The 226,330-nt window shown below is 68.1% G+C and carries 211 protein-coding genes, 4 tRNA genes, 3 pseudogenes and 1 riboswitch (1 of these 219 cut by a window edge); of the genes and pseudogenes, 121 read left to right on the forward strand and 97 right to left on the reverse strand.

The window, feature by feature from the left end; translation table 11 throughout:
* From MFF26_RS07170 to MFF26_RS07205, 8 genes are all read left to right on the forward strand, one after another.
* Positions 1-280 (forward strand): transketolase C-terminal domain-containing protein (locus MFF26_RS07170; protein ID WP_283207394.1); only part of this gene is annotated, 280 nt, incomplete at its 5' end.
* A 172-nt stretch (positions 281-452) separates the two neighbouring features.
* Entirely contained in the window at positions 453-1,478 is a 1,026-nt protein-coding gene (gene hpnA / locus MFF26_RS07175) for a hopanoid-associated sugar epimerase (RefSeq protein WP_137827796.1), read from the forward strand.
* Entirely contained in the window at positions 1,475-2,365 is an 891-nt protein-coding gene (gene hpnC, locus MFF26_RS07180; RefSeq protein ID WP_137827797.1) for a squalene synthase HpnC, read from the forward strand. The genes hpnA and hpnC overlap by 4 nt, the downstream gene beginning before the upstream one ends.
* Entirely contained in the window at positions 2,362-3,207 is an 846-nt protein-coding gene (hpnD, locus tag MFF26_RS07185; protein ID WP_238307809.1) for a presqualene diphosphate synthase HpnD, read from the forward strand. The genes hpnC and hpnD overlap by 4 nt, the downstream gene beginning before the upstream one ends.
* A complete protein-coding gene (gene hpnE / locus MFF26_RS07190) occupies positions 3,207-4,508 on the forward strand; it encodes a hydroxysqualene dehydroxylase HpnE (protein WP_137827798.1) in 1,302 nt (433 codons plus the stop codon). The genes hpnD and hpnE overlap by 1 nt, the downstream gene beginning before the upstream one ends.
* A gap of 43 nt (positions 4,509-4,551) precedes the next feature.
* Entirely contained in the window at positions 4,552-6,552 is a 2,001-nt protein-coding gene (gene shc, locus MFF26_RS07195) for a squalene--hopene cyclase (protein ID WP_137827938.1), read from the forward strand.
* Between the two features lie 184 nt (positions 6,553-6,736).
* The gene (locus MFF26_RS07200; protein ID WP_238307895.1) at positions 6,737-7,408 is read left to right on the forward strand and encodes a polyamine aminopropyltransferase; all 672 of its coding nucleotides are present in this window, start codon (positions 6,737-6,739) and stop codon (positions 7,406-7,408) included.
* A 327-nt stretch (positions 7,409-7,735) separates the two neighbouring features.
* On the forward strand, positions 7,736-7,933 hold the full coding sequence (locus tag MFF26_RS07205) for a hypothetical protein (RefSeq protein ID WP_238307810.1): 198 nt from the start codon (positions 7,736-7,738) through the stop codon (positions 7,931-7,933).
* A 103-nt stretch (positions 7,934-8,036) separates the two neighbouring features.
* On the opposite strand, the gene MFF26_RS07210 is transcribed toward MFF26_RS07205, so the two are convergent.
* Positions 8,037-9,410, reverse strand: coding sequence for an aminotransferase class I/II-fold pyridoxal phosphate-dependent enzyme (locus MFF26_RS07210; RefSeq protein WP_137827800.1), 1,374 nt, complete (start codon positions 9,408-9,410; stop codon positions 8,037-8,039).
* Positions 9,407-16,852 carry a type I polyketide synthase gene (locus MFF26_RS07215; protein WP_137827801.1) on the reverse strand — a complete coding sequence of 2,482 codons (7,446 nt, stop codon included), beginning with the start codon at positions 16,850-16,852 and terminating at the stop codon, positions 9,407-9,409. Before MFF26_RS07215 ends, MFF26_RS07210 begins: the two co-directional genes overlap by 4 nt.
* 659 nt (positions 16,853-17,511) lie before the next feature.
* Here MFF26_RS07215 and MFF26_RS07220 point away from each other — a divergent pair.
* Positions 17,512-18,411 carry a class I SAM-dependent methyltransferase gene (locus MFF26_RS07220; protein WP_171015395.1) on the forward strand — a complete coding sequence of 300 codons (900 nt, stop codon included), beginning with the start codon at positions 17,512-17,514 and terminating at the stop codon, positions 18,409-18,411.
* 16 nt (positions 18,412-18,427) lie between these two features.
* On the opposite strand, the gene MFF26_RS07225 is transcribed toward MFF26_RS07220, so the two are convergent.
* Positions 18,428-20,530 carry a glycosyltransferase family 2 protein gene (locus MFF26_RS07225; RefSeq protein WP_238307811.1) on the reverse strand — a complete coding sequence of 701 codons (2,103 nt, stop codon included), beginning with the start codon at positions 20,528-20,530 and terminating at the stop codon, positions 18,428-18,430.
* Positions 20,531-20,563: 33 nt separating this feature from the next.
* The gene (locus tag MFF26_RS07230) at positions 20,564-21,610 is read right to left on the reverse strand and encodes a hypothetical protein (protein WP_137827804.1); all 1,047 of its coding nucleotides are present in this window, start codon (positions 21,608-21,610) and stop codon (positions 20,564-20,566) included.
* 279 nt (positions 21,611-21,889) lie between these two features.
* Between MFF26_RS07230 and MFF26_RS07235 the strand changes: the two genes are divergently transcribed.
* Positions 21,890-21,964: transfer RNA gene (locus MFF26_RS07235), tRNA-Val, on the forward strand.
* 264 nt (positions 21,965-22,228) lie between these two features.
* Positions 22,229-22,507 carry a hypothetical protein gene (locus MFF26_RS07240; protein WP_238307812.1) on the forward strand — a complete coding sequence of 93 codons (279 nt, stop codon included), beginning with the start codon at positions 22,229-22,231 and terminating at the stop codon, positions 22,505-22,507.
* Here the strand turns inward: MFF26_RS07240 and MFF26_RS07245 are convergent.
* Positions 22,486-22,920, reverse strand: coding sequence for a hypothetical protein (locus tag MFF26_RS07245; protein ID WP_238307813.1), 435 nt, complete (start codon positions 22,918-22,920; stop codon positions 22,486-22,488). The genes MFF26_RS07240 and MFF26_RS07245 overlap by 22 nt on opposite strands.
* Positions 22,921-23,743: 823 nt before the next feature.
* On the opposite strand from MFF26_RS07245, the gene MFF26_RS07250 reads away from it, so the two are divergent.
* From MFF26_RS07250 to MFF26_RS07260, 3 genes are all read left to right on the forward strand, one after another.
* Positions 23,744-24,421, forward strand: coding sequence for a hypothetical protein (locus tag MFF26_RS07250; RefSeq protein WP_012452144.1), 678 nt, complete (start codon positions 23,744-23,746; stop codon positions 24,419-24,421).
* A gap of 71 nt (positions 24,422-24,492) precedes the next feature.
* Positions 24,493-26,397 (forward strand): hypothetical protein, encoded by a 1,905-nt coding sequence (locus MFF26_RS07255; RefSeq protein WP_238307814.1) that lies wholly within the window; start codon positions 24,493-24,495, stop codon positions 26,395-26,397.
* A 10-nt stretch (positions 26,398-26,407) separates the two neighbouring features.
* Positions 26,408-28,375: a hypothetical protein gene (locus MFF26_RS07260; RefSeq protein WP_238307815.1), complete on the forward strand. Its 1,968-nt coding sequence runs from the start codon at positions 26,408-26,410 to the stop codon at positions 28,373-28,375.
* A gap of 304 nt (positions 28,376-28,679) precedes the next feature.
* On the opposite strand, the gene MFF26_RS07265 is transcribed toward MFF26_RS07260, so the two are convergent.
* A complete protein-coding gene (locus tag MFF26_RS07265) occupies positions 28,680-28,925 on the reverse strand; it encodes a hypothetical protein (RefSeq protein WP_158022265.1) in 246 nt (81 codons plus the stop codon).
* Positions 28,926-29,353: 428 nt separating this feature from the next.
* Between MFF26_RS07265 and MFF26_RS07270 the strand changes: the two genes are divergently transcribed.
* The 5 genes from MFF26_RS07270 to MFF26_RS07290 all read left to right on the forward strand — a co-directional run bounded on the left by MFF26_RS07270 (position 29,354) and on the right by MFF26_RS07290 (position 33,376).
* Entirely contained in the window at positions 29,354-30,961 is a 1,608-nt protein-coding gene (locus tag MFF26_RS07270; protein WP_012452140.1) for an AAA family ATPase, read from the forward strand.
* Positions 30,962-31,301: 340 nt separating this feature from the next.
* Entirely contained in the window at positions 31,302-31,919 is a 618-nt protein-coding gene (locus MFF26_RS07275) for a hypothetical protein (RefSeq protein WP_012452138.1), read from the forward strand.
* Positions 31,891-32,244 (forward strand): L5-gp82 domain-containing phage-derived protein, encoded by a 354-nt coding sequence (locus MFF26_RS07280; protein WP_444543614.1) that lies wholly within the window; start codon positions 31,891-31,893, stop codon positions 32,242-32,244. The genes MFF26_RS07275 and MFF26_RS07280 overlap by 29 nt, the downstream gene beginning before the upstream one ends.
* A complete protein-coding gene (locus MFF26_RS07285) occupies positions 32,241-33,071 on the forward strand; it encodes a metallophosphoesterase (protein WP_012452136.1) in 831 nt (276 codons plus the stop codon). Before MFF26_RS07280 ends, MFF26_RS07285 begins: the two co-directional genes overlap by 4 nt.
* A 2-nt stretch (positions 33,072-33,073) precedes the next feature.
* Positions 33,074-33,376 carry a hypothetical protein gene (locus tag MFF26_RS07290; protein WP_012452135.1) on the forward strand — a complete coding sequence of 101 codons (303 nt, stop codon included), beginning with the start codon at positions 33,074-33,076 and terminating at the stop codon, positions 33,374-33,376.
* On the opposite strand, the gene MFF26_RS07295 is transcribed toward MFF26_RS07290, so the two are convergent.
* The 4 genes from MFF26_RS07295 to MFF26_RS07310 all read right to left on the reverse strand — a co-directional run bounded on the left by MFF26_RS07295 (position 33,373) and on the right by MFF26_RS07310 (position 36,554).
* A complete protein-coding gene (locus MFF26_RS07295; protein WP_012452134.1) occupies positions 33,373-33,732 on the reverse strand; it encodes a hypothetical protein in 360 nt (119 codons plus the stop codon). The two genes, MFF26_RS07290 and MFF26_RS07295, sit on opposite strands and share 4 nt — an antisense overlap.
* A gap of 330 nt (positions 33,733-34,062) precedes the next feature.
* Positions 34,063-35,343 (reverse strand): cation:proton antiporter, encoded by a 1,281-nt coding sequence (locus MFF26_RS07300; protein ID WP_238307817.1) that lies wholly within the window; start codon positions 35,341-35,343, stop codon positions 34,063-34,065.
* 325 nt (positions 35,344-35,668) lie between these two features.
* A complete protein-coding gene (locus MFF26_RS07305) occupies positions 35,669-36,196 on the reverse strand; it encodes a DUF421 domain-containing protein (RefSeq protein ID WP_238307818.1) in 528 nt (175 codons plus the stop codon).
* Positions 36,197-36,287: 91 nt separating this feature from the next.
* The gene (locus MFF26_RS07310) at positions 36,288-36,554 is read right to left on the reverse strand and encodes a hypothetical protein (RefSeq protein ID WP_147025459.1); all 267 of its coding nucleotides are present in this window, start codon (positions 36,552-36,554) and stop codon (positions 36,288-36,290) included.
* 158 nt (positions 36,555-36,712) lie between these two features.
* Here MFF26_RS07310 and MFF26_RS07315 point away from each other — a divergent pair, with 158 nt between their 5' ends.
* A complete protein-coding gene (locus tag MFF26_RS07315) occupies positions 36,713-36,952 on the forward strand; it encodes a mechanosensitive ion channel domain-containing protein (RefSeq protein ID WP_026105871.1) in 240 nt (79 codons plus the stop codon).
* Here the strand turns inward: MFF26_RS07315 and MFF26_RS07320 are convergent, their stop codons facing one another.
* Both MFF26_RS07320 and MFF26_RS07325 read right to left on the reverse strand, forming a co-directional pair.
* Positions 36,953-37,147 carry a hypothetical protein gene (locus MFF26_RS07320; RefSeq protein WP_238307819.1) on the reverse strand — a complete coding sequence of 65 codons (195 nt, stop codon included), beginning with the start codon at positions 37,145-37,147 and terminating at the stop codon, positions 36,953-36,955.
* A 153-nt stretch (positions 37,148-37,300) separates the two neighbouring features.
* Positions 37,301-38,071 carry a potassium channel family protein gene (locus MFF26_RS07325; RefSeq protein WP_238307820.1) on the reverse strand — a complete coding sequence of 257 codons (771 nt, stop codon included), beginning with the start codon at positions 38,069-38,071 and terminating at the stop codon, positions 37,301-37,303.
* 229 nt (positions 38,072-38,300) lie between these two features.
* On the opposite strand from MFF26_RS07325, the gene nhaA reads away from it, so the two are divergent.
* The 3 genes from nhaA (at position 38,301) to MFF26_RS07340 (ending at position 41,457) form a co-directional block, all read left to right on the forward strand.
* Positions 38,301-39,518: a Na+/H+ antiporter NhaA gene (nhaA, locus tag MFF26_RS07330; protein WP_238307821.1), complete on the forward strand. Its 1,218-nt coding sequence runs from the start codon at positions 38,301-38,303 to the stop codon at positions 39,516-39,518.
* Between the two features lie 88 nt (positions 39,519-39,606).
* Complete coding sequence (locus MFF26_RS07335; RefSeq protein ID WP_003599709.1) at positions 39,607-40,086, forward strand: MgtC/SapB family protein; 480 nt, start codon at positions 39,607-39,609, stop codon at positions 40,084-40,086.
* A gap of 66 nt (positions 40,087-40,152) precedes the next feature.
* Complete coding sequence (locus MFF26_RS07340; protein WP_238307822.1) at positions 40,153-41,457, forward strand: DUF2254 domain-containing protein; 1,305 nt, start codon at positions 40,153-40,155, stop codon at positions 41,455-41,457.
* 447 nt (positions 41,458-41,904) lie between these two features.
* Here the strand turns inward: MFF26_RS07340 and MFF26_RS07345 are convergent, their stop codons facing one another.
* The 6 genes from MFF26_RS07345 to MFF26_RS07370 all read right to left on the reverse strand — a co-directional run bounded on the left by MFF26_RS07345 (position 41,905) and on the right by MFF26_RS07370 (position 46,556).
* Complete coding sequence (locus tag MFF26_RS07345) at positions 41,905-42,570, reverse strand: response regulator (protein ID WP_238307823.1); 666 nt, start codon at positions 42,568-42,570, stop codon at positions 41,905-41,907.
* Between the two features lie 18 nt (positions 42,571-42,588).
* Positions 42,589-44,655, reverse strand: a complete 2,067-nt coding sequence (locus MFF26_RS07350) for a sensor histidine kinase (RefSeq protein WP_238307824.1) — start codon at positions 44,653-44,655, stop codon at positions 42,589-42,591.
* The gene (locus MFF26_RS07355; protein ID WP_238307825.1) at positions 44,639-45,031 is read right to left on the reverse strand and encodes a hypothetical protein; all 393 of its coding nucleotides are present in this window, start codon (positions 45,029-45,031) and stop codon (positions 44,639-44,641) included. The genes MFF26_RS07350 and MFF26_RS07355 overlap by 17 nt, the downstream gene beginning before the upstream one ends.
* Before the next feature lie 83 nt (positions 45,032-45,114).
* On the reverse strand, positions 45,115-45,330 hold the full coding sequence (locus MFF26_RS07360; protein WP_003599702.1) for a ribosome modulation factor: 216 nt from the start codon (positions 45,328-45,330) through the stop codon (positions 45,115-45,117).
* 186 nt (positions 45,331-45,516) lie between these two features.
* Entirely contained in the window at positions 45,517-46,014 is a 498-nt protein-coding gene (locus tag MFF26_RS07365) for a PRC-barrel domain-containing protein (protein WP_238307826.1), read from the reverse strand.
* A 119-nt stretch (positions 46,015-46,133) separates the two neighbouring features.
* Positions 46,134-46,556: a hypothetical protein gene (locus MFF26_RS07370; protein WP_231345986.1), complete on the reverse strand. Its 423-nt coding sequence runs from the start codon at positions 46,554-46,556 to the stop codon at positions 46,134-46,136.
* Between the two features lie 865 nt (positions 46,557-47,421).
* Between MFF26_RS07370 and MFF26_RS07375 the strand changes: the two genes are divergently transcribed.
* From MFF26_RS07375 to MFF26_RS07395, 5 genes are all read left to right on the forward strand, one after another.
* Positions 47,422-47,589: a hypothetical protein gene (locus tag MFF26_RS07375; RefSeq protein WP_231345987.1), complete on the forward strand. Its 168-nt coding sequence runs from the start codon at positions 47,422-47,424 to the stop codon at positions 47,587-47,589.
* Positions 47,590-47,712: 123 nt separating this feature from the next.
* The gene (locus MFF26_RS07380) at positions 47,713-48,459 is read left to right on the forward strand and encodes a MauE/DoxX family redox-associated membrane protein (RefSeq protein WP_231345988.1); all 747 of its coding nucleotides are present in this window, start codon (positions 47,713-47,715) and stop codon (positions 48,457-48,459) included.
* A 308-nt stretch (positions 48,460-48,767) separates the two neighbouring features.
* Entirely contained in the window at positions 48,768-50,150 is a 1,383-nt protein-coding gene (locus tag MFF26_RS07385; RefSeq protein WP_096482882.1) for a transposase, read from the forward strand.
* Positions 50,151-50,464: 314 nt separating this feature from the next.
* A complete protein-coding gene (locus tag MFF26_RS07390) occupies positions 50,465-50,788 on the forward strand; it encodes an ArsR/SmtB family transcription factor (RefSeq protein WP_012452089.1) in 324 nt (107 codons plus the stop codon).
* Between the two features lie 159 nt (positions 50,789-50,947).
* Positions 50,948-51,145 carry a polyhydroxyalkanoate synthesis regulator DNA-binding domain-containing protein gene (locus MFF26_RS07395; RefSeq protein WP_012452083.1) on the forward strand — a complete coding sequence of 66 codons (198 nt, stop codon included), beginning with the start codon at positions 50,948-50,950 and terminating at the stop codon, positions 51,143-51,145.
* A 30-nt stretch (positions 51,146-51,175) separates the two neighbouring features.
* Here the strand turns inward: MFF26_RS07395 and MFF26_RS07400 are convergent, their stop codons facing one another.
* Both MFF26_RS07400 and MFF26_RS07405 read right to left on the reverse strand, forming a co-directional pair.
* Positions 51,176-52,492 carry an ATP-binding protein gene (locus MFF26_RS07400; RefSeq protein ID WP_238307827.1) on the reverse strand — a complete coding sequence of 439 codons (1,317 nt, stop codon included), beginning with the start codon at positions 52,490-52,492 and terminating at the stop codon, positions 51,176-51,178.
* Positions 52,489-53,151, reverse strand: coding sequence for a response regulator (locus tag MFF26_RS07405; RefSeq protein WP_012452081.1), 663 nt, complete (start codon positions 53,149-53,151; stop codon positions 52,489-52,491). Before MFF26_RS07405 ends, MFF26_RS07400 begins: the two co-directional genes overlap by 4 nt.
* Positions 53,152-53,258: 107 nt before the next feature.
* Between MFF26_RS07405 and dsbD the strand changes: the two genes are divergently transcribed.
* From dsbD to MFF26_RS07425, 4 genes are read left to right on the forward strand one after another with little or no spacing between them, the layout of a single operon-like run.
* Positions 53,259-55,034 carry a protein-disulfide reductase DsbD gene (gene dsbD / locus MFF26_RS07410; RefSeq protein WP_238307828.1) on the forward strand — a complete coding sequence of 592 codons (1,776 nt, stop codon included), beginning with the start codon at positions 53,259-53,261 and terminating at the stop codon, positions 55,032-55,034.
* 33 nt (positions 55,035-55,067) lie between these two features.
* Positions 55,068-55,703, forward strand: coding sequence for a DsbA family protein (locus MFF26_RS07415; RefSeq protein WP_012452079.1), 636 nt, complete (start codon positions 55,068-55,070; stop codon positions 55,701-55,703).
* Positions 55,703-56,551, forward strand: coding sequence for a L,D-transpeptidase (locus MFF26_RS07420; RefSeq protein WP_012452078.1), 849 nt, complete (start codon positions 55,703-55,705; stop codon positions 56,549-56,551). The genes MFF26_RS07415 and MFF26_RS07420 overlap by 1 nt, the downstream gene beginning before the upstream one ends.
* Positions 56,535-56,999, forward strand: coding sequence for a DsrE family protein (locus tag MFF26_RS07425; RefSeq protein WP_012452077.1), 465 nt, complete (start codon positions 56,535-56,537; stop codon positions 56,997-56,999). Before MFF26_RS07420 ends, MFF26_RS07425 begins: the two co-directional genes overlap by 17 nt.
* A gap of 35 nt (positions 57,000-57,034) precedes the next feature.
* Here MFF26_RS07425 and MFF26_RS07430 read toward each other — a convergent pair whose 3' ends face one another.
* Positions 57,035-57,493, reverse strand: a complete 459-nt coding sequence (locus MFF26_RS07430) for a hypothetical protein (RefSeq protein WP_238307829.1) — start codon at positions 57,491-57,493, stop codon at positions 57,035-57,037.
* Between the two features lie 163 nt (positions 57,494-57,656).
* Between MFF26_RS07430 and MFF26_RS07435 the strand changes: the two genes are divergently transcribed.
* From MFF26_RS07435 to MFF26_RS07505, 15 genes are all read left to right on the forward strand, one after another.
* Positions 57,657-58,082 (forward strand): YeeE/YedE family protein, encoded by a 426-nt coding sequence (locus tag MFF26_RS07435; protein ID WP_012452075.1) that lies wholly within the window; start codon positions 57,657-57,659, stop codon positions 58,080-58,082.
* Between the two features lie 3 nt (positions 58,083-58,085).
* Positions 58,086-58,535, forward strand: coding sequence for a YeeE/YedE family protein (locus MFF26_RS07440; RefSeq protein ID WP_012452074.1), 450 nt, complete (start codon positions 58,086-58,088; stop codon positions 58,533-58,535).
* Positions 58,535-59,341: a sulfite exporter TauE/SafE family protein gene (locus MFF26_RS07445; protein ID WP_238307830.1), complete on the forward strand. Its 807-nt coding sequence runs from the start codon at positions 58,535-58,537 to the stop codon at positions 59,339-59,341. Before MFF26_RS07440 ends, MFF26_RS07445 begins: the two co-directional genes overlap by 1 nt.
* 19 nt (positions 59,342-59,360) lie before the next feature.
* A complete protein-coding gene (locus tag MFF26_RS07450; RefSeq protein WP_238307831.1) occupies positions 59,361-60,272 on the forward strand; it encodes an MBL fold metallo-hydrolase in 912 nt (303 codons plus the stop codon).
* A gap of 11 nt (positions 60,273-60,283) precedes the next feature.
* On the forward strand, positions 60,284-60,670 hold the full coding sequence (locus tag MFF26_RS07455; RefSeq protein ID WP_041371804.1) for a rhodanese-like domain-containing protein: 387 nt from the start codon (positions 60,284-60,286) through the stop codon (positions 60,668-60,670).
* Positions 60,671-60,810: 140 nt separating this feature from the next.
* Positions 60,811-61,023, forward strand: coding sequence for a heavy-metal-associated domain-containing protein (locus MFF26_RS07460; protein WP_012452070.1), 213 nt, complete (start codon positions 60,811-60,813; stop codon positions 61,021-61,023).
* A 92-nt stretch (positions 61,024-61,115) separates the two neighbouring features.
* Positions 61,116-61,580, forward strand: coding sequence for a hypothetical protein (locus MFF26_RS07465; protein ID WP_238307832.1), 465 nt, complete (start codon positions 61,116-61,118; stop codon positions 61,578-61,580).
* 85 nt (positions 61,581-61,665) lie between these two features.
* Positions 61,666-63,405, forward strand: a complete 1,740-nt coding sequence (locus MFF26_RS07470; protein WP_238307833.1) for an efflux RND transporter periplasmic adaptor subunit — start codon at positions 61,666-61,668, stop codon at positions 63,403-63,405.
* 13 nt (positions 63,406-63,418) lie between these two features.
* Positions 63,419-66,568: an efflux RND transporter permease subunit gene (locus tag MFF26_RS07475; RefSeq protein ID WP_012452067.1), complete on the forward strand. Its 3,150-nt coding sequence runs from the start codon at positions 63,419-63,421 to the stop codon at positions 66,566-66,568.
* Between the two features lie 20 nt (positions 66,569-66,588).
* Positions 66,589-66,954, forward strand: coding sequence for a hypothetical protein (locus tag MFF26_RS07480; RefSeq protein ID WP_012452066.1), 366 nt, complete (start codon positions 66,589-66,591; stop codon positions 66,952-66,954).
* 23 nt (positions 66,955-66,977) lie between these two features.
* On the forward strand, positions 66,978-67,382 hold the full coding sequence (gene copM / locus MFF26_RS07485; RefSeq protein ID WP_012452065.1) for a CopM family metallochaperone: 405 nt from the start codon (positions 66,978-66,980) through the stop codon (positions 67,380-67,382).
* Between the two features lie 180 nt (positions 67,383-67,562).
* Positions 67,563-67,895, forward strand: a complete 333-nt coding sequence (locus MFF26_RS07490) for a four-helix bundle copper-binding protein (RefSeq protein ID WP_238307834.1) — start codon at positions 67,563-67,565, stop codon at positions 67,893-67,895.
* 65 nt (positions 67,896-67,960) lie between these two features.
* Positions 67,961-68,710, forward strand: a complete 750-nt coding sequence (locus MFF26_RS07495; RefSeq protein WP_012452063.1) for a glutaredoxin family protein — start codon at positions 67,961-67,963, stop codon at positions 68,708-68,710.
* Positions 68,707-69,456, forward strand: a complete 750-nt coding sequence (locus tag MFF26_RS07500; protein ID WP_017486784.1) for a DUF4396 domain-containing protein — start codon at positions 68,707-68,709, stop codon at positions 69,454-69,456. The genes MFF26_RS07495 and MFF26_RS07500 overlap by 4 nt, the downstream gene beginning before the upstream one ends.
* A 44-nt stretch (positions 69,457-69,500) precedes the next feature.
* A complete protein-coding gene (locus MFF26_RS07505) occupies positions 69,501-69,719 on the forward strand; it encodes a hypothetical protein (RefSeq protein ID WP_012452061.1) in 219 nt (72 codons plus the stop codon).
* An 18-nt stretch (positions 69,720-69,737) separates the two neighbouring features.
* Here the strand turns inward: MFF26_RS07505 and MFF26_RS07510 are convergent, their stop codons facing one another.
* The 3 genes and pseudogenes from MFF26_RS07510 to MFF26_RS07520 form a co-directional block, all read right to left on the reverse strand.
* On the reverse strand, positions 69,738-69,896 hold the full coding sequence (locus MFF26_RS07510) for a hypothetical protein (RefSeq protein WP_012452060.1): 159 nt from the start codon (positions 69,894-69,896) through the stop codon (positions 69,738-69,740).
* An 87-nt stretch (positions 69,897-69,983) separates the two neighbouring features.
* Complete coding sequence (locus tag MFF26_RS07515; protein ID WP_238307835.1) at positions 69,984-70,595, reverse strand: nucleotidyltransferase family protein; 612 nt, start codon at positions 70,593-70,595, stop codon at positions 69,984-69,986.
* Between the two features lie 394 nt (positions 70,596-70,989).
* Positions 70,990-71,178 (reverse strand): annotated as a pseudogene (locus tag MFF26_RS07520) (DUF4113 domain-containing protein); the annotation flags it as partial.
* Positions 71,179-71,602: 424 nt separating this feature from the next.
* Between MFF26_RS07520 and MFF26_RS07525 the strand changes: the two are divergent.
* From MFF26_RS07525 to MFF26_RS07540, 4 genes are all read left to right on the forward strand, one after another.
* Entirely contained in the window at positions 71,603-71,791 is a 189-nt protein-coding gene (locus MFF26_RS07525) for a ribbon-helix-helix domain-containing protein (RefSeq protein WP_012452057.1), read from the forward strand.
* A gap of 3 nt (positions 71,792-71,794) precedes the next feature.
* Positions 71,795-74,947: a PAS domain S-box protein gene (locus MFF26_RS07530; RefSeq protein WP_238307836.1), complete on the forward strand. Its 3,153-nt coding sequence runs from the start codon at positions 71,795-71,797 to the stop codon at positions 74,945-74,947.
* Complete coding sequence (locus tag MFF26_RS07535; RefSeq protein WP_373324376.1) at positions 74,940-77,102, forward strand: hybrid sensor histidine kinase/response regulator; 2,163 nt, start codon at positions 74,940-74,942, stop codon at positions 77,100-77,102. The genes MFF26_RS07530 and MFF26_RS07535 overlap by 8 nt, the downstream gene beginning before the upstream one ends.
* A gap of 352 nt (positions 77,103-77,454) precedes the next feature.
* Entirely contained in the window at positions 77,455-79,680 is a 2,226-nt protein-coding gene (locus tag MFF26_RS07540; RefSeq protein ID WP_238307837.1) for a CHASE3 domain-containing protein, read from the forward strand.
* 79 nt (positions 79,681-79,759) lie between these two features.
* Here the strand turns inward: MFF26_RS07540 and MFF26_RS07545 are convergent, their stop codons facing one another.
* Together MFF26_RS07545 and MFF26_RS07550 are read right to left on the reverse strand one after the other, a co-directional pair.
* Positions 79,760-80,131: a response regulator gene (locus MFF26_RS07545; protein ID WP_012452053.1), complete on the reverse strand. Its 372-nt coding sequence runs from the start codon at positions 80,129-80,131 to the stop codon at positions 79,760-79,762.
* Positions 80,132-80,420: 289 nt separating this feature from the next.
* Positions 80,421-83,210, reverse strand: a complete 2,790-nt coding sequence (locus MFF26_RS07550; RefSeq protein WP_012452052.1) for a PAS domain S-box protein — start codon at positions 83,208-83,210, stop codon at positions 80,421-80,423.
* A 275-nt stretch (positions 83,211-83,485) separates the two neighbouring features.
* Here MFF26_RS07550 and MFF26_RS07555 point away from each other — a divergent pair, with 275 nt between their 5' ends.
* Both MFF26_RS07555 and MFF26_RS07560 read left to right on the forward strand, forming a co-directional pair.
* Positions 83,486-83,749, forward strand: a complete 264-nt coding sequence (locus tag MFF26_RS07555) for a hypothetical protein (protein ID WP_041370918.1) — start codon at positions 83,486-83,488, stop codon at positions 83,747-83,749.
* Between the two features lie 8 nt (positions 83,750-83,757).
* Positions 83,758-85,986 (forward strand): PAS domain-containing protein, encoded by a 2,229-nt coding sequence (locus tag MFF26_RS07560; RefSeq protein WP_012452050.1) that lies wholly within the window; start codon positions 83,758-83,760, stop codon positions 85,984-85,986.
* Here the strand turns inward: MFF26_RS07560 and MFF26_RS07565 are convergent.
* Positions 85,947-86,177, reverse strand: a pseudogene (locus MFF26_RS07565) (DUF4113 domain-containing protein); the annotation flags it as partial. The gene MFF26_RS07560 and the pseudogene MFF26_RS07565 overlap by 40 nt on opposite strands.
* 22 nt (positions 86,178-86,199) lie before the next feature.
* Positions 86,200-86,412 carry a DUF2188 domain-containing protein gene (locus MFF26_RS07570; protein ID WP_012452049.1) on the reverse strand — a complete coding sequence of 71 codons (213 nt, stop codon included), beginning with the start codon at positions 86,410-86,412 and terminating at the stop codon, positions 86,200-86,202.
* Between the two features lie 155 nt (positions 86,413-86,567).
* Between MFF26_RS07570 and MFF26_RS07575 the strand changes: the two genes are divergently transcribed.
* The 3 genes from MFF26_RS07575 (at position 86,568) to MFF26_RS07585 (ending at position 89,038) form a co-directional block, all read left to right on the forward strand.
* A complete protein-coding gene (locus tag MFF26_RS07575) occupies positions 86,568-87,791 on the forward strand; it encodes a GGDEF domain-containing protein (RefSeq protein ID WP_012452048.1) in 1,224 nt (407 codons plus the stop codon).
* 130 nt (positions 87,792-87,921) lie between these two features.
* Positions 87,922-88,209, forward strand: coding sequence for a hypothetical protein (locus MFF26_RS07580; RefSeq protein WP_238307838.1), 288 nt, complete (start codon positions 87,922-87,924; stop codon positions 88,207-88,209).
* A 394-nt stretch (positions 88,210-88,603) separates the two neighbouring features.
* The gene (locus tag MFF26_RS07585; protein ID WP_238307839.1) at positions 88,604-89,038 is read left to right on the forward strand and encodes a hypothetical protein; all 435 of its coding nucleotides are present in this window, start codon (positions 88,604-88,606) and stop codon (positions 89,036-89,038) included.
* Between the two features lie 819 nt (positions 89,039-89,857).
* Here the strand turns inward: MFF26_RS07585 and MFF26_RS07590 are convergent.
* Positions 89,858-91,909, reverse strand: coding sequence for a RepB family plasmid replication initiator protein (locus MFF26_RS07590; protein WP_238307840.1), 2,052 nt, complete (start codon positions 91,907-91,909; stop codon positions 89,858-89,860).
* 526 nt (positions 91,910-92,435) lie between these two features.
* On the opposite strand from MFF26_RS07590, the gene MFF26_RS07595 reads away from it, so the two are divergent.
* Positions 92,436-92,672, forward strand: coding sequence for a hypothetical protein (locus tag MFF26_RS07595; protein WP_238307841.1), 237 nt, complete (start codon positions 92,436-92,438; stop codon positions 92,670-92,672).
* 533 nt (positions 92,673-93,205) lie between these two features.
* Here the strand turns inward: MFF26_RS07595 and MFF26_RS07600 are convergent.
* Positions 93,206-93,763 (reverse strand): hypothetical protein, encoded by a 558-nt coding sequence (locus MFF26_RS07600; RefSeq protein ID WP_238307842.1) that lies wholly within the window; start codon positions 93,761-93,763, stop codon positions 93,206-93,208.
* Between the two features lie 263 nt (positions 93,764-94,026).
* On the opposite strand from MFF26_RS07600, the gene MFF26_RS07605 reads away from it, so the two are divergent.
* Positions 94,027-94,320, forward strand: a complete 294-nt coding sequence (locus MFF26_RS07605) for a hypothetical protein (RefSeq protein WP_238307843.1) — start codon at positions 94,027-94,029, stop codon at positions 94,318-94,320.
* 178 nt (positions 94,321-94,498) lie between these two features.
* Positions 94,499-94,813 carry a hypothetical protein gene (locus MFF26_RS07610; protein ID WP_238307844.1) on the forward strand — a complete coding sequence of 105 codons (315 nt, stop codon included), beginning with the start codon at positions 94,499-94,501 and terminating at the stop codon, positions 94,811-94,813.
* A 75-nt stretch (positions 94,814-94,888) separates the two neighbouring features.
* Here the strand turns inward: MFF26_RS07610 and MFF26_RS07615 are convergent, their stop codons facing one another.
* The 3 genes from MFF26_RS07615 to MFF26_RS07625 are packed head-to-tail and all read right to left on the reverse strand — an operon-like array spanning position 94,889 to position 96,639.
* Positions 94,889-95,731, reverse strand: coding sequence for a hypothetical protein (locus MFF26_RS07615; RefSeq protein WP_238307845.1), 843 nt, complete (start codon positions 95,729-95,731; stop codon positions 94,889-94,891).
* Positions 95,732-95,781: 50 nt separating this feature from the next.
* Positions 95,782-96,204, reverse strand: coding sequence for a hypothetical protein (locus MFF26_RS07620; RefSeq protein WP_238307846.1), 423 nt, complete (start codon positions 96,202-96,204; stop codon positions 95,782-95,784).
* A 36-nt stretch (positions 96,205-96,240) separates the two neighbouring features.
* Entirely contained in the window at positions 96,241-96,639 is a 399-nt protein-coding gene (locus tag MFF26_RS07625) for a hypothetical protein (RefSeq protein WP_238307847.1), read from the reverse strand.
* 311 nt (positions 96,640-96,950) lie between these two features.
* On the opposite strand from MFF26_RS07625, the gene MFF26_RS07630 reads away from it, so the two are divergent.
* The 4 genes from MFF26_RS07630 to MFF26_RS07645 all read left to right on the forward strand — a co-directional run bounded on the left by MFF26_RS07630 (position 96,951) and on the right by MFF26_RS07645 (position 98,367).
* On the forward strand, positions 96,951-97,205 hold the full coding sequence (locus MFF26_RS07630; protein ID WP_238307848.1) for a hypothetical protein: 255 nt from the start codon (positions 96,951-96,953) through the stop codon (positions 97,203-97,205).
* Positions 97,202-97,525, forward strand: a complete 324-nt coding sequence (locus tag MFF26_RS07635) for a hypothetical protein (RefSeq protein ID WP_238307849.1) — start codon at positions 97,202-97,204, stop codon at positions 97,523-97,525. Before MFF26_RS07630 ends, MFF26_RS07635 begins: the two co-directional genes overlap by 4 nt.
* Positions 97,526-97,537: 12 nt before the next feature.
* Positions 97,538-97,732 carry a hypothetical protein gene (locus tag MFF26_RS07640; RefSeq protein WP_238307850.1) on the forward strand — a complete coding sequence of 65 codons (195 nt, stop codon included), beginning with the start codon at positions 97,538-97,540 and terminating at the stop codon, positions 97,730-97,732.
* Positions 97,733-97,851: 119 nt separating this feature from the next.
* Positions 97,852-98,367: a hypothetical protein gene (locus MFF26_RS07645; RefSeq protein WP_238307851.1), complete on the forward strand. Its 516-nt coding sequence runs from the start codon at positions 97,852-97,854 to the stop codon at positions 98,365-98,367.
* Here the strand turns inward: MFF26_RS07645 and MFF26_RS07650 are convergent.
* Both MFF26_RS07650 and MFF26_RS07655 read right to left on the reverse strand, forming a co-directional pair.
* Positions 98,364-98,636: a hypothetical protein gene (locus tag MFF26_RS07650; RefSeq protein ID WP_238307852.1), complete on the reverse strand. Its 273-nt coding sequence runs from the start codon at positions 98,634-98,636 to the stop codon at positions 98,364-98,366. The two genes, MFF26_RS07645 and MFF26_RS07650, sit on opposite strands and share 4 nt — an antisense overlap.
* A 1-nt stretch (position 98,637) precedes the next feature.
* Positions 98,638-99,216 (reverse strand): metallophosphoesterase, encoded by a 579-nt coding sequence (locus MFF26_RS07655; protein WP_238307853.1) that lies wholly within the window; start codon positions 99,214-99,216, stop codon positions 98,638-98,640.
* Positions 99,217-99,746: 530 nt separating this feature from the next.
* Between MFF26_RS07655 and MFF26_RS07660 the strand changes: the two genes are divergently transcribed.
* Complete coding sequence (locus tag MFF26_RS07660; RefSeq protein ID WP_238307854.1) at positions 99,747-101,051, forward strand: tyrosine-type recombinase/integrase; 1,305 nt, start codon at positions 99,747-99,749, stop codon at positions 101,049-101,051.
* A gap of 687 nt (positions 101,052-101,738) precedes the next feature.
* Here MFF26_RS07660 and MFF26_RS07665 read toward each other — a convergent pair.
* The 9 genes from MFF26_RS07665 to MFF26_RS07705 all read right to left on the reverse strand — a co-directional run bounded on the left by MFF26_RS07665 (position 101,739) and on the right by MFF26_RS07705 (position 112,970).
* Positions 101,739-102,689, reverse strand: coding sequence for an alpha/beta hydrolase (locus MFF26_RS07665; protein ID WP_137827805.1), 951 nt, complete (start codon positions 102,687-102,689; stop codon positions 101,739-101,741).
* A gap of 44 nt (positions 102,690-102,733) precedes the next feature.
* Complete coding sequence (locus MFF26_RS07670) at positions 102,734-105,316, reverse strand: TonB-dependent siderophore receptor (protein WP_238307855.1); 2,583 nt, start codon at positions 105,314-105,316, stop codon at positions 102,734-102,736.
* Positions 105,317-105,443: 127 nt separating this feature from the next.
* Entirely contained in the window at positions 105,444-106,388 is a 945-nt protein-coding gene (locus tag MFF26_RS07675) for a FecR family protein (RefSeq protein WP_137827806.1), read from the reverse strand.
* Positions 106,389-106,481: 93 nt separating this feature from the next.
* A complete protein-coding gene (locus MFF26_RS07680; RefSeq protein ID WP_137827807.1) occupies positions 106,482-106,991 on the reverse strand; it encodes an RNA polymerase sigma factor in 510 nt (169 codons plus the stop codon).
* 399 nt (positions 106,992-107,390) lie between these two features.
* A complete protein-coding gene (locus tag MFF26_RS07685; RefSeq protein WP_137827808.1) occupies positions 107,391-108,143 on the reverse strand; it encodes an ABC transporter ATP-binding protein in 753 nt (250 codons plus the stop codon).
* Positions 108,140-109,132: a FecCD family ABC transporter permease gene (locus MFF26_RS07690; protein ID WP_238307856.1), complete on the reverse strand. Its 993-nt coding sequence runs from the start codon at positions 109,130-109,132 to the stop codon at positions 108,140-108,142. Before MFF26_RS07690 ends, MFF26_RS07685 begins: the two co-directional genes overlap by 4 nt.
* Positions 109,129-110,019, reverse strand: coding sequence for an ABC transporter substrate-binding protein (locus MFF26_RS07695; protein ID WP_137827809.1), 891 nt, complete (start codon positions 110,017-110,019; stop codon positions 109,129-109,131). The genes MFF26_RS07690 and MFF26_RS07695 overlap by 4 nt, the downstream gene beginning before the upstream one ends.
* Positions 110,020-112,191, reverse strand: a complete 2,172-nt coding sequence (locus MFF26_RS07700; protein ID WP_137827810.1) for a TonB-dependent receptor — start codon at positions 112,189-112,191, stop codon at positions 110,020-110,022.
* Complete coding sequence (locus MFF26_RS07705) at positions 112,191-112,970, reverse strand: class I SAM-dependent methyltransferase (RefSeq protein ID WP_137827811.1); 780 nt, start codon at positions 112,968-112,970, stop codon at positions 112,191-112,193. Before MFF26_RS07705 ends, MFF26_RS07700 begins: the two co-directional genes overlap by 1 nt.
* Before the next feature lie 100 nt (positions 112,971-113,070).
* Positions 113,071-113,280, reverse strand: a riboswitch (cobalamin riboswitch).
* A gap of 941 nt (positions 113,281-114,221) precedes the next feature.
* On the opposite strand from MFF26_RS07705, the gene MFF26_RS07710 reads away from it, so the two are divergent.
* A tRNA-Ile gene (locus MFF26_RS07710) sits at positions 114,222-114,297 on the forward strand.
* 636 nt (positions 114,298-114,933) lie between these two features.
* Here the strand turns inward: MFF26_RS07710 and MFF26_RS07715 are convergent.
* The 4 genes from MFF26_RS07715 to MFF26_RS07730 form a co-directional block, all read right to left on the reverse strand.
* Complete coding sequence (locus MFF26_RS07715) at positions 114,934-115,482, reverse strand: hypothetical protein (RefSeq protein WP_137827812.1); 549 nt, start codon at positions 115,480-115,482, stop codon at positions 114,934-114,936.
* An 86-nt stretch (positions 115,483-115,568) separates the two neighbouring features.
* Positions 115,569-116,264 carry a VIT1/CCC1 transporter family protein gene (locus tag MFF26_RS07720; protein WP_137827813.1) on the reverse strand — a complete coding sequence of 232 codons (696 nt, stop codon included), beginning with the start codon at positions 116,262-116,264 and terminating at the stop codon, positions 115,569-115,571.
* A 215-nt stretch (positions 116,265-116,479) separates the two neighbouring features.
* Entirely contained in the window at positions 116,480-117,895 is a 1,416-nt protein-coding gene (locus tag MFF26_RS07725) for a sensor histidine kinase (protein ID WP_137827814.1), read from the reverse strand.
* On the reverse strand, positions 117,888-118,565 hold the full coding sequence (locus MFF26_RS07730) for a response regulator transcription factor (protein ID WP_137827815.1): 678 nt from the start codon (positions 118,563-118,565) through the stop codon (positions 117,888-117,890). The genes MFF26_RS07725 and MFF26_RS07730 overlap by 8 nt, the downstream gene beginning before the upstream one ends.
* A gap of 290 nt (positions 118,566-118,855) precedes the next feature.
* Between MFF26_RS07730 and MFF26_RS07735 the strand changes: the two genes are divergently transcribed.
* Positions 118,856-120,067, forward strand: coding sequence for an efflux RND transporter periplasmic adaptor subunit (locus MFF26_RS07735; RefSeq protein WP_238307857.1), 1,212 nt, complete (start codon positions 118,856-118,858; stop codon positions 120,065-120,067).
* A gap of 7 nt (positions 120,068-120,074) precedes the next feature.
* Positions 120,075-123,209, forward strand: coding sequence for an efflux RND transporter permease subunit (locus MFF26_RS07740; RefSeq protein ID WP_238307858.1), 3,135 nt, complete (start codon positions 120,075-120,077; stop codon positions 123,207-123,209).
* Between the two features lie 74 nt (positions 123,210-123,283).
* On the opposite strand, the gene MFF26_RS07745 is transcribed toward MFF26_RS07740, so the two are convergent.
* Positions 123,284-124,078 (reverse strand): FCD domain-containing protein, encoded by a 795-nt coding sequence (locus tag MFF26_RS07745; protein ID WP_238307859.1) that lies wholly within the window; start codon positions 124,076-124,078, stop codon positions 123,284-123,286.
* Positions 124,079-124,559: 481 nt separating this feature from the next.
* Here MFF26_RS07745 and MFF26_RS07750 point away from each other — a divergent pair, with 481 nt between their 5' ends.
* Entirely contained in the window at positions 124,560-125,705 is a 1,146-nt protein-coding gene (locus MFF26_RS07750) for an alpha-hydroxy acid oxidase (protein WP_137827817.1), read from the forward strand.
* 321 nt (positions 125,706-126,026) lie between these two features.
* Positions 126,027-126,869, forward strand: coding sequence for a hypothetical protein (locus MFF26_RS07755; protein ID WP_137827818.1), 843 nt, complete (start codon positions 126,027-126,029; stop codon positions 126,867-126,869).
* Between the two features lie 13 nt (positions 126,870-126,882).
* Here the strand turns inward: MFF26_RS07755 and MFF26_RS07760 are convergent, their stop codons facing one another.
* A complete protein-coding gene (locus MFF26_RS07760; protein ID WP_137827819.1) occupies positions 126,883-127,098 on the reverse strand; it encodes a hypothetical protein in 216 nt (71 codons plus the stop codon).
* Between the two features lie 621 nt (positions 127,099-127,719).
* Here MFF26_RS07760 and MFF26_RS07765 point away from each other — a divergent pair.
* On the forward strand, positions 127,720-128,400 hold the full coding sequence (locus MFF26_RS07765) for a hypothetical protein (RefSeq protein WP_238307860.1): 681 nt from the start codon (positions 127,720-127,722) through the stop codon (positions 128,398-128,400).
* 568 nt (positions 128,401-128,968) lie between these two features.
* Here the strand turns inward: MFF26_RS07765 and guaB are convergent.
* A complete protein-coding gene (gene guaB, locus MFF26_RS07770; protein WP_137827821.1) occupies positions 128,969-130,462 on the reverse strand; it encodes an IMP dehydrogenase in 1,494 nt (497 codons plus the stop codon).
* A 474-nt stretch (positions 130,463-130,936) separates the two neighbouring features.
* On the opposite strand from guaB, the gene MFF26_RS07775 reads away from it, so the two are divergent.
* The 3 genes from MFF26_RS07775 (at position 130,937) to murC (ending at position 134,758) form a co-directional block, all read left to right on the forward strand.
* On the forward strand, positions 130,937-132,103 hold the full coding sequence (locus tag MFF26_RS07775) for an FtsW/RodA/SpoVE family cell cycle protein (protein ID WP_137827822.1): 1,167 nt from the start codon (positions 130,937-130,939) through the stop codon (positions 132,101-132,103).
* Positions 132,100-133,212 carry an undecaprenyldiphospho-muramoylpentapeptide beta-N-acetylglucosaminyltransferase gene (murG, locus tag MFF26_RS07780; protein ID WP_137827823.1) on the forward strand — a complete coding sequence of 371 codons (1,113 nt, stop codon included), beginning with the start codon at positions 132,100-132,102 and terminating at the stop codon, positions 133,210-133,212. The genes MFF26_RS07775 and murG overlap by 4 nt, the downstream gene beginning before the upstream one ends.
* Before the next feature lie 139 nt (positions 133,213-133,351).
* Positions 133,352-134,758: a UDP-N-acetylmuramate--L-alanine ligase gene (gene murC / locus MFF26_RS07785; protein WP_137827824.1), complete on the forward strand. Its 1,407-nt coding sequence runs from the start codon at positions 133,352-133,354 to the stop codon at positions 134,756-134,758.
* 16 nt (positions 134,759-134,774) lie between these two features.
* On the opposite strand, the gene MFF26_RS07790 is transcribed toward murC, so the two are convergent.
* Positions 134,775-135,164, reverse strand: coding sequence for a helix-turn-helix domain-containing protein (locus tag MFF26_RS07790; protein ID WP_137827825.1), 390 nt, complete (start codon positions 135,162-135,164; stop codon positions 134,775-134,777).
* Positions 135,165-135,174: 10 nt separating this feature from the next.
* The gene (locus tag MFF26_RS07795) at positions 135,175-135,432 is read right to left on the reverse strand and encodes a type II toxin-antitoxin system RelE family toxin (protein ID WP_238307861.1); all 258 of its coding nucleotides are present in this window, start codon (positions 135,430-135,432) and stop codon (positions 135,175-135,177) included.
* Between the two features lie 44 nt (positions 135,433-135,476).
* Here MFF26_RS07795 and murB point away from each other — a divergent pair, with 44 nt between their 5' ends.
* The 9 genes from murB to recN all read left to right on the forward strand — a co-directional run bounded on the left by murB (position 135,477) and on the right by recN (position 146,340).
* Positions 135,477-136,409, forward strand: a complete 933-nt coding sequence (gene murB, locus MFF26_RS07800) for a UDP-N-acetylmuramate dehydrogenase (RefSeq protein WP_137827826.1) — start codon at positions 135,477-135,479, stop codon at positions 136,407-136,409.
* 32 nt (positions 136,410-136,441) lie between these two features.
* A complete protein-coding gene (locus tag MFF26_RS07805; RefSeq protein WP_137827827.1) occupies positions 136,442-136,672 on the forward strand; it encodes an AbrB/MazE/SpoVT family DNA-binding domain-containing protein in 231 nt (76 codons plus the stop codon).
* Between the two features lie 369 nt (positions 136,673-137,041).
* Complete coding sequence (locus MFF26_RS07810; protein ID WP_137827828.1) at positions 137,042-137,965, forward strand: D-alanine--D-alanine ligase; 924 nt, start codon at positions 137,042-137,044, stop codon at positions 137,963-137,965.
* Positions 137,932-138,873 (forward strand): cell division protein FtsQ/DivIB, encoded by a 942-nt coding sequence (locus MFF26_RS07815; RefSeq protein ID WP_137827829.1) that lies wholly within the window; start codon positions 137,932-137,934, stop codon positions 138,871-138,873. The genes MFF26_RS07810 and MFF26_RS07815 overlap by 34 nt, the downstream gene beginning before the upstream one ends.
* Positions 138,874-138,944: 71 nt before the next feature.
* Positions 138,945-140,267, forward strand: a complete 1,323-nt coding sequence (gene ftsA / locus MFF26_RS07820; protein ID WP_137827830.1) for a cell division protein FtsA — start codon at positions 138,945-138,947, stop codon at positions 140,265-140,267.
* A gap of 110 nt (positions 140,268-140,377) precedes the next feature.
* The gene (gene ftsZ / locus MFF26_RS07825; RefSeq protein WP_137827831.1) at positions 140,378-142,147 is read left to right on the forward strand and encodes a cell division protein FtsZ; all 1,770 of its coding nucleotides are present in this window, start codon (positions 140,378-140,380) and stop codon (positions 142,145-142,147) included.
* A gap of 337 nt (positions 142,148-142,484) precedes the next feature.
* Complete coding sequence (lpxC, locus tag MFF26_RS07830; protein WP_137827832.1) at positions 142,485-143,432, forward strand: UDP-3-O-acyl-N-acetylglucosamine deacetylase; 948 nt, start codon at positions 142,485-142,487, stop codon at positions 143,430-143,432.
* Between the two features lie 164 nt (positions 143,433-143,596).
* Complete coding sequence (locus MFF26_RS07835; protein ID WP_137827833.1) at positions 143,597-144,475, forward strand: outer membrane protein assembly factor BamD; 879 nt, start codon at positions 143,597-143,599, stop codon at positions 144,473-144,475.
* Between the two features lie 137 nt (positions 144,476-144,612).
* The gene (gene recN / locus MFF26_RS07840; protein ID WP_137827834.1) at positions 144,613-146,340 is read left to right on the forward strand and encodes a DNA repair protein RecN; all 1,728 of its coding nucleotides are present in this window, start codon (positions 144,613-144,615) and stop codon (positions 146,338-146,340) included.
* A 4-nt stretch (positions 146,341-146,344) separates the two neighbouring features.
* On the opposite strand, the gene MFF26_RS26560 is transcribed toward recN, so the two are convergent.
* The 3 genes from MFF26_RS26560 to MFF26_RS07855 all read right to left on the reverse strand — a co-directional run bounded on the left by MFF26_RS26560 (position 146,345) and on the right by MFF26_RS07855 (position 150,149).
* Entirely contained in the window at positions 146,345-146,638 is a 294-nt protein-coding gene (locus MFF26_RS26560; protein ID WP_137827835.1) for an RNA polymerase sigma factor region1.1 domain-containing protein, read from the reverse strand.
* Positions 146,639-146,705: 67 nt separating this feature from the next.
* Entirely contained in the window at positions 146,706-149,042 is a 2,337-nt protein-coding gene (locus tag MFF26_RS07850) for an FdhF/YdeP family oxidoreductase (RefSeq protein WP_137827836.1), read from the reverse strand.
* An 87-nt stretch (positions 149,043-149,129) separates the two neighbouring features.
* Positions 149,130-150,149, reverse strand: a complete 1,020-nt coding sequence (locus MFF26_RS07855; protein ID WP_137827837.1) for a hypothetical protein — start codon at positions 150,147-150,149, stop codon at positions 149,130-149,132.
* A 372-nt stretch (positions 150,150-150,521) separates the two neighbouring features.
* Between MFF26_RS07855 and dnaK the strand changes: the two genes are divergently transcribed.
* From dnaK to MFF26_RS07875, 4 genes are all read left to right on the forward strand, one after another.
* Positions 150,522-152,441 carry a molecular chaperone DnaK gene (gene dnaK / locus MFF26_RS07860; protein ID WP_137827838.1) on the forward strand — a complete coding sequence of 640 codons (1,920 nt, stop codon included), beginning with the start codon at positions 150,522-150,524 and terminating at the stop codon, positions 152,439-152,441.
* Between the two features lie 228 nt (positions 152,442-152,669).
* Positions 152,670-153,827 (forward strand): molecular chaperone DnaJ, encoded by a 1,158-nt coding sequence (dnaJ, locus tag MFF26_RS07865; RefSeq protein ID WP_137827839.1) that lies wholly within the window; start codon positions 152,670-152,672, stop codon positions 153,825-153,827.
* 339 nt (positions 153,828-154,166) lie between these two features.
* Positions 154,167-154,820, forward strand: a complete 654-nt coding sequence (locus MFF26_RS07870) for a class I SAM-dependent methyltransferase (protein WP_137827840.1) — start codon at positions 154,167-154,169, stop codon at positions 154,818-154,820.
* Positions 154,821-154,943: 123 nt separating this feature from the next.
* Positions 154,944-155,288, forward strand: coding sequence for a hypothetical protein (locus MFF26_RS07875; protein WP_137827841.1), 345 nt, complete (start codon positions 154,944-154,946; stop codon positions 155,286-155,288).
* Positions 155,289-155,342: 54 nt separating this feature from the next.
* On the opposite strand, the gene deoA is transcribed toward MFF26_RS07875, so the two are convergent.
* From deoA to MFF26_RS07895, 4 genes are read right to left on the reverse strand one after another with little or no spacing between them, the layout of a single operon-like run.
* Positions 155,343-156,653: a thymidine phosphorylase gene (gene deoA, locus MFF26_RS07880; RefSeq protein ID WP_137827842.1), complete on the reverse strand. Its 1,311-nt coding sequence runs from the start codon at positions 156,651-156,653 to the stop codon at positions 155,343-155,345.
* Positions 156,650-157,411: a deoxyribose-phosphate aldolase gene (gene deoC, locus MFF26_RS07885; RefSeq protein ID WP_238307863.1), complete on the reverse strand. Its 762-nt coding sequence runs from the start codon at positions 157,409-157,411 to the stop codon at positions 156,650-156,652. The genes deoA and deoC overlap by 4 nt, the downstream gene beginning before the upstream one ends.
* 10 nt (positions 157,412-157,421) lie before the next feature.
* Positions 157,422-158,234, reverse strand: a complete 813-nt coding sequence (locus MFF26_RS07890) for a purine-nucleoside phosphorylase (protein WP_137827844.1) — start codon at positions 158,232-158,234, stop codon at positions 157,422-157,424.
* The gene (locus MFF26_RS07895; RefSeq protein ID WP_137827845.1) at positions 158,224-158,670 is read right to left on the reverse strand and encodes a cytidine deaminase; all 447 of its coding nucleotides are present in this window, start codon (positions 158,668-158,670) and stop codon (positions 158,224-158,226) included. Before MFF26_RS07895 ends, MFF26_RS07890 begins: the two co-directional genes overlap by 11 nt.
* A 104-nt stretch (positions 158,671-158,774) precedes the next feature.
* On the opposite strand from MFF26_RS07895, the gene MFF26_RS07900 reads away from it, so the two are divergent.
* A complete protein-coding gene (locus MFF26_RS07900) occupies positions 158,775-158,999 on the forward strand; it encodes a DUF2093 domain-containing protein (RefSeq protein ID WP_137827945.1) in 225 nt (74 codons plus the stop codon).
* Here MFF26_RS07900 and lpxK read toward each other — a convergent pair.
* The 3 genes from lpxK to MFF26_RS07915 are packed head-to-tail and all read right to left on the reverse strand — an operon-like array spanning position 158,974 to position 162,013.
* A complete protein-coding gene (gene lpxK / locus MFF26_RS07905) occupies positions 158,974-159,966 on the reverse strand; it encodes a tetraacyldisaccharide 4'-kinase (protein WP_137827846.1) in 993 nt (330 codons plus the stop codon). The genes MFF26_RS07900 and lpxK overlap by 26 nt on opposite strands.
* On the reverse strand, positions 159,966-161,270 hold the full coding sequence (locus MFF26_RS07910; protein WP_137827847.1) for a 3-deoxy-D-manno-octulosonic acid transferase: 1,305 nt from the start codon (positions 161,268-161,270) through the stop codon (positions 159,966-159,968). The genes lpxK and MFF26_RS07910 overlap by 1 nt, the downstream gene beginning before the upstream one ends.
* Entirely contained in the window at positions 161,267-162,013 is a 747-nt protein-coding gene (locus MFF26_RS07915; protein WP_137827848.1) for a lysophospholipid acyltransferase family protein, read from the reverse strand. The genes MFF26_RS07910 and MFF26_RS07915 overlap by 4 nt, the downstream gene beginning before the upstream one ends.
* A 250-nt stretch (positions 162,014-162,263) precedes the next feature.
* On the opposite strand from MFF26_RS07915, the gene MFF26_RS07920 reads away from it, so the two are divergent.
* Positions 162,264-163,202: a metallophosphoesterase family protein gene (locus MFF26_RS07920; protein WP_137827946.1), complete on the forward strand. Its 939-nt coding sequence runs from the start codon at positions 162,264-162,266 to the stop codon at positions 163,200-163,202.
* A gap of 12 nt (positions 163,203-163,214) precedes the next feature.
* Here MFF26_RS07920 and MFF26_RS07925 read toward each other — a convergent pair whose 3' ends face one another.
* The gene (locus tag MFF26_RS07925) at positions 163,215-163,694 is read right to left on the reverse strand and encodes a response regulator (RefSeq protein WP_137827849.1); all 480 of its coding nucleotides are present in this window, start codon (positions 163,692-163,694) and stop codon (positions 163,215-163,217) included.
* A gap of 372 nt (positions 163,695-164,066) precedes the next feature.
* On the opposite strand from MFF26_RS07925, the gene MFF26_RS26450 reads away from it, so the two are divergent.
* Positions 164,067-164,873 carry a cold-shock protein gene (locus MFF26_RS26450; RefSeq protein WP_137827850.1) on the forward strand — a complete coding sequence of 269 codons (807 nt, stop codon included), beginning with the start codon at positions 164,067-164,069 and terminating at the stop codon, positions 164,871-164,873.
* A gap of 95 nt (positions 164,874-164,968) precedes the next feature.
* Positions 164,969-165,208, forward strand: a complete 240-nt coding sequence (locus tag MFF26_RS07940; protein ID WP_137827851.1) for a hypothetical protein — start codon at positions 164,969-164,971, stop codon at positions 165,206-165,208.
* Between the two features lie 6 nt (positions 165,209-165,214).
* Here the strand turns inward: MFF26_RS07940 and MFF26_RS07945 are convergent, their stop codons facing one another.
* A complete protein-coding gene (locus MFF26_RS07945) occupies positions 165,215-166,882 on the reverse strand; it encodes a glucan biosynthesis protein G (RefSeq protein WP_238307864.1) in 1,668 nt (555 codons plus the stop codon).
* Between the two features lie 34 nt (positions 166,883-166,916).
* Here MFF26_RS07945 and mdoH point away from each other — a divergent pair, with 34 nt between their 5' ends.
* Positions 166,917-168,845 (forward strand): glucans biosynthesis glucosyltransferase MdoH, encoded by a 1,929-nt coding sequence (gene mdoH, locus MFF26_RS07950; protein WP_238307865.1) that lies wholly within the window; start codon positions 166,917-166,919, stop codon positions 168,843-168,845.
* Positions 168,846-169,065: 220 nt separating this feature from the next.
* On the opposite strand, the gene MFF26_RS07955 is transcribed toward mdoH, so the two are convergent.
* The 3 genes from MFF26_RS07955 to tyrS form a co-directional block, all read right to left on the reverse strand.
* The gene (locus tag MFF26_RS07955) at positions 169,066-170,106 is read right to left on the reverse strand and encodes a threonine aldolase family protein (RefSeq protein WP_137827854.1); all 1,041 of its coding nucleotides are present in this window, start codon (positions 170,104-170,106) and stop codon (positions 169,066-169,068) included.
* A 339-nt stretch (positions 170,107-170,445) separates the two neighbouring features.
* Positions 170,446-172,212 (reverse strand): ABC transporter ATP-binding protein, encoded by a 1,767-nt coding sequence (locus MFF26_RS07960; RefSeq protein ID WP_137827855.1) that lies wholly within the window; start codon positions 172,210-172,212, stop codon positions 170,446-170,448.
* Positions 172,213-172,486: 274 nt separating this feature from the next.
* Entirely contained in the window at positions 172,487-173,758 is a 1,272-nt protein-coding gene (gene tyrS, locus MFF26_RS07965; protein WP_137827856.1) for a tyrosine--tRNA ligase, read from the reverse strand.
* Positions 173,759-173,880: 122 nt separating this feature from the next.
* On the opposite strand from tyrS, the gene MFF26_RS07970 reads away from it, so the two are divergent.
* The 4 genes from MFF26_RS07970 to ribB are packed head-to-tail and all read left to right on the forward strand — an operon-like array spanning position 173,881 to position 177,885.
* Positions 173,881-175,020 (forward strand): anhydro-N-acetylmuramic acid kinase, encoded by a 1,140-nt coding sequence (locus tag MFF26_RS07970; protein WP_137827857.1) that lies wholly within the window; start codon positions 173,881-173,883, stop codon positions 175,018-175,020.
* A gap of 10 nt (positions 175,021-175,030) precedes the next feature.
* Positions 175,031-175,624, forward strand: a complete 594-nt coding sequence (locus MFF26_RS07975) for a DUF3578 domain-containing protein (protein WP_137827858.1) — start codon at positions 175,031-175,033, stop codon at positions 175,622-175,624.
* 53 nt (positions 175,625-175,677) lie between these two features.
* A complete protein-coding gene (gene aroC, locus MFF26_RS07980) occupies positions 175,678-176,778 on the forward strand; it encodes a chorismate synthase (RefSeq protein WP_137827859.1) in 1,101 nt (366 codons plus the stop codon).
* Positions 176,779-176,808: 30 nt separating this feature from the next.
* Positions 176,809-177,885, forward strand: a complete 1,077-nt coding sequence (gene ribB / locus MFF26_RS07985; protein WP_137827860.1) for a 3,4-dihydroxy-2-butanone-4-phosphate synthase — start codon at positions 176,809-176,811, stop codon at positions 177,883-177,885.
* 269 nt (positions 177,886-178,154) lie between these two features.
* Here the strand turns inward: ribB and MFF26_RS07990 are convergent, their stop codons facing one another.
* The gene (locus MFF26_RS07990; RefSeq protein WP_137827947.1) at positions 178,155-179,084 is read right to left on the reverse strand and encodes a histone deacetylase family protein; all 930 of its coding nucleotides are present in this window, start codon (positions 179,082-179,084) and stop codon (positions 178,155-178,157) included.
* A 441-nt stretch (positions 179,085-179,525) separates the two neighbouring features.
* Here MFF26_RS07990 and MFF26_RS07995 point away from each other — a divergent pair, with 441 nt between their 5' ends.
* The 6 genes from MFF26_RS07995 (at position 179,526) to MFF26_RS08020 (ending at position 184,113) form a co-directional block, all read left to right on the forward strand.
* Positions 179,526-179,969, forward strand: coding sequence for a hypothetical protein (locus MFF26_RS07995; RefSeq protein ID WP_137827861.1), 444 nt, complete (start codon positions 179,526-179,528; stop codon positions 179,967-179,969).
* Positions 179,970-180,106: 137 nt separating this feature from the next.
* Entirely contained in the window at positions 180,107-182,110 is a 2,004-nt protein-coding gene (locus MFF26_RS08000; protein WP_137827862.1) for an acetyl-CoA carboxylase biotin carboxylase subunit, read from the forward strand.
* 183 nt (positions 182,111-182,293) lie between these two features.
* Positions 182,294-182,725, forward strand: coding sequence for a gamma-glutamylcyclotransferase family protein (locus MFF26_RS08005; protein WP_137827863.1), 432 nt, complete (start codon positions 182,294-182,296; stop codon positions 182,723-182,725).
* Between the two features lie 15 nt (positions 182,726-182,740).
* Positions 182,741-183,064 (forward strand): acylphosphatase, encoded by a 324-nt coding sequence (locus MFF26_RS08010; RefSeq protein ID WP_171015396.1) that lies wholly within the window; start codon positions 182,741-182,743, stop codon positions 183,062-183,064.
* An 82-nt stretch (positions 183,065-183,146) separates the two neighbouring features.
* Positions 183,147-183,860, forward strand: coding sequence for a DUF599 domain-containing protein (locus tag MFF26_RS08015; protein WP_137827864.1), 714 nt, complete (start codon positions 183,147-183,149; stop codon positions 183,858-183,860).
* Positions 183,850-184,113, forward strand: a complete 264-nt coding sequence (locus tag MFF26_RS08020; protein ID WP_137827865.1) for a DUF3253 domain-containing protein — start codon at positions 183,850-183,852, stop codon at positions 184,111-184,113. Before MFF26_RS08015 ends, MFF26_RS08020 begins: the two co-directional genes overlap by 11 nt.
* A 4-nt stretch (positions 184,114-184,117) precedes the next feature.
* Here the strand turns inward: MFF26_RS08020 and MFF26_RS08025 are convergent, their stop codons facing one another.
* From MFF26_RS08025 to epmA, 4 genes are read right to left on the reverse strand one after another with little or no spacing between them, the layout of a single operon-like run.
* Positions 184,118-184,915 carry a YdcF family protein gene (locus MFF26_RS08025; protein ID WP_137827866.1) on the reverse strand — a complete coding sequence of 266 codons (798 nt, stop codon included), beginning with the start codon at positions 184,913-184,915 and terminating at the stop codon, positions 184,118-184,120.
* A 58-nt stretch (positions 184,916-184,973) separates the two neighbouring features.
* The gene (locus MFF26_RS08030; protein ID WP_137827867.1) at positions 184,974-185,597 is read right to left on the reverse strand and encodes a glutathione S-transferase family protein; all 624 of its coding nucleotides are present in this window, start codon (positions 185,595-185,597) and stop codon (positions 184,974-184,976) included.
* On the reverse strand, positions 185,594-186,781 hold the full coding sequence (locus tag MFF26_RS08035) for a lysine-2,3-aminomutase-like protein (protein ID WP_283207396.1): 1,188 nt from the start codon (positions 186,779-186,781) through the stop codon (positions 185,594-185,596). The genes MFF26_RS08030 and MFF26_RS08035 overlap by 4 nt, the downstream gene beginning before the upstream one ends.
* Positions 186,778-187,836 carry an EF-P lysine aminoacylase EpmA gene (gene epmA, locus MFF26_RS08040; protein ID WP_137827868.1) on the reverse strand — a complete coding sequence of 353 codons (1,059 nt, stop codon included), beginning with the start codon at positions 187,834-187,836 and terminating at the stop codon, positions 186,778-186,780. The genes MFF26_RS08035 and epmA overlap by 4 nt, the downstream gene beginning before the upstream one ends.
* Positions 187,837-187,959: 123 nt before the next feature.
* Between epmA and efp the strand changes: the two genes are divergently transcribed.
* The gene (efp, locus tag MFF26_RS08045; protein WP_137827869.1) at positions 187,960-188,526 is read left to right on the forward strand and encodes an elongation factor P; all 567 of its coding nucleotides are present in this window, start codon (positions 187,960-187,962) and stop codon (positions 188,524-188,526) included.
* Between the two features lie 148 nt (positions 188,527-188,674).
* Here efp and MFF26_RS08050 read toward each other — a convergent pair whose 3' ends face one another.
* Positions 188,675-189,658 (reverse strand): heparan-alpha-glucosaminide N-acetyltransferase, encoded by a 984-nt coding sequence (locus MFF26_RS08050; RefSeq protein WP_137827870.1) that lies wholly within the window; start codon positions 189,656-189,658, stop codon positions 188,675-188,677.
* A 214-nt stretch (positions 189,659-189,872) separates the two neighbouring features.
* On the opposite strand from MFF26_RS08050, the gene MFF26_RS08055 reads away from it, so the two are divergent.
* Genes MFF26_RS08055 through MFF26_RS08085 form a run of 7 tightly spaced genes read left to right on the forward strand, consistent with a single transcriptional unit; the run spans position 189,873 to position 196,462 of the window.
* Complete coding sequence (locus MFF26_RS08055; protein ID WP_137827871.1) at positions 189,873-190,472, forward strand: cold-shock protein; 600 nt, start codon at positions 189,873-189,875, stop codon at positions 190,470-190,472.
* Between the two features lie 12 nt (positions 190,473-190,484).
* Positions 190,485-190,970 (forward strand): DUF192 domain-containing protein, encoded by a 486-nt coding sequence (locus MFF26_RS08060; protein WP_137827872.1) that lies wholly within the window; start codon positions 190,485-190,487, stop codon positions 190,968-190,970.
* The gene (locus MFF26_RS08065) at positions 190,900-192,798 is read left to right on the forward strand and encodes a magnesium chelatase subunit D (protein WP_137827873.1); all 1,899 of its coding nucleotides are present in this window, start codon (positions 190,900-190,902) and stop codon (positions 192,796-192,798) included. The genes MFF26_RS08060 and MFF26_RS08065 overlap by 71 nt, the downstream gene beginning before the upstream one ends.
* Positions 192,799-192,812: 14 nt before the next feature.
* Positions 192,813-193,703 (forward strand): alpha/beta fold hydrolase BchO, encoded by an 891-nt coding sequence (bchO, locus tag MFF26_RS08070; RefSeq protein WP_137827874.1) that lies wholly within the window; start codon positions 192,813-192,815, stop codon positions 193,701-193,703.
* Between the two features lie 44 nt (positions 193,704-193,747).
* Positions 193,748-195,274 (forward strand): phytoene desaturase, encoded by a 1,527-nt coding sequence (locus MFF26_RS08075; protein WP_137827875.1) that lies wholly within the window; start codon positions 193,748-193,750, stop codon positions 195,272-195,274.
* Positions 195,255-196,322 (forward strand): phytoene/squalene synthase family protein, encoded by a 1,068-nt coding sequence (locus tag MFF26_RS08080; protein WP_137827876.1) that lies wholly within the window; start codon positions 195,255-195,257, stop codon positions 196,320-196,322. The genes MFF26_RS08075 and MFF26_RS08080 overlap by 20 nt, the downstream gene beginning before the upstream one ends.
* Positions 196,319-196,462 carry a hypothetical protein gene (locus MFF26_RS08085; RefSeq protein WP_171015397.1) on the forward strand — a complete coding sequence of 48 codons (144 nt, stop codon included), beginning with the start codon at positions 196,319-196,321 and terminating at the stop codon, positions 196,460-196,462. Before MFF26_RS08080 ends, MFF26_RS08085 begins: the two co-directional genes overlap by 4 nt.
* Before the next feature lie 42 nt (positions 196,463-196,504).
* Here the strand turns inward: MFF26_RS08085 and mtnA are convergent, their stop codons facing one another.
* Positions 196,505-197,602: an S-methyl-5-thioribose-1-phosphate isomerase gene (gene mtnA / locus MFF26_RS08090; RefSeq protein ID WP_137827877.1), complete on the reverse strand. Its 1,098-nt coding sequence runs from the start codon at positions 197,600-197,602 to the stop codon at positions 196,505-196,507.
* A 224-nt stretch (positions 197,603-197,826) separates the two neighbouring features.
* On the opposite strand from mtnA, the gene MFF26_RS08095 reads away from it, so the two are divergent.
* Entirely contained in the window at positions 197,827-198,141 is a 315-nt protein-coding gene (locus MFF26_RS08095) for a DUF2853 family protein (RefSeq protein WP_137827878.1), read from the forward strand.
* 138 nt (positions 198,142-198,279) lie between these two features.
* Here MFF26_RS08095 and MFF26_RS08100 read toward each other — a convergent pair whose 3' ends face one another.
* The 4 genes from MFF26_RS08100 to trmD all read right to left on the reverse strand — a co-directional run bounded on the left by MFF26_RS08100 (position 198,280) and on the right by trmD (position 202,369).
* The gene (locus MFF26_RS08100; protein WP_137827879.1) at positions 198,280-198,483 is read right to left on the reverse strand and encodes a DUF1902 domain-containing protein; all 204 of its coding nucleotides are present in this window, start codon (positions 198,481-198,483) and stop codon (positions 198,280-198,282) included.
* A 76-nt stretch (positions 198,484-198,559) separates the two neighbouring features.
* Positions 198,560-200,152, reverse strand: a complete 1,593-nt coding sequence (gene serA / locus MFF26_RS08105) for a phosphoglycerate dehydrogenase (protein ID WP_238307866.1) — start codon at positions 200,150-200,152, stop codon at positions 198,560-198,562.
* A 146-nt stretch (positions 200,153-200,298) separates the two neighbouring features.
* Positions 200,299-201,474, reverse strand: coding sequence for a phosphoserine transaminase (locus MFF26_RS08110; protein WP_137827881.1), 1,176 nt, complete (start codon positions 201,472-201,474; stop codon positions 200,299-200,301).
* Positions 201,475-201,646: 172 nt separating this feature from the next.
* Entirely contained in the window at positions 201,647-202,369 is a 723-nt protein-coding gene (trmD, locus tag MFF26_RS08115; protein ID WP_137827882.1) for a tRNA (guanosine(37)-N1)-methyltransferase TrmD, read from the reverse strand.
* Between the two features lie 372 nt (positions 202,370-202,741).
* On the opposite strand from trmD, the gene MFF26_RS08120 reads away from it, so the two are divergent.
* Complete coding sequence (locus tag MFF26_RS08120) at positions 202,742-203,473, forward strand: class I SAM-dependent methyltransferase (protein ID WP_137827883.1); 732 nt, start codon at positions 202,742-202,744, stop codon at positions 203,471-203,473.
* A gap of 157 nt (positions 203,474-203,630) precedes the next feature.
* Here the strand turns inward: MFF26_RS08120 and MFF26_RS08125 are convergent, their stop codons facing one another.
* Complete coding sequence (locus tag MFF26_RS08125; RefSeq protein WP_137827884.1) at positions 203,631-203,954, reverse strand: metalloregulator ArsR/SmtB family transcription factor; 324 nt, start codon at positions 203,952-203,954, stop codon at positions 203,631-203,633.
* Between the two features lie 89 nt (positions 203,955-204,043).
* Here MFF26_RS08125 and MFF26_RS08130 point away from each other — a divergent pair, with 89 nt between their 5' ends.
* Positions 204,044-205,003, forward strand: a complete 960-nt coding sequence (locus MFF26_RS08130; protein WP_137827950.1) for an acyl-CoA desaturase — start codon at positions 204,044-204,046, stop codon at positions 205,001-205,003.
* A 56-nt stretch (positions 205,004-205,059) separates the two neighbouring features.
* Here MFF26_RS08130 and rimM read toward each other — a convergent pair whose 3' ends face one another.
* The 5 genes from rimM to MFF26_RS08155 all read right to left on the reverse strand — a co-directional run bounded on the left by rimM (position 205,060) and on the right by MFF26_RS08155 (position 208,297).
* Positions 205,060-205,743 carry a ribosome maturation factor RimM gene (gene rimM, locus MFF26_RS08135; RefSeq protein ID WP_137827885.1) on the reverse strand — a complete coding sequence of 228 codons (684 nt, stop codon included), beginning with the start codon at positions 205,741-205,743 and terminating at the stop codon, positions 205,060-205,062.
* Between the two features lie 68 nt (positions 205,744-205,811).
* Positions 205,812-206,174, reverse strand: coding sequence for a 30S ribosomal protein S16 (gene rpsP / locus MFF26_RS08140; RefSeq protein WP_091950264.1), 363 nt, complete (start codon positions 206,172-206,174; stop codon positions 205,812-205,814).
* Entirely contained in the window at positions 206,174-206,509 is a 336-nt protein-coding gene (locus tag MFF26_RS08145; RefSeq protein ID WP_137827886.1) for a chorismate mutase, read from the reverse strand. The genes rpsP and MFF26_RS08145 overlap by 1 nt, the downstream gene beginning before the upstream one ends.
* Complete coding sequence (ffh, locus tag MFF26_RS08150) at positions 206,506-208,056, reverse strand: signal recognition particle protein (protein WP_137827887.1); 1,551 nt, start codon at positions 208,054-208,056, stop codon at positions 206,506-206,508. Before ffh ends, MFF26_RS08145 begins: the two co-directional genes overlap by 4 nt.
* 19 nt (positions 208,057-208,075) lie before the next feature.
* Positions 208,076-208,297, reverse strand: coding sequence for a glutathione S-transferase (locus MFF26_RS08155; RefSeq protein ID WP_137827888.1), 222 nt, complete (start codon positions 208,295-208,297; stop codon positions 208,076-208,078).
* Between the two features lie 364 nt (positions 208,298-208,661).
* Here MFF26_RS08155 and MFF26_RS08160 point away from each other — a divergent pair, with 364 nt between their 5' ends.
* The 3 genes from MFF26_RS08160 to MFF26_RS08170 all read left to right on the forward strand — a co-directional run bounded on the left by MFF26_RS08160 (position 208,662) and on the right by MFF26_RS08170 (position 210,955).
* On the forward strand, positions 208,662-209,171 hold the full coding sequence (locus tag MFF26_RS08160; protein ID WP_137827889.1) for a hypothetical protein: 510 nt from the start codon (positions 208,662-208,664) through the stop codon (positions 209,169-209,171).
* 373 nt (positions 209,172-209,544) lie between these two features.
* Positions 209,545-210,627, forward strand: coding sequence for a Rieske 2Fe-2S domain-containing protein (locus MFF26_RS08165; protein WP_137827890.1), 1,083 nt, complete (start codon positions 209,545-209,547; stop codon positions 210,625-210,627).
* Between the two features lie 121 nt (positions 210,628-210,748).
* Positions 210,749-210,955, forward strand: coding sequence for a hypothetical protein (locus tag MFF26_RS08170; protein WP_137827891.1), 207 nt, complete (start codon positions 210,749-210,751; stop codon positions 210,953-210,955).
* A 357-nt stretch (positions 210,956-211,312) separates the two neighbouring features.
* On the opposite strand, the gene MFF26_RS08175 is transcribed toward MFF26_RS08170, so the two are convergent.
* The 6 genes from MFF26_RS08175 to MFF26_RS08200 all read right to left on the reverse strand — a co-directional run bounded on the left by MFF26_RS08175 (position 211,313) and on the right by MFF26_RS08200 (position 214,907).
* Positions 211,313-211,388: transfer RNA gene (locus MFF26_RS08175), tRNA-Phe, on the reverse strand.
* Between the two features lie 115 nt (positions 211,389-211,503).
* Positions 211,504-211,707: a DNA gyrase inhibitor YacG gene (locus MFF26_RS08180; protein ID WP_373324383.1), complete on the reverse strand. Its 204-nt coding sequence runs from the start codon at positions 211,705-211,707 to the stop codon at positions 211,504-211,506.
* A complete protein-coding gene (locus MFF26_RS08185; protein ID WP_137827951.1) occupies positions 211,704-212,372 on the reverse strand; it encodes a Maf-like protein in 669 nt (222 codons plus the stop codon). The genes MFF26_RS08180 and MFF26_RS08185 overlap by 4 nt, the downstream gene beginning before the upstream one ends.
* 230 nt (positions 212,373-212,602) lie before the next feature.
* On the reverse strand, positions 212,603-212,950 hold the full coding sequence (locus MFF26_RS08190; protein WP_137827893.1) for a DUF3325 domain-containing protein: 348 nt from the start codon (positions 212,948-212,950) through the stop codon (positions 212,603-212,605).
* On the reverse strand, positions 212,947-214,584 hold the full coding sequence (locus tag MFF26_RS08195) for a PepSY-associated TM helix domain-containing protein (protein WP_137827894.1): 1,638 nt from the start codon (positions 214,582-214,584) through the stop codon (positions 212,947-212,949). Before MFF26_RS08195 ends, MFF26_RS08190 begins: the two co-directional genes overlap by 4 nt.
* On the reverse strand, positions 214,581-214,907 hold the full coding sequence (locus MFF26_RS08200; protein ID WP_137827895.1) for an iron transporter: 327 nt from the start codon (positions 214,905-214,907) through the stop codon (positions 214,581-214,583). Before MFF26_RS08200 ends, MFF26_RS08195 begins: the two co-directional genes overlap by 4 nt.
* A gap of 786 nt (positions 214,908-215,693) precedes the next feature.
* Here MFF26_RS08200 and MFF26_RS08205 point away from each other — a divergent pair.
* Positions 215,694-216,017, forward strand: coding sequence for a PsiF family protein (locus tag MFF26_RS08205; RefSeq protein ID WP_137827896.1), 324 nt, complete (start codon positions 215,694-215,696; stop codon positions 216,015-216,017).
* A gap of 463 nt (positions 216,018-216,480) precedes the next feature.
* On the forward strand, positions 216,481-216,651 hold the full coding sequence (locus MFF26_RS08210) for a hypothetical protein (RefSeq protein ID WP_171015398.1): 171 nt from the start codon (positions 216,481-216,483) through the stop codon (positions 216,649-216,651).
* A 109-nt stretch (positions 216,652-216,760) separates the two neighbouring features.
* Here MFF26_RS08210 and MFF26_RS08215 read toward each other — a convergent pair whose 3' ends face one another.
* Together MFF26_RS08215 and MFF26_RS08220 are read right to left on the reverse strand one after the other, a co-directional pair.
* The gene (locus tag MFF26_RS08215; RefSeq protein ID WP_137827897.1) at positions 216,761-216,985 is read right to left on the reverse strand and encodes a hypothetical protein; all 225 of its coding nucleotides are present in this window, start codon (positions 216,983-216,985) and stop codon (positions 216,761-216,763) included.
* A gap of 494 nt (positions 216,986-217,479) precedes the next feature.
* Positions 217,480-217,555, reverse strand: a tRNA-Glu gene (locus MFF26_RS08220).
* Between the two features lie 262 nt (positions 217,556-217,817).
* Here MFF26_RS08220 and panE point away from each other — a divergent pair.
* On the forward strand, positions 217,818-218,756 hold the full coding sequence (panE, locus tag MFF26_RS08225) for a 2-dehydropantoate 2-reductase (protein WP_238307868.1): 939 nt from the start codon (positions 217,818-217,820) through the stop codon (positions 218,754-218,756).
* 35 nt (positions 218,757-218,791) lie between these two features.
* Here the strand turns inward: panE and MFF26_RS08230 are convergent, their stop codons facing one another.
* Positions 218,792-218,962 carry a hypothetical protein gene (locus MFF26_RS08230; RefSeq protein ID WP_171015399.1) on the reverse strand — a complete coding sequence of 57 codons (171 nt, stop codon included), beginning with the start codon at positions 218,960-218,962 and terminating at the stop codon, positions 218,792-218,794.
* 717 nt (positions 218,963-219,679) lie between these two features.
* Here MFF26_RS08230 and MFF26_RS08235 point away from each other — a divergent pair.
* The 3 genes from MFF26_RS08235 to guaA all read left to right on the forward strand — a co-directional run bounded on the left by MFF26_RS08235 (position 219,680) and on the right by guaA (position 224,150).
* Positions 219,680-220,972, forward strand: coding sequence for an RsmB/NOP family class I SAM-dependent RNA methyltransferase (locus MFF26_RS08235; protein WP_137827952.1), 1,293 nt, complete (start codon positions 219,680-219,682; stop codon positions 220,970-220,972).
* A 115-nt stretch (positions 220,973-221,087) separates the two neighbouring features.
* Positions 221,088-222,116, forward strand: a complete 1,029-nt coding sequence (locus MFF26_RS08240) for an alpha/beta hydrolase (protein WP_137827899.1) — start codon at positions 221,088-221,090, stop codon at positions 222,114-222,116.
* Positions 222,117-222,569: 453 nt separating this feature from the next.
* Entirely contained in the window at positions 222,570-224,150 is a 1,581-nt protein-coding gene (gene guaA, locus MFF26_RS08245; RefSeq protein WP_137827900.1) for a glutamine-hydrolyzing GMP synthase, read from the forward strand.
* Positions 224,151-224,196: 46 nt separating this feature from the next.
* On the opposite strand, the gene MFF26_RS08250 is transcribed toward guaA, so the two are convergent.
* From MFF26_RS08250 to MFF26_RS08260, 3 genes and pseudogenes are all read right to left on the reverse strand, one after another.
* Positions 224,197-224,781 (reverse strand): ATP-binding cassette domain-containing protein, encoded by a 585-nt coding sequence (locus tag MFF26_RS08250; RefSeq protein WP_238307899.1) that lies wholly within the window; start codon positions 224,779-224,781, stop codon positions 224,197-224,199.
* A 141-nt stretch (positions 224,782-224,922) separates the two neighbouring features.
* Positions 224,923-225,999: pseudogene (locus tag MFF26_RS08255) on the reverse strand (SbmA/BacA-like family transporter); the annotation flags it as partial.
* Positions 225,996-226,330: the 3' end of a ChaN family lipoprotein gene (locus MFF26_RS08260; RefSeq protein ID WP_210236181.1), read on the reverse strand. Its footprint extends 550 nt past the window's final position; 335 of the gene's 885 nt are visible here — the last part of the coding sequence; its start codon lies beyond the right edge, outside the window — the gene reads right to left on this strand; the stop codon is at positions 225,996-225,998. The gene MFF26_RS08260 and the pseudogene MFF26_RS08255, both read right to left, overlap by 4 nt.

Genomic DNA, 226,330 nt, shown 5'->3' on the forward strand with positions numbered 1-226,330 from the left:
TCTGGCGGGCAGCCACGAGGTTCTGGTGACGGTGGAGGAGGGCTCGGTCGGCGGGTTCGGGGCGATGGTCCTGCATCTCCTGGCCGAGCGGGGCGTGCTGGATGGGGGCGGCGTCCGGGTTCGGACGCTGACGCTGCCGGACAGCTACCAGGACCACGACAAGCCGGAGAAGATGTACGCCGAGGCCGGCCTCGACGCCGAGGGCATCCTCAAGGCCGTCCGCGCCGCGTTGCCCGACCAGAAGAAGGGCAGCCGCACCGGTCGCCTGCGGCTGGCTTGAGCCGTTAATTACCGGCGCGGGCGCGGCGCTTGCCGCACCGCGCCATCGATGAGAGAAGCGCCGCACCGCCCTGAACCGCCGAATCGGCGATCGGAGCGGCAGCGGCGTTTCCGTTCGCCCGAATCCCCGCCGACCGGCGGGCCTGGGCTTCCCGGTCGATCACGCGAGAACCATGACAGAGCCGACACGAAGCGGCCCATTCGAGGCGGGGCCGGTGCTCATCACCGGCGCCAGCGGCTTTCTCGGAGCCGCCCTGGTGGACGTGTTCCGCGCCGCCGGCTTCCGCGTGCGCATCTCGGTGCGGGCCTCCTCGCCGCGCACCAACCTGACGTGGCCCGATGTCGAGATCGTCGAGGCCGACATGCGCGACCGGGCAGCGGTGGCATCCGCCATGCGCGGCCAGCGCTACCTCATCCATGCGGCGGCGGATTACCGGCTCTGGGCGCCGGATATGCAAGAGATCGTCCGCACCAACCGCGACGGCACCCGCATCCTGATGGAAGAGGCGCTGAGGGCGGGCGTCGAGCGGATCGTCTACACGTCCAGCGTCGCGACCATCAAACCGCATGACGACGGCACGCCCGCCGACGAGACCCGCCCGCTGACGCCCGAGACCGCCATCGGCGCCTACAAGCGCAGCAAGGTCGTGGCCGAGCGCGTGGTCGAGGAGATGGTTCTGCGCGACGGCCTGCCCGCGGTGATCGTGAACCCCTCGACGCCGATCGGCCCCCGCGACGTGAAGCCGACGCCCACCGGGCGCATCATCCTCGATGCCGCCCAGGGCAAGATCCCCGCCTTCGTCGATACCGGCCTCAACCTCGCCCATGTGGACGACGTGGCCGCCGGCCATCTTCTGGCGCTTCGGAAAGGCCGCGTCGGCGAACGCTACATTCTCGGCGGCGAGGACGTGATGCTGGCGACGATGCTGGCCGACATTGCCGGCCTGGTCGGCCGCAAGGCCCCGACGACGCGGCTGCCCTACGCCGTCATCTATCCGATCGCGTTCATTTCCGAGCAGGTCGCCCGGCTGACCGGCAAGGCTCCGCTCGCGACCATCGACGGCGTGCGCATGTCGAAATACCGGATGTTCTTCTCCGACGCGAAGGCACGCTCCGAACTCGGCTACACGTCGCGGCCCTACCGCGACGGGCTGTCGGACGCGATTTCCTGGTTCCGGCAGGCGGGATACATGAAATGAGCGCCGGCTTTCAGACCGCCACCGATGCCCGCACGGGCAAGGGTCAGCACGACGAGAACTTTCCCGTCGCCTCGCACCTGATCCATCCGCGCAATCGCGGCGCGATCCTCGCGTTCTACAATTATGTCCGCGCCGGCGACGATGTTGCCGACCACACCGGATTGTCGCCGGAGCGCAAGATCGAGCTTCTCGACGCGCTCGCCGATGCGCTGACGGGCAAAGGCGGGTCCGACCCGTCGGTCGAGCCGCTCAAGCGCGAACTCGCCGCGCATGGCTTGCCGCCGACCCACGCCCTGGAGCTCCTCGACGCGTTCCGGATGGATGCGCGCAAGAACCGCTACGCCGACTGGGATGAGCTCATTCACTATTGCCGCTACTCTGCGATGCCGGTCGGGCGCTTCGTGCTCGACGTGCATCGCGAGGATCCGGCGCGGGTCTGGAAGACCTCGGACGCGATCTGCGCGGCTCTCCAGATCCTCAATCACCTCCAGGATTGCGGCAAGGATTTTCGCAATCTCGACCGGGTCTACATTCCCCTCGACGTCATGGCGAAGCACGGCGCCGACCCGTCGATGCTGGCGCGGGACAAGGCGACGCCCGAATTGCTGGCCGTGATCCGGGAACTCGCTCAGCGCACCCTCGATCTGCTGGAGGAGGGCAAGCCGCTGCCCGGCCTGATCGACGACCTGCGCCTGAGCCTCGAAATCGCGGCGATCCACCGGCTCGCCGTCGTTCTGACCCGAGGCTTGCTCACCCGCGATCCGCTGTCGGAAAAGGTCCATCACGGCAAGGCCGGCTTCGCCCTCACCGCGCTCGGCGGTATCGCGGCGACGCTGGTACGCCGCCCCTTCCGGCCCCGCGCCGCCACCTCCGGAGCCGGCCGATGAGCGCCGTCGCGACCTCCATGCCGGCCGAAGCCGGGCCCGCTCTGCCGGCGGCCGGCTCCTCGTTCTACACGGCCATGCGCCTGCTGCCGAAGGAGCGGCGGGAAGCGATGTATGCCGTCTACGCCTTCTGCCGCGCCGTCGACGATGTTGCCGATGACGGCTGCCCCCGCGATCTCCGCGCCGCGGAATTGGACAGCTGGCGCGCCGATATCGACGCGCTCTATGCCGGTCACCCGCCAGACCGTGTCCGTCCGCTGGTTGAGCCGGTGCGCCGGTTCGGCCTGAAGCGCGACGACTTCATCGCCGTCATCGATGGCATGGCGATGGACGCCGCCGAGGACATCGTCGCCCCCACGGAAGCGAATCTGGACCTCTATTGCGATCGGGTGGCGAGCGCGGTCGGGCGACTCTCGGTGCGCATCTTCGGCATGCCGGAGGAGGCGGGCGTGAAGCTCGCGTGGCACCAGGGGCGGGCGCTGCAGCTCACCAACATCCTGCGCGACATCGACGAGGATGCCGAGCGCGGCCGCCTCTACCTGCCGATGGAGAAGTTCCACAAGATCGGCTTGATGAACCCGACGCCGGAAAGCGCGCTTGCCCATCCCCGCCTCGGCGAGGTGTGCGAGGCCGTCGCCGCGGAGGCGCAGGAGCATTACCGTCAGACCTGGGCGGTGATCGCGCGGAGCCCCCGGCGCGCGACGAAAGCGGCCCGCCTGATGGCCGCGGCCTACCGGCTCTACCTCGACGCCGTGATGCGCCGTGGCTGGGCGTCCCCGCGCGAACGGGTGAAGCCGGGCAAGCTCTCCCTTCTCCTCGTCGCGCTGCGCCACGGGATCGTGTGATGACGGCTACGGTTCACGTCGTCGGGGCCGGGCTCGCCGGTTTGTCCGCCGCCGTCTCGCTCGCCGAGACCGGTGCCCATGTGGTGCTGCACGAAGCCGCCAAGCAGGCCGGCGGGCGCTGCCGGTCCTATTACGATCCGGCTTTGGGCCTGACGATCGACAACGGCAATCACCTGCTGCTGTCGGGCAACCGCTCGACGCTGGACTTCATGGCGCGCGTCGGCGCGCCGGCCGATGCGCTGACCGGTCCGGACGAGGCCGCCTTCCCCTTCGCGGATCTCCGCACCGGCGAGCGCTGGACGCTCCGCCCGAATCCCGGCCGTCTGCCCTGGTGGGTGTTGCGCGCCGGGCGCCGGGTGCCGGGAACGCGGGCCCGCGACTATCTCGCCCCGCTCTCGCTGATGATGGCGGCGTCGGGCAGTGCGCCGGGCAAGAGCGGCACGATCGGCGAGAAGATGTCCTGCGAGGGGCCGCTCTACGAGCGGCTCTGGCATCCAGTGCTGCTGGCCGCGCTCAACACCGAACCGCGCGAGAGCGATGTCGGACTCGCCGCCACGATCCTGCGCGAGACCCTCGGGGCGGGCGGACGTGCCTGCCGGCCCATGGTGGCGGTGGAGGGCCTGTCGGTCGCCTTCGTCGAGCCGGCTCTCCGCTTCCTCGCCGAGCGCGGTGCGGAGATTCGCTACGGGCGTCGCCTGCGCGGACTCACGCTGGCCCCTAGTCGGATCGAGCGCCTCGACTTCACCGACGAGCCGACGGTGATCGGCCCGAACGATTCGGTCGTTCTGGCCCTGCCGCCCTGGGTGACGGAGGGTCTCCTCCCCGGCACACCGACACCGAAGACGTTCCGCTCCATCGTCAACGCGCATTTCGCGATTCGCCCGCCCGAGACGGCGCCGCTGCTGCTCGGCGTCGTCGGCGGTCTGACCGAGTGGCTGTTCGCCTATCCGGACCGGTTCTCGGTCACCATAAGTGGCGCCGATCGGCTGCTCGATGCACCCCGCGAGGAACTGGCTCGCCAGATCTGGCTTGAGATCGCGGAACTCAATGGGGTAGCACGGGAATTGCCCAGCTGGCAGATCGTTAAGGAGAAGCGGGCGACCTTCGCGGCCACGCCTGCGGAAGCCGCGCGGCGGCCCGGTGCCGCCACGCGCTTCCCGAATCTCGTTCTGGCGGGTGATTGGACGGAAACGGGTCTTCCCTCGACGATCGAGGGGGCGATCCGATCCGGAACGATGGCGGCGCAGGCGCTGTCCCGTAGCGGGATGTGCGGGCGGGCACAGGCACAGGGAGTTGCTTGAAGCAATGACGACGGCATCACGACAGTCCGACGAGGCGACGGCGATGCGCGAGGCGGCCGGCAAAGTTGAGCAGTTGCACCGTCCGAAGACGCGCGACGTCTCCCTCGCCGACGTGGAGCGCGGCGTGCAGGATGCCGCGCGCGCGCTGACGGCGATGACCCACGCCGATGGACATATCTGCTTCGAGTTGGAGGCGGATGCGACCATCCCCTCCGAGTACATCCTGTTCCACCAGTTCCGCGCCACCGAGCCGCGTCCCGGCCTGGAGGCCAAGATCGGCAATTACCTGCGCCGCACGCAGTCGAAGGCGCATGGCGGTTGGGCCTTGGTGCATGACGGACCGTTCGACATCAGCGCGACGGTCAAGGCCTACTTCGCCCTGAAGATGATCGGCGACGACATCGAGGCGTCGCATATGCGCGCGGCCCGCAAGGCCATCCTCCAGCGGGGGGGCGCCGCCAATGCCAACGTCTTCACCCGCATCCTCCTGGCCCTCTACGGCGAGGTGCCGTGGCGTGCCGTACCGGTGATGCCGGTGGAGGTGATGCACCTGCCGAAGTGGTTCCCGTTCCACCTCGACAAGGTCTCGTACTGGGCCCGCTGCACCATGGTGCCGCTGTTCGTGCTCCAGGCGAAGAAGCCGCGGGCCAGGAACCCCCGCGGGATCGGCGTCGCCGAGCTGTTCGTGACGCCGCCCGACTCGGTGCGGACCTGGCCCGGCTCGCCCCACGCCACGTGGCCATGGACGCCGATCTTCGGCGCGATCGACCGCGTGCTCCAGCAGACCCAGGACCGCTTCCCCAAAGGCATCCGTCAGCGCGCCATCGACAAGGCCGTGGCCTGGACCAGCGAGCGCCTGAACGGCGAGGATGGCCTCGGCGCGATCTTCCCGGCCATGGTCAACTCGGTGCTCATGTACGAGGTGTTGGGCTATTCGCCGGACCATCCGCAGGTGAAGATCGCCCTCGAGGCGATCGAGAAGCTCGTGGTCGAGAAGGACCATGAGGCCTACGTCCAGCCCTGCCTGTCCCCGGTCTGGGATACGGCGCTGAACAGCCATGCCATGCTGGAGGCAGGCGGCGCCCAGGCGGAGGCCAATGCCCGCGCCGGTCTCGACTGGCTCAAGCCGCTGCAGGTGCTCGACATCAAGGGCGATTGGGCCGCGACGAAGCCGAATGTCCGGCCCGGTGGCTGGGCCTTCCAGTACGCCAACCCGCATTATCCGGATCTCGACGACACCGCCGTCGTGGTGATGGCGATGGACCGCGCCATGCGCCAGCATGGACTGGTGAGCGGGATGCCGGACTATTCGAACGCCATCGCCCGCGCCCGCGAATGGGTCGAGGGGCTCCAGAGCGCCGATGGCGGCTGGGCGGCGTTCGACGCCGACAACAACCATCACTATCTCAACCACATCCCGTTCTCGGACCACGGTGCGCTGCTCGACCCGCCGACTGCGGATGTCACGGCCCGCGTCGTCTCGATGCTGTCGCAGCTCGGCGAGACCCGCGCGACCAGCCGCGCCCTCGATCGCGGCGTCACCTATCTGCTCAACGACCAGGAAAAGGACGGGAGCTGGTACGGCCGCTGGGGCATGAACTTCATCTACGGCACGTGGTCGGTGCTGTGCGCGCTGAATGCGGCCGGGGTCGATCCGCAGAGCCCCGAGATCCGCAAGGCCGTAGCGTGGCTGATCCGCATCCAGAACCCGGATGGCGGCTGGGGCGAGGATGCCTCGTCCTACAAGCTCAACCCCGAATTCGAGCCGGGCTATTCGACCGCGTCTCAGACCGCCTGGGCGCTGCTCGCCCTCATGGCGGCGGGTGAGGTCGACGATCCGGCCGTGGCACGGGGCGTGAACTACCTGCTGCGCACGCAGGGCCAGGACGGTCTGTGGAGCGAGGAACGCTACACCGCGACGGGTTTCCCGCGGGTGTTCTACCTCCGCTATCACGGCTACCCGAAATTCTTCCCCCTCTGGGCCATGGCCCGCTTCCGCAATCTGAAGCGCGGCAACAGCCGGGAAGTGCAGTTCGGGATGTAACTCCGGAAATCCCTCCCCCTCATCGGGGGAGGGCGCCTCGCGGTTGCGAGGCGCGATCGGGGAGCAACGCGGCGGTGGCCTTGCTCCCGACCTCGATTGTACTGCCATCTCGAAGCCGCGCTTCCCCTCTCGTCCCCTCAGGGGCTCCTCTCCCCGATCGGGGAGAGATCAGGCAGTGCGTTTCATGATCCCCTGGGAACATCTCGACACCGCCCCGATCCCCGGCGAGGCCGGCAGCCTGCGCCTGATGCGGCGTGGCGCGGAATTCTCGATTCAGCTCGACCGCAACGAACTCATGAACAGTCGGCTGTTCGGCTCGGAGGAGGCGCTGGCGCGCCTTGCCGCCGAGCGGATCGCGACGATTGCCGCACCGCGGGTGCTGATCGGCGGCTACGGCATGGGCTTCACGCTCCGCGCCGCCCTCGGCCATCTGCCGCTCAAAGCGGCGGTGACGGTCGCCGAGATCGTTCCGGCCGTCCTGGCCTGGGCACGCGGGCCGATGGCGGAATTGACCGGACCATGCCTGGACAACCCTCGGGTCGCCATCCGCGAGGCCGACGTGGCGGCGGTGATCGCCGAGCGGGGAAACGCCTACGACGCGATCCTTCTCGACGTCGATAACGGACCCGACGGCCTCACCCGCGTCGCCAACGACCGCCTCTACGATGCCGGCGGCCTGGCCGCCGCGCGCGCGGCCCTCCGCCCCGGCGGCTTACTGGCGGTCTGGTCGGCCCATCCCGACACGGCTTTCTCCCGGCGCCTCGGACAGGCAGGGTTTGCCGTCGAGGAAGTGGCGATCCGGGCACGGGGTAAGCGCGGGGCGCGGCACGTCATCTGGCTGGCCGGACGGCGCTGACAGCCAGATCAGGGCGAACGGCATGAAGCAATCGCAGGCGAGAGCGGCGAGGAGTTCATGCTGAATGACGAATACTGCGCGATTGCTCTGTACAAAGGTCGATGAAGAGGTCGCCCTTCCTCTCCGAACTTCGCCCAGAGATGGACCTTCTCTTCAAGTTTCAGTGACGGACCTCCGACAGCTTCTGTCATAAAACGGTGCCTCGCTCTTTCTCAGCGACTGCGCCATCTCTGTAGAAAGGCTGAGCGAAGGTCGCTGAGGGAGCGGGACCCGCATCGGCAGAAAACGCGTCGAGGGACGGGTATGTCCGTGCAGGTGGACGTTGCGGTGTCGAGCGCGGCCGGCATCGGGAGCGCGGTCGAAAGCCTCCGGTGGATCGGCGTTCTGCGCGTCGCCGGTGCGGCGCTCGTCGCTTTAGGTGTCGGCCTCGAATTGATCGGCGAGGTGCTTGGCCATCCCTCGGAGCAGGCGCTGCGAGCGGCGCGCGAAACGGAGATCGCCGGCCTCGCCGCCCAGGTCGAATAGTTGCGGCGCATGGCGCCGAAGCTGTCCGCGTCCTGCGCGATCGCTCCAGCGTCGGATCCGATCCAGGCGTGCCCGCTGCCGGAGGATTGAGACGACGGAGAGCTCAAGCCCCCCGTCGCGCCATCAGCTGCTCGATCAGGGTGGCGCCTGTCTCCAGCGCCGCCAGCTCATCGGCGACCGCGGCGACGGTCTCGGCGATCTGCTCGGGTGTATGCTCCGAGGTCATGAAGAAGCGCAGGCGCGAGGATCGCTCCGGCACCGCCGGGTGGATGATCGGCTGCACGTTGATGCCGCGCTTGAACAGGCGGTCGGACAACGTCACGGCTTTCAGCGAATCCCCGACGATCACCGGAATTACGGCGAGCCCCAGACTCGTACCGGTGTTGAGTCCGCGCTTCTTGGCCCCCGCCAGGAAGAGGTTGCCGTTGCGGCGAAGACGCTCGACCCGCTCCGGCTCGGCATGCAGCGCGGAGAGCGCAGCCTCGGCGGCGGCGGCCAGCGGCGGGGACATGCCGACGCTGTAGAGAAAACCACCCGCCGTGCATTTCAGGTACTCGACGAGCACCGCCGGCCCGCAGACATAGCCGCCGCAGGACGAGAGCGTCTTCGAGAGCGTGCCCATCCAGATGTCGATATCGGCCGCGTCCACCCCGCAATGCTCATGCAGGCCCGCACCCGTGCGGCCGAGCACGCCGAGGCCGTGGGCGTCATCCACCATCAGCCAGCAATCGTAGCGGCGCTTCAGCTCGACGAAGGCGGCCAGATCCGGCGCGTCGCCGTCCATGCTGTAGAGGCCCTCGATCACGATCAGCGCCCGACGATGCTCGTGGCGCGTCGCCTCCAAGAGCTTTTCGAGCGCGGCCGGATCGTTATGGGCGAAGGAGCGGCGCTGCGCGCCCGAGAGCTGGGCGCCCGTTACCACGCTGTTATGGATCAAAGCATCGTGGAAGATTACGTCCGCCGGCTCCAGGATGGCGCCGATGGTGGTGACGTTGGTGGCGTGACCGCTCACCATGACGACGCAGGCTTCCGTCTCGTAATGCGAGGCCAGCGCCTGTTCGAGCTTCAGGTGCACCGGCCGCTCGCCGGCCACCAGACGACTTGCGGAGGCGGAGGTGCCGTAGGTCTCGATCGCCTTCCGCGCCGCTCCGCTCACCGCCGGGTGACCGTTGAGGCCCAGGTAGTCGTAGGACGAGTAATTGGCGAAGGTCTTTCCCTCGATGCGCGTGGTCGCCGCCGCACGGGATTCGTGGACCCGAAAGAACGGATTGTTGAGGCCGATCAGGTCGGCGGCCGAGCGCTGGAGCCGGAGTTCGCGGTAGCCCGTCAGCTTTTCGAAGCTCTGATTCTCGGACTGAACGGGCTTGCGGGTTTGAGTCGCTGGCTCGGGCCGTGCCGCGTTGGCACGCCCGAGTCGGTTGGTGACGAAGCTCGCGAGAGCGGCACGGCTGTCCTGCGGACGTGACGGCTGGGTCATGGCAGGATCTCTTTAATTTCCGCGACGTTCTGCTCGACGAGTTCGTTGAACGGCACCAGCGTCGCCGCGTCGAGGTTGCTGACATGCTTCGAGGAGAGGCTCAGCGTCACACCCGCCGCCTCGTCGACCGGCGCGGCGACCGCCTGGATCAGCGTCTCGGTCAACTCGTTGACGGTCAGGCCGGACGAGATGCCTGCGGGTGGCGCGTCGAGGGCGAAGCGCTCCTGCAAGCTGGCGCCCAGTTCGACACCCATCAGTGAATCGAGACCGATCTCGGAGAGTTGGCGGACGCGGCTGATATCGTCCTTGGGCAGGCGCAGGATGCGGGCGATATCCTCGACGATGGCATCGGCCACCACCTTGCGGACCGCGTCGATGTCCTGCGCGCGCAACAGGGCGCCGATATTGATCGTCGTGACCGCACCGGATTCTGCCTGCTGGTCGGTGCCGAGGCTGCCGTAGCTCGGCGAGCGCAGGGTGGCGAGACGTTCGCGCGCCTTGCCCCAATGCATGGCCGCGATGGCGATCACGCCCTCGTCCGCATCGGTCCCCTGAGCCTCCAGCGCCTCGGCCATGAGGTCGAGGCAGCGGCGCGCCTCCATGGGCGTGACGCCGACGCGGGACGCCAGCGTGTCCATCACGCCCTTGTTGCGAGCGAGCACGCCGACGTCGCCGATGGCACCCCAGGCGACCGCGAGCGCGGGGAGACCCGCCCGGCGCCGCTGACGGGCCAAGCCTTCCATGAAGCCGTTGGCCGCGACGTAGCTGCCCTGACCGGGATTGCCGATGAAGGTCGTCGCCGAGGAGAACAGCACGAAGTAGTCGAGCGCGCGGTCCCGGGTCGCGGCGTCGAGATGGGTCGCGCCGATCACCTTGGGGGCGATCACCGCATCGAGGGTGTCGGGCTCGATGGCCGCGATCAGGCCGTCCTGCAGGACCATCGCGCCGTGGATCACGCCTGACAGCTTGTCGCCCGCGGCCTCGATGCCCTGGATCAGGGCATCGACCGACCTGCGGCTGGCGATGTCGCAGGCCTTCGTCTCGACGCGCACGCCGCGGGCGGTGAGTTCGGCGATGACCTCCCGTCCCTCCGCGCTCGGCACGCCGGAACGGCCGACCAGCAGGATGCGCTGGGCGCCGCGATCCGCGAGCCAGCGGGCCGCCTCAATGCCGAAACCGCCGAGACCGCCGGTGACGAGATGGACACCGTCCGGATTCACCGTGAAGGCTTGGTGCTGGAGGCGAGCGACGCTGCCGGGGGCGGGCGGCGTGACGACGATCTTTCCGACATGCCCCGATTGCTGCATGAGCCGGAACGCGTCCGACGTCTCTTCGGCGGCGAAGGGCTGATAGGGCAGGGGGCGCAAGCCACCATCGGCGAACAGCGCCATGACCTCGCGGAACATCCGCGCGCCGTCCTCGCCCTGGTGCTGGATGACCTGATCGAGATCGACGCCGAAATAGGACAGGTTCCGGCGGAACGGCCGGAGGCCGATATGGGTGTTGGCGACGTAGTCGCGCTTGCCCAATTCCACGAAGCGTCCGAACGGCCGTAGGCAGTTGAGCGAGCGCTCCATCATCTCGCCGAACAGCGAGTTGAGCACCACGTCGACACCGTCGCCGGTGATGCGGCGCACGTCGTCCACGAAGGCGAGCGAGCGGGAATCGAGCACGTGCTCGGCGCCCAAAGCTTCGACCAGCGCGCGCTTTTCCCGCGAGCCGGCGGTGGCGATGACGCGGGCGCCCTTCCACTTGGCGATCTGGAGCGCGGCGAGACCCACGCCGCCGGCGCCGCCATGGACGAGCAGCCACTCGCCCTTGCGCAGGCGGGCGCAGGTGCAGAGCGCGTAATAGGCGGTGAGGAAGGCGACCGGCACGGTGGCAGCGGCCGAAGGGTCGAGACCCTCGGGCATCGGCGCGACGACCATCTCGGGCACGACCACATGGGTGGCGAAGCCCGATTGCGCGAAGGCGACGACTGCATCGCCCACCTTGAAGTCGACCACGCCGGTGCCGATCGCGGTGACCCGGCCGGAGACTTCGAGGCCGAGCCGCGGACCGGCGAAACCATCCTCCAGGATTTCCTCCGGGAGCATGGAGAGCGCCCAAAGCACGTCGCGGAAGTTGAGGCCGGTGGCCGCCACTGCGATCTCGACCGCGCCGGGGCCGGGCGCAACGCGCTCGGCCGGACCCCAGATCATCTCGTTGAGACCGCCGGTGTTGGAGCGCTCCAGCTGGGCTGCCGGAGCCGGATCGCCGCCCAACCGCGCCGAGCGGCCGGAATGGAAGCGGACCACGCGGGTGGCGTCGGCATCGAGAACGATCTCGGTCTCGGGCGTGCCCGAGAGGATCAATGCGCGCAGCCGCTCCGCCGCGAGCTTCGACGACAGGGCCGGGGCCAGATCGACCCGGCGAATGTCGAGATTCGCCGCTTCGTTGGCGAGGGTGCGGCTGAAGGCCCAAACGCCGGCCTCGACGGCGGCGGCCTCGCCACCCGCGTCGCGGGTCGCGCCGGGGGCGATCACCCAGAGACGGGTCTGGCGGTTGCCGAGATGCTCGGCGCAGCGCTTGAGGCTGAGGCACCGATTGCGCAGGCGCGCCGCGGTCTCCCCGTCAGGCGCGTGTTCCTCTCCGGTGAAGGCACCGGCCAGGAACACCACGGTGTCGGGGGTTTCACGCTCCAGTTCCAGCAGCGATTGCTCGGAATCGAGAATGATCGAGACGTGGACGCCGCTCGCGATCAGCAAAGTCGCCAGCGAGGAGGCGGTTTCGGCGCCGAAGGCATCGTCCGAGCCGACGACGAAGGCGAAGCTCTGGCCATGGCCGGAGATCGGCCGGGCCGGGGCCTCGGCGACGAGCAGCAGGTCGCCGCCATTGGCCGAGATGGCCCGGTCGGCCGAGACGCGCACGAGGCCGGTGGCGCTGAGCGTCCGCTGCCATCCCGCGACATCCGGAAGCCGCGAGAGCGGCTGGTCGGGCACGACTTCGCTGAACCAGTCCGGGCGCAATCCGAAGACGAGGTCGCGGAACAGCGAGGCGCCGGGCTCGACGGCGATCAGAAGACCGCCGGTGGCGAGCGAAGCACCGATCCGGGTGGGCAGGTTCGGCTCGGCTCGGTGAAGGACATCGCTCGCGAGCACCAGATCGAAGGCGTTGGCCGGCAGATCGTCGGCCGCCTCGGTCACGCTGACCCGAGCGGGGAGGCCGAGCCGCGCCCTTTCGGCCAAGCGGCGATCGGTTTCGAGCACAGTGAGCGACGCACCGGTCTCGCGCGCCAACGCAGTCGCACGGGCCGAGAGCGGGCCGAAGCCGACTTGCAGGATGCGCAGGGCGCGATCCTGGGGCAGGCGCTCGCGGCTGCGCTCGACGATCTCGGCGACGGCGGCCGCGCTGGCACGGGCGGTCGCGCTGCGCAGGTGGAAGGCGTCGAGGGCGGCGGGCGGCAGGCTCGCCGTGGCGATCGTCTCACCCGCAAGCAGGCGCGAGACGAGGGCGGTGGTGTCGGCCAGCAGCACCAGCTCCGCGGAGAGCTCCGGGTGGTCCGACGCGATCCAACGCATCGTCTCTTCCGGGGCGGGCAAGGTCACGTCCCGGCGCAGGTGCCAGGTTCCGCCATCGCGACCGCGCGCCTCGTGGGTCGCAAGTCCGCTGCTCTCCAATGCGTAGAGGGCGTTCACCGCCCACGGACGCAAGATCGGAGGCAGCCGCGGGTCGGCGAGATCGATCGTGCCGTTGCGGCTCAGTCCTTCCGCGAGACGGTAGGCGAGCGCCGTCGCCCATCCCTCCAGCAGCAGATGGCCCGGACCGAGTTCGGCATCGTTCGGGGCGGTCGCCGCCGCGAGGGCGGGGCGCAGACGATCGCCGAAGACCGGTCGCCGTTCCAGCGGCAGGGCCGTCGGCTCGGTGGCGAGTTCGCGCGTCTGGGTGATGGCGAACGCATCGAGATCGCTTCCGCCCTTGGCCCGCAGGGCCTGGAACCGGCCCTCGCGGATGGTGGCGATCACGTCGCCCTCGGCGTCGAGGAGCGTGAAGTCGGCCAGGATCGAGCGTTCGTTGCAGCGACGGGTCCGGATCTCCGCCCGCGCGATCACGGCGCCCGGCCGCAGCAGGCGGATCTCGCCGAAGCGCACGGGTACATACGCCTTGGTGGCGCTCTCACCCATCAACTCGGCGAAGAGCAGGATCAGTCCGTGGAAGCACGAATCGAGGCGGGACGGCACGAGGCCGTAGCGCGCGTCCGATTCTGCCGGGAGCAGTTCCGAGACGATGGTGGTCTCGTCGATCCGCGCGGAAGCCGCGACCTGCCGGAAGCTTTCGCCGAAGCCGAGTCCTGAGGCGAGGGCCCGGCGATAGAGGTCTTCGCCCGGAATCGCGTGATCGGTGGGGAGGCTCACCTCCCGTCCCGCGGGCGCCGGAAAATCGCCCTCGATGATCTTTGCGGAGGCGTGAAGTTGCCAGGCGGCCTGGGTCAGGCGCGGCCGACTGAGGATCTGGATCTGGTGACCGGCGAGGCGCACCAGCACCTCGCGCAGGGCCTCCTCGGCGAACACCATGGGGGCCACGATCTCGACATCGGCGAGCGTTGCGATGTCCGAGCGCAGCGCTTCGCGGGCGACGTGAAGCGCCATCTCGACGAAGGCGGCACCCGGCAGGATCACCTGCCCGTCGATCACGTGGTCGTCGAGCTCGGGCACGAGCGCCGGATCGAGATGGCCATGCCATTCGAGCCCATCGGACGAGCTGCGGGCGCCGACCAGCGGATGCCAGGGGCGCGGCACCACCGCACCCACCACCTCGGCCGTCTCGGACAGCCGGAAGCTGCGGCGCTGCCACGGGTAGAGCGGCAGGCTGACGCTTCCCGCCGGATCGTCACCGAACAGGACGGTTTCATCGACGCGTGCACCCGCCACGAGGGCGCCGGCGACCGCCTTGGCGATCGGGTCGCCGCCTACGGGCTTGCGGTGCAGCACGCCGACGGACGCGACCTCGATGCCCAGCGGCTCCACGGCGTCGCCGATATGCGGCAACAACGTCGCGCGCGGGCCGACTTCGACGAAGACGCGCGCGCCCTGGCGCGTCGCCTCCTGCAGGGCGTCGCAGAAGCGCACCGGCTCACGGATATTGCGCCACCAGTAGCCGGCGCCGAAGCGGGCCCCGGGCAGCACCGTGCCGGTCACCGTCGAGACCATGGCGGTGTGCCCGGCCGATGCCGTCAGCCCGTCGAGGTCGCGCAGGAGCGGACGCTCGGTCGGGTCCATCAACCGACCATGGAACGGGTATTCGAGGTCGAGCTTGCGCCCGCGGCGACGCTTGCGCGTCAGCGCCTTCATGGCCGCCTCGATTGCGGCCTCGGGGCCGGCGACGGTGATCGCCTTCGGGCTGTTATAGGCGGCGATGTCGAGGGTGGGGTACTCGGCGAGGAACGTCTCCATTTCCTCGACCGGGCCGAGCAGCACCGCCATGGTGCCGAATCCCCGCGTCGTCTCTTGGTGCTTGCTGCGGAAGAAGATGACCCGGACGGCCTGCTCGAGGCTGAGGATGCCGGCGGCTTCCGCCGCGGCGATCTCGCCCACGCTGTGGCCGAGGACGAAATTCGGCGTCAGGCCCTTCGCGCGCAAAGCCGCGGTCGAGGCGCTCTGAATGGCGAAGATTAGCGGCTGCGAGACCCGCGTCAGCGACAGGCGCTGATCGAGGTCGGCGGCGAACATCGCTTCCTTGAGCGACCAGCCGGACAGGGGCTCGAAGAGGGCATCGGTGCGATCGAAGCGTTCGCGGAACGTCGCGTTGCCGTCATAGGCCTCGCGGCCCATTCCGACCCATTGGCTGCCATTGCCCGAATAGACGAAGGCGACATCGGCGGCGCGCTCGACCGCCTGCCCGACGACCGCCGCGTCGTCCTCCTCACCCTCGGCATGGGTGCGCAAGGCCGCGGCGAGGTCGAGACCGGTCCCGAGCGGCGCGGCCAGACGGAAGGGGAGGCGCTCCCGGCGATGGGCGGCGGCCGCGGCGACGCGGGCGATCTCCTCGGGGGAGGTGGAGTCGAGACGCGCGGCATAATCCGCGGCGAGATCGTTCAGCGCCGCCCGGCTCTGGGCGGAAATCAGCAGGATTTCCGGCGCATGGCCTGTTGCGGCCGGAACCGCCGAAGCCGTCGCCGCGCGGGCCGGGTCGGTCAGGACCACATGGGCGTTGGTACCGCCGAACCCGAACGAGTTGACGCCGGCGAAGCGCTCGGTGCCGCGCGACAGCGTCAGCGGCGTCCGATTGACCGCGAGGTTCAGGGGCTCGAACGGGATGTCGGGATTCAGCTCGGACGCGTGGAGCGAGGCCGGGAACAGGTCGTGCTCCAGGGCGAGGCTCGCCTTGAGCAGGCCGGCGAGACCCGAGACCGGCTCGGTATGGCCGATATTGGTCTTGATCGAACCGATCGGCAGCGGCGCCTGCCGCTTCTTGCCGAGCATGCCGCCGATGGCGCTCGCCTCGATCGGATCGCCGACCGGCGTACCGGTGCCGTGCGCCTCGACGAAGGCGATGCGATCCGGATCGATGGCGGCATCGCGATAGACCTGCTGCAGCAAGGCGCCCTGGGCGCTGCCGGACGGCAGGGTGATCCCGGTGGTGCGTCCGTCCGAGTTGACGCCGCTCGCCGCGATGACCCCGTGCACGATCCGTCCGCTGCGGGCGGCGGCTTCGGCCGATTGGAGGATCAGGACGACGCCGCCCTCGGCCCGCACATAGCCATCGGCATTGGCCGAGAAGGCTTGGCACAGGCCGGTGCGCGAGAGCATCTGCGCATTGGAGAAGGAAATGAAGTTGAACGGGCTGACGAGCAGGCTCGCGCCCGCCACCACCGCGGTATCGACTTGACCGGCCTCGATCGCCGTGATCGCGGCGTTGAGCGCCACGAGCGAGGACGAACAGGCGGTATCGAGCGTGAAGCTCGGGCCTTTCAGGTCGAAGATGTAGGAGATGCGGTTCGAGATGATCGAGAGCGTGTTGCCGGTCGCCGCGTAAGCGTCGCTGGAGGCCGGATCGAGGACGCGCAGGTTGCCGTAATCGAGGGAGGAGGCGCCGACGAACACGCCGATATCCGAGCCCGCGACCGCGGACGGGCGCAGGCCCGCATCCTCAAGGGCTTCCCAGGTCAGCTCCAGCAGCAGGCGCTGCTGCGGATCCATCTGCTCGGCCTCGCGGGGCGAGATGCCGAATACGCCGGGGTCGAACGACCAGATGTCGTCGAGAATGCCCGCCGCCCAGGTGTAGCTCTTGCCGCGCTCCTGCGCCCGCGGATGCGCGTAGGCCGGGAGCGACCAGCGATCTTCGGGAATCCGGGAGACGGCACAGCGGCCCTCGGTCAGAAGCTGCCACAGACCCTCGATGCTCGACGCTCCGGGGAGGCGGCAAGCGCGGCCGACGATCGCGATGTTTTTGCGGTGAGTCACGTCGATCCGTTACGCTCGTGATTCCGGTGCGGGCCCCAACCTCGGGTCGACCGCAGAGCCGAAGCTCTAGTACGGTCCCCAGGCTGCTCCAACCCGCGCGGTCGCCACCACCCCCTTAATCCACGAGATGGGGAGAATGTGTGGCGCGTATTCATCAATCGATGGCTGGGTGTATGTCGCACAGGGATTCGTCAGGACTGGCAAAGGATCACCTTGGCCGTCGCAGTGTGATCAAGTTTGGCGACGTTCGCGGATAGACTGACCACAAGACTTCGAACAATTGTGCGCGCCGAACGACAAGCACGCTTCCATCGCTCTGCCGATGAAGCTGGAGCTCGAGGACGCCGCTCAAGTCATTGCTTGCCTACCGAATTCATACTGCATTGCAAAACTGGCGATCATGCGCCGCCAAGTTGTGTGCGCGGCGATCGCTCGCCCATTCCGGAATCATTCTAAGCAACATCAATGCCAGCTGTCTTTGCGATCGATCGCAGCTGCGGGCATGCGGCGATGCCCCTGCTGGTGCCGATCCCGTTGTGTCCGTCGCTGAACAGCACGGGCGTTCCCGGATAAGTTGTGCAAGCTCCGGTCAAGCGAGGACACGTAACGACCGTCGACCTCACGTGGAAGAGCGAGCGACGATGCAGGATGAGGCGGCCATGTCCGAGCGGGCAGGGGCGTTCTGGGACGGCTGGGAGGCATGGCGGCGGGCTCAGCCGAACCGGATCCGGTGGAACGAATCCGCCGAGATCCTCCGTCATATCAACAGGCGCATCTGCGGCCGCCCCGTCGAGGGCTTCAATCAGGGGCTGATCGAGCGTTTGAAGGAGATGGCAGGGCCGGACTTGCCCCTCGTGCGCGGCGTCTCGGTCGGCTGCGGCAACGGCGGCAAGGAAATGACGCTGCTGCAGCAGGGTCTCGTCGGTCATTTCGATCTCTACGACGTCTCGAAGGCCTCGCTCGATGCCGGGGCCGGGCTCGCCGCGGCGTGGAGGCTGACGGAGCGCACGACCTTCCTTCACGGCGACGCCTTCGCGCGGCCCGGCGATGGGCGCTACGATCTCGTGTTCTGGGACAATGCGCTGCATCACATGTTCGACGCCCGTGCGGCTCTGCGGTGGAGCTACGATGCTCTGCGGCCCGGCGGCTGGCTCGTCATGAACGATTTCGTCGGGGCCGATCGCTTCCAGTTCCCTTGGAGCGCGCTGATGCTGGTGCGCGCGGTGCGCACCCTTCTTCCCGCCCGCTACCGCCGCAACCCGAATGATCCCGCCAATCCCTACCGCCCTTTCGTTCCGCGCCCGACCTTGGCCGAAATGGAATACGACCCCAGCGAGGCGGCCGACAGCGAGGCCATTCTACCCGGCTTGCGCGACATCTTCCCCGATGCCTGGATCCGGTCCGTCGGTGGCACGGTCTACCACCTCGCGCTCAACGACATCCTGACCAACATTCCGGATGGCAGCCGGCTGCTCGCGCTTCTCTTACGGCTCGACGACCTGACCGATTTCATCCCGCATTTCGCCGTTGCCATCGCGCGCAAGCCGCCCTCCGGCTGAGCCCGCTCGCGGCGCGTCACAGGCGGAAATGCGCAGAGGCCCGGGACAGGTTCGGATTGTAATAGGGATCGGATCGAAGCTCCGTGCCCCAACGCTCGCGCATGACCCGCGCTTCCGCCTCGAACCGGGCCCGCTTCTCCGGCGTGTCTTCGAGCCCGCGGCTCTTCGATTCATGGTGCGTCAAACGGGCGAAGGGCGTCCAGATGTTGCGGTAGCCGGCCGCCCGCAGGCGCAGGCACAGGTCGACGTCGTTGAACGCAACGGCGAGACATTGGGCATCGAAACCGCCGATGGCGGCGAACACCGTGGAGCGGATGGCCAGGCAAGCCCCGGTGACGGCTGAGACCTCCTGGGTCAGTTGCATCCGCGCGAAATAGCCCGGCGCATCGCCGGCGATGCCGAGATGGCTGTGGCCGGCGATCCCGCCGATGCCGAGGACGATGCCGCCGTGCTGCAGGGTGCCGTCGGGATAGAGGAGTTTCGCCCCTACCGCGCCGACATCGTCCTCCCACGCGATCGAGACGAGTTCGGTGAGCCAGCCCGGCTCCAGCACTTCGATATCGTTGTTGAGGAACACGAGCACATCGCCCCGAGCCTGCGCCGCGCCCTTGTTCGACAGGTCCGAGAAATTGAACGGACCCGACACGGGCAGCACCCGCAGCCGCGGCTCCGACGCGTAGCCTCTCAAGAGGGCGCAGGTCGCGTCCTCACGGCTGTCGTTGTCGATCACGAGGATTTCGATGGCCGGATAATCCGTGGCCGACAGCACGCCGTCGAGGGCGACCGCGAGCAGCTCCGCCCGGTCCCGGGTCGGGATGATCACGGAGACCAGGGGCGCGGGTGCGGGCAGGGGCCGCACAAGCCGATTGAAGCCCTGCGGACCGCGCTCGGCCTTCGCCCCACGCCGAGCCGCAACCTCATTGAGAGCGCGCAGGCGCGCATCCTCGGCCCGCGTCAACGCCCGGTCGGAGAAGGTGCCGGAGCCGGCGGCGGCACGCCAGTGATACAAAATTTTCGGGATATGATGGATCGCGTCACGCCGCAGATTCGCGACGAGGCGCAGGAGAAGGTCGTGGTCCTGGCTCCCCTCGAAGCCCGGACGCAAACCGTTTAGCGCGCGAAGGCGGTCCGTGCGCACCGCGCAGAGGTGGTTGACGTAGTTCTGGCCGCTCAGGAGTTCGCGATCGAAGTCGGATTTGAAATGCGGCTCGAAGCGGCGGCCGCGGCCGTCCACCTTGTCCTCGTCGCTGTAGATCAGGACGAGTCCCGGATCGGTGCGTACCGCCTTGGCGACCTCGTAGAGCGCCGTCTCGGCCAGCAGGTCGTCATGGTCGAGGAATAGACAATAGGTTCCGGTGGCGAGGGCGAGTGCATCGTTCGTCGCGCGGGCGATATGACCGTTCGTCTCGCGCCGCATCGCGCGGATGCGCGGCTCCTGACCGGCATGGCGCGCGATCAGGCGAGTGATCGCAGGATTGGTCGACGCATCGTCGGCGATGCACAATTCCCAGGCCGGATAGAGCTGCTCGCGCACCGAGCGGATCGCCGCATCGAGCACCTTCGGATCGGGGTCGTGCACCGGCATCAGCACGGAGAGACGGGCGGGCGCCGGCCAGACGGCGATCTCGTCGCGGATCCGCGCGCGTTCGGCGGGCCTAAGCCGACCGAAACGGGCGATCCACGCGGCGTAGCCGGTCTCGGAACGGTGCGCCAAGGCTTGAGCGAGGAGGCCGCGCCCACGCAGCTTGAGGCCGAGCAGGCGCCAGTAGACCGCGCGCGTCGTCAGATGCAGCTCGCGCCGGGCGGCCCGAAGCACCAATGCGATGCGCGAACGATGATACAGCGTCAGATCGGCCAGGGCAAAGGGCGCGTTGCGCGAGAGCGCGGTGAAGCGCAGAGCCACGATCCCCTCCGGCAGGCGGCCGGTCCAGGCAAAGCCGTCACCCGTCGTCGGTTCCTCGGCAAGCGTCGTGACGACACCGTCACCGGACAGGGCGCTGATCAGGGCACGGGGAATGCCGCCGCTTCCGATGTCGCGCCATGTCAGCGTGATCCAAGCGCCGGCGAGCGCTCGATCAGCGAGATTGATCCGGTGATCGAGTCCGTCGGATGCCGTCACCGGCAGCCTTCGGCCGGCGCCCCAAGCCACGGCTCAGTCCTGCCAGCTCTTGGAGACCGAGGCGCGGACCGCGTCGCTGAGCACCATGTCGAATTCGATCCAATCTCGAAGGAAGCGCAAGCCGCGCAGCCTTTCGGCGAGTTCTAGGGTTCCGTTAGGGATCGGTAGGGGCAGCGGGATCGGGGCGTTGATCTCTAGGCGGTCGAACACGGTTGCCATGAAGGCTTCGAAATAGTCGCGGTGTCCGACGATGCCGATGCGGGACAGGACCTCCACGGCGATGATTGAGCTGCCCGGAACGATCCGATCGTCGGGGACGTGCGTGCTGAGCTGGCGGGTCAGGGGATTGTAGAGCAGGTGGTAGGCCGGCTCCGGCAGCATCCGGAACAGCCGTTTAAGGCTTTTCGCGTCGGTGAAGTCGTAATCGGCCGTGAAGGCGGCGGCCTCGGCGAGGTGGCCGAGTCGCCAGCTCTGGTTCGGGTCGGCGCCCATGCCGGCGCGTTCGCGCAGCCAGGTCAGACGGCTCGCCATTTCCACGTAGGGATCGTGCAAGAGCATCATCGTCACGGCATTGCCCTGGACGAAATGCCCCTCGTAGCGCGGGAGGATGATCGACCCGACCATCAGGCACGATGTGAGCGTGTCGGTATCGAAGATGGCGTGCAGGATCTCCTCCGGGAAACGTCCGATCCCGAAGTAGCATTGCTGGAAATGGGGAAAGAGCGCGGTCTGGATGACCGTCTCGGGCCGGATATGCGCGTTGATCAGCACCGCTTTCGGCGTGGCGAGCCCGACCTTGGGCACGCGCCGATGCACCAGAACGTTCGTGTCGACGTCGAAGATCTCGAGCCGCTCGATCCCGGCGAGGCCGGGGATGTGATCCTCGCGGACCTCGTAATGGCACAGGCCGGTGGCGTGCCAGCCATACTGGATGAAGGTCGGATCGGCATGGATCGCCGAGACCTCGGCCACGCGCCGGCCCTCGACGGTGACGTAGACCCGGCTGATCGCGGTCGGATCATCCGGCACCACCCAACCGCGGATGATCGCCCCCTCATCGGCCGACAGCAGAAACCGCATCCTCGTTCGTGATCCCTTCGGCGCATCTCGGCTACGGAAGCTGCGGGGCTTCCGGACGCAAAGCGCCCCGGCTTACCCGATTTCGGTTCGGCACGCAGCGGCCCCGACTCGCCCCCGAAATCATGCCATCCGGCGACGGATCGATCGGCTCTCCCCGAGGCCGGAACAGGCCCCGGCGTGGCCGACAAAAAAGGTCGAAAGAAAGCGCGACAGGTCGCTTGCAGAGCCGCCGGCTCCAGGCTATAGCCGCGGCCTCGCAGGAGCCAAGCGCTTCTGCCCGGGCGCGTAGCTCAGCGGGAGAGCACTACCTTGACATGGTAGGGGTCACAGGTTCGATCCCTGTCGCGCCCACCATCCCAACGCTGTGGGATGTTTGACGAATTCGAGGCTCCGGAAACGGGGCCTTTTTCGTTGGGTCGGAAACTGGGTCGGAAACCCATGTGCGTAGTCCCCACGCGGACCGGGTCCGACGGGTTTGTTGGTGACGTGGGACACGGGCGCGAGGCCCGGTCTTGGCGGCCACGCTCCGAGCTTCTCAGGCACCAGTGACAGAGCCAACCCCGACCTCTGCACTCGCCTGGGCTTGCCCGCCGCTTCGGGCGGCGCGATCCTTCCCGGATGCCTGATCCCGACGAGACCTACCCGCCCGAGATGGCCCGCGTCCTCGAAGGCCTGACCCCACCCCGGCGGCCCGCCGGCCACGAGGAGGACCTCGTCGTCACGATCCGCCTGCGCGCCGGCGGCGAGCTAGTCGTCTCCTCGCCAGGGACGCCCCCGCACCGGATCGTCGCCATCCGGGCGAAGCGCGCCAGTGCAGCGGGGCAGCGCGTCGCCGAACTCGTCGAAGAGGCTCTACAGGCCCGAGACCATGCCCGTCAGGGGCCGACCTCCAGATAGGTTGTCGCCACTAGTTGGCCATTCTCGTCCCGGCGGCCGTCCGGATCCCAGATTTCCATGGCGATGACGTATTCCTCCTCCGGACCGGGCACCCGGCCGTCACCAAACCCGGCCGCAAGGAACTGCGCGCCTCTCTCGTCTGGGACCCTGTAGACGAGGCTGTCCTCGACGCTGACAGCCTCGGCCTCAGCCGTAGCCAGTCCCGAAACAATGCGGTGAGCGAAGCCGCCGATGGCGCCGTCGTCCCTCCAGATTGCATAGACGACGCTTCCGCCCATCATGCTCTGCTCGATGAAAACCTTTAGTGGTTCGCCGCGGCGAACCCGGATCGATAGGCTCTCGTCGGACCAGCGGGCCTTCCCCTGGAGTTCCTTTACGAGCTCAAGCGCGGTCTGCGTGGTGTAATGAGCCATCTGTCCTGCCTCATGCCGACGCCATCGCCGGGAGGCCTGTTGATGTAATCGCAAATACCTGTCAGAACCTGAATCAAATTTGGCTTATAAAATATTAGCGGGCGGACACAAATTGTCTGGATCGGCAAATGTTGGGGTTAGAGCATTCCCTTTTGTCATGCGGCAATCGGACCATCGTGGCCTGGACGGCCGTGATCATCGTCGGCAGACAAGGATTTGAAATGGGCCCGCTAACGAGGCCTGCCGGCGAGAGCATCCCGGCATGCCCAACAACGCCTACGATCCAGCCACGGTCCTGCGCGTACTCGCCGGGAGGGAGCAGTCCCGGTGCCGGCCGGCTGGGCAGGTCGAGGACGTCCCGGACCCGACGTGGCTCGCTCTCTGACCGAGGGTGCAGAGGCTCGGCCCTGGTGGCACTTCGGCGGTCAGTCGGTTGGGTGTTCGCCGACGGGTTTCATGACGGTATCTCCTGAGGGGCCGCGAACCTGTCCCGGCGTGGAAGCCTGCGCAAACCCGAGGTGCCCGGATCCAAAACGGCGCCAGAGGCCGTCCCGACCGGGTGACCCCCGGGGGGTCGGGAAACACGACTCCGCGGCAGGGTATCGGGTAGCGCTAACCCAATACCCTGCGCGCGAACGAACCGGGCCACTGCCAGGCCGTTATGTCACGGGCCCGTTCTGGCCCCATCGAGCGTCGATGGCCGCGAGGCGGCTTGGAAGCCGGTGCTTCGGCGGGCTAGCCTTCCGGCGACACGAACTCGGCGCCGGCCGGCGCACGCCTCGTCACCGACGTGACTTGGCCTCCACGACCTTGAGCGACCACAATGGACGGGCAGCCCGAGACGACCACGAGCCCTGACGCGACCCGTCCTGCGCGGGGCGGACCGGCCAAGCCGCAGATCGGGTTCCACCATCGCGACGCGGTGCGCCTCCTGTACATCCTGGCACTCGGGAGCGAGGAGGCCGCACATGATGGTCGCATCTTCCGCGGCGAGAAGCGGGCGATGGCCATCGACTTCCTCGTCCGCTACCCGGATTATCTGGCCGACGAACTCCTGACCCGGTTCGAGACCGAGGGCGATCCTGCCGCCCTGGATGCTGCGTCCGACATCTTCGACGCCGACGAGCCGGACCTCCGCACGGTCGCGATGGTCCGCTGGCGCCGCGGGGCCTTCCAGAACATCGAGATGCCGCTCTCGATCCTCGCGGCGCATGGCCTGGTGCGTCCGCTGAAGCAGACCACCGGCCAGCGCCGGCACGACTTCATCGTCCTGCCGGCCGCGTTCGCGTTCATCGAGCGGATCGAGCGAGAGCAGCCGAGCCTTGGCTGGTACAGGTCGCGGGTCGAGCTCGTGATGACGCTGGCCGGCTTCCGGAGCGGCTCTGACCTGAAGGGCGACCAGTACCTCCATCCCGAGTACCGCGACGCCCGCCACGGGACCGAGATCCCGTCCATCAAGGAGCGCGTCCTGGCCCGGCTCCGGAGCCTCAGGGGACGATGATGAGCACGCAAGCCACGGCAGCGGAGTGGATCGAGGCCATCGCCGGCAAGGCATCCCTGCCGGCGCCGGTCGTGCAGGAGGTGCTCGACCGGCACGCCGTCGAGCCGCAATCCACCTTGCCCCGTAGGAAGAGCCTCCGCATCCGCTCCGTCACGCTGGAGGGTGTCAAGGAGGGCACCGTCGCCGACGGCCCGTTCGGCCGGACTTTCACCTTCGGTCCCGGGCTCTGGGCCATCGTTTCGGACCAGAACTTTAGGGGCAAGTCGACCCTGCTGGGCGTGATCCAGGGGGGCATCCGCGGCGACATCCACGAACGCGTGAAGCCGGACGTGTGGCGATGGCTGAGCAAGGCGGAGGTCGTCTTCGAGGCTAACAGCATCGGCCACCGGCTCCTCGTCACGAAGGAGGCGGGCGACCCCGACAAGGGCGCGGCCGGCAGCTTCAGCCGCGAACAGGAGGGCGGGTGGTTCACCCTGTACGAGGGCACGGTCGGGAAGCCTCTCGAACGGGCCGTCGAGGACGCCATGCTGGCGGAGTTCGGCTTCGCCAGGTTCCACGCCCACAACGAGAAGGACGGCAGCCATACCCATGGCTGGCCGGTCATCGCGTCGGCGCTGTTCGTCGACGGTCCGGGCAAGGCCGTTTTCGGCGAGCTGCTGGTCGATGCCATCCCGCTGAGGCTGCTGCAGATGTTCATGGGCCTGCCGTGGGTCAGCACCTACACAGCTGCCGCGACGGCGCTGAAGCGGCTGAGGGCGACGAAGGCCGAGCGCCCCACCGCCTCCCGCGGCCTCGGGGACAGGCTCCGGACTAGGCTCGAAGCGGTCGACGCCTCCCTTTCGTCCGCGCGCGGCCGGGTCCGCCCCGGGCCCGACCGTGCCGTCCTGCGGGCCACGATGCTGGAGCAGGACCGTCGGCTGCTGGCCCTGCGCGAGGGGATCGAGGAGACGCGGCAGGAGGCGGTCAGGGTGGACCGCCAGTTGCAGGGCGCGACGACCCTGCTCCTCGAAACGCGGAGGGCCTTGCAGCAACTCAGGGACGAGCGGGCGGCCGGCGTGGTGCTCCGGACCTTGCGCCCCGTCTGCTGCCCCTCGTGCGATGCCGGCATCGACCACAACCGGCACTCGCGGGCGGACGAGGGGTCGACCTGCGCCTTATGCGGCACGCGCCAGGCACCGGACGAGGACGAGGACGCGTTGCGGCTGGAGGAGTTGCAGCGGGATGTCGACGACGTTGAGGCCAATGTCGCGGAGCTGAGCGCCCAGGCGACCGAGGCGCAGGCGTCGCAGCGGGGGGCCGAGGCGGAGCTTTCCAAGGCCATCGAGGCGTCGCGCGTCACCGAAGCCGCCTTGCGGGCCGAGGGCTCCGCCGACCTAGAGATGGAGATCCGGGGCCTTGAGGCCCAGCGCGAGCAACTCCTCTCGCTGATCGCGGCTGAGGAGGAAGTGGAGGAGAAGGAAGAGGCCGCCGCCACCGGCGCTCATGACGAGGCAGTGCTCCAGGCCGCCGAGGACGTGACCAAGGATCTCTACGACGGGCTCGCGCGCGAGATCCTCGCCGACGTGTCGAGGGAGATCACCACGCTGTCCCGTTCGTTCGGCGTCCAGAACATCGAGAGCATGGACTGGGGCACCGGGGGGGCGATGCGGATCGTGCAGGGCAAGGCTCCAACCAGCTTCGGGAGGCTGTCCCCGGGAGAGAACCTGCGCGTGCGCATCGCGGCGGCGCTCGCCGTGATCGAGGTGGCCCGGCAACGCATGTACGGCCGGCACCCGGGTCTGCTGGTCCTGGATAGCCCGGGCGCGCAGGAGATGGCGCCCGCCGACTTCGCCGCGTTGCTGTCGCGCGTGCACGAGGCTATCCAGAGCGCGGGGGACATCCAGATCATCGTCGGCGCCCGTGCGGACCCGACGCTCCTCGACGTTGTCCCATGCGATCACGTGACCCACGCTCATGGCGAGCGATTCCTTTTCTGACCCTGGCTCCGTGGCGACGTCCGACCTGATCAGACGCCTTCTCGACGACGGCGACGCGCAAGACCTCGGCGACATCCCGGTCGACGAGCTCGCCGCGGCGGCCGCCGACCATGCGGCGGAAGTCAGGGGCGCGCGCCTCTTCGTCATCCTCGCCGAACACCCGCGAGCCGAGGCGACCACGAAGGCCCTGGTCGCAGTGGCGGAGAACGCCGACGTGCTCGCCATGATGGAGATTGCGTCCTGGCTTGGGCGCGGCGGGCAGGTTTCGCGGACGCACCGCCAAGGGCTTGGCCGGGCTTTCTTGGAACGGGCCGCCGACAGGTCGGCCGACTATGGCACCCGCTCCCAGGCGCTGAAGGCGGCGATGATCATGGCCCAGTCGGAGCGGTCGCTGCTCCGGCGCCTCCAAGCCGACCTCCTCGATCTCGACCCTTCGGACGACGGCATCTACCTCCGCCATGCGGCCAGGGTTGCCGGGGCCGTGCTGGCCCACGAGCCCGCCGAAGACCTGCGCCACAAGCTGACGGAACTCGCGGATGTCGAGGACGCGGAGGACGAAGCCGCGGTCGAGCTCGGCCTCGATGCGCTGAGAACGGGGCTCGGCGCCACCACGACGGAAACGGCGCTCGACGCCTTCGGGCGGGCCCGGGGCTGGTTTGCGCGTGCCGAGGACGCGACCGAGACGCGCCTCGATGCCCGGCTTTACCGGAACTGCCTCGACATGCTGGTGGCCTTCCAGGAAGGCCGTACCGGCGAGGATCTCCCGGACCGGATCGACACCGTCACGCGGTCGGCCTTCGAGTACACCGCCTACCTCACCGTGAATGACCGCGAGCCCGAGACGTCGTCCTGGCTCACGGCGAAGGACCTCGAACGCATCCACTGGACTTCGCTCGCGCTCCGCCTCGGGGCGGTCACGGACAAGATCTCCCGCTCGGCGTGGCTCAAGGTCGCTGCGGTCATGGAGGAGGAGCTTCTGTCCGTCTATGCCGCGAGCCGTACCATGTTCCGGCGCGGCTCCGACGGCGGGCTAGAGCAGGTCGTGCGCCCGATGATCGTGGGCGCGATGCAGCGCGAGCTTCGTTCCCTGGACATCCTGGAGCACTGGATAGAGGAGAACACCGGGTCCGCTTACCTGCCGGAGGCGAGGTCTCTCGGGGACCTCGTGGGCCAAGCCCGGGAAGACCTCGTCACCCACCGCCCTTCCGGGGCGGCGGACGGGAGCTCACCGACCGCCGCCATCATTGAGCACCTCCCGGCGCAGGTCCGCGAGACCGTCTCGGCCCGCATCGAGGCCGATGCCGTCATCCTGTACGACGAGAACGTATCCAGGACCGTCGACGAGGTGCTCGGGACAGCCCTTGCCGCCCTGGCCGGGAATGTCGACTACGGGGGACGAGAGGATGTCCGGAGCTTCTTCGATGTACTGCTCCTGGAGGTCACACGCTTCGTCGTCTCGCGATACAACCTCAGCAAGGCCACGTACCCCGGCGTCGCCTATCTCTTCAATCGTGACGCGGACAACCCGCCGCTGGAAGCCGATCTCCAGCATGACTTCGTCAACTTCCTCATGGGTTCGCGGCTCGCGGAGATCTGCCGACCAGAGGCCCGGGACCTCGGCGGGGGGCGCGTTGATGTCCTGTTCACCTACAGATGGATGAAGACGACGTCCGAACTGAAGCGCTCCTTCCCGAAGCTGACGCTCAGCGACTTGGTCGACCGATACGGCCCGCAAGCCATCTCGTATCAGGGCACGAACATCGCGCTTTCCATGCTGATGGTCCTCGATCTGCATGACCGAGCCGGAGCCCAGCCCGACATACGCGACCAGATTGGCGTCCATCATCGAACCGTTGCGGACAGCTCGGTGGAAACCGCAGTCGTCCTTTTCCGGGTTCAAGGGAAGCGGCATACCCCGTCGGACGTCCCGGAAGCCGCCCTGACACCATCAGGGGCCAGCCAAGCGAGAGACGAGTAGCCGCTCGTGCATGAGGTATCGGGTAGCGCAAACCGATATGGCGGCCCCTCATCAGTCTAGGTTGCTTCAGTGCGGAACTTTGATGCGTGGGAGCAAAACACTGGCTCCGGCTATCATCACCTGATAGCCGACCCATTGATCCGCGTTGAGCGCCTTAGGGGCGATGGCGGGCTCAACACCATAGTTGCCTGCCCCATGCACCGAAGATCCGCACCCAAGGTCTTCGACGCCGTCGTGATGCCGCGTCCAGGCCGGATGGAGCGTGATGTCGCGCCATCGGCACGCAGGCGCAAGGCCGATGGTGTCACAAGGCCGCCTCGCTCGCGAGGTGCCCATGGCTCTCCAGGACGACCGTGATCGCCCCGGCGAGCTGGCGGTCGTCGTGGCCGATGGCGCGCCCGCGGGCGAGGGTCTCCCGGACGAGGGCGGCCGGTCCCTGCGGGGTGAGAGCCTGCCCGAACAGGGCGACCTCGATCGCCAGGCGGCCGTCCCCCGGCAGTGCGACGAGCGCGGCCGCTACGTCGTCGTAGACCATGACGGGCGGCCTCATCGAGTTCGTCACCCCGACTGCCGCAAAGGCAGCGACGACGTCGGGCTCTCCGCACCTGGCGCCGACGACCCGGCCCCGGAACACCGTCTGCGCCGGTTTTGAGAGCCGATAGAAATCCCACGCCGCCCGGTGCTCTTCGCTCGCGCTCGCCATCCTGCGCCCCTCCGTTACCCCTCAGACCAAGTGTAGCATCGGCGAACGATTCGCGATGGGACGAGGCCGGCCCCTAACGTCCAGGGATATCTTCACCACGACCCCCGATCGCCCGTTGCCTCGGGAGTCCCCGCCTGCCAGGGTAACCGCCTCACCGCAGGGATCGCCCTCGTGTTCGCAGCTCGCTTGATACGGAAACGGAACGCCTTAGCCGCCTGAGCCCCGCTCGGCGCGCCCCTTCGCGCATCCTAATCCCGTACCTGCGAGACCTCCCCGTGACCAAGCACCCCGCTTCGTCGGCCGCCGCCGTGCGCGCCGTCATCCTGGATCCTCGCGCCTACGCCGGCCCCCGCGACTGCCGGGACACCCGGACCCGCGTCCAGCTCCTCTACGGGGGCGGCATGGCAGGGCACTCCGCGATCGACGACCTGCGCACCCGCCTCAAGCCGCTCCTCGGCGCGGCGGGACTGCGCGACCGCACGAGCGCCGCGGTGACCGCCGCTTACGAGGACACCACCATCGCGAGGGTCGCCGAGCTGGAGCGCCGCCTCACGGGAGAGGCCCTCCGCGCAAGCCTGCCGGCCCCGACCCTCGCCCTCGTGCGCGACGTCGCCGGCGTGCTCGTGTTCCATCAGGCGGAGCTCGGCTGCGAGGTTGCCTCGGCGCGTCTGGCCGCCGAGCTCTTCTCGATGGCGGCGGCCCAGATCCGGGCCGGCATGCTCGACCGGGCGTTCCTCGTCGTGCGGCACGCGCTCCTCCGCGCCGAGGACGCCCAGGCGCCGTACCGGGACGCCCCGTACATCCCTGGCCCGAGCTACCCGCGCCTGGAGACCTACGACATTGAAGCCGCCGCGTGGGTGCAGGCCTTCACCGTGTTCGGCACGGCGATCCGCATGGTGGAGGATGAGGACGAAATCCTGAAGGGCGGCGCCGGGCAGGTCGCGCCCCCGGTCCCGCTGCCTGCGCGCAGCGTCCGGGAGATCCTGACCGACGCGAAGGCCTCCCTGGCGGTGCCGACGATCATCGTCGTTGGGGATGTCTCGCATGTGCAGCCCGGCCGCAGGGATGGTGACCCCCTGAAGGAGGGGGCGGCGCTCATCGGCAAGCCCATCCCGCTCGCCGTGCCCCCGGCCGATCTACCCGCCGCGCGCTCCGAGCTGATGGCGGAGCTCCCCCAGTTCGAGCCGGTCATCGACCGGATCCTGCGCCCGCTCGCGGGGCAGCGGTCCACCCGCCTGCCGCCCATCGTGCTCGTCGGCCCGCCCGGCTGCGGCAAGACCCGGGCCGCGCGCCGGCTCGGCGAGGTCCTCCGCCTGTCCCCGAGCGTCTACTCGATGGGCGGCGCGAACGACTCGCTCGTCCTCGGCGGGGTTTCGCGCGGTTGGTCGACGGCCATGTTCTGCGCGCCGTTCCGCGAGATGCTGCGCGCCGGCATCGCGAACCCGCTGATCATCCCGGACGAGATCGACAAGGCGGGTACGTCCCGGCAAAACGGAAACCCGATCGACGTCCTGATCCAGCTCACCGGCGTCGAGAGCTCCGCGCGGTACCGGGACCCCTACCTGCAGGCCGACGTCGACGGCTCCCACGTCAACTGGATCATGACCGCGAACTCGGTCCATGGCGTGAACGCGGCCCTGCTGGACCGCTGCCTCGTGTTCCATGTCGACGCCCCGGGTCCGGAGCACCTGCGCCCGCTCGCCCTCTCGATCCTCGCCGAGGTGCGCCGCGACCGCGGGCTCGACGAGCGATGGGCGCCCACGTTCGACGAGACCGAATGGGCTGCCCTCGCTCGCCACTGGCCTCGCGGCGGCTCGCTGCGCGCCCTGCGCCGCCTCGTCGAGATCGCGCTCGACGCGCGCGAGGCCGGCCCCCGGCACTAGCCCCTACCCACCCTTCGCCACCTCTTCACGCCCGGAGACCGTCATGACCGATCATCGCCCTAAGCGCGCTTTACACCCCGTCCTCGAAATGGCCGTCTCGACCGTGCGCGGCCGCGACGAGCAGGGCCTCGTCCGACCCGAGCTCGCCGCCTGCTCCCTGGCCGTCCTGCGCCTCGGAGCGCGCGTACGCCCTCGGCCTCTACGCCCCGTCCGACGTCCGCCTGCTCTGCCAAGCGGTGCTCCGGCTGGCAGAGGCGCTGCCCGCAAATCCGGACGACCGTCGGGAGCCGCGGGAATGAAACGGATCCGCGGACCTCCCCCCTGACCCTAGGAGCAAGCCATGATCGCAGAGGAATTCTACGGCATCGCGGGCGCGGCGCTGCGCACGTACTGGGGCGCGGACAGCATCGCGGTGACCGCGGTCGAGCCGTCCCGTCACGGGCCGCTCGTGCGGTGGAGCGCGCCCCTCCTCGCCGTCGAGCGCGAGCGCCGGGACGACGCGAACTCGACGTTCGTCGGGCCGGTCCCGGGGCCGTTCATGCTGACCCTGCTCGCGCGGACCCTCGCATGCCGGTGGCGAGACGGCGCGCCCCGCAGTCCCCTCGACTGGCGCGAGCGCCTGGCCCGCAAGCACCGGCCCGTCTTCGGGCAGGGCGGGTTCGAGTGCGGCCCCGGGTGGCGGTGGCTCTGGGAAGGAGCGGCCGAGCTCATGCGGGAGACCGGCGTCCCCGACGGCTTCCACTCGACGCAGATGAAGGAGAAGTTTGGGAGTATTCGCTGGTACTACGACGCCAACGAGAACTGCGAATACACGCAAAGCCTAGTCGACAGCGTCGAGCACCTGAGCGCGTACATCTGCGAGGAATGCGGCCGCCCCGGCCGCGTCCGGCAGGGCGGCTGGCTCCGCTGTCTCTGCCCCGAGCACGCGAATGGCCGGCGGGTCGTCGGCGGTGGCTGAGGTCTACAGACACCGCCCCCGTGGCCTCTGGTCTGTCCGGGAATGCGGACGCGTGGTCGGCCACCGCGAGGCGATCGCCCTCGTCGGCGTCATCCTCCGGGCGTCCGAGGCGGCCCGCCTCCGGTGCCTGCGGACGGGCGCCCGGGACGTCCACGCATGGGCAGCCGGCACGGTGGCGGACCTGCCCCGACCGGAGGGCGCGCGGCGGTTGCTGTACCGGATCGAGGAGCCGGGCTTCCGGGTCGAGGGGGCGGTCGTAACGAGGGCGGCCGCGGCGTGGTTCGAGGCGGATGGGTCGGCCTGGTGTGAGGGGGGAGAGGGGTGACGACCGTCTGGATTCTGAGCGACCTGCACATCGACGCGACCCCATGGGTGCCGCCCCCCGGCCCGCGCGTCGATGTCGCCATCGTCGCCGGCGACATCGCCGACGGCCTCACCCGACGAGCGCTCCCTTGGCTCGCCGAGCACGTCGTCCCCCGCGCGCGGCACGTCATCTATGCGCCGGGCAACCACGACTTCTGGCGGGTCCGCCTGCCCGACGAGCTCGCCCGCGCCCGGGACGCCGCGGCGGCGGCCGGGGTCACCCTTCTCGACAGCGGGCAGTCCCGGCGCGTCGGCGAGATCGAGATCATCGGGGCCACGCTCTGGACGGACTACGCCATCGCGGGCGCGGGGCATCAGGCTCTGGCGATGCGGGTGGCCGGCGACCGGCAGACCGGGATGAGGGATCACCGCCTCATCCAGACACGGGACAGGCTGGGAACCCCGGCCCCCTTCCGGCCCCCGGCGGCGGCCGCGCTTCACGCCGAGCACCGCGCGCGGATTGAGCGCCGCCTCGCCGAGCCCTGGGCCGGGCCGAGGATCGTCGTGACCCATCATGCGCCCCACCCGCGCAGCCTGCTCCACGGCGAGGTCCGCGAGGTGATCGACGCGGCGTACGCCAGCGACCTGACCGCGATCCTGGAGGGCGAGCACGCCCCGGATCTCTGGATCCACGGGCACGTGCACCGGACGGTCGATTACCGGGTCGGGTGCACGAGGGTGCTCGCCAACGCCCGCGGGCACGACACCTCGCACCGGCGCCGCTCCGGCGAGTGGGTCGTCGAGCTGGAAAACCCCGACTTCGACCCCGCCCTCGTCCTGGAGCTCTGAAGATGCGCGCCCTGTTCCTCGCCCTGCTTGCCACCGCGCCGGCCGCCGCCGCGGAGCCCCAGCCTGCCCCGGGCCGCTACTGCGCCGCCGGGCAGGACCTCCCCGGCATCTCGATCGGCCCGGGGCGGGGCGTTGGCATCGACCTCATGGATTGCCCGATCGCCACGATCGCCCGCGGCCGCGTCCGCGCCGCCCGGTGCTACGGCATGGGCGGGGCGGAGGTCCCCTACGACGCGGACCTCGTCGTGCGCCCCGACGGCAGCCTGGAGCACGACGGCGCGCTCTTCCGCCCCTGCCACCGCTAGTCCTCGCCCGTGCCCACGAGGGCGTCGATCTGGCGGTCCCGGCGGCGAGCCAGCGTGCGCGACCACGAGAGCGCCCGCTCGGGCACGGCCGCCTCTCCGCAGAGCCAGCGCCGGACCTGCCGGGGATCCTCGCCCACGTCACGGGCGAGCTCGGTCGTCCAGCAGGTCCCGTAGAGCAGCTCCCCGATCGCGCGCACCTCCGCGACCGCGGCGAGCATGGGCGGCCCCCGATTGCCGGTGCGGCCGGCCTGCCCGACGAGGGCCTGCGCGGTCGGGCGCGCCTCTGCCCGAGCCCGCGCGATCCGGCGGTCTCTCTCGGCGTCGCGGCGGTCCTGCGCGGAAATGATATTCAACATGACTTAGGTATTCTGGGTGGGGCTAACCCATTGATCCGATGAAGAGTTTGCACAGTTTGCGGATCCCTAAATGGCGGCGGTTGGCCTAGAAGCCGGGGATCACGTCCTGGGACGTGGCGGCGGCGCCCCGGCAGAAGTGCTCGGAGGCGGCACGGAACCCGGTGTCGGTGACCCGGAGCCGGCACCGGCCGCTCCCCCCGGCCACCTCGATGGGACCGGATGCCAAGCGTCAGGATCGCGCCAGTAGGAGACCTTAAGCCTTAAACGATCAAAGGTCCGCTTCTGACGCCAGAGCGGATGCTGATGCGAGGGCAATACGCATGACGGTCATCACGGCGCCGGTGAACTGCGGCTGCCACCGGCCCCATCGACCATGCGGCGGGCGACGAGGCCGAGGGTCGAGCCCTGGACGATGATGGAGAACAGCACGACGGCATAGGTCGCGGCGAGCAGCGCTGGCTTGTGCTCGCCCTCCGGCACGGAAAGGGCCAGCGCAACGGAGATGCCTCCGCGCACGCCGGCCCAGGTCAGGAACGGCACGTTGCGCGCCGAGAGGTTGCCGCCCCACCGGAAGGCGAGGAGCGGCGCCGAGACTGCCGCGAGCCGCGCGGCCAGCACGATGGGGACGGCGCACGCGGCGAGGATGAGCCCGCCGGCCTGGAAGCGCAGGACCAAGACCTCCAAGCCGATAAGCAGGAACAGCACAGAATTCAGCACCTCGTCGATCAGGGTCCAGAGCGAGGACACGTATCCTTGCGTCTCGTCACTCATCGCGTCGCGCGGCGCCCGGTCGCCGACGAGCAGCCCCGCCGCGACCACCGCGAGCGGGCCGCTGAAGTGGAGCTTCTGCGCGAGCGCGTAGGTGCCGGCGACGAGCGCAAGGGTGATCAGCACTTCCACGGGGAAGTCGTCGATGGCCCGCATGGCCCGGTAGGCGACGTAGCCAGTGACCACGCCGAGGACGAGCCCGCCGCCGGCCTCTTGCAGGAGCAGGCGGGCGACGCCGCCGGCGCTGGTCGCCTCCCCGGCCGAGCCGGCGGCGAACGCGACGAGGACCGTGAACAGCACGATGCCGATGCCGTCGTTGAACAGGGCCTCGCCCTGCATCTCGACCTCAAGCGCCTCCGGCACCCTCACGTTCTTAAGGGTGGCCAGTACCGCGACCGGGTCGGTCGGGCTGATCAGCGCGCCGAACACGAGGGCCCAAGCGAGGGGGACGGGCTGGCCGAGGGCGTCGGCCGCGAACCAGAAGGCGCCTCCGACGATGGCGGTGGAGATCAGCGTGCCGACGAGGGCGAGCGTCGCCACCGCCCAGGCCCGGTTGCGCAGGGCGCGTAGGTCCAGGCTCATGGCGCCGGCGAACAGTAGGAAGGCCAGCATGCCGTTCATCACCACGTCGGTGAAGTCGACTTGGCGAAGGACCTGCGTCAGATCCTCGTAGAGGTGCTGAGATGGGAAGGCCAAGTCGAGGCCGACGAGGGCGAGCGAGGCGAGCAGCCCCATCACCAAAAGGCCGATGGTGTGCGGCAGCCGCAGGTAGCGGTGATTCAGCCAGCCGAACAGGGCCGACAGGGTCAGCAGCAGAGCGGCGAGGTCGAAAATGGAGATCACGAGCGTTCCCCCCTTAGGCCGCAGGCGGGTGCTTGGGGCTTCGCAGAAAGCAGGCTCAATGTGCCTGCAGTCGTTCGGTCGCGCCGACGTTCCTGGCCTCCCGCGGCGCCTCCGCCGCCGGGCCTGCGCCGGACCGGCCGCGGAGACGCAGGAGATAAGGGAAGTGGTCCGAGCCAAAGGCGCCGAGACATTCTACCGAGACCACCGCGAAACCGCCTTCGTGGAAGCAGCCGCACCACCTGCCTCTCGGCCAAGACAAGCGAGACGAGGCTCGCGGTCGCGAGGGTCCCGAGTAGCACGGTCACCGTGACGTGCGCGAGCGCCGTCACGAGCGGGACCGGTCCGTCTCCGGCCGCGCGACGCCGTTCAGCCCGTCCCCGCGCCCGGACAGGGCCTTCAGCACGCTGATCGACCCATCGGTCTCAAGCACCACCGCGGCGGCCTGCGAAAGGTCGTCGAGACCCTCGGAGCGCAACGCCGCGAGGACGTCGTCCCGGGTCATACGCTGGCGGCGCATTGCGCCCTCGACCAAACGTCCGTCATGGGCGAGCAAGGTCGGCTCCGACTTGATCAGCGCCTTGACCCTGGGCGAGCGCACGCTTGACCACGTGATCAGGAACTGAAGCCCGATCAACGTCGCCAGGGCGAGCACGCCTTCCAGGAGCGCCACCGACTTGGTCAGCACGATGGAGGACAACGTCGAGCCGAGCGCCACGGTCACGACGAGGTCGAAGGCGTTGAGCTTGGTCAGGGTGCGCTTGCCGGAGATCCTGAGGAACAGGATGAGGGCCAGATAGGCCAGCGGCCCGACGACCAGGACCCGGATTAGGCCGTGCCAAGTGTCGAAGAACATCGACGGTGACCTCTTGGATTATCGACCGCGGGCAGCGCCACCGCGTAGGGCAATTCGGGAGGCCGGCCCGCACGAGTGCGAGAATCGGCCGTCAGCGCATGTCTTTGGGCAGGTGCTTGACCGGGTGCGTCCCGCCTCCCTCGCCCTTGCCCTGGACCGTCCCCTCCGACTGCATCACGTCCGTCGAGGACTGGATGACGTTCGGCGGCGCGACCTGGCCGGAGGGCTGGTCGCGCGGTGCGGCACCATCGTCCTTCACCGTCGATGTCCCGGGCGGGAGCGTTCCGGCCGTCGGCTGGTCGATGGCGCTGCCGGCTGACTGCGCGGCGGCCGGCAGCGCCACGACCCCCGAGAGCATAGCGACGGCGCCGGCAAATAGGATGGCTGCGATACAACGGTAAGAGAGAAGACGACCGGCGGTCACCAAGATATCTCGCTTTGTTCGATGCGCCCGTGCGACGGGTATGCCGAGTTGCAAGTATTCCCCGAACGGCTTGGTTCCTGGCGGGATGGAAAGTGAACGACGCGCTGCATAACCTGCTCGCCGACATCCTGAACCTGCTGACGCAGCCCTTCGTCATCGGCGACCAGATCCGGGCGGGCAGCCACGAGTACACTGTCGAGGACGCCTGGGTGCGGGCCACAGTACTTCGCACCTACGACAACCAGCGTGTGCTGCCCCGAACGCGACGCTGTTCGCGGACAAGATCACGATCATCACCGCGCACGAGAGGCGACACCTCGCCGTCCCGCTGACTAACCGAGGGCGTGCTGGCCGACCCGCCGCCCGAGGCCCAGGTCTGGGGGCTGGGAGCGGCCAGCGTCGACATGACCGCCCGGCTGTAAATCGATCCGCCCCGGCGGCGCGACGCGGTCGATGCCCTCGACCATGCCATCGCCGAGGAAGCGCCGAACGCCGCCGGCATCGACCTGCCGTACCCGACCGGCCAAGTGCTGTTCCACGACCAGACCGAGGAGACCTACGGAAACCGCTCTCGTCTGTGCGAGGGCTTGCCCGCCGGCCGGAATCCCCCGCTCGGCCGCTGACAGGTCACATGGCAGCGAAGAGAGGCCGACGGGTAGGAACGCGCTTGAGCGCCCGCCTTAGTAGGCGCCCTCGTCAGGGATGTTCAGGCCGGTGCCGCAGGCCTTGCAGTGCACGGCGTCCGTCTCGTGCCGCTGCAGGCCGCAGGTCGGGCAGGGGAAGCGTACCTTGTAGGGCCGGAACAGCACCTGGGCGAGGCGCAGGAACAGCGTCACCCCGCAGATCATCACCACCACCGAGACGAGGCGACCGCCGGTCCCGTGCAGGGTGACGTCGCCGTAGCCCGTCGTCGTCAGCGAGGTGACCGTGAAGTAGAGCGCGTCGACGTAGTTGCCGATGGCCGGATTGCGCCCGTGCTGCGTGGCGAAGACGATGCCGGTCATCACGAACACGAACACCGCAAGGTTCACCGCCGCGATGATCACCTCCTCGTTGCGCCGGAAGAACGGGAAGTCGGCGCGCAGGCGGTCGAGCAGCTGGTAGGTGCGTAGCAGCCGCAGGGTGCGCAGGATGCGCAGGAAGCCCGCCCCCTCGCCGACGGTGGGCGCGAGGAACGAGGCGATGGCCGCGAGGTCGGCCCAGGTGGTCGGACGCAGGAACTCGCGGCCCGGCCGCGGGCAGATGGCCAGCCGCGACAGGAAGTCCGCGGTCACCGCCGCCCCGATCAGCACATCGACGCCCTCGACGAGCGGTTCGCGCGGCATGAATGAGGAGACGATGATGAACAGCAGCGTGGCGAGGTCGAAGGCGAGCAGGCCGTAGCGGAAGCCGTGGGCGCGGTCGGTGTCGCCTTCGTACAGGGCTCGAAGCCTCTCTGTCAGGTGTGGCATGCGCCTGGAAATGCTCACTCGCGGGGCTCGGAGGCCGAAACCCGTACACCGGACACGGTTCCAGCCACCTGAACGGGGTGCCGCCCGTCGCACCCGCCTTGTGTCGTCACCGGGGCCGGGTTGTGCCTGCCGCACGCCGATGCGATAGCCCGCACGAGGGTGCGCGGTCCGTCGGTCGGACCGGCAGGACGAGCGCTGGTCGGGCCGCCAGCGCCGGAGACCCGTGCCCGTGTCGTCCTCCCCCCATGCCGTTGCGCGGCCTCGCCGCCGTCCCCTGTCGGCCCTGCGCGACACGCTCGTCAGCGAGGCCGGCGGCGGCCTCGTCCTGATGGCCAGCGCGGCGCTCGCGCTCGTGGTGGCGAACTCCGCCCTGGCGGACACCTACTTCGCCGCGCTCAAGGCCTATCTCGGCCCGCTCTCGGTCCTTCATTGGATCAACGATGCCCTGATGGCCGTGTTCTTCCTGCTCGTCGGGCTGGAGATCAAGCGCGAGATGCTGGACGGGCGCCTGCGGACCTGGCCCGACCGTGTGCTGCCGGGGCTGGCCGCGGCGGGGGGAATGGCCGCCCCGGCCCTCGTATACGCCGCCGTGAACTGGTCTTCGCCCGAGACGCTGCGGGGCTGGGCGATCCCGGCCGCCACAGACATCGCCTTCGCCCTCGGCGTCCTGGCGCTGCTGGGATCGCGGGTGCCGGTATCGCTGAAGGTGTTCCTGACGGCGCTCGCCATCATCGACGACCTCGGCGCGGTGCTCATCATCGCGGTGTTCTTCACCGCCGACCTGTCGCTGCCGATGCTGGGCGGGGCCGCTCTGGTCCTCGCCGTGCTGTACGGGATGAACAAGGCCGGCGTGGCCCGCCTCTGGCCCTACCTCCTGCTCGGCGTGGTCCTGTGGGTCCTCGTGCTCAGGTCCGGGGTGCACGCCACCGTTGCCGGGGTTCTCCTGGCGATGACGGTGCCGTTGCGGCTGAGCGTGGGCAAGCCGGACGACCCGACCTCGCCGCTGCACCGCCTCGAACACGCGGTGCAGCCGTGGTCGGCCTACCTGATCCTGCCGGTCTTCGGCTTCGCCAACGCGGGCGTGTCGCTGGCCGGGTTCGCCCCGCACATGCTGCTCGACCCGGTCACGCTCGGCGTGGCGCTCGGCCTGTTCGTCGGCAAGCAGCTCGGCGTGTTCGGCCTCGTTCTCGCCGCGGTGCGCCTCGGGGTGGCGCAGCGTCCGGCCCACGCGACCTGGGCGCAGGTCTACGGCGTCTCGCTTCTCTGCGGCGTCGGCTTCACCATGAGCCTGTTCATCGGCCTCCTCGCCTTCGCGGACGCGCCGGCCCTGGAGGCGGAGGTCAAGATCGGCGTGCTCGCCGGCTCGGTCGCCTGCATGATCTCCGGGGCGCTCGTCCTCCTGGTCGCCACCCCGAGGGAGCAACGCGCGCGGCCAAGCCCGGCCTGACCGAGCGGGCCAATCCGGGAAAGGGGGCGGCCGGCGCGTGTTGAACCCTCGACACTCGCCAAACCTCCCGGGGGGACCGGACCCGTTCATGCTTCTCGACGCCACCGCCATCTCGTTGACGGACATCCTCCTCCGACTCGGTTCGGCCACGGTCTGCGGGCTGGCGCTCGGCTTCGAGCGGGAGCGCAAGGGCAAGGACGCCGGCATCCGTACGCACGCCCTTGTCGCCTTGAGTTCCGCGGTCATCACCACCTCGGCCCTGAGCCTCTACGCCGAGGTGCAGGCCCGCGGCGGCGACGCCGATCCCCTGCGCGTCATTCAAGGGCTTGCGCAGGCCATCGGCTTCATCGCGGCCGGTATGATCTTCGTCGCCCGGGGCGACGCGGAGCGAACCGTCCGCAACCTCACGACGGCCGCCAGCGTCTGGCTCGCGGCCTCGGCCGGCATCGTGGCCGGCGCGGCGCAGTTCACGTTGCTCGCGGTGGCGATGGGCTTCGGGCTGGCCATCCTGGTGCTGATCACCGCGCTCAAGCGGTTCGGGCTCGCCCGGGAGGAAACGGAGGATTGAGCCGATGTCGATGAACGGGAAAGTGCCACCCGCCCGGGCTCGGGCGGCGGAATGGGAGGGGCGCCGGTGAGGGCGAGGGTACGGGCCTGGATCGAGTTCCTGGGCGACCAGTTCTGGCTGCGTCCGGCGCTCGTCGTGCTGGCCTGCATCGGCTTGGCGCAGGCGGCCGTGTGGCTGGAGACCGCGCACATCGCCGGCTACGACCCGTCCTCCCCGGACGCGAACTGGGGCTGGGCCGGAGGCGCCGAGGGGGCAAGGGCGCTGCTCAGCGCCGTCGCTTCCTCCACCATCGGGGTGGCGGGCACCACCTTCTCGATCACCATCGCGGCGCTGACGCTGGCCTCGAATCAGATGGGGCCGCGGCTCCTGCGCAACTTCGTGCGCGACGCCCGCAACCAACTGGTGCTCGGCATCTTCCTCGGCACATTCGCCTACGCGCTGATGGTGCTGCGCACGGTGCGCACCGTCGAGGAGGAGACCTTCGTTCCGCACCTCGCCGTCTCGGGTGCCGTGCTGCTGGCGCTGGTCTCTCTCGGGACGCTGGTGTGGTTCGTCCACCACGTCGCCACCAGCATCAACGTCGAGACCGTGGTCGACACCGTCCACCGCGACCTCTGCGCGGCCGTCGAGGCGCGGACCCGCGACGAGGCCGATGTCCAGCCACCGACGGAAGCCCCGCGCGGCGGCCCGGTCGCGCCGGCGGACGGCGGCTACCTGCAGGCGGTCGACACGGATGGCCTCGCCGACTGGGCGCACGAGCGGCGCGTCGTGCTTGCCCTGAGGGTTCGTCCGGGCGATTTCGTGCCACGGGGATTCCCGGTCGCCTTCCTTTCCGCGGGCGTCGAGGACGCCGCCGAGGCCGTCGGCCGCGCGCTCACTTTCGGACGCCGCCCCGCGGCGTTGCAGGATCTCGAATACTCGGTGCGGCAGCTCGTCGAGATCGCGGTACGGGCGCTCTCGCCCGGCATCAACGACCCGATGACGGCGGGCAGCGTGCTGGACCACCTGGGCGACGCCCTGTGCCGGATCGCGCCGCGCCACCTGCCGACTGGGGCCGTAGCGCGCGAGGGTCGCATCGTGCTCGTCCATCCGGTGACGGACTACGACGGCCTGTGCGACGCGATGTTCCACATGATCCGCCAGAACGCCGCCGGCTCGGTCCACGTGCTCGCGCGGATGCTGGACGTCCTGACACGCGCCGCAGAGGTCGAGCGGCTGACCTCGCGCCTGACCGAGCTCGGGCGCCATGCCGACCTCGTCCTGGCCGCCGCGCGGCGCGACGTGGCCGACCCGAGCGACCTCGCCGACCTTGAGGAGCGGCACGCTCGCTTCCTCCGGGTGAGGACCGGAGCGGGTCGATCCGTCGGGTGAATGAGCAATGCATGCTCGGTCGATGAAGAGCGTGGCGCCTGCGGGGTCGACCCATCGGGATCAAGCGGCGGCTGTACAAGTTGAGCGAAGGACCGCGCCTGACGAGGATCCGATGATCGACAAGCCGAGATATGGTTCGACCCTGACACGCTCGCTCGTGATCATCCCGTTGATGGGCTTCGCAGGAGGCTTGGTGCCACAACCGGCCGCCGCGCAAGACGGGGGCCGGTGGATCGCGCGCGGGCACTCACGAAGGACCGCACCCTACCAAAGGCAAGGCCCGGCGCGGTCGGGACTCCTCCGATCATCACGAGGAGGGGGTCGTCGGTCCGCGGTACGCCCGCCCCATCGAAGGCGCGCGACGCAAGGAGCCGATGATCGTCGGGGAACTCTCTGCGGCAGGCCCGTTCGGGCCGTGGCGTGCGCGGCGGAGCGAAAGGTATGGCGCTACCGCAAGGCCAAGGCGTCGAACCAGCCGTGCGCGGCGCCGTAGCGGATGATCTCGGCGCGGGTTCGCAACCCGAGCTTCTCGGCGGCCCGCGCCTTGTAGGTCTCGACCGACTTCACGCTGACATCGATGCGCCGGGCGATCTCCTTGTTGCTGAAGCCTTGCGCGATCAACCGCAAGGTCTCGGCCTCGCGCGGGCTCAGCGGCTCGCGGCCTTCCGCCGTGCCCGGGCGCCCGTCCGAGCCGGAAGTTTCCGCCAGGGCGTGGCCGGCAATGGAGGGGTCGAGATAGACGCCGCCGGAGGCCACGGCCCGGACCGCCCGGAGCAGGTCGTCCGCAGCCGAGCGCTTGAGGAGGTAGCCGCGCGCGCCGGCTCTCATCAACGGCTGCACGTAGGCCGCGTCCTCGTGGACGGTCAGCACCAGCACCTGGGTGCCGGGGCATTCACCCTTCACCCGCTCCGTCAATTCGAGGCCGTTCAGTCCGGGCATCGAGACGTCGACCACGGCGACGTCGGGCGCGACGGCGCGGATCATCGGCAGCGCCTCTCCGCCGTCGGTGGCCTCGCCGACGAGCTCGACCTCCGGGGCGGCGTTCAGCAGCGCCCGGATGCCCGCGAGGACGACCGGATGGTCGTCGGCCAGGATGACGCGAATACGGTCCATGCTGTTCCCTCTCGTGGGTCAGGCGGCTGGCGTCACCGGGATGCGGACGAACAGCGTGGTGCCGACGCCCGGGGATGCCTCCAGCGCGAGCGTGCCGTTCAGGAGGGTCAAACGCTCGCGGATGCCCGAGAGACCCAGCCGCGGCTCCGTCGGCGTGCGCCCCACGGAAACGGCAGGGCCCGGTTCGAAGCCGACGCCATCGTCCTCGATAATGACCTGGACCTCGTTCGGGCGACGGTCGACGCAGACGCTGACGGTGGCCGCGCGGGCGTGCTTGAGGACGTTGGTGAGCGCCTCCTGCACGATCCGGTAGACCGCGCTCTCGACGGCCGCCGGGAGGCGCGACGCATCCCCGACGAACTCCAGATCGGATCTGACGCCGTGGCGCTGTCCCCACTCGCGCAGCAGCGTCGCCAGCGCCTCGCGCAGCCCGAGGTCGTCCAGGGCGGTCGGGCGCAGGTCGATGGCGGCGCGGTGAATGTCGCGCCCGATCTCGCCGGCGAGGCGCTGCAGCCACTGGATCTGCCGTCCGGCTTCGGTCGAGGTTTCATGCGCGTCGAGCAGACGTTCCAACCCCTTGAGGCCGAGCGACAGGCCGGTCACCGTCTGGCCGACCTGGTCGTGCAGCTCGCGCGCGATCCGGCGCTGTTCATTCTCTTGTGCCTCGCCGAGGCGGCGCAGCAGGTCGAGCCGCTCTGCCTCGGCCCGCTTGCGCGGCTCGATGTCCGAGACCACGCCGTAGACGAGGCCCGCAGGGTCCCCCTGCCGAAGCCGGGGCGCTCGCCCGGTCAGGCGCACCCAGCGCGACGCCGAACCAGCCTGGAAGACCCGGAACTCCACGTCGAGGGTCTTGCCCTCGGCGAGGCTTCGCCGCACCTCCGCCGCCATCCGCTCCCGGTCGCCGGCGTCGACCGCCCGGAAGGCGATGTCGGCATCCGCGGTCATTTCGCGCCCCTCCGGCACCTCCGCTTCCCAACCCAGGAGCTCGGCGGCGCGTCGAGAGGCCGTCACGGTCTCCTCGGCCGTATCCCACCGTAGGGTGCCGAGCTCCGCGGCCTCGGCGGCGACGGCGCCCTGCTCCTCGCTCGACCGCAGGGCGAGGGCGAAGCGCGCCTGCTCGCCCGCCCTCCGCTGGGCCATGTCGCGCCCGACCAGCCCAACCAATGCGAGGCCGAGGCCGATGCTCAGCACGCTGCCGCCGGCCAGCAGGAGGTAGGAACGCGAAACCGGCGCGTTCAGCGTGGCGACCGGCATACCGAAATGCACCGACCAGCCGCCGGTGTCCTTCAGGGTGCGGTAGACGACCTCGACGTCCGGCCCTTCCAGCGTCGATCCGGTGTAGAAGCCCTGCGGCTCCCGCCGGATCGCCGCCAGCAGGGCGGCGCCGGCGGGGTGGCCGAGTTCCTCCGCCTCCGCCCGGGTGCGTGCGATGGTGTTGCCCGCCGCATCGACGATGGTCCCGACCCAGCCCTCCGGCGCGCCCGCGTCGCGAAGGATCGCGCTGACCGCGCTCGTGGCGAGACCGACCGAGAGGACGTGGCGGAGCGTTCCGTCTCGGACGACCGGCACCCGCAGCGCGACGAGGCGCTTGCCCGAGATCGGCCCGAGCGGCCCGATCCCGCCGACCACCGGCCGCCCCGTCCGTACCACCGCATCGAAGCTCGCGCGGTCGGCGGTGGGTCCGAGCTCGTCGTCGAGGGAGCGGAGCAGGTTGACGACCTGGACGCCGTCGGGACCGGCGAGCTCGACGGTCTCCCAGAGCGGGTGCTCCCGCCTCAGTCGCTCGGCCTCGGCATAGAAGGCGGCGAGGTCCGGCCGGTCGAGGCTCGCCGAGGCGGCCTCGGCTCGGAGGACCGCGATCTGCGTGGCGATGTCGGAGGCGACGCGCTCGGCCACCCGGGCCGCGCTCGCCACGGCGGCGCTGCGGGTCAGTGCACGTTGCTGCTGCGCCATGAGCGTCGCCACCCAGCCGCTGAGCAGCAGCACGGGAATGGCGGCCGCCACCGCGAGCGCGACGAAGGTCCTGCCGTTGCCGCGATGGATCTCGGGGCGGCCGGCATCGCCGTTCTCACGTCCGGCGGACATGTGGGGGCAACCGATCAGGCGGGGCCGTGGCGGACGTTCCCGCCGGTGAGACCGGCCGAGCCATGCTCTCCACCACAGGGTCGGCCGCGACCGCGCTGCCCTCGACAGGCATGCCGGCCATGCCGTCATCCCTCAGCACGCGCGGGTCGGTCACCGTCTGCTCGTCGCCGAGGAGGCGACGTCCCGACGCGATCACCTGCAGGACTTGGCGGTCGCCCCCGGTGGCGGCGTTCCGTTCCAGGTCCCGCAGCCGTTCGACAAGGTTCGGCGGCGCGGCCGCACAGTCCTGCAAGCCCGCCTCGACCAGGGCGGTGACCACCCGTTCGAGGCTCCCGAAGGTCCGGCCCTCGAACGAGTGGGGTCGCTTCCGTCCCATCGCCTCTCCGCCGCCTTCCCGACGGTCCTCAAATTTCTGCCTTAGGGCCAGGGAAACCAGGGGTCGAGAGAAAGGTCCGCGACCTAGACCAAGTTCGGGTCAACCGCCCCGTTCCGGGTCGCGGGGCCGCGAGCCGTCACGGCCGGATGGGGAACTCGCTCGGCGAAGTCCCAGGTCGATCCATCGTAACCCTCGTACCAGGCCCGGCGCTCGCGGGAGTCGGCCGGATGGGGGCAGGCATCCCGCGGTCGCCCGAGAGCCCGGGCGCGGGATCCCTGCATGATGACGTCCATGAGCATCGCCACTCCCTCCACCGCCTCGACGTTTACGAAGTGGCTTCGAGTAGCGCCCGTATCCTAGCTGGCGACAAGCGGTTTCGCCGGGCGCTGCCGTTCTCACCGACGCCTGTCAGGTTCATCCCGACACCGCCCGGGCGCTGGAATGCTTGGGCGTGGCCCCGCGGACACGGGACCATGCATCGGGGGTCAGGAGTTCTTGTTGTACTTGAACTCGGGCGCGTTCTTCAGTGCGTCCTTGTCGGTGTCGACCATCGCCTTGAGCTTGCCGTCCGCCTTGTGCAGGAAGATCGACGAGGGGTCGACCAGCACGTAGCGCTCGCCCATGCCGAGGAAGCCGCCGACGCTGACGACGACACCGGTGACCGTCTTGCCGTTGTCGATGACGAGATCCTCGACCTCGCCGATGGTCTCGTTCTTGTTGTTGTAGAGGTTCTTGCCGACGAGCTTCGACGAGGTCACCTCGGCCGGCTTGGCGGTGACGAACTTGATCTTGGCGGTCGCGGTGTCGGCCATGGTCATTCCGCCCACGCCGCCTGCCGAGGTCGGCATCGCGGTGCCGGCCGGCGGCGTTTTCATCTGGTTGGTCTGGGCGTCGGCTGGCGGCTGGGCCGCCTTGTCCTGTGCGAGCGCGGGGCCGGCGAGCACGGAACTCGCGAGGAAGACGCCGAGTGCGAGGTTCTTCATCGGTTTCACCTTTCTATGCTGACGTGGGCTCGACCCGTCCCGAGGTCGGACCGGCGCACGCCGAGGGAGTCGGGAACGGGTGGCGACCCGGCGGGAATGCCGGGTCTCCTCGACGAAGGTCAGTAGCCGCAGGTGCAGTAGGAGCCGCGGGCGCCGTACCCGTATCCGACCGGGGCATAACCGTAGCCGCCGTATCCCCCGTAGTAGGCCGGCCGGACCGCCGTTGCGGCGAGGCCGAGCCCGAGGCCGGCAGCCAGGCCGAGACCGGGATAGCCGCGGCGGTAGCCGTAGCGTCGCCCGTAGCCGTAGCGCGGACCTCCGAAGCCGACGCGACGGTACCCGCCGAAGCCGCGGCGATAGCCACGGAAGCCGACCGAACGGTGCCCACGGAAGCCGTGGCGGACGCCTCGGAAGCCGCCGTGGTGGCCGGCGAAGCCGCCGTGGTGGAAGCCATGGCCCCTGCCGAAGGGCCGCGCCTCGCTCGACGGCGAGAACAGTACCAGGCTCGATACGGCCGCGATGGCCAGTGCGAGACGTTTCATCGGATTTCAGCTCCGTGATGGTGGTGGCTGACCCTTGCGGGCCACGACCGTGACGGGTTCGACGGGGGACCTATGCCTTGGCCCTCGGGCCGGACGTCGCTGCGCCGGACCGCCGGGGACGCTCGGGCTCGGCGTCCCTCTCCCCGCTCATCGGGTGATCTGTGGCATCGTGGGTGGGCGCGCAGTCGGAGAAGACCGCATTCCTGTCGGGACAAACCTGACACGCCCCTGGGCGCCGCCTCGGGGTCGGCTTGCGCGGCCGGTTTGGTTCACGAAAGCTTAAACCGGAGCCGCCGACCCTGTAGCCATCTTGCGGGCGGCGGCTCCGGTCCGACCGATCACAGGGACGAGGGAGAGACATGAGGGCAGCCATCGTTCGGAAGGCTCGGCTCGCTTGGGGAAGACGGCCGGAGACCGGAAGCGCGGCCGGCACGGGCGACGCCCAGGTGCCGACGGTCCCGGCGGATGTGTCCATCGAGGACTGGGCACGCCTCGGCGGTGGCCTGGCATCGGCCGACGCCGACCTTCAATGCGTCCTTGGCGGCACTGCCACTGGCGGCCGCGGCATCCGATATCCCGGTTATGTCGTGTCGCCATCGCCATGACACCGGATCGGGCCAGTCGGTCCTGCAGGCCCCGTCGACCTGCCGACGGTGGCGGCGCTGGCTAAGCGAGCTGCCGGGTCCGGCCAACGACAACGGCGCCACCTCGTGGCCGCTTTGGGCCGCGTGCGGGATGGCGGTGGGTCTGCTCCTGCTCGTCGGCCTGGCCGGTATCCTCGCGTCCTGATGCCGGTCGTTCGCGAGCGCCGACGGTCTAGCCCGATTCGCACGTCCCGGAGCGAACCGGCCGAAGGAGATCTATCATGTCACGTTCCATGCTTCGCAAAGGCCACTGGCGGCAACTCGCCTTCGGGCCATGCCCTGCGGCTCCGCGCGCGTCCGATCTGGTCCTGGCCGTCGTCGCGACGTCCTTGCTCGCGAGCCTCTGCCTGCTGGCGGCGGCCAACGTCGCTGCCGACCTGGCAGGCTGACCGTCGCGGGTTTCGGCCGGCCTCCCGGACGGAACCGGCGGACGCGTCACCGCCGCCCGTGCCGGATACGACGGTTCGCGGGTTGTCCCTCTAACGGGACCACCGGCAACAAGGAGACGATCCATGCTCGACACCACCCGCAGGGCAACCGTCTACCGCATGGTGATGGAGAAGCACGTCTGCCCCTACGGCCTGAAGACCAAGGACCTGCTCGAACGCGAGGGCTTCACGGTCGACGACCACTGGCTGACCACGCGCGAGGAGACCGACGCCTTCAAGGCGGAGCACGGCGTGAAGACCACGCCGCAGACTTTCATCGGCGGGCGGCGCATCGGCGGCTACGACGACCTGCGGCGCCACCTCGGCAAGGAGGTCAAGGATCCCGACGCGACGAGCTACACGCCAGTCGTCGCCGTGTTCGCAATGACCGCCCTGATGGCGTTGGCGGCGAGCTACGCGGCCTACGGGACGCCGCTGACGATGCGTGCAGGCGAGTGGTTCATCGCCTTCAGCATGTGCGTGCTGGCCATCTTGAAGCTGCAGGACGTCGAGTCCTTTTCCTCGATGTTCCTGGGCTACGACCTGCTCGCCCGGCGTTGGGTCCGCTACGCCTACGCCTACCCCTTCTGCGAGGCGCTGGCCGGCGTGCTGATGGTGGCGGGCGCCCTGGACTGGCTTTCGATCCCGGTGGCCCTTTTCATCGGCACGGTCGGCGCCGTCTCGGTGGTCAAGGCGGTCTACGTCGACAAGCGCGAAATCAAATGCGCCTGCGTCGGCGGCTCGGGAAGCGTGCCGCTCGGCTTCGTCTCGTTGACCGAGAACCTGATGATGGTCGCGATGGCCGTCTGGATGCTGGTTGCCCACCACTGAGCGGAGGCCGCGATAGCCCCGTCCTGGCTGCACATCCTCGCAGCGTCATGCCTGCTGCTCGGCGCGGCATGCTCCATCGTTGTCGCCCATGACAATGGGCCACAACATGCTGACGTCGTGGACGCCGCTGCTAGATCCGCTTCCTCCTACTGAGCAGACCTCTGGGCCGGCACGCTTGAATGTCCGCAAGGGGTCAGGAGTTCGCACTCAACTTGTTCGGCTGTGCGCCGATTCTGTTGAAAAACTCGGGTGTTGCGGCGGTAATCGTGAGGTGATTCACTCCTGTCGAGAGACGGAGATCAAAGCAGATGATGGGACCTCGGCAAGTCGAGCAGGGTGCCTTGTTCTACGAGTTCTCGCTCGATACCCACGTTCCCGCCGACCATCTGCTGCGCGCCATCGATCGCTTCGTCGACCTGTCGGGCCTGCGCGCGCACCTGCGGCCCTTCTACAGCACGACGGGCCGGCCTTCGGTCGATCCCGAACTGATGATCCGCATGCTGCTCGTCGGCTACTGCTTCGGCATCCGCTCCGAGCGCCGCTTGTGCGAGGAGGTGCACCTCAACCTCGCCTACCGCTGGTTCTGCCGACTCGGATTGGAAGGCGCGGTGCCCGACCACTCGACCTTCTCGAAGAACCGCCACGGCCGTTTCCGCGACAGCGACCTGCTGCGCGAGGTGTTCGAGATCACCGTGCAACGCTGCATCGACGCGGGGCTCGTGGGTGGTGAGGGCTTCGCGGTTGACGCTAGCCTGATCCGAGCCGACGCCAACAAGCAGCGCTCTGCGGACGCTTCTGAGTCCGTCGATTGGGACGACTTGGCCCGGACCCGCCGGTCGGTGCGCGAGTACCTCGACACCCTCGACGAGGCTGCCTGGGGAGCCGCAAGCGAGAGCACGCCAAAGTTTATTTCCCGCTCCGACCCGGCGGCGCAGTGGACGGGCGCGATGAAGGGCCATGCCTTCTTCGCCTACGCCACCAACTACCTGATCGACCTTGACCACGCCGTGATCGTCGACGTCGAGGCCAGCCGCGCCATCCGGCAGGCGGAGGTCGGGGCGGCCCGTACCATGGTCGCGCGCACGCAGGATCGCTTTGGGCTATGGCCGGCGCGGCTTGCGGCGGACAGCGCCTACGGCTCGGCCGAACACCTCGCCTGGCTGGTGCACGAGCGTGGGATCGAGCCGCACATCCCTGTCTTCGACAAGTCCGAGCGCAGCGACGGCACCTTCAGCCGGTCAGCCTTCACGTACGACCCTGAAGCCGACGTCTACACTTGCCCGGCCGGCAAACCGCTGCGGCAACGCCAAAAGGTCTACCGGACGCCGCCCCCGCTGGTCGATGCGGATGGGATGATGCGCTACCACGCCAGCAAGCGTGACTGCGACGCCTGCGCCCTGAAGCCTCGGTGCTGTCCCAACGCACCCGCCCGCAAGATCCCCCGCTCGATCCACGAAGGTGCTCGGCAGATGGCGCGCGACATCTGTGCCTCGGAGGAGGGCCGCACCTCACGGCGGGAGCGCAAGAAGGTCGAGATGCTGTTTGCCCACCTCAAGCGGATCCTGAAGCTGGATCGACTCCGGCTACGGGGGCCGAACGGTGCTCGGGACGAGTTCCACCTCGCCGCGGCAGCCCAGAACCTCAGGAAGCTCGCCAAGCTGATCCCGGTGCCGCAGCCGAGCCCGGCCTGATCGGCCGGGGCCACCCTCTCATCCAGCCGCCGCGCTCGTCCGACCTGCACCCGATCCAACTAGACCGCGAGTTTTTCAACGAAATCCGCCATTTCCAGACCTTCCTATTTGTGCGGCGGCAGGTCCGTTGTTGATGCTTAAGAGGACCTGCATCTGAAAGCGTGGCTTTGAAGCGCCTGGTCCGACGGGGGATGCCGGGCTGGTTCGCCCGAACCGGAGATTCACATCGAGACCGGAGCCCAGCAGGACGGCTCGCTGAAAATACATTAGAAGCACCTAAATAAGCCAGTCCTAACGTTCTGGAATTTGGACTCATGAATGTCGTGACGCCGACCGACCTGCTGCGCCTCCAAGACAAGGCGGCTGACGCCGCGCGCCTGTTGCGGCTCCTCGCCAACGAGAAGCGCCTGCTCATCCTGTGCCTGCTGGTCGCCCGCGGAGAGATGGACGTAACGAGCCTCGCCGAGGCGGTCGAGCTCAGCCAGTCGGCCCTGTCGCAGCACCTCGCCAAGCTCCGTGAGGATGGGCTCGTCGCGTTCCGCCGCGAGAGCCAGACCCTGTTCTATCGGCTGGAGGACCCCAGGGCCGCGCGGCTGCTGGCGACCTTGAAGGACATCTTCTGCCCGGACATGGGCTGAGCGCACGGGCCCTTACGCACGCAGCCTTGACCTCTCTCGGGTAAACAAATGGGCTGGAGAGCGCGTCAGGGGTTGTGCGCCATCCACCACAGCTTTTAATTATTCCAAACCTAATATGCATTCCGTCCCTCGGTCGGCCTCCTATCATCCGTCGTGAAGATGTCCGGCAAGAAGTCCTCTCCGATCCATCACCTGAAGCGCTATGCCGGCTGCCGGCTGTTCGACCCCGAGAACCGGGTCTACCTTTCCGCGGAGGACCTGGAGCGCCTCATTCGGCAGGGCATACGGGTCAGCGTCCGTGAGGTGGAAACGGGGCAGGACGTGACCGACGCGGTGGTCCGCCCGAACCTGCAATAGCCCTTTGTCGGTCGGATAGCCGGGGCGGCGTCAGCCTCGCAGGATCTCCGCCTCTAGCCCTCGCCGGTCCGATCGATTGCGGAGGTGCAGGCTCAATCCGCTCCGACGAGAGGCCATCTCCGCGATGGCCAGTCCGAGCCCGCTTCCCGTCGCGCTCTTGTGGCGTCCTCGGAAGAAGCGCTTCGTGACCTGCGGCAACTCCTCCTCGGGGATGCCGGGTCCTTCGTCGCGCACGACGATGCCCCCACCGCCCGGCCGCGCGGCCCATTCCACGAGCCCGGCCTGCATGTGCTGCACGGCATTCTCGTGCAGGTTGCGGACGGCGAGACGCAGGCTCTCGGGGTCGGCCCGCATCGTGTAGCCATGCAGCTCTGGATCGACGACGGTTCGGATTTCCGCTGGCACTCGCATGCCCGCCACGGTCTCGGCCACCAGCGCGCCCACGTCGATCTCCGTCAGAGGCCGGGTCTCCTCGGCGGCGTCGAGCCGGGCAGCGTCGAGGAGCTGGCGGACGAGGCGTGTCGTACGATCCACGGCTGCGAGAATCTGGCGAAGTGCGGCTCTCGTGATGTCAGGGTCGGTCGCGGCCATGGCGACCTGGGCCTGCGTCTTCAAACCGGCGAGCGGGGTGCGCAGCTCGTGCGCGGCGAACGCCGTCACCTCCCGTTCGTGCCGCCGCGCCGCCTCGACCTTGAGGAACAGCCCGTTGAGGGCATCCGCCAAGGGGCGGACCTCCGTCGGCGCCTGGCCGGCGTCGATGGCGCTCATGTCGTTGGCGTCGCGTGCCGCGAGGTTCCGGGCCATCAGCCGTAAGGGTCGCAGGCCGCGCCCGAGGCTCGCCCAGATCAGCATCCCCAGGAGCGGCACGACGAGGAGCGCGGGGGTGAGCAGGCCCATGATGAGGTCGGTGACGAGGCTCTCGCGCAGGCTGAGACGGTCGCCGACCAGGACACGCACCCCCTTCTCGGCATCCTCCGCCGTGAAAACCCGCCAGGTCTCGCCGTCGACCTCACGCTCGGAGAAGCCCGCCGGCGCGTCGGTCAGGCGTCGCTCCGGGGCTCCGCTCGACCGCGCGACCATGCGACCGTCGAGCGACCAGATCTGGCAGGAGAGCTGCCGCTCGTAGGCCGTCGGCGCCGGAAACGTGCGCGGCGTCCCGTCCGGGGCCGTGCCGCCGACCGCACCCACCAGGGAGCTGACCATGCGCGCGGCTTCCTGGAGGCGGTTGTCGAGGACCTGCTCCACCTCGCGCTTCGACCCCAGGTAGATCCAGGCGACCGCGCTGAGCCAGATCAGGCCGGTTGCGAGGAGCAGGATGGCGAAGAGCCTGACGCGTAGTGACTTCATGCGGTCGCCCTCATGCGGTAGCCGAGGCCGCGCACCGTCTCGATGGCATGCTTGCCGATCTTGGCGCGCAGGTTATGCACGTGCACCTCGACCGTGTTGCTCTCGACCTCCTCCTGCCAGCCGTAGAGGCGCTCCTCCAGCTCCGCCTTCGAGCGCAGCACGTTCGGCCGTTCCATCAGCGCCGTCAGCACCATGAACTCGCGCCGCGACACCGGGACCGGTTCCCCATGGAGCGTGACGGCGAGCTCGGCCGGGTCGAGGCGGATGCCGGCATGCTCCAGGCAGGCTGCGGCCCGTCCTGACGCCCGCCGGACGACGGCGCGGATGCGGGCCGCGAGCTCGTCGAGGTCGAAGGGCTTGCCGAGGTAGTCGTCGGCCCCGCCGTCGAGCCCTGCGATTCGGTCCGCCACCGCATCCCGGGCCGTGAGTAGGACCACCGGCGTGCGGTCGCCCCGCTCGCGTAGCCCACGCAGCACGTCGAGCCCGGAGCCGTCGGGCAGCATCAGGTCGAGCACCACGGCGCCGAAGCCGCTTGCGGCGAGGGCGGCATCGGCGTCCGCGCAGGTCGCGACGCACTCGACGGTCGCGCCGGACAGCCCGAGCCCAGCCCTGAGGCCGTCCGAGAGGATGGGGTCGTCCTCGACGACGAGGATGCGCATGCGTGTCTCCGTTGGCTGCCTGGCATCCTCCGGGCCAGGCTTAAGCCTGGCTTAAGCTACGTTTCCGACCGGCGGCGGACCGATCCGAGCCCGGACCCCGCCCGCTCATGCCGAACGTTCTCGCCAACGTCATCCTCGCCGTCCTGGTCTGGGCGGTGTCATCGCTGTGGTCGCCGGGTCATTGCCGCGAGCCCGCCGCACGGCAGGCGCCGTTCACTCTCGACGTGACCCGCGACGAGGACCTCTCGCTTCGCCTGAGATGGACCATCGCCCCCGGCACCTACCTCTACCGAGACAAGATCGGCGCGTCGGACGGTAGCGATCGGGAGCTTCCCGTGACGACCGCTGCGGGCGAAACCAAGGACGACCCGAACTTCGGGGCGACCGAGGTCTACCACGGCGCGGCCGAGGCCGTCGTGCCGGGCGCCGCGCTCGCGGGGGTGCGCGACGTGCGCGTCACCTACCAGGGCTGTGCCGAGAAGGGCATCTGCTACCCGCCGGTCACCCGGGTCGTCGAGGTGCCTGCGCCCGGTCCGCAAGCGGCGGCCGTTCCGGCGAACCCAGCGGTGCCCGCGAGTGCGCTCCCGGTCGATACGAAGGCCGAGACCGGGAGCGGTCTGCTCTCCGGCAATCTCGCGGGCGTCCTGGCGACCTTCCTCGGGCTCGGCCTGCTCCTGGCCTTCACGCCGTGCGTGCTCCCGATGGTTCCGGTGCTGGCCGGCATGCTGACCCGCTCCGGAGAGCGGCTCTCGGCCGGACGCGGCTTCGTCCTGTCCGGCACCTACGCGCTCGCGATGGCGCTGGCCTACGGCACGCTCGGCGTGGCCGCGGCCTGGTCCGGACGCAACCTCCAGGCCGCGCTCCAGACGCCCGTGGCGCTGGGCCTGCTCGCCGCGACCTTCGCCGCCCTAGCGCTGTCGATGTTCGGTGCGTTCGACCTCGCGCTGCCGACCGGTGCCGCCGCCCGCCTGTCCCGCCTGAGCGGGCGCAGGCTCGGCGCCCTCGGCGGCGCCGCCGTCATGGGCTTCACCTCCGCCCTGATCGTCGGCCCCTGCGTGACGCCGCCGCTCGCCGCGGCCCTGCTCTACGTCGCCCAGACCGGGGACGTGGCGCGCGGCGCCTCGGCCCTGTTCGCGCTCGGCCTCGGCATGGGCTTGCCGCTGGTCGCGTTCGGGACGTTCGGGGCGGGGATCCTGCCGAAGTCCGGCCCTTGGCTCGTTTCCGCCAAGCAGGCCTTCGGTGTCGTGTTTCTCGGGTTGGCCATCACGATGGTCTCCCGCCTCGTGCCACCCGAGGTTACGCTCGCGCTCTGGGGCCTGTTGGCCGTCGGCGTCGGCGTGTTCGTCGGGGCCTTCGACGCCCCCCTCCCGGCCGGTGCCGGTGCTGTGGGCCGGCTGGGCAAGAGCGTCGGCATCGTCGCGGTGACCTATGGCTGCGCCCTCGTCGTCGGCGCCTCGGCGGGTGGAACCGACGCGCTCCGGCCGCTCGCCGGCTTCGGTCAGGCCCAAGCCGTGCACGCCGCCGACACCCGCACCGTGGCCTCGCTGCCTGCCTTCGAGACCGCCCTTCAGGCCGCCCGCGCCGCGGGCAAGCCGGTGCTCGTCGAGTTCGCCGCCGACTGGTGCACCGTCTGCAAGACGAACGAGCGGACGGTCCTGGCGGACGCCGGCATCCGGGAGCGCCTGAAGGCCGTCTCCGTCATCAGGGCCGACGTCACCCGCGACGACGCCGACACCCGGGCTCTGATGCAGCGGTTCGGGGTCGTCGGTCCTCCGACCCTCATCCTGATGCGCTCCGACGGTGACGAGGTCCGGGAGGCCCGCACCGAGGGAGAGCTCACGGTCGAGGACCTGACGCGCCGCCTTGCCCTGGTCGGCGCCTGAGCCACCCCCTTCGATAACCCCACGGAGACCGTCATGGACCGCAGGACCCTGCTCGCCCTTCTGCCCGCCGTCGCGCTCGCGCCCGCCCTGCTCTCGCTGGCGCCGCATACGGAGGAGGCCTTCGCTCAAGGCATCGATGCGAACGCCATCCTCAACGACCCGGAAGCGCCGATCTCCGGCAACCCGAAAGGCGACCTGACCATCGTCGCCTTCCTCGATTACAACTGCCCCTTCTGCAAGAAGGCCGAGCCCGACCTCACCCGCCTGGTGAAGGCGGACGGGCGCATTCGCGTCGTTCACAAGGACTGGCCGATCCTCGGCGACGCTTCCGTCTACGGCGCCCAGCTCGCCCTCGCGGCGAAGTACCAGGGCCGCTACGACGCCGTGCACAGGGCACTCATGGCCATCCCAGGCCGCAAGATCCCGAAGGAGCGGATGCTGGAGGCGGTGGCCGCCTCGGGCGTCGACATGGGCCGCCTGGAGGAGGACCGGCGGGCTCACCAAGCCGAGATCGGCGCCTTGCTCCAGCGCAACCTCGACCAGGCCGATGCCCTCGGCCTGCAGGGCACGCCGGTCTTCCTGATCGGCCCGCTGAAGGTCGCCGCGGCGCTCGACTACGACGGCTTCAAGCAGGCTGTGGCCCAGGCGCGCGCCAAGGGTCGCTCGTGATGCGGCGGGTCTCACGTCTATCGGCGCTGATGGCGCTCGCCTCGGCGCTTGGCGCCTGCACGGTCTCGATGGGGGCGCCGGCCCCGGTCGCGGAGGCCCGGCCGCAGATCGCCCCGGATGCCCTGCGCCGATACGCGGCCATCACGGACGAGCCCTTCCCGGTGGAGGCGATCGATCCCCGCGACCTCAAGGCCCGCAATGTCCGCCAGGTCGTCGATTACCCGACGAAGGAGCCACCCGGCACCCTCGTGGTCGACCCCTACAGGCGCTTCCTCTACCTCGTCATGGAGGGCGGCAAGGCGATGCGCTACGGCGTCGGGGTCGGCAAGGCCGGCTTCGAGTTCACCGGCGAGGCGACGGTCGCCCGCAAGGCATCCTGGCCGCGCTGGACGCCGACGCCCGACATGATCCGGCGTGATCCGGCCCGCAACGGGCGCTGGGCCGGCGGCATGCCGGGCGGCGGCAGGAACCCGCTCGGGGCGCGTGCGCTCTACCTGTTCAAGGACGGCAAGGACACGCTCTACCGCATCCACGGCACCACGGAGCCCTGGAGCATCGGCGAGGCGGTCTCCTCGGGATGCATCCGCATGCTGAACCAGGACGTGATCGACCTGCACCGGCGCGTGCCCACCGGAACGAAGGTCGTGGTGCTCGGGTCACGAGGTACCAGCCACGCCGCACGGCAAGGCGCGCCGGAGACGACCGGCAGCCTCGGAAGCGGCGCGTCGACCGGACCGGAGCCAGACGACGGCCTCGACCATGCGCGGCTCGACAGCCTGTCCGCCCGCGCCTCGGAGGCGCCGGAGCCATTCACCGACGACGGAGAGCCGGATGACGACGGTCTTTAGGAGCCTGGCGCTCGCGGTCCTTCTCGCAACCCTCGGCATGGGAGCCGCCCACGCCGGCTCGGAAGCCCCGGCCGGGCACTACGCCAACCAGAAGGTGGTCTATCATAACGGCGGCGGCCCCGACGGAGCCGCCTACTTCAAGCGCCTGCTCGGCAACCTGCGGAACCACGTCGACGCCGTGGGCAAGGATCACGTCGAGATCCGCGTGGTGAGCCTCGGCGACGGGTTGGCTCTGTTCCAGGCCGCCGCGGAGGACGGGGAACTCGCCGGACGCATCGACGCCCTCAAGGCCGCGGGCGTTAGATTCCTGGTCTGCGCCAATACCTTGAGGGAGCGGAAGATCGACCGCGGCGCTCTCTATGCGGTGGGCGAGGACGACATCGTGCCGAGCGGCGTCGCCGAGTTGGCGCGCCTGCAGGGCATGGGGTTCGCTTACATCCACCCGTAGCGCGGGGAACGGGAAGCCGTTCCGGCGCCCTCTCGTCAGAGCCTAGCTGCCATGAGGGCGTGGCTTGCCCGGCTGTCGTGGTCACCCGGACCCGGTCCGATCGGGCCGAAATCACCTCTGAGCGCCTTCAGGGCGTTGCGCTCAAACTCGATCTCACGAGCCGTACGGAAGCCGAGGCGCCGAAGAACCGGCAAGGGCGGGCACCAGCCCTGCACGGCGTGCTGGAGGAGGAACGCGGTCACCGCCAGGGGCAGGGCAAGCCACCGTCGATCCGTGGTCAGGCCCAACACCGTTCCGGTGAGCGCCAGCGTCGCGGCGTTGGCCTCCAGCGTCCGCTCGATGTCCCACTCCGCGTCGAGCTCGCGCAGCCGGCGACCGATGTCTTGCGGGTGCTCGGCATGCCAGCGGACGCTCGCATCGAGGTCTGCAGCGATGCGCCGGTTGTCGCGCGCGCCTGTGTGAAGCGAAACCCGCTCCGCTGTTCCAGGAACCATCGACCGCCTCCTCTTGACGTTAAATTAGAAGTCACTAATTAAGCATTATCTAATTCTAGCGCGGTTCGGGGACGGACCCCGTCCATGACAACCCCAGTGGCGGCGTGTGGATCATGCATCGCCCACGGGTGTGCCCCTTGCCGCGCGTCGGGAGTGACTGACCATGGACAGCTTCACGCCATTGAGCGCCCTCCTCGGAGGCGGCCTGATCGGCGCTTCCGCCGCCCTGCTCCTGCTCCTCAACGGACGCATCGCCGGCATCAGCGGCATCCTCGGCGGCCTGCTCGCCTCGCCTTCGCGCGAGACCGGCTGGCGAGCCGCCTTCCTGGCCGGCCTGGTCCTGGCACCGCTGGTCTACGGCGGCTTGGGCGGCAGCCTGCCGGCGGTGGCGGTCGACGCCTCGTTTCCGCTCCTCGTGGTCGCGGGTCTGCTCGTCGGGTTCGGTGCACGCCTCGGGGCCGGCTGTACCAGCGGTCACGGCGTCTGCGGCATCGGTCGCGGCTCGCCCCGCTCGCTGATCGCGACCGGCACCTTCATGGCCGTCGCCATCCTGACCGTCCTCGTCACCCATCACCTGCTCGGAGCCTGAGCCATGGCCAAGACCGTCTCCGCCTTCACCATCGGCCTGCTGTTCGGGATCGGACTGCTCGTTTCCGGCATGGCCAACCCAGCGAAAGTCCTCGCCTTCCTCGACGTGACCGGACGCTGGGATCCGAGCCTTGCCTTTGTCATGGCGGGTGCCGTCGCTGTCTCGGCCGCCGGCTATCGCGTCGCGCGACGGCGCGGCCGGCCGGTGCTCGCGCCCCGGTTGGATATCCCGACCCGGCGCGACCTCGACCCGCGCCTGCTCGTCGGCGCCGCCGTGTTCGGTCTCGGCTGGGGTCTCGCCGGCCTCTGCCCCGGACCCGCCCTGACCATCCTCTCGGTGGTGCCAGCCCCCGCCGCGACTTTCGTGGCCGCCATGGTCGTCGGCATGCTGATGTTCCGCCTCGTGCCATCGTCGACTTCGAACCCGAAGGTAGTCCAGGGAGCCGACGCGTGATGCCCGGCTTGCTCACATCCGGTCTCGCGACCGGCTCGGGCGGGGTCGTCGGCGTGATCCTCGGCCTCGTCGGCGGGGGCGGTTCGATCCTGGCGGTCCCGCTCCTGACCTACGTGGTCGGGGTGAGCTCGCCCCATGTGGCGATCGGCACCAGTGCCCTGGCGGTCTCGGTCAGCGCGGCCGGCAACCTCGTCTCGCAATGGCGGGCCGGGAACGTGAAGTGGCGGTGCGCGGCGGTGTTCTCGGCAGCCGGCATCCTCGGCGCGCTCGCCGGCTCGGCGGCGGCCAAGGCGGTCGACGGGCAGAGCCTCCTGGCGCTGTTCGGGGTCGTGATGCTGGTGGTCGGGGGGCTGATGCTGCGCAAGCGGCGCGGTGAGGGCGACCCGGAGGTGCGCCTGACCAAGATCAGCGCCCCGGTGCTCCTGCCCTGGCTGCTCGGCATCGGCTTCGCGGTGGGCCTGTTCTCCGGCTTCTTCGGCATCGGCGGGGGATTCCTGATCGTGCCGGGCTTGATGCTGGCGACCTCTATGCCGCTGCCGATGGCCATCGGCACCTCGCTGGTCGCGGTCAGCGCCTTCGGGGCCGCCACCGCGGCAAGCTACGCCGTCTCAGGCCTGATCGACTGGCCGGTGGCTGGCCTATTCATCCTGGGCGGCGTGCTCGGCGGCCTCGTCGGTGCCGGCCTCGGCCGACGGCTCAGCCAGCACAAGCGCGCCCTGACCCTCACCTTCGCCGGCCTCGTGATCCTGGTCGGCCTCTACGTGGTCGCCCGCGGAGCCCTGCCGCTCCTCGGAGCCACAACCTGAACTCGGAAGGAGGAGATCCATGTCCGACCAGACCATCCCGTCGTTGCGCGGTCGACCCATCGTGACCGGCTTCCACGACGAGACGACCGGCAGCATCCAGTACGTCTTCGCCGATCCCGAGACGAAGCGCTGCGCCATTATCGACCCGGTGCTCGACTTCGACCCGAAGTCCGGGGCGACCGCCACCCGCTCCGCCGACGCCCTGCTCGCCCATATCAAGCGCGAGGGCTACGAGTTGGAGTGGATCCTCGACACCCACCCGCACGCCGACCACTTCTCGGCCGCCGGCTACCTGCACGACAAGACCGGCATCCCGACCGCCATCGGCGAGAAGGTCGTCAAAGTTCAGCGGCTCTGGAAGGGGCTCTACAACCTGCCCGAAACGTTCCGGACGGACGGCTCGCAGTGGGACCGGCTCTTCGCCGACGGCGAGCGCTTCCGGATCGGCAACCTCGACGTCGAGGTGATGTTCACGCCGGGCCACACCCTGGCCTCCATCGCCTACCGGGTGGGCGACGCCGCCTTCATCCACGACACCCTGTTCATGCCCGACAGCGGGTCGGCGCGGGCCGACTTCCCGGGCGGCGACGCGCACGCGCTCTGGCGCAGCATCCAGCGCATCATGGCGCTGCCGGACGGGACGCGGCTGTTCACCGGGCACGATTACCGTCCGGACGGGCGCGAGGCGGCCTGGGAGAGTACGGTCGCCCGGCAGCGGGCCGAGAACCCGCACCTCGTCGAGACCCCAAGCGAGGAGGCGTTCGTCCGCATGCGTGAGGCCCGCGACCGCGAACTGCCGATGCCCAAGCTTATCCTGCATTCCCTGCAGGTAAACATCCGTGGCGGCCGCCTGCCCGAGCCCGAGGCGAACGGCAGGCGTTACCTGAAGATCCCGCTGGACGCCCTCGACGGCGCGGCCTGGGGCGCGTGACGGAGATGACCTTGACCACGAAGAGCGCGAAGGACTTGGTGGCGGAAGCCAACCGCGAGGTCGATACCCTATCGGCCGAGGAAGCGCTCGCACGCCTCGGCCAGCCCGACACGATGCTCGTCGACGTGCGCGAGGGCGAAGAATTGGCCAAGGCCGGTAGGATCGCCGGCGCGGTCCATGTGCCGCGCGGCTTCCTAGAGTTCCAGGCTGATCCGGAGAGCCCGACCCACAAGGCCGAACTCGGGGATGGCAGGAGGCTGGTTCTCTACTGCGGCTCGGGCAACCGATCGGCCTTGGCCGCCAAGACCCTCAAGGACATGGGGCTCAGGTCCGTCGCCCACGTCGCCGGTGGCTTCTCCGCACTGGAGAAAGCGGGCGCATCAGTCGAGCGGGTGTGAACAAGGCCGTCATGTTCCACTCCTGATCTACCGAACGGATCGTCTAGCGCCGAAGTGATAATAGGCGACGAAGGCCGACCCTTGACCTTCCCATCATGGGAAGCCCCATCTCGACGCGACACCATTGAAGGGAGAGCGTCATGTATCGCTACAAGGTTGAGAAGATGGGGTGCGGCGGCTGCGCCAAGTCCATCACCCGCGCCGTCCTCACCATCGAGCCCGGCGCCAGCGTCGAGGTCGACCTGAGAGCTAAGCTCGTCACCGTGTCTGATGTGGTGGGCCCGGCCGACCGGATCGTTCAGGTCATCGCCGCAGCGGGCTACCCGGTAGAGCCACTGCTCGCTGCAGCTTGAAGCGCCGCGGTGGCAACCAAACCTTGCCTCACGGCATTCACGTCTCAGCCGCGGGCATAGTCCCACCACCGGAATCGGTGTAAGCCAGACCCATGAGCCTCGACCGGCAAATCGTGCGCCTGGTGGCGGCGATGATCCTCGCGATCATCGCCTACGTCGCGCCGTCCGCCGTCCAGGCCCACGAGGGTCACGCGCACCACGGCCGCCATAGGACCGCGACGCAGCCGAAGGTCGCCCCGCCGGCGGTCCGGGCGACGGTGACCGCGCCCGCCAAGACGGCGGTCCGGCCCGAGGTGCCGACCTGGTCCAAGATCGCGCTCCGCCCGCCCGTGGCCGAGGGCGCGCGCATCGAGCCCACCGGGGACGATTGCTGCCGGCTCGGGTGCAAGACCCGCTGCTGCGGGACGATGGCCTGCTGCGCCACCGGCGTCCTGCCCGGGCCGTCGGTCCTGTCGCCGTCTCTGTTCCGGACCGTCACGCTGATCCCGCGCGACGTCGCCGGCCGGTCGGGCACCGGCCCCGAGGCCCAACCCAAGCCCCCACGAACCGTCGCGTGAAGTAGGGCGCGCCTGAGGCGCGCGACGCCCGGATTGCGCCTGCGCACGGTGCCGTCCGGACTTCCCGACGCGAGGATTTCTGTTCATGTCGACCCGTCTTGCCGCCGCCTGGGCTGCGGTGGCGCTGCTTGCCGCCGTCCTGGCGGGGCCCGCGCTCGCCCACGAGGGGCACGACCACGGTGCAGCGCCGCCGCCCGTCTCGAAGACCATCGCCCCGCGCGGCGAGGCGCTATCGGACGCCTTCGAGCTCGTCGCCATCCCGCGCGACGGCACCCTGACGCTGTTCCTCGACCGCTTCCGGACGAACGAGCCGGTGACGGGCGCGACCATCGAGGTCGAGACCCCCGAAGGCCCGAAGGTCGCGACCGCAACGCCCGACGGCGGCTACGCCCTGCCGGCCCCGTGGCTGTCGAAGCCCGGCCGGCACGAGCTCGTCGCGACCGTCACGGCGGGCGAGGACGTCGACGTGCTGACCGTCGGGGTCACCGTGCCAGACCCGAAGGTCGCCGCGGCCGCGGCGTCTGCCAAGCCGACCCCGGCTCAGGCTGCCCTGGCGCGCGTCTCCGAGGTCGCCCACGACGTCCGAGAGCGGCTGACGGCCAAGGACCCGGCCTTGGTGGCCGCGGTCGCCGTCGCCTTCCTGCTCGGCGTGCTCGTGACGGCGCTCGCACGCGGGCGCCGTGCCGCGCCGGCGGTGGCGCTGGTCGCCATCGGCATCACCATCGTCCTCGGCACCGCCGCCTTCGCGCACGGCGACGAGGACCACGGCACGCCCGTGCAGAGAGCGGCGCTGATCGAGCCGCGCCAGACCACGCCGGCCTTGTCGGACCTCGCGCAGCGCCTGCCCGACGGCTCCGTCTTCGTGCCGAAGCCGACGCAACGGCTGCTGGTCCTGCGCACCACCATGACCGAGCAGGGCAGCTTCCACCGCTCGGTCGAGCTGCCCGGCCGCATCATCCCGGACCCCAACGCCAGCGGCGTCGTGCAGTCCTCGGTCGGCGGCCGTCTCTCGCCTCCGCCGTCCGGCCTGTTCCCGCGCCTCGGCACCAAGGTGCGCAAGGGCGACGTGCTCGCGACCGTGACCCCGCCGGTCCAGGCCGTCGACGTCTCCGACATGCGCCAGCGCCAGGGCGAGCTCGACCAGCAGATCGCCATCGTCGAGCGCCGGGTCGAGCGCTACCGGAAGCTCACCACGAGCGGCGCCGTCGCCCAGACCCAACTCGACGACGCGGTCGCCGAGCTCAACGGGCTGCACGACCGCCGCGCGGCCCTCGACAAGATCCGTCAACAGCCCGAGACCCTGGTCGCCCCCGTCGACGGCGTGGTGGCGCAGGCGACCGCCGTGGCCGGCCAGATGGCGGCATCCGGCGCCATGGTCTTCCAGATCGTCGCCCCCAACCGCCTCTGGGTCGAGGCCCTCAGCTTCGACGCCCTGACGGCGGCCCAGGACGCCACGGCACGGCTCGCCGACGGGCGCACCCTGAAGCTCGCCTACCAGGGCACGGGGCTCGCCGACCGCAACCAGGCCATCCCGGTCCAGTTCGCGGTGCAGGGCGACGCCTCCGGCTTGCGGGTCGGCCAGTTCGTCACCGTGCTGGCCGGGACCGATACGGAGCAGTCCGGCCTGGCGCTGCCGCGCGCGGCGGTCGTGCGCACCGGCAACGGGCAGGACGTCGTCTACGAGCACACGACCGCCGAGCGCTTCGAGGCCCGGCCCGTGCGGGTCGAGCCGCTCGACGGCGGCCGCGTGCTGGTCGCCGAGGGGATCGGACCCGGCAAGCGGGTGGTGACCCAGGGCGCCGAGCTCCTCGACCAGGTGCGCTGAGGAGGGCCGCCCGATGTTCACCTTCCTCGTCAGCCAGTCGGTCCGCAACCGCCTGCTCGTCCTCGCCATGGCCACGGTGCTGGTGCTCTTCGGCGCCTTCACCGCGACCAAGCTCCCGGTCGACGTCTTCCCCGACCTCAACAAGCCCACCGTCACCATCATGACGGAGGCGGAAGGGTACGCGCCCCAGGAGGTCGAGCAGCTCGTTACCTATCCCATCGAGACCCGGATGAACGGGCTGCCGGGCGTGACCCGGGTGCGCTCGGTCTCGGGCGTGGGTCTGTCCATCACCTACGTCGAGTTCGACTGGGGCACCGACATCTACCGCAACCGCCAGCAGGTCGCCGAGCGGCTCGCCCTGGTGCAGGACCAGCTGCCCCGGGGCGTGACCCCGGTGATGGGCCCCATCTCCTCCATCATGGGGCAGATCCTGCTGGTGGCGGTGACCGGCGAGACCGCGAGCCCGATGCAGGTGCGCGAGGTCGCCGACTTCACCATCCGGCCGCGGCTCCTCACCATCCCGGGCGTGGCGCAGGTCATCCCCATCGGCGGCGAGGTGCGCCAGTTCCGGGTCAGCCCGAACCCGGCCGCCATGCGCTCGCTCGGGGTGACGAACGCCGGGCTTGAGACGGCGCTCGCGCAGTTCGGCACCAACGCCGGCGGCGGCTTCACCGACCAGCATTCCCGCGAGTACCTGATCCGGAACATCGGCCGGACCATGAGCCTCGACGATCTGCGCAACCTCGTGGTCGCGACGGTCGCCGACACCCCGGTCCACCTGCGCCAGGTCGCGGAGGTGTCCTTCGCCGCACGGACGAAGCGGGGCGACGCCGGCTACATGGCCAAGCCCTCGGTCATCGTCTCGGTCGAGAAGCAGCCCGACGTCGACACGGTGCGGCTGACCCGCAGCATCGAGACCGCCCTGAAGGAGATGTCGTCGACGCTGCCGGCCGGCATCAGGGCCGACCATGTCCTGTTCCGGCAGGCCGACTTCATCGAGACCTCGATCCGCAACGTCGAGCGCGTCCTAGTCGAGGCCGTGCTGGTGGTGGCGGTGGTGCTGTTCGCCTTCCTGCTGAACGTGCGCACCACCGCGATCTCGCTGCTCGCCATCCCGGTCTCGGTGCTGACGACCGCGGTGGTGTTTTACCTGTTCGGGCTGTCCATCAACACGATGACCCTCGGCGGCCTCGCCATCGCCATCGGGGAGCTCGTCGACGACGCGGTCGTGGACGTCGAGAACATCTACCGGCGGCTCGGCGAGAACCGGCGGGCGGGCAACCCGAAGAGCGTGTTCCAGGTGGTGGTCGAGGCCTCGAACGAGGTCCGCTCCGGCATCGTCTACGCGACGCTCATCATCATCCTGGTGTTCGTGCCGCTGTTCGCCCTCTCCGGCATCGAGGGCCGGCTCTTCGCCCCGCTGGGGCAGGCCTACATCATCTCGATCCTGGCGAGCCTGCTCACCTCCATCACCCTGACCCCGGTGCTGGCCTCGCTCCTGCTGCCGGGCTTGAAGAACCTGGAGGAGCACGACAGCCGCTTCCTGAAGCTACTCAAGCGCGGCAACGCCGCCCTCCTGCAGGTCGCCTTCCGCCACAAGGGCCTGCTCGTCGGCACCGTCGCGGCGGCGGTGGTGGCCGCGGGCGTGGCCGCCTGGAACCTGCCCCGGGCCTTCCTGCCGCCGTTCAACGAGGGCTCGTTCACGGTCAACATGACCTTCAACCCGGGGATCTCGCTCGCCGAGAGCAACCGGGTCGGGCTGATCGCCGAGAAGCTGCTCTTGGACATCCCAGGCGTGAAGGCGGTCGGCCGCCGGACCGGCCGGGCTGAGCTCGACGAGCACGCCGAGGGCGTCCACTCCTCTGAGATCGAGGTGGCGCTGGACGAGGGCGCCAAGCGTCCGAAGGAGGCCCTCGTCGCCGACATGCGCGGGCGCCTCGCGGCGCTGCCGGTGGCGGTCAACGTCGGCCAGCCCATCTCGCACCGGCTTGACCACATGCTCTCGGGCGTGCGGGCCGAGATCGCGCTCAAGGTGTTCGGCGAGGACCTCGACGCCCTGCGCCGGGTCGCCAACTCCCTGCGCGACCGGATGGCCACGATTCCGGGTCTCGTCGACCTGCAGGTCGAGCGGCAGGTGCGCATCCCGCAGCTTGAGGTGCGGGTCGACTACACCCGGGCGGCCCTCTACGGGGTCCAGCCGGCCGCGGTGGTCGAGCAGATCAGCCGCCTCTCGAACGGGCGGGTGGTCTCCACCGTGGTCGACGGCGTGCGCCGCTTCGACGTGGTCCTGCGCCTGTCGGAGAACCGCCGGACCACCGCCGGACTGGGCGACCTGCTGCTGGAGACGCCCTCTGGCTGGGTGCCGGCGCGGCAGGTCGCCGACATCCGCGAGACCGACGGGCCGAACCAGATCCTGCGCGAGAACGCCCGCCGCCGCATCGTCGTCCAGGCCAACACCAACGGCGAGAGCGACATGGCTACCATCGTGGCGGCCATCCGCGAGGCAGTGGCGAAGGAGCCGCTCCCGCCCGGCTTCTTCACCAGCCTGGAGGGCACCTTCCAGGCGCAGGAGGAGGCGAGCCGGACCATCGGGGTACTCTCGGCGCTGTCCCTGGCCCTGGTCTTCGCCATCCTGTTCAGCCGCTACCGCTCGGCCGCGCTCGCGCTCATCATCATGGGCAACGTGCCGCTGGCGCTGATCGGCTCGGTGGCGGCCCTGTGGCTCGTCGGGCAGCCGCTGTCCGTGGCGTCGATGATCGGCTTCATCACGCTGACCGGCATCGCCGCGCGCAACGGCATCCTGAAGATCAGCCACTACCTGAACCTGTCGCTGAACGAGGGGGTGCCGTTCGGCCCCGACCTCGTGGTGCGCGGCAGCCTGGAGCGGCTGACCCCAGTCCTGATGACGGCCCTTTCGGCCGGCGTGGCGCTGGTGCCGCTGCTCTACGACGCGGCGAGCCCGGGCAAGGAGATCCTGCACCCGGTCGCGGTGACGATCTTCGGCGGGCTGATCAGCGCGACGCTGCTCGACACCTTCCTGACCCCCGTCCTGTTCCTGCGCTTCGGCGCCAGGCCGCTGGAGCGGCTGCGCGCCGTCCACGCCGAGGCGCCGGCCAACCCATCCCCGGACGGAGCGCGCCCGCGCCTGGCCGAGGCCTACTGACCCCAGAGGAGACGAGACGCATGATCCTTCCGAGAGTGACCCTAGCCGTTGGCCTGCTCGCCGCGACCGCCGTCTACGCCCACGAGACCGCCGGCCAGCACGGCGGCCGGGTGGCGGACGCGGGCAAGTTCCACGTCGAGCTCGTCGCCAAGGGCGCGACAGTCGACGTGTTCCTGTCCGACGAGGGCCAGAAGCCGGTCCCGGCCGCGGGCTTCAAGGGCACGGCCATCCTGGTCGTCGGCGGCAAGCCCTCGCGGGTGCCTCTGGAGCCGGCCGACGGCAACCGCCTCACTGGCAAGGCCGCGACCGCGCTCGGCGACAGCCTGAAGGGCGCCGTGCAGCTCACCGGGCCCGACGGCGCGACCGCCAGCGGCAAGTTCAACTGACCCCTCCACAGGAAGACGCCTCGATGAAGACCCTGACCAAGACCGTCGTCGCCGGCACCCTGGTCCTCGCGCTCACGAGCGCCGCCGCCGCCCACGAGATGCATGGCAACGAGCACATGGACCACGCTGGCCGCCATCCCGTACCGGCGACCGCAACGGATAAGTCGGATACGGCGGCGACCAAGGCGTTCCGGGATGTGGACGCCGCGATGCACCGGGACATGGACATCCGCTACACGAACGACGTCGACGTCGACTTCGTGCGCGGCATGATCCCCCACCACAAGGGGGCCGTCGCCATGGCCAAGGTCGCCCTGGAGCACTCCAAGGAACCGGAGATCCGGAAACTGGCCGAGGAGATCATCAGGGCGCAGGACGTCGAGATCGCTCAGATGGAAGCTTTCCTGAAGAGGAAGGGCTCCCAGTGAGGGTGCCCGGCCGGGACAGCGTCCGGCTCCCGAACCCGTGAGCGCTCGAAGTATTTATTTCTGAACGAGCCCGTATTCCGGGAGTTTGTATTTCAGGGCATGACTTTCTGGCTTGCTTTGTACTGAGTCAGTTCTCCAGTCGTGCCGCTTGCGTCGACTTTGCAACGACGGAGTACCTGAATGCACCAGATATCGAGCGAGATGCAGTCCTGCATCGACGAGTGCCTGCGCTGCTACCAGACCTGCCTGGGCATGGCCTCGAATCACTGCCTCCCGGCGGGCGGCAAGCACGTCGAACCGGAGCACTTCCGGCTGATGATGGCCTGCGCGGAGATCTGCCGGACTTCGGCGCACTTCATGCTGATCGGCACCGCCGAGCACAGGCACACCTGCCGCGCCTGCGCAGAGGTCTGCGAGGCCTGCGCGAGGAGCTGCGAGCAGGTCGGCGATATGGACGACTGCGTCACACGATGCCGCCGCTGCGCCGAGAGCTGCCGGAAGATGGCCGCCTGACCGGCCGGCCCCGAAACCCGACCGGGAGGGGCGGGGCCCCTCCCTCCAAACGACGAGGACGACAGATGGCAACGGCCACCGCCCGCAAGGCCACCCTCTACCGCATGGTGATGCCGAAGCACCTCTGCCCGTACGGGCTCAAGGCCAAGGACCTCCTAGAACGCGAGGGCTTCGAGGTCGAGGACCGCTGGCTGACGACGCGCGAGGAGACCGACCGCTTCAAGGCCGAGCATCAGGTGAAGTCGACGCCGCAGACCTTCATCAACGGCGAGCGGGTCGGCGGTTACGACGACCTGCGCCAACGCTTCGGCAAGGCGGCCAACGACCCGAACGCGACCACGTACACGCCCGTGGTGGCGGTCTTCGCCATGACCGCGCTCATGGCGCTGGCGGCCAGCTACGCCGCATATGGCACGCCCCTCACCCAGCGCGCGGCCGAGTGGTTCATCGCCTTCAGCATGTGCGTGCTCGCCCTCCTTAAGCTGCAGGACGTCGAGAGCTTCTCGTCGATGTTCCTGGGCTATGACCTGCTGGCGCAGCGCTGGGTGCGCTACGCCTACGCCTACCCCTTCCTGGAGGGCATCGCCGGCGTCCTGATGGTGGCGGGCGCCCTGAACTGGCTCTCCATCCCGGTGGCGCTGTTCATCGGCACGATCGGGGCGGCCTCGGTGTTCAAGGCGGTCTACCTCGACAAGCGCGAGATCAAGTGCGCCTGCGTCGGCGGGTCGAGCAAGGTGCCGCTCGGCTTCGTCTCGCTGACCGAGAACCTGATGATGGTCGCCATGGCCGTCTGGATGCTGGTGGCGCACCATTGAGCGCCGCCTTCGCCGCCCCGGGCTGGCTCCATGCCGTCTCGATTGCCGCGCTGCTGCTGGGGGCCGCCTGCGCGCTGCTGCTGTCGGTGGAGGTGGTCCGGCACCCACAGCACATGACTGTGATGAACGTGGTCTGGCCAGTCAGCGCCCTATTCGGGTCGGTGGCCGTGGTCTGGGCCTACTTCCGCTACGGGCGCCTAGCGACCATGGAGGCGCACCACCGCGCGAAGGAGCGAGGCGAGAAGCCGCCGAACATGACCGGCACGCCGTTCGCCGTGATGGTCGGCAAGGGCGCGCTTCACTGCGGCAGCGGCTGCATGCTGGGCGACGTCGCCGCCGAATGGCTGGCCTTCCTGGTTCCGGCGGTGGCGGTCTGGTTCGGCTGGCAGTGGGCCTTCGAGGAGAAGATGTACGCCGTGTGGGCGCTGGACTTCGTCTTCGCCTATGCGCTCGGGATCGTGTTCCAGTATTACGCCATCGTGCCGATGCGGGGCCTCTCGCCGGGTGAGGGCCTGGTGGCCGCCCTCAAGGCCGATACCCTGTCGCTGATCGCCTGGCAGGTGGGGATGTACGGCCTGATGGCGCTGGTACAATTCTGGCTCTTCCCGCGCCTGGCCGGGCAGCGGGCGCCGGTCAACTCGGTCGAGTTCTGGTTCGCCATGCAACTCGCCATGGTCGCGGGGTACCTGACCAGCTACCCGGTGAACTGGTGGCTCGTCGGCTCCGGCATCAAGGAGCGGATGTAAGGGGCACCCCTTCCGGTGTCCCATTCAAGCGAGGAGGAAAGACCATGAAGCGGATCGCACTGGCCTCGGCCGCCCTGCTGCTGCTGGCGGCGTCCCCGGCGATGGCGATGTCCTGCTGCGGTGGCGGCAAGGGCAAGGGCGCCATGATGTGCGGCAAGCCCGGCATGAAGGGCGGCATGGCCATGAACCACGGTGCCTTGAAGGGGAAGAAGGGCGGCTGCTGCTGCGAGGGTATGTCCATGAACATGACCCGGCGCGGCTAGGGGGGCCCGACGGAGCGCTCACGTCCTCGGCGCGGCGACGAACGAGGACGGGACATCGAGGTCCTGCGCCGAGGAAGGCGCGGGATGTTGCCGCCTCGCCAGCCAGCGGTCGAAGACCTCCCGCAGGGGGCCGGGGAGCGTGCCCGCGAAGCCCTCGTGCAGGGGAAAGCCGGGCATTCCCGCCGCCAGCACTTCGAGCAGTGCCGCGCCGTCACCGGCGTCGCGCTCGCGGTCCGCCGGGTCACGGCCCGTCCGCCGGGCCAGCTAGAGCTTGCGCACGGCGAAGGTCCGCGGGTCCGGCGCGACGATCGGGGCAGGGATCCCCTCGACGGAGACCGCGTCGCGGGCGACGGTCCGGCCGCCGAGAAGCCATTTCGCCCCCTCGGGCTCCGTCCCCGGGTCAGGCCGGTGTAGGCGCACCTCGTGGCCGGCCGGGTTTCTGACCGGGCCGGCCCTGCCGCGGGATGCCCGGTACGGCCCCCCGTAGACGGTCATGAGGACGTCGAACGCCGCCGTGTCGGCGTCCTCCGGTCCGTCGAGCAGTTCGAGCGGCGCGCCGGCAGGAAAGGCCTGTCCGATCCGCGAGCCGGCGGCCAGCCCGTAGGCGATCAGCGCCTCGGGCCCGATCACGAGGAGCGGGTCGCCGAGGAAGCCCTGGCGGGCGGCCTGGCGCAGCACGGCGGCCGTGTCTGACCCGATGGTGGGCAGCCCGAGGTAGAGGCACTCGCGTCCGGCGGCGAAAAGCTCCTGCCGGCTGCGGGCCAGCTCCGCGTCGCGGCCCCGCTTCGGGTCGAAGGAGAGGAGGGCGAGGTGCGCCTCGTAGCGCTCGCCGAGCAAGGCGGCGCCATGGACCTCCTCGGGGGTGAGAGCGCCCACCTCACCGGACGCCTACCGGCATCAGGACGGGGGCGCCGATACCATCGCGGGACCGGTCGGCCATGCCGGCGCGACGAGGGAAGGACGGGATGATCCTCACCTCGCGAAGCCACGTTTGATGTAGCACAACCTCCTGATGTCGTGGCCGCCGCTGCTAGGTCCGCTTCCTCCTACTGAGCAGACCTCTGGGCCGGCACGCTTGAATGTCCGCAAGGGGTCAGGAGTTCGCCTGCGCCTTGTTCGGCTTCGCGCCATCAGCGGACCTCCAATCGAACGAACTGAAATGTCCGCTCGGAGGCCAACAGCTGCCGTTGAGATGGAATGGTTGGTCCGGTGGCCACAACGTCCTGACGTTGTGTCACAATAAATGTACGGATGGGCCGGGTCCGCCCGGCTAAGCCGCCGCGACGACCGGCAACTCGTCGAGCCCGGTGTCATAGCGGGGCGAGCGCATCTCGAACTTCGTCGACCAGTCGGTCTTCCGGGCCAGCCCGGCCGTCACCGGCACCACTGCACCGCGGCCGAACCGGCGATTGCAGGCGTCGAGCGTCGCGATCAACGCGGCCCCATGCTCCCGGTCGAGCTAGCCGAAGCCGGGCAGGTGCTGGGCAGGCCAGGATTTGTCAGCGGGAAAAGGGTAGGTATCACCCTGGGAAGGAGAACTCGGCAGCCAGTCTCGGCGCCTAGGGCCTGGATCGACCTGGGGCTGGCACAGCGTCCTGGAGGAGCGGCTACCTCTCCGCCCAGGGAAATGGCGAGCACATCCTGCAAAGCTCGGGAATTTACGCATCCTGAAGAGGCGGATGGGCGTGCGCACCTCCTGCGGGCGCTCGATCGGGAACGGGGGGCGTCGATTGCCGACGCCGCGATGCGTCCCGGGACGCCGGCCGGACGCGCTCGTCCCACCGCGGGCGTAGGACATCCGGCAGGATGGACAGACTGCGGACGGGCATCCTTGCGGCAGGCCACCGCGTTGTGTGAGCTGATCCTACAGGCCACAGCCCCTCATGCCCGTCCGCAAGTCCGTCACCATCTCGCTCAGCCCCGAGCTTTTCGCCGCCGCCGAGCGGATGCTGGCCTCGGGCCGCTTCGGCAACATGAGCGAGGTCATGCGCACGGCGCTGCGCCTCCTCGAAGAGCGCGAGCTCGGTTTCCTGGCCCATCGCGACGCGGCATACGTTCGCGACGAGGCCTAGTCCGTGAGCGACAGCTTGGCCTTCCTGGCGGGCGGCGGCGAGGCCGCCCGCGTGATCCGCGCGCGCGACTGGTCCGACCATCCCCTCGGCCGGCCCGAGACCTGGCCGACGGAGCTTCGTACGGCGCTCAGCCTGGTGCTGAACTCGCCGGAATCGATGATCCTCGCCTGGGGTCCCGACCTCACCTTCTTCTTCAACGACACGTATTTCCCGCTGCTCGGTCCGCGGCTCCCCTGGGCCATGGGCGAGCGCTTCGACGTGGTCTGGGCAGATGCCTGGTCCCAGGCCAAGCCGATCATCGACGACGCCTTCGCCGGCCGCAGCCGCCGCTTCGAGGACATGCCGTGGAAGCTCGGCACCGACCGCGGCCCGGCCGACACCTGGTTCTCGTTCTCCTACTCGCGCGTGCTCGACGGCGACGGCAGCGTCGCAGGCCTCTTCATCTTCACCAATGAAACCACAGCGCGGGTCCTGGGCGACCGGGCGCTGCGCGAGAGCGAGGAGCACTTCCGGCAGACGGTCGAGCTCAACCCGCAGGTGCCGTGGACGGCCGACCCCCACGGCAACATCATCTCCTACTCGCATCGCTGGCTCGAACTGACGGGCCAGGCCCCGGGGGAGCCGGACGGCGCAGGCTGGACCAAGGCGCTGCACCCGGAGGACCTGGAGCCGAAGATGGCGGCATTCGCGGTCGCGCTGTCCTCAGGCGACCCGGTCGACATCGACTACCGCATCCGCATCGCCGCCACGGGCGAGTACCGCTGGCAGCGGGCCCGCGCCCACCCGCGCCGGGACGAGGCCGGCACGATCATCCGCTGGTACGGCGTCGTCGAGGATGTCCACGACCGGAAGATCGCCGAGGCAGCCCTACGCAGGAGCGAGGAGGAGCTGCGCCTCGTGGTCGAGAGCGCCCGGGACCACGTCATCCTCACCACCGACACAGACGGCATCATCACGCGCTGGTCGGCCGGTGCGCAGGCGGTCCTCGGCTGGTCGCCCGAGGAGGCGGTCGGGAAGCCCGCCGCCATCACCTTCACGCCGGAGGACCGCGACAGGGGCGCCGACCTGCGCGAGATGGCCACCGCGGCGCGCAACGGCTGCGCCGGCGACGAGCGCTGGCACGTCGCCAAGGATGGCCGGCGCGTCTTCCTGAACGGCTCCTCCCATCCGCTGCCGCCGGATCCCCAAGGACGTCCGCGCGGCTTCCTGAAACTCGCCCGCGACGAGACCGGCCGCATCCGGGCCGAGGAGGCGCTGCGCGCGAGCGAGGTCCAACTGCGCCTCGTCGCCGACGCGCTGCCCCTCCTGGTGTCCTTTGTCGACCGATCGCTGACCTACCGGTTCGCGAACGCGGCCTACCGCGACTGGTTCGACCGCAAGCCCGAGGAGGTCGTCGGACGCACCATCCCCGACCTAGTCGACGAGGCGGGCTTACGAGCCCGGCTGCCGTACATCGAGCGGGCGCTGGCCGGCACGCCGGTTCGCACGGACCTACCCTGGCCATGGCCGGACGGAAGGCGCCGCATCGCCGACATCCGCTACGAGCCGCGCCGGGACGCGAGGGGCGCGGTCGACGGGTTCTACGTGTTCGTGCAGGACGTCACCGCCCAGCGCGACGCCGAGGCGGGGCTCGCCGCCGAGCGCGATCGTCTCTGGGAGCTCAGCGAGGACCTGCTCGTCAACGCCGACTACGAGGGCCACCTTCTCCGGATCAGCCCCTCCTGGACGATCCTGCTGGGCCACGACGCGGAAACCCTGCTGACGCGGCCCTACGGCGAGATCGTCCATCCCGAGGACTTCCCGGTCGTGATGGAGGCGCTCCTCGACATGCGGACCACGGGCAGGCCTGTCCGCGTCGAGAACCGCGTCAGGGCGGCGGACGAGACGTGGCGCTGGATCGCCTGGAAGCTGGCGCCGGAGCCCGGCGGAGAGCGGCTGACCGGCGTCGGCCGCGACATCACCGCCGAGAAGGCGGCAGCCGAGGAGAAGGCGCGGCTCGAAGAGCAGCTGCGGCAATCGCAGAAGATGGAGGCGGTCGGCCAGCTCACGGGCGGCATCGCCCACGACTTCAACAACCTGCTGGCCGGCATCTCGGGCTCGCTGGAGCTGATGCAGACACGCATGAGCCAGGGCCGGCTCAAGGACATCGACCGCTACATGTCCGCCGCGCAGGGCGCCTCAAAGCGCGCGGCCGCGCTCACCCATCGCCTGCTCGCCTTCTCGCGCCGGCAGACACTCGACCCGAAGCCGACCGACGTGAACGTCCTCGTCCGCGGCATGGAGGAGCTGATCCGGCGCACCGTCGGCCCCGCCATCGCGGTCGAGGTGGTTGGCGCCTCGGGCCTGTGGCCGGCGCTGGTCGACCCGCCGCAGCTGGAGAACGCGCTGCTGAACCTCTGCATCAACGCCCGCGACGCCATGCCCGAGCGCGGGCGCATCACGGTCGAGACCGCCAACAGGTGGCTCGACGAGCATGCCGCCCGCAAGCACGACATCCCGCCGGGCCAGTACCTGTCGCTCTGCGTCACCGATACGGGCACCGGGATGAGCCCGGAGGTCGTCGCCAAGGCGTTCGACCCGTTCTTCACCACCAAGCCGATCGGTCAGGGGACCGGGCTCGGCCTCTCCATGATCTACGGCTTCGCCAAGCAATCGGGGGGGCAGGTGCGGATCTACTCGGAGGTCGGCCTCGGCACGACAGTGTGCCTATACCTGCCGCGCTATCACGGGGCGGTGGAGGAGTTCGATCCGCTCGCGCGGCTTGCCGACGCCCCCCGGGCCGAGCAGGGCGAGACGGTGCTGGTGGTGGACGACGAGCCGACCGTTCGGATGCTGGTGACCGAGGTGCTGGAGGATCTCGGCTACACGGCGATCGAGGCGGCCGACAGCGCCTCGGGTCTGAAGGTCCTGCAGTCGGGCGTGCGCATCGACCTGCTCATCACCGACGTGGGCCTTCCGGGCGGCATGAACGGGCGCCAGATGGCCGACGCCGGCCGCGAGACGCGCCCGGATCTCAAGGTGCTCTTCATCACCGGTTACGCCGAGAACGCGGCAGTGGGCAACGGGCACCTGGAGCCCGGCATGGAAGTGCTGACCAAGCCCTTCGTCGTCGAAGCCCTCGGCGTGCGCATCCGCGAGATGATCGCACATGGTTGAGGCCGAACGCTCCAAGCTCCCCTATGCGGCGCCCTCGCGCACGATGAGCGCTGCCGCCCGGGCCCGGCGGATCGCGCGGGCCTGCGGCGTCTTCGGCACGGGCGTGTCCCTGACCGTGCTGGCGGGATGGTGGTTCGACGTGCCGGCGATGCGACGGCTCCTTCCAGGTCACGCGCCTATGGTCGTGCTGAGCGCGCTCGCCACCCTCATGCTCGGCATGGCGCTGCTGTTCGCCGCCCGGCGGGAGAGCGCGAGGTTGAGCCGCCGTGTAGGCCGATGCCTCGCCGGCGCGGCCGCGGCCATCGCCCTCGGCGGGGGCCTGCAGTACGCCATTCCGGGGAGCTTCCGGCTCGACGACTGGGTGCAGCGGCTGGTGTTCGCGCCGCTGGCGCCCGGAAGCGGCATGGCCCTGGCGACGGCCATCGGCGCCGTCGGCGCAGCCTCCGGCCTCCTTCTCCAGGACGCACGGAGCCGCCGCCTTCGCCTCCTCGGCGCGGTGGCGGCCCTCTTCGCCTTCGTCGTCGCGGCGGTGGGCGGCCTCGGCTACGCCTACGGCCTCGGCGCCTTCCACCAGGGCGGCCCCTTCTCCCGCATGGCGCTCGTCACGGCGCTGACGCTCGGCACCCTGTCGCTCGGGGTGCTCCTGAGCCGCCCCAACCGACCGTGGGTGACGTCCGTGCTCGGCGGCGGCGATGCCGGGACCCTGACCCGGCACCTGATGCCGGCGACCGTGCTCGCGCCCCTGTTCCTGGGCCTCCTGCAGCTTCACGCCGTCCGTGCCGGCCTGCTGGAGGCCGAGACCGGGACCGCCCTCCTCGTCATCGTCCTGGCGCTCTGGCTGGCGGGCCTGACCACCCGGCTGGCGCGCAGCGTCGAGCGGCGTGCCGTGGCCGACCGTCAGCTCCGGGACGCGCTGCAGGGCATGAACGAAGCCCTGGAGCAACGGGTCGCGGAGCGGACCCGCGAACTCGCCGAGGCTCAGGACGCGCTGGTGCAGGCCCAGAAGATGGAGGCGATCGGCCAGCTGACTGGAGGCGTAGCGCATGACTTCAACAACCTGCTGACCATCATCCGCTCCTCGGTCGACTTCCTGCGGCGGCCGAACCTCTCCGAGGAACGCCGCACCCGCTACATGGACGCGGTCTCCGACACGGTGGAGCGGGCCTCGAAGCTGACGGCGCAGCTCCTCGCCTTCGCACGGCGCCAATCGCTCAGGCCGGAGGTGTTCGACGCCCGCGAGCGCCTCGCGGGCGTGGCGAGCATGCTCGATTCCCTCACCGGTGCGCGCATCCGCATCGTGAGGGAGATGCCCGAAAGCCCCTGCTTCGTGCGGGCCGATCCGACCCAGTTCGAGACGGCGCTGGTGAACCTCGTGGTGAACGCGCGCGATGCGATGGCCGGCGAGGGCACGCTGACCATCGCCCTGAGCTGCGGCCGGACGAAGCCGCCGATCCGCGGCCATGCCGGCTCCCCGAACGACTTCGTCGTCGTGGCGGCCACGGACACGGGCTCCGGCATCGCGAAGGAACGGCTCACCCAGATCTTCGAGCCGTTCTTCACCACGAAGGAGGTCGGCAAGGGGACGGGGCTGGGGCTGAGCCAGGTCATCGGCTTCGCCAAGCAGTCGGGTGGCGACGTCGATGTTGCCAGCGTGGTCGGGCGGGGCAGCACCTTCACCCTGTACCTCCCGCAAGCCGAGGCCGGGGCGGGGGAGGAGAAGGCCGTCCCTGAGCCGGATGGTCAGCCGTTGGAGCAGGCCGACCGGTGCATCCTGGTGGTCGAGGACAACATCGAGATCGGGGCGTTCTGCACGCAGATCCTGCACGACCTCGGCTACGGGACGGTCCTGACCCAGACCGCCGAGGCGGCACTGGCCGAGATCGAGGCCGTGCCCTTCCGCTTTGACGCGGTGTTCTCGGACGTGGTGATGCCGGGCATGGGCGGCATCGAGCTGGCCAAGCGGCTGCGGGAGCTTCACCCGGAACTGCCGGTGGTGCTCACCTCCGGCTACAGCCACGTGCTGGCGAGCGATCACGCCCACGGCTTCGAGTTCGTGCGCAAGCCTTACTCGGCCGAACAGGTCGGGAAGGTCCTGCGCGCAGCCATCGCGCGAAAGCCGAAAGTACGGATGGCTCCCGCCGACGCGCCGGTCTGAACCGCCCCCGGCCCGATCGCCGGGATCCTTTCGTTGCCCTCGCGGGAAGGCCGACAAAGGCGCGCCGGCCGCTCCGTTCAAAGTCGCACACCCTCCTGACGTTATGTGACATCGATCGCGTCCGTCCCGGAACGCCGACGGCGCGGCTTCCCTGGCCCCGGACCGGGCAGCGCGGTGATGCAAGGCCGGCTCGCCCGAGCCTTGAAAGGGCGTCGTCCCCGCCGCGGGATGCTCACGGCCTCAACAATCCCGCAATCGCGTACGATGACGGGCCGTGGGGAACACGAACGCGAAGGGGACCGCCGTCCCCGGCGGTCGGGCTACCGACCACCTCGTTCGCGGACCCGACACCATGACACGCTACCTCGTGGCACGCGCCAACCTGCTGGTCTTCGGCGTGCTGGTGGTGATCCTGGCCCTCGTCGGCATCGTGACCTGGGAGCGCCTGAACGCCTCCCGGGACGCGCGCGAGTGGTCGCAGCACAGCTACCGCGTGCTGGCCATGACGAAGGACCTCGCGATCGCCCTGCGGGACGCCGAGCGTGGCCAGCGCGGCTACCTGCTGACCGGACGAGAGGAGTACCTCAGGCCTTACGACGCGGCACGCGACCGCATCGTCGTTGTCCAGGGCGAGTTGCAGAAGCTGACGGCGGACAACCCGGCCCAGCAGCAGCGCCTGCGCGCGCTCGCCCCTCTCGTCCTGCACAAGCTGGAGGAACTCGCCCAGACCGTGCAGGCCCGCAGGGACAGCGGCCTGGAGGCCGCCCTGCGCATCGTCAACACCGACGCCGGCCGCAAGGACATGCGCGAGGCGGAGGTCGTGCTCGCCACCATCCTCGCCGACGAGCAGCGGCTCCTCGACGACCGCCTCGCGCAAAACGATGCCCGGGCCATGTGGGTGCGATGGCTGGTGATCGGCGGCTCGGCGATCGCCGTCCTGACCCTGCTCTGGGCCGCCCGGCTCCTGAACCAGGCGTGGTCGCGCTCCTACAGGTCGGAGGAGCAACAGCGCGACCTTGCCCTTCGCCTGCGCACCACACTCGACAGCCTCAGCCAGGGGGTCGCGGTGTTCGGCCCCGACCGCAAGCTGAAGAACTGGAACGAGTGCTTCCAAGTGCTGCTCGACCTGCCGAAGGCCATGCTCCGCCCGGGCACCGCCTACTCCGCCTTTGTCGAGCACACGGCCGAACCGGGCTGTCCGGCTCTGGAGACCGAGGACCAGTTGCGTCACGGCAGCCGGAATCCCGGCGAGGCGGTGACCTACGAACGCGATCGGGCCGACGGCCACCACCTGGAGATCCGGCGGACCCCGATGCCCGACGGCGGCTTCGTCCTGACCATCTCCGACATGACCAAGCGGGCGCAGGCCGAGGGCGTACTCCGGGAAGCGCAGAAGATGCAGGCCATCGGACAGCTAACCGGCGGCATCGCGCACGACTTCAACAACCTGCTCCAGGTCATCCTCGGGAACCTGGAATTCGTCAGGGCCAAGCTCGACGGCGACGCCAAGCTGCAGCAGCGGGTCGAGCGCGCGGCGTGGGCCGCCCAACGCGGCGCGACGCTGACCGGCCAACTCCTCGCCTTCGCCCGCAAGCAGCCGTTGGCTCCGGCCGCCATCGACCTCGCCGCGACCATGCCGGACCTGATCCCGCTGCTGCGCCGCACGCTCGGCGAGCACATCGAGGTGCGCTACGTCGAGACCGCGGGGCTCTGGCCCGCGATGGCGGATGCGGCGCAGCTGGAAAGCGCCGTCCTGAACCTCGCGCTGAACGCCCGCGACGCGATGCCCGGCGGAGGCCGGCTCACCATCGAGCTCGGCAACACGGTGCTCGACCAGGAATACGCCCGTCACCACGCCGAGGTCGTGCCGGGCGATTACGCCATGGTGGCGGTCTCCGACACCGGCCACGGCATGACGCCCGAGGTGGTGGCCCGCGTCTTCGAGCCGTTCTTCACGACCAAGCCCGACGGCAAGGGCACGGGGCTCGGCCTCGCCATGGTGTTCGGCTTCGTCAAGCAGTCGGACGGGCACGTGAAGATCTACTCCGAGCCCGGCGAGGGGACGACGGTGAAGCTCTACCTGCCGCGGGCGGCCGGGGTGGCCGCCGCGGCCCTGCGGTCGAGCGCGCCGGTCGAGCTGCCGCGCGGCTCGGCGACGGTGCTGGTGGTCGAGGACGAGGCGGCGGTCCGGGAGATCGCCTGCGCGATCCTCTCCGATCTCGGCTACCGGGTGCTGGAGGCGGCCGACGGCGAGGAGGCCTTGCGGGTGTTCGGAGCGAACACCGCCTCGGTCGACCTGCTGCTGACCGACGTGGTGTTGCCCGGGAAGGTGCGGGGCCGCGAACTCGCCGAGCGTATCCGTGCCCTGCGTCCGGAGGTGCGGGTGGTGTTCATGTCGGGCTACACCGAGAACTCCATCGTGCACCACGGCCGGCTCGACGACGGGGTCCACCTCGTCGGCAAGCCGTTCAAGCGCGAGCAGCTCGCCCGCAAGGTCGCCGAGGTTCTCGGCCCCGGGGCGACCGAGGCGCCGGAAGGGGGCAAGGTCGTCGCGCTCCGCCCAAGGCGGGATTCCTGAGGCGGGCCGGAGCGGCACCGGCACGAAACCCACCTCGCCCGGGTCGCGGCGGAGACGTCGCGGAAGCGGGCGCTGCCGGCTAGGCCGCCGCTTCGATCGCCTTCAGGAGCTGCGACCGCCGGTAGGGCTTGGGCAGGAAGCGCCCGTCATCGGGCACGTCCGCGTCGCGCAAGTCTCGTCCCCCCGACGTCACCACCAGCCGGATATGGGGCCAGCGGGCCGACACCCGATCGGCGAGCGCGAGCCCGTCCAGGGTGCCCGGCATATCGATGTCCGTGACCAGGGCGGTGATGCCCGGAGTATCCTCCAGGATCGTCATGGCCTCATCCGCCGTGCCCGCCTCCAGCACGGAAAAGCCGGCGTCCTCCAGCATCCCGGCGGCGACCAGGCGCACGATGCAGTCGTCCTCGACGACGAGGATCGAACGAGGCGGTGACGGGTCTTGCGGCATCGGGTCGGACGGCCTGGTCTCGTCGGGAGGACGGAGACGGGCAATCCTCGACGAAACGGTTGGTTTCAGCGTGACCGTTTCGCGGTGCGTCGGCGGGCCCGTCCGGCGATGTCGGAGCGCGGCGGCCCCAGGGCGGACCCTGGATCGTGATCGGCCGCGAGCCGGACCAGGGCAAGGGAAATTCGAGGGCCCGGCATGCTCATGTCGGTACAGGTCGGCGCGCCCGCGGCGGCCGCATCAACCTCGACGATGACGCGGCCGCCCCCTTCGAGAGTGCTCGCGGTCCGCCTCACTCCGCCTGGAAGTTGTGCAGCGGCGCCTCGACGACACAGGCGACGCCCTCGGACGGGTAGGTCAGCGACAGCTTGCCTCCGACCTGCGCGCTCAGGCCGCGCTCGATCAGGCGCGTGCCGAAGCCCTTTCGGTTCGGGGCCGCGACCGGCGGCCCGCCGCGCTCGCGCCAGTCGACCGTCAGCGACGGTCCGTCGGCCTCGCCCTCCGTGAGGCGCCATGTCAGGTCAACGCGCCCGTCCGGCACCGAGAGCGCGCCGTACTTCACCGCGTTCGTCGTGAGCTCGTGCAGCATCAGGGCGAGCGAAAGGGCCGCCTTGCCGCCGATCTTGACCTCCGGCCCGGAGTAGAGGACCCGGCCGGAAGCGGCCTCCTGCACGCCCACGCCCTCGCGCACGATGGCCGCGAGCGGTGCCCGCTCCGCCGCCCCGCCGAGCAGGACGTCGTGCGCCTTGCCGAGGGCGATCAAGCGGTCGCCCAGCGCCTCGCCGACGGCCGCGACATCGGTGGCGCCCCGCATGGTTTGCGCGGCGATGGCCTGCACCATGGCGAGGATGTTCTTCATCCGGTGCGAGAGTTCCTGGTTGAGGAGTTCCTGCCGCTCCTCGGCCCGCCTGCGGGCATCGATGTCGGCGATCGCCACGACCGCGCCTATGAGATTGCTGTCGGGGTCGCGCATCGGCGCGCCCGCGATCTCGATCCAGACGCGGCTTCCGTCACCGCGCCGGTACTCGCATTCGAGCCGGGCATGTTCGACCCCGTCCCGTATGATGCGGCTGAGCGGATACTCGGCTGCCTCCACTTGGCGGCCGTCCTCGTGAAAGGCGACCCACTCGCCGTAACTCTCCGCATCCGGGGACGGCAGGATCGGGTGGCGGAAGATCTCCTCGATCCGTCTGTTGCCGCCGACGATGCGCCCGGAGGGCGCCTCGGCGAACAGGATGCCGACCGGCACGGTGTCGAGGACGACCCGCAGCGACGCCTCGCTCGCGAGAAGGGCACGGCGCGCCTCCCGCTGCTTGGTCAGGTCGAACATGGCTCCGATCATGCGGACGGCGCGCCCCTCCGCGTCGCGGATCACGTAGCCGCGGTCGAGCACGTCGGCGTAGGAGCCGTCGGCGCGCAGGAAGCGGTACTCCTCGGTCCAGCCGGTACCGTCGCCATCGATGACGGCATGGATGGAGGCATCGACCCGACCCCGGTCGTCGGGATGGATGTGGGCGATCCACCACTCGCCGGTCTGGTCCGAGGGCGCGAGCGCATGACCGTAGGCCGTGGTGAGCGCCTCGTTCCAGAGCACGTGGTTGGTGGCGAAGTTCCAGTCCCAGATCGCGTCGTTGGTTGCACGGGTTACGAGGCGGTACCGGTCCCGGCTTTCCTGCAGCCGGGCGACGTCCTCCCGGTGCTCGGTGCGGTCGCGCAGGATCTTGACGAAGCCCATGGGCGGCCCGTCCTCCTCGCGCAAGGCCATCATCTCCCCGCTGGCCCAGAAGCGGCTGCCGTCCTTTCGCAGGTGCCAGCGTTCGTCGATGCCGCGGCCCTCCGTCAGGGCGCTGTGCATCTCCTTCGCGGGGATCTCGGCCGCCCGGTCCTCCGGGGTGAAGATGACGGCGGCCGGCTTCCCGCACATCTCCTCGGCCGTCCAGCCGAGGGTCTTGGTCGCCCCCCTGTTCCAGTCGGTCACTTTGCCGGCGAGATCCATGACGACGATGGCGTAGTCGTGCGCGCTGTCGAAGATCGCCCGGCGCCTGCGCTCGACCTTGCGCACCTCGCGCCGCGCCTCGGCCTCGCCGGCCTGCGCGAGACCCGAGGAGACCGTGCCGGCAAAGACCTGCGCCGAGCCGAGATCCGCCTCGGCGAAGGCGGACGGCCGGCTCGACTGGAGCTTGAGCACGCCGGCGGCCTCACCGTTCCGGAGCACGGGCACGAGGATGCAGGAGCGCAGCCGCAAGACCTCGACGAGGTCGCGCACGACCCGAGGATCCGTGTGCACGTCGGGCACCAGCAACGGCTCGCCGCCGGTCAGGCAGGCCCCTGCGAGACTGCCTTGCAGAGGCAGCCGCAATCCCCTCTTGTCGGCCAGGGTCCCCGCGGTCGCGCGGTAGACGAGCTCCTCGCCCTCGCGCATCTCGATGACCGCGCCCTCGGCCTGCGGCGTGGCGGTCAGCACGCCTTCGACGAGCGCGTGCAGGATCGCGTCGAGGTCGCCGTCCGCAGCCGCGACCGCACCCTGTGTCCGGAGGAGCACCTCGCGCTGGTCGAGGACGCGCTTCTGGGCGGCATGCGAGCGGCGCAGCTCCAGCTGCGTCATGACCTGACCGGCGAGCGCGCGCAGCGACCGGGCCTCTCGCCCGCTCAGCCCCTCGGGCCGCGGCTTATGGTCGATGACGCAGAGGCTGCCCAGGACCTGCCCCGACGGCGTGCGCAGGGGCGCGCCGGCGTAGAAGCGCAGGTGGGGGGCACCGGTCACGAGCGGGTTGGCCCGGGTTCGCGGGTCCCGCGTCAGGTCGGGGATGACGAGGAGGTCCGGCTCGCGCAGGGCGTGGACGCAGACGGAGGCGTCGAGGTCGGTCTGGCAGGCGGGAAAGCCGGATCGCGCCTTGAACCACTGCCGGTTGCCCGCCACCAGGCTGACGAGCGCCACAGGGGCGTCGCAGGCGTCGCGGGCGAGTTGCACGATGTCGTCGAAGCCTTGCTCGGGCGGCGTGTCGAGGATGCCGTAGGCATCGAGCGCGGCGAGCCGGCTCGGATTGTCGACCTCGGGGGTCGAGGCGGCTTGGACCGTCATACTGAAAGGCTTCGGAACGCGGGATGGCTCGGGCGAGGCGTGCCTCGCCGACGGGACGCGCCCGACCGGGTTCCCGACACCCCGGTTGCCCGGGGCCGGATCCCGATAGCGCACAATTCTCTTCTGTGCATGTCATAAGAGTTCATAGGCCGGTGCCTGGCCACGCCGGGGTTCGCCCGAGCTGCGACCAGGGGCCGGCCATCGGCCCGTCATTGATTTCGCGTCGGGCAGGGCCAGTTGTTAAGCTCGTAGCTCCTACACCTGAACGCAAGGCCATGGCCGGCAGGAAGGTCGCCGTCCAGGATCTCGTCATGCGCTCTCGTCCGAACCGTCCCGCCGATCCCGGATCGGCCACCCAGGATCCGCGCCTGCACGGGGTCGGCCACGGCTTCGGCGACCTCTACGCGGGCCTGGTCACCGCGCCCCTTCCCGAGGCCTGGCAGGACTTGCTCGCCCGCATGGAAGGCCCAGACGGTGAGGCGGGGCCCGGGACGAAGAGCACCGCCCTGACCCCCGGATCGTCGCCGGCGGCCGAATAGGGCAACCGATGCGCACGTCCGGGTGCGACCCGCGGTCGCCAGGGACCGGCCGAAGGTCCAGGATTGCCGTCGGTCGCGGGACGCCCATTTCCGGCGGCGTGGCCAGCGTGACCGATCCCATTCCATTCCTGCCCGATGGTGGCCTGACAGGCGCGGAGATGCGCGCCCGGGACTGGGAAGCGACCTCGCTCGGCCCGCCCGGTGACTGGCCGCCGGCGCTGCGCAACGCGCTAACGCTGATGCTGGAGTGCCCGACGGCGATGTTCCTCGCCTGGGGGCCCGATCTCCTCTGCTTCTACAACGACGCCTATCGCCCGATCCTCGGCTACCGGCTCCCGACCGCGCTCGGTCGCCCGTTCCCAGAGGTCTGGGCGAGCATCTGGACCGAGATCGAGCCGCTCGTCTCCGCCACGCTCGCGGGGCGCCAACAGGTCCTCACCGACCTGATGCTCGACCTCTCCCGCGAGGGGAAGCCGGAGAAGAGTTGGTGGTCCTTCACCTACTCGCCGGTCCGCGACGACGCGGGCGCGATCAACGGCATGCTCTGCGTCACGAAGGAGACCACCGGACACATCTCGGGCCAGGCGCGCCTGCGGGAGATGAACGAGACGCTGGAGCGCCGCGTCGACGAGGCGCTGGCGGAGCGCAAGCTCTGGGCGCAGGTCTTCGAGACGAGCGACGCCCTCGTCGGCGCCCTCGACACAGGGTACCGCGTGCTGCTGCTGAACCGGGCGCTGGCAGACGAGTTCGAGACGCTCTTCGGCGTTCGCCCCGCCGTCGGGGACAGCCTGCCGGAACTCCTGGCCGACAAGCCCGCGCACTTGGCCGTGGCTCAAGCCGTCTGGAACCGGGCGCTGGCGGGCGAGGAGTTCACGCGGATCGAGGAGTTCGGCGACCCCACGCGCAAGCGTCGCTCCTACGAGATGCGCTTCACCACGCTGCGGGATGCCGAGGGGCGCGTGGTCGGCGCCTTCCAGTACGCCACCGACGTCACGCAGCGCCTGCGCGAGCAGGAGCAGCTGGCCCGCGCCGAGGAAGCCCTGCGGCAAGCCCAGAAGATGGAAGCGGTCGGGCAATTGACCGGCGGGGTCGCGCACGACTTCAACAACCTGCTCACCATCATCCGGTCCTCGGTCGACTTCCTGCGTCGGCCGAACCTGCCGGAGGAGCGGCGAACCCGGTACATGGACGCGGTCTCGGACACGGTGGAGCGGGCCGCCAAGCTCACGGGCCAGCTCCTCGCCTTCGCGCGCCGGCAGACGCTCCAGCCCGAGGTGTTCGACGTCGGGGAGCGGCTCGGCGGCGTCGTCTCGATGCTGAACTCGATCACGGGCGCGCGGATCACCATCGAGACCGCGCTGCCCGGGCGTCCCTGCTACGTGCGGGCGGATCCGAGCCAGTTCGAGACCGCGCTCGTCAACCTGGCGGTGAACGCCCGCGACGCCATGGACGGCGCGGGAACGCTGACGCTCGGCGTGGCTCCGGTCGCCTCGATGCCGCCCATCCGCGGACATGCCGGGGGTAACGGAGCGTTCGTCGCGATGTCGGTCACGGACGAAGGCTCCGGGATCGCGCCGGACCTCCTGGGCCGCATCTTCGAGCCGTTCTTCACCACGAAGGAGGTCGGCAAGGGTACGGGCCTCGGGCTCTCCCAGGTCATCGGGTTCGCCAAGCAGTCCGGCGGCGACGTCGACGTCGCCAGCGAGCCGGGGCGCGGCACGACCTTCACCCTCTACCTGCCCGAGGTCGACCCACCCAAGCCGGCCGTGGAGGTCGAGGGGGACGATGACGGGCCGGGCGAGGTGCGCGCTCTCTGCGTCCTGGTGGTCGAGGACAACCTCGACGTCGGGAGCTTCTGCACGCAGATCCTGGAGGATCTCGGGCACTCCGTTGTCTGGGCCCACGACGCCGAGGAGGCGCTGGCCGAGATGGAGAAGGTGCCGTTCCGCTTCGACGCCGTCTTCTCGGACGTCGTGATGCCGGGAATGGGCGGGGTCGAGCTCGCCAGGAGGCTTCGCGCCAGCCACCCGGACCTGCCGGTGATCCTGACGACGGGCTACAGCGACGTGCTCGCCCGCGACGACGCGCACGGGTTCGACCTCGTGCGCAAGCCCTATTCGGCCGAGCAGGTCGCGCACGCGTTCAGGACCGTGCACGTTCGGCGTCGCGGGCGAGAGGGCACCGCCCGGTCTAAGGCCGCAGCGATCACGGGCAACTCGTCGAGCCGGGTGGTGTAGCGGGGCGAGCGCATCTCGAACTTCGTCGACCAGTCCCGCCGCGGCGCGAACCCTGCCGAGGCCGGGACGACCGCGCCGCGGCCGAACCGGCCGTTGCTGGCATCGAGCGCCGCCATCAGCGCCGCCCCGCGCTCGCGGTCCAGCCGACCGAGACCCGGCAGCGCCCGTTGCGACGCCGCCGGTGGCACCACCGAGTGGTCAGGGCGGGCCTGGTTAGCGGGTCGTCCGGAACTGGTTGGGCCCACCGGCCTTCGTGTTCCGGACCCGCGCCACGTTCGGCTTCTTGTCGGGCTCCAACTCGCGGGCCCTCTCGATCGCCGCCTTCTGCGTCGGGAGCACGTCGCTCGCGCGCTTCGAGCCCTCGCGGCGCACGGCGTAATCCCCCTGCTCGCGCGGCTCGACGTAGATGTTGCCCGGCTTCGACATCTCGGCACCTCACCGTTAATGAATATTAACGCGTTACGGTCGAGCTGAGTTGCAGTCCTCGCGGGTGGAGCCACACACGGTGTGCCTTGGTGGCAGATGAAGCCTGCAAATGTCCTTTAACCGGGCCTCAAGCCTTGCCATGTGGATGTACGCCCATGGCATTCGCCTTCACCGCCCCACCGCCACCGGCTTGGCGCCTCGTCGCATGGCTGACCACCTCGCCTGAGCAGGTTCCTCCGGACGTGCTCACCATCCTGCGCGGGCGCCTCGTCGTCGGGGTCGCGCCCCTGATCGTGGCCGCCGTCGTGGGAGCCGCGCTGGCTAGTCTCGCGATCCTACGCGTTCCGACGCTAGCCATGCTCGCGTGGTTCTGCGCTGACCTGACCCTCACGCTCGCGCGCCTCACGACCATGCTGGTGATGCGGCACAACCTCCGCAATGCGGGTCAGCGCTCAGGCGGGATGCTCCCGCTCACGGATCTGTACGTGCTCAGCTCCATGCTCTGGTGTGCCCAGATCGGCTGCGGGGTCGGGCTCTGCATGGCCTCGGGCGATCCGGTGCTGGTGCCGTTCGCCTGCCTTGCCACGACGGGACTGGTGGGTGGGTTGGCAGCCCGCAATCCCGGGGCACCGCGCATGACCCTGGTCCAGATGATCAGCGTCGTCGTGCCCTTCATGGCCGGGGCGATCGCGGGCGGCCAGCCATGGTTCCTGCCCCTCTGCGCGCTGGCGCCGCTCTACCTGGTGGCGGTCGCGGCCGTGAACAGGCGATTGCACGCCGATTACGTGGCGCTGCTGTGCGCCGAGCGGGCCCTGCGCCACCAGGCGCTCCATTGCGGCCTCACCGGCTTGCCCAACCGCACCTCCTTCGATCAGGCCCTGACTGCCGCATCGGCGGGTCGGAACGATGATGAAGATCATGCGGTGGCCCTGCTCTACCTCGACCTGGACGGCTTCAAGGCCGTGAACGACACCTACGGTCACGCGACGGGCGACACTCTCTTGCAGCAGGTCGCGCGCCGCCTGCGCGACGTGGTCATGGCCGCCGACGTGGTCGCCCGTCTCGGCGGGGACGAGTTTGCCGTGTTGCTCACCGGGCGGCGGGCCGCCTCTGCCGAGAGGGTGGCAGGCGCGATCATCGCGGCCGTGGGTCTGCCCTACGACCTAGGCCACGGTACACTCATCAGCATCGGGGTCAGCGTCGGTATCGCCGAGACCGACGCTTGCAGCTCCGATAGCCATGCGCTCCTCGTGCGAGCGGATCGGGCTCTGTACACAGCCAAAGAGCGGGGCAAGGGGACCTTCCATCGCGCTCGCCCCGCCAGGAGCGGTGGCCGCCTTACGACAAAGATAACAGTGGAGTGCGAAGCCGCCGGATAATGAGCATCGACAAGACCGCCTGCAGCGAACTATTCGTCATGGCGCCAGAATTTCAATTGCAGCCGTTCTGCCGCTAGAGTGATCTACCCGACAGAGAAGAAAAGCTGGCACTTCGGGGGCGGCCATTTACTTGGCATTGTACTTGGACGGCGAAATCGCCTCGACGAACGCCTACTTCGATGAGCTCTACATCGAGGAATACGATTTCAAGCCGAGTGACGACGCGCTGGTCGCGACCCTGACCGGATCGCTGAATGGCGAGAACGACCAGGATCGGGCGTTCCATGGCGACAAGATCGTCTTCACGACTGTGATGACGTTCGAGCGCGTCGCGGGGCGGATCGCCTACATGGAACCGGAGCTTGAGACCGACGGCAAGGTGGACGACTCGATGTATTACGACGAGGACTTTGCCTGAGGCCTTAGCCCGCTCCCGGTCGAGGAGCAGGCGCGGCATAGCCCTTCCGGCTCGGCATATTCGCTCAAGCCGAAAGGCGCGAGGATCTTGTGGATAACTGGGCTTGTTCGTATCCCGCCCGAACCCAAAACCGCGGGTCATACGGAACGCGACAGAGCCTCACCCAGCGGATTTCAGTTCACTCGGCCCATTGTGCCAACGGTTCCGACTTTGAGGCTGGGGGCCGGCTCCTCGCCCGTCCCCAGTGCATGAAAAAGCCATCCCCTAGCAAACGCCACATTTTCTGCTTTCACCAGACCAGCTTGCTTGAACACGACCATGGTTCCCCGCCTGGACATTTCAACTGACTGGCAACAGGCTCGCCTTCACTTGTAGACCAATCGGGATTTGCGTGATGTCGAAGCGGGGCCGGTATAACTTGGGTGCGATCATGCGCCGGTCGTGGGTTTTGGCGAGAGAGGTAGCGACTGCAATTGGCGAGGGCGCGCGGGCTCATCTTGCTGGTGCAATGCGCCGCGCTTGGGCTGACGCTAAGGCGGCTGTCGCGCAAGAGACTGAAGAAGCTCGCGTGAAGCCCGATGATCTCATTGGCCATGAGGAAGCCTATCTAGGTGGGCTACTAAAATATGTCAGCATAAAGCCGTGGTCTTCCAAGGATGGCTACGACAAACGCGATTACATTATTTGCGAATTTAATGGTCGTCTCAAAGACAAAAATCTGATGTACTTCCACAGGTCGGGGCAGGTTGATCTGTTTCACATTGAGGTTGATACTCCTTATGGGAAGATTTGGTGCCACGACAACATTGAGGCTGAGTTTCTTGCTTGAGGCGACAGGCTCAAGGTGTTGTTGACCCACCCCCGAAAAGAAGGGGCGACCTCAGCCCCGAGCAGCCTGCCTGGGAGCCACGACCGCGTTGACGCGGCCCGCATGTAGTCGCAATTGACGTCGGCCTCGCAGGCCCATCGGAGGATGGCGGGGTTGCTCGCCGTGCCCGCGGTCTCGCAGGTGCCGTGAGGCCACCGGCCTCCAGGAGGATGCAGGGGCCAGGCTCCTTGGTGAGCCAGGCGCAGGCCGCGGTCAATTTTGGATGCTGAGACGTCTGCAACTCGCGTGAGGCTCGGGCCGGCACGGCCGCGGTGGGCGCGCTCGGCGAGGGGTTCGCCGCTTTCATCAGGTCGGGATCCTCGAAACCGAAGGCAACCTTGCGCAGGCCGAACGCCTCGGGACTGGTAGGCCCCCTTCAGGCTGATGTCGCAGTCGTACTCGCCGTCGAGGATGTGGTTGTGCTCGGCGAGGCGCCAAGTCGCCAGCGCCCGCTGGATGCCCTCGGTGAGGTTGCCCATCCGGCAGATGCGAGCCCGGCACGTGTCGAGCGGGATGAGCTTGTCTTCGATGTAGCTGGCCGCGCAGTGCGTGCAGACAGTGCGCTTGCGTATGACGATGCCCGGTTTGTCCGAGCCGTAGAGGCTGTCCTCGGCGAACGAGGAGACGCTGAACATGTGGCAGACGCTCGCGGCTCGTAGGACCGAATGCCTTTTGCGCGTCGGGACTTACAGGGGGTGCCACCGATTGTGACAGTGTCTAGTCCAGTCTAGGCCGAGAGGAACAAGCGCGACAGCGCGGCGAAGGTTCCGAAGGGCGCTCCTACTCGGACTTCGCCGGGGGCATAGCCTCGGGCTGGGCTGGAGGGAGCGGCGGCGGTGGGGCCACGCGGTTGAACCCGTCGCGATCCTTGACCGTCGCCACGAACAACGGCGCCCCGCCGTAGATCTCGCGCTGGACCTGCTCGAACGTCCGGGGCTTCCCGCGCACGTAGGCGTCGCCCCGGCGCGCGACGCGCTCGCGCCACTCGGCTCTGGCCTTGCGCACACGCTCTCGGACGAAGGCCCGGTCGCGAAGGAGCGCCCCCCTCGGGTCGGTGGCGACGCCGTTCTGCACCGGCACCGTGAGCGTCATGCCGAGGAACGTGACCAGGACCTCGGCGAGGTCAGCGTCGATCCAGTCGGGCACCCGCGTCGCGACGCGGCCCTCGTGCCGTTGCCGGGGCATGTCGAACGTTTCGGCCAGCTTCGCGAGGTTCGCCCGGTACTCGCCCCCCATGGCCTGGTCCGCCCTGGAGAAGATCGGGAACTGCAGGTCGAGGTCCTCGTCGAGGAGCAGCTTGGCCTTCGGGGCCGCGTGCATGCGCGGGAACTCGAAGGCAGGCTGCCAGTACCACCACAGCTTCTTGGCCTCGGCCTTCGCCTCGTCGGTCGAGAGCAGCGCCACGAGGGCGGCATCCGGCACCGGCGGGGCGGGCGCGGGCTCGGGGGCGACAGTGGGAGTGACGGGGGCGGGCATCGGCGACGAATCGGCCTTCGGCATTTTCGGGAGCGCAGGCGGGAGCGTGCCCTCCGCGCGTGCATGCCTCAACGCGCGGCGACGCTCGGCGCGCCCCTCCCGGAAGCGCAGGACCCGGGCCCGCTCGGCCGCCGCGAGGAGGCGGATGGCCTCGTCGCTGGCCCCTGTGTCGAGGCGGACCTGCAGATCGGGAGCGTCCACCTCCGCCATGACGAAGGCCCAGAAGGCGGCGTCCGCCCCGTCCCGCTCGATCGCGTCGAGCAGGCGCTGCCCCCGGTACGAAGCCGTTTCGTAGCCGGGTGTCAGGACGGCGCCGGTGATCGCCTCGTCCAGAGCGGCGAGCCAGAGCCGGCGCCAAGCATGCAGTTCCGACGCAAGGGCGGCCTCGGGCCGGCGGCGCGATCCCGGCCGCGGCTGGGTGACCCGCCGGGACGGGATGGCCGACCCCAGCTTTATCAAGGTCGACGCCCGGAGCTGGAAGCCCGGCGCGTCGGGGTGTGCCTGCAGGAAGCTCATGCTGTCCTTGTCCAGGAGCCGAGCGGCCGATGTCCGCATTTCCGGCGGACGCAGGCGCACGGCGAACGCGACCGCGAGGTTGCGACCCCGCTCGTCCTTGACCTCCTCGGCGGTGACCGTGAAAACCGTCACGTGGTCGGCGAGGTCGGCAAGCGCAGGCTTCAGGTACCGCGCCCGGAGCGGGCCCATGCGGTGCGGCGCGGGCATGCCGAGGATCTCGGCGAGCTCGGCCACGGGGATCGTCACGACATGGGGAGCCGCGTCCGGAAGGTAGCGCACACGGTCCGTGGCGAGGCGGCCGACAAGGTGGCGGTAGAGCAACGCGCCCCCCTTCGTCTTGAGCCGGGCGAGGACGGCGAGGTCGAGGTAGCCGTAGAGCCCCGGCCGGAGCAGCGGCGGCACCCACTCCGGAAGCGAGGCGCGGAACGCATCGCCGATGCCGAGCTCCTGCCTCTCCCCGCCGAAGAGCCGCACGAGGCTGTCCGCGAGCTCGCGCGGCTGCACGAGCCGGCCGTGCCCGCTCATCGCCACGAGGGCGCCGCGGACGGGGATCGCCGGCTCGTTGACCTGCGCCGGCAGGCCGTCGGGGTGCTGCGCGATCGCGTAGCTGACGACCCACTCCCACAGCGCCACGTCCCGCGCGCCGAGGCGGGGGATGGCGCGGAGCCGGCCATCGAGGAGGTAGGCAGCCGTGCGCGGAACGGACGGGGCGATCGAAGCGAAGGCCTCCGGCGAGGCCGCGGCCGCCGCCAGGTCGCCACGCACGGCGGGGGCGAAGGGATCGCGCCGGGCCCGAGCGGTCGGGGCGGAGGTCGCGGAGGGCTTGGGCGAGGCGGGCATGTGCTGACGCTTGCAGATTTTCACCACCGGAGGGTAGCACCCGGCTTGGCAGGAACAAGCCCTTTCCCCTCTGCGGAGACGGGTTTCGGCGGGCCCGGTACGGAGGCTCAAACGGTCCCCTAATACTAATCTAAAGGACCGCTGCCCGGCGGAGGGGGTGGGGAGTCCGACCCGGACGGGGAGAGGATGGTCAGGTCAATTAGTATTGTAATCCGGAAACGCCCGTCACCGCGTCCCATCCGTAGAGAGGAATGGCATGCGGAATGGCGGCCTGAGGTGGTGCAAATCTTCACGCCGTCCCAGCCGCAGGGCGGGGGTGAGATGGTGCAGATCTTCACGCCCGAGGCGTCGCCTCCGCCCGCATGCCTGAGCCCGCCCGAGCCCGGCCCCGGGAGGGGACCGGCATGTGTTGGCGGGTGCACGGCCGGGACCGAGCCTGACGCCACGGGCGGGAGTGCAACCTCGCCCGCCTACTCGACGCCGGGCGCCCTCGTGGCTGCCCGCGTCCTCTTGGGTTTAGGGCGCCATGGCTCGTCACCGCGACATCCCCGTCATCGTCTCGCCGTCCGACCTCAGGGCGCGTGAGGTCAGCCGCGAGGTGGCAGCCGCCGTCCGCTCGGGCCGCGCCCGCTACGTCGGCCTGTCCGAGGGCGAGGCCCGGCGCCTGCTCGATGCCCGCCTCGCGACCCTGCGCCCGCGCGTGGAGGTGGAGGGCGTCGACGGCGTTCGGCTCGCCTTCGCCGCCTTCGGCCGCAGGGGCTGAGGCGACTGTGCCCAGGCCCGCCCCCGGTCCCCAGGTGGAGGGAGGGGGGGGACCCGTCACGGGTCGTTCCCCGAGGGGGGTGCAACCTTCTTGAGGTCGCGTCCGAAAGGTGGGCGCGCACACAAGTTTCGTTTGGGTACGCACCGCGTACCCGCCCCAGCATTTCAGACACGGTTTCAAGGGGATAGGTGGTACGCACCGACGACGTTCTGAGGTACGCGGCGATCGAGATCGTGGAGGTACGCACCCTCCGCGGATACGATTGGAACGCGCGTACGCACGACGAGGCGCAGGTGGCGTAGCTCGCCGCCGCGATCCGCCGCTTCGGCTTCACGAGCCCGGTCCTCGCTGACGAGCACGACGTCATCATCGCCGGCCACGGCCGGCTCCGCTGGGCAGCTCCGACCCCGGCTACGCCAACGCATCGCAGTACCCCCGTACGTCCGAGCTCAGCAGCCTGGTGCACCATTTCTACGTCTAGCGGTCGAGCCGGCTCGCGAGGGCCGCGTCGAAGGCTGCCGGAAATGCGGACGTCACGGCCTGGGTAACCAGGTCGTAGAAGGGAGCCGGGGCCGGTCGTAGTGCAGCTCGTGCACGATGACCGCCAGGACGAGGAGGCGGCCCCCCTCCTGCTTGACGAGGACCGGCGGCTGGTCGGGCCGGAAGTTGACCCACGCGGCGCCGTCGGCGAGCTGCTCGTCGACGTAGTCCCGCGGCAAGTTCCCGTAGGCATCGAGCTCGGCGTCGACGCCTGGCACGAGCGGCCCCTGCGCCGTGGTGGCGTAATCGCCCGGGCCCCGGGTGCCGCCGTCGATCTGGTACTGGAGGTACCGCGCCTGGTCCGGCTTGATCCGCACCAGGGCCGACGTCTCGCGCTCGGGGCCGACGACCGAGACGGCCGCGAACATGCCGACGCCGAACTGGGTGAACGGGGTCGGCCTGTCCAGGTAGGCGGGCATGGCGGCGGCGACGGCGAGCCGGCCGCGCTCGGCCGCGGCGTTCACGGCCTCGACGATGGCCGGCCCGATGGCCTGCTCCACGAAGGCGTCGGCCCCCTGCTCGAAGCCGCTGACGTCGAACTCGATCTTCATGCCGGGCAGCCTCGCCCCCGGCCGTGCACCCGCCAACACAGGGGCCGCCGTCGGGCGCACGTCGGCCCGAAGTGGGCGCACGTCGGCCCCACGTCGGCCCGCGAATATGAACGGCCATTCAGGATGGCGTCACATGTGACGTTCCTTGCATCGTCCGGGTGTAGGCTGCCCCCATGAGAGAGCCCGGATACGTCCCCGCACACGCCTACCTCGAAGCTGGCCCGGCGCGCGCCGGCCGGATCCGCCGGCAGGGCGCCGGCCGAATGGCCACGCGTCGAGCCCGCCTCGCCGTAGAGGGGCGGCCCGACGCGGCCACCCTCGACAAGGCGATCGTCGACGCTCTCCGCGAGGTGATCGCCGCGACGGTGCGGGACGGCGCTACGGAGGGGGGCGTCTACCCGAAGGACATCCTCGTGGGCGTCGCCGAGAAGCTGCGGGAGCGCACCCAGCGGGCGAGGAAGGCCGGTCGGAAGGCGGTCGTCTATAAGGCCGAAGCCGTGGGCGACGCGTTCTACGAGCGCGTCCTCGCACCTAAACCTGCCCCCGCCAAATCGTGAGAACGGCGATTCATTGTCTAGGAGTAACGGGGGGAGTGACGTCCCGGGGCCGATCGACTGCCCGTTCGGGTAACGGCAGGTAACGAAAGCCCAGGGATGATTTCCGAAACGCGTTGACCGGGATTCGAGCCCAGGTGCTCTATAGCGGGGTGAGATCGCCTCGCCCGGAGACGCCCCGATGACCCAGCACCACGCCGCCCGCGTTGGCTTCGAAGCCGCCGGCACCGTAGGCGCGGGGCTCGCCCTCGGGCACCTCGCGATCCAGGATGGAATGCGGGAGGTCCGCCGGATCCAGCGCGAGGAGAAGCACAGCGTGGTCGCGCTCGCGAACCGCCTCGAAGAGGCCCGCGCATCCGAGGCCGCCGCGCACCGCCGGGCTCGCACCGCGGAGGCAGAGCTCGCGTTCGCCCGCGACGAGATCCGGGAGCTTCAAGTCCTCCTCGCGCAGCAGGTCCGCCTCGTCCAGGAATTCCGGGAAATCTGCGGCGTCTGACCGTCGAGGGCTCGCCCCAAAGGAAAGGCCCGCCGGGTGACCGGCGGGCCTTCGTCGTTTCGGAGGGGTCCCGGCTCAGCCGAAGGACGGCCTCGGCGAGGGGCGCGGGCGCGGGCCACGGATCGGGATGACCTGCCCTCTCTCCTGAGGCCCCTCCGGCGGGCGGGGGCCCCGCGTCGCCATGTCCGCCGCGCCGGCGCGGTCGCGCGTCGCGTTGGCGCGCGCCTTCCGCATCATCTCCGCCATAGCCGCCGGGCTGACATCGACCTCGGCGACAGCCTTGGCGAGCCGGGCGGTCGACGACAGGACCCGGGGCAACCCCGGCACGAGGTCCTCCCGCTTCGTCGCGTTGACGTGCCGATCGAGGGCGTAGGACGGCGCGTCGACCACGGCCTGCAGCTGCGCCGGCGTCAGGCTCTCCAACCAGTGCGTGACCGGGGGCGTGAGGTCGTCGCGGTAGATGGCATGGAGCTCGCCGCCCTCGCGCTGGAGCGAGGAGGCGGCGGACTGGATCCGGATGCCCACGAGGCAGGCGTCGCGCAGCGCCGCCTGCGCCGGGTTGTTCTCGGGATCCACCATCTGCATGCGCGTCTCGTCCCGCTCGACCGCCGCGTCCGCAACGTTCTTCGCCGTAACGGGTCGCGTCGGCAGGAGGGCCCCGAGGGTCGACCCGATCGCGTTGGCGGTCACGTCGACGGCGTGCAGCGGCAGGGTCAGCGCGTGCCCGAGCCCGCGCCCGGCGGCGGACAGGCCGTCGCCGACGAAGCCGGGGACCGCCCCCTTCGCCGCGGCGCCGAAGCGGCGGGCGGCCGGCTTCACGCCGTCCCACTCGTCGCCGAGCACCGCGAAGAACAGGGCCATCACCATGCGGATGGCGGCCTCGATGAGCTCGGCCAGCTTCTGTGCCCAGGTCTTCATGTGTGTTCTCCCGTGTGTCCGATGTCGATTGAAGGTGAGGTTTTCGAAAGTCAGAAGCCGAGGGCCGCCTGTTCGGGATCGGCCCGCCGGCGCGGCGCCAGGGGCTCGCCGAAGAGCACGACGTTGGCATCGTGCGAGAGCTGCCTCCTGTGCTGGTGCAGCAAGGCCAGGGCGTGCGCGGCCTCGGCCCGGGTGAGGACCGCCCGCTCGCTCAGGATGTGCCCGGTCCACGTCGTCGCTTGCGACCACCCCCGCGCATTCCGTTCAGCGGCCCAGTCCGCGTCGAGGCCGCTGATGTAGCGGCACGCCTCCAGCGCCGACGCCCGGATCGCCTCGTCCCAGGCGAGGGCGAAGAACCTGGCGGGGGCCGGCCGGCCGAGGCGCTCCTCTGCCCGGCGCACGTTGCCCTCCGCGTTCGAGAGGCAGCGCTCGGCCGCGCGGAGCCCCCACCTCGTCCAGCTGTCCGCGGCCACGAGATCTCGGGCCTCGTCGAGGGACCGGCCCAACGCCTACGGGCGCTCGTCGAGGAGCTGGCGCAGGGCCGAACGAATCGGCGGGGCCGAAATTTCAGCCGCAGCGACGTCGCGCTCGTGTCGCTCCTGATCCTGCCGGGCCCGCTCCTCGCGCTCCGCGGCTGCCGCGGCGACCACCCGGTCGACCTCGACCTGCAGGGCGGCGACGTCGACCGTGACGCCCATGTCCCACCAGCATGCGAGCAGCTGGGGCTGGCCGTGGCCGCGGTCGGTCCAGGAGTAGCCGACGCCGACGAGCATGCCGCGGGCCAGCTTGTAGGCGTCGGTGAAGGCGGGGGTCGGCTCGTCGCAGAGCCACAGCGGCATGACGTTGCCGTAGCGGCGCTGCTCCCCGACGCAGCGCCAGGTGGCGCCGAACTCGATCGGCGGGCTCATGATGTCCTCTGAGAAACCAGGGTGGCGGGCGCTTTGGCCCGGTCAGCTGGTACGCTGACAAGCTGAGCGTCCTCCCACTGGAAGAATTCCGCAAGACCAAAATTCATGTAACGAGTTTCTCAAGGACTGTAACGCTTTTCTCAAGCTCGATCTTCGGATCATGAAGGCGCGAAAGACGCTCGCTTGCTGAGTATGTAGTGCGGAGAACCGGAAAACACGGCGATGAATGCTTGACGTAGGCTTCCGACGCGCCGACATTAGCTGCAACGCTGATACACAACGGGGCGTACGGCGAGCACGCGGAGGGCATCGTGGCGGACGAGTTGAGCGAGGAGGCGCCGGCGCGGCCGGCGGCGAGCGAGGGGGCGGTCGACGCGCTCGCGCAGTTGGAGGAGGCGATCCACACCGCCGGCAGCGCGGCGGCGTGGGCGGCCGCGGCGGGGATCTCGCCGGCCTACGTCAGCGACGTCCGTCTCCGCCGTCGCGCCCCCGGTGCGGCGGTCCTGCGCGCACTCGGGCTGGAGAAGCGCGTCAGCTACGTGCCCGCCGGGGAGGCCGGCCGGTGAGCGAGTGGTCCGACTACCAGCACGCGCTCGGCGAGGACGTAGAGCCGGAGGAGCCGACGTTCGCGGACGGGGGCATCGTTCGCCGGCACACCGCCCGGAAGGCCCTCTGGTGCGAGGGTTGCCCGATCGACCGCGGCATCATGCCGGGCGAGCGCTACGCCGTCCACATCGGCCTCGACGGGTGGGGCGACTTCTTCTGCGAGCGCTCTTGCGACGGCATGCCCGACGCCTGCCGCGCCGCCCTGCCGCCCGAGCCGGTCCGGGCCGCCCCGCGGGGGCCGTGCCTGCCGCTCGGCGACGACGAACACATTCCCTTCTGAAGGAGCTCTCCCATGGGCCGCGTCCGCGACAATTTCTTCGACAGCCTCACGCCCGACGAGGAGCGCGAGCTCTACGACCGAGACGCTGAGCGACCCGGTCCCGACGAGCCCGACCCGCGGCTCGACGCCGAGCCCGAGCTCCCCTTCCCGCCGCTGCCGTCCTGCGCGCCGGAGGACCTCTCCATCCTCGACGACTGCCCCTTCTAGGAGCGCGCTGTGACGCAGGAAGATCACGACGCCATCGAGCGCGAGCGCATGGAGCGGATCGAGGAATACACCCGCGAGGTCGGCCTCGACCTGACGAAGCCCGTAGGGGAGGAGTAGACATGCCCTGGACCCGCCGCCGCATCGAGCCGCTGCGCCCGCCCGTCGGGCCGAACGGATACACGTACAACCCCAACCTCGTCGTCCAGACGAGCCGGGTCGCCGACGCCCGCGACTTCGCCACCGACCCGATCTGGCAGGTCGCCTCCCTCACGAAGGAGGGCCGGGCTGCCGTCCTCCGCCCCGCCGGCGGCATCTGCGGACCCGCCTTGCTCCGGGGGTGGCGGGTCCGGAAGCTTGGCGCCGCGGAGCACTGCGCCCTCGTGCTCCGTGTCGACCACTTCCTGAACGGGGGGCTCGTCTCCGTGTCGCCGGAGTGGGTTGCTATGGAATACAATGACAGGATGTTGGTCGTGACGCCGGAGCTCGTCGTGGGCGTCAGGGGCGCCTACGAAGACGTGGCCTTCGGAGCCCTCGGCGACATCTTCGTCGGGACGCATCCGCGCAAGCGCAGGCGGATCCGCCACCGGGGCCGGGCCGACGACCTCGAAGCGCTCGCCGGCCTCGCCCCCGGCTAGGTCTCGTCGGCGCGCTCGCACAGGACGGAGCCGTACGTCGCCCCATCCGGCAGGTCCCCGAGCCGGGCTGGCCTATACCGGGGCCGCATGCAGCACGAGAAGTAGGCGAGCGTGATCGGCGGCCTGGGGTCTCCCGGCCGCCGCACCGCGTTCGCCTCCGCGACCCGGCGCTCGGCCTCGGCGCGGTCGATCGCGAGGTTGAGCCGACCGCAGGTCAGGCACGTGACGGCGCCCGGCGGGGGCTCGCTGAAAGTGTAGCCGCCCCTCATTTCAGGCGGCCTCGGCCAGGGCGGCCGCCGCGGCGGGACCGGCCTCGCGCCGGGCGACGTCGGCGAGGAGCTCTTGGATCTCGGGCACGGTCACCGGCCGGAAGGCCCATGCGTCGACGCCAACGTCGCAGGACCGGGAGGTCGGAGGGATCGAGCCGTGGCTGTGCCCGAAGAGGTGGATCCGGCCGCGGTGGGCGTCCGGCCACGTCACGTGCGCGTAGTGGCTCAGCCAGAGGTCGACGGGCGCCGGCATGCCCCGGTCCTGCACGAACAGGCGCATCACGTCGTGGATCCCGCCCTCCCACGGTAGGCGCTCCCCCCGGACCTCGTGGTTCCCGCGGATCAGCGTCTTGTGCCCGGCGAGGCGATCGAACACGGACCGGGCGTACTGCAGCGAGCAGCCGTACGCGAAATCGCCGAGGTGGAAGACGCGATCGCCGGGGCGCACGCAGTTGTTCCACATGCTGACGAGGTGCTCGTCGTGCTCCTCGATCGAGGCGAACGGGCGGGGCCGGGCCATCCGATCGCTGAGCATGCCGGCATGCCCCACGTGCGTGTCTGAAACTAGGTAGGTCGTCACGGGCAGGACCCTCGAACGGAACGCGGCGGCCGTCCGGATATCCGGCGGCGGATTGCTGGCTCAGGCCGGCAAGCGTTTCGAGGGGGCGTGCGTCATGCAGGGCAGCCTCGCCGATCGGCCGCCCCGGCGCAAGGCCGACCTGTCGGCAGGGTTGCCGGATCCCTGGCCGCGGGGCCCGAGCCCAGGCGCGGCGGGCCATGTTCCGTTTACCCTTCGTTCTTCTTCCCGCTTGCGGCCGGGGCCCCGGTGCGGGATCATCCTCGCATGCCCGAATACCAGCTCATTGTCTCCGAGTGGGACCCCTCCGAAGGGGCGTGGTTTCGCACCAAGCACGCGGACTTCGATACGCTCATGCCGCTCGAAGACGCGGTGTGGTGCCCCGAGGTTCGGGATGGGCTGGGTTTCCCGATTTTCTCCACCGCGCAGTTGCGTGCCGCCACGAAGGCGCGGGGCCCGAAACGTCTCCGCTCGATGAGGCCCGGTCACGGCCTGCTCGTGACACGACGCGAACTCAGCGAATGGAGAGAACGATGCCTCGACCACGGAAGCCCGCCCGCCTCAAGCTCGACCTCGACCGTGGGGTCTGGGCGATCCACGACGGCGACTTCAAGCGACGCACAGCGCACGGCCCTGGCGATCGCGCAGCGGCTGAAGCGGAGCTCGCGCTCTACGTAATCGAGCGCGATCGGCGCCTGGAGGAGGAGGCCCGCGTCGTCCCTGAGGACGACGACCCGACGAACCAGGATCCGCGCCTCGTCAGCATCGCGACCGCGCTCGCCTTCTACGGGCAGGCCAAGGAGGAGACGTCGAACGCGAGCCTGATCGGGCATCACATCACCAACTTGCTCCGGCACTGGGGCGGGAAGAACCTGTCGCAGGTGAAGGCGGCGTCCTGCCGGGCCTACGTCGAAGCCCGCTGCCGGGAGCGCTGGAAGCCGCCGGGATCGACTGGGCCCGGCAAGCCGATCAAGCCGGCGACTGCCGGGCGCGAGCTCCAGACCCTCGGCGCGGCGATCGGGCACTGGCACAAGGAATTCACCCTCCACGCCAAGCCGGTCGTGTCGCTGCCGGCGAAGGCCAAGCCGCACGTCGACTGGCTGACCGAGGTGGAGTACGCGCGCCTCCTGAAGGTGACGCAGGGTTGGCGCTGGGTCTCCTCGGACCTTGCGACGCAGGAGCCCAACTGGGAGCGCGCGCCGGACACGCCGTTCGTCGCCGCCTGGAAGGAGCGGGCCGGGGCGGACTACGTCCACGACGATCACCTGGAGCGCGCCTGCGAGATCGGGTTCTACTCGGGCACGCGGTCCGGCGCGATGCTGGGCCTGCGTTGGAAGCGGGACCGGATCGACGGCTGGATCGACTTCAACGGGGTGACTCTGTTCAGGGCCGGCCCGGAAGCGCCGCCGACCCGCAAGCGCCAGCCCCCGTGCCGGATCCACGACCGGCTTCTGCCCCGGCTCCTGGAATGGCGGAAGGCCGACATGGCCCTGAACCTGCACGACGCGGAGGGGAAGCCGATGCCGGTGACGCACGTGATCCACGAGCGCGGCGTCCCGCTCGGCCGGATCGACGGTGCCTTCGGCCGGGCGGCCCGGCTCGCCGGGCTGGATCGCCGCGAGATCGACGGATCCTGGCGGGTCGGGAACGAGAACCCGGCCGACGACCTCGGCATGCCCTCGCCGCACATCCTGCGCCACACCCGGGCGACGCTGATGCTCAGGGCCGGCGTGCCCCCGCACGAGGTCGGCGAGTACCTGGGAATGACCGTGAAGATGGTGCTGGAGGTGTACGGCCACACGCACGCGGAGTACCAGAAGCGGGCCGCGGCGGCGTAGCGGGACGTTTCCGACCCCAGGTCGGAAACCCCTGTTTCACGGGGCGCGATGGGATCGAACGGCGTTGTACGGGATCGCACGGCAAGCGACTGAGCCGCCTCGGGAAACCGGCGGTTTCAGAGGGGGAGGGCGGGTCGTCGTGAGTACGTTGACATGGTAGGGGTCACAGGTTCGATCCCTGTCGCGCCCACCACTCACCCCAGTGATGTCAACGACCGAATGGTCGGCATTGGGGTAGGCTTGCAGAAAAGTTAGTGAGAGCATTGGTCCTACCGATGCGGCAGGCCAACATTTATCTGCGCGTGGCCCGATTGCAGTGGCGATTGATTGACTTCAATGCCGCTCGGTGACGTTCATGACGCTCCGCGATAAGCGTCTAAAGTTCGAACCTCAAGAACTTCCGCTACAGCTATTGAGAGACGCAGGGCGAAAGCATTTCGCATGATGATCGGATAAAAATCTTGTACAAAATGTAACACGGTATTAAATTATAATATATAGGTCGATATTGTATTAGGGCTTGCTTTCCTTTGGTCAGATTCGGCTGATGTTTCTGCGCACTTGATGCGATGCAGCTAAAATCGCGTCAGCGTTCTATAGATCCCAATCGATTGATTCCGTGCGGCGCAAGGAAAAGCGCAGCTGCCCCTCGACGAAAATTGCAAAGTGCGAGTGGCGCAACACAACTCAGGCTCCCGATTGCAGGAAAAACGCAACAGCCTCATTCAAGGCTTCTGGCAGCGCAGCCATATGTGTTCTTCTCGGGATGAGTCGAAAATCAGCCGAAAATCCATGATCCCGTTTCAGTCGGGAGGTCAGATCACGCGCCTGCTGAGGGATCTGTGCCGAGTCTAATCCAGTCCGAATGTTCTCTCGATCTATCTGCTGCGTGTAGAAAGGCGCAGGTTCCTCCTCATAAGCTCCCGCCAGGAGGAGAACCCGCTGTCTACGATGAGGTCGGTCCTTCGGAACTGCGAAGCTTGCGAGAAGCACGCGATCTTCCCAGTAAATGGATGGGCTCGCAGCGATCCAGTGCGAGAAGGCCGATGGCGCCTGTGCGAGGGCGTAGAGGGTGAAGAGTCCGCCGAAGGAATGGCCGAACAGGGCCTGTCGCGCTTGATCGATCCGGCAGCGGTGTTCGATGGTCGGCTTCAACGTGCCGGTGATGAAACGTAGAAATTCGGCGGCACCCCCTGTCCGGACAGGAGGCGCACCGGGCTGATGCGATGGATAGGTGCGACCTGGGGGCGGCGTGTAGTCCCAACAGCGGCGGACCACATCGTACGCATCCGTCGTGGGGTAGCCGATTCCGACGACGACAAACCGAGACGTAATCCCCGTCGCCTCCGGATATGAGGCCTGCACCCGTTCGATATCGATGGCGGTTGCCGTGACCGCATTGCCATCGAGCAGGTACAGGACGGGCCAACCCGCTGCCGGCGCATCACCGGGCGGGACGTAGAGCGTGATCCGCCACGGCAGTCGCCCGTCCCGCCCGCCCAGATCGAAGCGGATTGCGCCAGGGATCTGAGCTGGCACATCCTGCTCAATCGGGGCTGCGATGGATCGGCGGGCGTTCACCAGGCCAGCCGCGAAGATGAGGCCTATCGTGGCGCGCCGGGAGATGTGATCGCCCATCTGCGTCACTCCCCCGATCCTGGTTTCCGCACAGTAGAATTGCCTCACCACCGGTAGATCAGACTACCAATGACCGTTGCGGGTGCCCCACGAAAACAAAACGCTGCTTGGCAACTCACAAATCTGCGGTCAAAAACGTTCGAAGCATTGATTTGTGCTTTGACTCCGCGAAAACGCGGATTGAGCGCGGATAGGTCATAGGAAATCATTGCGTCGAACAGCGACACTGTCTCGTTTCTCACCGTATTTTCATCGTCGGCAAAGCTCGCCCCAATATACCGGAAGCCGCCCCCAACCTGTAGTCCTGCCAGGGCAGACGAAAGAGGGAATTGATATGTGGCAAACGCCCTAAAGCTATTGCCAGGGACACCAGAGAGCGCATTGCCATCAATCGGAGCATTGGTGCTTGATGACGTTTGTTGGAGGAAGCGAAAATCAAGATGCGTGTAAGCGAGTGTCAGGTTCGTGCCTGGCCCGAAATTGGCCGCAAGTTCTGCCTCGAACCCTCTCGATTGTACCGCACCGGTTGCGATCTGAAATGCGATGTTCGTCGGGTCCGTGCGCACTAGGGAAGATTGTACGATATCGAAGCCCGCGAAGGCCGCCGTGATGTTCGTTCCGGGTACGGCATATTTGACGCCCGCTTCGATTTGATCGCCCGTTGCGGGTTTAAATGACCGCAATTGCGCGTCGACGCCGGTTTGTGGCGTAAAGGTCGTCGCGTAACTGGCATAGGGAACGAACCCGGGTGCCAGAACATAGTTCAGGCCGACACGACCGGTGAAGGCATGGTCGTTTCGGGTGCGTGCGACGTCGGGAACGCCTCCATTGATGGCCTGAGTGGTCTGCTGAACGAAATCCTGCCGGCCCGTCAGCGTGAGAATGAAACGATCCCATCGAGCCTGCTCTTGCAGATAAACACCGATCTGATCTTGATTTTGACGGTTTCCATTGGTGAGGGCAGGATTTGGAATAAACGTGCGATAGCGGAAATTAGCAAAGTCGCGAACGCCGGACAAATCCAGCGGCGGTACGTTATATCCGAGGCCAAACTGGCGTTGATAATCATAGTGTAGATAGTCAATTCCTCCGAGCAATGTGTGGTTGATCGGGCCGGTTTGCGCGCGATGTTCGATTTGGTTGTCTAAGGCAACGTATTTCAGTTTATCGACAGCCAGCGCGGCATATCGATTTGCTGAAAAGCTCGTGATGCTTATAATGGATGTGTAGCCATACTCGCTGTCAATATCTTCATAACGGAAGTTTTGCCTAACGATCGTGTCAGGGGAAAAGCGATGCTCTAAAGAATAGCCGATGCGATACTGGCGCTGTAAATATTTATTAAATCCGGAGTCTCCTTCGTAGAGATGGGACGCCACGAATTTCGGAAAATTATAGAAGGAAGACGTGGCCGGCAGTCTTGAGTCTTGAAATTCCGTCAACAAAGTAAAGGTCGTATCAGCTGACGGCTTCCACGTCAGTGAAGGTGCGATGCTGACGCGATCATCGGTTCCGCCGGGGAAGAAATTACCCGATCGGCGAACGATACCCGTGACCCGGTATGCGAAAGCGTTGTCAGAGCCTTCCACCGGGCCGCCGAAATCGAAGCTACCCTGATAGCGATCATAGTTTCCGGCTTGAAAAATCGCTTCACCAAAGCGCGTGAACAGCGGACGCTTCGAGGTTGCATCGACGATACCTCCGGGCGAGCCGAGGCCGTAGAGGCCAGCCGATGGACCTCTCAGTATGGCGACGGCATCAGCGCCGTAGGATTCGATATGCGGCACGGCGATACCGACGGCGACCCGACGTAGGCCATCGCGGTAGACGCTGTCGAAGGTTCCAAGAAATCCCCGGACATAGAAAGAGTCGAATCCCGGATTAAAACCGAACGTGTCTGTCGATGCCCCTGGAGCGTAGGTGATCGCCTCGTTCAGCGTTTGAACGGCGCGATCATTGAGTTGCTCACGCCCGATGACCGTCACGGATTGAGGTGTTTCAATCAGCGCGGTGTTGGTCTTCGTGGCGGCCGGGCTGACCTTAGTCGTATAGCCGACGATTCCGCTCGGTCCGCCACCGCCGCCGCTGGTCGCTGATCCGTCCTGGCCTGAGGCGGTCTCGGCCTTCGGTACGCCCTCGACCAAGAGTTCTTCGAGCGTGACAGCATTCGTGGGCTCGGCACCGAGCTGCACATATCGCGGATTGACGAGGGTGATCGTCGTTGGGCCGGCGGTTCGGTAGGTCAGACCCGTACCGTCGAGGAGCTTGGCCAGGGCCTCGAGCGGCAAAAATTCCCCGCTCACGCCGCTGGTCCAGAGGTTCTCCGTCAGCGTCGTCTGATAGGCGAGTTTGAGGCGCAACTGCTTTGCAAGGGCAGTCAGCGCCGGCTCGAGCGGACCGGACGGTATCGAAACGGGAAGGCGCAAGGTGCCGGCACCGGCTGCCGGAGGGATCGACGTCGCCGAAACCGGTACGATGTTGATCTTGCCGGTCATAGGAACGGTCAGGCGGTCCTCGACACGATCTTCGGCCGCCGCCGCGCAGCTCAACGCCGACAACGACGCGCTTGCCAGGGCTGCGAACCGCAGCCTCTTGCCCAAACCTGTCTGCTCCCGCACGCCCATCATTCGCCCCGGCCTCGTCACGTAAAGGGGCGAAGGCGAATCGCGCTCACTCGTCCCTGCGATGGTAGACCGGCGACCGAGAAATCTCCTGACGTCCGAAATGCAGATTCTCTCGAGTCAAGGCGGTGTGTCAGGTTGCAGGCCGTACGAGCACCAGCAGGGGCGTCACGCGGGTGATCTGCACGCCCATCGTGGCCGCCAGCACGTCGAGCGCCTCGTCGGTATCGCGCGGGTCGAGCGTGCCGCTGAAGCGCTTGGCCGCGACGGATGGGCCGAGGATGACGATGCGCCCCCGTCGATAGCGCTCAAGCTCGGCGAGGACCTTGGAGAGGGGCTGTCCCGAGAAGAGCAGCGTACCGTCCCGCCAAGCCATGGTTTGCGCGACGTCGCTCCGCTCCGCCTCCGGTCGACCCGCAGCATCCTGGGTTGCGATCTCACCAGCCTGGAGGGTCGCTTGGCCGATATCCGTGGTTACTTCTACCTTCCCTTCGGCAACGCCGACCGGGCTCGCGGCTCCATCGACACGGACGAAGAAGCGGGTGCCGACCGCGCGGGCGCTGATGCCGCCGCCGCGCACGACGAACGGTCGTTGCGGATCCGGGACCACATCGAATGCGGCCTCGCCGCGTAAAAGCGTGACCCCGCGTTCGCCGCTGGTGAAGTTCAGTGCCAAGGCCGTATCGGTGTTGAGATCAACCCGGCTTCCATCCACCAAAATCTCGGTCCTGATCCCTCCCACCTCGGTCCAAGCATCGGCCCGGAGCCGATCGAAGAGACCGATGTGCCGGCCCGACAGGCCGACCAAGCCGAGAGCCACGGCAAAGGCGACGATCTTCGGCAGTGCGCTCCCGCGTCGACGGGGATCGGGAACCTGCCCCATGGTCCTGCGCCACCCATCCATCTCGGCATAGGCTTCGGCATGCGCAGGATCGGCAGAGAGCCACGCCTCGAAGGTCTTTCGGTCGGAAGCTGTCGTGTCGGGTGAGGAGAGGCGGACGACCCAGAAAGCGGCCTGCTCGTAGACCGGATCATCGTCGGGGTCGTTCGATGCGTCGGGAGGCGGGGATTCGGTCATGACGCTCTGCGGACAGCCGGACACGCTCCGAAAGGGCATCGCGCTCCGCCATCTCCTAAGACCGGCGATCTGGCAAATTCCTGATAGGGCGATCTAAAAAAAATCGCGGCAGGTCCGTCGCGTATGCAGGAGCGCCTTCATCAGGTGCTTCTCGACCATGTTTTTGCTGATGCCGAGACGGCCCGCGATCTCGCCATTGCTCAACCCGTCGAAAGCGCTGAGGAGAAACGCTTCTCGGCAGCGGGGCGGCAGCGCATCGATGGCGGCGGCAACCAGGCGGAGTTGCTGGCGGGCGATCACCTGCTGCTGAATGCGGACCCGCTCATCTGTGATGTCGTCGAGGGAAACCTCCGAGGCGGATCGAAATAGCTGTGCCTCGAAGCGGCGGCGCTTGCCGAGCGTATTGGCGACATTGCGCGCGACGAAGAACAGAAAGACGCGTGGTTGCTCAATCTCGGTTTGGCTGAGCGCTCTCACCATGCGCAGGTAGGTTTCCTGGCGAGCATCGGCGGCGTCGTCCGGATTGCGAAGCAGTCGCTGCAAGAAGCGTTGAAGAGCGGCACCCTCGCGCCGATGCAACGCCTCGACCGAAACTGCCCCCATGACTCCCGCTCCAACCGACCTGGATCATCGCATCACCGATCGATCTCTTCGGAGTCGAGCAAACGCGCCTCCGTTTGATTATGCAAGCATCTCTAAATTTTTAAATTAGTTTAGATAAGATATATTTGTACAACTAAGTCCTTAATATTACAAATAAATCACGGTTCCATTCAATCTTCCCAAAATATGCAAGCTGCGTGATCCATCCAAAGCAACGACGATGTTGTAAACATGTGACACCCCGTCCGTCTCCGCGAGATCATCAGCGCGATCGCGTAGTAAATCCGTATGTCTATAATAAATTGCAATTTATCTCGGCGATTATGTATATCTAATGCATATCATGATCGCAAAATTCAGTTATTGTATTAATTTGCACAGCGTTGTTCGTCGCGCGTATCAGGAAGCACGCTTCGAAATGAGATGGGCGTCAGCCGTCTCGGAGAGCGAGCCTCGTTCGAAACGCAGGCCGAATACGCGGTCGAGGTCTGACGCGACGGCGACCGTGGTGGCGGCGTCGTCGAGGACGATGGCGCCGCGATCGAGCAGGAGAAGCCGGTCGCAGTCGAGCGCCGCCCGCTCGATATCGTGCAGGATGACGACGACGATGTTGTGCCGGGCATAGGCGCGCATGCGGCGCATCAGGTCGAAACGGTGCCCGATATCGAGGCTGGCTCCGGGCTCGTCCGCGAGCAGGATCACGGGCTCGGCGATCAGCGTAGCGGCGAGAAGCGCCCGGGCCCGCTCGCCGCCGGAGACTTGCGACCAGCGGCGCTCCGCGAGGTCAGAGAGTTCGTGATCCCGCAGCATCTCAGGAATGCAGAGAGCCGCCCCCGGCCTGCGGCTTGCCCCCAGTTCGACGATCTCGCGGATCGTGTAGTCCCAGGTCGGCTGGAAGCTCTGCGGCAGGTAGCCGATCCGGCGGCCGCGCTCTCGGATCGGAAGGTCGGTCAAGGGGACGCCGTCGAGCGTCACGACGCCCTGATCCGGACGCCGAAATCCGGCCAGGCAGCGCAGCAAGGTGGATTTGCCGGCGCCGTTCGGGCCGATCAGTCCGACGAGGGCACCGGGTTCGAGATCGACCGAGACGGCTTCGAGCAGCCGGCGCGAACCGGCGGTCACGACCAAGTTTTCGGCGCGCAGGCGGCTCATGTCCGGATCCGCCGACGGAGCAGCAGGAGAAAGAAGGGGCCGCCCGCCGCCGCCGTGACAAGGCCGAGCGGGATTTCGGCCGGTGGGAGCGCGGCGCGGGCGAGGCCGTCGCAGACCATCACGAGGATGGCGCCGAGCGCGGCCGAGACCGGCAACAGGCCGCGATGCCGGGGTCCGATCCACCATCGTGCGATGTGCGGCGCCGTCAGCCCGACGAAGGCGACGAGGCCGCCATAAGCCACGGCCAGGGCGACGATCGCCGACCCGATCAGGATCGCCCGCGCGACGAAGCGATCGGTGTCGAGCCCGAATGCCTCAGCCTGTCCATCGCCGAGGCCGAGGAGATCGAGGCCGTGCGCGAGGGTCATGCTCAGAGCGGCGGCGAGGCCGGACAGGCCGGCGAGCCATGCCAGCCCGGACCAGGTCGGGGTCTGGATACCGCCCAATGTCCAGCTGAGGACGACCTGCAGGCTCACGCTCTCGTCCGAGAGGGCCAGCATCAGAAACGAGCGGACGGCGCCGAGCATGGCCGCGACGGCCACGCCGGCCAGGAGCAGGCCCGCCGCATCGCGGGCCCCCGCGCAAATGGCGACGGCGAGGACGAGCAGCGTCGCGCCCCAAGCCCCGGCGAAGGACAATCCCCCCAGGATCAGGGAGGACGGCAGACCGAGGGGGACGAGCAGGGCCACCGTCGCGCCGATCGCCGCGCCGCCGGCGGAGCCCAGCAGGTAGGGTTCGGCGAGCGGGTTTCGGAACACGCCCTGATAGATGGCGCCGCCGAGCCCCAGCAGGGCGCCGACGATCCCGGCGGCGAGCACCCGGGGCAGCCGCCATTCGAGCAGCAGGCGGGTGCTCAGATCGGCTCCGCCCTCCCATGCCCGCGCCAGCCGGGCAGGGCCGGCCCAATCGTGGCCCGCACTGACGCCGAAGACGAGGGCGAGAAGCAGAAGCGGCAGGAGGCGCGTCGCGGCGCGCAGGGCGGGGTTCACGGCCTATCCGATCGGTGTGGGTGCAGAAGATCGGCCAAGCGCTCGATGCCATCGACCGTACGTGGACCGGGGATCAGAAACTCACCCCGTGGGAGATGATGGGCGCGACCGTCGCGGACCGCGCGCATCTCCCGGAAGCCGGGCCGATTCGCGAGCGCATCGAGTTCGGTCGCGGTACCGGCGAGGAGGAGGATGTCGGGATCGGAGGCCAGCAGGGCCTCCGGCGAGACCTGGGCCAGGCCGCCGCGGCCGGTGAGTGCGAGGCAGCCGCCGGCCAAGCGCACGGCGTCCGCGGTGTAGCTGTTCGCCCGTGCCACGAGGACGAGTCCGTTGCCGAGCATTCCCGTCACGAGCACCGCACGCGGGCACGGTCGGTGCGCGACTCTCTCGGTCACCCGAGCGAGACGCGCCGTCAGCGCTTCGGCGAGCCTTGCCCCACGTTCCGGCTCGCCCGAAGCCGCGCCGACCAAGCGAACATTGCCGATCACTTCGGCGAGGCTCTGACTGGTCAGAACGAGAATCGGCACCCCGAGCCGTTCCATCGGGGCGACGAGCTGATGCGCCGCCTGCCGGGCGGGCGTGACCAGCACGAGGTCGGGCTGCTGAGACATCACCGCATCTACGGAGAAACCGAGGCGTCCCCCCACGATCGGCTTACCGATCACCTCCGGCGGCTCACGCGTGTAGGCATCGATGCCGACGATGCGCTCGGAAAGCCCGAGCGCCGCGACGAGTTCGGTGTTCGAGGAGAAGATCGTCACAATGCGCCGGGGCGGCGCCGGTAGGACCACCGTCCGACCGAGGGCATCGGTCAGACGGATCGGGTCCGCGCAAGCGGGATGCGCCGCGACCAACAGGGTCGCGAGCCCGAGGATCGCGGCGCGCATTCAGAAGCGGGCCTGCAGGCCGATCTGCACGTCCCGGCCCGGCGCCGAGGTGCCGCCGCCGCCATTGTAGAAGCGCAGGTCGGCCAGGGTCGGTTGCTGCCCGGCAATGGCGATGAAGAGCGGGTGGTAATTCACATCGAAGAGATTGCGGACCTGCGCGAACAGCTTCACCCCCGGCATCAGATCGACCTCGCCGCGGAGGTTCACGAGGACAAACGGATCCTTGCGCCAGATGTATTCGCGGTACGGCTCGGCCGCCGGCACGCGCAGGTTCTCCTCGGTGTTGTACCAGACCGGACCGTTGAGCACGCCCTGCACTTGGATCGTCCATGGATAGGGAATGTCGACTTGGCCGAAGCGGGTGCCGAGGGCGAGCTGATACTGGTAGACGCGCTCCACGCGATGCGTGTTGGCCGTCGCCACCTTCAGTGTGCCCTCATCTTTCATGTCGAAATTGAAATTGCCGTTGACGGACGCGCGCCAACGCCAGGTGCCCGCCTTCCCGCCGAACATCCGGACCATGTCCGTGTCGTACTGGACCTCGATGCCGCGGATCACGACGTCACCCGAATTGTTGACGTAGTCGGAGGTGTTGCTGTTCGCGCCCCGGGAACGGGTGATGATCCGGTCCGAGATGATGTTCTGGAACAGGGCGACGTCGACGCGTGAGACCGCGTTCGTCAGCGTCGTTCCGATCTCGATCTGCTCGCTCGTTTCGGGGCGAATGTTCGGGTTGCCGAAGATGCGGCCGCCTCCCAGGGTGTTGTAATCGGCGGCGATTTCCGTCGCGGTCGGAGCCCGGAAGCCCGAGGAGGCCCCGATGCGGAAGGCGGCCCAATCGGACGCCTTGAAGGTCGCGCCGGCCGAATAGGTGGTCGCCTCGTAGGGACGCGAGCCGGTGATCTGGCCGGTGAGATACGGCGTCGTGTCGAAGCTCGTGGTGCCGTAGGTCTGGCGCACGCCCGCGCGCAAGGTCACCCGGTCGTCGAACAGGCGCTGGGTGTCCTCGACATAGAGCCCGTGAAACTGATCGGTCTGATTGTTGTCCTGGGGCGAGACCTGGGCGAGCGTGTTGCCCGGAACGCCCTGGCGGAAGCGATCGGAACGCAGGCGGCTCGTTTCCCAATCCCAGCCGAGCAGCAGATCGTTGCCGGCGAACAGGCTGACGCGTGGCTGGAGACGCGTGCCGAGGATGTCGAGGTTGCGCGTGTTGAAATCCGCGCGGGTCCCCCGCACCGGCTGCCCCGAACTGCCCCGCTGGACCGGCGAAGCCCATTTGAACCGATCTTTGTCGGTGACGCTGTAGAACTGGGCGAACAGGCTCGCGCGCCCGTCATCAGTCCGGCCGGTATAGCTTGCATCGAACGAGCCGTTGATGCGGTTGTCCCGGCTGTAGAGATTGCCGCCGGAACCGCGGAAGCCGGCATCGTAGATGCCATCCGTCCTGAGCGAGAAGTCGAGCCGCTGATTCGGATCGATCTGGAAACCGAGCGCCCCGGTGATGCCCATCCGGTTCCATTGGGTGTTGGCCATGCGGTCGCCCGAGCCCGCGACGTAATCGTCGCGTCGTCCCCCCGAGATCCCGAGATAATAGTCGAACGGTCCGACGACCCCGCCGGTCTGGGCGCGCCCCTGCGCCAAGCCCCAGATGCCGCCGATGCCCTCGACCAGGGTGCCCGGCGCGCTCCGCCCCGTCTTGAGAATGATGTTGATGACGCCGCCGATGTTCTGGCTGCCATAGATTACCGAGGAGGGCCCGCGCACGATCTCGATGCGCTCGACATCGGCGACCGAAAGCTTGGACAGATTCGCGGTGCCGGCGCGGCGCCCGTTCATCAGCACCAGAACTTGGCTGCGGAAATCCTTGCCCTGTCCATCGGTGGCACCGCCGCGAATGTTGATCGAGGTCTGGCCCGGCGTCCATTCCGAGAAGAAGCCGACGGCGTTCTCGGCCAGAAGATCGGTGACCGACCGCGCCGTCGAGTTCTCGATCATCGTGCGATCGATGACCTGAACGGTGCCGGCGATCTCGGAGCGCGGCTCCGGGCGCCCGGTGGCGGTGACCACGAGTTCGTCGAGGCTGATCGCGGGATTCTCCTGGGCATAGGCCGATGACGGCAGCACGCAGCCGCTGGTCAGCGCGAGCGCGAGGAGACGAAGACGGCACGACATTACGAAGCTTTCCTCCAGACGAGCAGGGCAGAGGTGCGGGGAACGGAGAGGCGATGGCCGCCGGGCACGGGTTCGGCCTGGGCGGCGAGATGCGCGCGGAGATCGCTGCGGCGGGCATCGCCCGATGCCCAGCCGAGACGATCGGCGAGGAAGGCGGCGGTCCGTTCCGGATCGGGTACGACGGCGCTGAAGGTCCAATTCGCTTGCGCGACGATGGCCGGCTGATCCTGCGCCGTCAGGCTGCGACGAACCAGATCGACGCCCGGCGTCTCGTCCTCTCCGTGCCAAGCGCGAGGAAGGCAGCCCGCGAGGCAGAGGCCGCGCGGACCGTGCTGGGCCGGAACCACCCAGACGATGCTGCCGCGTGACCAGACGCGGCACTGACGGAGAAAGGCTTGGGCCTCCGTGAGGGGGGCCGCGATATTGGCGGCCAGCACCGTGTCGGCGCATCCCGGTGGCAGATCGGCCTGTTGCCAGCCGAGCGGCAAAACGTACGGCGGCGGGATGAGGCTATGCAGGCGCCGTTGCATCCCCGCCGCCGGCTCGATTGCGGTCCAGGTGGCCTGCGGATCGCGCACGGCCCGACCGAGTTGCCCACCCCCGGCCCCGATATCGAGCAGGTCGCCGATCTGCGGCACCGCCGCGCGCAGACGCGGAGCGACGCGACCGACGTAATCGGAGGTGTCGATGCCCGCCGCGTAGAGTTCAAGGGGATCGACCGCCCTCGTCTCCGGCGGTGCAACGCCGAAAAATCCGGCATCATCGCCCATCAGTTTCATCGGTCCTTCCCCAAACCTTGTCGGGGGACCGATGGGCGCAGGACGGCGTCGCTCTGCCGCGACGCGCGTTCATGCGGCCCGTTGGGACACCCCGCCCACGAGACTTCGTATGGTCAGGGCAGGTCTCCTGGCTCACGGGTCACAGCCAACCGTCTGGCCTTCCCGGTGATCGCTCACCAGTGACGCAGATCGACGGATGGCTCGCCGCTCACAGTTGCGGGGGCAGCTTCGGTTTCGGCGCAGGCGCCTCACCGAATTCCCTCTTAGCTCGCCAGACATGCCGGCAAGAACCTTGACCGTGCTCAGGAGCCAGACGGTGCGAGGCTTGTCAACTGTTGGAGACCTGCTTCTGGAAAATAGCTAAAGATTTTAGTTTCAGTTAGCGCCGAACTTATATCTCATTTATTATGGTATTCGTCAAATCATGGTGGGATATCTCGCATTTGATCGATAGACACTTGGCGGATAGCGGTCAGGATCCGGGTAACTCTATAAATATGGTCAGGAAACAACGCTGCTAAGCCTGCGGCTGAGGCTCCCTTCAGAGATCGAGGGCGCGCTAAAAAATTGAAGTTCGCTGATAGTTATATGTAACAATATAACATTTCACAAATGTCAAGCGCGATAGGCGTGTGGTCTCATTTTCGTTTTTATGAGGACAACACGCCGTGACGCTGCAACAATTTAGGGAGCTCGCAGGATTACAGGATAGCTGATTGGAGTGCGTTCCCAATGAAGGCGGCGCTTAACAAGCAAAGATCCGATGAGCATTTTGTTACTATATTGAAGCGAGGTAACAAATACGAAATCAAAAGTATGCCGCTTGTTGAGGCTAGAGGGTGGTGTGCAACGACTTGGGGCCTGTCGGTGGCGGTGTTCTGTGCTGAATAGCTCGCGCACTGTCCTTATTGCCCAGCGTAAATTCGATATATGCGCAGGCAGCCAAGGCCGCGACCGCAGCCAGACGGGCCAGGGAGTGATATCCGATGGCCAGGCGAACGTACGCCGACTCCAACAAGGCCCTCCACATGGTCGTCGGTCACGGCTTTCGCCTCGAAGACGATGGCAGAGGATAGGGACAGGCCCGGAGTTCAGGCATCCAACGTCGAACAGGCGAGGGGAGGGCGCGTCGCCCCTTGCCTCAGGCCCGTCCCGCCGCTACTCGTGACAGAGGTATCTGTCGCCGCTTCTCTAGCCCAATCCTTGGCCGATGATTGGCGCACGCGATAAGGTGCTGACAGATATGACAATGGGCCTGTAGCTCAATGGTTAGAGCCGACCGCTCATAACGGTCTGGTTGCAGGTTCGAGTCCTGCCGGGCCCACCATATTTATTGAGATAGGCTGCAACAAGAAGCGCTTGAGCAAGCTCAGCCTAATCAATCAGCACCCACGTTTGCAATAAGAGCCACGTATCTGGCTTGAAATTTCGATTATACAACCGCCAATGGTTAAGCAAAATCAATAAGGTGGCGATCAGGTGGTATTGGATATCAGGTGAGAGACGAGTTTCGAGAAACTTTGCTTAAGCTCGATAACTTAGAGCAGCCTGTCAGATCCGATATCCACTACGATGCTTTCGACCGTACAGCACAGCGGTGGATAGGGGAAGTATCAGCATCCGTTTCGGTTTCCGGCTGCCGACACTGCGCTTTTCATTCTTCATCGAATCTGTGGTCTCATGCCGCCTAATCATTGCGGCCGCCCCCGGACGCGCTCTTGCCGAGAGGCTGCGCGTCCTCGCTGACGCTGAGGCGGTATGGTCCCTCGATCCCGGCGTGCGATGATGGCTCCGCTCCGGCCGCCGCGCAGCAGCGGCGAAAGGGTGCCATTGACGGCTCCCTCATACCCAATCCGGTCGATCGCTTCGGGATGGAAGATTTGGGCTTCGCCCGAGCGAGGCGCTAGCTCGCCTCGCCGCTCCAACCGAGCGGAAGCCCTATCAGATGTCGCGTACCGGTGCTTCAGGGCGACCGCGGAGGCGCTGACGCGCCACCACCCGTCCGCGTGGCTGGCGTCTTCCACGGCACGTAACGCGTGATGCCGAGCGTCAGCTCAATGCGCGGGAACGGCCACCACAGCGTGAAGGGAACGACGCGCTCGATCCGCAGCTCCCTCGGCTGCTTCGTCACGCGGTGATAGTGGAGCATCGCGGCCTGCGACGGACCATGGCCCTGATCGATGATGCGTCGATGCTCGGCCCACATCAACTCGATCATGAGCGTACCGGGTCGGTGAACGATCGTGTAGCCGCCGACCCGCAGAGCGTCCGTCCCCCAGCCTCCCTCTTTCTTGACCGTTCGCTCGGAATCATCCGTCACGTTGCCGTGGCCGGATGCGTAACCCTCGACGCCGCGCGATCTGTCCGTCCCCGTGTAACTCCAGCGGAACGGGATACCGGGCTTTGTCAGCGGGACACTCGCGATGAGCATGGCGGCATCGGCTTCATCGAACGTGTCGGCCTCACCCAGCAAGCGTTCCAAGGCGGCATGGAGCGCGAAACGGTCGATCATGGGCTTCTCGTGGGCGAGGGAACGTGATCGGCGGGGTGTTGAAAGCGGACGTCTTTGATTGGCCTCGAAGATCGGTCTCGGGCTTTTCACACCGCCTTTCCAACGAGGCCGCCAATGCCGGCGGTCACGGCCATGGCGAGCGCACCCCAGAAAGCCACGCGCGCCGTGGCTCTCAAAACCGGTGCTCCGCCGGCTCTGGCGCCCAGGGCGCCGAGGACAGCCAGGAAGATCAGCGATGCCGCGGAGACGGTGTAGAGCGTGATGGCAGGCGGCGAGACAACGGCGACGAGCAGCGGAAGAGCGGCACCGGCCGAGAAGGTTGCGGCGGATGTGAGGGCGGCCTGGACCGGACGTGCCGCGGTGATTTCGGACAGGCCGAGTTCGTCGCGTGCATGGGCGCCGAGCGCGTCCTTGGCCATGAGCTGTTCGGCCACCCGGCGCGCAAGGTCGGCGTTCAATCCCCGTTCGACGTAGATGCGGGCCAGTTCTTCCTGCTCGGCCGCCGGGTCGGTCGCCAATTCGCGCCGCTCCCGTTCGAGATCGGCCTGTTCGGTATCGGCCTGGGAGCTGACGGACACGTATTCGCCCGCCGCCATCGACATCGCTCCCGCGACGAGACCGGCACATCCCGCGATCAAGACCTCGCCGGAGCCGGCAGCGGATGCCGCGACGCCGACGATCAGGCTCGCCGTCGAGACGAGGCCGTCATTGGCTCCGAGCACGGCGGCGCGCAGCCAGCCGACCCGGTCGATCAGATGCTGTTCCGCATGAATGGCACGCATGATTGCAAAACCCTGGCGGTGGGTCCGATGCGGACACCGCTTCTCGGAAATGAGAATGACGGTAGATCGCCTGCACTCTCAAAACCTCGATAAGTCCAATCGATGGCGATGTCGCGGACCAAATTTGAGGGCTGGAGACAATCGAACAAGTCTTATTTCTGATCTATTCTAAGTAGGCATTGCTCAGCCAGCCTCCAGCGCTCGATTGTCGGCCATCACAGGCTCTCCGACGCCGCCGGCAAACGCGGAGCCGCTTCCTGTGCGCGGGGCGTCCCGGCATCGCGGCAGACGATGGTGAAGCGGGCGCCACCTTCGGTGGATGGGCCGACTTCGATTCCGAAGCCGTGCAACTGGGTGATGGCGGCAACGAGCCCGAGACCCAGGCCGTGGCCGGGCGTCAGACGAGCCCTCTCGGCGCGATAGAAACGACGGAACACGCGCTCCCGCTCGCCAGCGGGAATGCCGGGACCGGAATCCGCCACCGAAACGATCGGCCCCGTACCGGAGACGACCAGTTCGATGCGGACGCGACCTCCCTCCGGCGTGAACTTCACCGCATTCTCGACGAGGTTCGAGAGCGCCTCGAACAGCAGATCGCGATCTCCGTGAACAGGTGTAACCGCCGGAGCGATGGCGAGCTCGAGGACGACCGCCTTGTCCTCGGCGAATGGTTCGAAAAACTCGAAGACTTCCCGGACCAATTGCGGAAGCTCGACCGGGGCGAAGCCGGCGAATCGACGTTTGTGCTCGATTTCGCCGATGCGGAGCACCGCGGTGACCATCGTCAGCGTCTGGTCGATCCAGGCTAGGCCCTGATCGATCGCGTCGCGAAACTCGGCGACGCTGACCGCTCCATCCCGGGTCCGTTCCAAGCGCGCGCGGAGCCGCGTCAGCGGCGTGCGAAGGTCGTGGGCGATGGCGTCGCCGACGCTGCTCACCTCGCCGAGAAGGCGCTCGATTTCGTCGAGCATGCGGTTGACGTTGCCGGCCAGCCGATCGAATTCGTCGCCCCGTTCGCCGATCGGCAACCGCTGCCGGAGATCGCCCTGCATCACCCGGTCCAAGGCAATCTGCGTCGCTCCGAGTCGGCGTCGGGCGCGGTCCGCGAGGATCAGCCCGCCTAGACTGGACACGATCAGCGTCGGCAGCAGGCCGAGGCCGAGGGCGCGCAGGCTCGTCGCCCGCACCCGGTCGATCTCGTCGGTGTCATGGGCGATCACGACGATGCGTCCATCCGACAAGGCGAGGGCCGTCGCCCAGACTTCGTCGTCGATCACGCGTTCTCCGAGATCGACCCGCGCCCGAACACGGTAGGCGTCCCCGTCCGGCGTCAGGTTCATCGGCAGGACTGGAAGATTGCCCGAAATTCGCTGCCCCTTCGCCGTGAACAATCCCCCGGCATGCCGGGCATGGAGGTCCATCGCGATCCAGGCATCGACCCGCCCCGCGGCGGCATCGGGGTCGGCCGCGGTGGCGCGGACTTCGAGCCGGAGCGTCTCGGCCAGTTCCTCGCGCAGGAAGCTCGCGGTCTGCCAGTAGACGAAGCCGAAGGTGGCGAGCGCCAGCAGGACGGACCACAGCGCGATACCGCCGGCCCAGCGGGCACGTGTGGAGCGGAATAGACTAGTCATCGGGCATGAGCGCGAAGCCGATGCCGCGCACGCTGTGAAGGACGGTGGTCTCGCCCTCCGATTCCAGCTTCCGCCGCAGACGGCCGACGTGAACGTCGATGAGGTTGGACTTCGGCGTGAACCGGTAGTTCCAGACTTCTTCGAACAGAAGCGCGCGGGTCACCACCTGGCCCGGGCGGCGCATCAAGTATTCGAGGAGCTTGAGTTCACGCGGCAGCAGATCGAGCGCGCGGGTTCCGCGACGGCCCGTACCGGCAATCAGATCGATTTCGAGATCGCCCACCCGCAGCAGCGTCGCTCGGGTGTCGGCGGGACGGCGCAAAATGGCTTCGAGGCGGGCGGCGAGTTCCGCGAGCACGAAGGGCTTCGCGAGATAGTCGTCCCCGCCGGCCCGCAATCCGCGGATGCGCTCGTCGACCGTGCCGAGGGCGCTCAGCACGAGGGCCGGCACGCGATGTCCCTCACTGCGCAGATCCTGCAGGAGACTGAGACCGTCGCGTTCGGGCAGCATCCGGTCGAGGATGAGCGCGTCGAACGGCTCGGCCCGTGCGCGGGCGGCGCCTTCCAGCCCCGTATTCGCCCAGACAAGGCCGTGGCCGCGTTGGGTCAGGTCACCGAGGATCGCATCCGCCGTCTCGGCATCGTCTTCGATCAATAAGAGTTTAGCCACGGTCTCCACCGCCTTCGCCGGATCAAGACTGCTTGTCGCAAATCGACGCGACTGTCTGCGGGTACAGCCGATCATGAACCCGAATTTAATGGCGCCGCCGGGTGGAGCGCTTAGGTCCTCGGCCATGTCAACGAGATGGGGCAGGTGCGGTCGTGCTTTTGACCGTGGAGAATGTCGCGCGGGCCACTTTGGCGAGCGACCCGCGCCCTGACGACTCGAACCGAGCGGAGACTGATCCGCATCCCCGCCCACCCGGCCGCAGACCGGGCGGCGCGCGTCCGGAACGCGCCGTGGTCGCGCTTCTTGCTGGACTCGTCGTCTGTGGTCTCGGCTGGATGTATCGCGCGCCGATCATGGCTCGGCTCGGACCGACCGCATGGGAAGCGAGCCGGCCCGTCGCGGAGGATCCCGCCGAGGCCGCTTCCGAACCGAATGTCGTGACCCTCGACCGTGCCGGGCAGGCGCGGATCGGGCTCGCCTTCGGCGAAGCGAGCATCCGGCCGATCATTCTCCCGGTGCGCGCGCCCGGCACCGTCGCCTTCGACGAGCGGCGCGTCACACGCCTCAGGCCGCGCACCCAGGGGCGCGTCGTCGGTCTCGAAGTCCAACCGGGCGATGCCGTTCGCGCCGGACAGACGCTCGCCACCCTCGACGCGGCGGGCGTGCTGGAAGCGCGCAGCGGTCTGGACGAGGCCCGCGCCGCCCTCGTCGAGACGCAGGCGACGGAAAGGGTCGCCGAGACCAACCTACGGCGCGGCCAGGATTTGCTGAAGATCGGCGGGGTCGCGCAGGTGGAGGTCGATCGGCGTCAGGTCGATCTCGCCAAGGCGCATGCCGCGGCGCTCTCGGCTCAGGCCAAGGTCGATCTCTACCGGGCACAATACGACCGGCTCGCACCGGAGCCGGGGGCCGGATCGAGCGTGAGCGCCATCGTCGCGCCGATCGATGGGGTGGTGACGAATGCGAATCTCACCCTCGGCGAGGTCGTCGAAAGCGAGCGCGATGCCTTCACCGTCGCGGACCCCTCGCGGGTGGTGGTTCTGGCCAATCTCTACGGCGCTGACATCGCCAGGGTGAAAGCCGGTGACACGGTCACCGTGCAGGCGCCGATCCCCGACCATCCGCGCTTCGAGGGGCAGGTGCGGTCGGTGAACGCTGCGGTCGACCCTGCGACCAACACCGCCCCGGCTCGGATCGAGATCGCCAATCCGGACGGCTTGCTCCGCGCGAATATGTTCGTCTCCGTCGAGATCGCCGCCGATTTGGGACGTTCGGGCGTGACGGTCCCGGCGGCTGCTTTGCAGCAGACGGAAGCGGGTCCCATCGCGTTCGTCCGCACGGCGCCCGACCGCTTCGAGAAGCGGTCGCTGATCCTCGGCGTCCAGCGTGCCGATTGGGTGGAGATTCGCTCGGGTATCACTGTGGGCGAAAGCGTGGCGACGCAAGGAAGCTTCGGGCTCAAGGCGATCCTCCTGTGGGCGCTGCTCGGTGGGGCGGAGTGAGGGCGCCATGACGGCTTGGTTCGCGCTTCTGATCCGCCGCCGCTGGCTCGTTCTGGTCCTCATGGTGTTGGGAACGGCGGGGGGAATTGCCAACATTGAGGGCCTGTCGATCGACGCGGTCCCCGACATCTCGCCCAAGCAGGTGATGATCCTCACCCTCTCGCCCGGGCTCGGACCGCTGGAAGTCGAGCGGCTGGTAAGCTTCCCGGTCGAGAGCGCCATGGCGGGAGCGCCGGGGCTCCTCAATCTTCGCTCCACCTCGCGCTTCGGCGTTTCGGCCGTCTACGTGACGTTCGAGGAGAGCATGCCGATCACGCAAGCGCGCGATCAAGTGTTCCAGCGCCTGTCTCAGGCCAAGGCGATGATGCCCACGGGCGTCGGTGAGCCGCAGATGGGACCGATGGCGACGGGCCTCGGCGAAATCTACCAATTCGAGTTGCGCGGGCCGGCCTACCCGCCGATGGAGCTCAAGCGCATCCTGCAATGGACGATCGCGCCGCGGCTGAAGCTGACCCCCGGTATCGCCGACGTGAACATCTATGGCGGCGAGATGCCGACCTACGAAGTGCAGGTCTCGGCTCAGGCGCTCCATCGGTACGGCGTGACCCTCGCCCAGGTCTACGCGGCATTGGCCGAGAACAACATGGCCCGCGGCGGGGCCTATCTGGAGCATAACGACCAGCAGCAGGTGATCCGCGGGCTCGGGCTCGCCAAGGATCCGGCCGATATCGCCACCATCGTGGTCACCACCCAGGCCGGGGGGGTGCCGGTGACCGTGGCCGATCTCGGCGCCGTGGTCGAGGCCCCAAAGGTGCGGCTGGGCGCGGTCACCCGCGACGCGGCCGGCGAAACCGTGGTCGGCATCGCCATGATGCAGCAGGGGGAGAATGCGAGCGCCGTCGTGAGCCGGGTGAAGGCCACGATCGAGGAATTGCGCCCGCAATTGCCGCCGGGCATCGAGATCAGGCCGTTCTACGATCGATCCAGCTTGGTCGACCGGACGATTCACACGGTCGTGCTCAACGGAACCGAGGGTGCCGTCCTCGTCATCGTGGTGCTGCTCCTCCTGCTCGGCAACCTTCGCGCCGGGCTCGTCGTCGCCGTCGCGATCCCACTCTCCATGCTCATCGCCTTCGCCGGGATGCGGGCGCTCGGCCTGTCGGGCAATCTGATGAGCCTCGGCGCGATCGATTTCGGTCTGATCGTCGACGGTGCCGTCGTCATGGTCGAGAACGTGATGCGCGCCCGCGGGGAGCATCCTGAGCGCCCGGCCCTCGACGTGATCCGCGATGCCGCCGCCGAGGTCGCCCAGCCGATCCTGTTCGCGGTGGCGATCATCATTCTGGTCTATCTGCCGATCCTGGCGCTCGACGGCGTGGCGGGGAAGATGTTCCGGCCGATGGCCCTGGCCGTGATCCTGGCGCTCGCCGGCTCGCTCGTCCTCACCATGACCCTGATCCCGGTGCTTGCGGCGCTCGCCCTCGCCGGGCCGGGAATCGGCGAACGGGAAACGCGCCTCGTTCTGGGATTCCGGTGGCTCTACGCACCGATCCTGCAATGGGCGGAGCGGCACGCCGGTGTCACCGTTCTGGTGACGCTCGGTGTGTTCGGGGCAAGCTGCCTCGTCGCCACCCGGCTCGGCGGCGAGTTTCTGCCCAAGCTGTCCGAGGGTTCGATCGTCGTCACGTCCGAGAAGCTGCCCGGTATTAATCTCGCCGCCTCGCTCCAGACGGTGCGCCACATCGAGGCCGCGCTCAAAACCTTCCCGGAGGTGAAGCGGGTGGTCTCGCTGACGGGCAGTGCCGAGATCCCGACCGACCCCATGGGCGTCGAAGCGACCGACAGTTTCGTCACGCTTACCGATCCGCGGAGCTGGACGACCGCGACGACGCAGGATGGCCTCGTCGCCGCCTTCGCGAAGCGCCTGGCCGAGGAAGTCCCGGGCGTGGCCTATTCCTTCTCGCAGCCGATCCAGATGCGCATGGACGACCTGACCGAGGGGGTGCGCGGGGACGTGGCGATCAGCCTCTACGGGGATGACCTCGCCGTCTTGAAGGAGCGGGCCGATGCCATCGTGCGCACCGTGTCGGCCATTCCCGGCGCCGCCGATGTGAAGGCGGAAGCGCAAGCGGGCATGCCGGCGCTGTCGATCCAAATCGACCGTGCTGCTGCTGCCCGCTACGGCGTCAACGTGAGCGAGGTGCTCGACACCGTCGAGGCGATCGGCGGACGTACCGCCGGAATGGTCTATCGGGACGACAATGCCATCACCGACATCGTCGTGAGGCTCGCCGCGAGCGACCGCGACGATCTCGAGCGCATTCGGGCCCTTCCGGTGGGTCGCAACGGCAGGGCGCTCGTGCCGCTCTCGCTCGTTGCCAGCGTCGAGGTCACTTCCGGTCCGGCCCAGATCAGCCGCGACCGGCTGCAACGACGCATCTCGGTCCAGGCCAATGTGCGTGGGCGGGACGTGCAGAGCTTCGTTACCCAGGCTCAGGCCGCCGTCTCGGCGCAGGTTTCCCTGCCGCCGCGCTACGCCCTGGAATGGAGTGGTCAATTCCAGAATCTACAGGCGGCGGCCGCCCGCCTGTCTGTGGTCGTGCCGGCGGCCATGGCGGCAATCGTCGTGCTTCTGGTCGTGATGTTCTCCGATATCCGTCTCGCCGGGCTGATCTTCCTCAACGTGCCGATGGCGGCCACCGGTGGCATCGTTGCGCTCGCGGTGCGCGACATGCCCTTCTCCGTCTCAGCTGCGGTGGGCTTCATCGCCACCTTCGGCATTGCGGTTCTCAATGGCGTGGTGCTGGTGAGCTATATCCGCGACCTCGAACGGGCCGGCCTCGGGCCCCGTGCGGCGGCGATGCGCGCGGCGGAGATGCGCCTGCGGCCGGTCGTGACGACGGCGCTCGTGGCGACGCTCGGCTTCCTGCCGATGGCCCTCTCGACCGGTGCCGGCGCCGAGGTGCAGCGCCCGCTCGCCACGGTGGTGATCGGCGGCCTGATCACTGCGACCATCCTGACCCTGATCGTCCTACCAACGGTCTATCCCGCCGTCGCTCGGCTGCGCCTGCCGTTCTTCGACAGGGCAGAGCGGGAGCGGCGCTCGCGGACGCTCGCCGGACAGGTCGCGTCCGACGCCTGAACCCCCTGGCCGGCGATGGCACTGCCGGATGCGTGCCCCACGGCGCCCGAAGGCTTCACGCTTCTGCGGCGCCTTCAGACCTCGCCTTTGCGGCCCGCCGAGACACGCCCGCCATTCAGGCGGCGGAGCGAGACCTGAAGGCGAGCCTCCGCGGCCTTGACTTCGTTGAGGGCGCGGTGGGTGTAGTGGATATGCGCTTCCGCGGCTTCGGCCGCCGCCGCCCCGTCACCGGCCATGATGGCCTCGTAGATCTCTCGATGCTGCGCTCGCAGGCGATCGCGCGTCTCCGGCCGCGCGAACAGAGTCTCGCGGTTCTCGATCACGCCCCGGCGCAGCAATCCGGAGAGGGCCCGCATCGTGTGCAGGACGACGAGGTTGTGGCTGGCCTCGTAGAGCGCGATGTGGAAATCGATGTCCGCTTCGGCCTCGTCTCGCGCATCACCGCCATCGTGTGCCCGGTCGATACGCGCCATGCAGGTCGTCAACCGTTCGCGATCGACGGCGTTGGCCCGCTCGGCAGAGAGCCGCGCCGCCATCCGCTCCGTGGTCGCCCTGAACTCCAGGTAATCGTCCACGACCTCCGCATGCGAGGCGATGAGCGCGATCAACGGATCGGCGATGTCCCGCCCGAGTGGCGCGATCGAGCGACCCGACGATGTCGCGACGATGAGTCCTTCCTCCTCAAGCATCCGGATCCCTTGGCGCAAAGTCGGACGGGAGACATTGAGTTGCTGCGCCAGATCCCGCTCCGACAGCAGAAGATCGCCGGGGTTGAGCGCGCCTTCGACGATCAGCTCTTTCAGATGACGTGCCGCGCTCTCCGCGACGCTCGCCCCTCTGAGACCGTTCTGCTCCATGACCCGCACCATTGTGATCGGCTTCCTCGTGAGGAGGCCTGCCGCAGGATAGCCTGGGAAAGTCAGAGATCCAATTGACGCCCCTGGTCAAATCATTTTACCAAGACGAGAGGCATCCGTGCCGGTCGGTTCGCCCGAACCCGTCGCCGGCGCGATGAGACGTGTGAACGTTGGCGACCGAAGTGCGGGGATTCGAAACCGTGGAGAGCTGCGGGGCGGTCGACCAAGATGTCGTCGAGGCAACGGTTCTGGGGGGAGAGCGCCGAGAGGCAGCAACCGGCCCGTCGCCGACATTCCGGGTCACGGCGTCTCTCAAATCTGGCCGCTCTCGGACGTCTTCCGCGGTAGACCGGCGATGCGTGAGATTTGGATGCCGTCCTCCACGATGATCGGCGCAACTGTCGTGCCGTGACGCTTTCGGGCCGGATGCGAGCTTCTGCGACTGGCCTCCTTTCGATCCGACGAGGGCGCGTTGCGCCCGCAGGGACCCGTGATGCGACTGAACAGCTGCCACAACTTCCACGACTTCCGGCGGATGGCGAAGAGCCGTCTGCCGGGGCCGATCTTCGATTACATCGATGGGGGGGCGGACGACGAGGACACCTACCGGCGCAACACGACGGCGTTCGACGCCTGCGATCTGATCCCGAACGTGCTGCGCGGCGTCGGCGACATCGACATGTCGGTGACGGTCATGGGCCAGAAGCTCGCTATGCCGGTCTATTGTTCGCCCACGGCCCTGCAGCGGCTGTTCCACCACCGTGGGGAGCGTGCCGTGGCGGCGGCAGCGGGCAAGTTCGGGACGATGTTCGGTGTCTCGTCGCTTGGAACCGTCAGCCTCGAAGAGGCGCGCCGCCTCAGCGGCGGTCCGCAGGTCTACCAGTTCTACTTCCACAAGGACCGTGGCCTGAACCGGGCGATGATGGCCCGCGCCAAGGAGGCGGGCATTCAGGTGATGATGCTGACGGTGGACAGCATCACCGGCGGCAATCGCGAGCGCGACAAGCGGACCGGCTTCTCGATTCCCTTCCGGCTCACGCTGGGCGGCATGATGCAATTCGCGCTCAAGCCGACCTGGGCCATCAATTACGCGATTCATGAAAGCTTCAAGCTGCCGCAGCTCGACGGCCACGTGGATATGGGCGGCGGCGCGCTGTCGATCAGCCGCTACTTCACCGAAATGCTCGATCCCAGCATGTCGTGGGACGACGTCGCCGCAATGGTCCGGGAATGGGGCGGCCAGTTCTGCCTGAAGGGGGTCATGTCGGTGGAGGATGCCAAGCGCGCCGTCGAGATCGGCTGCACGGGCATCATTCTGTCGAACCACGGCGGTCGGCAGCTCGACGGCTCGCGCACGGCCTTCGACCAACTCGCCGAGATCGTCGACGCGGTCGGCGACCGGATCGATGTGATCATGGATGGCGGCGTGCAGCGCGGCACCCATGTGCTGAAGGCTCTCTCCGTCGGGGCGAAGGCCGTCGGCCTCGGCCGCTATTACCTCTTTCCCCTGGCGGCCGCCGGGCAGGAGGGCGTGGAACGAGCCCTTGAACTGATGCGGACCGAGATCGAGCGCGACATGCGTCTGATGGGATGTGCCTCGATCGATCAGCTCTCGCGGCAGAATCTCCGCTTCTCGTAACACCAAGCGAGAGCCAGGGCATTCGAGGCGTCGGTCCTGAACAGCATCGAAAGCCCATCATCGCGGCGGGCGAGTGTTTCGCTCGCGCGAGGCTTCGGTCGCATCCGTGCTCTGCCGGCGGCCTGCGAAGTTATGGTAACCTTTCGGTAAACAGACATCCCTAACATCGTCTTAGGACATCGGACCGGATCGCAGCATCGCTCGTGAGGCGTGGCGAATGCGCGGAGGCCGCTCTCACGCCTCGCGTGCGGCGGCGATGCGGCTCAGCGAGCCCGGCCGGACCTCACGCTGTGCAGATCGTGCATCAGGAAAGCCAGGGTCATGGTGGAGACGGTCGGATCGGACAAGGCGGCCTCCACGGGCAAGGTTTCACCGGAAGAGATGCTGAAGCAGGCCGTGACTGCGGCGGTCGCGAAGCCGCCACTGGCGGAGAGCGGGCCCGCGGCCCCGGTGCCGACGCGCCGGGCCTTCCGGCTCGGGGTCAACGGTCGGCTCGCTGCATTCTCCGGCGCGGCGCTGATCGTCGGGATCGGCATCGGACTGGGTGTGGCGCCCGCGCCGCGGGAGCGATCCGGTGAAGCGCTGTCGCATCTGCGGGCCGGGATCGAAGCCGGACGCGCCGAGACGCTTCGGCTGTCGCAGGATGTGGAGCGTCTCGCCCGCACGACATCGGCCTTGCGCGAAGCGAGCGAGGCGGTTCGAACCGAGACCAAGACGCTGAGCGGGACGCTCGGCGATCGGATCGGCCGCTTGGAGCAGGGACTCGATAAGCGCTTGGCGACCCTGTCTGAGGCCGTCGCCCAATCCGAGCGCGACCAGAGCGCACGTCTCGCCGGCCTGACCGGTCTGGTGGACAAGAAGCTTCAGGCAACCGCCACCGTCCTTCCCAAGCCGGAGACAAAGGTCGAGAAGGTGGAGACGCGGTCGGATCCGGTGCAGACGAGCAGCTTGCCGGATCGGCCGAAATCCGAGACCGTCGACAGTTGGGCGTTGCGCGACGTCTACGATGGCGTCGCCATCCTCGAAGACCGGCGCAGGCGTTTGGTCGAGGTTGGCGCTGGAGATACGGTGCCGGGACTCGGGCGGGTCGAGACGATCGAGCGCCGGGGTCGCAGCTGGGTCGTGGTCACGCGACAGGGCGTGATTACACCCCAATCCTGGTGATCGAACGACGGAGCTAGACGGCGGGCGCGATATCGCGAGCGTTGAACGTCGCGAGCGTCGTGCCCGGGACGGCCGGAGCCAACTCCGCGAGCATCGTTGTCCGCTCGATCCGAGCCCTTCCCCTCTCTCGCGCTTCTTCGCGGGCCGCAGGTGTCGGGTGGAGAATGAGCGCGAGGACGTCCGAATCCTCGTCGTGTGCAGGCAAATTCTTCGCTTCGAAGATGGGCATGACCGGCTCCCACCCCTGAGCGGGGCATGCGGCCGCCGAGCACAAGCTCGACTTGGTGTGAAGAACGTGGAAAGCAGGCGTAAGTTCCACCTACTCTCCACATTTTTACCGCAAATTCATCATTGCGCCGCCGAAGGCCTGATTGCAGTGCGAATTCACACGCGGGGCGGCGAATAGTTCGCTTGTGCCGTTAAGCAATTGGCACAGACGGTTGGCGGCGCACCTTCAGCGCCGCGTCCAACCCGATCCGGGCGCGTTTTTCTTGAAATCACTGCTTGTAACGGCGATTGTTAAGTATCGGCGACGGTAGAGGTTGAAGAGAACCACGCGCTGCGTAATTTGCCTTGGATGCCGAACCTCCCGGAAGCTAAGGTCAAATTGCCAAGCCTCCTGCAACCCGCAGCTGGGTGCTGGCCGGTTGATCGGAGATGATCGGTGCGCGCACTCAATATCTTGGCGGCAACCCTGTTTGCTTCGCTCCTTCCCTCCCTGGCCCACGCGGCGCCGCGCGAGCCGTTCGAGGTCGTGAAGGGTTGGGAGGTCGAGCGGACGATCGGCGATACCGGTCCCAATTCATGCTTGATGACGCATGCTTACGAGGACAAGGATGACAACAACGCCGTGAACGCGGTGGTCTTCGCCCTCGACGGCAACAAAGCAACCCTCGTGTTGGTCTATCAGGGTTGGAATTTCGACAAGGACGAGGCGGTGAAAGTGCCCCTTTTCCTTGACCGGAAGGCGATCAAGACCAAGGCGACGTGGACCGGTGATGACAAGACACTCCGAGCGCAGTTTCCCGATAGCCTCGTTCCCGACCTGCTCGCCGCAAAGACCGTGATTCTGCGGTTCGATGACGGCGACGCTGATTTCCGGATACCGGATTTCGCCGCCGGCTACGAAGCGCTTCGGCGGTGCGATGCGGCTCCGGCGAAGGCGGCCCCGAAGGCTGCGACGCTCGCCCTTCCCGCGCCGTCTTCTCCCTCCGAAGCCCGGATCGCCACCTATGTGGTCGGTCTCGCCGTCGAGCGCATCCTTAAGGAATGTGACGTCCGTTCGACGGGCCGTCAGCGCACAGCCGTCGAGGGCCGGATCGCCGCTCTCCAGCCTGAGATGGCGCCCATCGAGGCGACCTTGCGCAGCGAATTGCAGAAGAAGGGCTTTTCCTGTCCCCCCGCAGACAAGGAGCCCGATTTCCAGGAGGTGATGGGGCGCTTCATCGATCTTTCGCCCGACGCCTTCGCTGCGACTATGGAGCAGAAGGTTGGAGCGCAGAAATCCGCAGACGCCACTCCTAAGCCGTAGCGTTCACGGTACGAAAGAACGGCTGATTTCTCGATATCAGCTCGAACAACAAGGTCTGTCGAGACGAGCTGAACTATAAGTCAGATAAAGGCTGGGACCTTCAACGCAGGTGAATGATCTCGATCCACCCTTCGTGCGATAAGGAACTCAGACCGGACCTCGTTCCGGTCTGACCCCGGTGGCTTGATCGTGCTTGGCCGCCGGGGCCGGTTTCTCCCGAGACTTCAGCTCCGCGCCCACACGGCGCGCGGAGCATTTTTTGGTCAAAATCGCTGATCCACATCAACGCGTCGCGAAAGGCGCAGGACTACTCTTCGTCCCGAGCGAGGAGGCGACGATGATCGGGCAGGACCCTTCGGATCCACTCAGCGACCGGGAACTTTGGGTGCCGTACATTCTCGGGGCGCTGCTCGCCTTCGAGGGCATGATCCTCGTGATCAGCCTGATCTGGCTGTGATCGACGCACCGATCCTCACGGCATCCGAACATCGCCGCCCCCCGATGGATGCGCGGCGATGCCGGTGGTCGTATCCGGCACCGGTTCCTCTCGGAGACCGGTGCTGCGTCCTCATGCACGGCTCGGATAGTTCGGGCTCTCGCGGGTGATCGTCACGTCATGGACGTGGCTTTCCCGGAGTCCGGCATTGGTGATGCGCACGAACTGGGCCCGCTCCTGGAAATCCGGCACGGTCGCGGCGCCGACATAGCCCATGGCGGCGCGCAGACCGCCGGCGAGCTGATGCAGCACGGCCGCCACCGGGCCCTTGTACGGCACCTGTCCCTCGATGCCTTCCGGCACGAGCTTGTGGGTGTCGTTGACCTCCGCCTGGAAGTAGCGATCGGCCGAGCCGCGGGCCATGGCGCCCACCGAGCCCATGCCGCGGTAGCTCTTGTAGGAACGGCCCTGGTACAGGAAGACCTCGCCCGGTGCCTCGTCGGTGCCCGCCAGCAGCGAGCCCAGCATCGCCACCGAGGCGCCCGCCGCGATCGCCTTGGCCAGGTCGCCCGAGAACTTGATACCGCCATCGGCGATCACCGGAACATCGGCCCCCTGAGCGGCCTCGACCGCCTCCATCAGGGCGGTCAATTGAGGCACGCCGACGCCCGCGACGATGCGGGTGGTGCAGATCGAGCCGGGGCCGATACCGACCTTGATCGCATCCGCGCCCGCATCGATCAGCGCCCGGGCGCCCTCGGCCGTGGCGACGTTGCCAGCGATGATCTGCACCGCGTTCGAGAGCTGCTTCACCCGGGCGACGCTGTCGAGCACCTTGCGGGAATGGCCGTGGGCGGTGTCGACGACGATGACATCGCAGCCGGCATCGATCAGCCGCTCGGCCCGCTCGAACCCGGAATCGCCCGTCGTGGTCGCGGCGGCGACCCGGAGGCGACCCTGCTCGTCCTTGACGGCGCTCGGATAGGCGACCTGCTTCTCGATATCCTTGACGGTGATCAGACCGATGCAGCGATAGTGATCATCGACCACCAGCAGCTTCTCGATGCGGAACTGGTGCAGCAGGCGCTTGGCCTCGTCCTGCGTCACGCCCTCGCGCACCGTGATGAGCCGATCGCGGGTCATGAGTTCGGCGACGGGCTGGCCGGTATTGGTCGCGAAGCGCACATCGCGGTTCGTCAGGATGCCGACGAGCTTTCCGCGCGAACCGTTGGGGCCGCGCTCGACCACCGGAATGCCGGAGATCCGGTTCTTCTTCATCACCTCGAACGCGTCGGCCAGCGTCTCGTCGGGGTGAATGGTGATCGGGTTAAGCACCATGCCCGATTCGTACTTCTTGACGAGGCGGACCTGCTCGGCCTGCTCGGCCGGCTCGAGATTGCGATGGATGACGCCCAGCCCGCCATTCTGCGCCATGGCGATGGCCATCGGTGCCTCGGTGACCGTGTCCATCGCCGAAGCGATGATCGGCAGATTGAGGCGGATCGTGCGGGTCAGCCGCGTCGCGACGTCGACTTCCGTCGGCATCACGGAGGATGCGGCAGGGCGCAGCAACACATCGTCGAAGGTGAGGCCCTCGATGATCGAATCTGCGCTAATACGGGCCATGAACCAACTCCGGTGACGAAGAAAGCGCCGGGCCGAAGCGTTCGGCCAGCGGGATCGGGTTGGCAGGGGCCAGTATCACGCGGCGCGGCCTGCGCCTAGCGGCGCACGCGCGCACATGTGCATGGCTGGCCGGATGTTTTTCGCTGGCCTTCGGTTTCTGGTGCCGCCTCCGCCGTTCCAAGGGTTCTTTCACCCATGAGAGCGTCTATCGACGGTACGGATGCGATTTTGTGTGAGAATGCGCGTCTGGTAGAGAGCTTTAGGGTCTTCGACCGAGAGCGACCCGATCACCTGCAATCCCAACGCCGACGCCGTTTCGGGCATCGGACAGGTTCTGCCACCGCCGGCTTCGTCCACATCTGCGGACGGTTTAGCCTCCCGGGCAACAGACCGTTAACCCTTACGCTCCACGATCTGGGCGGGCCGCCCGTGTCTCGTTGCGGGAAAGCATGGCCCCGGAGACGAGCCCCCGCCATGATGTCGCGCGCCGAACGCAGCCCCCTGGCCGATTGGTGGTGGACGGTGGATCGCGGCCTGCTCGCAGGCCTCGGCTGCCTGATGGTGGCCGGCCTCGTCTTCCTGATGGGCGGCGGGCCGCCGGTGGCCGAGCGAATCGGACTGCCGACCTTCTACTTCCTGAACCGCCAAGCGCTCTATCTCGCGCCGACGATCCTGCTCATCATCGCCGTCTCGTTTCTGTCCGTGCGCCATATCCGCCGCTTCGCGCTGGTGACCTGGATCGTCGGCGTGGCGCTCTGCATTGCGGCGGGAAAGATCGGCCCGGAGATCAAGGGCGCGCATCGCTGGATCCAGTTCGGTTCCTTCGGCCTCCAGCCCTCCGAATTCGTGAAGCCCGCCTTCGTGGTGGTGGCGGCCTGGGCGTTCTCCGAAGGGGCGCAGCGCCGCGATATGCCCGGCGGGCTGCTGGCGATTCTGCTCCTGCCGGTCACCATCGTTCCGCTGATCCTCCAGCCGGATTTCGGCCAGACCATGCTGATCACGATGGTGTGGTGCGCCCTCTTCTTCGTCGCCGGCCTGCACTGGTTCTGGGTGGCGGGTTTGGGCGCCCTCGGCCTCACCGGCGTGTTCGCCGCTTATACTTTCCTTCATCACGTGCGCGAGCGCATCAACCGATTCATGGATCGCGATTCGGGCGACAGCTTCCAGGAATTCTGGTCGCGTGAATCCTTCAATTCCGGCGGTTGGTTCGGCACCGGACCGGGCGAAGGCGTGGCCAAGCGTCACCTGCCCGATGCGCATACCGATTTCATTTTCTCCGTCACCGGCGAGGAGTTCGGCGTGCTGGTCTGCCTGGGCCTCGTGGCGCTCTTCGCCTACATCGTCATGCGCGGGCTCAAGCTCGCGCGCCGCACCGACGACACCTTCGCGAGGCTCGCCATCACCGGTCTGACCACTCTGTTCGGCCTTCAGGCCTGCATCAACATGGCCGTGAATACGCAGCTCATGCCGGCCAAGGGCATGACCCTGCCGTTCGTCTCGTATGGCGGCTCGTCGCTGATCTCGTTGGCGCTCGGCATGGGCTTTCTCGTCGCGCTGACCCGCAAGCGTCCGCGCACCACGGTGATGAGCCAGCGTCCGCCCGGCACGCTGCCATCGGCGGTTCCGGGGATCATGCAGTGACCGTTTTCACCCCCCTGGTCCTGGTCTGCGCAGGTGGGACGGGCGGACATCTGTTCCCAGCCCAAAGTCTCGCCCACGCCCTGAAGGAGCGCGGCATCCGCGTCGCGCTCGCCACCGATGCGCGGGTCGATTCCATCGCGGGCGATTTCCCGGCGGATGAGATCGTCACCATCGCCTCGGCGACGCCCTCGGGCCGCTCGGTGCTGCGGCGGGCCAGTGCCTTCGCGACACTCGGGCGCGGCTTCGGGCAGGCGGCGCGCGCGGTGCGCCGGCTCAACCCGGCCGCCGTCGTCGGATTCGGCGGTTACCCGACCGTTCCGCCGATGCTGGCGGCTCAGCTTCTCAAGGTGCCGACGATTCTGCACGAGCAGAACGCCGTGATGGGTCGGGCCAACGGTTTCCTCGCCAAGGGCGCCCGCGTCATCGCCACCGGGTTCAAGGAGGTGCGGGGCGTACCAGAGAAGGCGACGGCGCGCCGCGTGCATACCGGAAACCCGATCCGCCCGGCGGTGCTCGCCGTCGCCGACACGGCCTATCCGGCCCTCGATACGGATTCTCCGCTGCGCCTTCTCGTCTTCGGGGGCAGCCAAGGGGCTCGCGTGATGAGCGAGGTCGTGCCCGCGGCGCTCGAGAAGCTTCCGGGCGATCTGCGGGCCCGCCTTCATCTCGTTCAGCAGGCCCGGCCCGAGGATCTGACGGCGGTGCAGAACCGCTTTCTCGCCATGGGACTCGGCGGGATCGAGGCGGCACCGTTCTTCAAGGATCTGCCCGGTCGCATGGCCGCCGCGCACCTCGTCGTGGCACGCTCGGGCGCCTCGACCGTCTCGGAACTCGCCGCGATCGGCCGACCGGCGATCCTGGTACCCCTGCCGGGCGCCCTCGATCAGGATCAGGCGGCCAACGCCGCGACATTGGCCGGGATCGGCGCGGCTCTGTCCATCCAGCAGAGTGCCTTCACGCCGGATCGCCTCGCCGCCGAACTCGTCGATTTGTTCGGCGCGCCCCGGAAATTGACCCAAGCCGCAGCGGCGGCCAAAACCGCCAGCATCCTCGACGCCGCCGACCGCCTCGCCGCTGTCGTCGTCGAGACGGCCGCCGCATCATCCTAGGTGCGACAGGTCCAGTGGACCCGTCGCGACCGGCGGACGATCGCCGCCCCGCGATCGCGGGGGCGGATCGCGCACCGGCGCGATCCGATCAAGAGTTCATCGGGGCCCGCTTGCGCCCAGGTCCGCGAAGGTTCGTGACATGAAGCTGCCCGAAAAGCTCGGCCCCATCCACTTCATCGGCATCGGCGGCATCGGCATGTCCGGCATCGCCGAGGTGATGGCCAATCTCGGCTACACGGTGCAGGGCTCCGACGCGAACGACAACGCCAATGTCCGCCGCCTGTCCGAGAAGGGCATTCGCACCTTCGTCGGCCACCGGGCCGAGAACGTCGAGAATGCGGCCCTCGTCGTGGTCTCGACCGCGATCCGCCGGGACAATCCGGAATTGGTCGAGGCCCGCGAGCGCCGCCTGCCGGTCGTGCGCCGCGCCGAGATGCTGGCCGAGCTGATGCGCTTCAAGTCCTGCGTCGCGGTGGCCGGCACCCATGGCAAGACCACGACGACCTCGCTCGTGGCGACCCTGCTCGACGCCGGCAACCTCGATCCGACCGTGATCAACGGCGGCATCATCAACGCCTACGGCACCAATGCCCGCATGGGCGCGGGCGACTGGATGGTGGTGGAGGCCGACGAGTCCGACGGCACCTTCCTGAAGCTGCCGGCCGACGTGGCCATCGTCACCAATATCGACCCCGAGCATCTCGATCATTTCGGCTCGTTCGACGCCATCAAGGACGCCTTCCGGCGCTTCATCGACAACATCCCGTTCTACGGCTTCGCGGTGATGTGCATCGATCATCCGATCGTGCAGGACCTCGTCGGCCATATCGAGGACCGGCGCATCATCACCTACGGCGAGAACCCGCAGGCCGACGTGCGTCTCCTCGACATCGACCTGAAGGGGGGGCAGAGCCGCTTCCGGGTCATGATCCGCGATCGTCGCCCCGGCTTCCGCCTCGAAATGCAGGATCTCGTCCTGCCGATGCCGGGCAAGCACAACGCGCTGAACGCCACCGCGGCTCTGGCGGTGGCCCACGAACTCGGGGTCTCGGAGGACGCGATCCGCAAGGCGCTCTCGGGCTTCGGCGGCGTCAAGCGCCGCTTCACCCGCACCGGGGAGTGGAACGGCGCCACGATCTTCGACGATTACGGCCATCACCCGGTGGAGATCGCGGCGGTGCTCCGCGCGGCCCGTGCCTCGACCGAGGGCAACGTCGTCGCCGTGGTCCAGCCGCACCGCTATACCCGGCTGCAATCGCTGTTCGAGGATTTCTGCACCTGTTTCAACGACGCCGACACGGTCATCGTCGCTCCGGTCTACGCGGCGGGCGAGGCGCCGATCGAGGGCTTCGACCGCGATTCGCTGGTGGCTGGCCTCAAGTCGCGCGGCCATCGCGACGCGCTGGCCTTGAACGCGCCGGACGATCTCGCCGGGCTGGTTGCCGGCCGCGCCCAACCGGGCGACTACGTCGTGTGTCTCGGCGCGGGCACGATCACCCAATGGGCCTACGCGCTGCCGGGGGAATTGGCGGCGTTGAAGGGGTGAGTAGTGTGAGCCGGTTTCACGCCTCGGCTGGCTCCGGCATCAGATCCTCGGCATCCACGCCGAGGATTGTTGCGAATCGCCCGTTGAGCGCGGGATCGGCCAAGCGCTCACCTCGCTCGATCGCTGCGAGCCAATCCGATGGGATGGCCGTTGCCTGCGCCAGCGCGTCCGCCGTCATGCCGCGCCGCTCGCGCCAGAAAGCCAGTGGGCTCGGCGCGGCGCGCAGGGCGTCGAGGTCGGCCTCATCCAGCAACTCCTCGGTGCCGGCCTGCAGGCGCGCTTCGGATGCATCGACGGAGCGGGCATCGAGCGTGTCCTCGGCGAGTTCTCGCAGCCGCTCGAATTCCGCCTCAGGCAGGATCACGATCGCCTCGCCCGACGGGGTTTGGGTGCGCACGATGGTCATCGGGCTCGTCCTATCCATAGATCGAGCCCCGCGGGCCGATCTCGTGGACAATGATCCGATCCGGCTCGATGGTGAAGACCGCGCGCCAATCGCCGACCCGCAGGCGGTAGCGTTCCGCCCCGCCTTTCAGCGCTTTGACGTTGTTGGCGAGCGCGGATGGGTCGTCGGCGAGCTGACGGAGCTTGCCGCGGATCAATTCCTCGCTATTGCGCGGCATCCGGCTCAAGACGCGCGCGGCGGCGCGGGTGAAGACCACGCTCTTGCCCAAACCCGCCTCCCGTCGATACCGACCGCTTCAGGCGACAGGCTAGCATGACTTCGAACCTCACTGACGCCATCCGCGCCGCCGCGCCGAATCTGCGCGGTCGTCTCCTCGAGAATCAATCGCTGGCCGACCTCACGTGGTTTCGCGTCGGCGGGCCGGCGCAGGTGCTGTTCAGCCCGGCGGATGAGGAGGATCTCTCGGTCTTCCTCGCCGCCCTCGACCCGGCCGTGCCGGTGACGGTGATCGGCCTCGGCTCGAATCTGATCGTGCGCGACGGCGGCATCCCCGGCGTCACGATCCGGCTCGGCGGCAAGGCGTTCGGTTCGATCGAGATTGACGGAGACTCGATCCGCGTTGGCACCGCCGTGCCGGATATGCGCCTCGCCAAGGCCGCGGCGGAGGCCTCCCTCGACGGCCTCGCCTTCTTCCGCGGCATCCCCGGCTCGGTCGGCGGGGCGCTGCGCATGAATGCGGGCGCCCATGGCGGTGAGACGACCGACGTGCTCACGCAAGTGCGCGGCATCGATCGGACGGGGGCGGCGCGCAGCTTCACCCATGCCGAGATGGGCTTCCGCTACCGCCATTCCTCGGCACCGGACGACGTGATCTTTACGGGAGCCACCTTCCGAGGCCGGGCCGGGAACCGCGAAGCGATCGAGGCCGAAATGGATCGGGTCACCGCCGCCCGCGAGGCCGCCCAACCGATCCGCGAGCGCACTGGCGGCTCGACCTTCAAGAATCCCGAGGGCGGCAAGGCCTGGCAGCTCATCGACGCCGCTGGGTGCCGAGGGCTGACCCGGGGCGGTGCCCAGGTCTCGGAAATGCATTGCAACTTCCTGATCAACCGTGGCGGCGCCACGGCCGCCGATATCGAGGGCCTCGGCGAAGAGGTCCGCCGCCGGGTGCGCGAGACGGCGGGCGTCGAGCTGCACTGGGAGATCAAGCGGATCGGTGTCGACCCCACCCAAGCAGACCGGTAGGATGTCAGACGTAGAGCCAAGCGAGCAATTCCGTGTCGCAGCCAGTCCGCACCGCCTATTCCAAGCTGTCGGAGAAGAGCCAGACGGTTCTGCCCGCCGAACTGCACGAGCGACTGAGCATCGGGCCGGGTGACCGGGTGCGCTACCTGTTCACACCGGACGGCGTCCACATCGATAAGGCGCCCGCCGAGGGCGAGGACCCGTTCGTCGCCTTCACCGAATGGGGTGGTCCCATCGACGACGCTGATTATGCCGATCTCTAGCCCCTCGTTCCGGGCCGGCACCGTCGTCGTGCCGTTTCCTTACTCGGACCGGCTGGCAGAGACGCGACGCCCTGCCGTGGTGATCTCGGGTGAGGTGGTCGGTCGAGCGGGCGTCGTGTGGATCGCCATGATTACGAGCGCACGCAACCGACCCTTTGGCCGACGAGCGGCCGATCCACGATCTCGCAGCGACCGGCCTCGTCGTCCCCTCCGTGGTCCGGCGAGTGAAGATCGCCTGCATCGAGCCTTCGCGGATCCTGCGCGCCGTCGGTGCTCTCCCCTCTGCGGCGACTGACGACCTGAGGACGCGCCTGCGCGCCCTTATCGGTTCTTCCCATCCCTGACCCTCACGACGCCCGGAGCCACCCCATGTCCAAGCACGTCGCCGTCCTGATGGGCGGCTGGTCCTCCGAGCGGGAGATCTCGCTCCGCTCCGGCACCGCCTGTGCCCGAGCCTTGGAAGGGGAGGGGTTCCGGGTGACGCCGGTCGATGTCGGGCCGGACATCGCCACCGTGCTGACCGCGCTCGCCCCCGATGTGGCGCTGAACGCGCTGCACGGACCGGCCGGCGAGGACGGGACGATCCAGGGTCTCCTGGAGATCCTGAAGATCCCCTACACCCATTCGGGCGTGCTGGCCTCGGCGCTCGCCATGCACAAGGAGCGTGCCAAAACGGTCATGAAGGCGGCCGGCGTGTCCGTTCCGGAGGGGCGCGTCGTTAACCGTCATGATGCGGCGAAGTCACACCCATTAACTCCTCCCTATGTCGTGAAGCCCATCGCCGAGGGCTCCTCGATGGGGGTCATCATCGTCCGCGAGGAGCGCTCGCATCCGCCCCAGATTCTGGCTTCGGATGCATGGACCTACGGCGAGGAAGTCCTTGCAGAGACTTACGTTGCCGGCCGCGAGCTGACCTGCGCCGTGATCGGCGACCGGGCACTTGGCGTGACCGAGATCAAGCCGGTCTCGGGGGAGTGGTACGACTTCGACGCAAAGTACGCCGGAGGGGGGTCGATCCACGTCCTTCCGGCGGACCTTAAACTAAATGTTTACCAGCGTGTCCAAGAGTTGGCGTTAACGGCGCATCAAGCACTGGGATGCCGTGGCGTCAGCCGTGCCGACCTACGTTACGACGATACGCCGGGGGGAACCGGCGCCCTCGTCGTGCTGGAGGTCAACACGCAGCCCGGCATGACCCAGACGAGCCTTGTGCCGGAGATCGCGGCCCATGCGGGCCTGAGTTTCGGTGAACTCGTCCGATGGATGGTGGAGGACGCTTCTCTCAGCCGCTGAACGCTTCCGGTCTCGGAAGCGGCGGAGCCCCCACGGGGTTCCGGCTGCGGCTGCCCCGGGTTCTGCGGCGGTTCTCCTCCGCCCGGCGCCTGCGCGCGGCTGCGCCGATCGAGCAGCGGGTTCCGCGGCTCGCCGGCACGGCCCTGATCTCCGGCCTTGCCGGTGCCGTCGCGCTCGCCGGTTTCGTGGCGAGCGGACGCTACGATGCCTTCACGGCCGAGCACGGCCGACCTCTCGACATCCTCGCCCGCATTGCCGGCTTCGGCGTCGAGCGCGTGACGATTTCCGGCATCTCCCGGATGTACGAGCGCGAGGTGCTGAGCGCCGCCGGAATCGACTGGCGCTCCTCCGTCCCCTTCCTCGATCTTGACAAGGCCCGCGAGCGCCTGCTCGCCGAGCCGCTGATCGCCAGCGTCTCCGTGCGCAAGATCTATCCCAATGAGATCGTCATCAATCAGGTCGAGCGGGAGCCCGCCGCCCTCTGGCAGCGCAACGGCGAGATCCAGGTGATCGCCGCCGACGGCACCGTGATCGACGAGATGCGCGACGAGCGCTACGTCAACCTACCCCTGGTGGTCGGGGAGGGGGCCAATGCCCGCCTTCCGGAATATCTGGCGATGATCGAGGCCGCCGGGCCGCTGGGCGCGCGCATCAAGGCCGGCACCTTCGTGTCCGGACGACGCTGGACCCTCAAGCTCGACGGCGTCGACATTCGCCTCCCGGAGACCGGGGCGGCCGACGCGCTGACCCGTCTGGTCCGGATCGAGCGTGAGAACCGCATCCTCGAGAAGGACATCATCGCCGTCGACCTGCGCATGGCCGACCGCGTCGTAGTGCGCCTCACGGAGGAGGCGGCCGCCGCCCGCGCCGAGAGCCGCAAGAAGCCGAAGAAGGGCACGCCCACATGAGCACGCCCCGTACGGCCCTTCGTTCCGCCCTTCGCTCCGTTTCCCGCCGCGTTTCCGCAAAGTAGCGTCCGATGCAGACCCCCCACTGCCTCACGCCGCGCCTGAAGCCGCTCTCCGCCCGCCGGAGTGCGACCATGTCGGTGCTCGATATCGGCACCAGCAAGGTCGTGTGCCTCATCGCCGAATTGCAGCCCGCCGAGGCGGTCTCGACCCTGCGCGGGCGCACCCATCTCGCCCGCATCATCGGCATCGGCCATCAGCGCTCCCTGGGGCTGAAGGGCGGCGCCATCGTCGATCTCGAAGCCGCCGAAGGGGCGATCCGTCAGGCGGTCCACGCCGCCGAGCGGATGGCCAAGGCCGAGGTCCAATCGGTCATCGTCAATATCTCCGGCGGCCGCCTCGCCTCGCAGCATTTCGAGGCGCGGGTGAACGTCCGCTCCGGCACCGTCACCGGCGCCGATGTCGAGCGGGTGCTGGAGACCGCGAGCGCCCACGGCGTGAGCCCCGGACGCGCCGTGCTCCACGCCCTGCCGACCGGCTACGCGCTGGACGGCCAGGGAGCGGTGATCGACCCGTCGGGCATGATCGGCGACGCACTCGGGGTCGATCTCCATGTCGTTACGGCGGAGGCGGCCGCGGCCCGCAACCTGATGCTGGCGGTCGAGCATTGCCATCTCGGCGTCGATGCCGTGATCGCCACCCCCTATGCCGCGGGCCTCTCGGCGCTCGTGGACGATGAGGCGGAACTCGGCTGCGCGGTCGTCGATATGGGCGGCGGCACCACCAGCGTCGGCGTCTTCACGGGCGGCCATCTCGTCCATTGCGACGCGGTCGCGGTCGGCGGTCACCACGTCACCATGGACATCGCCCGGGGCCTCTCGACCCGCGTCTCGGTCGCCGAGCGGCTCAAGACGCTCTACGGCTCGGCCATCGCCACCGCGTCCGACGAGCGGGACATGATCGCGGTCCACGGCGTCGGCGAGGACGAGGGCGAGGCGCCCTCGCACGTTCCGCGCTCGCAGCTGGTGCGCATCGTCAAGCCGCGGGTCGAGGAAGTTCTCGAACTCGTTCGCGACCGCCTGCGCAACGCGGGCTTCGGCGCTCAGGCCGGCCGCCGGGTGATTCTGACCGGTGGCGCCAGCCAACTCGTCGGCATGCCCGAGACGGCGCGGCGCATCCTGCAGGGACAGGTTCGCATCGGTCGTCCGCTGGGGATCCGCGGCCTGCCGGAGGCCGCGAAGGGCCCCGCTTTCTCGGCCTCGGTCGGGATGCTGGTCTACCCGCAGGTCGCGCATGCGGAGCATTTCGAGCCGCGGGGGCAGGGCGCCTTCGCCGGCACGGGAACGGACGGATACTTCTCACGGGTCGGTCGCTGGATCCGCGAAAGTTTCTGAAGAACGACCCGCCCGGCCGGAAGGTGAAGGGCGGCACAGACATCAGGGCAGGCGTCCCCAGGACGTCGATCAGGCAATCGCTTAAAGCAGTCACGAAGGGCACGACCACCATGGCCATCTCTCTTCAGGCACCCGACATCCGCGAGCTCAAGCCCCGCATCACCGTCTTCGGCGTCGGCGGCGCCGGCGGCAATGCCGTCAACAACATGATCGAATCGGGCCTTCTCGGCTGCGAATTCGTCGTGGCCAACACGGATGCCCAGGCCCTGACCTCGTCGAAGGCCGAGCGCGTCATCCAGATGGGCATCGGCGTCACGCAGGGCCTCGGTGCCGGCTCGCATCCGGAAGTCGGCTCGGCGGCCGCCGAGGAGGTGATCGACGAGATCCGCGATCAGCTCTCGGGCGCCCACATGGCCTTCATCACCGCCGGCATGGGCGGCGGCACCGGCACCGGCGCGGCCCCGGTCATCGCCCGCGCGGCACGTGACATGGGCATCCTGACGGTCGGCGTCGTGACGAAGCCGTTCCAGTTCGAGGGCATGCGCCGGATGCGCACCGCCGAAGCCGGCATCCAGGAGCTTCAGGCGGCGGTCGATACCCTGATCGTCATCCCGAACCAGAACCTGTTCCGGGTCGCCAACGAGAAGACCACCTTCGCCGACGCCTTCGCCATGGCTGACCAGGTGCTCTACTCGGGCGTCGCCTGCATCACCGACCTGATGGTCAAGGAAGGCCTGATCAACCTCGACTTCGCCGACGTCCGCGCGATCATGCGCGGCATGGGCAAGGCGATGATGGGCACGGGTGAGGCCTCCGGTGAGAACCGCGCCAACCGCGCGGCGGAAGCCGCCATCGCCAACCCGCTCCTCGACGACGTGTCGATGAAGGGCGCCCGCGGCCTGCTGATCTCGATCACCGGCGGCAGCGACCTGACCCTGTACGAGCTCGACGAGGCGGCGACCCGCATCCGCGAGGAAGTGGATCAGGACGCCAACATCATCCTCGGTGCCACCTTCGACGAGAGCCTCGACGGCATCATCCGCGTCTCGGTGGTCGCCACCGGCATCGAGCCGGCGCTGATCTCGGCCGATTCGCCGAACAACCCGGAAATCGCCCAGACCGAGCAGCGCATCGCCGAAGTCGCCGAGCGTCTGCGTGCCGAGGCCCGCGCCCGGGCGTCGGCCGCGCTCTCGCCCGCCAGCCAGACCGCCGCGCCGCTCCACGTCCAGCGTCCGGCCCCCGAGCCCCTGCGGGTCGAGCAGGCTCCGGCGCCCCGTCCGGTGATGCCCGAGGCGACAGCACCCGAGCCCGTGCGCGCCGAGACCTTTCGTCCCGAGCCGGCCCCGATGATGCACCATCATGACGTGATGCTGACTCAGGCGCCCGCCCGCGTCGCCGCCCCGGCCTACGAGCCGCCGGCCCCGGCCGCCCCGATCCAGGAGACGGCTTCCCTCGGTGCCGGCCCCTACGTGCCGCCGCGTCCGCAGCTCGCCCGGCCGCCGCGCATGCCGCAGATCTCGGACCTGCCGCCCCACACCCAGGCGCAGATTCTCAAGAGCCGCGGCGATGAGCAGGCGTCCGAGCCCGCCCAGGACTCCAAGCGCATGACCCTCCTGCGCCGTCTCGCCACCGTCGGCTTCGGCGGTCGCCGCGAGGAGGCCGAGGCCGCCCCGATGCCGCCGGCCCCGCGCGCCGCTGCCCCGGCGCCGACGATCCCGGCCCCGCGGGTCGAGCACGCGGTCCGCGCCCCGGCGCCCCAGGCGCCGCAATACCGCCCGGCCGCCGGCAATCTCGATCCCCAGGGTCGTGCCATGCCGCCGCGGATGATGGAGGACGATCAGCTCGAGATCCCCGCCTTCCTCCGTCGTCAGGCGAACTGAAACCAGCCCGGCTGACGGCCTGACGCGTCGCGTCAGGCGTCACTGGGACATTTCCGCCACAGACCCGGGACCGGAAGGTCCCGGGTTTAGCTGCTTGTTAAGACACTGATGCTCAACTGTTTTTCAATGTTCGTGGCAAAACCGTGGCTGTAACAGACCGTAAGAATCCGTGATTTGGCCGGTCTGTGCACCGCAGTTATACCACCTGCGGAACGACAGAAGGCGCGAACGGCGGCTACAGCCGGAGCGCTCGCAGTGGCTTCAAGCAGCGGACGGACTTCTCGCATCGCGCCAGATTCAAGGGTGCGCGGGAAGGATCCTGGCCGAGGGCTAAGGTATGCGGACGAACCAACAAACAACGATCAAAGCGTCCGTGACCCTGACCGGCATCGGCGTCCATTCCGGGAACCCGGCGGAGATCACCCTCCACCCCGCACCCGCCAATCACGGTATCGCCTTCCTCCGCACCGGAACGCCCACCGGCAACGACCGGCTCATCAAGGCCCACTACGCCTGCGTTTCCGCCACCGAACTCTGCACCGTCATCGGCGATAACGAGACCGGCGCGGTCGCCACCATCGAGCACCTGATGTCCGCCCTCTACGGTCTGGGCGTCGACAACGTCCTCGTCGAGATCGACGGGCCCGAGATGCCGATCCTCGACGGCAGCGCCCGCCTCTTCGTCCAAGCCATCGACGGTGTCGGTCTTAGCCCCTGCGGTGCGACGCGCCGCTGGATCAAGGTGCTGCAGCCGGTCCGGATCGAGGTCGGTCGCGCCTTCGCCGAACTCCGCCCGATCGATCGCGGCTTCCGCCTCGACGTGGAGATCGACTTCGAATCCCCGGTGATCGGCCGCTCGCGCAAGGCGATGGACCTCACCCCGGCCGCCTATCGCCGCGAGATCGCGGGCGCCCGTACCTTCGGCATGATGAAGGACGTCGAGCGCTACTGGAAGGCCGGCTTCGCCCTCGGCGCCTCCCTCGACAACACGGTCGCCGTCGGCGAGACCGCCGTCGTCAATCCCGAGGGCCTGCGCTACCCGGACGAGTTCGTCCGCCACAAGCTGCTCGATGCCGTGGGCGATCTCGCCCTGGCCGGCCTTCCGCTCCAGGGTGCTTACCGCTCCTATTGTGGCGGTCACCGCATGAATGTCGGCATCCTCCAGGCCCTGTTCGCCGACCGCGCGAACTACGCCATCGTCGAGGGCCAGAACACCCGCCGCGAGCCGGCCCGTGCCGAGTACGGCGCCGCCCTAGGCCTCGCCGCCTTCGCCGCCGAACTGTAACCGGTAAGACACAGGTCCGCTGCTCCGGCGCTGCACACGGGATTCCTTAACATCTCGTGGGAACCTGCCGCTTTCGCGCCAGAATCGGACCCCAACGCTAGAGCCTGCGCGTAGGACGCGTGCCCCCTCTCGGGTGGCCCGTGCCTGACAGGGATTTGACCGCGATGCCTCTGACCTTCCCGACCCGTGGCGCGATGGCGGCCGTGCTCCTCAGCCTCGGCGTCGGCCTCGGCGGCTGCGATGCCCTCGATCCGACTAATTTGTTCGCCGAGAAGTACAAGCCCGAGGCGGTTCCGGATACGCCGGCCGACAAGCTGTACAGCGACGGCTTGGCGAAGATGGAAGACCGCGACTTCGAGGGCGCTTCCAAGACCTTCGACCAGCTCGACAAGCAGTACACCTACTCCGACTGGTCGCGCAGGGCGCTGCTGATGACCGCCTACTCGAATTACGAGGGCGCGAAGTACGACGACGCGATCACCGCCTCGAAGCGCTATCTTCAGCGCCATCCCGCCAGCAAGGACGCGGCCTACGCGCAGTACCTGATGGCGATGTCGCAGTATAAGCAGATTCCGGACGTGACCCGTGATCAGGAGCGCTCGGAGCGCGCCCTCGTCGCGCTGCAGGAGCTCGTCCAGAAGTACCCGAATTCCGAGTACACAAACGACGCCAAGTCGAAGATTCAGATCACCCGCGATCAGCTCGCCGCCAAGGAGATGGAGGTCGGTCGCTTCTATCTCGAGAAGCGGTCCTTCCCGGCGGCGATCAATCGCTTCCGCGACGTGATCTCGAAGTATCAGACCACCCGCCACACAGAGGAGGCCCTCGAGCGCCTCGTCGAGGCCTATATGGCGCTCGGCATCACTGCCGAGGCGCAGAATGCGGCGGCCGTGCTGGGCCACAACTTCCCGGACAGCCCGTGGTACAAGGACGCCTATGCGCTCCTGCAGACGGGTGGCCTGGAGCCCCGCGAGGAGAAGTCCTCCTGGCTCAGCCGCGCGTTCCGTACCGTGACCGGCCAGAAGACCGCATCGGCCAACTGAGTCGGATCGGCGCAGATCGAAGCGAAGGGCGCGGCGTGGGCTGCGCCCTTCGCTTTTTAGGGTGAAGTCCGGCGCGTGCCGCCGTATGAGACGCCGTCCATTCCAGGATTGATCCACGCAGGAATTCTCGGCGCGGCATGCTCGTCCAGCTCGCGATCCGCGACATCGTACTGATCGACAAGCTCGACCTGACCTTTTCCGGGGGGCTCACCGTGCTCACCGGCGAGACCGGTGCGGGAAAGTCGATCCTCCTCGACGCCTTCGCCCTTGCCCTGGGCGGTCGCGGCGATGGCGGGCTCGTGCGCCACGGGGAGTCGCAGGGTGGCGTCACCGCGGTCTTCGATGTGGCGATCGACCATCCGGCCCGGGCGATCGCGGCGGCGGCCGAGATCGACACCGACGGCGATCTCATTCTGCGCCGCACGCAATTTGCCGACGGGCGCACCCGTGCCTTTGTCAACGATCAGCCCGTCGGCGTGCAGACCATGCGCGCGATCGGAACCGCCCTCGTCGAGATTCACGGCCAGCACGACGATCGTGCGCTTGCCGATCCCACCACGCACCGAGTGATCCTCGATGCCTTCGGCGGCCTCCAGGGTCCGCTGGCGGCGGTCGCGACTGCCGCCAAGCGCGTGCGCGCCGCGCGGACGGCCCTGTCGGAGCAGCGAGCGCGGGTCGAGGCGGCGCAGAAGGAGGCCGACTTCCTGCGCCACGCCGTGGAGGAACTCGGCAATCTCGATCCGCAGCCCGGTGAGGAAGCGAGCCTGGCCGAGCGCCGGACGGTGATGCAGCAGGGCGAGAAGGTCGCCCGCGAGTTGAACGAGGCGCTGGAGCTCGTCGGCGGAACCGGCTCGATGGTGCCCCACCTCTCCTCCGCCGTGCGCCGTCTGGAGCGTCGCGCCGCCACCGTACCGAGCTTGGTCGAACCGAGCATCGCCGCCCTCGATGCTGCCCTCAACGCTCTGGATGAGGCCCGCAGCGCCCTCGATGCCGCTGTGCTCGCCGCCGAATTCGATCCACGCGAATTGGAGCGCGTCGAGGAACGCCTGTTCGCCCTGCGGGCAGCCTCTCGCAAATACGCCGTCCCGGCCGACGATCTCGCCGATCTGCGCAGCCGCTACGACGCGGATGTCGCCGCCCTCGATGCGGGCGAGAAAGCTCTCTCCGGGCTGGAAGCCGAACAGAGCGCGGCGGAGACGGCCTATGAAGCGGCGGCCAGGAAGCTCGGCGACGGGCGTCGCCGCGCCGCCAAAGCCCTCGATGCGGCGGTGCAGGCCGAACTCCCACCCCTGAAACTGGAGGGCGCTCGTTTCATCACGCAGATCAGCGTCGATGAGGCATCGCGCGACGCATCGGGGACCGAGCGGGTCGAATTCTGGGCGCAGACCAATCCCGGCACCCGCGCCGGTCCGATGATGAAGGTTGCCTCCGGCGGCGAACTGTCCCGCTTCATGCTGGCGCTGAAGGTGGTTCTGGCCGGCAAGGGTTCGGCGCCGACGCTGATCTTCGACGAGATCGATACTGGTCTCGGTGGCGCGGTCGCCGACGCCATCGGTGCGCGGCTCGGGCGCCTGGCCGCTCAGGTTCAGGTCGTGGCCGTCACGCACGCACCGCAGGTCGCTGCCCGTGCGGGCACGCATTTCCGGATCGCGAAGGACAGTGTGAAGGGCGAGAAGGGGGCGGCCAAGGGGGTGGCCAAGGGCGCGGCGAAGGGTGTGAAGGCGGAAGAGCGCGTCACGACACGTGTCGTCGGTCTTGCCGCCGATGCCCGTCGGGAGGAGATCGCCCGGATGCTCGCCGGCGCAACCATCACCGACGAGGCCCGTGCGGCCGCCGCCCGGTTGTTGCAGGCGGCGGAAAATTGAACCGCTAATCGCCCTCGTCAAGTTCGATGCCGTACTCGGCCAGAACCCAGAAAATCGCTTCGAGATCGTCCGCCGTCACATCGCGGGGCGGCAATGCCTCTTCGAGATCATCATACGTCAAGGACCGTCGCCGCTCGGCATCGGCCTTGGCGAGCAGCCGATCGACCGTCATGCGGATATCGGCCGGCAGGGCGTCGTGACTCGGCAGCACCATCCCACCCGCTGGGCGGAGGGCGTCGCTGAGCAGGCGATCGATGATCGCCTGCCGACGCGCATAGGCTGCATCCGGTCCATCCATGGATCGGAATATGGACCGGCGCGGGCGTCCGTCGAGTCCGATCCGGTGCGCCGTTCGGCCCTTCCGCTCAAGCCCCCCCTGGCGCCGTCTGCATGGCTGAGCGAGTGATGCGCACGGGGATGGCCTTGGCGGCCGGGACCTTGGCCTGAACGTCGTGGTGCCACAGCGGGATCAGCACGTTCAGCTCCGGGTAGTAACCGCCGCAATTGCCCTCGGGGATGTCGTAGCGGACGATCCGCAACCCCTTCACCTCGCGGTCGAAACCGTCCGAGGCATCGGTGGCGACGTCCACGATTTCGCCGTCGGCCAGCCCCAGGCGGGCGATGTCGTTCTCGTTCATGAAGAGGATGTCGCGCGTGCCTTTCACCCCGCGGAAACGGTCGTGATAGCCGTAGACCGTGGTGTTGAACTGATCGTTCGAGCGCAACGTGATGAGGTCGATCACGTCTCGCCCGCGAGCGGGCATGTCCGGATCCTCCTCCAGCCCGTCCGGCGGCAGCACGAAATTGGCCTTGCCCGTCGGCGTCTCCCACTTGCGGTGGCGGGCGGCCAACGGTTTGTGCACGCCGCCCGGCTCGAACAGGCGGGCGTTGAAGTCCTTGAATGTAGCCGGATAGGTCGCCTCGATGGCGTCGCGGACCTTCGCGTAATCACCGACCCAGCCATCCCAATCCACCTGAGCGTGAGGGGGCAGCGTCGCTTTCGCCAGCTGCGCCACGATCCACGGCTCCGAACGGACGTGATCGCTGACCGGGCTCGCCACACCCTTCGAGCCGTGGAAGCACGAGGTCGAATCCTCCATCGACACCGCTTGCGGCCCGCTGGCCTGCTCGTCGATCTCGATGCGCCCGAGGCAGGGCAGGATGTAGCTGACTTCCCCATGCACGAGATGCGACCGGTTGAGCTTGGTCGAGACCTGCACGGTGAGGCGCTGGCGCCGCCATGCCTCTTCCATTCGCCGCGTGTCGGGGACCGCGCGCACGAAGTTGCCCCCGAGGCCGATGAACGCTTTCACGGTGCCGTCGAGGATCGCTTCGCAGGCCTCCACGGTGTTGAGCCCCTTCTCCCGGGGCGGCTCGAAGCCGTAGAGCTCCTTCAGCTTGTCCAGGGGCACGAGAGCGGGATCGTCGGCGATGCCGACGGTGCGCTGGCCCTGCACGTTGGAATGGCCGCGCACCGGACAGATGCCCGCGCCGGGTCGCCCGATCTGCCCGCGCAGGAGGAGCAGGTTGACGAGCATCTGCACCGTCTCGGTGCCGCGGCGGTGCTGGGTCAGGCCCATACCGTAGATGCCGATGACGGCGCTGGCGCGGGCATAGACGGCGGCGGCGGCTTCCAAACCCTCGCGTTTGAGGCCGGACTTGACCTCCAGCGCCGCCCAGTCCTGTCGATCGCAGAACGCCTCGAACTCAGCGAAGCCGTGCGTATGCTCCTCGATGAAACCGACATCGAGGATGCGAGGACGGCCCTGAGCCTTCGCGTCGCGGTCGGCCGCGAATAGCGCCTTGCAGATGCCGGTGATGGCGGCGATGTCGCCGCCGGCCTTCACCTGATGGTACTGCGTCGAGATCTGCGTCGAGGATTTCGTCAGCATCTCGATGGGGGATTGGGGGTTGGTGAATCGCTCCAAGCCCCGCTCCCGAAGCGGGTTGAAGGTGATAATCGGGACGCCCCGGCGGCGGGCATCCTGAAGCGGATGCAGCATCCGCGGCGCGTTCGATCCGACATTCTGCCCGAAGAACAGGATCAGGTCGGTCGTCTCGAAATCCTCCAGCACCGTCGTGCCAACGGACACGCCGATGGATTGCGGCAGGGCCTTCGAGGTCGATTCGTGGCACATATTCGAGGAATCGGGCAGATTGTTCGTGCCGTAGATGCGCGCGAACAGCGCGTACATGTAGCTGGTTTCGAGCGAGGCTCGGCCAGAGGCGTAGAACACGACCGAATTCGGATCGAAGCTCTTCAGTTCACGGCCGATCTCGTCGAACGCATCCTCCCATGAGACTGGGACGTAACGGTCGCGTTGTGCGTCGTAGCGCAGGGGATGAGTGAGGCGGCCCTTCTCCTCGAGGGCGTAGTCCGACCATGTCAGCAATTCGGTGACGGTGTGGCGTTCGAAGAAGTCCGGGCCGATCCGCTTGCGTGTCTGTTCCCAGGCGGTCGCCTTCGCGCCGTTCTCGCAATACTCGAAGGTCGAGGGTTTGGCGGGCTTCGACCAGGCGCAGGATACGCACATGAAGCCGTCGGGCTTGTTCTGCCGCATCAGCATGGCGGCACCGGTGACCGGGATTTCTTCGCGGGTCAGGATGTCGACGAGGGATCGGGCTGAACCCCAGCCGCCGGCCGGGTCAGTATAGGCTTCGATCTTCTGGTCGGACGTCTGCTCGGTCTTGGGGCCGGTCATGGACACTCGCGAGGCTCCGGGGGACCTCGGCGCAACATGGATCGCCAAAGTCGGGTTCCGGCCCGCGACGATGCCGACGCGAAACCGCTACGGATCGGAGAAGGGGTCCCCGCCGCCGGCCGCGTCAGGATTCACGCCCTCCACTGCCGGCTTCGGCCGGCGCGGCCGCGGCGCCGTGTTGGAGGCCGTCGGGGCTGCCGTGTTCGCGCCGAGCCGCGCCGCCAGGGCGATCGCCCGCGCCTCGGTGTAGCGCAGGTGGCAATAGCCATGCGCACCTTCGCGGGCATAGGTGCGGCAAGCCTGCTCACGGTCGGACGAGAAGGCGGCCTGCTCCTGCACGATCGGCCGGACATCCTGGCCGCGCGCCCTCTGCGTCATGATCTTGAAATTGTCGCGCACCGCTTTGTCGGCGATGCCGCGAGCGGTATCGAACTCGCCGGCCAGAGGCATGAGCGTCGCGGCGGCCGGTCCCCACAAGCCGGTCGGGGTCGTGGCGCAATCCTGCGCGGTGTAGGTGCAGACCTTGTCCTCGAGTGGCGTCACCAGCACGCTCCCTTCGAGTATCTCGAATCGCAGCGGGCACTCGGGCACGCTGGAGGAGAAGCGCGAAACCCCCTGCGAGCGCCCTTCGGCCGCAAGCGTCACCGGCTTGCCGGCATTCAGCTTGACCGTGCACGCCTCGGTCGGCTGCGAGACCTTGGTACCGGGCAGCGTCATCGCGGCGGTATAGGCCGCCCCCGACTTCTCGATCTTGAGCGACCCATTCAGCCCGTTGAGCTGAAGATCCTGACCGGCGACGTTGTCCTCCGCCGGAACCTTGAGCACCACCGGTTGGCGCGGCGCGGCGGGGGCGCTCGGCCGCGTTTCCGCGCCTTCGCCGGGGGCGGCGGGCTCCGCCGGGGCGGGACCGGGCGGCGGCTGGACCGGGACATTGCGCGGCGGCGCCGGCGGCTTGGCCGCGCGGCCAATTCCGAACAGTTCCTCGAAGAAGCTCTGGGCCTGGGCGCCGGTGGGACAGAATGCGAGGAGACAGAGGAGAGCGACGACGGCGACGCGCGGATGGGGGGCGGCGCGCGTGGCGGAACTCACGGGGACGGGCAGTCGCATCAGGCTGTCGCGATCCTGGCTCGGGGCCGGTCGGGGAAGGAAACTTTAACGGTCTCTAGCACGTCACCCGTGGCGCGGGCGTGGCAGCCTGGCAACTGCAAAGGCCCGCCCGACCCGCTCGCTGCGGGAAAAAACTCCGTGACAATGCCGGATTGTGGGACGTGTCTCGCACGTCGCGCGTCGTTCTTGCGGCGGCGTAGCCGTCTTCTTATATGCGGCGAGACACGGGACGAGGCCTTGGAAGCGCATCCTGCCCAGGCGACGCGCTTCGGATCCATCCCGTTCTCAAACCTGGAAGTTTTGTACCGCCATGGGTCGAGCTGCTTCGGGGCTCGGCGGTCTGCTTGAAACATCGAACAGAGGGATCCCACCATGGGTAAAGTGATCGGTATCGACCTCGGCACCACCAATTCCTGCGTGGCCGTCATGGAAGGCACGCAGCCGAGGGTCATCGAGAATGCGGAAGGCGCCCGCACCACCCCGTCCATCGTCGCTTTCACCGACGACGGGGAGCGCCTCGTCGGCCAGCCCGCCAAGCGGCAGGCCGTGACCAATCCGGAGCGCACCTTCTTCGCGATCAAGCGCCTGATCGGCCGTACCTACGACGATCCGCTGACGCAGAAGGACAAGGGTCTCGTTCCCTACAAGATCGCCAAGGGCGATAACGGCGACGCCTGGGTCGAGGCCGATGGCAAGCGCTACTCGCCGTCCCAGATCTCCGCTTTCACCCTTCAGAAGATGAAGGAGACCGCCGAGTCGCATCTCGGCCAGCCGGTGACGCAGGCGGTCATCACGGTTCCGGCCTATTTCAACGACGCCCAGCGTCAGGCCACCAAGGATGCCGGCAAGATCGCCGGTCTCGAGGTGCTGCGCATCATCAACGAGCCGACCGCGGCCGCGCTCGCCTACGGCCTCGACAAGAAGAAGGCCGGCACCATCGCGGTCTACGATCTCGGCGGCGGCACCTTCGACGTCTCGATCCTCGAGATCGGCGACGGCGTGTTCGAGGTGAAGTCGACGAACGGCGACACGTTCCTCGGCGGCGAGGACTTCGACAACCGCGTGGTCGAGTATCTCACCAGCGAGTTCAAGAAGGAGCAGGGCATCGACCTGACCAAGGACAAGCTCGCCCTCCAGCGCCTTAAGGAGGCTGCCGAGAAGGCCAAGATCGAGCTGTCCTCGGCCACCCAGACCGAGATCAACCTGCCCTACATCACCGCCGATGCCTCGGGCCCGAAGCACCTCGCGCTGAAGCTCAGCCGCGCCAAGTTCGAGTCGCTGGTCGATGACCTCGTCCAGCGTACGATCGAGCCGTGCCGCAAGGCGCTCAAGGATGCCGGCGTTTCGGCCTCCGAGATCGACGAGGTGGTGCTCGTCGGCGGCCAGACCCGCATGCCCAAGGTGCAGGAGGTCGTGAAGTCGTTCTTCGGCAAGGAGCCCCACAAGGGCGTCAATCCGGACGAGGTCGTCGCCATCGGCGCCGCGGTCCAGGCGGGCGTGCTTCAGGGCGACGTGAAGGACGTTCTGCTCCTCGACGTCACCCCGCTCTCCCTCGGCATCGAGACGCTGGGTGGCGTGTTCACCCGCCTGATCGACCGCAACACCACGATCCCGACCAAGAAGTCCCAGGTCTTCTCCACGGCGGAGGACAACCAGAACGCCGTGACCATCCGGGTCTTCCAGGGTGAGCGCGAGATGGCGGCGGACAACAAGCTGCTCGGCCAGTTCGACCTGATGGGTATCCCGCCGGCCCCGCGCGGCATGCCGCAGATCGAGGTGACCTTCGACATCGACGCCAACGGCATCGTCAACGTGACGGCCAAGGACAAGGCGACGAACAAAGAGCACCAGATCCGCATCCAGGCCTCCGGCGGTCTTTCGGACGCGGATATCGAGAAGATGGTCAAGGATGCCGAGGCGAATGCCGAGGCCGACAAGCGCCGTCGCGAGCTCGTTGAGGTCAAGAACCAGGGCGAGAGCCTGATCCACGCCACCGAGAAGTCGGTGTCGGAATACGGTGACAAGGTCTCGGCGGCCGACAAGGGCGCCATCGAGTCCGCCATCACCGCGCTCCGCACGGCGCTGGAGGGCGAGGATGCCGAGGGCATCAAGGCCAAGACCAACGACCTGATGCAGGCTTCGATGAAGCTCGGCGAGGCGATGTACGCCGCCTCGCAGGCCGAAGGCGCTCCGGGTGCCGAGGGGGCTTCGGCCTCGGCCGACAAGAAGGACGACGTCATCGACGCCGACTTCCAGGAGGTCGACGAGAAGGACCAGAAGAAGCGCGCCTGATCCGGCGCCGGCCGGGAGCGATGCGCGAGCGCCGCTCCCGGTCTTTTTTGATCGCGACGCCGCTGCGGTGGCTTGATCCCCGGGCCCTGCTCGGGGATCAACCTTATGGGGCGTCTCACCACATGCGATGGTCGATTCTCAGGGTCCGCTCGGTGGCGGGGCCGCGAGAAGGGGCGCGGGCGAGAATAGCCGCAGCCGACGCGCAGAAACGAGGCTCCAGAGGCCGGAATGTCGAAGCGTGACTATTACGAGGTCTTGGGTGTCTCCAAGACCGTCACGGAGAGCGAACTCAAGGTCGCCTTCCGCAAGCTCGCCATGGTCCATCACCCGGACCGCAATCCCGGCGACAAGGAAGCCGAGATCAAGTTCAAGGAAGTCAACGAGGCGTATCAGTGCCTCTCCGACGGCCAGAAGCGCGCGGCCTACGATCGGTTCGGCCATGCCGCCTTCAGCCAGGGGGGCGGGGGCGGCCCCGGATTCGGCAACGAGTTCGGCGACTTCATGTCGGACATTTTCGAGAATTTCTTCGGCGATGGACGTGGGGCTCCCGGCGCCGGGGCCGGCCAGCGGGGGCGCGGCCAGCCGGGGCGCGAGCGCGGCGCGGATCTGCGCTACAATCTGGAGATCAGCCTGGAGGAGGCGTTCGCCGGCAAGACCGAGACGATCCGCATCCCGACCTCCATCGCCTGCGAAGTCTGCTCGGGTACCGGCGCCAAGGCCGGCTCGAAGCCGCGCACCTGCCCGACCTGCGGCGGCTATGGCCGGGTGCGGGCGGCACAGGGTTTCTTCGCGATCGAGCGGACCTGCCCGAATTGTCACGGCCGCGGCGAGGTCGTGGACGATCCGTGCACGGCCTGCTCCGGTGCGGGCCGCGTCAACCGCGAGCGCACGCTCTCGATCAATGTCCCGGCGGGGGTCGATGACGGTCTTCGCATCCGGCTCGCTGGGGAGGGGGAAAGCGGCCTGCGCGGTGGACCGGCGGGGGATCTGTACGTCTTCCTCTCGATCAAGCCGCATCCCTTCTTCCAGCGCGATGGAGCGGATCTCTTCTGCCGCGTGCCGATCTCGATGGTGACGGCTGCCCTGTCGGGCGAGATCACCGTACCGGTGATCGATGGCTCGCAAACGCAAGTCCGCATCCCGGCGGGCACGCAGACGGCCAAGCAGTTCCGCATCAAGGGCAAGGGCATGCCGGTGCTGCGCTCGCGGGAAATCGGCGATCTCTACATCCAGGTCTCCGTCGAGACGCCGCAGAACCTCACCAAGCGCCAGCGGGAGCTGCTGCAGGAGTTCGACCAGTCGGCTTCCGACGAGAACCACCCGGAAAGTGCGGGCTTTTTCTCCAAGGTGCGTGACTTCTTCGTGAGCGGGGCGGGCCGGACGTAAACACGGGTCAAACACGGGCCGCTTGGGATCAAACGTGGAACCAATCCGGTTATGCACCCGGTCGCTTCCATCGAGCGACGGCGGGTGTCCCCGCAATGCAGGAAGGCCGACCTTGACGGGGTGCGGGTTTTCGTCGTCTAGAACGCTCCCCGCACGAAGATGCGCCGCCCCGGCGCGCGCGTCTTCTTGGCCGGGAGTCGCGTCACGCTCCGTGCAGGGTTTCTTGCCCAACCTCCTGTCGCGTTCTCGGCCGCTGACCCAGGCGGCCCGTCACATCCGCCCGCATCCCGCGAGCGGTTCCACCCCCTCCTTTCATTCCTGACCCGGGGATCATCGGTCGTGCCGCCGCTTCGCCGTTCCAGCGCCCGAGCCGTCGCCGCGACCCGCATGAGGGAGCGGCGCGATCCGCTGGAGGACGAGGCGCGGTTCCTGCGCTCGTGGTTCGAGCGCCCGCTTGTCACCGGGGCCGTGACCCCGTCGGGCCGGATGCTCGCCCGCACCATGGCGTCCTATGCGGACCCGTCGGTGCCCGGTCCCGTCATCGAACTCGGGCCCGGCACCGGTCCGGTCACCGAAGCCCTGATCCGGCGCGGTTTCGATCAGGAGCGTCTGATCCTCGTCGAGTTCAATCCGGATTTCTGCGCGTTGCTGCGCCGCCGCTTCCCCCGCACCACGGTGATCCGGGGCGACGCCTACAGCATCCGCGAGACGCTCGGCAGCGTGGTCACCGAACCCTGCGCCGCGACGATCTCGAGCCTCCCGCTCTTCACCAAGCCATTGGAGAAGCGCCTGGAGCTGCTGCAGGACGCCCACGACGTGATGCAGCCGGACGCGCCCTTCGTGCAGTTCACCTACGCCGTCGTCCCGCCGATCCCGGCCCGGTGCGAGGCTGGCAGCTACACGGCGAGCCGTTCCAACCGGGTGTGGCTCAACCTGCCGCCCGCGCGCGTCTGGGTCTATCGCCGTCCTGGCAAGGCGCCCGCCTCGGTCTGATCCGGGTTCGCTCGGGAATGTTTCCAATTGTAGACGCCTGTCTCAGGCGCGGTTCATTCCCCGGCTTATAACCTCCCGATCCTTGGCCGCCATAGGGCGGCCGGACGAAGGGAGAGTACCGATATGTCGGACGCCATTTCGACCAAGCCCCTCCGCCGCGGCCTCGCCGTGTTGGCAATCGTCGTCGGCGGAGTGCTCGGCGGTTCGGCCGCGCAGGCTGCTCCGCTGGCGGCTCCGCCCGCCGCCGCGCTCGCCTCGGATACCGCCGTCGAGACCGTGCAATGGCATCACCGCCATCACGGCGGCTGGGGACACCGCGGCCATTGGGGTCATCACCATGGCTGGCGCCGCCACCATCACCATCATCATCATGGCTGGGGCCATCATCGCCGCCATCATTGGGGGCATCACCGGCACCACCATTGGGGCCATCACTACGGTGGGCGTCGGCACCACCACTTCTACTGAGGTGAACCGGTGACGGGGACCGCGCGCTCAGCGAGATGCGCGCGGTCCCGCTCCTCAGCCGAGGCGATCGATGATCGCGACCCGTTCCATCGGGGTCGCCTCGCCGATCCGATAAGCTGACCGCAGGGCCGCTTCGGCCCGGTCGGCCGCAGCGTCGTCCGCCGCATGGACCATGCCGATAGGATCCCCGCGATTGAGGCGATCGCCGGGGCGGATCAACCCTGTGAATCCCACCCGCGGATCGATGTCGTCCTGGGGTCGACTGCGCCCTCCGCCGAGGCCGATGACCGCGAGGCCCACGGCGCGCGTGTCCACCGCCTCCACCGTGCCGGTTTTTGCGGCCACCACCGGCCGTATCACCGGCGCCCGCGGCAGGTGACGGTCGGCCCCTTCCAGCAGATCGCCCGGCCCGCCGAGAGTCGCCACCATGCGGGCGAAGGCCTCGGCCGCAGCTCCCGTCTCCAGGGCGGACCGCAGACGCGTCTCTGCCTCATGGGGATCGACGGCGAGATTGCCGAGCACCAGCATCTCGGCGGCCAGCGCCAGGGTGACCGCGTGGAAGCGCGATTCTCTCATGCGCCCCGTCAGGTAGTCGACGGCGTAGCCAACCTCGACGGCATTGCCCGCAGCGGAGGCCAGCGGTGCATCCATGTCGGTCAGGAGGGCACGGGTCGGAAGGCCGGCGGCATTGGCGACGGTGACGATGCTGCGCCCGAGATCCCGCGCCTCGTCGATCCCCGCCATGAAGGCGCCGGATCCCGCCTTCACATCCATGACGAGGCCGTCGAGGCCCGCAGCGAGCTTCTTCGACAGGATCGAGGCGGTGATCAAATCGAGCGATTCCACCGTCCCGGTGACGTCGCGGATCGCGTAGAGGCGTCGGTCGGCGGGCGCGAGATCGCCGGTCTGGCCGATGATGGCGCAGCCGGCTTCGCGCACCACCGCCCGGAAGCGGTCGAGCCCCGGCGCCACGTCGTAGCCGGGAATGCTGGCGAGCTTGTCCAACGTGCCGCCGGTATGTCCCAGGCCCCGGCCCGAGATCATCGGGACGAAGCCCCCGCACGCCGCCACCAGAGGGGCGAGGACGAGGCTGACCGTGTCGCCGACGCCGCCGGTGGAGTGCTTGTCGAGGATGGGGCCGGGGAGGTCCCAGGCGAGAACCCGGCCGGAATCGCGCATCGCACGGGTCAGGGCCACCCGCTCGTCGAGCGTCAGCCCGCGGAAGAACACGGCCATGGCGAAGGCCGCCGCCTGTCCCTCGGTGACGCGCTCTTCCGTGAGACCGCGGATGAAGTCGCCGATATCGGCATCCGCCAGAGGCCTTCCGTCGCGCTTGTCGCGGATGATCTCCTGCGGAAGTTTCATCGGTCGCTCCCGAGGACACGAATCAGATCGTCCAGCAGGGAACTGGCCCCCAGCCGGAACGTCGCCGAGCGCGCCCAATCCGGGCCCATGATCCGGTCGGCAGCCGCGAGGTAGGTGGCGGCGTCCTCGACGCGGCGCAGGCCGCCGGACACCTTCAGACCGACGGTTCGAGCGCCGCCCCATTCGCGGATCACGGTCAGCATCGCCTCGGCTGCCTCGGGCGTAGCCGAGATCGGCGTCTTGCCGGTCGAGGTTTTGATGAAGTCGGCCCCCGCCTCGAGCGAGAGCCGGCTCGCCTGCGTGATCATCGTGGTATCGGGCAGCATTCCGGTCTCCAAGATGACCTTGAGCAGCCGGTCGTGGCAGACCTCGCGAACCGCCATCACCATGGTACGGGCCGTCGCCGCCTCGCCGTTGAGGAAGGCGCGGTAGGGAAGGACGAGGTCGATCTCGTCGGCACCGTCGGCGATCGCCGCGCGGGTTTCCGCCACGGCAGCGGCCGTGTCGTCGGCGCCGTCCGGAAAATTGACCACCGTTGCGATCCGCACGTCGCTGCCCGCAAGAACCCGCCCCGCGAGAGCGACGAAGCGCGGCCATACGCAGACCGCCGCAACCGCGTTCGTCCGCGCCCGGGCACAGAGCGCTTCGACCGCGTCCGATGTGCACGTCTCGATCAGGTCGGTCAGATCGAGGAGCGGCAACGCGCGCCGCGCGATGCGGGCGGCGTCCGAGGGGTGAAGGGGATCGGCCTGCTTCATCCTGAGAGTCTCACGGTTCGGGAAGCTGCGCCACGAAGGCGGCGGCAAGGCGGGCGAGATCGGCACCGGCACGGGCCGCGACCGCCTTGGTCTCGGCATGATGCGGGTCGCCCCCCGAGATTCCGGCAGCGAAGTTCGTCACCGCCGAGACGGCCGCGACCTCCAGCCCGAGAAAGCGCGCCAGGATCGTCTCCGGCACGGTCGACATGCCGACGAGATCGGCCCCGAGCCGGCCCGCCATGCGGATTTCCGCCGGCGTCTCGAAGCTCGGGCCGGAGAACCACGCGTAGACCCCCTCATGGAGGACGATCCGCTCCCTCTCAGCTGCACGGTGGAGGGTGGCACGCAGGCGCGGCGCATAGGCGTTCGTCATCGGCACGAAGCGGCCGTCGCTCGCTTCACCGATCAGCGGGTTGAACCCGGAGAGATTGATGTGGTCGGTCAGGACGACGAGACTGCCGGGGCCGGCATTCGGCAGGAGGGAGCCGGCGGCATTGGTCAGGAGGAGGCGCGTCGCCCCCAGTGCCGCGATCGCCGCGAGGGGAAGCCGCATGGCGCCGGCATCGCCCCGCTCATAGGCATGGGCCCGTCCCTCCAGCACCAGCACCGGCCGTCCCGACAGGGTGCCGCGATGCAGGTGTCCGCCATGGCCGGAGACGCCGGGCGCCGGAAAGCCGGGGATCTCGCCATAGGCGATGCTGGTTCGGTCGGCGAGCGCATCGACCAGGGCCCCCAGGCCGGTTCCCGTCACGATCGCCAGGGCGACGGGGCCGGCGAAACCCCTTTCGCGCAGAAGCGCGACGGCCGCCTCCTCACTCGGCATCGACGATGTGCTCCGGCAGGTGATCGGGACCGAACGAGGCGGGCAGCAGGGCTTCGAGGGTGAATCGAGCCCGCAGACCCGCGGGACCCGCCGCGAGGATCGGCGTATCCGGCCCCGCGAATTCCCGGATCCGCTGACGACAGGCGCCGCAGGGCGTGACCGGCGCCGGACTGTCGGCCGTGATGAGGATGGCTCGGATGCGCCGTCCGCCGGACGCGATCATTGCGGCGATGGCGCCGGCTTCGGCGCAGGTGCCGACCGGATACGCCGCGTTCTCGACGTTGCAGCCGGCATGGATGCGTCCCACCTCGTCCAGAAGGGCGGCGCCGACCGCGAAACCCGAATAGGGCGCGTGGGCGCGTGCGCGCACGGCGGAGGCCGCCGCGAACAGGGCATCCAGATCGTGGCTCGCAGGGAAGTCGCCGCTCGCGGTCATGACCCCGTTTGGCCCGAGCATGGGGCCCCTGTCGAGGGGCGGTCGACAGAGGCGGGCCGGCCTTCTAATGCAGGATCTTGCGGGTGGTGCAGGGAGCCGGCGACATGCTCGGACGCTACGATCGGGGATCGAACAACGGCGAAGCCAAGGTCGAGTACGGCGATGGCACCATGCGGGTGGTCAAGCCCGGCACCTTCGTCCGCTGCGCCGTGACCGGCGAGGAGATCCATCTCGACGCCCTGCGCTACTGGAACGTCGATCGACAGGAGGCCTATGCCAGCCCCGAGGCGGCGATGCAGCGCCTCAAGGAGATCGGTCGCGCCCCGTGAGGCGATCCGCCAGCTGACGCCGCAAGGCCGCGGGATCATCGAAGGCGAGGGTGACGCGCAGCACCGCAACCTTCACCTCGGCTGGTAATCGCACCGCGTCCTTCTCGGTGGTGACGAGGCTCGCTCCCTCGCGGTCCGCCAGCCTCCTAAGGACGTCGAGGTCATCGGCCCGGTAGGGGTGGTGATCCGGAAAGCCCCTGGCTCCGACGATCCGTGCGCCGAGATCCGTGAGCGTATCGAAGAACTTCTGCGGGCGGCCGATCCCGGCGAAAGCGACGACCCGTCGGTCTTTCCATCGCTCGGGTTCCTCCGGGACGAGCCGGGCGCGGTGCACGGGCAGGCCGCGGGTGACCGCTTCCCAGGCAACAGGGTTGCCGGCCTGCCCGTCTCCGATCACGATGAGGCCTCCGACATGCGGCCATTGCCGCGCGAGCGGAACCCGCAACGGGCCCGCCGGGAAGGGCAGTCCGTTGCCGATACCTGCGCCCCCATCGACCACGGCAAGGGCGAGATCCTTGCGCAGATGCGGGTTCTGAAGCCCGTCATCCATCACGACCGTGTCGGCGCCGAGTTCGGCGCAGAGGGACGATCCGGCCAAGCGGTCGCGGGACACCACGGTGACGGCAGACTGAGCCAGAAGCAGCGGTTCGTCGCCGATTTCGGCCGCTCCGTGCAGAGTGGGATCGACCATCACCGGTCCTGCGAGGCGCCCGCCGTAACCGCGGCTGAGGAAGGCCGGATGTCGGCCGAGTTCGTCTCGCAGAATGCGGGCGAGGGCGAGCGCCGACGGCGTCTTGCCGGCACCCCCCAAGGTAAAGTTGCCGACACACAGCACGGGACAGGGGCCGAACGTACCGGGGCGATCCATTCGCCGGGCCGTCACGGCGCCGTACACGTGTCCGGCCGGTGCCAGGAGCCGCGCGAGGGGATGGGACGGAGCCCGGGTCCAGAAATCCGGTGCGCGCATCAGGCCCGTTCGCGGGCGGACAGCTTCATCTGTGCGACGTAGGGGTCGAGCACCGCCAAGGTGCGGGCCACCGCGCCCTCGAACTGCGCCAGCGCTGACTGGCCCCGCCGCGCCATGGCCATCGCTCGCGGCGGATCGGCCACGAGTTCTGCCACCGCGGCCGCGAGGTCGTCCTCGCCCGATACGCAGCGGGCGCCGCCGGCTTCGTCCAGGGCGCCGTAGGCCTCGGCGAAGTTGTGGATATGAGGACCGTGCAGCACGGCGCCGTAGAGCCGCACCGGCTCGATCGGATTCTGCCCGCCATGCTCCACCAGGGAGCCGCCGAGGAAAACCAGAGGGCAGAGCCGGTAGAACAGGCCGAGTTCTCCCAGCGTGTCGGCGACGTAGAACTCGATACCGGCTTGCGGGCGCCCGTTCTGCGCGCGCCGGCTGGTGCTCAGGCCGAGTTCCTGGGCAACCCGCGCGACTTCCTCACCCCGGCGGGGATGACGCGGTACCGCGATGGTCAGCAAACGGGGAAAGCGGCTCTTCAGACGGGCGTGAACGCGGGCGACCGTCGCGTCTTCGCCCGGATGGGTGCTCGCGGCGACCCAGACCGGACGGTCGCCGACCAAGTCGCGCAGATAGGCGAGTTGCTGTTCATCGGCGGGGGGAATGGCGGAATCGTATTTCAGGTTGCCGACCACACCGAGGCGCGGAGCGCCCAGGCGGGCGAAGCGTTCCGCATCGGGCTTCGTCTGGCACAGGCAGATGGCGATGCGCGACAGCAGCGCCCGCACCGTACGCGGAGACCGCGTCCAGTTCTCGAACGAGCGCTGCGACATCCGCCCATTGACGAGCACCAGGGGGATGCCGCGCTCGTACAGGGAGATGACCGTGTTCGGCCAGATCTCCGATTCGGCGATGACGGCGAGATCGGGCTGCCAATGGGCGAGGAAGCGATCGACCCAGCGCGGCGCGTCCAGGGGCATGTATTGATGCACGGCGCCCGCGGGCAGGCGCTTGCTGAGCAGGTCGGCGGCGCTGCGGGTTCCGGTGGTGACGAGGACCGAGCAGCCGCGGGCAATCATGCCCTCGATCAAGCCGACGAGCGAGAGGGCCTCGCCGATACTGGCCCCGTGCATCCAGACGAGATGACCGATGGGCCTGGCCCGGCCTGGCCGCCCGCGCCGTTCCGGTAGGCGAACCGGATCTTCCTTGCCGCGTCGGGAGCGCCAAGCGAGCAACCCGGCCACCGCGGGCTCGCCGAGATAGAGGCCGTAACGGTAGGCCCGCAGGGTCGCGGGGAGGGGCGGAACCCTCACGCCGCGTGCCCCAGCGCGTCGTCGAGGGATCCGACCACGCGGTCGGGCCGACCGACGAGAGCGTAGGCGCGATCATGGACGCGGTTCAGTTCCACCTGAACACGGGCGCGGAAGGCGTCGACCGCTTCCGGCTCCATCTCGCGGGGGACGAAGATCGATTCGCCGAACACCATGGCACCGCGGCCGAAGGGCAGGCCGAGACAGGCCCGGTCCCAGGAATTGAACCGGATGTGCCGACTCGTCACCACGGCGACGGGAACGATGGGGCAGCCCGAGAAGCGCGCCAACATGATGATGCCGGCGTCGCAGACCCGCGAGACCTTGGGCACGTCCGCCGAGAAGGCGACGGTCTCGCCCCCCTTGAGTGCCTTGACCATGGCGCGAAGACCCTCCGCGCCGCCCTTGGCACGGGCGTCGCGCACCGCACGGCCGCGGGCGCCGGAAGCCCGCATCACCCGCACGCCCATCTTGGTGAGCGCGATGGTGTTGATATTCCCGTCGGGAGAGCGCGAGATGATCGTCGCTACCCGGTCCTGTGGCCGGCTCATGAACGAGATCATGAGGTGCTGGCCATGCCACATCGCGGCGATGAAAGGGCCGGTCGCGTCGAGCCGCTCGTAGACCTCCCTCGGCTCGAGGGTGAAGCGGTTCGTGCGCTGCACCAGCTTGAGGTAGCCATAGGCAGCCGCTCCGAGAACGCGCTGGACGGCAGGCTTGCGCCCAATGGTCTTGATCAGGCCCATGGAGTCGGACCGCTCGCCTCTGTCGTTCGCGTTTCGATTCGGGCGCCGCCCAGGCCGGGCTGTCTAGCCCCGAGCCCCGGCGTGACGCAACGTGGCGGGAACCTTCCATGCGCCGATTCATGCTGCGTTGCGGCAGAGACCGGGTAGCGGCGCCCCCGCCGGAGAGAATGCAAGGGCGCCGGAATGCAGAGCACCGAATCGGGTCGAGGTGTTGACCTCGGCGCCCGATGCCCCGATGCCGTCGCCGGAAATGTTCAGGCTCGCCCATCTCACCGATCCGCATGTCGGGCCGCTGCCCCGGCTCCGCCTGCGCCAGCTTCTCAGCAAGCGGGCGACCGGCTACGTGAATTGGCATCGCGGGCGCGGCCGCCATCACGACATGGACCTCCTCGGCGCCCTCGTCGCCGACCTCCGGGCCCAGGGCAGCGACCATGTCGCCTGCACCGGCGACCTGTGTAACCTCGGATTGCCGGACGAGTGGGATACGGCCCGCATCTTCCTCGAAGCCTTGGGACCGGCCGACCAAGTCAGCTTCGTGCCGGGCAACCACGATGCCTATGTCCGGGGATCGCTGGAGGGCCTGCTCGGCACCTGCGGTGGCTGGACCGCGGCCGATGATGGCCGAAGCGGACTGTTTCCCTACCTGCGGCGGCGCGGACCGCTCGCTCTCATCGGTCTCTCCTCAGCGATCCCGACAAAGCCCTTCGCGGCGACCGGTCGGCTCGGTCCGGCTCAGATCGAGGCCGCGGAGCGATTGCTCGGCGAGTTGGCCAAGGCGCCCGACCGACCCTGCCGCGTCGTCATGATTCATCACCCGCCCCATCCGGGAGGCGCCGCCTCCGGGCGCGAGCTCAAGGATGCCGGCGCCTTCGCGGCCATGATCGGCCGGGCGGGAGCCGACCTGATCCTGCACGGTCACAATCATGTGGGGACGGTGGCCCGCATCGCAGGCCCGGATGGACGGCCGGTTCCGGTCGTCGGCGCGCCTTCGGCCTCGGCGCGCTCGCTGCTCGTGAACCGGCGCGCTTCCTACTATCTCTACACGATCACCCCTGATCAGGCGGGGCACCGCATCGCCGTGGTCGAGCGCGGACTCGACGCGGCCGGACAGATCGCCGAACTTTCGGCCTTCGACATCGAGACCCCGCCTCCGGATCGAATCGGCCCGCCGGCGCGGCGTCGGCATTGAGGCGGACAAGACTCAGATCAGGCTCAGTCCCTTCGACAACCCGTTTGTGCGCGGCAGCGGGCGCAGCAGGCTCTTCACCTGGGAGAACGGCCGAGGCCGATTGATGACCTCGTCGAGACGCGACCACAAAGTCTTCGGCGAGAACGGCTTGGCGATGATCTCGTTGACCCCGAGAGCGATCGCGCGATCCACGACGTTGCGCCGCGGCTGGCCCAGCATCAGGATGATCGGCACGGTGGGCGAGGGCGAGGTGGTCGGCGTCCGGGCGAGTCGTATGAACTCTTCACCAGAGAGAATCGCCAGATCCCAATCGATGATGGTCAGGTCCGGCTTGCTCTCGGCAAGGACCCCGAGCGCTTCTGCTCCGTCGGGCGCTTCGAGCACGCGCTTGATGCCGACGCGCATCAGCATGTCGCGGACAATACGACGAATATAGAGGCTCTCGTCGACGACGAGAGCTGAAAGATCCGGGAAGGTCGGTGTGGCGATCATCGGCGGCTCGGGCCCGGGCTCGCGATGCGCGGGCTGACTGAGCGGAAAGCCTAGGCTCGCCCAGTTTGCATTTCCCTAAAATGCTCGGCGGCATTCGCCGCGATCCCGACTTTCAGCTTTGGAATCAATCTCGGTTGAACGCCAAAAGTCTCTTCGCGCCCGCCTACCTACGCAGTTCACCACGAAAATCGGCGGTATGGAGCACGAAGGAGTTAGAAGTTCCTTGCGGTTCGGCCCCGATTGCGTCAGACCTGAGGCGTTGCTCTCGGTATCCGCTGCCGAGGGGATGATAGTGCGGGGCGTGGGCTGTCTCGGGATAGCGCGCACGCGGTATTCGAGACGTGGCGGGCGGACGGTTTTTGCGAGCTTTCAATGGGACGTGGTCGTGATTTTCGGGGGCCGCAGAAGCGCGGCTTCGACGAGGGCGGTGCCGAGCCTCAGTGGCCGGACCAGCTGCCCCCGAGCAGTGGTGGATACGGTGGTGGCGGCAACCGCTTCGGCGGCGGTGGTGGCGGCTACGGTGGTGGCGGCGGTGGCTTCGACCGCGGCCCGTCGCGGGGCGGCCCCGCAGCTGCGGCGCCTACGGGCCCGGAGCGTGATGCCACGGTGAAGTGGTTCAACAAGGAGAAGGGCTTCGGCTTCGTGGAGCTCGGCGACGGCTCCGGTGATGCCTTCCTCCATATCCGCGCGGTTGAGGCCGCCGGCCACGACGACCTCCTGCCCGGCACGCGCCTCACGGTGCAGACCGCCCAGGGCCAGAAGGGTCCGCAGGTCACTGCGGTGAACAGCGTCGACACATCGACGGCCGAGGCGGCTCCGCCCCGGCGCGAAGGCCCGCGCTTCGGCGGCGGTGATCGCTTCGGCGGCGGCGACCGTTTCGGCGGTGGTGGCCGTGACCGCTTCAGCGGCGGCGATCGCTTCGGCGGTGGCGGCGGTGGCGGCGGCGGTCGCTTCGCCTCCGGCCCGTCGGTCGAGATGACCGGCACCGTGAAGTGGTACGACCCGGCCAAGGGCTTCGGCTTCGTCTCCGTCAATGACGGCGGCAAGGACGTGTTCGTGCACCGCTCGGCCCTGTCGCGCGCCGGCCTCGATTCGCTGGCCGAAGGCCAGCAGGTGACCCTTGGCGTTGTCGAGGGTCAGAAGGGTCGCGAGGCCTCAAGCATCAGCGTCGATTACTGATCGACACACCGAGTATCGGACGAAGCGGCGGCCTCAGGGCCGCCGTTTTCGTTTGTCGGTATGCTGCAATCCGAGACGGGAAGGGACCGAGTTCGATGCGCGGGGTGATCGTCGTCTGGCTCGGTCTGTTGCTCGGTACCGGTCCTGCCGCTGCGGACGATTTCACGGGGTTTTATGCCGGTGTGAATGCCGGCTGGGCGTTCGAGCGCGGAGACAGCTCCACCCTGGCCGGATCGGTGGGATCGGCCCGAGAGGCTGAGGGCTTGCCGCCGAGCGTGTCGCGGATCGAGCAACGGCGCCTGCCGGAGAAGCCGGCCAACAGCCGCACCCGCTGAGACAGATCAGGCGACCCCATCCCAGGTTTCGGTGATGACGCGCCCGGCATGGCTGAGGCGCGCGCGCAGCACCACATCACCTGCCGGCATCGGTTCCGGCGGCCGGAACTCGGCGTAGAGGCGCCAGCCGCCCGTCTGGGGTACCCGCTCGGCATAGGGATCGACGAAGGCACCGGCGCTCGCCGAGAGCGCCACGTCGATGGCGGCCCTGGGATCCTCCGGCAGGCCGGGGCCCTCGAAATCGATGGCATAGAGGCGCCGCTTCGGACTCGGCGGGTTGGTCGGGCGCAAGCGCTCGGCCGAGCCGACGCGCGTCGAGACCACCCGGGCCAGCGGCGGCGCGATGGCGGCGGCGGGTTCCGCACCGATGGTCACCAGCGAATAGGCGCAATCGATGCGCCGGCCCGGTTCAACCGGAGCTTCCGGCACGAAGGCCGCCACGATGTTGTCGGTGGCTTCCTCCCGGGACGGGATCTCGAACAATCGCACCGCACCGGTGCCGAAACCGGATTCCGGGCGCACCCATAGGCCCGGACGATCCTCGTGGCGGGCCTGCACGTCGAGATAGGCGGCGAATCGCCGTTCGCGCTGGAGCAGGCCGAATCCCTCCAGCGGCGCCGTGCGGAAGGCGGAGGTCTGCGGCGCCGCTCGGCCATTAGTGAGCGGGCGCCAGAGCCGGTCACCGGGGGATTGTACGAGGAGTCCGTCCGAATCGTGCACCTGCGGTCGGAAATCGTCGCAGGGCAGAGCATTCCGGGCGCCGGGGCCGTTCTCCCCGTCGATGAACATGCTTGTGAGCGGTGCAAGGCCGAGCCCCGCGATCGCCCGGCGCGGAAATAGAGCTGCCGTCACGGCCACGGTCGACGAGTCACCGGGAGTGACGGTGAAGCGGTAAGCGCCGGTCAGGCTCGGCCCTTCGAGGAGGGCCAGAACGGTGATCGTGCCGGCCTCCACGTGACCGATCCAGAAGGTCGTGAAGTCCGGAAATTCCTCTCCGGTCGGAGCGCCGGTGTCGACGGCGATGCCGCGAGCCGAGAGTCCGTAGATCTGTTTTCTGCCCCGCACTCGGAAGTAGGAGGCACCGAGGAACACCAGGAACTCTTCCTGTTCGTCCGGACGCGCGGCATCGAATGCGTGGGCGATGCGGAAACCCGCATAGCCGAGCGACGCAGGGTAGCTACGCCCTTTGAGCGCCGGGCCGAGATCGAACAGCTTGGGATCGTAGCCGAATGCCGTCGGTGCTCGGCCGGACGCCTGCAGGAAGAGATCGACCCGTCGACGCTGCAGGCCACCCCGGTGGAACGGCTGCAACGAAAAGCCCGGCCCGAGCGGCACCGTCCCCTCCGGCCGGACACGGATCGCCTGGGTATCGTCGTAGTTCAGCGTCGACAATTCGGTCGGCAAATCGTCGTCGTGGGGATGGTAGGGGCTACGGGCGAGCGTTTCCGCACGGGCCACCACGTCGTCGAGCGTCACGGGTCGGTTTTCCCCCTGCGACGGTGCTTCGGATTGTCCTGGGGGAAGCGTCTGAGCCATCGTTCTGTCGGCATTCAGGTCGAAGAGGTTAGGAATGCAGAGGCCGGACATGCCGGCGAGCCCGATCCGCACCATCCGCCGTCGCGAGATCTCCCCATCCGCGCGAGCATCCCCGTCCTTATCCGACGGTCCGTTCATCCGCTGCCCCTCTCGCGAGTACCCGACGCCGACCATGTCCAGCTCAGACTTGCCGCAGGTCGACGCGCCCGTCGAGACGGGCATTGCTCAGGTCCGGCCTTCCGGAACCGGCCCCGCCCCGCGGCCGGCCGCCTTCGGTCTGCGCCGTCTGGCTTTGGTGGTGCCAACGCTCGTGACCGCGGGAGCGATCCTGGCCCTCGCGCTCGCCGCCTACGGCGCGCCGGAGACGTGGCTCGGTCGCACCCTCCTCACCCTCTTCGCGCTGCTGATGGCGTGGCAATCCTTCACGGCGTGGCAATACCTCTACGGTCTGGTCGCGGCCGCGATGGGCGACCAGATGCTGTCACCCTTGGAGCGTCGCGCCGCCACGATCTCGGCACGCCCGACCGGACTGAGCCGCACGGCGGCGGTCGTGGCGATCCACGCCGAGGATCCGATCGCCGTCTTCTCTGCAATCCGCGTCATGGCCCGCTCGCTCCAGCGCGAGGGTGGCGACGGATCCGACATCGACATCTTCGTCCTCTCCGACACCCGTGAGGGCGCGATCAGCGCCGTGGAGGAGCACGAATTCGCCCGCGCGGTGGCCTGGGCCGAGCGCGAGGGGCGCGGCATGCCGCAGATCCGCTACCGCCGCCGGGCACAGAATATCGGCCGCAAGGCGGGCAACATCGCCGAATTCTGTCAGACTTACGGGGCCGAGTACGATTTCATGATCGTCCTCGACGCCGACAGCCTCATGACCGGCGCGGCCATGCGCAAGCTCGCGCGGTTGATGGAGGAGAACCCCCGCGTCGGCCTGATCCAGACCGTCTCCTACGCGGCCGGACGCGACACCCTGTTCGCCCGCATCCAGCAATTCGCCGTGCGGCTCTACGCGCCGCTCTCCTTGCGCTGCCTCGAGACATGGCAGGGTCCGGACGGCTCCTATTGGGGGCACAACGCGATCCTGCGGATCGAGGCCTTCGCGCAGAACGCCGAGCTGCCGGTTCTCTCCGGGAAGCCCCCGCTCGGCGGTGAGATCCTGTGCCACGATATCGTCGAGGGCGCCTTCCTGCGCCGTGCCGGCTGGGAGGTGCGCCTGCTGCCGGAGATGGGCGGTACCTGGGAGGAGATGCCGACCAACCTCATCGACCTGCTCGGCCGCGAGCGTCGGTGGTGCCAGGGCAATCTGCAGCATCTCCGCGTGCTTCCGATGAAGGGCCTGCGCGGGGCCAGCCGTTGGCATCTCGGTGTCGGCATCCTCGGCTACTGCGTCTACCCGCTTTGGATCGCCTTCCTCGGGCTCGGCACTTGGCAGGCTCTGCGCACCGACGAGCTCGGTCTGCTCGGCTACGGATTCGATCGGTCCAACGCCGCCGGTTGGGGGCTCGCGGCCCTGGTCGTGGCGGTGATGGCTCTGCCGAAGCTGCTCAGCCTCGGCTACGTCCTCGCTTCCCGCGAGCGCCGCTCCGCCTTTGGCGGCACCTTCTCGCTGCTCCTAAGCGCCGCGCTCGAACAGGCGATCTGGGTGTTGCTGTGGCCCGTCATGGCGCTGTTCAGCGCCGGCGCCGTAATCTCCACGCTGTTCGGGCGGGTGGTGCGCTGGGATGCCCAATCGCGTGAGGATCGCAGCGTGCCGTGGGGAGAGGCCCTGCGCCTGCAGAGCGATGCCGTGGCCTCCGGCTTCGCGCTCGCCGTGGTCATCGGCGCCGCCGCCGATCCCCTGCTCGCCGCCTGGATGGCCCCGATCGCCGTCGCATTGCTGACGAGCCCGGCCCAGAGCGTTCTCACCAGCAGCACGCGCCTCGGTCTCGCTTCGAGGGCCCGCGGTTTGTTCCTGACCGAGGACGATACGCGTCAGGCGCAGGAACTGTCCGAACTGCACCAGAGCCGATTGACGACCGCATTGCCGATGACGGCCGCCGAGCCGGTGACGTGGTTGCCGAACTCGATCGACGCGTCGGGAGCGCCCACGCCGCGCTAGAGCAGCGCCCGATCACAGAGGATCGGGACGTATCTCTGGCTTTTTGATCTGTCGCGCAGACTCGGTTTCCATAGATCGGGACGGGCCCTGGACATTCGGCCGGTCGCCCTGCGGCGCTGGCCCTTCTCGTCCGCTCACCTGTGAGGGAGCGCTCGGTCGGCGCCGGCTTCGACCCGGACGCTTCCTTCCGGAGTGGGCGCTGAAGACTCCCGGCTGCGCCTCAGGCTGCGGCCGGTAGGGCGCAGAGGCGGATGTCCCGCGCCAGGGCATCGACCCGAGCGGGGTCCGAATCCCAGGCGAACATGAAACGGGCGGCACCGCCGATGAAGCCGTAGAAGTGCCAGCCGCGCATCCGCAAGCGCTCTTGGACCGCCGCGGACAGATTCAGAAAGACGCCGTTCGCCTCCACCGGCGCCGCCAGCGAGACGCCCGGTACCCCGACGATGGCGTCCGCGAGCCGCCGGGCGCAGGCATTGGCATGGCGGGCGTGGCGCAACCACGCACCATCTTCCAGCATCCCGACCCACGGTGCGGACAGGTAGCGCATCTTTGAAGCAAGCTGACCCGCCTGCTTGCAGCGATAGCCAAAATCCTCGGCCAAGGCGGTATCGAAGAAGATCACCGCTTCGCCGATCGCCATGCCGTTCTTGGTGCCGCCGAAGCAGAGGACGTCCACGCCGGCCCGCCACGTCACGTCGGCCGGCGAAGCATCGAGCGCGGCGCAGGCATTGGCGAAGCGGGCTCCGTCCATGTGCAGGTGCAGACCGAGCGCCCGGCAGGTTTCGGCCAAGCGTCCGATCTCCTCCGGCCGGTAGACCCGTCCGGTCTCCGTGGCCTGTGTGATCGTCACCGCCTTGGGCTTGGGGAAATGGATGTCGCTGCGTCTTTCCGCGATCGCGCGAACGGCCTCGGGCGTCAGCTTACCGTCCGCTGTCGGCAGCGCGAGAAGCTTCGAGCCGTTCGAGAAGAATTCCGGCGCGCCGCATTCGTCGGTCTCGATATGTGCCGAGTCCGCGCAGATCACGCTGTGATAAGACTGACAGAGTGAGGCCAGAGCGAGCGAGTTCGCGGCCGTGCCGTTGAAGACGAAGAAGACCTCGCAAGACGTCTCGAACAGACGGCGGAACCCATCGGCGGCGGCCTGGGTCCAACTGTCGGCCCCGTAAGCCGGAGCGTGGCCGGCATTGGCGGCAGCCATCGCCGCCCAAGCCTCCGGGCAAATCCCGGCATAGTTGTCGCTGGCAAATTGCTGTTCGGGCACGGCGCGCGACGCTCCTGCCAAGGAATGCAAGGATGGCTGCCCAAAAAGCCGGGCAACCCCGAGCGGTGTAAGCTAGGAAGAGCAGGCGGGCCCTGCAACCGAAAGCTTGAGTTTTGGTAAGCGCGTATGCCGCGTCACCGCGATGAACTGATTGCGCCTTACGTTGTCGCTTCGGGGGCGGCTCGAAGATCGACCCGGAACGCCTTCACATCGTCATGAGACATGTTGTCGGTCGCGATGGTCGGCCCCCGAAAGGTTCGTGGACCTTCAGGTTTTGCGCGGCCCGCTCAGAGGGTCGGTAGGCAAACCTCGGGGCGCCAGGCTCGGAACGCGCCAGCCTTACGCGGCGGCCAGAGCCATCGACATCGATTCCTTCTTCATCAGCTCGCGGTAGAAGCCGTCGAGATGGGTCAGCTTCTCGGGCGAGCCGTCCTGTACGATCCGGCCGCCTTCCAGAACCACGATCCGGTCGAAATCCTTCAGGGTCGACAGGCGGTGGGCGATGGCGATGACGGTGCGGCCCTTCATGAGGTTCGCGAGCGCGGCGCGGATCGCCTCCTCGGATTCGGCATCGAGCGCCGAAGTGGCCTCGTCGAGGAGAAGGATCGGCGAGTCTTTCAGGATGGCGCGGGCGATGGCGATACGCTGGCGCTGACCGCCGGAGAGCTTCACGCCCCGGTCGCCCACGATGGTGTCGAACCCCTCGGGCAGCGCCTGGATGAAGTCGGTGCAGTGCGCAGCCTCGGCCGCCTTCCACACTTCCTCGTCCGTGGCATCGGGCCGTCCGTAGCGGATGTTCTCGCGCAGGGAGCGGTGGAACATCGAGACGTCCTGAGGCACCACCGTGATCGCCTCGCGCAGGGATTCCTGCGTGACGCGATTGATGTCCTGGCCGTTGATCAGGATGCGTCCGCCCTGGACCTCGTAGAAGCGCTGGATCAGGGAGAACAGGGTCGATTTTCCGCCGCCGGACTTGCCGACGAGCCCGACCGTCTGACCGGCCGGAATCAGCAGATCGAAATCGGAGAATACGGTTCGGCCGTCGGGGTAGCTGAAGGCGACGTGATCGAAGTGCATCTCGGCGCCGGTCTGCCCGATAAGCGTCTCGGCTTCCGGGTGATCCACCAGCTCGTGCGGCTGGAGCAGGGTGTGGAGCGCCTCCGACAGGCGGGCGGTGTGCTGGGTGGCATCGACCAGAGCGACCGCAAGATCACGGGTTGCCGCGAGGATCCGGATGCCGAGGGTGCAGACGAGCACGACCTGGCCGGTCGTCGCCTGGCCCGCCTCCCACATCTTGATCGACCAGTAGAGCAGGCCCAGAATCGAGACGACCGTGAGGATAGCGTGCGTGATGCGCAGCTTCTCGAGATAGAGGAGCGACGAGCGGCGCGCCCGCATCTCGGTGCCGATGGTCCCGTCGAAGCGCACGAATTCGCGGTTGAACGCCGAGAAGGCGCGCACCAGCGGCATGTTGCCGACGAGGTCGACCATCTCGCCATCGACGCTGGCGGCCTTCGCGGCGAAGTCGTGGTGCAGCGGCTTGCCGGCCGACGCCATCTTGAACATCAGCAGCACGACCGCGGCGAAGATGCCGGCGAGGACGAGCGCCATCGTGAGATTGACGGTGCCGATATAGATGATCGAGAGCACGGCCGCGACGCAGGGCGGCATCACGTTGAACGTGAACATGTTCTCGACCGTGAAGATCGCGTTCGAGGTCGCCGTGATGCGCGACGCCAGGGTGCCCGGCTGCCGGTCGGCGAAGAAGGACGGGGCATGTCCCGTCATGTGCCGGAACATGTCCCGGCGGATATCGCCGGTGACGCCCACGAAGGTGAAGGCGCCGACGAGCGCGGCGACGCGCCAGAGGAGATTGTCGGCGGCGATGAAGCCGATGAGAATGGCGAGCGCGGTCCAGACCTGACCCGCACTCGGGCCTTTGCCGAGCGCATCGACCACTCCCTTGAGCGCGTAATCCGTGGAGACCGAGAACGAGACGGCCCCGAGGACGGCGAACAGGATGACGAGGTGCGGGACGATACGGCGCTTGAGATAGCGCCCGACGAAAGCGAAGGGGCGGTTAGCGTATTGGCAGAGATCTTCCATCGCGACCGTCAATCCCGATTCGATCAGATCCGCAGGGCAGCCAGAAGGCGGTAACACATGCCGTGAGCGCGGCAAGTGCATGCGACACCCGTCCAACGCAACGCGAAGCGTCGCCTTATGTTTCAAGCGCGGGGCGCTTTCCGCGCGGTAGCGCGGCCAAGCTGAACGAGGCTTGAGCGACCAAGCGGCGCTTCAGCCTCACCATGCGCGTCAAAGGGCGAAGGTCAAGGCTCCGACCCCATGACGCGCTCCCGGGTCGAGCGCGGGCGACGATTCAATCCGGCCGCAGCAGCACGTGCTTCTTACGCCCGAACGACAGCTTGATCACCCCATCCGCCGTGGCATCCCCCAATCCGAGCGTTGCCTTCTCATCGCTGAGCTGCACGTCGTTGACCCTCAGGCCCCCACCCTTGATCTGGCGGCGCGCCTCGCTCGTCGAGGGCACGAGTTTGGCGTAGTCGGGTCCGAAGGCCGTGAGCACGCCGAGACCCGCCTCCAGCGCGGCGCGCGGCACCGTGACGGTCGGCAGCGAATCCGCGAGCGTACCCTCGACGAACGTCTTCCGGGCCGTCTCGGCGGCGCTCTGCGCGGCCTCGGCGCCGTGCATCAGGCGCGTCGCCTCGGTGGCGAGTACGGTCTTGGCCTCGTTGATCTCGGCGCCTTGGAGAGCGGAGAGCCGGGCGATCTCGCCCATCGGCAGCAGCGTGAACAGCTTGAGGAAGCGGCCGACATCGGCATCCTCCGTATTGCGCCAGAATTGCCAGTAATCGTAGGGCGAGAGCATGCCGGCGTCGAGCCAAACCGCGCCGGCGGCGGTCTTGCCCATCTTCGCGCCCGAGGCCGTCGTCAGCAGCGGACAGGTCAGCCCGTAGAGCTGGGGCGTTCCCATGCGGCGGCCGAGATCGATGCCGTTGACGATGTTGCCCCACTGATCCGAGCCGCCCATCTGCATCCGGCAACCGTAGCGGCGGTTCAGTTCGACGAAGTCGTAGGACTGGAGGATCATATAGTTGAATTCCAGGAACGAGAGCTCCTGATCGCGCTCGAGCCGGAGCCGCACGCTGTCCATCGACATCATGCGGTTGACCGAGAAATGGCGTCCGATGTCGCGCAACATCTCGATGTAGTTGAGCTTGGTCAGCCACTCGGCATTGTCGACCATGATGGCATCGCCCTCGCCCTCGCCGAAGCCCAGGAACCGGTCGAAGGTCTTGCGGATGCCGTTCTTGTTCTCCTCGATCTGGTCCAGCGTCAGGATCTTGCGGGTCTCGTCGCGGCCGGACGGGTCGCCGACACGGGTTGTGCCGCCGCCCATGAGCGCGATCGGCCTGCCGCCGGTCGCCTGGAGCCAGTGCAGCATCATGATCGAGAGCAGGTGCCCGACATGGAGCGAGGCCGCGGTGCAATCGTAGCCGACATAGGTCGTCAGCCGGCCTTCGCGGGCGGCTGCATCGATGCCCGCGATATCGGACGCCTGATGGATGTAGCCGCGCTCGGTCAGGACCTTCAGGAAGTCGGATTGCGGCGCGAAGCTCTCGGCGGTCATGTCGGTCTCGAGGGTGGGGCGGCGCGACAGGCGCGCGGAGCCCGTGCTAGCTCGGACCTCTTCGGCCGAGCGGACGGGCCGGCTCTTAGCAGGGCGGGACAGGAAAGGCACGGGGGCGGATCATGACGATGCGGCGCGCGATCGGGCTGATGAGCGGCACCTCGCTCGACGGGATCGACGTGGCCCTCATCGAGAGCGACGGGGAGAGCGTGCGCGTCCTGCGCAAAGGCAACGATCAAGTCGCCGCCCTGGGGCCGACGGGCTATCGCGAATACGCGCAGGCTGAACGCGCCCTATTGAGCCGTGCGCTTCGCGACGCCGAGGCCGTGGCGGCCCGCACCGACCGGCCCGGTTGCCTGCCCGAAGCCGAAGCGTTCCTGACCGATGCCCATGCCGAGGCGGTCGAGGCGTTCCTTTCCGACAATACGCTGACTCCCGCGGACATCGCCGCCATCGGCTTCCACGGCCAGACTGTCCTGCACCGACCCCGTGAGAAGCTGACGGTCCAGATCGGTGACGGGGCGGCGCTGGCACGGCGCCTCGGGATCCCGGTGGTGGCCGACCTGCGCGCGGAGGACGTGGCGCGGGGCGGCCAGGGTGCCCCGCTCGTGCCGGTGTTCCATCGGGCGCTGGCGCAGGCTGCGGGCTATGCGGGGCCGCTCGCCGTCCTCAATATCGGCGGCGTCGCCAACGTGACGCTGATCGATTCGAAGGGCAACCTCCTCGCCTTCGATACCGGTCCCGGGAACGCGCCGATCAACGACTGGATGAAGGAGCGCGAAGGCGTCGCCTACGACGCGGGCGGCGCCCGCGCTGCCGGGGGGCAGATCGACGAGGCGCTGGTCGCCTGGCTGCTCACGCACCCCTATTTCGAGCGGACGCCACCGAAATCACTCGATCGTCACTGGTTCTCCCACAAGCTCGCCGGTCATCTCAGCACGGCGGATGGTGCCGCGACCCTCACGGCTTTCGCCGCCCGCGCCATCCGGAAGAGCCTCGATCATGTCTCCTCGGACGAGCAGCCGATGCGCTGGATCGTGGCGGGCGGTGGCACCAGGAACCTGACGCTGATGGCCATGCTGGGGGATCTGCTCGGCGATCGCCTCGTGAACGCCGATACGCTGGGCTGGTCCGCCGATTACCTGGAAGCGCAAGCCTTCGCCTATCTGGCGCTGCGCTCGCTCGAAGGCTTGCCCATCACCTACCCGAGCACCACGGGCGTCTCCGCTCCGGCGCCCGGCGGTGTGCTGCATCACCCATGAGCCTCCCTTCGTGACCCTTGGCCACGCCTTGCGGCGCATCGTCGAGGAATATCCCCTCGCACGTCTCGATCCCCCCGCCGGCCACCCGCTCGCCCAGGTGATCCGCAAGGGGGCGGCGGACGAGCTGCGCGGGGCCCTGGCTCCGCTCGGGGGCATCTATCTGGTCAAGGGAAGCCCCGGCCGCGGCACACGCTGGGCCGCCGTGCCCTGGTTGGCGGCCTTCGACCCGGCGGTGACCACCAGCGCGACGCGGGGCTACTACCTCGTCTACCTCTTTCCGACGCATCGCGAGGGGGTGCATCTCTCGCTCGCGCAGGGAACGGTGGCGGCGATCCGGGAACACGGGCCGCGAGCGGGCGCCCATCTGCGCGCGAGCGGTGCAGCCTTGCGGGCACGCCTCTCGGACTTCTCGGAGGCCCTGCCGGTGGCGGAGATCGCGTTGGGCACGGTCGGCGAACTGCCGGAGGGCTACGAGGCCGCGCATATCATGGGTCTGACCTACGGGCTCGCCGACCTCGCGGACGAGCGCCGTCTCTGGGCCGATCTCGCCAAGGGCATCGCGGCCTACCGGGCGCTGCGGGCGCGGGGCGGGCTTGCGGCGTGAGACGTGGGCCACGACTGGTCCTTCGCGGCATCCCGCGCTAAGGCACGCGCGCCATGTCCCACAACAGCTTCGGCCACCTGTTTCGCGTCACCACCTTCGGCGAGAGCCACGGCGTCGCCCTCGGCTGCGTGGTGGATGGCTGCCCGCCCGGGCTTCCGCTCGAAGCAGAGGAAATCCAGGCCGAGCTCGACCGGCGCAAGCCGGGCCAGTCACGTTTCACGACCCAGCGTCGCGAGCCGGACCAGATCAAGATCCTCTCGGGCGTCTTCGCGGACGACCGGACCGGCGGGCGGCAGCTCACCACCGGCACGCCGATCGCGTTGATGATCGAGAACACGGACCAGCGCTCCAAGGATTACTCGGAGATCCGCGACAGCTACCGTCCCGGCCACGCCGACTATACCTATGACGCCAAGTACGGGTTTCGCGATTATCGGGGCGGAGGTCGTTCGTCGGCGCGGGAAACCGCCGCCCGGGTCGCGGCAGGGGCGATCGCCCGCAAGGTCATCCCCGGCATCACCATTCGCGCGGCGCTGGTCCAGATGGGCCCGCACGCCATCGATCGCGCCCGCTGGGACTGGGACGAGGTCAATCGCAATCCGTTCTTCAGCCCGGACGTCGAAGCCGCCGGACGCTATGAGACCTATCTCGACGAGATCCGGAAGAGCGGCTCGTCGGTCGGAGCGGTGATCGAGGTCGTGGCCGAGGGCGTGCCCCCCGGCCTCGGCGCGCCGATCTATGGCAAGCTCGATGCGGACCTCGCCGCCGCCATGATGTCGATCAACGCGGTCAAGGGCGTCGAGATCGGGGACGGTTTCGCCGCGGCCGCTCTTCGCGGCGAGGACAATGCGGACGAGATGCGCGCCGGCAACGATGGGCGCCCGCGCTTCCTGGCCAATCATGCCGGCGGGATCCTGGGGGGCATCTCCTCGGGTGAGCCGGTGGTGGTGCGGTTTGCCGTGAAGCCCACCTCCTCGATCCTGACGCCGCGCCAGAGCGTGAATCGCGACGGCGCGGAAGTCGACCTGATCACCAAGGGCCGTCACGACCCCTGCGTCGGCATCCGCGCCGTGCCCGTCGCCGAGGCGATGATGGCCTGCGTGCTGGCGGACCATTATCTGCGCCATCGTGGGCAGATCGGCCCGCTGGCCTGATCTCCCTCCCGGAACACTGGAACGACACCCGTGCCCCATTGCAGCGTCACCGAGGCCATCGAGGCCTTCGCCCGCGGCGAGATCGTGGTCGTCACCGACGATGACGACCGCGAGAACGAGGGAGACCTCGTCGTCGCGGCCTCGCTCTGCACGCCGGAGAAGATGGCGTTCATCATCCGCAACACCTGCGGCATCGTCTGTGCGCCGATTACCCTGGAAGAGGCCCGCCGGCTCCACCTCGATCCGATGGTGGCCTCGAACGACGCGCCGCTCGGCACCGCCTTCACGGTCACGGTCGATGTGCGCCATGGCCTGACCACCGGCATCTCGGCCGAGCAGCGCTGCAACACCGTCCGTGCTTTGGCCAACGGCAATATGGGCGCGGGCGATTTCGTGCGCCCCGGCCACGTCTTTCCGCTGATCGCCCGCGATGGCGGTGTCCTGATGCGCTCCGGCCATACGGAGGCCGCGGTCGACCTGTGCAAGCTCGCCGGCCTCCCCCCCGTGGGCGTGATCTGCGAACTCGCCAACGACGACGGCACCGTCATGAAGGGGCCGCAGATCGACGACTTTTCCGAGCGCCACAGTCTCAAGCGGGTCTCGGTCGCCGATCTCATCGCCTATCGCCAAGCCCGTGACCGCTTGGTCGAGCGGGTCGGCACCTTCCCGGTGAAGTCGGAGTTCGGCGCGGTCACCGGCTACGCCTATGTCACGCCGTTCGAGCCGATCCAGCAATTCGCCTTCGTCCACGGCAATATCGGCGACGGCCGCAACATGCTGGTGCGCCTGCATCGCTCCAACGTGGTCGCGGACGTGATCGAGGGTGGACGCCAGATCGAGAGCGTGATGCGGCGGTTCGCGGCGGAAGGGCGAGGGGTCCTCGTCTATCTGCGTGACGGGACCGCGGGCGTACCGCTCAACCGTTACGCGGAAGAGGGGGCCGAAGCGCAGCGGGTACGCCAATGGCGGGAGGTCGGCCTCGGCGCGCAGATCCTGCGCGATCTCGGCGTCGTCTCGATCCGCAACCTATCGTCCTCCGCCCGATCCTATGTTGGCCTCTCGGGCTTCGGCATCGAACTCGTCGGCGAGGAGCCTCTGGACGGCTGACCGAACGCGCCCAAGCGGAGCTGTTTCACCCTCCGTCAGGCGGCCCCGTCGCCGCCCGACGGAAGTGACCGACGCCTGGTCTCTGTTCCCCGTCCCGCCGGCGACCACCGCATTCCGGGCGACGCCATCGGCTGCCGACGGCTTGCTCGTTGCAGCCTCGACTTCGGCAAACTCGCTAGAAAGCGCGTATCCGCCGACGCGCTTGCGAGCACGGCGGCCATGCAGATCACTCCGATCGGCGCGAGCCGGTAGCGCCTCTGGATTGTCCCTCACCGACCCATCAAGGCATCCATATGGGCGGCGACGGAGCGGGCGAGGCCATCGAGGCTGTAGCCGCCCTCCAGGATCGAGACGACCCGCCCGCCCGCATGCCGGTCGGCCACCTCCATGAGGCGGCGCGTGGCCCATCCGAAATCGGACTCGTCGAGCTGAACATTGGCCAACGGGTCGAGCTTGTGCGCGTCGAACCCCGCCGAGATCACGATGAGGTCCGGCTGGAACGCGTCGAGCCGGGGCAGGATGCGGCTCTCGAAGGCTTCGCGGAACACGGCACCGTCGTCGAAGGCCCGAAGCGGCACATTGACGATGGTATCGTGATCGCCCCGCTCTCCCGCCGAGCCCGTGCCTGGGAACAACGGCATCTGGTGGGTCGAGGCGTACATCACGTCCTTGTCCGCCCAGAAGATGTCCTGTGAGCCGTTGCCGTGGTGGACGTCCCAATCGACCAGCGCCACCCGCGCCGCGCCGAGATTCTTCTGCGCGTGCCGCACGGCGATGGCCGCGTGATTGAACAGGCAGAAGCCCATGGCGCGGGTCAGCTCGGCGTGGTGGCCCGGCGGGCGCATGGCGACGAAGGCGTTGGCGCATTCGCCCTTCATCACAGCATCGACGGCGTGTACCGACCCGCCGATGGCATGCAGGCAAGTATTCAGCGAGCCCGGTGACATCAGCGTGTCCGAATCGATCTGAAGCAGACCCTCCGTCGGCGCGGCCGCGACCAAAGCTTCGACGAAGGCGGCCGGGTGAGCGAGTTCGGCAACCGAAGCGTCGGCCTTCGGCGCATGCGCCCGCACCAGGGCCGAGAAGCGCTCCTCCTCCAGCGCCCGCTCGACCGCCTGCATGCGGGCGGGGCGCTCGGGATGGCCGGGCGGGGTCGCGTGTTCGAGGGCGCTCGGATGGGTGACGTACAGAGTGCTCAGGGCGATTCCTCCCGGGCGCGTCGTTTCGGCGTTCGCCCGGACAGTGTTGTAGCCGCGGGGCGACAAGCCCGGCAAATGACTTTACGCGCCCGAGGATGGTCGAAGCCGCTCCCAGCACTGGGAATAAGCTCGCCCCTGCATCGGTGACTGTCCTTCACGCTCTGCACCGGGCCTCTCTGGAAAGCCGCCTCGAAGCCGATGTGAGCGGCGCAGGCGAGCGCGTTGCCTTTCCAGATCCGTGCGATCCCGCAACGAGGTCGGTTCGGTGAACGAAGTCTGACCGCAATACAGCAAGAATCTCGAAAGGCTCAATCGTGAGCAGGCATTTACCTGAACACGGGTTCAGATTTAGCCATTAACCTCTTGCGCTGATGTTGCCCCGTAAAGTCAGGACATACAGGGACAAACACCGGCGACAACTGGCCGGAGAGGCATCGGATCATGACCAACATTGCTCTTCAGCTGTTCTGCGACCGGATCGTCGAAGCCGGCCGCATCACCGGTTCGGATGTCGCCGAACTCGCCCGTGACATCCTGGCCGATGTGCCCATGGGCCGTCACGACGCCGACCTGCTGCTCGCCCTCGACCGGGCGGTGGCCGACCAGCACGAGGATTTCGCCACCTTCCTCACCGCCACCATCGTCGACTTCGCCGTCTACGGCGAGCGTCCCACCGGCCGCATCACCCCCGAGACCGCCGCTTGGCTCTCCGCCTCGCTCGCGGGCCGCAAGGGTCCGACCCTGACCGGCAGCCGCATCGCCCGGGAGATCGTCCGCGAGGCGACCGTGAGCGACGAGGCGCTGATCGCCTTCGCGCTGAAGGCCAATCGCTGGACCGGCCAAGCCCCCGAGTGCCGCACCGGCAAGCTGCCGCTCGCTGCATGATGAATACGGTGTGTGACCGCCAATAAGGGTAAGACGGCACAGCTTCCGCTCTTCGCACAACTGCTTTATCGGGATGAAATCGGGCTCGCCTTCGGGAGGGGTGAGCCAGGACGGTCTCCCAAGAAGAAGCGGCTGCGATGTTCGAAAAAATCCTGATTGCCAACCGTGGCGAGATCGCCTGCCGCGTCATCAAGACGGCCCGCCGGATGGGTATCAAGACGGTGGCGGTTTACTCGGATGCCGACCGCGATGCCGTCCACGTGGCGATGGCCGACGAAGCCGTTCATATCGGCCCGGCGCCCGCCGCGCAGTCCTATCTCGTCATCGAGAAGATCATCGAGGCCTGCAAGCAGACCGGCGCCCAGGCGGTGCATCCGGGCTACGGCTTCCTCTCCGAGCGCGAAGCCTTCCCGAAGGCGCTCGCGGAGCACGGAATCGTCTTCATCGGTCCCAATCCCGGCGCCATCGCCGCCATGGGCGACAAGATCGAATCGAAGAAGGCCGCGGCCGAGGCCAACGTTTCGACGGTGCCCGGTTTCCTCGGTGTCATCGAGAGTCCCGAGCACGCCGTGAAGATCGCCGACGAGATCGGTTATCCGGTCATGATCAAGGCATCCGCCGGCGGCGGCGGCAAGGGCATGCGGATCGCCGAGTCGGCCGACGAGGTGAAAGAAGGTTTCGAGCGGGCGAAGTCCGAGGCGTCCTCGTCCTTCGGCGATGATCGCGTTTTCGTCGAGAAGTTCATCACCGATCCGCGCCACATCGAAATCCAGGTGATCGGCGACAAGCACGGAAACGTGATCTATCTCGGCGAGCGCGAGTGCTCGATCCAACGCCGCAATCAGAAGGTCATCGAGGAGGCGCCGTCGCCGCTCCTCGACGAAGAGACCCGCCGCAAGATGGGCGAGCAGGCCGTCGCGCTGGCCAAGGCGGTGAATTACGATTCCGCCGGCACGGTCGAGTTCGTCGCCGGCCAGGACAAGTCGTTCTACTTCCTCGAAATGAACACCCGCCTGCAGGTGGAGCATCCGGTCACCGAGATGATCACCGGGCTCGACCTCGTCGAGCTGATGATCCGGGTGGCGGCAGGCGAACAGCTGCCGCTGGCGCAGGACGACGTGAAGCTGAACGGCTGGGCGGTCGAGAGCCGCGTCTACGCCGAGGACCCGACCCGCAACTTCCTGCCCTCGATCGGCCGGCTCACCACATACCAGCCGCCGGAGGAGGGCCAGTTCGGCGAGGCGATCGTCCGCAACGACACCGGCGTGGAGGAAGGCGGCGAGATCGCGATCCACTATGATCCGATGATCGCCAAGCTCGTGACCTGGGCGCCGACCCGCATTCAGGCGATCGAGTCCCAGGCGCGGGCGCTCGACGCTTTCGCCATCGACGGCATCCGCCACAACATTCCGTTCCTCGCCACCCTGATGGCCCATCCGCGCTGGCGCGAGGGCGCGCTGTCGACGGGCTTCATCAAGGAGGAGTTCCCGGAGGGCTTCACGGCCCCGCAGCCCGAGGGCAAGGTTGCCCTGCGGTTGGCGGCGGTCGCGGCGGCGATCGATCACAAGCTCAATGTCCGCAAGCGCGGCATCTCCGGCCAGATGCGCGATCCGAGCCTGCTGGCGTTCCAGCGTGAGCGCGTCGTGGTCCTGTCCGGCCAGCGCTTCGAAGTCACCGTCGACACGGTCGGGAACGATCTGCTCGTGACGGCAGCGGACGGAGCGGTGGTGCCGGTCCGCAGTGCGTGGCGTCCCGGGGAGCCGGTCTGGTCCGGTACCGTGGGCGACGAGCCGGTGGCGATCCAGGTGCGTCCGCTCCTGAACGGCGTGTTCCTGCAGCATGCGGGCGCGGCGGCCGAGGCCCGCGTCTTCACCCGCCGCGAGGCCGATCTCGCCGATCTGATGCCGGTCAAGGAGAGCGCGAATTCCGGCAAGCAACTGCTCTGCCCGATGCCGGGCCTCGTGAAGCAGATCATGGTCGCGGAAGGTCAAGAGGTGAAAAACGGCGAGGCGCTCGCCATCGTCGAGGCGATGAAGATGGAGAACGTCCTGCGCGCCGAACGCGACGGCAAGGTGTCCAAGATCGCCGCCAAGGAAGGCGACAGCCTCGCGGTCGACGCGGTCATCATGGAGTTCGAGTGATCGAACCGTAAACCGAGGTCGCCGAGAACCGACCCGCTTCCGGCGGCCGCTCTCGACGCGGGGCGGTCGCTTCCCTGTGCCGAGCGATCGTCCCGGCCGATTCTCGAGGCCCGATGGTCGTGCGCCAGCCCGCGATATGGGCTCGTCCGGCGGCTCGGCACACCGCTCGCATCTCTCAAAGGCATGCCGCTCTATTTCGCCTATGGCGCCAATATGGACGCCGCCGCCATGGCCCAGCGTTGCCCGGCCTCGCGGCTGATCGGCCGCGGTCGCCTGCCACGGCACCGCTTCGTGATCATGAAGGAGGGGTGGGCCTCCGTGGTCCGGGCACCGGGCGCGATGGTGTGGGGCGTGCTGTGGGAATTGGCGCTTTCCGACGTGCCCGCCCTCGACCGGTACGAGGGCGTGGCCGGCGGCCTCTACATCAAGGCGCATCAGCCCGTTCTAACCGAGGCCGGCATCAAGCGGGCCCTGATCTATCTCGGCCGGAGCCCGCCGCCCGGCATTCCGCGGCCGGGCTATCTCGAGGCAGTTCTGGCGGCCGGTGCGGCGGCGCAACTGCCGGGTCCGTATCTTCAGGAGATCCGGGGCTGGCAGCGCCGATCACCGGCCTGACCGATCGGGGCGGACATGCTAGGCCCCGACGGCAGCGCATGGCGGGAGGCCGACCGTTTGACTTCGCAGACGAAAACGATCCGTGCGGTCATCTCCGGGCGCGTGCAGGGCGTGTCCTATCGAGCTTGGACGCGCAAGCGCGCCCTCGGTCTCGGCGTCGTCGGCTGGGTTCGCAACCGGCCTGACCGGACGGTCGAGGCCGTGTTCTCAGGGCCTGAACCCGCCGTCGACGCCCTGCTGGCCGAATGCCGCCGAGGCCCCCTGATGGCGAGGGTCGACGACATCGCGGTGAGCGAGGCCGCACTGTTCGCGGGGGAGGGTTTCGAGATCCTCTCCTGATCGGGGCTTGCCGCCTGGGCCCGCGGCCTGTAGCGGCCCGGGGGACGATGGCGAACGGGACCGGGAAGGCGATGCGCTGACGATGTGGGACATCCGCGCCTTCTCGCCCCTGGATCTCGCCGGGCTTGTGTTCTTCGTCGCCGCCTGGGTCGGCTACAGTCTCGCGGTGCAGCGGCGGCGCGGTGACCGTCTGAGCCTCAGCCAGATCATGAATCGGCAGCGGCGCAACTGGGCGCTGCAGATGATCGGCCGCGACAATCGCGTGGTCGACACCACCATCAACGCCTCGCTGCAGAACGGCACCGCCTTCTTCGCATCGACGTCGCTGATCGCCCTCGGCTCGGTGCTGACCCTGTCCCGCTCGGGCGACGACGTGCTCAACCTCTTCTCGGCTCTGCCGTTCGGATCGGCGACGACCCGGGCGACTTGGGAGATCAAGGTTGCCGGGCTCGCCGTCGTGTTCGTCTACGCCTTCTTCAAGTTCGCCTGGGCCTACCGGCTCTTCAATTACGGCGCCATCCTGATCGGCGCGGTGCCGCCGAAGGGTTCCGGTGCACCGGAAGACGTCATGCGTCGGGCCGCCGAGCGCGCCGCCGCGATGAATGTGGCGGCGGGCTCCCACTTCGCGAAAGGCCAGCGCGCCTTCCTGTTCGCGCTGGCCTATCTCGGCTGGTTCGTGAGCGCGCCGGTCCTGATGCTGACGACCGGCAGCGTGGTGTTCGTGATGTGGCGGCGCCAATTCGCCTCGCCGATCCGCGCCGCCCTGCTCGCCGAGGAGGATTGCCGTGGCCAGTGACGCCGAGATCGAGGAGACGATGCTGCGCCTCGTCGCCGAACGCGGCAGCGACAAGACCTGCTGCCCGTCCGAAGTCGCCCGCGCGCTCGGCGGCCCGCATCCCGATGGCTGGGGCCCGCTGATGCAGCCGGTACGACGCGTGGCCGTGCGCTTGACCAAGGAGGGCCGGGTGCAGATCGTGCGAAAGGGAAAGCCGGTCGCCGACCCGGACGATTTCCGCGGGATCTATCGCTTGAGCCAGCCGAGGGGCTGAGGGCTCACGGCGCCGGCATCCAGGCCTTGGTGTATCCCGCGAGCTTGTAGGCGATCAGCCCGATCCATTCCTTCACGCCGATATCGAATTCGGACAGGCCGTCCGAGGCGAAGGTGGCGAGGCGGTAAGCGTCGCGCGGTCCGCTGGTGCGGTAATCGACCGGGTAGGCCGTGACCGAGAACCCCGCCTCGCGGAAGCAGCCCATGGCCCGCGGCATGTGCCATGCCGAGGTGACGAGAAGCCAGCGCTCCTCCGGTTTCGGCTGGGTCATACGGGATGAGAACACCGCGTTCTCGCGGGTGTTGCGGGATTGCTGTTCCAGGATCAGCCGATTGCGCGGCACGCCGAGGGTATCGGCGAAGCGGCTGACGATCTCGGCCTCCGAAATCGCATGCTCGCGCATGGTGCCGCTGCCGCCGGAGAACACGAGGCGGGCCTGGGGATAGCGGCGGGCCAAGTCGCCCAGCGCGATCTCCCGCTCGCCCGCATCGTTGACGGTGATCTGATCGCGTCCGATCGAGGTATCGGCCTCGACCGCGCCGCCGAGCACGATGATCCCGGCCACCGGCTGACCGTCATCGACGAAGGCGGGGAACCGGTTCTCCAACGGCATCAGGACCCAGGCCGATAACGGCCCGAGGCCGGCCACCAGCAAGCCGAGAAACCCGGTGATTGCGAGAACGCGCCCGATATTGCGGCCGAACTCGGTGAACAGGAGCAGGCAGCCGAAGAGTCCGAGGAGGATCAGGAAGTTCGACGGCGTGATGACGAAGAAGATCAGCTTCGAGAGCGGGAAGAACATTTTTCGTCCGGATGGTCGGGGCGCGGCGTCCGTCACTGGCTGACCTCCGCCACTTCGATCAGGTCAGCGGCAGCGTCAGAACGGACGAGCTGGCCGAACGTTGCGCCAAGCGGTCGCGCCACGCGACGATGTTCGGACGCTCCTCGCAGGGCAGGGGCAGGATCAGCCACCGATGCGCCGCACAGCCCACCGCGATGTCGGCGATCCCGAAGGTTTCGCCCGCGACGTAGGGCGTATTGGCCAGATGTCGGTCGAGCAGGTCGGCGCAGCGTTCGCTGGCGCTTCGCGATGCCTCGATGACCGACGCATCCCGTTTCTCGGGCGCGACCCGCACGAGTTGGAGAAAGGCGTCGCGCATGGCCGGCGTGAAGGCGGTGGCCTGCCAGTCGAGCCATTGGTCGACGAGCGCGCGTTCGCGCGGCGTGGCCGGCAGCGCGAGCACGCCACCATAGGCGTTCGCGAGGTAACGCAGGATCGCGTTCGATTCCCAGAGGATGAAACCGTCCTCCTCGAGGGTCGGCACGAGGCCGTTGGGGTTCATCGCGCGGTAGCGCTCCTCGCCGACGATGCCATGGGCGCCGCCGGCCTCGATGTGCTCGTAGGGCAGGGCCAACTCATCGAGCGCCCAGAGGGCCTTCTGGACGTTGCCGGAGCTTGCCCGTCCCCACAATCTGCGCGTCATGCTTCGTCCTTCGGCGGATAGGTGTGCACATGCCCGCGCGGGTCGGTCACGCGGAGCCCGCCCGGCGATTCGTCGAGATAGCCCGGCCCCACCGGCACCTTGCCGTGACCGCCGGGGATGTCGAGCACGTAGGTCGGCTGTGCGAGCCCCGACAAGCATCCGCGCAGGGCCCGCATCAGCGTTTGGCCCTCCGGCAGGGTGGTGCGCAGGTGGCCGGTCCCCGGAGCCAGATCGCCGTGATGCAGGTAGTAGGGCTTGATCCGGTTCTCGACGAAGCGACGCATCAGCGCCTCCAATGTCGGCGCATCGTCGTTGACCCCGCGCAGGAGCACGGTCTGGCTCACCATCGGGATGCCGGCATCGACCAAGCGGGCGCAAGCCGCCCGAGCGCTCTCGGTGAATTCCCGCGGATGATTGGCGTGGAGGGCGACGTAGACGGCGCCGGGAAAGCGTTTGAGCGCGGCGACGAGGTCGGTGTCGACGCGTCCCGGCTCGACCACCGGCACGCGGGTGTGGAGACGCATGACCTTCACATGCGGAATTGCGCCGAGGGCGTCCGCGATGGCCGCCAAGCGCCGCGGCGAAAGTGCGAACGGATCGCCGCCGGTGAGCACCACCTCCCAGATCTCCGGTCGCGCGGCGATGTAGGCGAAGGCGGCGGCGAGTTCAGCCTCGCTCAGCATGCCGTGACCGTCCGGTCCGACACGCTCGCGGCGGAAGCAGAAGCGACAATAGACCGGGCAGATATGGAGGGGCTTCAGGAGGACCCGGTCGGGATAGCGATGGACGAGGCCGGGCAGGGGTGCGTGCGCGTCGTCGCCGATCGGATCGGCCCGCTCCTCCGGCGTCGTCTCGATTTCGTCGGCACGGGGGATGAACTGCCGGGCTATGGGGTCGAGGGGATCGGACGGGTCGATCAACTCGGCCATGTCCGCGGTGACGGAGACGGCGTAGCGGGCGGCCACGCGCTCCAAGACGGTCACATGTTCCGCCGGGATCATACCGGCCTGCGCCAAGGCACCGACGGTCTTGAGCGCACGCCCATCCCTCGCCGTATGGCGGGGGAGGGACGCGACCGTTCCACTCGGAGCGGAGCCCGCATCCGTCCCGGCCGCCGGGCCCACGGTCTCCTCCGCAGGCGGGGCAAGACTCTTGGTCCGGATTCCGGCCGGGGCCACGCTCAACGCCCCGTCCCCCGCGCCACCGGCGTCCAGACGACGTCGTCGATCCGCGGCGCGCCGGTGGCCAGCATGACCAGCCGGTCGAGCCCGAGGGCGATGCCGCTGGCCTCCGGCATGATCGCCAGCGCATCGAGGAACTCCTCGTCGATGGGGTAGCGCTCGCCGTAGACGCGCAGCCGCTCCGCCATCTCGGCCTCGAACCGGCGGCGCTGCTCGGTCGCGTCGGTCAATTCACCGAAGGCGTTGGCGAGCTCGACCCCGCAGGCATAGAGCTCGAACCGTTCGGCCACCCGCGGGTCGTGCGGGCTCGGCCGGGCGAGCGCCGCTTCGCTGACCGGATACTCGCACAGGATCGTCGGGCGATCCTTGCCGAGATGCGGCTCGATCAGTCCGACGAGGACGCGGCTGAACAGGTCGGCCCAGGTGTCGTCCGCGGCGACCCGCAAACCGCGCGTCACGACGGCGGCGGCGAGGGTCTCACGGTCGGTGGTGCCGTCGGACGCGATCGTGCCGAGCAGATCGATGGCCGCGTAGCGCGAAAAGGCTTCGGCCAGGGTCAGCCGTTCGAAGGGGGCGAAGGGATCGGCTTGGCGGCCGCGAAAGCTCAAGCGCGTCACGCCCGCGGCCTCGGCGGCGAGCGCCAGCACGGCGGCGCAATCGGCCATCAGGGCCTCGTACGTCTCGCCGGCCCGATACCATTCGAGCATGGTGAATTCGGGATGGTGCAGCGCCCCCCGCTCACGGTTGCGGAACACGCGGGCGAGGCTGAACAGGCGCGTCTCCCCGGCCGCCAGCAGCTTCTTGCAGGCGAATTCCGGCGAGGTGTGCAGATAGAGCGATGCCCGTCCCCCGTCGGGGAGCTGCGCCTCGGTGGCGAAGGCGGCCAGATGGGCCTCGTTGCCCGGCGAGATCTGGAGCGCCGCGGCGTCCACCTCGACGAAATCCTGGTGGGCGAAATGAGCCCGCAGAGCCGCGACGATGCGGTTGCGCGTCAGCAGCAGGGGCCGGCGATCCGCATGGATGGCCGGTTGCCACCAGGACGATGCCTCGTTGCTCACGCGAAAAGGGTCTCCGGCTGGCAACAGGGGCGCGGATAGGGTAGGGCCTCGCGGATGATTCCGCTCTCACGGCCACGGGGCCTGTGGGAAGCTGCCGTTCTCGTCAAGCTAAGGTCCACGCTCGTGAAAGTGATCGCCAGTACCCTTCGCAAGGGCAACGTCGTCGAGAAGGACGGCAAGCTCTACGTCATCCTGACGGCGGAGAACATCCACCCCGGCAAGGGCACGCCGGTCACCCAGCTCGACATGCGCCGCATCACCGACGGTGTGAAGATCTCCGAGCGCTATCGCACCACCGAGCAGGTCGAGCGGGCCTTCGTCGAGGATCGTGATCACACCTTCCTGTATCAGGACGGCGAGGGCTTCCACTTCATGAACCCCGAGAACTACGAACAGATCGCCGTTCCGGAGGATGTCGTCGGTGACGCCGCTCCCTACCTGCAGGAGAGCATGACCGTCACGCTCTCGACCCATAACGGCGTGCCGCTCACCATCGAGCTGCCGCAGCGCGTCATCCTCGAGATCGTCGAGACCGAGCCGGTCACGAAGGGCCAGACGGCCTCGTCCTCCTACAAGCCGGCGATCCTGTCGAACGGCGTGAAGACCAGCGTTCCGCCCCACATCTCCGCCGGCACCCGCGTGGTCATCATGACGGCCGACGGCTCATACGTGGAGCGCGCGAAGGACTGACCCGACGCCGCTCCTCGATCCCGAGCCTGCGCCCCTCGCTTTCATGAAAGAGGGGCCGATAGCCGGGACCGTGCGGAGCCCCTCTATCGTCCAAGAATCGGCCGACCGCCGCCTGGTACGGGCAGCGGTCGGCGCGGCGGTCTCACCATCAGGGCGCGGCGTCCGTACCCTCCGCCGCCTCGTAGCAACGCTGCGACAGCCCCTGTGCCTGAAGCCTCTGCTCGGCGCTGTAGGGTATTCCCGATCCCCACAATCCCTCCTTTCGGAGCGCCTGTTCGGTGCAGCGCGCCGCGACCCGACACGGTTCGGGCCCGCCGCCGGTGCGGACGCAATTCGCCGCATAGGTCGCTCGAAAGCTCGCCGCTCCCGCGCGCGGATGCGGGCCGGTGATGCTGACGAGACCGTAGAGCAGCGCGAGCAGGATCGGCTGATGCAGGAGGTAGACGGCAAGGCTGTGCCGTCCTGCGAAGGCCGCCCCCCGGGCGAACCCGCTCTCGGCGCGCCAGCGGCCGAGACGCTCGCTCCACACGCTCGACCCGCCGAGGCGGGCCAACGCGATGCCGGCGAGCACCATTCCGAACCAGGGAAACAGCGGCACCCAATCGTTGGTGTCCGGCCGCAGCCGGCCGAGTCCGAGGAAGTAGAGTTCCGGGGCGTCGAGGATCGGATGCACGATGAAGAAGGGGCCCGCCAGAAAGGCGATGGCGGTGAGGGCCGTGATCCATACGGGCGCGAAGACGAAGGGCAGGCCGAGCAGGCTCGACAACGCGATGCAATGCAGGATGCCGAAGAAGATATAGCTCTGGGGAAACGCGTAGGAGGTGGCGAGCGTGATGAGCGCGGCCGCCGCCGCGATGCGGGCGATCCGTCCGAAATAGGCGCCGAGCCGGACGCCGCCTCGATTGGCGAGCACGAGCCCGATGCCGACCAGCAGCAGGAACGACCCGGCGATGAGGTGGGCCGTGGCACGTCCGATCGGCGTCAGCGCGTAATTTTCCGGCGTCAGCCTCAGGAAACCCAGGTCCCATAGGGTGTGATAGCCCGCCATCGCGGCAAGCGCTCCGGCTCGGGCGAGGTCGATGGCATCGATGCGGCCGCGTGGCTTGGCGGTGGAGGGCAGAGGCACGGACATGCTGCGGCCCTACCATCCCGATCCGACGGGGGCGAGGAAGGCCCAGCGGCCAACTGCTCGTTCTGGCGTCACCGACAGTGAGGCGCCGCCGCCATGGCGGGCAAAATTGGTTCCCGCCTGTGTCCCGTTGCCGGTCAAACGGGCTTTCCGGGAATCGGGACTTTGTTAACGTAGCGTCGGAATTGCGCGGCGCGATTCGGCACGGGTTGCTTACATGTCGAACGAACACGGAATCGATTCGGGCCCTGCCCGAACCGCGGCGGCCAAGGATCTCGACCCTGCCGAGGGCGAGCGTCCGCTCGAGCTTCTGGAGATTTCCGGCCGCATCAAGTGGTTCGATGTGTCGAAAGGGTTCGGCTTCATCGTCCCCGACGACGGCTCGCCGGATGTCCTTCTGCACATCACCTGTCTGCGCCGGGACGGGCATCAAGCCGCGAGCGAGGGCGCACGGATCGTCGTCGAGGCGGTGCGTCGCGCCCGCGGCTGGCAGACCTTCCGTGTGATCTCCCTCGATCAGTCCTCGGCGATCCACCCCTCCGAACTACCGATGCCGCGCACGCATGTGTCCGTGACGCCGACGAGCGGCCTGGAGACGGCGGTGGTCAAATGGTTCAACCGCCTGCGCGGCTTCGGCTTCGTCAGTCGGGGCGAGGGCACGCCGGACATCTTCGTCCATATGGAAACCCTGCGACGCTACGGCATCGCCGAGCTCAAACCCGGCGAGACGGTGCTGGTGCGCTACGGCGACGGCTCGAAGGGTGCTATGGCGGCGGAAGTCCGCCTCGTCGACGGGGCGCTTCCGGCCTCTCACTGACGGGGTGTTTCCGTGCGCGTTCCCTCGAAGACCGTCCGTATCCTCACCTGCCTCGCGGCCCTGTCCGCGCCTCTCGCCGTGGCGTGCGCCGAGGCGCCGGCCGCCGGGACCGAGCAAGCCAAGACGGAGCCCCTCGCGATCCTCGCCCAGGACGGGCGCCGCGCCTTTCAGGTCGAGGTGATGCGCAACGATGCGCAGCGCGCCAAGGGTTTGATGTATCGTCGCTCGATGCCGGCCGATCACGGCATGCTGTTCGATTTCGAGCGCCCGCTGCCCGTCAACATGTGGATGAAGAACACCTACATCCCCCTCGACATGGTGTTCATCCGCTCCGATGGATCGATCGCCCGCATCGCCGCCGACACCGAGCCGCTGTCCACTCAGATCATCGCCTCGGGCGAACCGGTCCTCGCCGTCCTCGAATTGAATGCCGGCACGGCGGCGAAACTCGGCATCCGGGCCGGGGACCGGATCGAGCATCCGTTGTTCCGGCGCTGACGCCTTGTCCCCCCCGGCGGAGCGCGAGTCGAGTTCGGCCTGGGACGATGCGCTCCGTGCGCTCTCGCTGCTGACCGCCGATCCGCACGGGCTCGGCGGTCTCGTTCTGCGGGCGGGTGCCGGCCCCGTGCGTGACCGCTGGCTCGATCTCCTGCGGGCGCGATTTGCCGGTCCGATCCGTCGCCTGCCTCCCGGTGTCGGCGACGACCGCCTCATCGGCGGGCTCGATCTGCCCGCCACGCTTCGGTCGGGGCGCCCGGTGGCGCAGAGCGGCCTGCTCGCGGAAGCCGATGGTGGCGTCGTGGTGGTGCCCATGGCCGAAAGGCTGGATCCCGGCATCGTGGCCCGCCTCGCCCACGCCCTGGACACAGGCCTCGTCGTCCTTGAGCGTGACGGCCTCGCCGCCCGCCTACCCGCCCGGTTCGGCCTCGTGCTGCTCGATGAGGGCATCGAGGACGAAACCATCGCCGCGGCGCTGGGTGATCGGTTGGCCTTTCGTCTCGATCTGACCGGTGTGAGCCTGCGGGAGACGGACGGCCCCTCGGTGCCCGATCCGGATGACGCCGCATCCCGCGAAGCCCGTGCATCCGAGGCCCCGATGCGTCGCGACGCTCGCGAAGGCCAAATGCTAAGGGCGGAATCATCGTCCGGCCTCGACCGGGACGATCCCGTCACCGTTCTGTGCACGGCCGCCACGGCTCTCGGTATCGCCTCCCTGCGCGGGCCGCTTCTGGCTCTGCGCGCGGCACGGATCGCCGCTGGAGACGGTCCGCCGTCGGAGGCCGAATTGATGGAGGCCGCCCGCCTCGTGCTGGCCCCGCGGGCGACGCGGCTTCCCGCTGCGGACCATCACGGCGAAGCGACCGCCCCGGACGAGAAGCCCGAAACGCCGCCGGAAACCGATACCCAGGGAACGGAGGCAGCGGGAAACGAGGACTCCGAAGCGCCCCCCTCTCCGCCGACCAAAGCGCTCGATGAGGTGGTGTTGGAGGCCGCACGGGCGGCCATCCCCGACGATCTGCTAGCCCGATTGCTTGCGGGCGGGCCGTCCCTGCGTCGGGCGGAGGCGGGCCGCAAGGGGTCGGCCGCGGCCTCGTCTCTCAAGGGGCGACCGGTGGGGAATCGACCGGGCGATCCGCGCCGGGGCCGGCTCGATCTGATTGCGACCCTGCGCACGGCCGCACCGTGGCAGCCTCTGCGCCGGGGAACGGACGAGGCGCGGCGGGTCGTCGTCGCGGCCGAGGATATCCGCATTCGCCGCTACCGTCAGCGCAGCGAGACCACGGCGATCTTCTGTGTCGATGCCTCAGGTTCGGCGGCCCTGGAACGCCTCGCCGAAGCCAAGGGGGCGGTCGAGTTGCTGCTGGCGGAGGCCTATGTCCGGCGGGATCGGGTGGCACTGGTCGCCTTTCGCGGGACCGGCGCCGAGGTGCTGCTGCCGCCGACCCGCTCGCTGGTGAGGGCGAAGCGCGCCCTGGCCGGCTTGCCGGGCGGCGGTGGAACGCCCCTCGCGGCCGGGCTGGATGCCGCTGCATCGCTCGGTCTCGCGGTCCGCCGCGCCGGTGGAACGCCAGTCATCGTGCTTCTCACGGACGGGCGCGCCAATGTTGCCCGCTCCGGCCTCGGCGGCCGGGCTTTGGCCGGTGAGGAAGCTCTGGGGGCGGGGAGGGCCCTACGCCACCACGGCCTGCGCACCCTCGTGATCGACACCGGGTCCCGCCCTGACGGGGCCCGCGCACTCGCGGAGGCCGCTCAGGCGCGCTACTGCCCGCTGCCGATGGCCGATGCCGGAAGCGTGCGCGCCGCCGTACGGGCGGCGACGGCGTGAGCGCGGGATCTTTCATGCCCCTTCTCGACGACGACCGCCCGAACTGGGAGCGCGACGGCCGCGATTGGCCCCACCGCTCCGCCAGCCGCTTCGTCGAGGCCGCCGGCTTGCGCTGGCACATCCAGGAATTCGGGGAGGCGGAGAAGCCTGGACTTCTGCTCCTGCACGGAACCGGAGCGGCGACCCATTCCTGGCGCGGTCTCGCGCCGCTCTTGGCCGAACGCTACCGCGTCGTCGCCCCCGACCTGCCGGGGCACGGCTTCACCGACCCGCTGCCGCCCGGTCGCCTCTCGTTGCCCGGTATGGCCGCGGCGGTGGCCGGATTGTGCGACCATCTGGATCTCGTTCCGGCGCTCGCCGTCGGACATTCGGCGGGTGCCGCGGTGCTTGCCCGAATGTGTCTCGACCGGCGCATCACCCCCGACCTCCTCGTGGCGCTGAACGGTGCGCTGACGCCGTTTCCGGGTGTGGCCAGCTTCCTGTTTCCCAGCATGGCCCGGATGCTGTTCCTCAACCCGGTCACCCCCAGACTCTTCGCCTGGAGCGCGGACAAGGCGGCGGTGCGCCGCTTGCTCGACGGCACCGGCTCCCGGCTCGACCAGCCCGGCCTCGACCTCTATCGCCGGCTGCTGTCCCGATCCGGTCACGTCTCCGGCGCGCTCGGGATGATGGCGAATTGGGACCTCGCGGCACTCGACCGCGACCTGCCGAAGCTCGGCGTCCGCGCGCTCCTCGTCGTCGGCAGCGAGGACAAGGCGATACGGCCCGACACCGCTTTCGCCCTTCGCGACCGTCTGCCATTCGCCCGCATCGAATTGCTGCGCGGCCTCGGCCATCTGGCCCATGAGGAAGCGCCGGGGCGCGTGGCCGAGATCGTTCTTCGGGAAGCGTCGTCGAACGCCTGACGTCCCCCTTGCGCCCCGCGCGGCACGCGGATTAGTGTCAACAAATGTTGACACTCGCCGTCAAGCCGACTGACGTGTCTGGACCGGATCGCCGGCCGCACGCGGTCGTGATCGGCTCGGGTTTCGGCGGGCTGGCGGCGGCGGTGCGGCTCGGGGCGCGGGGGTACCGCGTCACCATCCTGGAACGGCTGGAACAACCTGGCGGGCGTGCCCGGGTCCACCGCCAGGACGGCTTCACCTTCGATGCGGGCCCGACCATCGTCACCGCCCCGTTCCTCTTCGAAGAGCTTTGGCGCCTGTGCGGCCGCGACATGGCGCAGGACGTGGCCCTGGTGCCGATGCGCCCGTTCTACCGCATCCGTTTCGACGACGGGTCGAGCTTCGCCTACAGCGACGACCGCGCGGCGATGCGGGCGGAGGTGGCGCGCTTCTCGCCCGAAGACATCGACGGCTATGAGCGTTTCATGGCCCACAGCGAAGCGGTCTGCCGCGTCGGCTTCGAGGAACTCGGCCACGTGCCGTTCGACCGGTTCAGGAGCATGCTTCGCATCGCCCCGGACTTGTTACGACTCTCCGGTCATCGCAGCGTCTACGACGTCGTCGCCCGCTTCCTGCGCGACGAGCGCCTGCGCACGATCTTCAGCTTTCACCCCCTGCTCATCGGCGGCAATCCGTTTCGGGCAAGCGGCATCTACTGCCTGATCGCCCATCTCGAACGGCGGTGGGGCGTGCATTTTGCCATGGGCGGGACCGGCAGCCTCGTGAACGGCCTCGTCGGATTGATCCGGGGGCAGGGCGGTGCGATCCGCTGTGGGGCCGACGTGGCGAGAATCGGTGTCGAATCTGGTGTAGCGACCGGCGTGACGCTCCGGGACGGCGAGACCATCGCCGCCGATATCGTCGTCTCCAATGCCGATTCGGCCACGACCTACCGGACGCTGCTCGGCGGGGCGACCCGTCGGTGGAGCGCGCGGCGGCTGGCCCGCGCCGCCTCGTCCATGGGTCTGTTCGTCTGGTACTTCGGCACGAACCGGAAATTCCCGCAGGTCGATCACCACACGATCCTGATGGGGCCGCGCTATCGCGAGCTTCTGGTCGACATCTTCGACCGCAAGCACTTGGCGGAGGATTTCAGTCTCTACCTCCATCGACCGACGGCGACCGACCCGCTGCTGGCGCCGCCGGGATGCGACGCGTTCTACGTGCTCTCCCCGGTGCCGAACCTCGCCGGCGGGCAGGACTGGGCGCAACGGGCAGAGCCCTATCGGCGCAAGATCGAACGCCATCTGGAAGCGACGGTGATGCCGGGGCTTTCCGAGGCGATCGTGACCTCGAAAGTGACGACGCCCCAGGACTTCGCCGACGATTTCCTGAGCTTCCGCGGTTCCGGCTTCGGTCTGGAGCCGGTGCTGACTCAATCCGCATGGTTCCGGCCGCATAACCGGTCGGAAGACGTGGCCAATCTCTTCCTCGTCGGCGCCGGGACGCATCCCGGCGCCGGCCTGCCGGGCGTGCTCTCCTCCGCACGCGTTCTCGATGCCGTGGTGCCGGATGCGCGCGTTCCCGTCTGATCGAACCTCATCCCCCACGGACGAGGATCACGCCGTCTGCCGGGCGGCGATTCGTGCCGGTTCCAAGAGCTTCTATGCCGCTTCGATGCTCCTGCCGCCGAAGGTGCGGCGGCCGTCCTACGGTCTCTACGCCTTCTGCCGCCTCTCCGACGACGCCGTCGACGAGGCCGGCGGCGACCGTGCCGCCGCTCTGGCGCGGCTGGAGCGTCGCCTCGCCCTGGCTCAAGCCGGGCTTCCGCAGGATCATCCCGCCGACCGGGCTCTCGCCGAGGTGCTCGCCGTCCATGCGATACCCGAGGCGCTGCCCCGCGCCCTGCTCGAAGGGCTGGCCTGGGACACGCAGGGGCGCCGCTACGCGACGCTCTCGGACCTGTCCGCCTATGCCGCCCGTGTCGCCGGAGCGGTCGGCGCGATGATGAGCCTCGTCATGGGGGTGCGCGATCCGAACGCGCTCGCCCGCGCCTGCGATCTCGGCGTCGCCATGCAATTCACCAACATCGCCCGCGACGTCGGTGAGGATGCCCGCGCCGGCCGCCTCTACCTGCCCCTCGACTGGCTCGCCGAGGCGGGCATCGAGCCGGACGCCTTCCTGGCCGATCCGCAGGCGACGCCGGCCCTGCGACGGGTCGTGGCCCGATTGCTGGACGCGGCCGAACAGCTCTACGCCCGGTCCGAGGCCGGCATCGCACTGCTTCCGCTGCCCTGTCGGCCGGCCATCCGTGCCGCCCGCCTGATCTATGCGGAGATCGGCCGAGCCGTGGAAGCGAACGGTCTCGATTCCGTCGGTCGCCGCGCCCGCGTGCCGGGCGCCCGCAAGGCCTCGCTTCTCGCCCGCGCGGCTTGGCCGATAGCCCCCGTCGCCACGGTGGTGGACGCGGCCCTGCCCGAGACAGCCTTCCTCGTCGAAGCGGTCCTGCGCCATCCGGCGCCGTCCGCCCCGGCGACACTGCCGGCATGGTGGGATCTATCCGGGCAGGCCGTGCGCGTCCTCGATCTGATCGAGGCCTTGGAGGAGCGGGACGCCTTCCGCCGCTCCGCACCTTCGTGAGCGATACGGGCTTCGCCGCCCTCGATATCGGCCTCGCCTTCGGGCTCGTCCTGGCGCTGGCCGTCTGGCAGCTCATCCGGGTGAAGCGCTCGATCCGACGCGACCGCGAGAGCGCCGACCGGACCTCCGCCGACCTCTGATCGTCGCACCGTCAGCTACATGCAGCCGCGTCCGATACGGGCTCAGGCCGCCCGGCGCCGCTCCGGATACAGCGTCGCGAGCCCATCGGCACTGGCTTCGCAGACGCCGCGCTCGGTGATGATGCCGGTCACGAGGCGAGCGGGCGTCACGTCGAAGGCGGGGTTCGCCACGGGACTACCGGGTGAGACCACCTGCACGGTGGCGAAGCCCCCATCCTCCGTCCGGCCGGTGAGATGCGTGACCTCCCGCGCATCCCGCTCCTCGATCGGAATGTCCCGCACGCCGTCCTCCAGCGTCCAATCGATCGTCGAGAACGGCAGCGCCGCGTAGAACGGCACGCGGTTGTCGCTGGCGGCCAGCGCCTTCAGATAGGTGCCGATCTTGTTGCACACGTCGCCCGAGGCCGTGGTGCGATCGGAACCGACGATGCAGACATCGATGTCGCCGTGCTGCATCAGGTGGCCGCCGGCATTGTCGGCGATGACGGTGTGGGGCACGCCGTGGGCGTTGAGCTCGAAGGCGGTGAGCGCCGCACCCTGATTCCGCGGTCGGGTCTCATCGACGTAGACATGGACCGGCACGCCGGCATCGTGCGCGACGTAGATCGGCGCTAGCGCCGTGCCCCAATCGACGGTGGCGAGCCAGCCCGCGTTGCAATGGGTCAGCACCTTGACCGGACCGCTCTTCTTCGCGGCGATCTCGGCGAGGATCTTCGCGCCATGCTCGCCGATGGACCGACAGCTCGCCACGTCCTCGTCGGCGATACGGGCGGCTTCCGCGAAGGCGAGAGCTTCGCGCTCGGTTTCAGGTGCCCGGCGCAGCAGGCCCGCCGCGCGGTCGAGGGCCCAGCGGAGATTGATGGCGGTCGGCCGCGTGGCGGCGAGCGTCGTGCAGGCCCGCTCGATCCCGCCGTCGCTCGGATCTTCGCGCATGGCCAGCGCCAGCCCATAGGCGGCGGTGACGCCGATCAGCGGCGCGCCGCGCACGACCATGGTGCGGATCGCCACCGCCGCGTCGTCGAGGCTCGCGAGCCGCTTCAGCTCGAAGGCGAAGGGCAGTCGCGTCTGATCGATGACCTGTACGGAGCGGCCGTCGGCCTCGGGGAAGATGGTGCGGTAGTGGCGGCCGTCGATCTTCATGGGATCGCGGTGTCGCACGAAGCGGCTTGCGGAGCCAGCCCCGCCTAGCCGGACGCATCGTTTCGGTATCGTGCCTGCGACTGCTCAGTCTCCAGCATTGCCCTTCAGCGTATTCAATTGTGGAGCGCGTCTGTCAGGACCATGACAACTGCATAAAACCGATCATCCTTCGATCTGCCGCCAGCGAGTCGGCTCGCCCCGCGGCGCTCAGAAGGAGTCCCGCGATGTCCACGCATCTCGACGATGTGAAAAAATACGCCAAGAAGCCGGTCAACGAGGTGGCCGTGGCCGGTTTGGAGAAGACGTATCGGCTGGTGCTGTCGAAGCCGGATACACGCTTCGTGGCCTGTTCCGACAAGGCCGAGCTCGAAACAGTGCGCAATAACTTCCTTGAGAAGAAGCTCGGCTTGAGCGGTGACGCTCTCGACGCCTCGATCAAGGATGTCTGCATGACGATGAAGGCCAGCCGCTCGAAGTCGCGGCTGACGTTCTATTATTTGCTGGCGGAGCATCACGGAAAGCTCGACGCGTTCGCGTGACGACACGCGTCGTACCGAGACGTATCCCTCACCCCGAGCTGCCCCGGCAACGGCCTCAGCGGACCCATTCTTCGAGGCCTCGGCTTCCGCGGCCCTCGTCTCACTGAGGACGAGGGCCCGGGTTGTTGTGCCGCCGCTTCAGCGTGCCACTCGCTCGATGAAGACGTCGATCGCGGCATCCGGGGCGAGACCGAGTTTGTCGCGGATCAGGCCGGGCAACCGGCACATGAGATCGCGCATCGTCGGCGCTTCGCCGGTGAGGCCCGGCACCGGCGATTCTCGGACGACGTAGAGACCGGCGGCCTGATCCCAGCCGCAACGGACGGTGATCGGGTGGCTCATGGGCGGCTCCTCGATGCTGGGGAGGGAGGACGCGGCCTGTGCCGCCGCGTCGTCGTTGGGATCCGGTTCGGCGGTTTTAGAAGCGGACGGGGCGGACACGCTTCACCTGCGGAATTGCGGCGATCGCTTCGAGCACCTCGGCGGAGACCGGCGCATCCACCGCGACGAAGGCGATGGCGTTGCCGCCCTCCGTTTCGCGACCGAGGTTGAACGTGCCGATATTCACGCCCGCTTCGCCGAGCACCGTGCCGAGCCGGCCGATGAAGCCCGGCTTGTCGTAATTGCGAACGTAGAGCATGTGCGGAGCGAAGGCGGCGTCGATGTCGATGCCGCGGATCTCGATGACGCGCGGCTTGCCGTCGTGGAACACGGTGCCCGCCGCATCCCGCGGCATGTCCTCGGCATCGACCGTGATCCGCACCACCGATTCGTAGTCGCTGGCGCCGCCCTCGCGCTTGATCTCGTCCACCACGATCCCCCGCTCCTTCGCGATCACGGGCGCCGAGACCATGTTCACGTCCTGCAGGATCGGCCGCAGCACGCCGGTCACCGCCGCGGAGGTGAGCGCCCGGGTATTCATGCCGGCCACCGCGCCCTCGTAGGTGATGCGGATGCCCTTGATCGGCGCCTCGGTGAGTTGACCGAGGAAGGAGCCCAGCTTCTCGCAGAGGGCCACGAACGGCTTCAGTCGGGGCGCCTCCTCCGCCGAGATCGAGGGAAAGTTGATGGCGTTGGTGATGGCTCCGCTGACGAGGTAATCGGCCATCTGCTCGGCCACCTGCAGGGCCACGTTCTCCTGCGCCTCGGAGGTCGAGGCGCCGAGATGCGGCGTGCAGACCACGTTCGGATGACCGAACAGCGGATTCTCGGTGGCGGGCTCGGTAACGAACACGTCGAAGGCTGCGCCCGCGACATGGCCGGAATCGAGCCGTTCGCGCAGCGCCGCCTCGTCGACGAGTCCGCCGCGGGCGCAGTTGACGATGCGCACGCCGGGTTTGGTCTTGGCGAGGTTCTCGGCCGAGAGGATGTTTCGGGTGCGCTCCGTCATCGGCACATGCAGGGTGATGACGTCAGCACGCGCCAGCAGCGCATCGAGTTCCACCTTCTCGACACCGAGTTCGAGCGCACGCTCCGGCGACAGGAAGGGATCGTAGGCGACGACTTTGAGCTTCAGTCCGATGGCACGCTCGGCGACGATGGCGCCGATATTGCCGCAGCCGATCACGCCGAGCGTTTTGCCCGTCAGCTCGACGCCCATGAAGCGGTTCTTTTCCCACTTGCCGGCCTGGGTCGAGGCGTCGGCCTGCGGGATCTGGCGGGCCAGCGCGAACATCATCGCGATGGCGTGTTCGGCGGTGGTGATCGAATTGCCGAACGGCGTATTCATCACGATCACGCCCTTGGCTGTCGCCGCCGGCACGTCGACATTGTCGACTCCGATTCCGGCCCGGCCGATCACCTTGAGGTTCGGCGCATCGGCAAGCAGCTTGCCCGTCACCTTGGTGGCGGAGCGGATGGCGAGGCCGTCATACTGGCCGATGACGCGGGCAAGCGCGTCCTTGTCCTTGCCGAGGTTCGGCTGGAAGTCGACGGCGATGCCGCGATCCTTGAAGATCTGCACGGCGGCGTCGGAGAGAGCGTCTGAGATCAGAACTTTGGGCTGGGGCACGGGAGCACCTGTGAGGCAGGCGCGCAGGATCGCTGGCCACGACGGGGCGCGACCGGCTGCCCATCGGCAGGACCGGCGGATCGCTGAACGCGCGGGCTGATACGAAAACGGCCGGTCGCAGGGACCGGCCGTGATTCACGGAACGATCAAGCCGCCGCGGCGGCGAGCGCCGCCTTTTCCTGGGCGAAGGCCCAGTCGAGCCAGGGCATGAGCGCTTCGAGGTCGGAGGCCTCGACGGTGGCCCCGCACCAGATCCGCAAACCCGCCGGAGCGTCGCGATAGGCGCCGAAATCGTAGCCGACGCCTTCGGCCTCGAGACGAGCGACGATGCCGGCGGCGACCTTCTTCACCACCGCGTCGCCCTTGGCGAGCACGTCCGAATCGGTCAGCACGAGGCAGACGCCCGTGTTCGAGTAGGTCGCCGGATCGACCGCCAAATGGCCGATCCAGGGAGTCTTCGCCACCCAGTCGTGCACGACCTTGGCGTTGGCATCCGCACGGGCGTGCAGCGCCGACAGACCGCCGATGCTCTCGGCCCATTTCAGGGTGTCGAGGTAATCTTCGACCGCCAGCATCGAGGGCGTGTTGATGGTGTCGCCCTTGAAGATCCCCTCGATCAGCTTGCCGCCCTTGGTCAGGCGGAACACCTTCGGGATCGGCCAAGCGGGCGTGTGGCTCTCGATGCGCGCCACGGCGCGGGGCGAGAGGATCAGCATCCCGTGCGCGGCCTCGCCGCCCATCACCTTCTGCCAGGAATAGGTGACGACATCGAGCTTGTCCCACGGCAGCGGCATCGCGAAAGCCGCCGACGTCGCGTCGCAGATGGTGACGCCGTCGCGGTCGTCGGCGATCCAGTCGCTGTATGGGATCTTCACGCCGGCCGTGGTGCCGTTCCAGGTGAAGACGACGTCGTGATTCTTCGTATCGATCGCGTCGAGCGCCGGCAGGATGCCGTGCTCGGTGGTGCGCACGATCGGATCGATCTTGAGCTCCTTCAGCGCGTCGGTGACCCACTCGGCGCCGAAGGAATCCCAGGCCATGACCTCGACGGTCTTCGGGCCCAGCATCGACCACATCGCCATCTCGACGGCACCGGTATCGGATCCGGGGACGATGCCGATGCGGTAATCAGCCGGGATCTGCAGCACTTTGCGGGTCAGCTCGATGGCTTCCGCCAGCTTCGCCTTGCCTGCGACCGAACGGTGCGAGCGGCCGAGCGCCGCGCCGGAGAGGGCATCAAGGGTCCAGCCGGGACGCTTGGTCGTGGGGCCGGACGAGAAATAAGGCACGCGCGGACGCGCGGCAGGCTTTTGAACCGTCATGTCATCCATCCTTCCAGATGGGCGCCTCCCGTTGGGGGGAGGTGTCCCGCCGCCGGGAATGACCGATTAAGGCGTGGGACGCAAGCCGTCTCTTTAAGATTTTCCGCCGCGTGTTGCTGGGGTGACAGGCGCTGTGACAGTTCAGGCAAGATGTTTTAACGAGATATTTCTTCTACGGCGCTTCTTCGGCCAGCAGGTCAGGCCGGCGGGCGCGCGTCAGCACGAGGCTCTGCTCGTGCCGCCAGCGGGCAATGGCCGCGTGGTTGCCGCCCATCAGCACGTCGGGGATCGCGCGGCCCTCCCATTCGCGCGGACGCGTGTAGTGCGGGTATTCGAGAAGACCGCCCTCGAAGCTCTCTTCGACGCCGGATTCGTGCTTGCCCATCACGCCTGGGAGCAGGCGCACGCAGGCATCGATGAGGACGAGTGCGCCGATCTCGCCACCCGAGAGGATGTAGTCGCCGATCGACACCTCTTCGAGGCCGCGCCCCTCGATGACCCGCTCGTCCACGCCCTCGAAGCGTCCGCAGACGATGACCGCGCCGAGACCTTCGCTGAGCGCGCGCACCCGTGCCTGCGTCAGCGGCTTGCCGCGGGGCGACATGAGGAGCCGGGGACGGAGATCGCCCTCAGGCGACGCAGCATCGATGGCGGGACCGAGGACGTCGCAGCGCAGGACCATGCCGGCACCGCCTCCGGCGGGGGTGTCGTCGACGTTGCGATGGCGGCCGAGCCCGTGTTCGCGGATCTGGCGCGGCTCCAGGCACCACGCCCCGCGAGCGAGGGCATCGCCCGACAGCGACAGCCCGAGGGGGCCCGGGAACATCTCGGGATAGAGGGTCAACACGGTGGCCCGCCAGGGGGCCGCTGCGGCCGAGTCGCTACCGTCGCTCATGCCGCTTGATGGCGGGGCGGGAAGGGGCGGTCAACGCCGAGACGGAACACGCCGAGGCAACCGCCGCGCTTTCCTCGACCGCTTCACCCCAGACCCTTCGACGTTTTCTGCCCTTACGCGCGCGGAAGGAAACGTGTCCGGGGGAGGAGCGGAGCGGCTCGCTGTGCCGAACGGATCGGGCGAACCGGTGGCGATACCGACCGTCGCGCCGGGCATAGCGAGCGCCGCCGATGCGGACTGACTAAGTGCCAAGGCAATCAGGATGTGGGGTAAGCGTCCCATGATCATGGACCAATCCCATTGCGTCGATAACCGTTTCCGGCCGGAGAGTCGCGGGCGGGCACGTTCCGCGTCTCCACGGGTTGTTCGCGGATGATCCGTTCGACCATCCTGACCCTTCTTCTCCTGACGCTGCCGGCCGGAGCCGCCGAGCCGCTCGCCCCGCCCGCTGCCCCGGCCGAACGCTTTCCGAAACCCGACAGACCTGTGGCGGAAATCGTGGCGGCGCAATGGGCGGACCCCAAGGAACGAGACCGGGCCGACGAGGTCGGGCAGGTGGCGCGCCTCATGCGGATCGGCCCTGGACAGACGGTTGCCGATATCGGGGCCGGCAGCGGCTATTACGTAATGCGGTTGAGTCCTCGGGTCGGTCCACAGGGACGCATCCTCGCGCAGGACATCACGCCGAATTACCTGTCCGACCTGGAACGGCGCGTCGCCACCGAACGATTGACCAACGTCACCGTGGTGCGGGGCGAAGCGCACGATCCGCGCCTGCCCCCGGGATCGCTCGACGCGGCCGTGCTGGTTCACATGTATCACGAGGTCGCGCAGCCGTTCGGCCTGCTCTGGAATCTCGCCGCGATGATGAAACCGGGCGGAAAGGTCGGCATCGTCGATGCGGACGCGATCCCCTCGCGCCACGGTACGCCGCCGAAGCTCCTGCGCTGCGAGTTGGCGGCGGTCGGATACCGCGAACTGTCCATGACCACGCTCAAGGGCGGCGTCGGCTATCTCGCGGTGTTCGAGGCGCCGCCGGTCGACAAGCGGCCCGATCCGGCCGCGATCACACCTTGCCGGGACGAGACGACGCGCATCCGCTGAGCGTGCTTCTTCGATTGAATGCGTTTGTCGGCTCCGTCGCTCTGTTCGATATCAAGTCTAGCGATAGTCTTATTGGAAAACCGAGAAAAACAATTTCGTTTTGAGAAGTCCGCGGTATCAAAGACGTGATACACGATTTGGCAATGTAGAAAATCTACTATCGATTATCAGTGCGAGAACCTTTCTCCGCCAATGCTGCGCTCTCCCGCTTGAGCGGGCGGCCTTTCGGACATGCTTCCTGCACGAAACCATGCAGGGCGTTGACCAAGTTGTCGGGCACCTGTCGGTAGAAAATGAACTGCCCCCGGCGCTCGCTTTCCACCAGCCCGGCGGCTTCGAGAATCGAGAGATGCTGGGAGATGGAGGCCTTCGACATGGCGAAGCGCGCCGCGATTTCGCCGGCGTTGAGTTCGGTGTGAGACAGGTACGCTAGAATCTGGCGCCGGACGGACGATGCCAGAGCTTCGAAGACACGCTGCATCGGACGATATTTAGGCGCTAAGCTAACCATTGACAAGCTCAACCTTTCGTTGTTTAGGAAATTTGCTAAATATCGAAAGGTGGATGGTGATGATTCCAGCGCCTCGATGCACCTCGACGACCCGCATGATCGCCGACGCCCAGACATCCGCCGCGGATGGGCGCCTGGAATGGTCGCCGGCCAAGTCCTTGTGGATCGGTGGGATGCAGCTTTCAGCCCTGCTGCTCGGTCCCGTGTTCGTCACTCCCGGCGCAGTCGCACTCTTCATGGCGACGACGATCGTCACGCTGTGTGCGGGCCATTCGGTCGGGATGCATCGCTTGCTGGTGCATCGCAGCTTCTCGGCAAAACCCTGGGCCGAGTATGTGCTGGTCTATCTGGGGACGTTGGTCGGAATGGCGGGGCCGGTCGGTATGGTCCGCCTTCATGACATGCGTGATTGGGCCCAGCGCCAGCCCGCCTGCCACGATCTTCACGCCAACCGGCTCCCCCTGTGGCGCGATGCGGTGCTGCAGATGCACGCCCGTCTAGTGCTCGCACATCCACCCCGGTTCGTTGTCGAGCCGAGGATCACGGGTGATCGGTTTTATCGGTGGCTGGAAGCGAGTTGGATGCTGCAGCAACTGCCATGGGCCGTGCTGTTCTACGCGATCGGCGGGCTACCGTGGCTGGTTTGGGGTATCCCCGTCCGGATTGCGGTCTCGTTGACCGGGCACTGGCTCGTCGTGCACCTGACCCATCGGGATGGACCTCAGGGTTGGATCGTCGAGGGTGAATCCGTGCAGGGGCACGACCTCCCGGCGGCAGCTTGGCTCACCTTCGGCGAGGCTTGGCACTCGACGCATCATGCATGGCCGGAATCGGCACGTCTTGGAACCGAACCGGGTCAGGCTGATCCCGGCTGGTGGCTGCTGAGAGGCCTCGAACGTCTCGGGTTCGTCTGGGATCTGAAGGAGCCCGGTGTTCTCGAACCTCGGCTCGGCGTTCGTAAGCTTCCGCGTGACAAGGGACAGGCTTACGGTGTCGGCTTCGATGCGCCCGCGTCTTGAATCTCGGCGTCTGACCGGGTCGGGGGCTACCTGATCGCGTCCATCGCGTCTCGACCCTAGCCCGGATCGTCGGCGGGCTTCGGGCCTGGCGGGGCGAAGAGATCCTCCGGCGGATCGGCGACGATCCGGCCGCCGGCGATGTCGAGGCTCGGCACGAACGTTTTGGTGAAAGGCAGGAGTGCGGTCGGACCGCCGGCAGCCGGGCGAATCTCCAGGAGATCGCCGCCACCGTAATTCGGGACGGCGACGACGGTGCCGAGCGCGGTACCGCTGCCGTCCTCGACGGTGAGCCCGATCAGGTCGGTGAGGAAGAATTCATCCTCCTCCGCGGCCTGGCCGAGCTTGTCACGGGCAATAGCGAGCGTGAGACGGCTTAGGGCTTCGACGCCGCTTCGATGGGTGATGCCCTTCACCCGCACGATCAGGAGATCGGGCGAGCCGCCCGGGGCCTGGCGGGCATCCTCCAGCTCGATCATGCGCCCGTCGGGCAGACGCAGGGGGCCGTAGGCGGCGATGGCGGTGGGATCGCCGGTATAGGATTTGAGTCGCACTTCGCCGTGCAGGCCGTGCGGACGACCGAACTCACCGAGCAGGACAAGGTTGGGATCCGGCGAGGCGGGCGGGGCCGACGGGTCCGAGGCTTTGGCGGGCGCGGGTTTGCGCGCAGAGGTGACGGCCGTCGCGCCGAGCGGCTCGGGTCGCGCGGGTCCGCGGAAGGAGGAGCCGGGGCGGCGTGCCATGCAGGGTGCCTCGACGAAATGACCGCGGGGAAGCCCTCCCCGCGAGGGGGAGGGCGAGAGCTGACGGCTTAGGCCGCGGCGTCCTCGGCCGGGGCGGCGGCCTTCTCGGCACGCTTGGCGGCGCGCTCCTTGGCCTTCTCGCCCGGCTCGGCCTTCTGCGGGTTGTTGCGGGCCGGGCGCTTGGCAAGGCCGGCGGCATCGAGGAAGCGCAGGACGCGGTCGGTCGGCTGCGCGCCCTTGGCGAGCCAGGACTGGATCTTCTCGTTGTCGAGCACGATGCGGGCCGGATCGTCCTTGGCCTTCATCGGGTCGTAGGCGCCGACCTTGTCGATGAAGCGGCCATCGCGCGGGGCGCGGGCGTCGGCGACGACGATACGGTAGTAGGGGCGCTTCTTGGCGCCGCCGCGGGTGAGGCGGATCTTGAGGGACATCAGTCGTTCCTTTCGGGGGTCTGCGTAAGATCGGCGTTCAGCGCGATCGTCTGGTGGTGCCGGATGACTTCCTTGACCACGAAGGCGAGGAACTTCTCGGCGAAATCGGGGTCGAGCTTGGCCTCGACCGCGAGGTTTCTCAGGCGTTTGACCTGACGCGCCTCCCGGTCCGGATCGGAGGGAGGCAGGCCCTTGCGGGCCTTCAGCTCGCCGACCCGCTGCGTGCAGCGGAAGCGCTCGGCGAGCAGATGGATGAGCGCGGCATCGAAATTGTCGATACTGTCGCGCAGCCGCGCGAGTTCGGGGTCGACCCCTTGCCCGGACAGGATGCTCATTTCTTCTTACCCGGCAGGAAGCCACCGAGTCCCGGCAGCTTCGGGCCGCCGAGGCCGGGAAGACCCGGCATCTTGGCACCGCCCATGCCGGGGGGCATCGGCGGCAGCTTGCCGCCGAACTGCTTCTCGATCTGGGCGATCTGCTCCGGCGTCGGCTCGGGCATGCCCGGCGGCATCTGGGGCATCCCCCCCGGCATGCCGCCGCCGAGGCCGAACATGTTGCCCAGCGCCTGGCCGATGCCACGCTTGCCGGACCCCATCGCCTTCATCATGTCGGCCATGGTCCGGTGCATCTTGAGGAGCTTGTTGATCTCCTCGACCTTCACGCCGGCACCCGCCGCGATGCGCTTCTTGCGGCTGTTCTTGAGCAGATCGGGATTCTTGCGCTCCTGCACGGTCATCGACGAGATGATCGCTCGCTGACGCTTGAACATCTTCTCGTCGAGATTGGCGCCCTCGACCTGCTTCTTAATCTGCCCCATGCCAGGCAGCATGCCCATCAGACCGCCGATGCCGCCCATCTTTTCCATCTGGGCAAGCTGCATCGACAGGTCTTCCAGGTCGAACTTGCCCTTGCGCATCTTCTCGGCGGTGCGCATCGCCTGCTCGGCATCGATGGTCTCCGCCGCCTTCTCGACGAGGGAGACGATGTCGCCCATGCCGAGGATGCGGTTGGCCACGCGCTGGGGATGGAACTCCTCCAGCGCGTCGACCTTCTCGCCGACACCGACGAGCTTGATCGGCTTGCCCGTGACGGCGCGCATCGACAGAGCCGCGCCGCCGCGGGAATCGCCGTCCATGCGGGTCAGCACGATACCGGTGACGCCGAGGCGCGTGTCGAAGGCGCGGGCGGTGTTGACGGCGTCCTGACCGGTGAGGGCATCGGCCACGAGCAGGGTCTCGTGGGGCCGGGTGGCCGCCTTCACCTCGGCGGCCTCGTTCATCAGGCCTTCGTCGACCGTGGTGCGGCCGGCGGTGTCGAGCATCACCACATCGAAGCCGCCGAGACGGGCCGCTTCCATGGCGCGCTTGGCGATCTGCACCGCGCTCTGGCCGGCAACGATCGGCAGGCTCTCCACCTCCACCTGCTTGGCGAGAACGGCCAACTGCTCCATCGCCGCCGGGCGGCGGGTGTCGAGGGAGGCGAGCAGCACGCGCCGCTTGTCGCGCGAGGCGAGACGCCGGGCGATCTTGGCGGTGGTGGTGGTCTTGCCCGAGCCCTGGAGGCCGACCATCAGGATGGCGACGGGGGCGGGGGCATTGAGATCGATCACGCTGGCGTCGGTACCGAGCATGGTGATGAGCTCGTCATTGACGATCTTCACCACCATCTGGCCCGGCGTCACCGACTTGAGCACCGTGGCGCCCACCGCCTTGTCGCGCACCTTGTCGGTGAACGAGCGCACCACTTCGAGCGCGACATCCGCCTCCAGCAGGGCGCGGCGCACCTCGCGCATGGCGGCGGTGACATCGGCCTCGGTGAGCGCGCCGCGGCGCGTGAGTCCGGAGAGAATACCGGAAAGGCGGTCGGAAAGGCCTTCGAACATGCGTCGCGATCAGCCCGTGCTACTGGTGAAGGCCGGCATTGGCCACGCGGCGGGCGCGCAGAGCGTCCTCGAAGGCAGCGACCGCGCGGGCAAACTTGTCCCGGCATTCCGGATCGCAGAAGCCGACCACGGCGCCGTTATACAGGGTCAGGGCGTCGGGAACGACCGGCTTGCCCGACCAGGGGCAGAGATCGTTGACCGCATCCTCGATGCGCAGGGCGGATTCGTTGGCGGGCGCCATGGCGGGCTCGGGTTTCGTCTCCGACGCACTGACGACAACGACGAGTGCGCCCGAGGGCGCAGACGCGCTGTCGGGCGTTGACCTCCGGCCTCTCGGGCCGGTCGGCGGCTCATCGTGACGATCATACGTCGAAATGGAATTCGGGCGGATAGGCGCGATGGGCGGGCAAGTCAATCCCGACGAAGTCGGAGCGTTGCAGCCATAGCCGCATTCCGTGAGGGGCTGCGGCGGCGATCCCTTCATCGGCCGAACGTCATCGTCCACCCATGGTCGGACGTCAGCCCTTTGGCCGAATTTACCGAACGTTAAGCATAATCGGCACAGATAGCGTCATGCACCGCATGAGGTGCCCGAGGACTTTCCGATGTCGGAACCCGCGCGACACACTCCGGCCTACGATCCCGCTCCACGCGCGTCCGGCAATGCCGCGCCCTTGCGGGACTGGCTCGCCGCCATGCGAACCGCCGCCGAGGCCCGTCCGATCGATCTGCCGCGGCCACGCATCGTGGAGACGCCGCAAGCGCAAGCTCCGCTCGGGGCGCCCGATCTCGTTCAGACGACCACCGACCCTATCGAAGAGAGCCGGAACGCTTGGTCGCCGCGTCTCGTCAACGCCGCGAAAGCCGGCGAGGACGCGGCGGACGATGAGCTCGCCGAGATCATGGCCGAGAACATGATGCTGAAGGCGAAGCTGCGGCTCGAATCCGAGCGCCGCGACGAGATCCAGGTTCTGCTGGCGGCGGAGCTTCGTGAGCTGCGCAGCCACGTCCTCGAGGAGGTCAGCAAGATGGAAGACCTCCGCGCCGAGCGCGATCTGTGGCGCGCCCGCTGCGAGGCTCTGGCTTCGCCGCTGTTCCAGATCGGTCAGCGCTGACGTCAACGCTGCATCCCAAACATGCGAAAGGCCGCTCCCGATGAAGGAGCGGCCTTTCCATTGTCGAACCGGTCAGTCCGACGAAACCCGTCGTGATCCCGCGAATGCGTTAGGCGCAGACGCCGGAGGCAACAGTCCAGGTCTTGGTCGTCGGCGACGGCTGATGACAATGAGACACTGGATCACCTCCTTTCGTTCGTTGCTGGGAGCCCGAAGGTAGGGACGTTTGCCCCGGGGCGGAAGCCCTCGTTGGGTTTCTCCGCTGCGTTGTCTCGCCGCGGCGCACAAAGTAACCGGGTGGGCTCCGCTGGTACGCCGCTGCCGGAGCGCCTAAACAGGGCGCCCGTTCGCTACGGTCGCATCAGTTCGCTCCATGTCTTCCGCTGCCGCTCCGCGCGCCTCCGACGATGCCCTCGATCCGAAGGCGATGCGTGAGCCGCTGCCCAATGCTTGGTACTGTGTCGGCCAAGCCGCCCGTCTCACCGGCGACGCCATGCGTGCGGTGTCGCTGAACGGCGAGCAGGTGGTGATCGGGCGCGGCAAGGACGGCGCACTCTTCGCCCTGCGGGATCGCTGCCCCCATCGCGGCATGGCCCTCTCGAAGGGTAAGTTCGACGGCGACACGCTGATGTGCCCGTTTCACGGCTGGCGCTTCGGGACCGATGGGCGCTGTCATGACGTGCCGACCCTCTCCTCGCACGACGCCTCCGATTTTTCGCGGATTGCGGTTCAGCGCTTTCCGATCCGCGAGAGCGCCGGCTTCCTCTGGGTCAATCCGTATCTCGGCCCCTCGGACCCGGCCGCCATCCCTGACGTGCCTTCGCTTGCCTTCGAGCCGGCCGGCAGCCTCGTGGTGGAGCTCGAGGTCGAGGCCTCGTTCGACCTGACGACCTTGAGCCTGGTCGATCCCGGCCATGTCGCCTTCGTCCACGATTCCTGGTGGTTCCGCCCCTCGAAGGAACTGCGGGAGAAGGTGAAGACCTTCCAACCGGTGCCGCACGGTTTCGTCATGACAAGCCACGCCACGACGACGAGTTCGCCGGTCTACCGGCTGCTCGGCGGTGTGCCGGAGGTGGAGATCGAGTTCCGCCTGCCGGGCGTTCGCCTCGAGCGGATCACGGCGGGCACCAAGCGTGTCGCCAATTACACGTTCGCGACCCCCATGGGCCCGAACCGGACCATGCTCACCAACGCGCTGTACTGGAGCATGCCGGCCCTGAACCTTCTCAAGCCACTCGCCCGCCCCCTGATGCGCCAGTTCCTGACCCAGGATCAGCAAGTGCTCCAGCACGCGCAGCTGGGGCTCGACCGCAAACCGACCATGGTGCTGCTCGGGCAGGGCGATCTGCCCTCGCAATGGTATTTCCGCTTGAAGCGCGAGATCCTGGAGGCCGCCCGCGAAGGCCGACCCTTCGCCAACCCGTTGATCCGCCAAGAGCTGCGCTGGCGGTCCTGAGCCTCGAACCGGATAAATCGCCCCCGGCTGAAACTTCCGCCGACGCCGCCCCGTAGATGCGGACGCGGTGTCGTCGATGCCGCTTCCTGCATGCTGTGTTCGAGGCAAGGGGGCATTTCGCGTGCCGAGTCCGCACTACGTCGTTCGCCGCAGTCGCTCTGGCCGCTTCAACTTCACTTTCCTGTCGGAGCATGGACGCATCAGCGGCGTCGTCATCGTCCCGACCGAGAAGCTGACCCGGGACGAGATCGAGCGTCGGGCGCGCATGAAAATTCAGGAACTGGCCGCGGCCCTCGCGGCGTCGGTCGGGGCGCCCCCGCAGACGTAAGGAGCTTCAGCGTGGATCGGTTTCACACCTGCCCGGTCCGTGAGCCAGACCAAGCGTCTTCATGCATGCTCGTCCTCAACCATGCACCCCGGGATGAAATTCCGAGTGATGACGCACGGGCGTCCACGGCCCCGATAGTGATGGTTCCGCTGTCGAATAGGCCAAGGCCCACGTGGCCAAGGGCTCGCTGACGCCGAGATTTATAGAAATCAAGTTGTCGATCGATGAGCGTTGTCAGCGCGCAAAGCGGAATGGTCTTGCCTGTAGGACCATCCAATTCTCAGTGAGACAATCCAACAAAAGCTCCAAAGCGCTTTGCACGCTCTGTTTGCTGTCAGGATTGAAGTCTCAGGAGAGTGGTGCCCAGGGACGGAATCGAACCGCCGACACTGCGATTTTCAGTCGCATGCTCTACCAACTGAGCTACCTGGGCATCGGCCGCTGCGCTGAGCGCTGGCGACGGAGCGGGGGTATAAGGAAGGCTTTCCGTCGTGTCCAGCCTCGTTTCGCCTCCGGGGACCGGGTTTTTTGACGAAGCGGCGACAGCCTCAGTGCTTGCGCTCGTCCTCCCCCTCGGCGGGCGAGCGTGGCGTGTCGTCGTCTTCCGGTCCCGGGATGACGTAGCGTTCGCCGAGCCAGCGTCCGAGGTCGATATCGGCGCAGCGGGGCGAGCAAAACGGCTTCGTGTCGGGCTGAGCCGGGCGACCGCAGATCGGACAGGGTGGGACGCCCTTGGGGCGGCTCGCACTCACGCCGCGGCTCCCCAGGCCCCGCGTACTGGAAAGCCTTCGCCTTCGAGGAGACTGATCGTCTCGTTCAGCGGCAAACCCACGACCCCGCTATACGAACCGACCAGCTTGACGGCGAAGGCGCCTGCCAAACCCTGGATGGCGTAGCCGCCGGCTTTGCCGCGCCACTCGCCGGACGACAGGTAGCCCTCGATCTCGCGGGTCGAGAGGCGCTTGAACCGTACACGGGTCTCGACCATGCGCTCGCGCAGCCTGTCCTTCGGCGAGAGCACGCAGACGCCGGTATAGACCCGGTGCGCCCGCCCCGAGAGCAGACGCAGGCAATCCGCGGCCTCATCGAGGGTCTCGGCCTTCGGCAGCACACGCCGGCCGACCGCCACCACGGTGTCCGCGGAGACCAGATAGGCGGACCGGAGATCCTCCCGCCGCCGCGCCGCCGCCTGGGCGGCTTCCAGCTTTTCCCGGGCGAGACGTCGGGCGAGCTCCCGCGGTGATTCGGACTTGCGCGGCGCCTCGTCGATATCGGCGGGGAGGAGCGCATCCGGTTCAATCCCCACCTGCTGTAGCAGGGCCAATCGCCGGGGCGAGGCCGAGGCGAGCACGAGGAGCGGACGGGCCGGAGCACCGGAGATCGGCGGCGTGCCCTGTGCGGTCGAATGGTCGGTCATCGCCGTGGTCTTACGCATAAGCCCCCGCGTATCGCAACGCGCGGACCTTTCGTCCGCGCGTCCACTCGGCTTGGATGGCTGCCCCGTTAGGACCTCTATGGGCGTCGATGCGCCAATTCGTGACTCTGCGCCTGCCGCGATCGGCCTCACAGCTTCATCGTCATCGGCTGGGTGAGGTCTCCCGATCGACGAAATCTGACACCGTCCAAGAGGATGGATCGGTCGGCCGATCAGGCGAATTGCAGCATTGCGCTGACCGCCACTGCCAGAGCGATGGTGGCGCCGCAGGCTTGTCCGATGAGACGCGGGCGGTAGGAGAGAAGCAGCACGAGAGCGACAGCGGCGCCTGTCAGAGTGCCGATCCATTGCACCGGCCCGAAATTCCAGCCCTCCGCCACGCCGGCCACCGTCAGGCTGAGGCCGATGCCGGTCCAGCCGAGCACACGCAGCAGCAGGATCCGCCGCGCGCTCGGCTTGGATTGAAACACCTCCGTATGGTGGCGGTTCAGGCTCAGGCAGAGCGCCGTGAGGGCTGCGAAGCAGAGGCTCAGGTTGAGCAGGAGGATCGTGGGCGTCATGCGCGTTCCGGCTCGGCTGCGGCGAGGGGAGGGGGCGCGGCGTGAAGGGGCGCTGGCCTTTCCGAGCTGCGGACCGCAGCAGAAGGACGTGGTGCCTCCCGGCTGCGCTCGGCCCGCGACGGAGCTTGATAGCGCGCGACCTTGCGGACCGCGACCGCGAACAGGCAGGCCATCGCCAGCAGCGCGCCGTCGAACCACAGGAACAGAGCCTCGCCCGCGCCGAGCCGGCGCAGCGGATGCGTCTCGACCGTGGCGATATCCGCCAGCACGACGGCGAGACAGAGGCCGGCGACCAGCCCCAGCATCTCGCTCCAGGCCCGGCGATGCGGACGGGCGAGCGGGATCAGGGCTGCCGCGATCCAGGCGGCGAAGAAGGCGCGGATCTCCCAGTCCGAGCGGCCGGCGAGGTCGGGCGGCAGCAGCCGGTTGGCGAGGAAGTAGGTCGCCACCGCAGCGGGCAGGCCGGCGACGCTGGCGATGTTGAGCGCCTGAACCAGGCGCAGCCCGAAGAACGGGCGCTCGTTCGCCTTGGGGAGCCGCGCGAGCGTCCAAAGCACGAGACCGGTCGCGACCATGGCGCTGCCCATCACGCCGCAGAGGAAGAACAGCAGGCGCAACGTCGGGCCGGCGAAATGGGCCTCATGCAGGCCCACCATCGTCGAAAAGGTTTTAGCGGCGGGTTTCAGGCCACCATTGACGACCTCCAGAACCGCGCCGGTCACCCCGTCGAAGGCGATCTGGGGATGTTCGTGGGAGAGTCCGTGCGGCTCCTCGAAAGCCGCGATGACGGTGGCATGGGCATCGCCGTGATGAGCGATCGACACGCGGCCCAGCCGCTCCGGAAAGGTCGCGAGCGCCCGCTCGACCATCGGGCCAATCGGGGCCGGGGGGGCGGGACGGTTCGCAACCGGGCGTGACTTGGTCACGAAGCCGGCCTCGGAGAAGTAGGCTTGGCTGTCGCCCCGATACGCCGTCGTCACACCCCACGGCATGTACATCATCGAGAGCGTAACGATGCCGGTATAAGTGATCATCAGGTGGTACGGGAGGGCGAGGACGCCGGTGACGTTGTGGGCGTCGAGGAAGCTGCGACGCGGTGCCTTGTCCCGGCGGAAGGTGAAGAAGTCCGAGAAGATGCGCTTATGGGTGATGATACCGGAGATCAGTGCCACCAGCATGATCATCGCGCAGATCCCGACGATCCAGCGCCCCCAGATCGGCGGCAGGTGCAACTCGAAGTGGAAGCGATACAAGAAGTCGCCTGCCATGGTCTTGCGTAAGGCCATCTCGGCGCCGGTCCTCGCGTCGAGGATGACGTGGCCGGGCGGCGCGCCGGGCCGGATCCGCCAGAACAGGTCGAGCACCGGCTCGTCGCCGTGAGGCAGGCCAATGAACCAGGTTCGGGCCTCGGACGCGTGCTTCTCCAGATAGGCGACGGCGCGCTCGGCCGCGGCCGGCAACTCAGCGTGCGTGAGTGGGGAGACCTTGGTCAGTTCGGGCCGCATCCAGCGTGAGATGTCGGCGCGGTAGTAGCTGGCGGTGCCGGTGACGAAGACGGCGAACAATACCCAGCCGACCACGAGCCCGGCCCAGGTGTGCAGCCACGCCATCGACTGGCGGAAGCTTCCCTTCACGGCGCGCCTCCGACGAAGAGACCGGGACCTGCGGCAAGCCACAGGCCTAAGCCCATGACGAGGATCGCACCGAAGAGGATGCCGGCGGCCCGCGGCACGGAGTGCAGGGCAAAGACGAGTACGACGACGCCGGCGAGGATCGCGAAGCTGAGAAGCGTCGCCGTCGTCACCGCTTCGGAACGTTCCAATGGAAGCGTGACCGACAGGAGCGCCGTGGCAAGAGCGGCGACGGCGTAGCCGCCCCCGGTCGCCAACACGATCCGCGCGAAGATCCCGGCTCTTTCCACTAGACCCGTACCGGCGCTCCCTTTGCTCGTACTCATGCTCAAAATCCCTGTGAGCGATACTGTGGCATTGCTTCTGACGTGTGGGGCAGGCCGCGTTTGAACTCTGAGAATCTTAGATAAGCTATCGTTCAGTGTTCATTGCAAATTTTTAGAGCACCCATGTGTTCAAAGAAGTATTTCAGGCAGGCGCGAGATATTTGAAGCCGTCGCAAATCACTGAGGCGCGCAGCACACATGCAGAGACGTTGAGCATATGAGCTGCGTTACCCAAGCTGACGCGAGAGCGTGAAGGCCGGCGACGACCTTGAAGCACGTTGCAGGCTATGGAGCTCTAACGGGATCGAGGCACTTAGCATCGATCGCGAGCAATCTCATGGTCGGAAATGTTTCCCTCATCAGCGCGCGAGCTGCTCGCACTTATGATGCTGGATATGGTAAAAGTCTAGATCATTCTAGAGCCTGTACTATAGAATTGCTATAATTTGAATGTGTAAGTTGCAATAGCATTTGCCCCTATTCAGGCGAGCCGGCCGCCACGAGAGCGATGTCGGTGATGCCATGCCGGCCGACTAATCGTGGTCATTTTTCGGGCGTAAGGCTGCTGGCTTTGCAGACTGAATGCGTCGCCAATTGCACTGGGTAAGACTACCTGAGCCTGCTACCGGAATCCATGCGATGAAACCGTCAAGCTTTGAATCACCGGAAGTTTCGGCGATTTTCAACGCTGCCGCCGGGTCAACAAAATTGTGCAGAATCCGCGTTGAAGCTCACGTCTGCGAACGACACGCGTGCTAAAACGGTAACTACCTACGGAGTCTCCTTATGCGCGCTTCGGTTCTGACGATCTCGGTCTTGGTTGCCCTCGCCGTGCCAGCTGCGGCACAGGCGCCAGCGCCATCCGCAGCGCAGGCAGCGCAGCGCGAGCGCATGACGTCCTGCAATGCGGATGCGGGAACGCGGAAGCTCGCCGGCGATGCCCGCAAGAGCTTCATGTCCGATTGCTTGGCCGGCAAGGCGACCGCATCGCCCGACAAGGAACTCACGCCGCAACAGGCGAAGATGAAGAGCTGTAATGCGGATGCGTCCGCAAAAAGCTTGAAGGGCGCCGACCGCAAGACCTTCATGAGCACCTGTCTGAAGGGTTGAGCAAGGTTCATCATCTGCGTCAGCCGCGTACGGAATGGTCCGACAGGTTGTTCGCGACCCCGTACCGGCCTCGTCGCGGTGGCACGGACTGAGGCGACATTCCATGCGCAACTCAGCCGGCATGTCACATTCCGGCTCCGCCGATCGGGAGACCTAGTTCGGCGCAGGGCCGTACAATCACGTCGCGATCGGCGCGTCGGTCTCAAGGGCGTTTGCACGCTCCGCTGCCGATCGGTCACCGCATAAAACCGCCGGTGAACCCCAGTCAGAACGGCGACAGCCTAACCTGGATGGCCCTCGCTCGACTAACCACCTCGAGTTGAGTTTTACCTGGCTCGGCTCGATCGCGGCAACGGCTCTCCGAATCCATCCGTTTGCCGTATCGAATTCATATTGAGGCCATCGGGAACCGTCTGCCCTCGCCAATAATTTCTGGGCCGCAGAAAAAATAGGCGGGGGACGCATGCAGGCGGTTGAGACGGTGCTCGACAATCCCGAGAAGATTGAGCAGCCGAAAGACAAACTGTCTATTTTAGGACTGGGGTTGATCGGCCTCGGCCTGATCGCAACCGCAGCTTGGATCGGCTTCCTCGGTTGGGCAGCTTTTTATATACTACAATATTTGATACTGTAGCTCAGTCAAAAGTCGTCAATATCAGGCGCCCACTGCACGAGTTCAAGAAAGACGGCTGCACAAGCAAGATAAAGCGTACCAAACAGCACGGGCGTGACCTCCTGTCGAATCAGCCGAGGTCGTCGCCGCGGTTGCCCGCTTCTGTACCGCAAAACCAGTTGCGCGCAATTGCTTTGGCGCCTTCTGAACTGTGGAGTATGGAATCTTTCTTCTTGCCGAATGCCCTCGCGGCATCAGGTTGCATTCGATCGGCAATGCCACCAAAAAGCAGGATGACGTCATCAGCTTTTGTCGTTGATTGCGATGCGGTTGCGAAGTTCACGTGACGCGGCAAACGCGTTTCGCTTCCACAAACTCACATTCGCAGAGGAGTTGGAGGGGGTACAACGCCCAACCTCTTAACTCTGTCGAGGATGACCTAAGCCGATTGTCTGGCCTTATTACCGGTCCGCGCTCAGCCAGTCGTTCTGTCCCGATCTCCGCGGCGGGGCATCATGAGCATGTGTCGAGCCGGAATCGGAAAATCCTGCGGCGCCTCGCCCGCTCGAATCACCCAAGATCGCCATGCTGCCACAGGGCAGTCAGGGGCGGTCTCATTGGTAACAGTCAAATCCTCAGTCTGAGGCCTCACACGCGGACCGCCATGGCGGTTTGCGGTGCCGGAATAAAAAATGTGCGCGGGAGCAGCGACCCTACGAGGGTCACAGCTGCTCAGCCTGGCACGGGAGATGAACGACGATTGTGCCGTGGACCACTTGCATACACAGCAGCGGTCTAAGGCATTGCTTTGGGTCAAGTACCCAAAAAATTTTTTTTATGAATGAAGAGTGGCGCGCCCTACGGGAATCGAACCCGTGTTTTCGCCGTGAAAGGGCGACGTCCTGGACCGCTAGACGAAGGGCGCTGGCGCTGGGCCAGCGGCTCTATAATCGGCTTGGACGGCGTCGGCAACGGGCGAGTTGCGATCTTTGTGCATCGACAGAGAAAAACTGGCGGCGTTCCCTGTCCGATGGTTGATCGGAGCGCCCTCCACGTCGTCCTTCCGCATCGCCGCTCTGCTGCGTCCGATGGGATGAATGGGTGCATCCGCTCTTGCGCCGAAAGGGAGACGGCGCGCAGATGCCGCATGAGCCTGCGTCCAGCGGGCTGATGGGCAGGGAGGAACGATGCGGATTCTCGTCGTGGGGGCCGGGGCGACCGGCGGTTATTTCGGAGCGCGGCTCGCCGAGATCGGGCGGGACGTGACCTTCCTGGTGCGCCCAGCCCGTGCCGAGAAATTGGCCGACGCGGGTCTGCGCGTGTCGAGTCCGGTGGGCGACGTGCACATCGCCGAGCCACAGACCGTGACTGCCGAAACCCTCGACAAGAGCGGGCCGTTCGACCTCGTGATCCTGTCCGCCAAGGCCTACGATCTCGATGGGGCTGTTGCGGACCTGCGCCCGGCCGTTGGGCCCCAAACGACGGTGCTGCCGATCCTCAACGGATTTCGCCATCTGGACGTGCTCGACGAAGCGTTCGGATCGGAAAGGGTGCTCGGCGGCAGTTGCGCCATCGTGGCGACGCTCACGCCGACCGGCGAAATCCGCCAGATGAGCGAATTGCACAGCCTGACTTACGGCAAACGTGACGGCACGCGGTCTGAGCGGATCGCGGCCATCGAGGCGCAGATGGAGGGCGTACGATTCCAGCCGCGTTCCAGTGACAAGGTCTTGCTGGAGATGTGGGAGAAATGGGTGTTCCTCGCGACCCTTGCCGGATCGACCACCCTCATGCGCGCGACCATCGGCGACGTCGTGGCGGCCCCTGGCGGTCCGACTTTCGTCGAGGGCCTGCTCGATGAATGTCAGACAATCGCCCTCGCCAGCGGTTACGGGTCGCGCGAGAAGGTTCTCGCGGGCGCACGGAAGACGTTAACGGCGGAACGCTCGCCGATGACCGCCTCGATGCTGCGCGACATCGAGGCAGGCGCCCGCATCGAAGCCGATCACATCATCGGCGACCTGATCGCGCGCGGGCAAAAGGCCGGTGTCGAGACGCCGATCCTGGATCGTGTGTTCACGCATCTCAAGGCTTACGAGAACCGGAGGAACCGCGACGCCGCGTGATGGGCGGGCACGCTTCCCCCGGTGCGTGACAGCTCTCAGTAGCGGCGCGCTGGCGGTGGCGGCGGGTTGCCGTATTCGAGTTGGGTCTTGGCATCGGCGCGGCGAGCCGGGGGCGGCGTCGGATCCAGGGCGGCCGGCGCCTTCGTGCAGGCGGCTGCAGCGAGCGCGAGAATCGTGGCGCCCGCAAGAAGTCTCAGAGTCGGCATTCGATCGTTCTCTCCGTGATGGTTCGGACGGCGCGTTCGCGACGGCTATTCCTGCGCGGCGGTAGGTCCGTCTAAAACGCCCACAGCTTGGCCGTATCGCGACAAATATCGGGTGAAAGCGTGACTGCAAAGCAGTATGATTTGTAAATATTCTAGTTTTATTATAAAAGTAGATAGTTATAAACCAATCATTACGTTGATCGCTTTTCAAGATGAAAATTTTTTGCGTATGTATGTGGTATATTTTTCAATCTTAGATTTGACGCGCAGTATTCGTTCGACTGAACCACCATCCCATGTGTACGTGTTAAATATTTATAATCGAAACATAGGTAGTTATCATACATAGACAATAAGAATCCTGAAAAATATCTATATTTGCCAAAATTATAAAATGTGAACTATATAAAGGTACATATCTTTTGGTACCTTGTAGACAGATGATGCCGTCTCGCCGCTCTGCGGCGCAGTCGAAAGCTTAAGCACGCATAGGAAAGGCTTTCTGTCATTCTGAATGGGTGAACTGCACGGCAAAAGGTCGTTGGGTCGGAGTCGGACACCTCGCCAGGCGTGGCAGAGCTTCCAATTCGCGCGAACGGTTGGGTGGCCGAGCCTGAGGGGCATGCGAGGTTGGGCTTGCGTCGGAAGGCCGAGAACCGGCAATGCGGAGCACCAACGAACTGTTGGACCCTCACTGAAGCGCCTCGGGAGCCGATCCTGACCCCCTCCGCCCGCATCTCCGCCGCCATTGAGATCCTGGACGATATCTTTGCGCGCCGCCGTCCCGCCGCCGATGCGCTGAAGGATTGGGGCCTCGCCCACCGCTTCGCCGGCTCGGGTGATCGGGCCGCAATCGCCAGCTTCGTCTATGACGGCCTGCGGCGGCGCGCCTCGGCGGCCTACCTCATGGGGACCGAGACCGGGCGCGCCGTCATCATCGGCATGCTTCGCTTGCAGCGGGGATTGGCCGAACCCACCATCGCCGGTCTGTTCGACGGTGGCCGCTTCGCGCCCGCGCCTCTCACCGATGATGAGCGGAAGCGGTTGATCGAGGGTAACCTGACCGAGGCCCCGCCGGAGATCGCCGGGGACGCACCGGCCTTCGTGCTGCCCTCGCTCGCCGCAGCCTTCGGCGATGATCTGATGGAGGAACTGCGGGCCCTCGGACGCCGGGCGCCGTTGGACATCCGCATCAACACCCTCAAGCAGAGCCGCGAGGAAGCCGCGGCGGCTCTGAATGACCTCGGGGCGGAGCCGACCCCGCTCTCGCCGCTCGGCCTGCGGATCCCGATCGGCGAGGACGGTCGCGGCCCCGCCCTGCATGTCGATCCACTGTTTCTGGAAGGCGGTTTCGAGATTCAGGATGAAGGCTCCCAGCTTGCCAGCCTCCTTGCGTCGGCACGGGCCGGCGAAACCGTGGTCGATCTCTGCGCGGGCGGCGGCGGCAAGTCGCTGGCCCTGGCCAGCCTCACCGGGAATGGCGTGCGCCTGATCGCGACGGATGCCGATCCGCGCCGTCTCGCTCCGATCCACGAGCGCCTTCGGCGCTCCGGGGCTGAGGTTGAGGTTCGTACCCCGCGTACGGGGAAGGCGCGGGCCGATGTGCTGGCCGATCTCGACGGGACGGTCGACCGGGTACTGATCGATGCACCCTGCACCGGCACCGGCACGTGGCGGCGCAATCCTGATGCCAAGTGGCGCCTGCGGCCCGGCAGCCTCGCGAACCGCACGGGGGAACAGGCCGAGGTCCTCGACCGGGCCGCGCGTCTGGTGCGGCCGGGCGGCACCATCGTCTACGTCACATGCTCGGTCCTGCCCGAGGAGAACGACGCGGCGGTCGACGGGCTTCTCACGCGCAGCGGCGGCGCGATCGCTTCGGTCGCCACCGATCTGACTGCCGTACCAGGGCTCTCGGACAAGGTGCGCCGAACCCAGCGCGGCGTGCAGATGAGCCCGGCGCTGACAGGCACCGACGGGTTCTATGTCGCGACGATGACACGCATTTTGTGATCATCGGCGAGGGATCGGTGCGGCTCTTGCCTCGTTGACGGCCAGACCCGCGCCGATTTGGAAAATTCCCCCGGCCGGCGCGCGAATGGAATCGTGTGATGACGAGGCCTCATCCATGACGCTGCACCGGCGCGCTCTTCTTGCGGGCACGGCGGCGGCCCTGACCGGCGAGCGGGCGCTCGCGCAAGCGCCCCTCACGGCGCCGTTCCAGGCGCGACCACCCGTGCGTGCCTCCGACGACATCGTGCAGCCGCTGCCGCGATCGGCGCCGGGTTCCGATCTCGAGGTCATCGATCTCTGGCCCGAACGGCCGCCGGGCGGTGGAGGGCCTTACCGGTCCGAGTATCGCTTCGACGAGACGTTGACCGGCGTCGTCACCGGTGTGGTGCGGCCCTGTCTCCTCGTGATCCGCCCGACGCGCCCGAACGGGGCCGCGGTCGTCGTGGCGGCGGGCGGCGGCTATCGGCGCATCGATATCGGCAACGAAGGCTTGCCGGTCGGCCATTGGCTGGCCAAGGGCGGCATCACCGCCTTCGTCCTGATCTACCGGTTGCCCGTGGAGAATTGGCGCGACGGTGCCGATGCCCCCCGCCAGGATGCGCAGCGCGCCATGCGGCTTGTTCGCTGGCGGGCGGAGGAATTCGGCCTCGACCCCGATCGGATCGGGGTGCTGGGCTTCTCGGCCGGCGGCCATCTGGCGGGCACGACGGCGGCCGATGCCGAGCAGGATCTCTACGACGATCTCGACGAGGCCGACAGCCTCAGCGCGCGGCCGAGTTTTGCCGGATTGATCTATCCGATCATCACCATGCGGGCGCCGTATGACCGCACGATCTCCAGCCGGAAGGTTCTGGTCGGCGACGATCCGCCGGAGGCACGGCGACGGGCCTATTCCGTCGAAGTCCAAGTGAATGTCCGCACGCCGCCGGTCTTCATGGTGCAGGCCTCCGATGACCGGATCGCGATCACCGACCATCCCCTCCTGATGCATGCTGCCTTGCGGGCGGCCGGCGTGCCGGTGGAGATGCACCTGTTCGAGCGCGGCGGCCACGGCTTCGGCCTCGGCGTACCGGGGAGCCCGGTCTCGGCATGGCCTTCGCTGTTCATGGCCTGGATGCGGGGCCACGGGTTGCTCAAGTCCTGACGGGCAACCCCATTTCAAGGGCCGCCCGCTTTCGTCTCTAGCTCGGCTCTGAAGCAGCGGCGCTTGCGGACAACGACCGTGCGACCGAATGCCCGCGCCGCTCGGTGATGACGGTGTCGCAGCGCGGGCCGCGGATCACCGTGCGGCGCACGACTCGCAGTGGCTTGAATAGCCCATCCGAAGATGGAGCCGCGCCAACGACAGCACCTGAAAGGGGAGGGCAGAAGCTCGCGCGAGGGCGCCGAGGCCCGTGATCGTAACGGCGATTCCAGGGGAGAAACTCTGCGAGTTAAATCAATCTCCAGCCCGTCACGAGGGGTGGCGGTGTCGACCGTCGAGCGCGAACGTGAAGTTCAGGCAACGCGTTGAGCGATCAATGCGCGTGGAGCGCAACAGGGTCTGCGTTGCGCCGTCGAGACGTGTCGTCTAACCGGGGCGCAAAGGGCCGTGAGCATGACCAACGACATTTCCCCCATCGACACCTCGCACCACGACAAGATCCTGATCGTCGATTTCGGATCTCAGGTGACGCAGTTGATCGCCCGGCGCGTGCGCGAGGAAGGGGTCTATTGCGAGATCGTCCCCTTCACGAAGGCCGAAGCCGCGTTCGAGGCGCATCGACCCAAGGGCGTGATCCTGTCGGGCGGTCCGGAATCGGTCACGACCGATCTCTCACCGCGCGCCCCTCAGGCCATCTTCGAGGCGGGCGTGCCGGTCTTCGGCATCTGCTACGGGCAGCAGACCATGGCGGCCCAACTCGGTGGTCAGGTCGAGGGCGGGCACCATGCCGAGTTCGGCCGTGCCGAAGTCGAGATCCTCTCCGACTCGCCCCTCTTCAAAGGCGTCTGGCACATCGGCGAGACATATCCCGTGTGGATGAGTCACGGGGATCGCGTCACCAAGCTGCCCGACGGCTTCACGACAATCGCCATGTCGCGCAACGCCCCCTTCGCCGCCGTCGCGGACGAAGCGCGGAGATACTACGCAGTCCAGTTCCATCCCGAGGTGCACCACACCCCGCATGGCGCGCTCCTGATCCGCAACTTCGTGCGCGACATCGCCGGCTGCTCCGGCGATTGGACCATGGGCACGTATCGCGAGGAGGCGATCGCCAAGATCCGGGAGCAGGTGGGAACCGAGAAGGTCATCTGCGGCCTGTCGGGCGGCGTCGATTCCTCGGTGGCGGCGGTGCTGATTCACGAGGCGATCGGCGACCAGCTCACCTGCGTGTTCGTCGATCACGGCCTGATGCGGCTCGGTGAGGGCGATGAGGTCGTCCGGCTCTTCCGCGACCACTACAACATCCCCCTGGTCCATGTTCAGGCGCAGGATCTGTTCATCGGCGCGCTGGAAGGGGTCGACGACCCGGAAGTGAAGCGCAAGACGATCGGCCGGCTGTTCATCGACGTGTTCGAAGCCGAAGCGCAGAAGATCGGCGGCGCGGCCTTCCTCGCCCAGGGTACGCTCTATCCGGACGTGATCGAGAGCGTGTCCTTCTCCGGCGGCCCCTCGGTGACGATCAAGAGCCACCACAATGTCGGCGGCCTGCCTGAGCGCATGAACATGCGTCTCGTCGAGCCCCTGCGCGAGCTGTTCAAGGACGAGGTGCGGCTGCTCGGGCGCGAACTCGGCCTGCCCGAAAGCTTCGTCGGCCGCCACCCCTTCCCCGGTCCGGGGCTGGCCATCCGCTGCCCCGGCGTGATCACGCGGGAGAAGCTCGAAGCCCTGCGAAAGGCCGACGCGATCTACCTCGACGAGATTCGGCAGGCCGGGCTCTACGACACGATCTGGCAGGCATTCGCGGTGATCCTGCCGGTGAAGACCGTGGGCGTGATGGGCGATGGGCGGACCTACGACCATGTCTGCGCGCTGCGCGCCGTCACCTCCGTCGATGGCATGACGGCCGATTTCTATCCCTTCGACATGGCCTTCCTCGGCCGCGTCGCGACGCGGATCATCAACGAGGTGAAGGGCATCAACCGGGTGACCTACGACATCACGTCGAAGCCGCCCGGCACGATCGAGTGGGAGTGAATCGTCTCCGTCGGGGATGATTGCCACCGCGCGTCATCCCCGCGGGTCAGTCGCTCGGCGCCGGTCTCAGCAAGGTCAGGTGCGTCGCACGGGGCGCCCGGGGGGAATCGATCTCGTATGTGCGGAGGCCCGCGAGGGGCGGGCGCCGATGCGAGACGATCACGAACGTCGTGTCGGGCAGCGCGCGGCGTAACGTTTCGAGGATGGACGCCTCGGCCTCGGGATCGAGCGCGGATGTCGCCTCATCCAGGAACACCCAATCGGGTCTTGCGAGCAGGATACCGGCCAGGCGCAGCCTCTGTCGCTCGCCGCCTGACAGGCCGTGCGACGCGTCCCGCTCCTGCATAACCATCGGCGCGTGCTCTCGCATGCCGACGGCCGTCAAGGCGCGGGCGATCGCTTCGGGATGATGATGGTCCACCGCGCCCGGATAGGTGGTGGCCGCACCGATCGATCCGAGGGGCATATAGGCTTGCTGGGGCACGATGTGCACGGTTCCGGCCGGGCGCCGGATCATGCCGACGCGATGGGGCCAGAGGCCGCCGATCGCCCGCAGCAGGGTTGTCTTACCGGTTCCCGACGGCGCCTTGATCCAGATCGGTGCCCCAGGCTCGAACCAAGCATCCGGCAAGGTGAGGAGGCCAGTGCCTGTGGGCGTGAGAAGGCGCAGGTCGCGCCAGCCGAGACCGTCGGGACTCGTTGGCGTCGTGTTGGCGACGCGGTCCTTGTGTGTCTCCGACGGGCGCTCCGTGGCGCGGAGAAAGCCGTCGAGCCGGCTGGTGGCGGCCGCGAGTTCCGCGAGGTCGTGATAGGCGAAGATGAACCAGGACAGCGTCGTGACGACGTTCTGGAAGGCGGAGGCGATCTGCATCAATCCGCCGAGAGTCACCCGTCCCGCCAGGAATGCCGGCAATGCCAGGAACATCGGTATGCGCAGCACGGTCTGGAAATAGGGGCGCGTGAACGTGCCCTGGATGAACTCCCGCCGGATCAGGGCATACCAGTTCGAAGCGATCGCCTCGAAGCGTTGACCGAGGATCGCCCGTTCGACTGCCTGGCCACCGGCCAGGGCGACCGGCTCGGCATTCTCTCGCAGACGCCCGAGCGCGAACCGGAAATCGCCCTCCCGTCGCTGCTGCTCGAACAGCAGGTTCTTCAGCGGCGCCCCGAGCCAATGGGTGATCGCGCTCGATACGGCGACATAGATCGGGGCCGCTCAGACCATGTAGCGCGGGATCTCGATCGATAGGCCGAGGAACGAGAGCGGCAGCGCGAAGGTCGAGAGGTTCCATAGCACCGTCACGTAGGAGACGAGCGCCACGACTGATGTGATCAAGCTCAGAACGTTACCGCGTCCACCCTCCTCGCCCAGCACGCGCTCGAGGAACAAGGCGGCGTCCTCACCGATTCTCTGATCGGGGTTCTCGATCGCGGCGTCCTCGCCGTCCTTCCCCGCCTGCCAGAACACCTGCGCGGCGAGCCACCGGTCCAGCAGCGCGGAGGTCAGCTCGCGCCGCCAGAGCATCACCAACCGCTTGCGGAGGTAGCTGGCGATCAGGGAGGTCGTGGCACTCAGAACGGTCAGGCCGGCGAACACACCGATCTGTTCAACCGCGGCTGCCGCATCGGCCTTCTGCAGCGCGTTGTAGAAATCCGCGCTCCAGCTGATCAGGCGGACGGTGATCGGAATGCCGATCAGATTCAGGCCGAGAACCAGCCCGAAGAGGAACAGCCCGCGCCGGCCCTCCCTGCGGGCGCAGCACAGGGCCAGCAGACGCGCCATCTGGCCGACGAGGCGCAGGAAGCGCGCGAGCGCGGTCGGTCGGCGATTGTCGGACGTCGCGATCATGCCGCGGTCCGGCCGGGCGGCGTCGTACGGGCGGTCTGCGGCGGATCGGGTTCGTCCAGCCGGAACACGGCATCGGCAATGCCACGGTTTCGCTTGAGGGCGAGGCTGTCCGCATGGGTCGGCAGCAGGACGGCCACGTCCGCGATGCCGAGATCCGCCAGCTGGAACGGTGTGCCGTGGCCATACTCGACATGGCCGCGCCCGAGGATGCCGACGACGAGGGGAGGTCCCCCGTCGGCCAAGGCCTCAGCGATGGTGCAGGCGAAGGCCCGATCCCAGACCTGCTGCGCCCGAACGAACCGATCGAAGCTCGGGTCGAGCGCCGCGATTG

The organism is Methylorubrum suomiense (assembly GCF_022179765.1).
In the GTDB taxonomy this organism is placed as follows: Bacteria; Pseudomonadota; Alphaproteobacteria; order Rhizobiales; family Beijerinckiaceae; genus Methylobacterium; species Methylobacterium suomiense.

Bases quoted from the DNA above. Each gene is read 5' to 3' on its own strand.
- hpnA (WP_137827796.1), top strand. From the start codon at position 453: ATGACAGAGCCGACACGAAGCGGCCCATTCGAGGCGGGGCCGGTGCTC.
- hpnC (WP_137827797.1), top strand. From the start codon at position 1,475: ATGAGCGCCGGCTTTCAGACCGCCACCGATGCCCGCACGGGCAAGGGT.
- hpnD (WP_238307809.1), top strand. From the start codon at position 2,362: ATGAGCGCCGTCGCGACCTCCATGCCGGCCGAAGCCGGGCCCGCTCTG.
- hpnE (WP_137827798.1), top strand. From the start codon at position 3,207: ATGACGGCTACGGTTCACGTCGTCGGGGCCGGGCTCGCCGGTTTGTCC.
- shc (WP_137827938.1), top strand. From the start codon at position 4,552: ATGCGCGAGGCGGCCGGCAAAGTTGAGCAGTTGCACCGTCCGAAGACG.
- MFF26_RS07200 (WP_238307895.1), top strand. From the start codon at position 6,737: ATGATCCCCTGGGAACATCTCGACACCGCCCCGATCCCCGGCGAGGCC.
- MFF26_RS07210 (WP_137827800.1), bottom strand. From the start codon at position 9,410: ATGACCCAGCCGTCACGTCCGCAGGACAGCCGTGCCGCTCTCGCGAGC.
- MFF26_RS07220 (WP_171015395.1), top strand. From the start codon at position 17,512: ATGTCCGAGCGGGCAGGGGCGTTCTGGGACGGCTGGGAGGCATGGCGG.
- MFF26_RS07230 (WP_137827804.1), bottom strand. From the start codon at position 21,610: ATGCGGTTTCTGCTGTCGGCCGATGAGGGGGCGATCATCCGCGGTTGG.
- MFF26_RS07240 (WP_238307812.1), top strand. From the start codon at position 22,229: ATGCCTGATCCCGACGAGACCTACCCGCCCGAGATGGCCCGCGTCCTC.
- MFF26_RS07245 (WP_238307813.1), bottom strand. From the start codon at position 22,920: ATGGCTCATTACACCACGCAGACCGCGCTTGAGCTCGTAAAGGAACTC.
- MFF26_RS07250 (WP_012452144.1), top strand. From the start codon at position 23,744: ATGGACGGGCAGCCCGAGACGACCACGAGCCCTGACGCGACCCGTCCT.
- MFF26_RS07265 (WP_158022265.1), bottom strand. From the start codon at position 28,925: ATGAGGCCGCCCGTCATGGTCTACGACGACGTAGCGGCCGCGCTCGTC.
- MFF26_RS07275 (WP_012452138.1), top strand. From the start codon at position 31,302: ATGATCGCAGAGGAATTCTACGGCATCGCGGGCGCGGCGCTGCGCACG.
- MFF26_RS07280 (WP_444543614.1), top strand. From the start codon at position 31,891: ATGGCCGGCGGGTCGTCGGCGGTGGCTGAGGTCTACAGACACCGCCCC.
- MFF26_RS07290 (WP_012452135.1), top strand. From the start codon at position 33,074: ATGCGCGCCCTGTTCCTCGCCCTGCTTGCCACCGCGCCGGCCGCCGCC.
- MFF26_RS07295 (WP_012452134.1), bottom strand. From the start codon at position 33,732: ATGTTGAATATCATTTCCGCGCAGGACCGCCGCGACGCCGAGAGAGAC.
- MFF26_RS07305 (WP_238307818.1), bottom strand. From the start codon at position 36,196: ATGTTCTTCGACACTTGGCACGGCCTAATCCGGGTCCTGGTCGTCGGG.
- MFF26_RS07310 (WP_147025459.1), bottom strand. From the start codon at position 36,554: ATGCTCTCGGGGGTCGTGGCGCTGCCGGCCGCCGCGCAGTCAGCCGGC.
- MFF26_RS07325 (WP_238307820.1), bottom strand. From the start codon at position 38,071: ATGCCACACCTGACAGAGAGGCTTCGAGCCCTGTACGAAGGCGACACC.
- MFF26_RS07335 (WP_003599709.1), top strand. From the start codon at position 39,607: ATGCTTCTCGACGCCACCGCCATCTCGTTGACGGACATCCTCCTCCGA.
- MFF26_RS07345 (WP_238307823.1), bottom strand. From the start codon at position 42,570: ATGGACCGTATTCGCGTCATCCTGGCCGACGACCATCCGGTCGTCCTC.
- MFF26_RS07350 (WP_238307824.1), bottom strand. From the start codon at position 44,655: ATGTCCGCCGGACGTGAGAACGGCGATGCCGGCCGCCCCGAGATCCAT.
- MFF26_RS07355 (WP_238307825.1), bottom strand. From the start codon at position 45,031: ATGGGACGGAAGCGACCCCACTCGTTCGAGGGCCGGACCTTCGGGAGC.
- MFF26_RS07360 (WP_003599702.1), bottom strand. From the start codon at position 45,330: ATGCTCATGGACGTCATCATGCAGGGATCCCGCGCCCGGGCTCTCGGG.
- MFF26_RS07365 (WP_238307826.1), bottom strand. From the start codon at position 46,014: ATGAAGAACCTCGCACTCGGCGTCTTCCTCGCGAGTTCCGTGCTCGCC.
- MFF26_RS07370 (WP_231345986.1), bottom strand. From the start codon at position 46,556: ATGAAACGTCTCGCACTGGCCATCGCGGCCGTATCGAGCCTGGTACTG.
- MFF26_RS07375 (WP_231345987.1), top strand. From the start codon at position 47,422: ATGTCACGTTCCATGCTTCGCAAAGGCCACTGGCGGCAACTCGCCTTC.
- MFF26_RS07380 (WP_231345988.1), top strand. From the start codon at position 47,713: ATGCTCGACACCACCCGCAGGGCAACCGTCTACCGCATGGTGATGGAG.
- MFF26_RS07385 (WP_096482882.1), top strand. From the start codon at position 48,768: ATGATGGGACCTCGGCAAGTCGAGCAGGGTGCCTTGTTCTACGAGTTC.
- MFF26_RS07390 (WP_012452089.1), top strand. From the start codon at position 50,465: ATGAATGTCGTGACGCCGACCGACCTGCTGCGCCTCCAAGACAAGGCG.
- MFF26_RS07395 (WP_012452083.1), top strand. From the start codon at position 50,948: ATGTCCGGCAAGAAGTCCTCTCCGATCCATCACCTGAAGCGCTATGCC.
- MFF26_RS07400 (WP_238307827.1), bottom strand. From the start codon at position 52,492: ATGAAGTCACTACGCGTCAGGCTCTTCGCCATCCTGCTCCTCGCAACC.
- MFF26_RS07405 (WP_012452081.1), bottom strand. From the start codon at position 53,151: ATGCGCATCCTCGTCGTCGAGGACGACCCCATCCTCTCGGACGGCCTC.
- dsbD (WP_238307828.1), top strand. From the start codon at position 53,259: ATGCCGAACGTTCTCGCCAACGTCATCCTCGCCGTCCTGGTCTGGGCG.
- MFF26_RS07415 (WP_012452079.1), top strand. From the start codon at position 55,068: ATGGACCGCAGGACCCTGCTCGCCCTTCTGCCCGCCGTCGCGCTCGCG.
- MFF26_RS07420 (WP_012452078.1), top strand. From the start codon at position 55,703: ATGCGGCGGGTCTCACGTCTATCGGCGCTGATGGCGCTCGCCTCGGCG.
- MFF26_RS07425 (WP_012452077.1), top strand. From the start codon at position 56,535: ATGACGACGGTCTTTAGGAGCCTGGCGCTCGCGGTCCTTCTCGCAACC.
- MFF26_RS07430 (WP_238307829.1), bottom strand. From the start codon at position 57,493: ATGGTTCCTGGAACAGCGGAGCGGGTTTCGCTTCACACAGGCGCGCGC.
- MFF26_RS07435 (WP_012452075.1), top strand. From the start codon at position 57,657: ATGGACAGCTTCACGCCATTGAGCGCCCTCCTCGGAGGCGGCCTGATC.
- MFF26_RS07440 (WP_012452074.1), top strand. From the start codon at position 58,086: ATGGCCAAGACCGTCTCCGCCTTCACCATCGGCCTGCTGTTCGGGATC.
- MFF26_RS07445 (WP_238307830.1), top strand. From the start codon at position 58,535: ATGCCCGGCTTGCTCACATCCGGTCTCGCGACCGGCTCGGGCGGGGTC.
- MFF26_RS07450 (WP_238307831.1), top strand. From the start codon at position 59,361: ATGTCCGACCAGACCATCCCGTCGTTGCGCGGTCGACCCATCGTGACC.
- MFF26_RS07460 (WP_012452070.1), top strand. From the start codon at position 60,811: ATGTATCGCTACAAGGTTGAGAAGATGGGGTGCGGCGGCTGCGCCAAG.
- MFF26_RS07465 (WP_238307832.1), top strand. From the start codon at position 61,116: ATGAGCCTCGACCGGCAAATCGTGCGCCTGGTGGCGGCGATGATCCTC.
- MFF26_RS07470 (WP_238307833.1), top strand. From the start codon at position 61,666: ATGTCGACCCGTCTTGCCGCCGCCTGGGCTGCGGTGGCGCTGCTTGCC.
- MFF26_RS07475 (WP_012452067.1), top strand. From the start codon at position 63,419: ATGTTCACCTTCCTCGTCAGCCAGTCGGTCCGCAACCGCCTGCTCGTC.
- MFF26_RS07480 (WP_012452066.1), top strand. From the start codon at position 66,589: ATGATCCTTCCGAGAGTGACCCTAGCCGTTGGCCTGCTCGCCGCGACC.
- copM (WP_012452065.1), top strand. From the start codon at position 66,978: ATGAAGACCCTGACCAAGACCGTCGTCGCCGGCACCCTGGTCCTCGCG.
- MFF26_RS07490 (WP_238307834.1), top strand. From the start codon at position 67,563: ATGCACCAGATATCGAGCGAGATGCAGTCCTGCATCGACGAGTGCCTG.
- MFF26_RS07495 (WP_012452063.1), top strand. From the start codon at position 67,961: ATGGCAACGGCCACCGCCCGCAAGGCCACCCTCTACCGCATGGTGATG.
- MFF26_RS07505 (WP_012452061.1), top strand. From the start codon at position 69,501: ATGAAGCGGATCGCACTGGCCTCGGCCGCCCTGCTGCTGCTGGCGGCG.
- MFF26_RS07510 (WP_012452060.1), bottom strand. From the start codon at position 69,896: ATGCCCGGCTTTCCCCTGCACGAGGGCTTCGCGGGCACGCTCCCCGGC.
- MFF26_RS07525 (WP_012452057.1), top strand. From the start codon at position 71,603: ATGCCCGTCCGCAAGTCCGTCACCATCTCGCTCAGCCCCGAGCTTTTC.
- MFF26_RS07535 (WP_373324376.1), top strand. From the start codon at position 74,940: ATGGTTGAGGCCGAACGCTCCAAGCTCCCCTATGCGGCGCCCTCGCGC.
- MFF26_RS07540 (WP_238307837.1), top strand. From the start codon at position 77,455: ATGACACGCTACCTCGTGGCACGCGCCAACCTGCTGGTCTTCGGCGTG.
- MFF26_RS07545 (WP_012452053.1), bottom strand. From the start codon at position 80,131: ATGCCGCAAGACCCGTCACCGCCTCGTTCGATCCTCGTCGTCGAGGAC.
- MFF26_RS07550 (WP_012452052.1), bottom strand. From the start codon at position 83,210: ATGACGGTCCAAGCCGCCTCGACCCCCGAGGTCGACAATCCGAGCCGG.
- MFF26_RS07555 (WP_041370918.1), top strand. From the start codon at position 83,486: ATGGCCGGCAGGAAGGTCGCCGTCCAGGATCTCGTCATGCGCTCTCGT.
- MFF26_RS07560 (WP_012452050.1), top strand. From the start codon at position 83,758: ATGCGCACGTCCGGGTGCGACCCGCGGTCGCCAGGGACCGGCCGAAGG.
- MFF26_RS07570 (WP_012452049.1), bottom strand. From the start codon at position 86,412: ATGTCGAAGCCGGGCAACATCTACGTCGAGCCGCGCGAGCAGGGGGAT.
- MFF26_RS07575 (WP_012452048.1), top strand. From the start codon at position 86,568: ATGGCATTCGCCTTCACCGCCCCACCGCCACCGGCTTGGCGCCTCGTC.
- MFF26_RS07585 (WP_238307839.1), top strand. From the start codon at position 88,604: ATGTCGAAGCGGGGCCGGTATAACTTGGGTGCGATCATGCGCCGGTCG.
- MFF26_RS07590 (WP_238307840.1), bottom strand. From the start codon at position 91,909: ATGCCCGCCTCGCCCAAGCCCTCCGCGACCTCCGCCCCGACCGCTCGG.
- MFF26_RS07595 (WP_238307841.1), top strand. From the start codon at position 92,436: ATGGCTCGTCACCGCGACATCCCCGTCATCGTCTCGCCGTCCGACCTC.
- MFF26_RS07600 (WP_238307842.1), bottom strand. From the start codon at position 93,763: ATGAAGATCGAGTTCGACGTCAGCGGCTTCGAGCAGGGGGCCGACGCC.
- MFF26_RS07605 (WP_238307843.1), top strand. From the start codon at position 94,027: ATGGCCACGCGTCGAGCCCGCCTCGCCGTAGAGGGGCGGCCCGACGCG.
- MFF26_RS07610 (WP_238307844.1), top strand. From the start codon at position 94,499: ATGACCCAGCACCACGCCGCCCGCGTTGGCTTCGAAGCCGCCGGCACC.
- MFF26_RS07615 (WP_238307845.1), bottom strand. From the start codon at position 95,731: ATGAAGACCTGGGCACAGAAGCTGGCCGAGCTCATCGAGGCCGCCATC.
- MFF26_RS07625 (WP_238307847.1), bottom strand. From the start codon at position 96,639: ATGAGCCCGCCGATCGAGTTCGGCGCCACCTGGCGCTGCGTCGGGGAG.
- MFF26_RS07640 (WP_238307850.1), top strand. From the start codon at position 97,538: ATGGGCCGCGTCCGCGACAATTTCTTCGACAGCCTCACGCCCGACGAG.
- MFF26_RS07645 (WP_238307851.1), top strand. From the start codon at position 97,852: ATGCCCTGGACCCGCCGCCGCATCGAGCCGCTGCGCCCGCCCGTCGGG.
- MFF26_RS07650 (WP_238307852.1), bottom strand. From the start codon at position 98,636: ATGAGGGGCGGCTACACTTTCAGCGAGCCCCCGCCGGGCGCCGTCACG.
- MFF26_RS07660 (WP_238307854.1), top strand. From the start codon at position 99,747: ATGCCTCGACCACGGAAGCCCGCCCGCCTCAAGCTCGACCTCGACCGT.
- MFF26_RS07665 (WP_137827805.1), bottom strand. From the start codon at position 102,689: ATGGGCGATCACATCTCCCGGCGCGCCACGATAGGCCTCATCTTCGCG.
- MFF26_RS07670 (WP_238307855.1), bottom strand. From the start codon at position 105,316: ATGATGGGCGTGCGGGAGCAGACAGGTTTGGGCAAGAGGCTGCGGTTC.
- MFF26_RS07675 (WP_137827806.1), bottom strand. From the start codon at position 106,388: ATGACCGAATCCCCGCCTCCCGACGCATCGAACGACCCCGACGATGAT.
- MFF26_RS07680 (WP_137827807.1), bottom strand. From the start codon at position 106,991: ATGGGGGCAGTTTCGGTCGAGGCGTTGCATCGGCGCGAGGGTGCCGCT.
- MFF26_RS07685 (WP_137827808.1), bottom strand. From the start codon at position 108,143: ATGAGCCGCCTGCGCGCCGAAAACTTGGTCGTGACCGCCGGTTCGCGC.
- MFF26_RS07695 (WP_137827809.1), bottom strand. From the start codon at position 110,019: ATGCGCGCCGCGATCCTCGGGCTCGCGACCCTGTTGGTCGCGGCGCAT.
- MFF26_RS07700 (WP_137827810.1), bottom strand. From the start codon at position 112,191: ATGTCGTGCCGTCTTCGTCTCCTCGCGCTCGCGCTGACCAGCGGCTGC.
- MFF26_RS07705 (WP_137827811.1), bottom strand. From the start codon at position 112,970: ATGAAACTGATGGGCGATGATGCCGGATTTTTCGGCGTTGCACCGCCG.
- MFF26_RS07715 (WP_137827812.1), bottom strand. From the start codon at position 115,482: ATGATCGACCGTTTCGCGCTCCATGCCGCCTTGGAACGCTTGCTGGGT.
- MFF26_RS07720 (WP_137827813.1), bottom strand. From the start codon at position 116,264: ATGCGTGCCATTCATGCGGAACAGCATCTGATCGACCGGGTCGGCTGG.
- MFF26_RS07725 (WP_137827814.1), bottom strand. From the start codon at position 117,895: ATGACTAGTCTATTCCGCTCCACACGTGCCCGCTGGGCCGGCGGTATC.
- MFF26_RS07740 (WP_238307858.1), top strand. From the start codon at position 120,075: ATGACGGCTTGGTTCGCGCTTCTGATCCGCCGCCGCTGGCTCGTTCTG.
- MFF26_RS07745 (WP_238307859.1), bottom strand. From the start codon at position 124,078: ATGGTGCGGGTCATGGAGCAGAACGGTCTCAGAGGGGCGAGCGTCGCG.
- MFF26_RS07750 (WP_137827817.1), top strand. From the start codon at position 124,560: ATGCGACTGAACAGCTGCCACAACTTCCACGACTTCCGGCGGATGGCG.
- MFF26_RS07755 (WP_137827818.1), top strand. From the start codon at position 126,027: ATGGTGGAGACGGTCGGATCGGACAAGGCGGCCTCCACGGGCAAGGTT.
- MFF26_RS07760 (WP_137827819.1), bottom strand. From the start codon at position 127,098: ATGCCCATCTTCGAAGCGAAGAATTTGCCTGCACACGACGAGGATTCG.
- guaB (WP_137827821.1), bottom strand. From the start codon at position 130,462: ATGGCCCGTATTAGCGCAGATTCGATCATCGAGGGCCTCACCTTCGAC.
- MFF26_RS07775 (WP_137827822.1), top strand. From the start codon at position 130,937: ATGATGTCGCGCGCCGAACGCAGCCCCCTGGCCGATTGGTGGTGGACG.
- murC (WP_137827824.1), top strand. From the start codon at position 133,352: ATGAAGCTGCCCGAAAAGCTCGGCCCCATCCACTTCATCGGCATCGGC.
- MFF26_RS07790 (WP_137827825.1), bottom strand. From the start codon at position 135,164: ATGACCATCGTGCGCACCCAAACCCCGTCGGGCGAGGCGATCGTGATC.
- murB (WP_137827826.1), top strand. From the start codon at position 135,477: ATGACTTCGAACCTCACTGACGCCATCCGCGCCGCCGCGCCGAATCTG.
- MFF26_RS07810 (WP_137827828.1), top strand. From the start codon at position 137,042: ATGTCCAAGCACGTCGCCGTCCTGATGGGCGGCTGGTCCTCCGAGCGG.
- MFF26_RS07815 (WP_137827829.1), top strand. From the start codon at position 137,932: ATGGATGGTGGAGGACGCTTCTCTCAGCCGCTGAACGCTTCCGGTCTC.
- ftsA (WP_137827830.1), top strand. From the start codon at position 138,945: ATGCAGACCCCCCACTGCCTCACGCCGCGCCTGAAGCCGCTCTCCGCC.
- ftsZ (WP_137827831.1), top strand. From the start codon at position 140,378: ATGGCCATCTCTCTTCAGGCACCCGACATCCGCGAGCTCAAGCCCCGC.
- lpxC (WP_137827832.1), top strand. From the start codon at position 142,485: ATGCGGACGAACCAACAAACAACGATCAAAGCGTCCGTGACCCTGACC.
- MFF26_RS07835 (WP_137827833.1), top strand. From the start codon at position 143,597: ATGCCTCTGACCTTCCCGACCCGTGGCGCGATGGCGGCCGTGCTCCTC.
- recN (WP_137827834.1), top strand. From the start codon at position 144,613: ATGCTCGTCCAGCTCGCGATCCGCGACATCGTACTGATCGACAAGCTC.
- MFF26_RS26560 (WP_137827835.1), bottom strand. From the start codon at position 146,638: ATGGATGGACCGGATGCAGCCTATGCGCGTCGGCAGGCGATCATCGAT.
- MFF26_RS07850 (WP_137827836.1), bottom strand. From the start codon at position 149,042: ATGACCGGCCCCAAGACCGAGCAGACGTCCGACCAGAAGATCGAAGCC.
- MFF26_RS07855 (WP_137827837.1), bottom strand. From the start codon at position 150,149: ATGCGACTGCCCGTCCCCGTGAGTTCCGCCACGCGCGCCGCCCCCCAT.
- dnaK (WP_137827838.1), top strand. From the start codon at position 150,522: ATGGGTAAAGTGATCGGTATCGACCTCGGCACCACCAATTCCTGCGTG.
- dnaJ (WP_137827839.1), top strand. From the start codon at position 152,670: ATGTCGAAGCGTGACTATTACGAGGTCTTGGGTGTCTCCAAGACCGTC.
- MFF26_RS07875 (WP_137827841.1), top strand. From the start codon at position 154,944: ATGTCGGACGCCATTTCGACCAAGCCCCTCCGCCGCGGCCTCGCCGTG.
- deoA (WP_137827842.1), bottom strand. From the start codon at position 156,653: ATGAAACTTCCGCAGGAGATCATCCGCGACAAGCGCGACGGAAGGCCT.
- deoC (WP_238307863.1), bottom strand. From the start codon at position 157,411: ATGAAGCAGGCCGATCCCCTTCACCCCTCGGACGCCGCCCGCATCGCG.
- MFF26_RS07890 (WP_137827844.1), bottom strand. From the start codon at position 158,234: ATGCCGAGTGAGGAGGCGGCCGTCGCGCTTCTGCGCGAAAGGGGTTTC.
- MFF26_RS07895 (WP_137827845.1), bottom strand. From the start codon at position 158,670: ATGACCGCGAGCGGCGACTTCCCTGCGAGCCACGATCTGGATGCCCTG.
- MFF26_RS07900 (WP_137827945.1), top strand. From the start codon at position 158,775: ATGCTCGGACGCTACGATCGGGGATCGAACAACGGCGAAGCCAAGGTC.
- lpxK (WP_137827846.1), bottom strand. From the start codon at position 159,966: ATGCGCGCACCGGATTTCTGGACCCGGGCTCCGTCCCATCCCCTCGCG.
- MFF26_RS07915 (WP_137827848.1), bottom strand. From the start codon at position 162,013: ATGGGCCTGATCAAGACCATTGGGCGCAAGCCTGCCGTCCAGCGCGTT.
- MFF26_RS07920 (WP_137827946.1), top strand. From the start codon at position 162,264: ATGTTCAGGCTCGCCCATCTCACCGATCCGCATGTCGGGCCGCTGCCC.
- MFF26_RS07925 (WP_137827849.1), bottom strand. From the start codon at position 163,694: ATGATCGCCACACCGACCTTCCCGGATCTTTCAGCTCTCGTCGTCGAC.
- MFF26_RS26450 (WP_137827850.1), top strand. From the start codon at position 164,067: ATGGGACGTGGTCGTGATTTTCGGGGGCCGCAGAAGCGCGGCTTCGAC.
- MFF26_RS07940 (WP_137827851.1), top strand. From the start codon at position 164,969: ATGCGCGGGGTGATCGTCGTCTGGCTCGGTCTGTTGCTCGGTACCGGT.
- MFF26_RS07945 (WP_238307864.1), bottom strand. From the start codon at position 166,882: ATGAACGGACCGTCGGATAAGGACGGGGATGCTCGCGCGGATGGGGAG.
- mdoH (WP_238307865.1), top strand. From the start codon at position 166,917: ATGTCCAGCTCAGACTTGCCGCAGGTCGACGCGCCCGTCGAGACGGGC.
- MFF26_RS07960 (WP_137827855.1), bottom strand. From the start codon at position 172,212: ATGGAAGATCTCTGCCAATACGCTAACCGCCCCTTCGCTTTCGTCGGG.
- tyrS (WP_137827856.1), bottom strand. From the start codon at position 173,758: ATGACCGCCGAGAGCTTCGCGCCGCAATCCGACTTCCTGAAGGTCCTG.
- MFF26_RS07970 (WP_137827857.1), top strand. From the start codon at position 173,881: ATGACGATGCGGCGCGCGATCGGGCTGATGAGCGGCACCTCGCTCGAC.
- aroC (WP_137827859.1), top strand. From the start codon at position 175,678: ATGTCCCACAACAGCTTCGGCCACCTGTTTCGCGTCACCACCTTCGGC.
- MFF26_RS07995 (WP_137827861.1), top strand. From the start codon at position 179,526: ATGACCAACATTGCTCTTCAGCTGTTCTGCGACCGGATCGTCGAAGCC.
- MFF26_RS08000 (WP_137827862.1), top strand. From the start codon at position 180,107: ATGTTCGAAAAAATCCTGATTGCCAACCGTGGCGAGATCGCCTGCCGC.
- MFF26_RS08005 (WP_137827863.1), top strand. From the start codon at position 182,294: ATGCCGCTCTATTTCGCCTATGGCGCCAATATGGACGCCGCCGCCATG.
- MFF26_RS08010 (WP_171015396.1), top strand. From the start codon at position 182,741: ATGCTAGGCCCCGACGGCAGCGCATGGCGGGAGGCCGACCGTTTGACT.
- MFF26_RS08015 (WP_137827864.1), top strand. From the start codon at position 183,147: ATGTGGGACATCCGCGCCTTCTCGCCCCTGGATCTCGCCGGGCTTGTG.
- MFF26_RS08025 (WP_137827866.1), bottom strand. From the start codon at position 184,915: ATGTTCTTCCCGCTCTCGAAGCTGATCTTCTTCGTCATCACGCCGTCG.
- MFF26_RS08030 (WP_137827867.1), bottom strand. From the start codon at position 185,597: ATGACGCGCAGATTGTGGGGACGGGCAAGCTCCGGCAACGTCCAGAAG.
- MFF26_RS08050 (WP_137827870.1), bottom strand. From the start codon at position 189,658: ATGTCCGTGCCTCTGCCCTCCACCGCCAAGCCACGCGGCCGCATCGAT.
- MFF26_RS08055 (WP_137827871.1), top strand. From the start codon at position 189,873: ATGTCGAACGAACACGGAATCGATTCGGGCCCTGCCCGAACCGCGGCG.
- MFF26_RS08065 (WP_137827873.1), top strand. From the start codon at position 190,900: ATGCCGGCACGGCGGCGAAACTCGGCATCCGGGCCGGGGACCGGATCG.
- bchO (WP_137827874.1), top strand. From the start codon at position 192,813: ATGCCCCTTCTCGACGACGACCGCCCGAACTGGGAGCGCGACGGCCGC.
- MFF26_RS08075 (WP_137827875.1), top strand. From the start codon at position 193,748: ATGTTGACACTCGCCGTCAAGCCGACTGACGTGTCTGGACCGGATCGC.
- MFF26_RS08080 (WP_137827876.1), top strand. From the start codon at position 195,255: ATGCGCGCGTTCCCGTCTGATCGAACCTCATCCCCCACGGACGAGGAT.
- mtnA (WP_137827877.1), bottom strand. From the start codon at position 197,602: ATGAAGATCGACGGCCGCCACTACCGCACCATCTTCCCCGAGGCCGAC.
- MFF26_RS08095 (WP_137827878.1), top strand. From the start codon at position 197,827: ATGTCCACGCATCTCGACGATGTGAAAAAATACGCCAAGAAGCCGGTC.
- MFF26_RS08100 (WP_137827879.1), bottom strand. From the start codon at position 198,483: ATGAGCCACCCGATCACCGTCCGTTGCGGCTGGGATCAGGCCGCCGGT.
- MFF26_RS08110 (WP_137827881.1), bottom strand. From the start codon at position 201,474: ATGACGGTTCAAAAGCCTGCCGCGCGTCCGCGCGTGCCTTATTTCTCG.
- trmD (WP_137827882.1), bottom strand. From the start codon at position 202,369: ATGAGCGACGGTAGCGACTCGGCCGCAGCGGCCCCCTGGCGGGCCACC.
- MFF26_RS08120 (WP_137827883.1), top strand. From the start codon at position 202,742: ATGATCCGTTCGACCATCCTGACCCTTCTTCTCCTGACGCTGCCGGCC.
- MFF26_RS08125 (WP_137827884.1), bottom strand. From the start codon at position 203,954: ATGCAGCGTGTCTTCGAAGCTCTGGCATCGTCCGTCCGGCGCCAGATT.
- MFF26_RS08130 (WP_137827950.1), top strand. From the start codon at position 204,044: ATGATTCCAGCGCCTCGATGCACCTCGACGACCCGCATGATCGCCGAC.
- rimM (WP_137827885.1), bottom strand. From the start codon at position 205,743: ATGGCACGCCGCCCCGGCTCCTCCTTCCGCGGACCCGCGCGACCCGAG.
- rpsP (WP_091950264.1), bottom strand. From the start codon at position 206,174: ATGTCCCTCAAGATCCGCCTCACCCGCGGCGGCGCCAAGAAGCGCCCC.
- MFF26_RS08145 (WP_137827886.1), bottom strand. From the start codon at position 206,509: ATGAGCATCCTGTCCGGGCAAGGGGTCGACCCCGAACTCGCGCGGCTG.
- ffh (WP_137827887.1), bottom strand. From the start codon at position 208,056: ATGTTCGAAGGCCTTTCCGACCGCCTTTCCGGTATTCTCTCCGGACTC.
- MFF26_RS08155 (WP_137827888.1), bottom strand. From the start codon at position 208,297: ATGGCGCCCGCCAACGAATCCGCCCTGCGCATCGAGGATGCGGTCAAC.
- MFF26_RS08160 (WP_137827889.1), top strand. From the start codon at position 208,662: ATGTCGGAACCCGCGCGACACACTCCGGCCTACGATCCCGCTCCACGC.
- MFF26_RS08165 (WP_137827890.1), top strand. From the start codon at position 209,545: ATGTCTTCCGCTGCCGCTCCGCGCGCCTCCGACGATGCCCTCGATCCG.
- MFF26_RS08185 (WP_137827951.1), bottom strand. From the start codon at position 212,372: ATGACCGACCATTCGACCGCACAGGGCACGCCGCCGATCTCCGGTGCT.
- MFF26_RS08190 (WP_137827893.1), bottom strand. From the start codon at position 212,950: ATGACGCCCACGATCCTCCTGCTCAACCTGAGCCTCTGCTTCGCAGCC.
- MFF26_RS08200 (WP_137827895.1), bottom strand. From the start codon at position 214,907: ATGAGTACGAGCAAAGGGAGCGCCGGTACGGGTCTAGTGGAAAGAGCC.
- MFF26_RS08205 (WP_137827896.1), top strand. From the start codon at position 215,694: ATGCGCGCTTCGGTTCTGACGATCTCGGTCTTGGTTGCCCTCGCCGTG.
- MFF26_RS08210 (WP_171015398.1), top strand. From the start codon at position 216,481: ATGCAGGCGGTTGAGACGGTGCTCGACAATCCCGAGAAGATTGAGCAG.
- panE (WP_238307868.1), top strand. From the start codon at position 217,818: ATGCGGATTCTCGTCGTGGGGGCCGGGGCGACCGGCGGTTATTTCGGA.
- MFF26_RS08230 (WP_171015399.1), bottom strand. From the start codon at position 218,962: ATGCCGACTCTGAGACTTCTTGCGGGCGCCACGATTCTCGCGCTCGCT.
- MFF26_RS08240 (WP_137827899.1), top strand. From the start codon at position 221,088: ATGACGCTGCACCGGCGCGCTCTTCTTGCGGGCACGGCGGCGGCCCTG.
- guaA (WP_137827900.1), top strand. From the start codon at position 222,570: ATGACCAACGACATTTCCCCCATCGACACCTCGCACCACGACAAGATC.